Annotated in this window: 201 protein-coding genes, 6 pseudogenes and 1 riboswitch (2 of these 208 cut by a window edge); of the genes and pseudogenes, 95 read left to right on the forward strand and 112 right to left on the reverse strand. The window is 57.4% G+C overall.

Annotation, left to right across the window (positions count from 1 at the left end; genetic code table 11):
* From ACIQYF_RS04745 to ACIQYF_RS04760, 4 genes and pseudogenes are all read left to right on the forward strand, one after another.
* Positions 1 to 1220 (forward strand): annotated as a pseudogene (locus tag ACIQYF_RS04745) (ATP-binding protein); its annotated part reaches 88 nt to the left of the window's first position; the annotation flags it as partial.
* Positions 1221 to 1292: 72 nt separating this feature from the next.
* The gene (locus ACIQYF_RS04750) at positions 1293 to 1568 is read left to right on the forward strand and encodes a peptidylprolyl isomerase (RefSeq protein ID WP_019409622.1); all 276 of its coding nucleotides are present in this window, start codon (positions 1293 to 1295) and stop codon (positions 1566 to 1568) included.
* Between the two features lie 290 nt (positions 1569 to 1858).
* Complete coding sequence (gene pnuC, locus ACIQYF_RS04755) at positions 1859 to 2422, forward strand: nicotinamide riboside transporter PnuC (RefSeq protein WP_402857378.1); 564 nt, start codon at positions 1859 to 1861, stop codon at positions 2420 to 2422.
* A complete protein-coding gene (locus ACIQYF_RS04760) occupies positions 2419 to 2940 on the forward strand; it encodes an AAA family ATPase (protein WP_402857380.1) in 522 nt (173 codons plus the stop codon). Before pnuC ends, ACIQYF_RS04760 begins: the two co-directional genes overlap by 4 nt.
* A 411-nt stretch (positions 2941 to 3351) precedes the next feature.
* On the opposite strand, the gene ACIQYF_RS04765 is transcribed toward ACIQYF_RS04760, so the two are convergent.
* Positions 3352 to 4677, reverse strand: a complete 1326-nt coding sequence (locus ACIQYF_RS04765; RefSeq protein WP_402857382.1) for a sigma 54-interacting transcriptional regulator — start codon at positions 4675 to 4677, stop codon at positions 3352 to 3354.
* Between the two features lie 352 nt (positions 4678 to 5029).
* On the opposite strand from ACIQYF_RS04765, the gene ACIQYF_RS04770 reads away from it, so the two are divergent.
* Entirely contained in the window at positions 5030 to 5296 is a 267-nt protein-coding gene (locus ACIQYF_RS04770) for a hypothetical protein (protein ID WP_402857384.1), read from the forward strand.
* 92 nt (positions 5297 to 5388) lie between these two features.
* On the opposite strand, the gene ACIQYF_RS04775 is transcribed toward ACIQYF_RS04770, so the two are convergent.
* The 4 genes from ACIQYF_RS04775 to cobW form a co-directional block, all read right to left on the reverse strand.
* Positions 5389 to 6117 (reverse strand): VWA domain-containing protein, encoded by a 729-nt coding sequence (locus ACIQYF_RS04775; RefSeq protein WP_402857386.1) that lies wholly within the window; start codon positions 6115 to 6117, stop codon positions 5389 to 5391.
* Positions 6042 to 7046, reverse strand: coding sequence for an ATP-binding protein (locus ACIQYF_RS04780; RefSeq protein WP_402857388.1), 1005 nt, complete (start codon positions 7044 to 7046; stop codon positions 6042 to 6044). The genes ACIQYF_RS04775 and ACIQYF_RS04780 overlap by 76 nt, the downstream gene beginning before the upstream one ends.
* A gap of 137 nt (positions 7047 to 7183) precedes the next feature.
* Positions 7184 to 10954, reverse strand: a complete 3771-nt coding sequence (cobN, locus tag ACIQYF_RS04785; protein WP_402857390.1) for a cobaltochelatase subunit CobN — start codon at positions 10952 to 10954, stop codon at positions 7184 to 7186.
* A gap of 3 nt (positions 10955 to 10957) precedes the next feature.
* A complete protein-coding gene (gene cobW / locus ACIQYF_RS04790) occupies positions 10958 to 12028 on the reverse strand; it encodes a cobalamin biosynthesis protein CobW (RefSeq protein WP_402857392.1) in 1071 nt (356 codons plus the stop codon).
* Positions 12029 to 12121: 93 nt separating this feature from the next.
* A riboswitch (cobalamin riboswitch) is annotated at positions 12122 to 12321 on the reverse strand.
* 174 nt (positions 12322 to 12495) lie between these two features.
* Here cobW and efeU point away from each other — a divergent pair.
* From efeU to ACIQYF_RS04850, 12 genes are all read left to right on the forward strand, one after another.
* Entirely contained in the window at positions 12496 to 13338 is an 843-nt protein-coding gene (efeU, locus tag ACIQYF_RS04795; RefSeq protein WP_402857394.1) for an iron uptake transporter permease EfeU, read from the forward strand.
* 8 nt (positions 13339 to 13346) lie between these two features.
* Entirely contained in the window at positions 13347 to 14561 is a 1215-nt protein-coding gene (efeO, locus tag ACIQYF_RS04800) for an iron uptake system protein EfeO (protein ID WP_402857395.1), read from the forward strand.
* Positions 14558 to 15871: an iron uptake transporter deferrochelatase/peroxidase subunit gene (gene efeB / locus ACIQYF_RS04805; RefSeq protein WP_402857397.1), complete on the forward strand. Its 1314-nt coding sequence runs from the start codon at positions 14558 to 14560 to the stop codon at positions 15869 to 15871. The genes efeO (ACIQYF_RS04800) and efeB overlap by 4 nt, the downstream gene beginning before the upstream one ends.
* Before the next feature lie 43 nt (positions 15872 to 15914).
* Positions 15915 to 16739 (forward strand): iron uptake system protein EfeO, encoded by an 825-nt coding sequence (efeO, locus tag ACIQYF_RS04810; RefSeq protein WP_402857399.1) that lies wholly within the window; start codon positions 15915 to 15917, stop codon positions 16737 to 16739.
* Between the two features lie 560 nt (positions 16740 to 17299).
* Positions 17300 to 18313: an undecaprenyl-phosphate 4-deoxy-4-formamido-L-arabinose transferase gene (arnC, locus tag ACIQYF_RS04815; RefSeq protein ID WP_402857401.1), complete on the forward strand. Its 1014-nt coding sequence runs from the start codon at positions 17300 to 17302 to the stop codon at positions 18311 to 18313.
* A complete protein-coding gene (gene arnA, locus ACIQYF_RS04820) occupies positions 18310 to 20301 on the forward strand; it encodes a bifunctional UDP-4-amino-4-deoxy-L-arabinose formyltransferase/UDP-glucuronic acid oxidase ArnA (RefSeq protein ID WP_402857403.1) in 1992 nt (663 codons plus the stop codon). The genes arnC and arnA overlap by 4 nt, the downstream gene beginning before the upstream one ends.
* The gene (arnD, locus tag ACIQYF_RS04825; RefSeq protein WP_402857405.1) at positions 20301 to 21185 is read left to right on the forward strand and encodes a 4-deoxy-4-formamido-L-arabinose-phosphoundecaprenol deformylase; all 885 of its coding nucleotides are present in this window, start codon (positions 20301 to 20303) and stop codon (positions 21183 to 21185) included. The genes arnA and arnD overlap by 1 nt, the downstream gene beginning before the upstream one ends.
* The gene (gene arnT / locus ACIQYF_RS04830) at positions 21182 to 22831 is read left to right on the forward strand and encodes a lipid IV(A) 4-amino-4-deoxy-L-arabinosyltransferase (RefSeq protein WP_402857407.1); all 1650 of its coding nucleotides are present in this window, start codon (positions 21182 to 21184) and stop codon (positions 22829 to 22831) included. The genes arnD and arnT overlap by 4 nt, the downstream gene beginning before the upstream one ends.
* Positions 22828 to 23172: a 4-amino-4-deoxy-L-arabinose-phosphoundecaprenol flippase subunit ArnE gene (gene arnE / locus ACIQYF_RS04835; RefSeq protein WP_402857409.1), complete on the forward strand. Its 345-nt coding sequence runs from the start codon at positions 22828 to 22830 to the stop codon at positions 23170 to 23172. The genes arnT and arnE overlap by 4 nt, the downstream gene beginning before the upstream one ends.
* Positions 23169 to 23576 carry a 4-amino-4-deoxy-L-arabinose-phosphoundecaprenol flippase subunit ArnF gene (gene arnF, locus ACIQYF_RS04840; RefSeq protein ID WP_402857411.1) on the forward strand — a complete coding sequence of 136 codons (408 nt, stop codon included), beginning with the start codon at positions 23169 to 23171 and terminating at the stop codon, positions 23574 to 23576. Before arnE ends, arnF begins: the two co-directional genes overlap by 4 nt.
* Positions 23573 to 24937, forward strand: a complete 1365-nt coding sequence (locus ACIQYF_RS04845; protein WP_402857413.1) for a UDP-glucose dehydrogenase family protein — start codon at positions 23573 to 23575, stop codon at positions 24935 to 24937. The genes arnF and ACIQYF_RS04845 overlap by 4 nt, the downstream gene beginning before the upstream one ends.
* A 147-nt stretch (positions 24938 to 25084) precedes the next feature.
* On the forward strand, positions 25085 to 26692 hold the full coding sequence (locus ACIQYF_RS04850) for a phospholipid carrier-dependent glycosyltransferase (RefSeq protein ID WP_402857415.1): 1608 nt from the start codon (positions 25085 to 25087) through the stop codon (positions 26690 to 26692).
* Positions 26693 to 26814: 122 nt separating this feature from the next.
* Here the strand turns inward: ACIQYF_RS04850 and ACIQYF_RS04855 are convergent, their stop codons facing one another.
* From ACIQYF_RS04855 to ACIQYF_RS04900, 10 genes are all read right to left on the reverse strand, one after another.
* Positions 26815 to 28197 carry a DUF1329 domain-containing protein gene (locus tag ACIQYF_RS04855; protein WP_402857417.1) on the reverse strand — a complete coding sequence of 461 codons (1383 nt, stop codon included), beginning with the start codon at positions 28195 to 28197 and terminating at the stop codon, positions 26815 to 26817.
* A gap of 87 nt (positions 28198 to 28284) precedes the next feature.
* Entirely contained in the window at positions 28285 to 29973 is a 1689-nt protein-coding gene (locus ACIQYF_RS04860; RefSeq protein WP_402857419.1) for a class I adenylate-forming enzyme family protein, read from the reverse strand.
* A 37-nt stretch (positions 29974 to 30010) separates the two neighbouring features.
* Positions 30011 to 31147 carry an acyl-CoA dehydrogenase family protein gene (locus tag ACIQYF_RS04865; protein WP_402857421.1) on the reverse strand — a complete coding sequence of 379 codons (1137 nt, stop codon included), beginning with the start codon at positions 31145 to 31147 and terminating at the stop codon, positions 30011 to 30013.
* 11 nt (positions 31148 to 31158) lie between these two features.
* Entirely contained in the window at positions 31159 to 32349 is a 1191-nt protein-coding gene (locus ACIQYF_RS04870; RefSeq protein WP_402857423.1) for an acyl-CoA dehydrogenase family protein, read from the reverse strand.
* A 152-nt stretch (positions 32350 to 32501) separates the two neighbouring features.
* A complete protein-coding gene (locus ACIQYF_RS04875) occupies positions 32502 to 33671 on the reverse strand; it encodes an acyl-CoA dehydrogenase family protein (protein WP_402857425.1) in 1170 nt (389 codons plus the stop codon).
* Positions 33672 to 33680: 9 nt separating this feature from the next.
* Positions 33681 to 34859, reverse strand: coding sequence for a lipid-transfer protein (locus tag ACIQYF_RS04880; RefSeq protein WP_402857427.1), 1179 nt, complete (start codon positions 34857 to 34859; stop codon positions 33681 to 33683).
* A gap of 18 nt (positions 34860 to 34877) precedes the next feature.
* Positions 34878 to 35297: a MaoC family dehydratase gene (locus tag ACIQYF_RS04885; protein WP_402857429.1), complete on the reverse strand. Its 420-nt coding sequence runs from the start codon at positions 35295 to 35297 to the stop codon at positions 34878 to 34880.
* Positions 35269 to 36402: an acyl-CoA dehydrogenase family protein gene (locus ACIQYF_RS04890; RefSeq protein WP_402857431.1), complete on the reverse strand. Its 1134-nt coding sequence runs from the start codon at positions 36400 to 36402 to the stop codon at positions 35269 to 35271. The genes ACIQYF_RS04885 and ACIQYF_RS04890 overlap by 29 nt, the downstream gene beginning before the upstream one ends.
* Before the next feature lie 9 nt (positions 36403 to 36411).
* The gene (locus tag ACIQYF_RS04895; protein WP_402857433.1) at positions 36412 to 37389 is read right to left on the reverse strand and encodes a bifunctional MaoC family dehydratase N-terminal/OB-fold nucleic acid binding domain-containing protein; all 978 of its coding nucleotides are present in this window, start codon (positions 37387 to 37389) and stop codon (positions 36412 to 36414) included.
* Positions 37390 to 37442: 53 nt separating this feature from the next.
* Positions 37443 to 38216, reverse strand: coding sequence for an SDR family oxidoreductase (locus ACIQYF_RS04900; protein WP_402857435.1), 774 nt, complete (start codon positions 38214 to 38216; stop codon positions 37443 to 37445).
* Positions 38217 to 38359: 143 nt separating this feature from the next.
* Here ACIQYF_RS04900 and ACIQYF_RS04905 point away from each other — a divergent pair, with 143 nt between their 5' ends.
* Positions 38360 to 39145: an enoyl-CoA hydratase gene (locus ACIQYF_RS04905; RefSeq protein WP_402857437.1), complete on the forward strand. Its 786-nt coding sequence runs from the start codon at positions 38360 to 38362 to the stop codon at positions 39143 to 39145.
* A 102-nt stretch (positions 39146 to 39247) separates the two neighbouring features.
* On the opposite strand, the gene ACIQYF_RS04910 is transcribed toward ACIQYF_RS04905, so the two are convergent.
* The 8 genes from ACIQYF_RS04910 to ACIQYF_RS04945 all read right to left on the reverse strand — a co-directional run bounded on the left by ACIQYF_RS04910 (position 39248) and on the right by ACIQYF_RS04945 (position 50914).
* Entirely contained in the window at positions 39248 to 40792 is a 1545-nt protein-coding gene (locus ACIQYF_RS04910; protein ID WP_402857439.1) for a FadD3 family acyl-CoA ligase, read from the reverse strand.
* Positions 40793 to 40811: 19 nt separating this feature from the next.
* Positions 40812 to 41843, reverse strand: a complete 1032-nt coding sequence (locus ACIQYF_RS04915) for a 2Fe-2S iron-sulfur cluster-binding protein (protein ID WP_402857441.1) — start codon at positions 41841 to 41843, stop codon at positions 40812 to 40814.
* 1 nt (position 41844) lies between these two features.
* Positions 41845 to 42606 (reverse strand): SDR family oxidoreductase, encoded by a 762-nt coding sequence (locus ACIQYF_RS04920; RefSeq protein ID WP_402857443.1) that lies wholly within the window; start codon positions 42604 to 42606, stop codon positions 41845 to 41847.
* Between the two features lie 12 nt (positions 42607 to 42618).
* Positions 42619 to 44310 (reverse strand): FAD-binding protein, encoded by a 1692-nt coding sequence (locus tag ACIQYF_RS04925; protein WP_402857445.1) that lies wholly within the window; start codon positions 44308 to 44310, stop codon positions 42619 to 42621.
* Positions 44307 to 46052: an FAD-binding protein gene (locus tag ACIQYF_RS04930; protein WP_402857447.1), complete on the reverse strand. Its 1746-nt coding sequence runs from the start codon at positions 46050 to 46052 to the stop codon at positions 44307 to 44309. Before ACIQYF_RS04930 ends, ACIQYF_RS04925 begins: the two co-directional genes overlap by 4 nt.
* Positions 46053 to 46169: 117 nt before the next feature.
* Positions 46170 to 47357: an acyl-CoA dehydrogenase family protein gene (locus tag ACIQYF_RS04935; protein WP_402857449.1), complete on the reverse strand. Its 1188-nt coding sequence runs from the start codon at positions 47355 to 47357 to the stop codon at positions 46170 to 46172.
* Positions 47358 to 47714: 357 nt separating this feature from the next.
* A complete protein-coding gene (locus tag ACIQYF_RS04940; RefSeq protein WP_402857451.1) occupies positions 47715 to 49280 on the reverse strand; it encodes an amidase in 1566 nt (521 codons plus the stop codon).
* A 173-nt stretch (positions 49281 to 49453) separates the two neighbouring features.
* Entirely contained in the window at positions 49454 to 50914 is a 1461-nt protein-coding gene (locus tag ACIQYF_RS04945) for a coniferyl aldehyde dehydrogenase (protein ID WP_402857453.1), read from the reverse strand.
* A gap of 180 nt (positions 50915 to 51094) precedes the next feature.
* On the opposite strand from ACIQYF_RS04945, the gene ACIQYF_RS04950 reads away from it, so the two are divergent.
* From ACIQYF_RS04950 to ACIQYF_RS04975, 6 genes are all read left to right on the forward strand, one after another.
* Positions 51095 to 52075 (forward strand): flavin reductase, encoded by a 981-nt coding sequence (locus tag ACIQYF_RS04950; protein ID WP_402857455.1) that lies wholly within the window; start codon positions 51095 to 51097, stop codon positions 52073 to 52075.
* An 18-nt stretch (positions 52076 to 52093) separates the two neighbouring features.
* Positions 52094 to 52867: a glucose 1-dehydrogenase gene (locus ACIQYF_RS04955; RefSeq protein WP_402857457.1), complete on the forward strand. Its 774-nt coding sequence runs from the start codon at positions 52094 to 52096 to the stop codon at positions 52865 to 52867.
* 117 nt (positions 52868 to 52984) lie between these two features.
* Positions 52985 to 53776, forward strand: coding sequence for a fumarylacetoacetate hydrolase family protein (locus tag ACIQYF_RS04960; protein ID WP_402857459.1), 792 nt, complete (start codon positions 52985 to 52987; stop codon positions 53774 to 53776).
* A 21-nt stretch (positions 53777 to 53797) separates the two neighbouring features.
* A complete protein-coding gene (locus ACIQYF_RS04965) occupies positions 53798 to 54727 on the forward strand; it encodes an acetaldehyde dehydrogenase (acetylating) (RefSeq protein WP_402857463.1) in 930 nt (309 codons plus the stop codon).
* Between the two features lie 10 nt (positions 54728 to 54737).
* Positions 54738 to 55760, forward strand: a complete 1023-nt coding sequence (dmpG, locus tag ACIQYF_RS04970; protein WP_402857465.1) for a 4-hydroxy-2-oxovalerate aldolase — start codon at positions 54738 to 54740, stop codon at positions 55758 to 55760.
* A 68-nt stretch (positions 55761 to 55828) separates the two neighbouring features.
* Entirely contained in the window at positions 55829 to 57142 is a 1314-nt protein-coding gene (locus tag ACIQYF_RS04975; protein WP_402857467.1) for a spinster family MFS transporter, read from the forward strand.
* Here the strand turns inward: ACIQYF_RS04975 and ACIQYF_RS04980 are convergent.
* Both ACIQYF_RS04980 and ACIQYF_RS04985 read right to left on the reverse strand, forming a co-directional pair.
* Positions 57115 to 58200 carry an NAD(P)H-dependent flavin oxidoreductase gene (locus ACIQYF_RS04980; protein ID WP_402857469.1) on the reverse strand — a complete coding sequence of 362 codons (1086 nt, stop codon included), beginning with the start codon at positions 58198 to 58200 and terminating at the stop codon, positions 57115 to 57117. The genes ACIQYF_RS04975 and ACIQYF_RS04980 overlap by 28 nt on opposite strands.
* Before the next feature lie 213 nt (positions 58201 to 58413).
* Positions 58414 to 59970, reverse strand: coding sequence for a murein L,D-transpeptidase (locus ACIQYF_RS04985; protein ID WP_402857471.1), 1557 nt, complete (start codon positions 59968 to 59970; stop codon positions 58414 to 58416).
* Positions 59971 to 60114: 144 nt separating this feature from the next.
* On the opposite strand from ACIQYF_RS04985, the gene ACIQYF_RS04990 reads away from it, so the two are divergent.
* Positions 60115 to 60834 (forward strand): murein L,D-transpeptidase catalytic domain family protein, encoded by a 720-nt coding sequence (locus ACIQYF_RS04990; protein WP_402857473.1) that lies wholly within the window; start codon positions 60115 to 60117, stop codon positions 60832 to 60834.
* 73 nt (positions 60835 to 60907) lie between these two features.
* Here ACIQYF_RS04990 and mtlD read toward each other — a convergent pair whose 3' ends face one another.
* Together mtlD and ACIQYF_RS05000 are read right to left on the reverse strand one after the other, a co-directional pair.
* Positions 60908 to 63049, reverse strand: coding sequence for a bifunctional mannitol-1-phosphate dehydrogenase/phosphatase (mtlD, locus tag ACIQYF_RS04995; RefSeq protein WP_402857475.1), 2142 nt, complete (start codon positions 63047 to 63049; stop codon positions 60908 to 60910).
* Positions 63050 to 63480: 431 nt separating this feature from the next.
* The gene (locus ACIQYF_RS05000) at positions 63481 to 64503 is read right to left on the reverse strand and encodes an alpha/beta fold hydrolase (protein ID WP_402857477.1); all 1023 of its coding nucleotides are present in this window, start codon (positions 64501 to 64503) and stop codon (positions 63481 to 63483) included.
* Positions 64504 to 64640: 137 nt separating this feature from the next.
* Here ACIQYF_RS05000 and ACIQYF_RS05005 point away from each other — a divergent pair, with 137 nt between their 5' ends.
* The 5 genes from ACIQYF_RS05005 to ACIQYF_RS05025 all read left to right on the forward strand — a co-directional run bounded on the left by ACIQYF_RS05005 (position 64641) and on the right by ACIQYF_RS05025 (position 74247).
* Entirely contained in the window at positions 64641 to 66830 is a 2190-nt protein-coding gene (locus tag ACIQYF_RS05005) for a TonB-dependent siderophore receptor (RefSeq protein WP_402857479.1), read from the forward strand.
* Between the two features lie 248 nt (positions 66831 to 67078).
* Positions 67079 to 68323, forward strand: coding sequence for a multidrug efflux RND transporter periplasmic adaptor subunit MexE (gene mexE / locus ACIQYF_RS05010; protein WP_402857481.1), 1245 nt, complete (start codon positions 67079 to 67081; stop codon positions 68321 to 68323).
* A 15-nt stretch (positions 68324 to 68338) separates the two neighbouring features.
* Entirely contained in the window at positions 68339 to 71518 is a 3180-nt protein-coding gene (locus ACIQYF_RS05015) for an efflux RND transporter permease subunit (RefSeq protein ID WP_402857483.1), read from the forward strand.
* Complete coding sequence (locus ACIQYF_RS05020) at positions 71515 to 72924, forward strand: efflux transporter outer membrane subunit (RefSeq protein WP_402857485.1); 1410 nt, start codon at positions 71515 to 71517, stop codon at positions 72922 to 72924. Before ACIQYF_RS05015 ends, ACIQYF_RS05020 begins: the two co-directional genes overlap by 4 nt.
* A gap of 267 nt (positions 72925 to 73191) precedes the next feature.
* Positions 73192 to 74247, forward strand: a complete 1056-nt coding sequence (locus ACIQYF_RS05025) for a tetratricopeptide repeat protein (RefSeq protein WP_402857487.1) — start codon at positions 73192 to 73194, stop codon at positions 74245 to 74247.
* Between the two features lie 115 nt (positions 74248 to 74362).
* On the opposite strand, the gene ACIQYF_RS05030 is transcribed toward ACIQYF_RS05025, so the two are convergent.
* The 5 genes from ACIQYF_RS05030 to ACIQYF_RS05050 form a co-directional block, all read right to left on the reverse strand.
* Positions 74363 to 74740 carry a response regulator gene (locus tag ACIQYF_RS05030; RefSeq protein ID WP_402857489.1) on the reverse strand — a complete coding sequence of 126 codons (378 nt, stop codon included), beginning with the start codon at positions 74738 to 74740 and terminating at the stop codon, positions 74363 to 74365.
* Positions 74741 to 74806: 66 nt separating this feature from the next.
* Positions 74807 to 76003: an ATP-binding protein gene (locus ACIQYF_RS05035; protein WP_402857491.1), complete on the reverse strand. Its 1197-nt coding sequence runs from the start codon at positions 76001 to 76003 to the stop codon at positions 74807 to 74809.
* Entirely contained in the window at positions 75994 to 76602 is a 609-nt protein-coding gene (locus tag ACIQYF_RS05040; RefSeq protein WP_402857493.1) for a chemotaxis protein CheB, read from the reverse strand. Before ACIQYF_RS05040 ends, ACIQYF_RS05035 begins: the two co-directional genes overlap by 10 nt.
* Positions 76599 to 77414: a CheR family methyltransferase gene (locus ACIQYF_RS05045; RefSeq protein WP_402857496.1), complete on the reverse strand. Its 816-nt coding sequence runs from the start codon at positions 77412 to 77414 to the stop codon at positions 76599 to 76601. Before ACIQYF_RS05045 ends, ACIQYF_RS05040 begins: the two co-directional genes overlap by 4 nt.
* Positions 77415 to 80885: a response regulator gene (locus ACIQYF_RS05050; RefSeq protein ID WP_402857498.1), complete on the reverse strand. Its 3471-nt coding sequence runs from the start codon at positions 80883 to 80885 to the stop codon at positions 77415 to 77417.
* Positions 80886 to 81072: 187 nt separating this feature from the next.
* Here ACIQYF_RS05050 and ACIQYF_RS05055 point away from each other — a divergent pair, with 187 nt between their 5' ends.
* From ACIQYF_RS05055 to cobM, 3 genes are all read left to right on the forward strand, one after another.
* The gene (locus tag ACIQYF_RS05055; protein WP_402857501.1) at positions 81073 to 81459 is read left to right on the forward strand and encodes a response regulator; all 387 of its coding nucleotides are present in this window, start codon (positions 81073 to 81075) and stop codon (positions 81457 to 81459) included.
* 110 nt (positions 81460 to 81569) lie between these two features.
* Complete coding sequence (locus ACIQYF_RS05060; protein WP_402857504.1) at positions 81570 to 81995, forward strand: cobalamin biosynthesis protein; 426 nt, start codon at positions 81570 to 81572, stop codon at positions 81993 to 81995.
* Positions 81996 to 82059: 64 nt separating this feature from the next.
* Positions 82060 to 82806, forward strand: a complete 747-nt coding sequence (gene cobM / locus ACIQYF_RS05065) for a precorrin-4 C(11)-methyltransferase (protein ID WP_402857507.1) — start codon at positions 82060 to 82062, stop codon at positions 82804 to 82806.
* Positions 82807 to 82963: 157 nt separating this feature from the next.
* On the opposite strand, the gene nfuA is transcribed toward cobM, so the two are convergent.
* Together nfuA and ACIQYF_RS05075 are read right to left on the reverse strand one after the other, a co-directional pair.
* Positions 82964 to 83548, reverse strand: a complete 585-nt coding sequence (gene nfuA, locus ACIQYF_RS05070) for a Fe-S biogenesis protein NfuA (RefSeq protein ID WP_019409695.1) — start codon at positions 83546 to 83548, stop codon at positions 82964 to 82966.
* A gap of 112 nt (positions 83549 to 83660) precedes the next feature.
* Positions 83661 to 85970, reverse strand: a complete 2310-nt coding sequence (locus tag ACIQYF_RS05075; protein ID WP_402857511.1) for a fatty acid cis/trans isomerase — start codon at positions 85968 to 85970, stop codon at positions 83661 to 83663.
* A gap of 141 nt (positions 85971 to 86111) precedes the next feature.
* On the opposite strand from ACIQYF_RS05075, the gene metH reads away from it, so the two are divergent.
* Positions 86112 to 89834, forward strand: a complete 3723-nt coding sequence (metH, locus tag ACIQYF_RS05080; RefSeq protein WP_402858034.1) for a methionine synthase — start codon at positions 86112 to 86114, stop codon at positions 89832 to 89834.
* A gap of 128 nt (positions 89835 to 89962) precedes the next feature.
* Here the strand turns inward: metH and gorA are convergent, their stop codons facing one another.
* Positions 89963 to 91321, reverse strand: coding sequence for a glutathione-disulfide reductase (gene gorA / locus ACIQYF_RS05085; protein ID WP_402857514.1), 1359 nt, complete (start codon positions 91319 to 91321; stop codon positions 89963 to 89965).
* A 135-nt stretch (positions 91322 to 91456) separates the two neighbouring features.
* The gene (gene galU / locus ACIQYF_RS05090) at positions 91457 to 92296 is read right to left on the reverse strand and encodes a UTP--glucose-1-phosphate uridylyltransferase GalU (protein ID WP_402857517.1); all 840 of its coding nucleotides are present in this window, start codon (positions 92294 to 92296) and stop codon (positions 91457 to 91459) included.
* A gap of 286 nt (positions 92297 to 92582) precedes the next feature.
* On the opposite strand from galU, the gene ACIQYF_RS05095 reads away from it, so the two are divergent.
* Both ACIQYF_RS05095 and ACIQYF_RS05100 read left to right on the forward strand, forming a co-directional pair.
* On the forward strand, positions 92583 to 92771 hold the full coding sequence (locus ACIQYF_RS05095; protein WP_402858037.1) for a hypothetical protein: 189 nt from the start codon (positions 92583 to 92585) through the stop codon (positions 92769 to 92771).
* A gap of 26 nt (positions 92772 to 92797) precedes the next feature.
* A complete protein-coding gene (locus ACIQYF_RS05100) occupies positions 92798 to 93079 on the forward strand; it encodes a hypothetical protein (protein WP_402857520.1) in 282 nt (93 codons plus the stop codon).
* Between the two features lie 282 nt (positions 93080 to 93361).
* Here ACIQYF_RS05100 and ACIQYF_RS05105 read toward each other — a convergent pair whose 3' ends face one another.
* Complete coding sequence (locus ACIQYF_RS05105) at positions 93362 to 93715, reverse strand: hypothetical protein (protein WP_402857523.1); 354 nt, start codon at positions 93713 to 93715, stop codon at positions 93362 to 93364.
* Between the two features lie 189 nt (positions 93716 to 93904).
* Here ACIQYF_RS05105 and ACIQYF_RS05110 point away from each other — a divergent pair, with 189 nt between their 5' ends.
* The 6 genes from ACIQYF_RS05110 to modC all read left to right on the forward strand — a co-directional run bounded on the left by ACIQYF_RS05110 (position 93905) and on the right by modC (position 97714).
* On the forward strand, positions 93905 to 94207 hold the full coding sequence (locus tag ACIQYF_RS05110; RefSeq protein ID WP_016780934.1) for a DUF1883 domain-containing protein: 303 nt from the start codon (positions 93905 to 93907) through the stop codon (positions 94205 to 94207).
* Positions 94208 to 94244: 37 nt separating this feature from the next.
* Entirely contained in the window at positions 94245 to 94421 is a 177-nt protein-coding gene (locus ACIQYF_RS05115; protein ID WP_402857526.1) for a hypothetical protein, read from the forward strand.
* A gap of 6 nt (positions 94422 to 94427) precedes the next feature.
* Positions 94428 to 95084 (forward strand): DNA oxidative demethylase AlkB, encoded by a 657-nt coding sequence (alkB, locus tag ACIQYF_RS05120; protein WP_402857529.1) that lies wholly within the window; start codon positions 94428 to 94430, stop codon positions 95082 to 95084.
* Positions 95085 to 95174: 90 nt separating this feature from the next.
* Positions 95175 to 95942, forward strand: a complete 768-nt coding sequence (gene modA / locus ACIQYF_RS05125) for a molybdate ABC transporter substrate-binding protein (protein ID WP_402857532.1) — start codon at positions 95175 to 95177, stop codon at positions 95940 to 95942.
* Positions 95943 to 96623 carry a molybdate ABC transporter permease subunit gene (modB, locus tag ACIQYF_RS05130; RefSeq protein ID WP_402857535.1) on the forward strand — a complete coding sequence of 227 codons (681 nt, stop codon included), beginning with the start codon at positions 95943 to 95945 and terminating at the stop codon, positions 96621 to 96623. It abuts the gene before it with no gap.
* Between the two features lie 2 nt (positions 96624 to 96625).
* A complete protein-coding gene (gene modC, locus ACIQYF_RS05135) occupies positions 96626 to 97714 on the forward strand; it encodes a molybdenum ABC transporter ATP-binding protein (RefSeq protein WP_402857538.1) in 1089 nt (362 codons plus the stop codon).
* Here the strand turns inward: modC and ACIQYF_RS05140 are convergent.
* A complete protein-coding gene (locus tag ACIQYF_RS05140) occupies positions 97706 to 98998 on the reverse strand; it encodes a Wzz/FepE/Etk N-terminal domain-containing protein (RefSeq protein ID WP_402857541.1) in 1293 nt (430 codons plus the stop codon). The genes modC and ACIQYF_RS05140 overlap by 9 nt on opposite strands.
* A gap of 321 nt (positions 98999 to 99319) precedes the next feature.
* Between ACIQYF_RS05140 and ACIQYF_RS05145 the strand changes: the two genes are divergently transcribed.
* Positions 99320 to 100255, forward strand: coding sequence for a LysR family transcriptional regulator (locus ACIQYF_RS05145; RefSeq protein ID WP_402857544.1), 936 nt, complete (start codon positions 99320 to 99322; stop codon positions 100253 to 100255).
* On the opposite strand, the gene surE is transcribed toward ACIQYF_RS05145, so the two are convergent.
* Positions 100252 to 101028: a 5'/3'-nucleotidase SurE gene (gene surE, locus ACIQYF_RS05150; RefSeq protein ID WP_402857547.1), complete on the reverse strand. Its 777-nt coding sequence runs from the start codon at positions 101026 to 101028 to the stop codon at positions 100252 to 100254. The two genes, ACIQYF_RS05145 and surE, sit on opposite strands and share 4 nt — an antisense overlap.
* Before the next feature lie 87 nt (positions 101029 to 101115).
* Entirely contained in the window at positions 101116 to 102090 is a 975-nt protein-coding gene (gene hemB, locus ACIQYF_RS05155; protein WP_402857550.1) for a porphobilinogen synthase, read from the reverse strand.
* Positions 102091 to 102368: 278 nt separating this feature from the next.
* Between hemB and ACIQYF_RS05160 the strand changes: the two genes are divergently transcribed.
* The 3 genes from ACIQYF_RS05160 (at position 102369) to ACIQYF_RS05170 (ending at position 104294) form a co-directional block, all read left to right on the forward strand.
* On the forward strand, positions 102369 to 102665 hold the full coding sequence (locus tag ACIQYF_RS05160) for an ArsR/SmtB family transcription factor (RefSeq protein ID WP_402857553.1): 297 nt from the start codon (positions 102369 to 102371) through the stop codon (positions 102663 to 102665).
* 54 nt (positions 102666 to 102719) lie between these two features.
* Positions 102720 to 103730, forward strand: coding sequence for an NAD(P)-dependent alcohol dehydrogenase (locus tag ACIQYF_RS05165; protein ID WP_402857556.1), 1011 nt, complete (start codon positions 102720 to 102722; stop codon positions 103728 to 103730).
* An 81-nt stretch (positions 103731 to 103811) separates the two neighbouring features.
* Positions 103812 to 104294 (forward strand): YbaK/EbsC family protein, encoded by a 483-nt coding sequence (locus tag ACIQYF_RS05170; protein ID WP_402857559.1) that lies wholly within the window; start codon positions 103812 to 103814, stop codon positions 104292 to 104294.
* Between the two features lie 64 nt (positions 104295 to 104358).
* Here ACIQYF_RS05170 and pgm read toward each other — a convergent pair whose 3' ends face one another.
* Entirely contained in the window at positions 104359 to 105999 is a 1641-nt protein-coding gene (gene pgm, locus ACIQYF_RS05175; RefSeq protein WP_402857562.1) for a phosphoglucomutase (alpha-D-glucose-1,6-bisphosphate-dependent), read from the reverse strand.
* A gap of 236 nt (positions 106000 to 106235) precedes the next feature.
* On the opposite strand from pgm, the gene eco reads away from it, so the two are divergent.
* Complete coding sequence (gene eco, locus ACIQYF_RS05180) at positions 106236 to 106718, forward strand: serine protease inhibitor ecotin (protein ID WP_402857565.1); 483 nt, start codon at positions 106236 to 106238, stop codon at positions 106716 to 106718.
* Positions 106719 to 106770: 52 nt separating this feature from the next.
* Here eco and ACIQYF_RS05185 read toward each other — a convergent pair whose 3' ends face one another.
* The 7 genes from ACIQYF_RS05185 to ACIQYF_RS05215 form a co-directional block, all read right to left on the reverse strand.
* Complete coding sequence (locus ACIQYF_RS05185; protein ID WP_402857568.1) at positions 106771 to 107919, reverse strand: PQQ-dependent sugar dehydrogenase; 1149 nt, start codon at positions 107917 to 107919, stop codon at positions 106771 to 106773.
* 475 nt (positions 107920 to 108394) lie between these two features.
* The gene (locus ACIQYF_RS05190; RefSeq protein WP_402857571.1) at positions 108395 to 108853 is read right to left on the reverse strand and encodes a hypothetical protein; all 459 of its coding nucleotides are present in this window, start codon (positions 108851 to 108853) and stop codon (positions 108395 to 108397) included.
* Between the two features lie 250 nt (positions 108854 to 109103).
* On the reverse strand, positions 109104 to 109418 hold the full coding sequence (hdeA, locus tag ACIQYF_RS05195; RefSeq protein ID WP_402857574.1) for an acid-activated periplasmic chaperone HdeA: 315 nt from the start codon (positions 109416 to 109418) through the stop codon (positions 109104 to 109106).
* 288 nt (positions 109419 to 109706) lie between these two features.
* Positions 109707 to 110744 (reverse strand): zinc-dependent alcohol dehydrogenase family protein, encoded by a 1038-nt coding sequence (locus ACIQYF_RS05200; RefSeq protein ID WP_402857577.1) that lies wholly within the window; start codon positions 110742 to 110744, stop codon positions 109707 to 109709.
* 185 nt (positions 110745 to 110929) lie between these two features.
* Positions 110930 to 111283, reverse strand: a complete 354-nt coding sequence (locus ACIQYF_RS05205; protein WP_402857580.1) for a hypothetical protein — start codon at positions 111281 to 111283, stop codon at positions 110930 to 110932.
* A 59-nt stretch (positions 111284 to 111342) separates the two neighbouring features.
* Positions 111343 to 111741, reverse strand: coding sequence for a hypothetical protein (locus ACIQYF_RS05210; protein WP_402857583.1), 399 nt, complete (start codon positions 111739 to 111741; stop codon positions 111343 to 111345).
* 70 nt (positions 111742 to 111811) lie between these two features.
* A complete protein-coding gene (locus tag ACIQYF_RS05215; RefSeq protein WP_402857586.1) occupies positions 111812 to 112087 on the reverse strand; it encodes a DUF2798 domain-containing protein in 276 nt (91 codons plus the stop codon).
* Between the two features lie 132 nt (positions 112088 to 112219).
* On the opposite strand from ACIQYF_RS05215, the gene ACIQYF_RS05220 reads away from it, so the two are divergent.
* A complete protein-coding gene (locus ACIQYF_RS05220; RefSeq protein ID WP_402857589.1) occupies positions 112220 to 113137 on the forward strand; it encodes a LysR family transcriptional regulator in 918 nt (305 codons plus the stop codon).
* Between the two features lie 103 nt (positions 113138 to 113240).
* On the opposite strand, the gene ACIQYF_RS05225 is transcribed toward ACIQYF_RS05220, so the two are convergent.
* Positions 113241 to 114230 carry a GGDEF domain-containing protein gene (locus ACIQYF_RS05225; protein WP_402857592.1) on the reverse strand — a complete coding sequence of 330 codons (990 nt, stop codon included), beginning with the start codon at positions 114228 to 114230 and terminating at the stop codon, positions 113241 to 113243.
* A gap of 310 nt (positions 114231 to 114540) precedes the next feature.
* Between ACIQYF_RS05225 and ACIQYF_RS05230 the strand changes: the two are divergent.
* Together ACIQYF_RS05230 and ACIQYF_RS05235 are read left to right on the forward strand one after the other, a co-directional pair.
* Positions 114541 to 114765, forward strand: a pseudogene (locus ACIQYF_RS05230) (site-specific integrase); the annotation flags it as partial.
* 20 nt (positions 114766 to 114785) lie between these two features.
* Positions 114786 to 116372: an ABC-F family ATPase gene (locus tag ACIQYF_RS05235; RefSeq protein ID WP_402857595.1), complete on the forward strand. Its 1587-nt coding sequence runs from the start codon at positions 114786 to 114788 to the stop codon at positions 116370 to 116372.
* Between the two features lie 2 nt (positions 116373 to 116374).
* Here the strand turns inward: ACIQYF_RS05235 and ACIQYF_RS05240 are convergent, their stop codons facing one another.
* Complete coding sequence (locus ACIQYF_RS05240) at positions 116375 to 116551, reverse strand: hypothetical protein (RefSeq protein ID WP_402857598.1); 177 nt, start codon at positions 116549 to 116551, stop codon at positions 116375 to 116377.
* Here ACIQYF_RS05240 and ACIQYF_RS05245 point away from each other — a divergent pair.
* On the forward strand, positions 116550 to 117737 hold the full coding sequence (locus tag ACIQYF_RS05245) for an MFS transporter (RefSeq protein WP_402857601.1): 1188 nt from the start codon (positions 116550 to 116552) through the stop codon (positions 117735 to 117737). The two genes, ACIQYF_RS05240 and ACIQYF_RS05245, sit on opposite strands and share 2 nt — an antisense overlap.
* 1 nt (position 117738) lies before the next feature.
* Here ACIQYF_RS05245 and ACIQYF_RS05250 read toward each other — a convergent pair whose 3' ends face one another.
* Both ACIQYF_RS05250 and ACIQYF_RS05255 read right to left on the reverse strand, forming a co-directional pair.
* Complete coding sequence (locus tag ACIQYF_RS05250) at positions 117739 to 118770, reverse strand: alpha/beta hydrolase family protein (protein WP_402857604.1); 1032 nt, start codon at positions 118768 to 118770, stop codon at positions 117739 to 117741.
* Positions 118771 to 118946: 176 nt separating this feature from the next.
* Entirely contained in the window at positions 118947 to 119558 is a 612-nt protein-coding gene (locus ACIQYF_RS05255) for an FMN-dependent NADH-azoreductase (RefSeq protein WP_402857607.1), read from the reverse strand.
* A 126-nt stretch (positions 119559 to 119684) separates the two neighbouring features.
* Between ACIQYF_RS05255 and ACIQYF_RS05260 the strand changes: the two genes are divergently transcribed.
* Together ACIQYF_RS05260 and ACIQYF_RS05265 are read left to right on the forward strand one after the other, a co-directional pair.
* Entirely contained in the window at positions 119685 to 120593 is a 909-nt protein-coding gene (locus ACIQYF_RS05260; protein ID WP_402857610.1) for a LysR substrate-binding domain-containing protein, read from the forward strand.
* A 26-nt stretch (positions 120594 to 120619) separates the two neighbouring features.
* On the forward strand, positions 120620 to 120964 hold the full coding sequence (locus ACIQYF_RS05265) for an MmcQ/YjbR family DNA-binding protein (RefSeq protein WP_402858040.1): 345 nt from the start codon (positions 120620 to 120622) through the stop codon (positions 120962 to 120964).
* Between the two features lie 17 nt (positions 120965 to 120981).
* On the opposite strand, the gene ACIQYF_RS05270 is transcribed toward ACIQYF_RS05265, so the two are convergent.
* On the reverse strand, positions 120982 to 121416 hold the full coding sequence (locus ACIQYF_RS05270) for a DUF1294 domain-containing protein (RefSeq protein WP_402857613.1): 435 nt from the start codon (positions 121414 to 121416) through the stop codon (positions 120982 to 120984).
* Entirely contained in the window at positions 121413 to 122240 is an 828-nt protein-coding gene (locus ACIQYF_RS05275) for an undecaprenyl-diphosphate phosphatase (RefSeq protein WP_402857616.1), read from the reverse strand. The genes ACIQYF_RS05270 and ACIQYF_RS05275 overlap by 4 nt, the downstream gene beginning before the upstream one ends.
* A 257-nt stretch (positions 122241 to 122497) precedes the next feature.
* Between ACIQYF_RS05275 and ACIQYF_RS05280 the strand changes: the two genes are divergently transcribed.
* From ACIQYF_RS05280 to ACIQYF_RS05305, 6 genes are all read left to right on the forward strand, one after another.
* On the forward strand, positions 122498 to 124132 hold the full coding sequence (locus ACIQYF_RS05280) for a methyl-accepting chemotaxis protein (RefSeq protein ID WP_402857619.1): 1635 nt from the start codon (positions 122498 to 122500) through the stop codon (positions 124130 to 124132).
* A 399-nt stretch (positions 124133 to 124531) separates the two neighbouring features.
* Positions 124532 to 125557, forward strand: a complete 1026-nt coding sequence (locus tag ACIQYF_RS05285) for a LacI family DNA-binding transcriptional regulator (protein WP_402857622.1) — start codon at positions 124532 to 124534, stop codon at positions 125555 to 125557.
* Positions 125558 to 125641: 84 nt separating this feature from the next.
* Positions 125642 to 126424 (forward strand): sugar phosphate isomerase/epimerase family protein, encoded by a 783-nt coding sequence (locus ACIQYF_RS05290; RefSeq protein ID WP_402857625.1) that lies wholly within the window; start codon positions 125642 to 125644, stop codon positions 126422 to 126424.
* Complete coding sequence (locus tag ACIQYF_RS05295; RefSeq protein ID WP_402857628.1) at positions 126417 to 127361, forward strand: sugar kinase; 945 nt, start codon at positions 126417 to 126419, stop codon at positions 127359 to 127361. The genes ACIQYF_RS05290 and ACIQYF_RS05295 overlap by 8 nt, the downstream gene beginning before the upstream one ends.
* Positions 127362 to 127418: 57 nt before the next feature.
* Positions 127419 to 128714 (forward strand): MFS transporter, encoded by a 1296-nt coding sequence (locus ACIQYF_RS05300; protein ID WP_402857631.1) that lies wholly within the window; start codon positions 127419 to 127421, stop codon positions 128712 to 128714.
* Between the two features lie 20 nt (positions 128715 to 128734).
* Positions 128735 to 129694 carry a 2-hydroxyacid dehydrogenase gene (locus ACIQYF_RS05305; protein ID WP_402857634.1) on the forward strand — a complete coding sequence of 320 codons (960 nt, stop codon included), beginning with the start codon at positions 128735 to 128737 and terminating at the stop codon, positions 129692 to 129694.
* A 64-nt stretch (positions 129695 to 129758) separates the two neighbouring features.
* Here the strand turns inward: ACIQYF_RS05305 and ACIQYF_RS05310 are convergent, their stop codons facing one another.
* The 4 genes from ACIQYF_RS05310 to ACIQYF_RS05325 form a co-directional block, all read right to left on the reverse strand.
* On the reverse strand, positions 129759 to 130838 hold the full coding sequence (locus ACIQYF_RS05310; RefSeq protein ID WP_402857637.1) for a polyamine ABC transporter substrate-binding protein: 1080 nt from the start codon (positions 130836 to 130838) through the stop codon (positions 129759 to 129761).
* 63 nt (positions 130839 to 130901) lie between these two features.
* Entirely contained in the window at positions 130902 to 131243 is a 342-nt protein-coding gene (locus ACIQYF_RS05315; protein WP_402857640.1) for a cupin domain-containing protein, read from the reverse strand.
* A 30-nt stretch (positions 131244 to 131273) separates the two neighbouring features.
* Positions 131274 to 132680 carry an NAD(P)/FAD-dependent oxidoreductase gene (locus ACIQYF_RS05320; RefSeq protein ID WP_402857643.1) on the reverse strand — a complete coding sequence of 469 codons (1407 nt, stop codon included), beginning with the start codon at positions 132678 to 132680 and terminating at the stop codon, positions 131274 to 131276.
* Between the two features lie 49 nt (positions 132681 to 132729).
* The gene (locus tag ACIQYF_RS05325) at positions 132730 to 133548 is read right to left on the reverse strand and encodes a helix-turn-helix domain-containing protein (RefSeq protein ID WP_402857646.1); all 819 of its coding nucleotides are present in this window, start codon (positions 133546 to 133548) and stop codon (positions 132730 to 132732) included.
* A gap of 255 nt (positions 133549 to 133803) precedes the next feature.
* On the opposite strand from ACIQYF_RS05325, the gene ACIQYF_RS05330 reads away from it, so the two are divergent.
* Positions 133804 to 134076 carry a DUF1652 domain-containing protein gene (locus tag ACIQYF_RS05330; protein WP_402857649.1) on the forward strand — a complete coding sequence of 91 codons (273 nt, stop codon included), beginning with the start codon at positions 133804 to 133806 and terminating at the stop codon, positions 134074 to 134076.
* Between the two features lie 87 nt (positions 134077 to 134163).
* On the opposite strand, the gene ACIQYF_RS05335 is transcribed toward ACIQYF_RS05330, so the two are convergent.
* Positions 134164 to 136641: a UvrD-helicase domain-containing protein gene (locus tag ACIQYF_RS05335; protein WP_402857652.1), complete on the reverse strand. Its 2478-nt coding sequence runs from the start codon at positions 136639 to 136641 to the stop codon at positions 134164 to 134166.
* A 267-nt stretch (positions 136642 to 136908) separates the two neighbouring features.
* Between ACIQYF_RS05335 and ACIQYF_RS05340 the strand changes: the two genes are divergently transcribed.
* Positions 136909 to 137604, forward strand: coding sequence for a pirin family protein (locus tag ACIQYF_RS05340; protein WP_402857655.1), 696 nt, complete (start codon positions 136909 to 136911; stop codon positions 137602 to 137604).
* A gap of 77 nt (positions 137605 to 137681) precedes the next feature.
* Here the strand turns inward: ACIQYF_RS05340 and punC are convergent, their stop codons facing one another.
* The gene (gene punC, locus ACIQYF_RS05345) at positions 137682 to 138869 is read right to left on the reverse strand and encodes a purine nucleoside transporter PunC (RefSeq protein WP_402857658.1); all 1188 of its coding nucleotides are present in this window, start codon (positions 138867 to 138869) and stop codon (positions 137682 to 137684) included.
* A gap of 117 nt (positions 138870 to 138986) precedes the next feature.
* On the opposite strand from punC, the gene punR reads away from it, so the two are divergent.
* Positions 138987 to 139907 carry a DNA-binding transcriptional activator PunR gene (gene punR / locus ACIQYF_RS05350; RefSeq protein WP_402857661.1) on the forward strand — a complete coding sequence of 307 codons (921 nt, stop codon included), beginning with the start codon at positions 138987 to 138989 and terminating at the stop codon, positions 139905 to 139907.
* Here punR and ACIQYF_RS05355 read toward each other — a convergent pair.
* From ACIQYF_RS05355 to ACIQYF_RS05400, 10 genes and pseudogenes are all read right to left on the reverse strand, one after another.
* A complete protein-coding gene (locus ACIQYF_RS05355; protein WP_402857664.1) occupies positions 139904 to 140512 on the reverse strand; it encodes a LysE family translocator in 609 nt (202 codons plus the stop codon). The genes punR and ACIQYF_RS05355 overlap by 4 nt on opposite strands.
* Before the next feature lie 244 nt (positions 140513 to 140756).
* The gene (locus ACIQYF_RS05360) at positions 140757 to 141293 is read right to left on the reverse strand and encodes a DUF4174 domain-containing protein (RefSeq protein ID WP_402857667.1); all 537 of its coding nucleotides are present in this window, start codon (positions 141291 to 141293) and stop codon (positions 140757 to 140759) included.
* A gap of 625 nt (positions 141294 to 141918) precedes the next feature.
* The gene (locus ACIQYF_RS05365) at positions 141919 to 142506 is read right to left on the reverse strand and encodes a DedA family protein (protein ID WP_402857670.1); all 588 of its coding nucleotides are present in this window, start codon (positions 142504 to 142506) and stop codon (positions 141919 to 141921) included.
* A gap of 94 nt (positions 142507 to 142600) precedes the next feature.
* Entirely contained in the window at positions 142601 to 143647 is a 1047-nt protein-coding gene (locus ACIQYF_RS05370; protein WP_402857673.1) for an EamA family transporter, read from the reverse strand.
* 287 nt (positions 143648 to 143934) lie between these two features.
* Positions 143935 to 144117, reverse strand: a complete 183-nt coding sequence (locus ACIQYF_RS05375) for a hypothetical protein (RefSeq protein WP_402857676.1) — start codon at positions 144115 to 144117, stop codon at positions 143935 to 143937.
* Positions 144117 to 144533 (reverse strand): Ivy family c-type lysozyme inhibitor, encoded by a 417-nt coding sequence (locus tag ACIQYF_RS05380; protein ID WP_402857679.1) that lies wholly within the window; start codon positions 144531 to 144533, stop codon positions 144117 to 144119. Before ACIQYF_RS05380 ends, ACIQYF_RS05375 begins: the two co-directional genes overlap by 1 nt.
* Positions 144534 to 144818: 285 nt before the next feature.
* On the reverse strand, positions 144819 to 145418 hold the full coding sequence (locus ACIQYF_RS05385) for a disulfide bond formation protein B (RefSeq protein ID WP_402857682.1): 600 nt from the start codon (positions 145416 to 145418) through the stop codon (positions 144819 to 144821).
* 39 nt (positions 145419 to 145457) lie between these two features.
* Positions 145458 to 145670: a hypothetical protein gene (locus tag ACIQYF_RS05390; RefSeq protein WP_402857685.1), complete on the reverse strand. Its 213-nt coding sequence runs from the start codon at positions 145668 to 145670 to the stop codon at positions 145458 to 145460.
* A 462-nt stretch (positions 145671 to 146132) separates the two neighbouring features.
* Complete coding sequence (locus tag ACIQYF_RS05395) at positions 146133 to 146441, reverse strand: BrnA antitoxin family protein (RefSeq protein ID WP_402857688.1); 309 nt, start codon at positions 146439 to 146441, stop codon at positions 146133 to 146135.
* Positions 146419 to 146693, reverse strand: a pseudogene (locus tag ACIQYF_RS05400) (BrnT family toxin). The gene ACIQYF_RS05395 and the pseudogene ACIQYF_RS05400 overlap by 23 nt, the downstream one beginning before the upstream one ends.
* A gap of 144 nt (positions 146694 to 146837) precedes the next feature.
* Between ACIQYF_RS05400 and ACIQYF_RS05405 the strand changes: the two are divergent.
* Positions 146838 to 147041, forward strand: a pseudogene (locus ACIQYF_RS05405) (hypothetical protein); the annotation flags it as partial.
* Between the two features lie 29 nt (positions 147042 to 147070).
* On the opposite strand, the pseudogene ACIQYF_RS05410 reads toward ACIQYF_RS05405, so the two are convergent.
* Positions 147071 to 147404, reverse strand: a pseudogene (locus ACIQYF_RS05410) (site-specific integrase); the annotation flags it as partial.
* Positions 147405 to 147518: 114 nt separating this feature from the next.
* Here ACIQYF_RS05410 and dusA point away from each other — a divergent pair.
* Positions 147519 to 148517 carry a tRNA dihydrouridine(20/20a) synthase DusA gene (gene dusA / locus ACIQYF_RS05415; protein ID WP_402857691.1) on the forward strand — a complete coding sequence of 333 codons (999 nt, stop codon included), beginning with the start codon at positions 147519 to 147521 and terminating at the stop codon, positions 148515 to 148517.
* A gap of 63 nt (positions 148518 to 148580) precedes the next feature.
* Here dusA and rssC read toward each other — a convergent pair whose 3' ends face one another.
* From rssC to ACIQYF_RS05430, 3 genes are all read right to left on the reverse strand, one after another.
* A complete protein-coding gene (gene rssC / locus ACIQYF_RS05420; protein WP_322241332.1) occupies positions 148581 to 149063 on the reverse strand; it encodes an anti-sigma factor antagonist RssC in 483 nt (160 codons plus the stop codon).
* Positions 149060 to 150244 carry a two-component system response regulator RssB gene (rssB, locus tag ACIQYF_RS05425; RefSeq protein ID WP_402857696.1) on the reverse strand — a complete coding sequence of 395 codons (1185 nt, stop codon included), beginning with the start codon at positions 150242 to 150244 and terminating at the stop codon, positions 149060 to 149062. The genes rssC and rssB overlap by 4 nt, the downstream gene beginning before the upstream one ends.
* A gap of 345 nt (positions 150245 to 150589) precedes the next feature.
* Positions 150590 to 151279, reverse strand: coding sequence for a VacJ family lipoprotein (locus ACIQYF_RS05430; protein WP_402857699.1), 690 nt, complete (start codon positions 151277 to 151279; stop codon positions 150590 to 150592).
* A gap of 306 nt (positions 151280 to 151585) precedes the next feature.
* Here ACIQYF_RS05430 and ACIQYF_RS05435 point away from each other — a divergent pair, with 306 nt between their 5' ends.
* Positions 151586 to 151849 (forward strand): DUF4404 family protein, encoded by a 264-nt coding sequence (locus ACIQYF_RS05435; protein WP_402857701.1) that lies wholly within the window; start codon positions 151586 to 151588, stop codon positions 151847 to 151849.
* Between the two features lie 78 nt (positions 151850 to 151927).
* Here the strand turns inward: ACIQYF_RS05435 and ACIQYF_RS05440 are convergent, their stop codons facing one another.
* Positions 151928 to 156784 (reverse strand): NAD-glutamate dehydrogenase, encoded by a 4857-nt coding sequence (locus tag ACIQYF_RS05440; RefSeq protein WP_402857704.1) that lies wholly within the window; start codon positions 156782 to 156784, stop codon positions 151928 to 151930.
* Positions 156785 to 157271: 487 nt separating this feature from the next.
* Between ACIQYF_RS05440 and ACIQYF_RS05445 the strand changes: the two genes are divergently transcribed.
* The 11 genes from ACIQYF_RS05445 to ACIQYF_RS05495 all read left to right on the forward strand — a co-directional run bounded on the left by ACIQYF_RS05445 (position 157272) and on the right by ACIQYF_RS05495 (position 171159).
* Positions 157272 to 157631 (forward strand): hypothetical protein, encoded by a 360-nt coding sequence (locus tag ACIQYF_RS05445; RefSeq protein ID WP_402857707.1) that lies wholly within the window; start codon positions 157272 to 157274, stop codon positions 157629 to 157631.
* 69 nt (positions 157632 to 157700) lie between these two features.
* Positions 157701 to 158450, forward strand: a complete 750-nt coding sequence (locus ACIQYF_RS05450; protein ID WP_402857710.1) for an amidohydrolase family protein — start codon at positions 157701 to 157703, stop codon at positions 158448 to 158450.
* Positions 158451 to 158724: 274 nt separating this feature from the next.
* The gene (locus ACIQYF_RS05455) at positions 158725 to 159684 is read left to right on the forward strand and encodes a MoxR family ATPase (RefSeq protein ID WP_240878637.1); all 960 of its coding nucleotides are present in this window, start codon (positions 158725 to 158727) and stop codon (positions 159682 to 159684) included.
* Between the two features lie 2 nt (positions 159685 to 159686).
* A complete protein-coding gene (locus ACIQYF_RS05460) occupies positions 159687 to 160631 on the forward strand; it encodes a DUF58 domain-containing protein (RefSeq protein WP_019409454.1) in 945 nt (314 codons plus the stop codon).
* Positions 160628 to 161122: a DUF4381 domain-containing protein gene (locus ACIQYF_RS05465; protein ID WP_402857717.1), complete on the forward strand. Its 495-nt coding sequence runs from the start codon at positions 160628 to 160630 to the stop codon at positions 161120 to 161122. Before ACIQYF_RS05460 ends, ACIQYF_RS05465 begins: the two co-directional genes overlap by 4 nt.
* Entirely contained in the window at positions 161115 to 162191 is a 1077-nt protein-coding gene (locus ACIQYF_RS05470) for a vWA domain-containing protein (RefSeq protein ID WP_402857720.1), read from the forward strand. The genes ACIQYF_RS05465 and ACIQYF_RS05470 overlap by 8 nt, the downstream gene beginning before the upstream one ends.
* Positions 162188 to 163930 carry a VWA domain-containing protein gene (locus ACIQYF_RS05475; protein WP_402857723.1) on the forward strand — a complete coding sequence of 581 codons (1743 nt, stop codon included), beginning with the start codon at positions 162188 to 162190 and terminating at the stop codon, positions 163928 to 163930. The genes ACIQYF_RS05470 and ACIQYF_RS05475 overlap by 4 nt, the downstream gene beginning before the upstream one ends.
* The gene (locus ACIQYF_RS05480; protein WP_402857726.1) at positions 163927 to 165561 is read left to right on the forward strand and encodes a BatD family protein; all 1635 of its coding nucleotides are present in this window, start codon (positions 163927 to 163929) and stop codon (positions 165559 to 165561) included. The genes ACIQYF_RS05475 and ACIQYF_RS05480 overlap by 4 nt, the downstream gene beginning before the upstream one ends.
* Positions 165562 to 165689: 128 nt before the next feature.
* On the forward strand, positions 165690 to 166934 hold the full coding sequence (locus ACIQYF_RS05485) for an exonuclease SbcCD subunit D C-terminal domain-containing protein (protein WP_402857729.1): 1245 nt from the start codon (positions 165690 to 165692) through the stop codon (positions 166932 to 166934).
* A complete protein-coding gene (locus ACIQYF_RS05490; RefSeq protein ID WP_402857732.1) occupies positions 166931 to 170572 on the forward strand; it encodes an AAA family ATPase in 3642 nt (1213 codons plus the stop codon). Before ACIQYF_RS05485 ends, ACIQYF_RS05490 begins: the two co-directional genes overlap by 4 nt.
* Positions 170569 to 171159 carry a glutathione S-transferase gene (locus ACIQYF_RS05495; protein ID WP_402857735.1) on the forward strand — a complete coding sequence of 197 codons (591 nt, stop codon included), beginning with the start codon at positions 170569 to 170571 and terminating at the stop codon, positions 171157 to 171159. Before ACIQYF_RS05490 ends, ACIQYF_RS05495 begins: the two co-directional genes overlap by 4 nt.
* A 65-nt stretch (positions 171160 to 171224) precedes the next feature.
* Here the strand turns inward: ACIQYF_RS05495 and ACIQYF_RS05500 are convergent, their stop codons facing one another.
* Both ACIQYF_RS05500 and ACIQYF_RS05505 read right to left on the reverse strand, forming a co-directional pair.
* Positions 171225 to 171767 (reverse strand): cytochrome b, encoded by a 543-nt coding sequence (locus ACIQYF_RS05500; protein WP_402857738.1) that lies wholly within the window; start codon positions 171765 to 171767, stop codon positions 171225 to 171227.
* Positions 171764 to 172846 (reverse strand): catalase family peroxidase, encoded by a 1083-nt coding sequence (locus tag ACIQYF_RS05505; protein WP_402857741.1) that lies wholly within the window; start codon positions 172844 to 172846, stop codon positions 171764 to 171766. The genes ACIQYF_RS05500 and ACIQYF_RS05505 overlap by 4 nt, the downstream gene beginning before the upstream one ends.
* 185 nt (positions 172847 to 173031) lie before the next feature.
* On the opposite strand from ACIQYF_RS05505, the gene ACIQYF_RS05510 reads away from it, so the two are divergent.
* The 4 genes from ACIQYF_RS05510 (at position 173032) to ACIQYF_RS05525 (ending at position 176180) form a co-directional block, all read left to right on the forward strand.
* Positions 173032 to 173538, forward strand: a complete 507-nt coding sequence (locus ACIQYF_RS05510) for a sigma-70 family RNA polymerase sigma factor (RefSeq protein WP_402857744.1) — start codon at positions 173032 to 173034, stop codon at positions 173536 to 173538.
* Positions 173535 to 174284 carry an anti-sigma factor family protein gene (locus ACIQYF_RS05515; RefSeq protein ID WP_402857747.1) on the forward strand — a complete coding sequence of 250 codons (750 nt, stop codon included), beginning with the start codon at positions 173535 to 173537 and terminating at the stop codon, positions 174282 to 174284. Before ACIQYF_RS05510 ends, ACIQYF_RS05515 begins: the two co-directional genes overlap by 4 nt.
* 315 nt (positions 174285 to 174599) lie before the next feature.
* On the forward strand, positions 174600 to 175754 hold the full coding sequence (locus tag ACIQYF_RS05520) for an amidase family protein (protein ID WP_402857750.1): 1155 nt from the start codon (positions 174600 to 174602) through the stop codon (positions 175752 to 175754).
* 18 nt (positions 175755 to 175772) lie between these two features.
* Positions 175773 to 176180 carry a hypothetical protein gene (locus tag ACIQYF_RS05525; protein WP_402857753.1) on the forward strand — a complete coding sequence of 136 codons (408 nt, stop codon included), beginning with the start codon at positions 175773 to 175775 and terminating at the stop codon, positions 176178 to 176180.
* A gap of 199 nt (positions 176181 to 176379) precedes the next feature.
* Here the strand turns inward: ACIQYF_RS05525 and ACIQYF_RS05530 are convergent, their stop codons facing one another.
* The 9 genes from ACIQYF_RS05530 to ACIQYF_RS05570 form a co-directional block, all read right to left on the reverse strand.
* On the reverse strand, positions 176380 to 181071 hold the full coding sequence (locus tag ACIQYF_RS05530) for a dermonecrotic toxin domain-containing protein (RefSeq protein WP_402857756.1): 4692 nt from the start codon (positions 181069 to 181071) through the stop codon (positions 176380 to 176382).
* A 288-nt stretch (positions 181072 to 181359) separates the two neighbouring features.
* Positions 181360 to 181533, reverse strand: a complete 174-nt coding sequence (locus ACIQYF_RS05535) for a hypothetical protein (RefSeq protein ID WP_402857759.1) — start codon at positions 181531 to 181533, stop codon at positions 181360 to 181362.
* 87 nt (positions 181534 to 181620) lie between these two features.
* A complete protein-coding gene (locus tag ACIQYF_RS05540) occupies positions 181621 to 182793 on the reverse strand; it encodes a lactonase family protein (protein WP_402857762.1) in 1173 nt (390 codons plus the stop codon).
* Positions 182783 to 183082, reverse strand: a complete 300-nt coding sequence (locus tag ACIQYF_RS05545) for a DUF5629 family protein (RefSeq protein ID WP_402857765.1) — start codon at positions 183080 to 183082, stop codon at positions 182783 to 182785. The genes ACIQYF_RS05540 and ACIQYF_RS05545 overlap by 11 nt, the downstream gene beginning before the upstream one ends.
* Before the next feature lie 100 nt (positions 183083 to 183182).
* Complete coding sequence (locus ACIQYF_RS05550; RefSeq protein WP_402857767.1) at positions 183183 to 184148, reverse strand: 2-hydroxyacid dehydrogenase; 966 nt, start codon at positions 184146 to 184148, stop codon at positions 183183 to 183185.
* Positions 184149 to 184168: 20 nt separating this feature from the next.
* Positions 184169 to 185473, reverse strand: a complete 1305-nt coding sequence (locus ACIQYF_RS05555) for an MFS transporter (RefSeq protein ID WP_402857770.1) — start codon at positions 185471 to 185473, stop codon at positions 184169 to 184171.
* Positions 185474 to 185569: 96 nt separating this feature from the next.
* Positions 185570 to 187096 carry an aldehyde dehydrogenase (NADP(+)) gene (locus ACIQYF_RS05560; RefSeq protein ID WP_402858043.1) on the reverse strand — a complete coding sequence of 509 codons (1527 nt, stop codon included), beginning with the start codon at positions 187094 to 187096 and terminating at the stop codon, positions 185570 to 185572.
* A 69-nt stretch (positions 187097 to 187165) separates the two neighbouring features.
* Entirely contained in the window at positions 187166 to 188158 is a 993-nt protein-coding gene (gene araD1, locus ACIQYF_RS05565) for an AraD1 family protein (RefSeq protein WP_402858046.1), read from the reverse strand.
* A 26-nt stretch (positions 188159 to 188184) separates the two neighbouring features.
* Positions 188185 to 189507: an MFS transporter gene (locus tag ACIQYF_RS05570; protein ID WP_402857773.1), complete on the reverse strand. Its 1323-nt coding sequence runs from the start codon at positions 189505 to 189507 to the stop codon at positions 188185 to 188187.
* A 190-nt stretch (positions 189508 to 189697) separates the two neighbouring features.
* Here ACIQYF_RS05570 and ACIQYF_RS05575 point away from each other — a divergent pair, with 190 nt between their 5' ends.
* A complete protein-coding gene (locus tag ACIQYF_RS05575; RefSeq protein WP_402857776.1) occupies positions 189698 to 191434 on the forward strand; it encodes an IlvD/Edd family dehydratase in 1737 nt (578 codons plus the stop codon).
* 52 nt (positions 191435 to 191486) lie between these two features.
* Here ACIQYF_RS05575 and ACIQYF_RS05580 read toward each other — a convergent pair whose 3' ends face one another.
* From ACIQYF_RS05580 to ACIQYF_RS05625, 10 genes are all read right to left on the reverse strand, one after another.
* Positions 191487 to 191960 (reverse strand): hypothetical protein, encoded by a 474-nt coding sequence (locus ACIQYF_RS05580; RefSeq protein ID WP_402857779.1) that lies wholly within the window; start codon positions 191958 to 191960, stop codon positions 191487 to 191489.
* Complete coding sequence (locus tag ACIQYF_RS05585) at positions 191957 to 192463, reverse strand: Hcp family type VI secretion system effector (protein WP_402857782.1); 507 nt, start codon at positions 192461 to 192463, stop codon at positions 191957 to 191959. Before ACIQYF_RS05585 ends, ACIQYF_RS05580 begins: the two co-directional genes overlap by 4 nt.
* A 51-nt stretch (positions 192464 to 192514) precedes the next feature.
* Positions 192515 to 193150, reverse strand: a complete 636-nt coding sequence (locus tag ACIQYF_RS05590; protein ID WP_402857785.1) for a hypothetical protein — start codon at positions 193148 to 193150, stop codon at positions 192515 to 192517.
* Between the two features lie 106 nt (positions 193151 to 193256).
* Positions 193257 to 193448 carry a type VI secretion system tube protein TssD gene (gene tssD, locus ACIQYF_RS05595; RefSeq protein ID WP_402857788.1) on the reverse strand — a complete coding sequence of 64 codons (192 nt, stop codon included), beginning with the start codon at positions 193446 to 193448 and terminating at the stop codon, positions 193257 to 193259.
* Positions 193449 to 193499: 51 nt separating this feature from the next.
* Positions 193500 to 194144 (reverse strand): hypothetical protein, encoded by a 645-nt coding sequence (locus ACIQYF_RS05600; protein WP_402857791.1) that lies wholly within the window; start codon positions 194142 to 194144, stop codon positions 193500 to 193502.
* Entirely contained in the window at positions 194137 to 194763 is a 627-nt protein-coding gene (locus tag ACIQYF_RS05605; protein ID WP_402857794.1) for a hypothetical protein, read from the reverse strand. Before ACIQYF_RS05605 ends, ACIQYF_RS05600 begins: the two co-directional genes overlap by 8 nt.
* A gap of 7 nt (positions 194764 to 194770) precedes the next feature.
* Positions 194771 to 195397: a hypothetical protein gene (locus ACIQYF_RS05610; protein ID WP_402857797.1), complete on the reverse strand. Its 627-nt coding sequence runs from the start codon at positions 195395 to 195397 to the stop codon at positions 194771 to 194773.
* 7 nt (positions 195398 to 195404) lie between these two features.
* Positions 195405 to 196031 carry a hypothetical protein gene (locus tag ACIQYF_RS05615; RefSeq protein ID WP_402857800.1) on the reverse strand — a complete coding sequence of 209 codons (627 nt, stop codon included), beginning with the start codon at positions 196029 to 196031 and terminating at the stop codon, positions 195405 to 195407.
* A 7-nt stretch (positions 196032 to 196038) separates the two neighbouring features.
* A complete protein-coding gene (locus ACIQYF_RS05620) occupies positions 196039 to 196671 on the reverse strand; it encodes a hypothetical protein (RefSeq protein ID WP_402857803.1) in 633 nt (210 codons plus the stop codon).
* Positions 196668 to 197810 (reverse strand): DUF2515 family protein, encoded by a 1143-nt coding sequence (locus ACIQYF_RS05625; protein WP_402857806.1) that lies wholly within the window; start codon positions 197808 to 197810, stop codon positions 196668 to 196670. Before ACIQYF_RS05625 ends, ACIQYF_RS05620 begins: the two co-directional genes overlap by 4 nt.
* Before the next feature lie 224 nt (positions 197811 to 198034).
* Here ACIQYF_RS05625 and ACIQYF_RS05630 point away from each other — a divergent pair, with 224 nt between their 5' ends.
* On the forward strand, positions 198035 to 198760 hold the full coding sequence (locus ACIQYF_RS05630) for a FadR/GntR family transcriptional regulator (protein WP_402857809.1): 726 nt from the start codon (positions 198035 to 198037) through the stop codon (positions 198758 to 198760).
* A gap of 98 nt (positions 198761 to 198858) precedes the next feature.
* On the opposite strand, the gene pepN is transcribed toward ACIQYF_RS05630, so the two are convergent.
* From pepN to ACIQYF_RS05660, 6 genes are all read right to left on the reverse strand, one after another.
* Positions 198859 to 201516: an aminopeptidase N gene (pepN, locus tag ACIQYF_RS05635; protein ID WP_402857812.1), complete on the reverse strand. Its 2658-nt coding sequence runs from the start codon at positions 201514 to 201516 to the stop codon at positions 198859 to 198861.
* Positions 201517 to 201529: 13 nt separating this feature from the next.
* A complete protein-coding gene (locus tag ACIQYF_RS05640) occupies positions 201530 to 202360 on the reverse strand; it encodes a DUF2797 domain-containing protein (protein WP_402857815.1) in 831 nt (276 codons plus the stop codon).
* Complete coding sequence (locus ACIQYF_RS05645; RefSeq protein WP_402857818.1) at positions 202357 to 202617, reverse strand: YeaC family protein; 261 nt, start codon at positions 202615 to 202617, stop codon at positions 202357 to 202359. Before ACIQYF_RS05645 ends, ACIQYF_RS05640 begins: the two co-directional genes overlap by 4 nt.
* An 80-nt stretch (positions 202618 to 202697) precedes the next feature.
* Complete coding sequence (locus tag ACIQYF_RS05650; RefSeq protein WP_402857821.1) at positions 202698 to 203567, reverse strand: rhomboid family intramembrane serine protease; 870 nt, start codon at positions 203565 to 203567, stop codon at positions 202698 to 202700.
* Positions 203564 to 204535, reverse strand: a complete 972-nt coding sequence (locus tag ACIQYF_RS05655; RefSeq protein ID WP_402857824.1) for a metallophosphoesterase — start codon at positions 204533 to 204535, stop codon at positions 203564 to 203566. The genes ACIQYF_RS05650 and ACIQYF_RS05655 overlap by 4 nt, the downstream gene beginning before the upstream one ends.
* A complete protein-coding gene (locus ACIQYF_RS05660) occupies positions 204535 to 205425 on the reverse strand; it encodes an NAD(+) kinase (protein ID WP_322241288.1) in 891 nt (296 codons plus the stop codon). The genes ACIQYF_RS05655 and ACIQYF_RS05660 overlap by 1 nt, the downstream gene beginning before the upstream one ends.
* Before the next feature lie 99 nt (positions 205426 to 205524).
* On the opposite strand from ACIQYF_RS05660, the gene ACIQYF_RS05665 reads away from it, so the two are divergent.
* Positions 205525 to 206481 (forward strand): DUF1853 family protein, encoded by a 957-nt coding sequence (locus tag ACIQYF_RS05665; protein WP_402857829.1) that lies wholly within the window; start codon positions 205525 to 205527, stop codon positions 206479 to 206481.
* A gap of 93 nt (positions 206482 to 206574) precedes the next feature.
* Complete coding sequence (locus ACIQYF_RS05670) at positions 206575 to 207120, forward strand: cytochrome b (protein WP_402857832.1); 546 nt, start codon at positions 206575 to 206577, stop codon at positions 207118 to 207120.
* 18 nt (positions 207121 to 207138) lie between these two features.
* Here the strand turns inward: ACIQYF_RS05670 and ACIQYF_RS05675 are convergent, their stop codons facing one another.
* Positions 207139 to 208059: a 1-aminocyclopropane-1-carboxylate deaminase/D-cysteine desulfhydrase gene (locus ACIQYF_RS05675; protein ID WP_402857835.1), complete on the reverse strand. Its 921-nt coding sequence runs from the start codon at positions 208057 to 208059 to the stop codon at positions 207139 to 207141.
* Positions 208060 to 208255: 196 nt separating this feature from the next.
* Between ACIQYF_RS05675 and mrdA the strand changes: the two genes are divergently transcribed.
* Entirely contained in the window at positions 208256 to 210151 is a 1896-nt protein-coding gene (gene mrdA / locus ACIQYF_RS05680) for a penicillin-binding protein 2 (RefSeq protein WP_402857838.1), read from the forward strand.
* 65 nt (positions 210152 to 210216) lie between these two features.
* Here the strand turns inward: mrdA and ACIQYF_RS05685 are convergent.
* Positions 210217 to 210312 (reverse strand): annotated as a pseudogene (locus ACIQYF_RS05685) (hypothetical protein); the annotation flags it as partial.
* A gap of 217 nt (positions 210313 to 210529) precedes the next feature.
* On the opposite strand from ACIQYF_RS05685, the gene ACIQYF_RS05690 reads away from it, so the two are divergent.
* Positions 210530 to 211525, forward strand: a complete 996-nt coding sequence (locus ACIQYF_RS05690; RefSeq protein WP_402857841.1) for a GlxA family transcriptional regulator — start codon at positions 210530 to 210532, stop codon at positions 211523 to 211525.
* A gap of 106 nt (positions 211526 to 211631) precedes the next feature.
* On the opposite strand, the gene ACIQYF_RS05695 is transcribed toward ACIQYF_RS05690, so the two are convergent.
* Positions 211632 to 212972 (reverse strand): MFS transporter, encoded by a 1341-nt coding sequence (locus tag ACIQYF_RS05695; protein ID WP_402857844.1) that lies wholly within the window; start codon positions 212970 to 212972, stop codon positions 211632 to 211634.
* A gap of 187 nt (positions 212973 to 213159) precedes the next feature.
* Complete coding sequence (locus ACIQYF_RS05700; protein ID WP_402857847.1) at positions 213160 to 214371, reverse strand: M24 family metallopeptidase; 1212 nt, start codon at positions 214369 to 214371, stop codon at positions 213160 to 213162.
* Between the two features lie 246 nt (positions 214372 to 214617).
* On the opposite strand from ACIQYF_RS05700, the gene ACIQYF_RS05705 reads away from it, so the two are divergent.
* From ACIQYF_RS05705 to tssI, 6 genes are all read left to right on the forward strand, one after another.
* Positions 214618 to 215310, forward strand: a complete 693-nt coding sequence (locus ACIQYF_RS05705; RefSeq protein ID WP_402858049.1) for a response regulator transcription factor — start codon at positions 214618 to 214620, stop codon at positions 215308 to 215310.
* Positions 215310 to 216659 carry a histidine kinase sensor domain-containing protein gene (locus ACIQYF_RS05710; RefSeq protein ID WP_402857850.1) on the forward strand — a complete coding sequence of 450 codons (1350 nt, stop codon included), beginning with the start codon at positions 215310 to 215312 and terminating at the stop codon, positions 216657 to 216659. The genes ACIQYF_RS05705 and ACIQYF_RS05710 overlap by 1 nt, the downstream gene beginning before the upstream one ends.
* 73 nt (positions 216660 to 216732) lie before the next feature.
* Entirely contained in the window at positions 216733 to 218973 is a 2241-nt protein-coding gene (locus ACIQYF_RS05715; RefSeq protein ID WP_402857853.1) for a TonB-dependent siderophore receptor, read from the forward strand.
* Between the two features lie 19 nt (positions 218974 to 218992).
* Positions 218993 to 219880 (forward strand): alpha/beta hydrolase, encoded by an 888-nt coding sequence (locus tag ACIQYF_RS05720; RefSeq protein ID WP_402857856.1) that lies wholly within the window; start codon positions 218993 to 218995, stop codon positions 219878 to 219880.
* Positions 219881 to 219960: 80 nt separating this feature from the next.
* Positions 219961 to 220398 (forward strand): YqaA family protein, encoded by a 438-nt coding sequence (locus tag ACIQYF_RS05725; protein ID WP_402857859.1) that lies wholly within the window; start codon positions 219961 to 219963, stop codon positions 220396 to 220398.
* Positions 220399 to 220560: 162 nt separating this feature from the next.
* Positions 220561 to 221742: a type VI secretion system tip protein TssI/VgrG gene (gene tssI, locus ACIQYF_RS05730; RefSeq protein ID WP_402857862.1), complete on the forward strand. Its 1182-nt coding sequence runs from the start codon at positions 220561 to 220563 to the stop codon at positions 221740 to 221742.
* On the opposite strand, the gene ACIQYF_RS05735 is transcribed toward tssI, so the two are convergent.
* Genes ACIQYF_RS05735 through ACIQYF_RS05755 form a run of 5 tightly spaced genes read right to left on the reverse strand, consistent with a single transcriptional unit; the run spans position 221730 to position 227126 of the window.
* Entirely contained in the window at positions 221730 to 222641 is a 912-nt protein-coding gene (locus ACIQYF_RS05735; protein WP_402857865.1) for an SMP-30/gluconolactonase/LRE family protein, read from the reverse strand. The two genes, tssI and ACIQYF_RS05735, sit on opposite strands and share 13 nt — an antisense overlap.
* 14 nt (positions 222642 to 222655) lie before the next feature.
* The gene (locus ACIQYF_RS05740; RefSeq protein WP_402857868.1) at positions 222656 to 223618 is read right to left on the reverse strand and encodes an ABC transporter permease; all 963 of its coding nucleotides are present in this window, start codon (positions 223616 to 223618) and stop codon (positions 222656 to 222658) included.
* Positions 223615 to 224625: an ABC transporter permease gene (locus ACIQYF_RS05745; protein ID WP_402857871.1), complete on the reverse strand. Its 1011-nt coding sequence runs from the start codon at positions 224623 to 224625 to the stop codon at positions 223615 to 223617. The genes ACIQYF_RS05740 and ACIQYF_RS05745 overlap by 4 nt, the downstream gene beginning before the upstream one ends.
* Entirely contained in the window at positions 224622 to 226079 is a 1458-nt protein-coding gene (locus ACIQYF_RS05750; protein WP_402857874.1) for a sugar ABC transporter ATP-binding protein, read from the reverse strand. Before ACIQYF_RS05750 ends, ACIQYF_RS05745 begins: the two co-directional genes overlap by 4 nt.
* 24 nt (positions 226080 to 226103) lie before the next feature.
* Positions 226104 to 227126 (reverse strand): ABC transporter substrate-binding protein, encoded by a 1023-nt coding sequence (locus tag ACIQYF_RS05755; RefSeq protein ID WP_402857877.1) that lies wholly within the window; start codon positions 227124 to 227126, stop codon positions 226104 to 226106.
* A 262-nt stretch (positions 227127 to 227388) separates the two neighbouring features.
* On the opposite strand from ACIQYF_RS05755, the gene ACIQYF_RS05760 reads away from it, so the two are divergent.
* From ACIQYF_RS05760 to mntP, 3 genes are all read left to right on the forward strand, one after another.
* Entirely contained in the window at positions 227389 to 228624 is a 1236-nt protein-coding gene (locus ACIQYF_RS05760; RefSeq protein WP_402857880.1) for a GAF domain-containing sensor histidine kinase, read from the forward strand.
* Between the two features lie 9 nt (positions 228625 to 228633).
* Complete coding sequence (locus ACIQYF_RS05765) at positions 228634 to 229377, forward strand: response regulator (RefSeq protein WP_402857883.1); 744 nt, start codon at positions 228634 to 228636, stop codon at positions 229375 to 229377.
* Between the two features lie 250 nt (positions 229378 to 229627).
* The gene (gene mntP, locus ACIQYF_RS05770; protein ID WP_402857886.1) at positions 229628 to 230197 is read left to right on the forward strand and encodes a manganese efflux pump MntP; all 570 of its coding nucleotides are present in this window, start codon (positions 229628 to 229630) and stop codon (positions 230195 to 230197) included.
* A gap of 48 nt (positions 230198 to 230245) precedes the next feature.
* On the opposite strand, the gene ACIQYF_RS05775 is transcribed toward mntP, so the two are convergent.
* Positions 230246 to 230686, reverse strand: the 3' end of a protein-coding gene (locus ACIQYF_RS05775) for a sugar transporter (protein WP_402857889.1). It continues 744 nt past the right edge of the window; 441 of the gene's 1185 nt are visible here — the last part of the coding sequence; its start codon lies off the right edge, out of view; its stop codon occupies positions 230246 to 230248.

Consider the following 230686-nt stretch of genomic DNA (forward strand, 5'->3'; position numbering starts at 1 on the left):
CCTGCGCGCAGGTCGTCATGAACTCGCCCATGCCAATGTTGCTGTTGTGGGGCGAGCAACTGACGCAAATCTACAACGACAGTTTCGCCACCCTGGCGGGCGACAAGCACCCGTCCGCCTTTGGCCAGCCGCTGCACCTGAGCTGGCCGCAATACACTGATTTCAGTCAGCCAATCATCCAAGCCGTACGGGCCGGTCAACACCGTTCGTTTACCGATCAATACTTTTTACTCCCGGCCCCTCATCAGGCGACTGAAATATGGTTGGACCTGACATTCAGCCCGGTGCTCGATGAGCAAGGCCAGGCATCCGGCGTGTTGATGACTGCAGTCAAAACCTTGCGTCGCCGACGTGCAGCCCTCAAACAGACCGAACAAGCCTTGCGCGAGCTCAACAACACCCTTGAAGAGCGAGTTGCGCAGCGCACTCAAGCGCTGGCCGAGGCCAATGAACAGTTGCAACGCGAGATGCAAGAGCGTGAACGGGCCGAAGAAGCCTTGCGTCATTCGCAAAAAATGGAAGCGGTTGGCCAGTTGACCGGCGGCATCGCCCACGACTTCAACAACATGCTGACCGGGATCATCGGCAGCCTGGACCTGATGAAACGTTACATTGCCGCTGGGCGCAGTGCTGAAGTCGGCCGTTTTACCGAGGCCGCCGTCTCTTCAGCCCGCCGTGCTGCGGCGCTGACCCATCGCTTGTTAACGTTCTCCCGTCGCCAATCCTTGGACCGCAAGCCGCTGGACCCGAACCGGCTGGTGAGCTCGCTGCAGGAACTGTTCAACAGCACCAAGGGGTCGCATATTGAGCTGGTGGTTGAACTGGGCCAAGACGTCTGGCCCGTCAGCACCGACACCGGGCAACTGGAAAGCGCCCTGCTCAACCTGATCATCAACGCCCGAGACGCCATGCCTAAAGGCGGTACGCTGGTGGTCAGAACCGCCAACATCCACCTTGATGACAGCCGGACCAGCACCCTGGAGCCGATCAAAGCAGGGGACTATGTGATGTTTGAAGTCAGCGACAATGGCTCTGGCATGACCCCGCAAATCCTTGCCAAAGCCTTTGACCCCTTCTTCACCACCAAACCCGTAGGCCAAGGCACCGGTTTGGGGTTGTCGATGATCTACGGGTTTGCCCAGCAGTCTGGCGGGCACGTGAGCATCATCAGTGAAAGTGGCCAAGGCACGCGGGTACGCCTGCACTTACCCCGTCATCACGACGAAGACGAGAAAACTCAGGCATAATCCGCGCCCTCGTAAAGAGCCCCACAGTTGCAAGGTAAACGTCCCATGAAAGCTCAAGCCCGCCATATCCTGGTGAAAACCGCCGAAGAAGCCGAATCGCTCAAACAGCGCATCGCCAAGGGCGAAGCCTTTGATGTACTGGCGAAGAAATTCTCCACCTGCCCGTCAGGCAAACGCGGCGGTGATCTGGGTGAAGTGCGGCCAGGACAGATGGTCGGGGTGATTGACCAGATCATCTTCAAAAAACCGTTGCGCGTGGTACATGGGCCGGTGAAGAGCAAGTTTGGCTATCACCTGGTGCAGGTGTTCTATCGCGATTGATCGAGGGTTCTGTAGCGATACATGAGCACCGAGTACCTATCCGTTTCGGGCGTTTAGCGGCAGGCATGTTTTTAAGATCAAAAACAAAGCCGGATTAGCGGCTACAGGTGGCGTTCCACAGCAGTGCGCTTGGCGATTTTTTATGTGAGAGCTGCACACGGTGTAACCAATTTTTACGTTAACTTCAGTTAAAAGGCAGGATTTGAAATCCAGTTTCAGGGGGTCACGGCACACAAATGCCAACGCTGCGGGTACAATCGCCGACCTTCCCTCACCACCAAGGATTAACCATGTCAGGGCTTGAACTGTTTGCCGCCGTGCTAGGTGTCATTGCCGTTTGGTTAACAGTTAAACAAAACCCTTGGTGCTGGCCTATCGGGCTGGTCATGGTGTTGCTCTATAGCTGGATTTTTTTCGATGTGAAGCTGTATTCCGACATGTTGCTGCAAGTGGTGTATGCGGTGTTGCAGTTGTATGGCTGGTGGCAGTGGACCCGCTCCGGCGCTCAGCATCAAGGCCGTCAGGTCACGTCGCTGAACGCTCGGCAAATTTCGACCGGCCTGGCTATCGGTGCCGCAGGTAGCTTGGCACTGGGCGCCGCTATGGCCCACTGGACCGACGCCGCCCAACCGTGGCTGGACGCAGCGCTAACCGCATTCAGTCTGGTGGCCCAGTTGTGGATGGCCCAAAAACGCCTGCAATGCTGGGCGCTATGGTTTGTCGTGGATGTGATATTCGTTGCACTGTTTGTTTACAAAGGCCTGTATCTGACCGCCGGGCTGTATGCCCTGTTCACCGTCATCGCTATTCAGGGCTGGCGTGACTGGCGCCTCGATCCGGCGTTGCGTACATGAAGGTCGTGGTTCTGGCTGGCCCGGAATCCAGCGGTAAAAGCTGGCTCGCGGAACAATTGCAGGCACACTTCGGTGGCATTTTGGTGGGTGAATACGTGCGTTATTTCATCGAGCAAAACCCACGCGATACCTGTCTTGCAGATATTTCGCAAATCGCTCGTGGCCAACTCGACTGGGAAGACCAGGCCCGCGCCCTGCAACCCCACTTACTGATTCTGGACACTCATTTGCTGAGCAATATGCTCTGGAGCCAGACGTTGTTTGGCGACTGCCCGGCCTGGCTTGAACCGCAGTTGCTTAACCGTCATTACGACCTGCATTTGTTGCTGTCGCCCGATGATGTGGAGTGGACGCAAGACGGCCAGCGCTGCCAACCCTCTCTGGCCGAACGCCAGGCGTTTTTTAACGCCAGCCGGCAATGGCTGGAGCAGCATCAACAACCTTTGCAAGTGATTACCGGTGACTGGCACGCTCGCCAACAGCAGGCCTTTGACGCTGTCGAGCAGTTACTGGCTTAAACCGTAACAGTGTCCACTGCTGTAACACTCAATGCCCACCTGAGCCTTGTAAAGACAGGACTTCGGTATTTCATCGGTAATCTGTAACAGTGATGAAACACCACATTAAACCGCTGTGATTGCCCCGTGGCATAAGCCTTTAGTGCATTAATGGCTTTAAGCCATATCAGGATTGAAACACTGACCGAATACGCAGACTGATCAGGGTCGACGCGCATTTGTTTTTAAACACAAAATCAAAGTCGGCACATCTTTTGCTCTGCTCTTTTCAGGGCTTTATTCGAACTGGAACGTTCCAGACCTTAACGTGCAGTTGAAAAGCGGAGTCTGACATGCACCCCACCGACGCTTTAAAACCTCTGGCTTTTGCACTGGCAGCATTGATCGCTGTCGCGACACAAACGCCACGCTCTAACGGATGTGATGCTTGTGCAACAACCGATAAAAGGTAGGCCGCGAAACACCCAACACTTTGGCAGCGACACTCAAGTTGTTCGAGTGCCGATGCAGGACATCGCACAAGGCCTGTCGCTCAGCACGAACTTTGTAGTCTTCGAGCGTGCCCATGGCAGACAGGGCATCAGGGTGCACTTGCAGGTCCAGATCGGCGGCTTCGATTTGCCGCCCTTGCGCCAGCACCAGTCCACGTCGAACACGGTTGGCCAGTTCGCGGACGTTGCCAGGCCAAGAGTGATTGCCCAGCGCGATCAATGCGCCATCACTGAATGAGCGCGGACGGCGGCCCGTCTCCTGGCTAAAGAGACGTGAAAAGTGGGTGGCCAGCAGACTTATGTCACCGTGGCGCTCACGCAAAGGTGACATTTGCACCTGCAATACGTTGAGCCGATAGTACAGGTCTTCACGAAAGCGTCCCTGAGTGATGGCCGTTTCGAGATCGACATGGGTGGCCGCAAGAACGCGCACATCGACAGCAATCGGCTCGCCGCCGCCTACGCGCTCTATGTGTTTTTCTTGCAGAAAACGCAGCAGGCTGGCTTGCAACTCGAGGGGCAGGTCACCGATTTCGTCCAGAAACAGCGTGCCACCGCTGGCAGTTTCGATACGCCCGATCTTGCGCTGATGGGCCCCGGTAAAAGCGCCTTTTTCATGGCCGAACAGCTCTGACTGAATCAGATGCTCAGGGATGGAACCGCAATTGATCGCGACAAAAGGTTGACCATGACGTTTGGATTGACGATGCAGGCTACGCGCGACCAGTTCTTTGCCAGTACCGCTTTCACCGCGGATCAAGATCGGCGACTCAGTGGGAGCGAACTTGCTCAACAGTTTTCGCAAGTCACGAATGCTTCGGCTTTCACCCAGTAGTTCATGGGCATGGGTATCGACATGACTTGAGGCCTGATCGCGTAAACGGGACATGCCAAACGCTCGACCCAGCGTGACCTGAAACCGAGACACATCAAACGGCAAGGTATGGAAATCAAAAAACCATTCGTAAACAAAGTCACCCACATTTTTAAGCTTTAAAACATCAGCACTCAGCACTGCGATCCATTCAGTGCCGCTGCGGTTGATCATTTCTTTAACGGCTTCAGGGCGTTCCAGGTGCGTAGGCAGCAACCTGAATAAGCCCACATCACAAGAATGATTAATGACCGAATCCAGGCTGCAACTGTCCACCGACCAGCCAATACTTTGGAGCTCTGGTAATAACGGATGACACTCTTCACACGGATCGACCACCAACAAGCGGCGAGGTGAGGATAGGGCGAACATGACTGATCCTTGCCATCTAAAATGGAATGAGTTTCAGAAACATAGTGGTGGGGAGGCTAACCGTAACGTTAGCAACCCGTAGGGCGGGAACGTGTACCGTTTATTTATAAGCGTAATAGCAATATGCTATTAACCCACGCAAAAAGAGGACGACCCGATTTACCTGCCACTTAAATGGCGACGTTCAGGTATTACAGAATTGATTTAAATCAATCCGATAAAAAAAAATTAAAAAAAATGACTTATTGGTGTGACCTGATCCGGCTCTGGAGGCATCAGTACAAGTAACCAACCGAACGGTACGCCCAGCCGACGGTTAATCATTTGATGGGCACCCATGAGAGATGACCCTATGAACGCCCCGCTCCGTTTCAACGAAGCACTTCTGATTGCAGGCCACGCCTTTGAACCTTTTCAATGTGTTGCCTGGGCAGCCCAAGACGGTCACGGCGAATTGAGCCTGACAGTCATTGACCGCACCAGCACCCGCATCGGCCGCAAGCATATTCCACGCAGCGCCTGCTCGGACGCCGCCCAGCTCGAACATCTGCTGGCACAAGCTCGCACAGAGCTGAGCAACGAAGGCTACACCCTGAAACCATGGGCTATGCCCGCTTAAGATCTGCTGCAAGAGCCTGCTTGCCTCGCGATCTTTTGATCGTTCAAAAGATCGCGAGCAATCGAGCGTCGACCGACTCTCGCTACAGTTGCTTAGCCATCTATGTGTTGATAGTCGAGTTCCAGATCTACCGCCATTTGCTGGGCACGCCCCAGCCGAATCGGGCCCCTTTCTATATCAATCAGCAACCCCGGGCAGTTCAGTCTGGGCAGCGATGACAGCTCTTTCAATCGTCCATCGGTGACCAGCAAAAAGCGCTGTTGCTCCTGCGCAAACTGCTTGCGACGTACCTCAAGCCAACCCCCGACTTCCTGCAGCGCATCCAACAACGGCGTACCACCGCCAGCCCCCAACCCCTCCAGCCATTGATCCAGCGCTTTTGAAGCCTTGGCGCCGCTGACATGCCACTGCGGCGTACTGCCGCTCGCAGTCATGACTGCCACCCTGGCACGTTGGCGATAGGCATCGTCGAACAGTTGCGCCAGCAAACCCTTGGCATCGCTCAATGCCTGATGCCGACGGGTTGACGCAGACGCATCAATCAGCACCAGCCACAGTTCCTGAGCTGCACTTTTACGGGCTTTATGGGCCAGGTCTTCGCGCGTTTTCGGACGGCCACGCAACAGGGTTTGCACCCAATCAATCGCGCCGCTGTCGGCACCGCGACTGGCTCCCTGGCTACCTTGTTCAAGTATCCCCGGTCGGGGTTTGGCATCCGCCCCCGCAATTGATCGAGGGCGAATGCCTAGGGCTTTTTTGGCCAGCTCGGCACTTCTCGACGCGCACCCATGGCTTGCGGTTGCGCCGGTAACTCGCCCCATTGCCCCTGCCCTGAACTGGCAGAACTGCCTGCCGATTGCACGGGTGATGGCGGCTCGGGGGTGGGCGCTTGCGGGGTTTGCTGACGACGGCGATGACGCAAGGCAAACTCGGCGACCGCGTCAATGTCATCCAGGCTGATGGCCCCTGCCCCCCGCCAGGCCGCATGCGCCCGCGCTGCCCGCAGCCAGACCAGATCGGCACGCAAGCCATCGACGCCAGCGGCGTAACAGCGCTCGCTAATCACGGCCAGCGATTGCTCATCCAGTGCAATCAGCGCCAACCTGTCCCGCGCCTGCTGGCAACGTTGACGCAACGCGTCTTGCGCCTGCGCCCACTGCGCACAAAAGCCCTGCGGATCGGCATCAAAGGTCAGCCGGCGACGGATGATTTCTGCGCGTTCCATCGGCTGCGGCTGGCTGTTCATGGCTACGTTCAAGCCAAAACGGTCGAGCAGTTGCGGGCGCAGTTCTCCTTCTTCGGGGTTCATGGTGCCGATCAGGACAAACCGCGCCGGGTGGCGATGGGAAATACCATCACGCTCCACGACGTTGATGCCGCTGGCGGCGACGTCCAGCAATACGTCCACCAAATGATCGGCCAGCAGGTTGACTTCGTCGACATACAACACCCCGCCATCAGCCTTGGCCAATACACCGGGGGAAAATTGCGCCTTGCCCTGGCCCAGCGCCGCGTCCAGATCAAGGGTGCCGACCAGGCGCTCTTCCGTTGCGCCCAACGGCAACGTCACGAACTGGCCGCTGGCGAGCACATCGGCCAGGCCACGGGCCAGGGTCGACTTGGCCATTCCACGCGGGCCTTCGATCAACACACCGCCAATTTTCGGGTCAATCGCCGTCAGGCACAGCGCCAGTTTCAATGAGTCCGCGCCAACCACCGCCGACAGCGGGAAATGGGGGGTGTCAGTCATGTGTTGGGTTCCAACTGCTCTATGGCTTGTCATTACCCTTGTGGGAGCGGGCTTGCTCGCGATGCAGACAACTCGGTCCACCTGATCACCGAGGTGATGCTATCGCGAGCAAGTCCTTCCCACAGGGGGGATGGGGTTCAGTCTTCTTCGATGTCCAGCAATAAGTCTTCCAGCGCCTGGCGGTATTGGCCAGGCTCGCTCCACAGACCTCGCTGCTGCGCTTCAAGCAAACGTTCGGTCATGTCGCGCAGGGCATGCGGGTTGTGTTGCTGCACAAATTCACGGGTGTCCGGGTCCAGCAGATAAGCGTCGGCCAGCAACGCGTATTGGTGGTCGTCGATCAACTGGGTGGTGGCGTCAAAGGCAAACAGATTATCAAGGGTTGCCGCCATCTCGAACGCCCCTTTGTAGCCATGACGTTTAACCCCCTCGATCCACTTCGGATTGGCCGCCCGCGAGCGCACCACCCGGTTCAACTCTTCTTTGAGGGTGCGGATCTTCGGCAAGTCGGGCTGGCTGTGATCGCCATGGTAGCTGGCGGCCGTGGTGCCACTCAGGCTTTCGACTGCCGCCAGCATGCCGCCCTGAAACTGGTAGTAATCATTGGAATCAAGCAAGTCATGCTCGCGGTTGTCCTGGTTCTGAACCACAGCCTGCACTTGACTCAGACGTTGGGCAAACTGGTCACGGGCAAGCGTGCCCTCATCGGCGCCACCATAGGCGTAGCCGCCCCAGTTCAGGTACACCTCGGCCAGGTCTTCGCGGCTTTGCCACAAGCGGCCATCAATTGCGTTTTGTACGCCGGCGCCATAGGCACCCGGTTTTGCGCCGAAAATACGCCAGCCAGCCTGACGCGCCGCCAGCTCCGGGGCCATGCCATCGCGCGCAAGCTGCTCGCGTTCCAGGCGCACTTTGGCCGCCAGCGGGTTCAGGTCATCGGGTTCGTCCAGCGCAGCCACCGCTTGCACAGCGGCATCGAACAGGCGGATCAAGTTGGCAAAGGCATCGCGAAAGAACCCCGAAACGCGCAAGGTCACATCGACCCGTGGCCGGTCAAGCAGGCTGACCGGCAAGATTTCAAAGTCATCCACACGCTGGCTGCCAGTGGCCCATACCGGGCGCACGCCCATGAGTGCCATGGCCTGGGCAATGTCGTCGCCCCCGGTGCGCATGGTCGCAGTGCCCCACACCGAGAGCCCGAGCTGACGCAGGTGATCACCGTGATCTTGCAGATGACGTTCAAGAATCAGATTGGCTGACTGAAAGCCTATACGCCATGCGGTGGTCGTGGGCAGGTTGCGCACGTCGACCGAGAAGAAATTACGCCCGGTGGGCAGCACGTCCAGCCGTCCGCGACTCGGCGCACCGCTTGGCCCGGCAGGCACAAAACGCCCGCTCAGCGCATCGAGCAAACCCTGCATCTCGGCCGGACCGCAGGCATCCAGACGCGGCGCCACAACCTCCAGCAATGCGTCGAAAATCGAGCGCACTTCAGCCCAGGGCTCGCCATCAGGCAATTGCAAGCGGCCATCCAGCGCCTGTTCTATTAACTGTGCTGCATAGAGTTCCAGACGTTCTCGGGTATCTCCCGCCGTGCGCCATAGCGCCGCGCTAATGGCTTGCAATTCGGGGGGCTGACGTCTGACCCATGGCTCGGCCAGCGCGCAATCCAGCGGATCAAAGCCCAATTCAAAGGCTTTGGCCAGCGCCCGCAACAGACTCGACTGAGCGCCACGGCCATCGCCACGGGGAATACGCAGCAGGGCCAGCAAAGTGTCGATGCGCAGGCGCCCTGCCGGTGACTCACCAAAAATATGCAGCCCATCGCGGATTTGCGACTCCTTCAAATCGCACAAGTAGGTGTCCAGACGCGGCAACCAGATCGCCGCATCGGCGTCGCTGTCGAGGTTTTCATCCAGTTGCAGCTCGCGATCGATGTGGGTGTCACGCACCAGCTTGAGAATGTCGCGCTGCAACTCTCGGGCGCGGCGCGGGTCCAGCAATTGCGCTTCGTAATACTCGTCGGCCAGCAGTTCAAGATCGCGTAGCGGGCCGTAGGTTTCGGCCCGCGTCAGCGGCGGCATTAAATGGTCGATGATCACGGCCTGGGTGCGGCGCTTGGCCTGCGCGCCCTCGCCCGGGTCATTGACGATGAACGGGTACACATTGGGCATGGGGCCAAGAATCGCGTCTGGCCAGCAATGTTCTGACAACCCAACGCCTTTACCCGGCAGCCATTCCAGGTTGCCATGTTTGCCAACGTGCACCACGGCGTGGGCACCGTAGGTGTGGCGCAGCCAGAAGTAAAACGCCAGGTACGCATGGGGCGGCACCAGGTCAGGGTCGTGGTAGACCGCGCTGGCATCAACCTGATAGCCACGCGCTGGCTGAATGCCAACAAAGGTCAAACCAAAACGCAGGCCGGCGATCATCAGGCGGCCGCTGCGAAACATTGGGTCATCCTGCGGCGCGCCCCAGCGCTCATTGACCGCTTGTTGATTAGCCTCGGGCAACTGGCTGAACATCGCCCAGTACTCATCCAGCCCCATGCTTTGATGGCATGGGCGCAGGTCAAGGCTGTCGAGGTCGTTACTGACCCCGCCCAGCAACGCCTGAATTAATGCCGTGCCAGACTCGGGCAACTCGGCGTCCAGCGGATACCCCTGCACCTGCAAGGCCCGCAGAATATTCAACGCAGCGGCCGGCGTATCGAGCCCCACACCATTACCGATGCGACCATCGCGGGTTGGGTAGTTAGCCAAAATCAGGGCGATGCGCTTTTGCGGGTTAGGCACGCGGGCCAATTCAACCCAGCGCCGCGCCAGCTCGGCGACAAAGTCCATGCGTTCCGGCTGGGCGCGATAGCACACCACATCCGACTGGCTGCGCTCACTGCGCCAGGCCAAGTCTTTAAAGCTGATCGGACGGCTGATGATTCGCCCGTCCAGTTCCGGCAAGGCAATGTGCATCGCCAGATCACGCGGGCCGAGGCCTTGTTCGCTGTCGCGCCAGCCGGGTTCGTTGTCCTGGGCACAAATCGCCTGAATCACCGGGATATTGCGGCGGAACGGACGCAAGTGAGGCGCTTCCGGGCTCGACTGGGCAAAACCGGTGGTATTGAGAATGACCCCGGCCTCGACCTCGTCGAGCAACGCCTGAACCACTGTCAGGCAGCCCGGCTCTTTAAGGCTGGCCACTGCAATGGGCAAAGGATTAAGCCCTGCCGCTTGCAATCGCTGGCAAAACACATCGACAAACGCGGTATTGGCCGCTTGCAGGTGCGAGCGATAGAACAGCAGCGCCGCCACCGGTTGCCCGGCGCGCCAGTCAGCTTGCCAGTGCTTGAGTTCGGGGCTTGCGTGCTGCGGGTGATAAATCGCGGTGCGTGGCAAAGCCTGCGGCTCATCCCACGCGTAATCGCGGTCCAGGCTTTGGCTGGCCAGGCAGCGGTAAAGTTGCACGGCATTATGCCGCCCGCCCTGACGCAGAAAGTGCCACAGCCGTTCAGCCTGTTCGGCGGGCACGGTGCTCAACGCACTCAGCTCCGGGTCGGGACGGTCATCGCCCGGCACCAGAATCAGCGTCACGCCGCGCTCGGCCAGTTGCATCAGGCGCTCAATGCCGTAGCGCCAATACCCAATCCCGCCGTGCAAGGACAGCAGAATCACTTTGGCGTGTTGCAGCACCTGGTCGACATACAGATCGACCGAGCCATGGTTTTGCACCTGCATAGGGTTCGCCAGACGCAGGCTTGGATAATCTTCAGGCAACTGCTGGGCGGCGTCCGCGAGCAGTGCCAGGCTTGAATCACCGCTGCACAGGATCACCAGCTCGGCGGGGGTTTGGCCCAAGTCGGCAATGTTGTCGTCCGATACAAAGCCACCGGGTTGGGTCCTGAGCAGATGCATGGGTTAAACGCTCAACGCTGTACGCAGGGAGGACTCAAGCAGTGCGGCGTCCAGGTCCTGGCCGATCAGTACCAGTTTGGTGGTGCGCGCTTCATCACCGCCCCAGGCGCGGTCGAAGTGCTTGTCAAAACGCGTGCCCACACCCTGAATCAGCAAGCGCATCGGCTTGCCAGGAATCGCCGCAAAGCCTTTAACCCGCAGGATGTCGTGCTTGACCACCAATTGCGTCAGGGCGTCCAGCAGCACGCGCTCTTCTGCTTGTGGCAGTTCAATGGAGATGGAATCGAAGGCATCGTGGTCGTGATCGTCGTGGTCATCATCGCCATCGTGGTGATGGTCGTGGTGGCTGTGACGGCTGTCGATGTGATCTTCGGACCCGGCGCCCAGACCCAGCAATACCTCCAGTGGCAGACGACCGCTGCTGGCTTCGATGATTTTCACCGCCGGTGGCAGTTCTTCAGCCACTTCGGCGCGGACTTTGGCCAAGTCTTCAGGGGTGATCAGGTCAGCTTTGTTGAGGATCACCAAGTCAGCGCTGGCCAGTTGGTCGGCAAACAGTTCGTGCAGCGGGGACTCGTGGTCAAGGTTCGGATCGAGTTTGCGCTGGGCATCGACCTGCTCCGGGAAGGCGGCAAAAGTGCCACGTGCAACGGCCGGGCTGTCGACCACGGTGATCACCGCGTCAACGGTGCAGGCGCTGCGAATTTCTGGCCACTGGAACGCTTGAACCAGCGGCTTTGGCAGGGCCAGGCCCGAGGTTTCAATCAGGATATGGTCGATGTCACCGCGACGGGCCACCAGTTCGCGCATCACGGGGAAGAACTCTTCCTGCACGGTGCAGCACAGGCAGCCGTTGGCCAGTTCATAGACGCGGCCGTTGGCTTCTTCTTCAGTGCACCCGATGGTGCATTGCTTGAGGATTTCACCGTCGATACCCAACTCGCCGAATTCGTTGACGATCACTGCAATACGCCGACCCTGGGCGTTGTCCAGCATGTGGCGAAGCAAGGTGGTTTTGCCCGAACCGAGAAAGCCGGTAACGATAGTGACGGGGGTTTTGGCCAGTGTTTTCATCGGATGCCCTTTGGCAAAGCGGCGGGCATACGGGACGACGACCGGCTCATAGGAGCGGCAAACATTCGCCACCGGATCACCCCGCCCGGTTGAAGTAAGAATCTGACACGAGGCAGGTCTCCTGGCTTACGGCTGGGGGTCTGCCCTAGGCAGCCCCATTCCCTGCGCCTTCCCGCGTATCAAGCAGTGGCGTGGCAGGGTAATTGACCGTTTACAGTTGCGGGGGCAGCCGCGGCATACCGCGTTCCCATCTTAGCTTCGCGCTGCGAAGAACCTCGAGCGCACAAGGCTACGCAGTGCTTTGTAACAGGTCAATGTTGGCGCTGTGTACAGGCGTCAGAACCGGGGGCTCCGGCGTCACTTTTTCGTTCAGCCACTGTTCAGCAAATGAAATCGATTCTTGTTTGGCAATACGTATCAATATGTTACAAATTGGCACTACCCATTCGCAACGCGGTGTTCTGCCCATGCTGGTTCCCTTTCTGATCATGCTGCGCGAAGGTATTGAGGCCGCGCTTATCGTCGGCATCATTGCCAGTTACCTCAAGCAAACCGGGCGTGGCCAGTGGATGCCTGCGGTGTGGATTGGGGTTTTCCTCGCGGCCGCCCTGTCGCTGCTGGTCGGCGGCGGCCTGGAACTGATGAGCGCCGAATTCCCGCAAAAGCAGCAGGAACTGTTCGAAGGCATCGTCGGCCTGATCGCCGTTGGCATTCTCAGCTCCATGGTGTTCTGGATGCGCAAGGTCGCCCGCTCGATCAAGCAGGCTCTGCACACCTCACTGGATCACGCCCTTGCCGGTTCCAAACATCAGGTCACAGCCCTGATTGCCATGGTGTTTTTCGCCGTGGCGCGTGAAGGGCTGGAAACTGTGTTTTTCCTGCTCGCGGTGTTTCAACAAAGTGAAGGCCCGGCCGCACCTCTGGGCGCCCTGCTCGGGTTGATTCTGGCGATCTTGGTGGGCTTTGCTATTTACAGCGGCAGCATGCGTCTGAACCTGGGGCTGTTTTTCCGCTGGACCGGCCTGTTCATTCTGGTGGTTGCCGCTGGCATTTTGGCCAACTCGGTGCAAGCCCTGCACGAAGCCGGGCTGTGGAATCACCTGCAAGACGTGGTCTTCGACATCAGCGCCACGCTGCCGATGGACGGCCCGCTGGGTTCGATTCTGGCCGGGATGTTCGGCTATCAGGACGCCCCCACTGTGAGTGTGATCGGCGCCTACGTGATTTATCTGGTGGTGACACTGGCCCTGTTCTTCCGCGCCCCAACACCGCCCAACGCCATCCAACCCACTTCAGTGACGAACTCATAAGGTCCTGCATGTCTACCCCTGCAAGCGGTAATCCCCCACGCGCGCTGCGCTGGGCTGTGGCCGGTTCGGTGATCGTAATGATCGCGGCCGGCGGGTTGTTCTATTACGCCTCGCAACTGGCTACGGCCAAACGCAAGGTGCACAGCAATGAAATCACGGTGACGATTCACCCCCACAGTTGCGAACCGAATGCGCTGACCGTGCCTGCCGGCTTTAACAGTTTCCGTATCGTCAACGTCTCGGAGCGCGCCGTCGAATGGGAAATCCTCGACGGCGTGCTGGTGATCGAAGAGCGCGAGAACATTGCTCCCGGCCTCAGCCAGGTGATCAACGCCAACCTCGCGCCCGGTGATTACGCCATTACCTGCGGCCTGCTGAGCAATCCGCGCGGCACCCTGCACGTCACACCGACAGCCCAATCGCAAGCCAGCGCCAAGGCGCATCCATCGATGGTGGCGTTCATCGGCCCCTTGTCAGAGTTTCGGGTGTACTTGAGCAGCCAGGGCAACGCCCTGATCAAAGCGGTTGACGCATTGTCGCAAGCGATCGCCAGCGGCGACTTGCAGCAGGCACAGGCTCTTTATGTCCCGGCACGCGAGGCCTATCAGCGCCTGGCCCCCGCCGCACAGCGCCTGGCTGAACTGGACAACGCCATCAACGCCCGCGCCGACTACTTCGAAAAACGCGAACAGGACCCGGGGTTCCGCGGTTTCCATCGCCTCGAATACGGCCTGTTTGAGCAACGCAGCACCCAAGGCCTGGCGCCCTTTGCCGAGCAATTGCAAGCCAATGCGGTCCTGCTCAGGCAACAACTGCTGGCGCAATCCCTTGCGCCCGAGCAGTTGGTCAATATTGTTTCGCGCACATTGCACAACCTGGCGGACACCCGTGCCGCCAGCGGTGAAGAAGAACGTTACAGCCATATCGACCTGTCCGGCTTCGCCGCCAACCTTGAGACCACGCGCAAGGTGGTCGATCTGCTGCGTCCGTTACTGGCCAAAAACAATGCCGACATCCTGCTCAACATTGATACCGCCAGCTCCGCTCTCGAAGCCGAACTCAGCCGGCTGAAAAACGATAAAGGCTACCTCACGTACGACACAGTGAGCGCCGCTCAGCGTCAAGAAATCAGTCACAAGGCCAAGGCTCTGGCCGATGCACTCGATGGAATCGATCCCGCCCTCGGCCTTTTCGGCCTGTCATTGCAGACGAGACATACATGAGCGATTCAGACAACAGCCCTAGCGAATTCAATCTGCAACGCCGCCGCGTGCTCCTCGGTATGGGGGTGGCAGGTGCTGCACTGGCTGGCAGCGCCCTGAGTTGCCCGGCCATGGCTGCCAGCGCCAACGCGCAAGTCACCCAAGCGCCCAGCAGCGACAAGACCCAGGACCATCACGAGTTCCACGGCCAACACCAAAACGGCATCGTCACGCCGCGCCCTGCTGCAGGCATGCTTGTGTCCTTTGATGTGCTGGCCAGTGATCGCAAAGACTTGGAGCGCCTGTTTCGCACCCTGAATGAGCGCATCGCGTTCCTGACCAAAGGCGGCAAAGTGCCCCAGGTCGACCCCAAGCTACCGCCAGCCGACTCCGGCATTCTCGGCCCGGTAGTCACCCCGGACAACCTGACAGTGACGGTCTCGGTCGGCGAGTCACTGTTCGATGAGCGTTTCGGCCTGAGCAGCGTCAAACCCAAGCGCCTGAGCCGCATGCAGGGTTTTCCCAATGATGCGCTGGAGCCCGCGTTTTGCCATGGCGATCTGAGCCTGCAGTTTTGCGCCAACACCGCCGACACCAACATTCACGCCCTGCGCGACATCGTAAAAAACCTGCCGGACTTGCTGCTGGTGCGCTGGAAGCAAGAAGGCACCGTACCGCCGCAAGCGCCCACCAAACCGGGCGTTGCGCCACAAAGCGCACGTAACTTTTTGGGCTTTCGTGATGGCTCGGCCAACCCGGACTCTACTGACAACACCCTGATGAACACTCTTGTCTGGGTACAGCCGGGCAGCGACGAGCCGCATTGGGCGGTGGATGGCAGCTATCAAGCGGTACGCATCATTCGCAACTTTGTTGAGCGCTGGGACCGCACCCCATTGCAAGAGCAACAAAGCATCTTCGGGCGCAACAAAGCCAGTGGCGCGCCGATGGATGGCCAGCACGAGACCGACGTTCCGGATTACAGCAAAGACCCCGAAGGCAAAATCACCAAGCTCGATGCCCACATCCGCCTGGCCAACCCGCGCACCGCCCAAACCAGTAACAGCCTGATCCTGCGTCGCCCGTTCAACTACTCCAACGGGGTCAACAAAAACGGCCAACTGGACATGGGCTTGCTGTTCATTTGCTACCAGAGCGATCTGGACAAAGGTTTTATCGCGGTACAGACCCGACTGAACGGCGAGCCTCTGGAGGAATACCTCAAGCCGATTGGCGGCGGTTACTTCTTCACCTTGCCGGGCGTGCGCAACGATCAGGATTTCATTGGGCGCGCTTTGCTCAACGCCGCTTCACCGCTTACCCGCACGTGATCCAAACCCCAACCCAAGTCTAAAACACACCGGATACAGTCCCATGAAGAAGACGCCGCTCGCACTGCTCATCGCTCTAGGTTTGTTGCACACCCCGCTCTCGGTATTCGCGGCGACTGCCCCGCTGGATCTGGTGCAACCTGTTTCCGACTACAAGATTTACGTCACCGAAGAAATCGATACCCTGGCGCAAGAAACACAGAAATTCACCGACGCCATCAAAAAAGGCGACCTGGCCACTGCCAAGAAGCTCTACGCACCAACCCGTGTGCACTATGAGTCGATTGAGCCGATTGCTGAACTGTTCAGCGACCTCGATGCCTCCATCGACTCCCGAGTGGATGACCACGAAAAAGGTGTGACCGCTGAAGACTTCACCGGCTTTCACCGCATTGAATACACCCTGTTCTCCGAGAACAGCACCCAAGGCCTGGACGCACTGGCTGACAAGCTCAATACCGACGTCAAAGACTTGCAAACCCGCGTTGCCGGTCTGACCTTCCCGCCTGAGAAAGTGGTAGGCGGTGCTGCCGCACTGATGGAAGAAGTTGCCGCGACCAAGGTTTCCGGCGAAGAAGACCGCTACAGCCATACCGACCTGTATGACTTCCAGGGCAACGTAGATGGCGCGAAGAAGATTTTTGACCTGTTCCGTCCGCACATCGCGACCAACGACCAGGCCTTTGTAGCCAAGGTCGACAAAAACTTCGCCACCGTGGACAAGATTCTGGCCAAGTACAAAACCAAAGAAGGGGGGTTTGAGACCTACGACAAAGTCAAAGATAACGATCGCAAGGCGCTGATCGGCCCGGTAAATACCTTGGCCGAAGACTTGTCAACTTTGCGTGGCAAGCTGGGTCTGAACTAAAAATCCTGTCTAGCGGCAATGCGCTTCTGCCAAGCGTGATGTTCGTTTCTACAAGGTCGGTGTTCGCTCAAGAGCACCGAATGGTTGTATATCGGCGCCAATCGATGTGACCCACGTCTCATATCTGCAGGTTGGTGCTGATGTTTTTTTAACGTTAAAAAATCTGTTTTTAGTTTAAGTATTGACATACGTCACTGTTTAAATTGGTTAAATCCCTGTCAGTATGTGCACCCGCGCCCCTCCCCGTTTTTCATCACCAAAGCCGCTGTTTATGCCCTATTCATTGCTTCCTGAATAGCACCTGTCTAGCTATTAGAAAAAACACACGCTTGATCCAACTTTCATAGGTTTTTCACAATAGTGCGTTTAACGTATGCGTCAGCAAGTGGGGGAACCCCAATAGTTTGCAAGAAAATCATGTAGATAACGCAGTTCGAAGACTTTACCTTTGTCAGTTTTAAGCTTTACTGCCTGCAGGCGTAGTCTCTCCACGGCGCCTGAGCGGGCTGACTTCTGAGACAAGTTATCTTGTGCCATTGAAACTGACTGGAACGAAAATTTTGAAACCCTACCCTATCCAGTGCGTGTCGATCGTCATTCCGGTCTACAACGAAGAACAGAGCTTGCCCGAGTTGTTGCGGCGCACCGAGGCGGCCTGTGCCCAGTTAACTCAACCTTACGAAATCGTACTGGTTGATGACGGCAGCCGAGATCAATCGGCCCAAATCCTCCAGGAAGCCGCTGAACGTGAAGGCAGTTCTGTTGTCGCGGTGATCCTTAACCGCAACTACGGGCAACATGCCGCGATCATGGCCGGCTTCGAAAACTCCAAGGGTGATGTCGTCATTACCCTCGATGCCGACCTGCAGAACCCGCCCGAAGAAATCCCGCGCTTGGTCGCTCAAGCCGCCCTGGGCTATGACGTGGTCGGCACCGTGCGCAACAACCGTCAAGACTCCGCCTGGCGTCGCTGGCCGTCACGCCTGATCAACCTTGCGGTGCAACGCTCCACCGGCGTTGCCATGAGCGACTACGGCTGCATGTTGCGCGCTTATCGCCGTTCGATTGTCGACGCGATGCTGGCCTGCCGTGAACGCAGCACTTTTATCCCGATTCTCGCCAACAGCTTTGCCCGTCACACCACCGAGGTGTTGGTGCAGCATGCTGAGCGCGAACACGGCGATTCGAAATACAGCCCTATGCGCCTGATCAACCTGATGTTTGACTTGATCACCTGCATGACCACCACACCCTTGCGCCTGCTGAGCATCATCGGTTTCAGCATGGCGTTGCTGGGGGGTGTGTTCGCCATTCTGTTGATCGTCCTGCGCCTGATCTTTGGTGCCACCTGGGCTGGCGACGGTACGTTTGTACTGTTTGCGGTGCTATTCGTATTCACCGGTGGCCAATTTATCGGCATGGGCCTGCTGGGTGAATACCTGGGACGCATGTACAGCGATGTGCGTGCCCGGCCACGCTTCTTTATCGAAAAGATCGTGCGCGCCGAACCTGCTGCTGTTTCCGTTACAACTAGCAACTCGTCTTCTTCTACTTCGACACAGGTCCAATCATGAGTTTGAAAGCCGTTGTTTTCGCCTATCACGATATTGGCTGCACAGGCATCGAAGCCCTGCTCAATGCAGGCTATGAAATCGCTGCTGTGTTCACCCATGCGGACGATCCCAAGGAAAATAACTTTTACGGCTCTGTGGCCCAACTCTGCGCCCGTAAAGGCATTCCGGTGCACGCACCGGAAGACGCTAACCACCCACTGTGGATCGAGCGCATTCGCAAGCTGAATGCCGATTACATCTTCTCGTTCTACTACCGCAACCTGCTGGGCGAAGAACTGTTGAACAGCGTCAGCAAAGGTGCGTTCAACCTGCACGGCTCCCTGCTGCCTCGCTACCGTGGTCGCGCGCCCGCCAACTGGGTGCTGGTCAACGGCGAAACCGAAACCGGCGTCACCTTGCACCGCATGGTCAAGCGTGCCGATGCCGGTGACATTGTTGCCCAACAGCGCATCAGCATCGATCGCAGCGACACCGCACTGAGCCTGCACGCCAAGCTGCGCGAGACCGCTGCCAGCCTGCTGGCCGAAATCTTGCCGGTGCTGGGGCAAGGCAAGTTCAAAGAAACACCGCAAGACGAATCCAAGGCCACTTACTTTGGTCGTCGCACCCCGGCTGATGGCTTGCTGCAATGGGCCCGTCCGGCTGAAGAACTGTTCAACCTGGTTCGCGCTGTCACCCAACCGTACCCGGGCGCTTTCTGCTCCGTGGGCGAACACAAACTGATTGTCTGGGGCGCCGAAGTTGTCGCTGGCAACCAGGGCCATGCACCGGGCCAAGTCATCAGCTGCGACCCGCTGCGCATCGCGTGCGGCCAGGACTCTCTGGTCATTACCGCCGGTCAGCGTAACGAAAACGGTCTGTACCTGAGCGGCCCGCAACTGGCTCGCGAACTGGGCCTGGTTGAAGGCTCGCGCCTGCGCGGCAGCGAATCCGGCCGTCCGGCCCGTCGCACCCGCGTACTGATCCTGGGCGTGAACGGCTTTATCGGTAACCACCTGTCCGAGCGCCTGCTGCAAGACGACCGTTTTGAAGTGTATGGCCTGGACATTGGCTCCGACGCCATCGATCGCCTGCGCAGCCACCCCAACTTCCACTTCGTGGAAGGCGACATCAGCATCCACACCGAGTGGATCGAATACCACATCAAAAAGTGCGACGTGGTTCTGCCGCTGGTAGCCATCGCGACCCCAATCGAATACACCCGCAACCCGTTGCGCGTATTCGAACTGGACTTTGAAGAAAACCTCAAGCTGGTGCGCTACTGCGTCAAGTACAACAAGCGCGTGATCTTCCCGTCCACGTCCGAAGTGTATGGCATGTGCCAGGACAAGAACTTCGACGAAGACACCTCCAACCTGATTGTGGGTCCGATCAACAAGCAGCGCTGGATCTACTCCGTGTCCAAGCAACTGCTGGACCGCGTGATCTGGGCTTACGGCCAGAAAGGCTTGAAGTTCACCCTGTTCCGTCCGTTCAACTGGATGGGCCCGCGTCTTGACCGTCTGGACTCCGCTCGTGTCGGCAGCTCGCGCGCCATCACCCAGTTGATCCTGCACCTCGTGGAAGGCACGCCGATCCGTCTGGTAGACGGTGGCGAGCAGAAACGTTGCTTCACTGATGTGGCCGACGGCATCGAAGCCCTGGCACGCATCATTGAAAACAAAGGCGGCAAGTGTGACGGCCAGATCATCAACATCGGCAACCCGGAAAACGAAGCCAGTATTCGTGAGCTGGGTGAAGAGTTGCTGCGTCAGTTCGAAGCGCACCCGCTGCGTGACAACTTCCCGCCGTTTGCCGGTTTCCGCGATGTTGAAAGCCAGTCGTTCTACGGCACCGGCTATCAAGACGTCAGCCACCGCAAGCCAAGTGTGGAAAATGCCCGTCGCCTGATCGACTGGACACCGACCACCGAGCTGAGCGAAACCATCGGCAAGACTCTGGATTTCTTCCTGCGTGAAGCCATGGTTGAAATCGCGGAAAAACGCTGATGCAGGCTGGACTACGTATTGATGTCGATACCTATCGTGGAACCCGCGAGGGGGTTCCGCGGTTGCTCGAACTGCTCGACGAAGCAGGCGTTAAAGCCACGTTCTTTTTCAGCGTGGGGCCGGACAACATGGGCCGCCATTTATGGCGGCTGATCAAGCCCCGTTTTTTCTGGAAAATGATGCGCTCCAAAGCTGCCAGCCTGTACGGCTGGGACATTTTGCTGGCCGGCACTGCCTGGCCAGGCAAACCTATCGGCCAGGATCTGGGGCACTTGATGCGCCAGACCCTGGCCGCGGGCCATGAGGTCGGCCTGCACGCCTGGGATCACCATGGCTGGCAGGCCAACACCGGACGTTGGAGCGAGGCACAACTGATCGAGCAGATTCGTCGGGGTGTCGACACCCTGAGCGACATTACCGGGCAAGCGGTCGAATGTTCGGCCGCTGCCGGTTGGCGCGCAGATGAACGCGTAGTCCAGGCCAAAGAAGCCTTTGGCTTTCGTTACAACAGTGATTGCCGCGGGCACAGTCTGTTTCGGCCAAGGTTGGCCGACGGCAGACTGGGCGCGCCGCAAATCCCTGTGGACTTACCCACTTTCGATGAAGTAGTTGGACCTGAGCTGAGCGCTGCCGACTTCAATTCATACATTCTTGATCGCTTCAGCCCACAAAAGCTGAACGCGTACACCATTCATGCAGAAGTAGAAGGGATTCTAATGGCTAATGACTTCCGTCAATTGCTGGCGCAGGCCCGTGCCCGTGACATCCAATTTCAGCCCCTGCGGGACTTGCTTCCCGACGATCTCAACAGCCTGCCTGCCGGGCAATTGAGCCGTGGCGTACTGGACGGCCGTGAAGGCTGGCTGGGAGTGCAGAAGCCATGACTCAACGCTGGATGATACCGCTGCTGATTCTGGCCTTCATTGCGTTTTACCTGTTACCCCTGGGCACCCACGGTCTGTGGATCCCGGACGAAGCGCGTTATGCGCAAATTGGCCAGCAGATTCTGGTCGACGGTAACTGGGTCACCCCGCACTTCATGGATTTGCGTTACTTCGAGAAGCCGATTGCCGGCTACTGGATGATTGCCATCGGGCAAGCCATTTTTGGCGAAAACCTATTTGGCGTAAGGATTGCCTCGGCTATTGCCACGGGGCTTAGCGTACTGCTGGCCTACCTCGTGGCCCGGCGCTTATGGAATGATCCGCGCAAGAGCTTTGCCTGCGCACTGGTGTACATGACTTTCGGCCTCATTGCAGGCCAGGCCGGTTACTCCAACCTCGATCCGCAGTTCACCCTGTGGGTCAACCTGAGCCTGGTTGCACTGTGGTTTGCAGTCGACACCCAACACACTGGCCAGCGTCTTTTTAGCTGGGCACTGCTGGGTTTTGCCTGCGGCATGGGCTTTATGACCAAGGGCTTTTTGGCCCTGCTGCTGCCGGTGCTGATCGCCCTGCCCTACATGGTCTGGCAAAAGCGCTTTCTGGAACTGGTCAAATACGGCCTGCTTGCAATGCTGGTTGCGGCCATCGTCTCGTTGCCTTGGGTACTTGCCGTACACGCGCAGGAACCGGACTACTGGCGCTTCTTTTTCTGGCACGAACACATTCGTCGCTTTGCCGGTGAAGATGCCCAGCACGGACGCCCCTGGTGGTTCTACCTGCCGCTGATGGTGGTTTCCAGCCTGCCATGGGCTGCGTTGCTGCCGGCCACTCTCAAGGATGCCTGGACGCAAAAGCGCCATGCCCGTGTGATATTCGTACTGATGTGGCTGTTTTTTCCGCTGGCCTTGTTCAGCTTGAGCAAGGGCAAGCTACCGACTTACATCATGCCCTGCATGTTGCCGCTGGCCCTGCTGCTGGGCAATACGCTGATAAATCGGGTTGAGCAAGTCAAAACCCTTTCCCTGCGTATGAACGGCCTGGTCAATCTGCTGCTGGGCAGCGTTGCATTGCTGGCCCTGATCTTCTTCCAGATCAAAAAACCGTTTTACGACAACGAACCCCTGCACATGACGTTGTTGATCGTGGTGCTGCTGACCTGGATTGTCACTGGCCTGCTGGTGATGTCTCGCCCGGTAAAAATGTGGGCCGCACCTGCCGTTGCCATGGGCGTGCTGGTACTGGTACTGCCAGCCAGCATGCCGAGCAGCGTGGTGCACAACAAAATGCCAGACCAGTTTGTGCTCCATCATCTGGATGCGTTAGCCCCAGCCAAATCCCTGCTCAGTAACGACCTGGGGGCGGCATCGGCGCTGTCCTGGCGCCTGCGCCGTCCTGACGTCACGCTGTACAACACTCAGGGTGAGGTCAAATACGGCCTGACCTATGACGATGCCAAAGGCAAAAGCATTGGCCTTGAGGAGATTCAGGCCTGGTTGGCAGACGCGCGCCTCAAAGGCCCGGTCGGGGTGGTCATGCGGGTCAAGGACAGCGATGAATCCCATGAAATGGATAGGCTGCCCAAAGATGCCCAGCGTTTTGACGAAGGCAATATGGTGATTTTGATTTACCCGCAGACCGCTCCATGACCCTGACCCTGTTACTGATGGCGTGCCTGCTGACGTGCGCGGGCCAGGTGGCTCAGAAGTACGCGGTCGAAAGCTGGCGCGGGCCGCAATCGGGGATCGCCCACAAGCTGCGATCCCCCTGGCTGTGGTTGGCCTTGCTGTGTCTGGGCCTGGGTTTGCTGGTGTGGTTGCTGGTGTTGCAACGCCTTGAAGTGGGCATCGCTTACCCGATGCTCAGCCTTAACTTTGTTCTGATCACCTTGGTAGCGCGCTACGTGTTTAAAGAAACCATCGACCTGCGCCACTGGATAGGTGTCGGTCTGGTGATTGCCGGTGTGGTTCTGCTGGGGCAACACGCATGAACCTGCGCCGTGGATTTTGCTTTGCTTGTGGCAGCGTATTACTGGTCAGTGGTGCCCAATTGGGCATGCGCTGGAGCATGACCCGCCTGCCGGAGCCGGCCCAATGGCTGCAAGCAATCAGCCAGGGCGACGTATCACTGTCAGCGCTGGGCGTGGTATTGGCCGCGGTACTGGCTTACGCGCTGTCGATGCTGTGCTGGTTACTGGCCTTGCGTGACCTGCCATTGGGGCGGGCTTACTCGCTGCTTAGCATCAGCTACGCTCTGGTCTACCTGCTGGCCGCCAGCCTGCCGGTATTCCATGAGCACTTTACTCTTTCAAAAACCCTTGGCGTGACGTTGGTCATTCTAGGGGTGCTGACGATCAACTCTCGACGTACCCCAGGTTCCAGGAACAGCGCATGAAAATCAGTGTATTTGGTAGTGGTTATGTAGGCCTGGTGCAGGCAACGGTATTGGCGGAAGTCGGCCACGACGTGATTTGCATGGACATTGACCAGAAAAAGGTCGAGCTGTTACAGCAAGGTCACGTCAGTATTTTTGAACCGGGCCTTTCAAGCCTTGTTCGTGAAAATCTCGACAGCAAACGCCTGCGTTTCACCAGCGATGAAAAGCTCGCCGTTGAGCATGGCCAAGTACTGTTTATCGCTGTCGGCACCCCGCCCAGCGAAGACGGCTCGGCAGACCTCAAGGCGGTGTTCTCGGTAGGTGATGCCGTCGCTCGCCACCGTGAAGAGCCCGTGATTCTGGTCGAGAAGTCCACTGTGCCGGTGGGCACCGGTGACGCACTGACCGCACATATCAACAACGCCTTGAGCAAGACCGGCCGCTCGTTGCAGTTCGACGTGGTGTCTAACCCCGAATTCCTCAAGGAAGGCTCAGCGGTGAGCGATTGCCGCCGTCCTGACCGCATCATCATTGGCTGCGAACGTGATGAAGTGCGCGACGTGATGCGCGACCTGTATGCCCCGTTCAACCGCAACCATGACCGCATCATCAACATGGACCTGCGCAGCGCGGAACTGACCAAGTACGCGGCTAACTGCATGCTGGCGACCAAAATCAGCTTCATCAACCAGATCGCCGAACTGGCCGAACACTTGGGCGCCGATATTGAGTCCGTGCGCCTGGGCATCGGTGCCGACACGCGCATTGGTTACCACTTCATCTACCCTGGCTGCGGCTATGGCGGTTCGTGCTTCCCTAAAGACATGCGCGCACTGATCCACAGCGCCCAGCAAGTCAATTGCTCCAGCGATTTGCTGCAAGCCGTTGAAGCGATCAACGAGCGTCAGAAACATAAACTGTTCGAGCGTATTAAGGCCTTCTTCAAGGGCGACCTCAAAGGCAAAACCTTTGCCCTGTGGGGCTTGGCCTTCAAGCCCAATACTGACGACATGCGCGACGCCCCAAGCCGCATATTGATGCAGGCGTTGTGGGATGCGGGCGCAGACGTGCGGGCCTTTGACCCTGAAGCCATGCAAGAAACCCAGCGCCTGTACGGTGACGAGCCGCGCCTGAGCCTGATGGGCACCCCGGAGTCGACGCTCAACGGCGCAGATGCCTTGATCGTCTGCACCGAATGGCAACAGTTCAAGGCGCCAGACTTTGACCTGATCAAGCAGCGCCTCAAAACCCCTGTGATTTTCGATGGCCGCAACCTGTACGACACCGAGCGCCTGACCCGTGCAGGCTTGCAGTACTTCCCGATGGGGCGTGGTGAGTCTTGCAACTTGCCGGTATCGCAAGGCGCTACAGCCGTTTAACGGTTTACCAACGCCGCCATTGATTCCCTCCCGTGGGAGCTGCTGCAGGCTGTGATCTTTTGACGGTGCTCTCGCATCAAAAGATCGCCGCCTGGGGCAGCTCCCACGTTTGGTATTTGTCTGTCTATTGAGTCAAGGAAACTCGACATGCCGGCCTACCCTTCGCCAAGCGTTTTACGTGCATTGCACCGCCAGTCCCTGCTGCTCGGTGCACTGGCCTTACTGCTGTTCATTCTGGGCGATATGCACCAGGCCGCGATCGGTTTTGACTCGCGCTTTGTGATGTTTGCCAAGGAAATGCTGCGCCACGGGCCAAGCTTCTTCCCGACCACCTATGGCCAGCCTTACGCCGACTACAACGCCACCACGACCCTGTTCACCTGGCTGTTGTCCTTGCCGTTTGGCGAGGTCAACAGCCTGACCGCGTGGCTGCCTACGGCATTTTCCAGCGCCGTGATCGTGACCCTGATCTATCGACTGGTTGCCCCGCAGTCCACCACCTGGGCCTTGCTCAGCGTGGCCCTGCTGCTGTTGAGCATGACCTTCATCACTGAAACCCGAGCCGTGTCACTGGACCAGATGCTCGCGGCGGTCAGCCTCGGCGCGTTTTACCTGGCCTATGCTCACGATCACTTTGGTGCGCCACGCCGTCATCTCTGGCTACTGGCGTTGCTGGTACTGGGCTTTGCCATTCGCGGTCCTATCGGGCTGGTGATACCGACCGGCATGTTGTGCAGCTACTACCTGCTCAGCGGTCAATGGCGCCGCATGTTCAGTGTTGGCGTGCAAGCTCTGGTACTGCTGGTGCTGTGCATTGGCCTGTTGCTGCTGCTGGCCTGGCTCAGCGGCGGCCAGGCTTTTGTCCAAGATGTAATCCGCATGCAGGTCACTGGCCGCATCGACGGCAGCGAAGGCGCCAGTGGCACCTTTTATTACTTCACAAGTTCCATGGGCAACTACGCGCTGGCCTACCCGCTGGCCGTGCTGGTATTAGCGGCCGTGCTGATCGTCGGGCGCAAACCGTCGAATACAGCCTTGCACTTGGTTAAATACTGTGCCGCAGCGGGCTTGATCGTGATGATCGGCCTGTCGATTCCGCAGGCGAAAAAAGCCCGCTACCTGCTGCCCATGCTACCCATGGCAGCCATTATTGCTGCCTACCCGTTCATGGGTATGCAAGGTCGAGTGTTCGTGGCACTGCGCGGCATTATTCAAGCCATTTTGCTGGCCCTGCCCGTGCTGCTGATCGCAGGTCTGATCGTCGCCAGCAAGCGTTTGAGTGACGACCTGCCGCCGCTGACCTCAATCTATGTTGTGCTCGGCGTGCTGCAAGTCGTCGCGCTGGGGTTGCTGTTCAAGGCCCAATGGCGTGCATCCGGTCTGGCCGCCTGTGCCGTGCTGGCGATGTGGGGCAGCTACATTCTGGTGATCGAACCGGCAGAGCGCAGCGCCTACGACACGCGTGACTTCACCCTCAACACCCTGCACCTGATCGATCAGGCACCCGCGCCGCTGGTATTGCATGGGATGGGCAAAGACGCCAAGGCGATCAAGTTCATGGTCAACCTGAACGATGACCTGCTGCCCGTGTTCACTCAGTCAGCCGCAGAACTGAGCGCGTTGCAGGCACCCGCCTGGATCGTGATGGACCGCAAGGACTACCAGGCACTTCAAGGCACTCCGCTGGGCGACATTGTTCCGGCTTTGAGTGGGCGCTTCGACAAGAACGACTACGTGCTGCTGCATATGCCTTGAGGCCTACTGATCTTTAAACGCTCGCAGCCTGCGCCAGCTCCCACAGGACTGTGGTGTGCTCCTAAAACAAAAAGCCCTGTCGTTGACCGACAGGGCTTTTTGTATAACAGCAGGTTTAAGGCTTACCGCCCCATCGCCCGTGCGGCATCAGAGGTGTACTGATCAGCAGTGAATTTGCCTTCGTTGAGGATCGGACCTTTTTTCGATTCGTTGGTCATGCCGTAGCCGGTGTACTGGCCCGAGTTCAAGTCCATGAAGAACTGTGAACCTGCCTGCCAGCCGCTCATGTCCGGGTGGTAGTAGTAATTGACCATGGCGTGCTTCCACAACTGCCCACGGGCATCGTAGTTGTCTGCCAACACGGAGTTCCAGGTGTCTTCGTCGAGGAACAACACACGTTTGCCGTAGACATGGCGATAGCCTTCTTTCAAATCACCTTCCAGCACCCAGACTCGACGCAATTCATAGCGCATCAGGTCAGGATTGGGGTGGTTGGTGGTCAACATGTCGGCATATTTCACAGTGCCGGCATTCGGTTTGTAGGCGTTGGCCGGAATATAGATTTCTCGCTTGCCGATCAACTTCCAGTCAAAGCGCTCCGGCGAGCCGTTGAACAAACGGTCTTCGTCCACCGTCATCGTCCCGTTGGTCCCGATCATCGGCTGGTCATAGCCGTAACCCGGCAACTGGCGCACACGACGGGTCGATGGGCTGTAACTCCAAGCCTGGCGCGGGTTGGTGGCAAAGTTGTAGGGTTCGTGGGAAATGCTGATAGTACCGTTGTCGCGGGCCGGCTTGAGCGTCATGTTGTTGCTCATGGCCTGGATCTTTTCTTCGGTCTTGGGTTCAACGGTCGGCGAGTTGGCCTGCGACAGGTTGCGGGCATACGCACGCCCCCAACCAATGCTGCCGTTGGGCAATACCGAGGCCAGGTCACTGGTTTTTTCCTCGGTGTAGGCGCGGGCTGGCAACTGGTGGTTCCAGAGCAATTCCATGCCGGTTTTCGGGATCGGGAACGGCACTTGGCCCAAGCCTTCAAAGCCCATGCCGTCGTTCACCAACTTGGCATTCAAGGCGTTGCTCATCACACGCTTGCACACATAGTCCGGGTAACGGTAATCACGGTGCCCAGGGTAGATGTTCATCTTGTAGGTGGTCGGATAACGCTTGAACAACGCCTTCTGACCTTCGGTGAGCTTGTCAGCGTACTGATCCATGTTTTGCGCAGTGATCACCAGAATCGGTTTCTCGGCGGCATACGGGTCAACTGGCTGATCGCCCGAGTATTTAACGTGGTTCCAACCGGGTACTTCGCCTAAATACTTGCCGGTGTACGGCGGAATGGTTCCCGCCGCATTACCCGCCTGTTCGGCACCTACACAGGTCAGCTCCTTGCCCAGTTTGGCGGCTTCTGCGGGAGACACTTGTGCAGAAACCGGAGCCATGGCCCCCAGATTGATGGCCATGGTGGCTGCGAGCATTACGCCTGTTCTTGTTATTTTCATGTATTGCCTCCTACGCGGATAAAACGGGCTGAGGTATGCATCCATTCTTCGCCATCTGACAGCGAGTACATCGTCCACAAAGACTAATCAGGCAATAACCAACAGGTCTTTAATTAGGTTTTTAAGCATCTTCCCGGAGGCATTGCGAGCGAACGGGGTGTGCTGCACATGGATCTGCGCCGGGACTTTGAAGCTCGCCAGGCGCTGGGCAATAAAGCGGCGCACGGTCTCGCTGTCCGGGGCATCAACGGGGTCACCGCGCACCACCAGAAACACCACTTCACCCAATACATCGTCCGGTACGGCAAAGGCTGCGGCTTCCACCACGCCCGGTATTTCACACGCACACGACTCCACTTCGGCCGCCGAAATCTTCTCGCCGCCACGGTTGATCAAGTCCTTGGCGCGGTCGGTGATGTACAGGAAACCTTCGGCGTCCAGATGACCGATATCGCCCGTGTCCAGCCAGCCATCACGCAAGGTTTGGGCACTTGCTTCAGGCAGGTTCCAGTACGCGCGCATCAAGGTTGGCGAGCGCACCCAGATCAGGCCGCTGACACCGTTGGGCAGCGGTCGGTCCGGGCTGTCACCAATGCATACATCGACGATGGGCAAAGGCCAACCCGCGGAGGCAGGCTTGTAAACGAACTGATCCCCGCCAATCGCTGCGCAAATGCCGTTGCTTTCGGTCAGACCGTAACCACTGCCACCGATGGCTTCGGGCTTGCGCCGGGTCAGATTGGCCAACAGACTGCTGGACGGAGCAGCACCGCCCAACCCCAGGCCGAGCAGGCTTTTGGTGTCGGCGGTGCCAAAGCGTGGCGACGCCAGTAATTGCTGCATCATCACCGGCGCACCATTGAACTGCGTGCATTGCTCATCGCGGATCAGATCGAAGGCTTTATCCACGTCCCACTTGTACATCAGCAGCAAACGCCGGCCGCTGCGCAAGGCCAACAAGAACTGGGCATGCAAGCCGCTGACATGAAACAGCGGCACCGCCATCAAGGTGGTGGGCGCGTACCCGCTGTTGATCACCACGCTGATGCGCTCAGGAGAGCTCACAGCACAAAAAGCCCCCTGAAACTCCAGGGCCGCCAGTGCCTGGCACACCGCGTCATGGGTCGATAACACGCCCTTGGCCAAACTGGTGGTGCCCGAGGTGTAGAGAATCATCGCGGGGTCATCGCCGGTGACTTTCAAGGCGGGTGCAGTCAATGCGGGTTCGGCCAGCAGGTCTTCAAGACGCTGGCAATGCTCGTCCAGCGCGGTACCGGCAGCCAGGCCCACCACGATGGTTGCCAGCCCCTGCTCACGCAGGTCGGCCTCCAGCAGTTGCAAGCGCGGCTCGTCGCACAGCAACAACCGCGCGCCGCTGTCCTGCAAGCCATGGAATAGCTCATCACGCAGGCCCCAGCTGTTGAGCGGCACACAAACGGCGCCACAGCGCTGTACGGCGGAAAACGCGACCAGCCAAGCCGGTTGATTGCGCATGGCAATCGCCACTCGATCTCCCTGACGCACACCAAAACGTTGCACCAGTTGCCCGGCCAGTCGATCGACCTGGTCGAAAAATTCACTGAACGTCAGGCGTTGCTGTTCCCACACCAAAAACTCGCGGTCGCCGTGGATGCGGCCACTGTTAATGACCTCCCACACGTTAGCGGCCGTGTGACGAAAACGCTTGGCACCGCCATTCGATGGCGTCACCACTTCATAAGGCGAGCCGGCACCAATCAACTGCTGCCAGGCGCTCTGCCATTGTTCAAGTTTCATCTTGTTATTCTCCTCACCCGAACAGGTTGCAACAGACTCAGGCGTGCGCAGACGCAAGGCTTGCGTAACGCTCGCAGTGATAATCGGCATCGCCCAGGCTGGCCTGTGCCACCCGGATACGCTTGAGGTACAAGCCCACATCCAACTCATCGGTCACGCCAATCCCACCGTGCATCTGCACCGCTTCATTGGCGACATTGAGGGCCATCAGGCCTGCCTTCCATTTCGCCAGGCTGGCCAGCCGCTGACGCTCAACTTCGCTCAGGCTCGTATCGTCCAGTGCTGCCAAGCCGGCCATCACCGCGCTGCGCGCCAGTGCCAGCTCTACAAACAACTGGGCCGCCCGGTGTTGCAGTGACTGAAACGAACCAATCGCCACCTCGAACTGAACACGGGTTTTGAGGTAGTCGAGGGTCATGTTGAATAGTTTTTCGGCCATCCCCAGCATCTCGGCCGCTACACACACCCGACCACGATCCAGCGCAGTCATTAACGCAGGCCCCGCCGCACCGATTTCACCGAGCAAAGCATCAGGCCCGACCTGCACCTGGTCCAGGCGTAACTGCGCGTGGTTGCGAGAATCGATCAAGGGCAAGGCGCTCACCACCAGACCCGGCGCATCGGCAGGCACCAGAAACAGGCTGATGCCTTGCGCGGCCTGCGCCGCCACCAGATAGCCGTCTGCCCCAACGCCATCAATGACGAAATACTTGTGCCCGCTCAGGCTGTAGCCATTGGCATTGGGCACGGCCTGCAAGGCAACTTGCGCCGGGCTGTGACGCGAACGCTCGTCCAGCGCAAGCGCCAGGCGGCGCTCACCGCTGATGGCCGCCGACAACCACTGATCCTGCTGCTGGGCATTGCCCTGCACATGCAGCAATGAGCCGCAGAGCACGACACTCGACAACAGCGGCGAAGCGCTGAGATTGCTGCCGATGGACTCAAAAATCGGACCCAGGCCCATGCAGCCAAAATCCAGGCCACCGAGGTTTTCAGGGAACGGGATCGCACTCCAGCCCAGCGCCACGGCGTCCTGCCACAAGGTGGCGTCAAAGCCTAATTCGCTGTGTTCATCACGCAAGGCACGTTGACGGGTCACAGGGCTGCGCGCCGCCAGAAACTCACGGGCACTGTCGGCCAACAGCCGTTGTTCTTCGCTATAAAGCAGGTTCATGGTGTGTTTCCTTACTTCACGTCAGGCAGGCCAAGAACGCGCTTGGCGATGACATTGAGCTGGATTTCCGAGGAACCACCAGAAATCGTCAGGGCAAAACTGTTAAGCCAGCCACGGGTAATGGCTTGTTCCTGGGCACTGAAAGCGCTCTTGTCCCAACCCAGCGCGTTGTAGCCCATCAGGTCCAGCAGCACCTCGAATTTGTCGCGTTCCTGCTCGGTGTGCACCAGCTTCATGATCGACATCAGCCCGCTCACGTCCTGCCCGGCACGGGCTTCTTCGCCCATGCGTTGCACGGTGAGGTTGTAGCTGTGCTCGTTCATGGCGCAGGCCACCGCACGCGCGGCCAGGGCCGACTCGCTCAGGCCGGTCGGCTCAGGCAGATACTCGTTGAGCAGTGGCAACAAATGGAAATGCGTCGGCAGGCTGAATTCACCGAACTTGGACATGGCCTTGCGTTCGTGCTGCAACAGCCGTTTGGCCAGGTTCCAGCCGCCGTGAAGCGGGCCAATCAGTTGCGATTTAGGCACCTTCACACTGTCGAAGAACACTTGGCAGAACGCCGATTTGCCGCTGATCAAATCAATCGGGGCGACGCTCACGCCGGGGCTCTTCATGTCCAGCACGATCAGGCTGATACCCGCATGCTTGCTGGCCTTGGCGTCAGTGCGCACCAGGGCGTACATCCAATCAGACTTGTCGCCGTAGGAGGTCCAGATCTTGCTGCCGTCGACCACAAAGTGATCACCCTCATCGCGCGCCGACGTTTTCAGGCTCGCCAGATCGGAACCGGCATTGGGCTCGGAAAAACCCTGACACCAGCGCACCTGACCACGGGTCATTGGGGTCAGCAGGTTTTTTTTCTGCTCTTCGGTCCCGAACTCAAGCAACACCGGGCCGAGCATCCAGATGCCCAGATTGATTTGCGGCGGGCGGCACTTGAGGCGTCGCAACTCGCTTTCCAGCACGGCGTTGTATTCCGGGCTCAGGCCGCCACCGCCGTACTCAAGCGGCCAATCCGGACAGAACCAGCCCTTGTCGCGCATCCGCTCAAACCACAGTTGCGCGTCTGCATCGGGAAATTCCACGTGGCTTGCGCCCCACACCAACTCGCCCTCAGGGATGGGCTTGCGCTGCGACGGCGGGCAATTGGCCTCAAGCCAACTGCGGGTTTGCTCTCTGAACTGGTCAATCGCGCTCATGTATTTTTACCTGTAAATGCCTAATGCCAATCCATCAGGAGGTGGCGCAGAACTAATGTGGCAGCGGGCTTGCTCGCGATGGCATCAGTGCGTTGAATCGAACAAACCGAGTTGCCTGAATCGCGGGCAAGCCCGCTCCCACAGGAGGCGCGTCAACGCGCGTTACGTGGCATGCCCAGGCCGAACTGAGCAATCAGCTCGCGCTGGATTTCGTTGGTGCCGCCGCCAAACGTCAGCGTCACCGAAGCCCGGACTTCATACTCCAACTCGCCTTGCAGCAAGGAAGCCTGCGAACCGCCACGCACCAGGCCATTGGCCCCGACGATATTGCTCAATATGCGCAGAATCTCGACCCCCGACTCAGAGCCATACACCTTGGTGGTCGAGGCCAGTGCCACGTCCATATGGTCACGCTCAAGCCCGGCCGCAATGCGCAGGTTGATCAGGCGCATGGCTTCCAGGCGGGCGTAGCACTGCGCCAAACCGGCGCGCACCCAAGCCTTGTCAATCGCGCGAGCGCCGTGTTCATCCGCTTCGCGGGCCCACATGTAAACCTTGCGAAACAAGCCAACCACTTTGTCCGACCAAGCGCCCAGCCCCAGCCGCTCATGGTTGAGCTGCGCGGTAATCAACTTCCAGCCCCCGTTCAATTCGCCCACCAGCATGGATTTGGGCACCCGCACGCTGTCGTAATAGGTGGCCGATGTCGGGTTGCTGGTGGTCGGGATGACCGTGGTCGAAAAGCCTTCGGACTGTGTGTCGAGAATCAGGATCGACACCCCTTTGTGGCGCGGCAGATCAGGGTCGGTGCGGGCCGCCAGCCAGATGTAATCGGCTGACTCGGCGCCCGAGGTCCAGAGCTTGTTGCCGTTGACCACGAAGTGATCGCCTTCAAGCCGGGCACTGGTTTTCAGGGCGGCCAGGTCGCTGCCTGCCCCCGGCTCGGAATAACCGATGGCGAAAATGATTTCGCCCGCGGCGATACCGGGTAAAAACTTGGCCTTTTGTTCTTCCGTGCCGGAGGCCATCAGCGCCGGGCCCACAGTACTGATGGTCACAAAGGGCAGCGGCGCACCTGCAATATTGGCTTCTTCAAAGAAGATAAATTGCTCGGTAGGGCCGTAACCCTGCCCGCCGTGCTCCACGGGCCAGCCGACGGCCAGCCAGCCATCGCGGCCCATCTTGCGGATGGTGTCGCGGTACAGGTCGCCACCCTCTTTGCCGCGCAATTGCTCACGCAGTTGTGGGGTCATCAGGTTCTGGAAGTAATCCCGCACCTTGAGGCGCAGGGCATTTTGTTCAGGAGTGAGGTCAACGAACATGGAAGCTCCTTAGGCTGTGCCAAGAATCAGGCCGCTGGTAGGTACACCCGTACCGGCGGTGACCAACACGTTTTCGACGTTGTCGACCTGGTTGACCGAGCTGCCTCGTACCTGGCGTACTGCTTCCGCCACGCCGTTCATACCGTGGATATAAGCCTCGCCCAACTGGCCGCCATGGGTATTGATCGGGAACTTGCCGCCACGCGCATGATGCCCGGCACGGATGAATTCCTTGGCTTCGCCTCGCTCACACAGGCCGAACTCTTCCAGTTGCGGCAGCACAAATGGGGTGAAGTGGTCATAAATGACCGCGGTTTGCAGCGCGTCAGGCCCAAGTCCGGCCTGGCGATAGAGCTCTTTGGCAACCACGCCCATTTCCGGCAGCCCGGTAATGTCGTCGCGGTAGAACGAAGTCATGATTTGCTGGCCCGAGGTAATGCCCTGCGAACCGGCTTTGATGATCACTGGCTTTTGGCGCAAGTCCTTGGCCCGCTCAGCCGAGGTGATGACCATGGCCACCGCGCCATCAGACTCCTGGCAGCAGTCGAGCAAATGCAGCGGTTCGCAGATCCAGCGCGAAGCCTGGTGCTCTTCCAGTGTGATCGGCTTGCCGTAGAAGAAGGCGTTCGGGTTGGTCGCGGCAAAATCTCGGACCGCCACCGCCACCCGACCGAAGTCTTCGGAGGTCGCGCCGTAGGTGTGCATGTAGCGCTGGGCAAACATGCCCACCCACGAAGCCGGGGTGTGCAGGCCGTGAGGCATGTACCAGCCGTAGTTGACATTCTCGAAAATCGGCGTCGAGGCAAAGCCATAACTGCCGCTGCCGAAGCGATACCACGAACGTTCGTTCATGGCGCGGTACACCACCACGACTTTTGCCACACCAGTGGCCACAGCCATGGCAGCGTGCATGATCGGCCCGCAGGCCGCACCCCCACCGTGAGGCACCTGGGAGAAGAACTTCACGTCCTTGCAGCCCAGCAGGCGGGCGATTTCATACTCGGGCACTTTGTCGACCGAATACGAGCTAAAACCTTCGACTTCAGAGGGGTCGATGCCCGCGTCTTTGAGTGCGGCCAGCGTGGCTTCCATCGCCAGGCGCAGTTCGGTACGCCCGGAGTTCTTGGAAAACTCGGTCGCGCCCAGCCCAACAATGGCGGCGCTGCCGGAAAGTGACGATTGCGTCATGTGTCTTGTCTCCCGCTGTCAGGGCAGAACCAGCGCGACCGTACCGGTCACGTGGTTGCCCATCGAATTTTTACCACTGAGGGTTATTTCCACCGTGCGGGTGGCAGCGTCCTGGCCCGTGACAGCGCCGTTGAAGGTCATGCAGTCGCCGGGATAGTTCGGCGCGCCGAGCTTGATTTTCAGCGACGCAAAACGCGCTTCGGGGCCGGCCCAGTCTTCGATGTAACGCTGCACCAGCCCGTTGGTGGTGAGGATGTTCATGAAGATGTGCGGCGAACCCAGGGTCTGCGCAGCATGCAGGTCGTGGTGGCCCGGGAAGTAATCGCGGGTCGCAATGGCGCCGCCTGCGACCAGGCCCACGGTGATCGGGATCGCCAGTTCCGGCAGGGTTTCGCCGGGGCGCACGTCGTCAAAGCGCTTGGTGTTCTTCGAGGTCATATTTCCATCCCAGCTTGTCGTTATGGCTCAACCAGTCGCCAAGGCGTTCCAGGCTTGCCGCCGAACCGCCCAGGGCACTGCCCAAAGCGCGGCTCCAGTAGAGAAAGCGATGCATCGGGTACGTCAGGTCGACGCCAATGCCGCCGTGTACGTGTTGAGCGGTGTGCCCGATCAGATGCCCCGCTTCACAAGCCTGCCAGGCGGTGGCCAGCGCTTCGCAAGGCGCAGGCAGCCCGGCGTCGAGGCGGTAGCACAATTGCCACAGGCAGCTGCGCAACGCTTCAAGGGCGATGTGGGTATTGGCCATGCTCATTTGCACGGCCTGAAAACTGCCGATGGTGCGATCGAACTGGCGACGCTCGCTGACGTACACCACGGTGCGGCGAATCTGCTCATCACTCACGCCCAGTTGCAAGGCAGCCAACGCCGCGATGCTGCGCGGCTCCAGCCAGCTCAAGGCACTGGCCGGGAGCAACTGCTCAACGTCAATCAGCAGTTCGTCGATGTGCAAGTCGGCAATAGCTTCGCCGTGGGTCATGCGGCCAGGCACCTGCCTGATCGCCGGGGCCGACAGCTCGACCAGTGCCAAACGTGGCTGACCTTCGGCCTCAACCAGTAACAGCGCCGCGTGTGACTGCTCGGCAAGCGCCAAAGCCGCTACACGGCCATTGAGCAGCCAGCCGCCTGCGGCCGGTGTGGCATGCAAGGCAATGCCGTGGGCGCTGGTCAAGCCGTTCAGTTCCAGGGTCAGTAAGGCCCGGCCAGCAGCGGCCTCAACGGCCCATGCCTGCAATGACGGCTCAGCACACTGTGCCAAGGCCGCAGCGGCCAGTTGATGACGCCACAACGGCACCTGCCCCAGCGCCCGGCCTTGGGCCTCAAGCACCAACAGCAACTCGGTCATGCCCAGGCCGCTGCCACCTTGAGCCTGCGGAATGGCCAAGGACTGCAAGCCGGTTTCCACGCACAACTGCCACAGCGGTTCCATAAAGGCGTGGTCGCTGGTATCAAACTGGCGCAAGCGGTCATCGGTGCAATAGTCGGCAAACACATTGCCCGCCATTTCGGCGATTGCTTTTTGATCTTCGGTAAATTCGAAATCCATGCAGCCCCCTTATTGCGCAGCTGGCCTGAACAACGGCAGCGTCAGTTCGCCGTCGAAGGTCTGGAATTCAAGTTGCAAGGCCTGGCCGATGCGCAGTTCGTCACGCTGGGCGCCGACCAGTCCGGCCACCAGACGCACCCCCTCCTCCAGTTCGATCAGGCCAATCGGGTTGGGATGATCAAAGGGGGCGACTTCTGGGTAATGCATGATCACGAACGAGTACAGGCTGGCGCGGCCACTGGCCTCAACGCTGTCCCAGTCGAACGAGTGGCACTCGATGCACACCGGCGCCGGTGGATGACGCAAGGTTTGGCACTGGGTGCAGCGCTGGATCAGTAATTTGCCAGCATCGCAGCCTTCCCAGAAAAACCGTGTGTCGTCGCTCATGCCCGGTTTGGGGCGCTTGATCGCAGGTTTGTCCTCGACCTTGGCCGGTGCGGCTTCGGCGCTGTGGTTGTGCGCGGGGCGGAACTTGAACACGCGGAACAACAGTTCTCCAACCGCCTCGTCGCCACTTTTGTGTTCCACGAAGTAGCTCATCACCAGGGTGACAAAGAAACCGGTCCCCAGGCCTGTGGTTTTCTCGTCACCAACCGAGTCAAGACGGGTGGTGTAGTACAGCTTTTCCCCCGGACGCACATTGCGATTAAAGGTCAGCTCGGAGTTGACAGCGACCACTGAAGGGTAACCATACGACTCAATGAGCTTGAGTACCTCGTAAGGGTTTTCGGCGGTCGAGCCCGGCGGATAGTTATTGGTATGGAAGCCTTCCATGCACCACACCTGCAGCATCGCAGCCGGTGCTACCAACCCGTCCTGCGAACTGTTCGCGGCAAAGGCAGCGTCGGTGTAGAGCGGATTGTCCACGCCCATGATCTCGCACCATTGGCGGATCATCGGGGCGTTGACTTCGTCCCAGGCGTAGACGCGACCATATTCACGCCCCACCAGGGCGCGCACGTCGGTTAGCAATTGAGAATCAGCCAAGTTCGTCTCCTGCGTGTTGAGAGCGGCAACCCAGTGGTGGCCGCTGAAGGTCGTCAGTTCGCTGCGCTTAAAAAGGCCGGACGTTCGCCGCCGCCGTGCAGCAACAAGTTGCAGCCGCTGGCATAGCCGGCCATGGGTGATGCGATAAACAGACACGCGTTACCGATGTCTTCGGGCACTGCCATGCGCCCGGCCGGGATCCCGGCACTGACTGCCGCGATGCCCTGCTCGTCGCCGTAATGCAGATGAGCTTGCTCGGTGCGCACCAGCCCTGGGCTGACGGTGACCACCCGCACTTTGGGTGCCCACTCCACCGCTAACGATTGCACCAGCGCCAACACGCCGGCCTTGGCCGCGCCATAAGCCGCCGTGCCAGGTGAGGCGCGCAGCGCACTGATGCTGCCGATAAACACAATGCAGCCGCCCTCGGCCTGTTGCTGCATCAGCGCGTTGGCCTGTTGCGCGACATTCAAGGGCGCGATGAGGTTGAGCCGGATAATGCCTTCGTGAAAACGTGGCGATGCGCTGGCCGCCTCGGCGGCCGGGCTGCCCCCGGCGTTATTGATGACCACATCGAGACGGCCGAAATCGGCGCGAATCCCGTCAAACAGGGCCTTGAGTGAATCCATGTCACGCACGTCGCACGCCATGAACACCGCCTGCGCCCCATCGACCTTGGGCAAGGTCTCTGGCAGCGTTCTACCGCACACAATCACCTGCGCCCCGGCTTGCAGAAAACTGCACGCAATGCCTGCGCCAATGCCTTTGGTTCCGCCGGTGACCAGTACCACCTTGCCGCTGTAGTCCAGCCCTGAAAGTTGGCCCATGACGCGCTCCTTTTCTTCTGATGGAGCCACTCTAGGGGCAATGCGGGGGGCATTCGTCGTCTGAACGGACGATGAAGCCTCACCGACCGAAAGCAACAATCCAGCGCACGCTGTGGTCACAGCCCCCGTTAATGAGGAACCCCATGTCAGACCCATCTGTCGCGCCGGTATTGCTTGAATTCCCAGCCGTAGGCGTGGCCCTGCTGCGCCTGAATCGGCCCCTGGCGACCAATGCCTTGAGCCTGGAACTGCAAGCGTTGCTGTCGCGCTACTTCACTGAACTGGCTGAAAACCCCGAGGTGCGCTGCATCCTGCTGACCGGCGGCGAAAAAGTGTTCGCGGCCGGCGGAGACATCAACAGCATGGCCGGGGTCGGCCCGATTGATATTTATCAACGCCATACCGAACGGGTCTGGGCGCCAATCCAGCATTGCCCCAAGCCGGTCATTGCTGCCGTGTGCGGCTATGCCTATGGCGGCGGTTGCGAACTGGCGATGCTGGCCGACATTATTGTGGCCGGGCGCAGCGCCAGATTTTGCCAGCCTGAAATTCGCATCGGGATCATGCCCGGCATCGGCGGCACCCAGCGTCTGGTGCGTGCTGTGGGCAAAGCCAAAGCCATGCGCATGGCCCTGACCGGGCAACCGATCAGCGCTGAAGAAGCCTGGATTTCGGGGCTGGTCAGTGACGTGGTAGACGACGGACTGGTACAGGAACATGCCCTGCAAATGGCCAAATTAATTGCGGCCATGCCGCCGCTGGCCGCCGAACAGATCAAGGAAGTGATATTGGCCGGGGTCGATGCACCGCTGGAAACCGGCCTGGCGCTGGAACGCAAAGCCAATGCCTTGCTGTTTGCTTCTCGTGACCAGAAAGAAGGCATGCAGGCATTTATTGAAAAACGCCCGGCGAAGTTTGAAGGCTACTGAAGTCAAAAGCCGTGGGCGCTGGCGAAGGCTGCGATCCTTTGATTGTTAAGGTCAAAAGATGCAACCTTCGCCAGTTCCCCTGACGCTATTTCTGACCTGCAATCATACAAATCCCGCTCGCAGTTCATTCTTCGCCACTTTGTTGGACGCATTCACTGGCAGCGCATCATAAAACCGCACCATACGCGGCACTTTGTAGTTAGCCATGTGCTCACGTGCCCACCGAATCAGCCCGGCTTCATCCAGACTCTGCTCGTGGCGCAACACCACGCACGCACAGCCTACCTCGCCCATGCGCTCATCCGGCACACCAATGACTGCCACTTGCGCGATGGCCGGATGTTCGATCAGGCCGGCCTCGATCTCTGCGGGGTAGCAGTTAAAACCACCGACGATAAACATGTCTTTGAGCCGATCGGTGATGCGCAAGTTGCCGTCTGTATCCAGTACACCAATGTCGCCGGTGTGCAGCCATCCCTCACTGTCGATGGTTTCGGCTGTGGCTTTCGGGTCTTCAAAATAGCCCTGCATGACGTGAAAACCACGCAGGCATATCTCACCTGCAATGCCTGGCGCTAACTCAAGATTCTGCGGGTCGCGGATACTGACTTCGGTACCCGGAATCGCTCGACCGCTGGTGCCCGCGATGGTGTGCGCAGCATCCTGCGGATCACAGATGGTGGCCAGGCCACCACATTCGGTCAGGCCATAAGCGGTGGTGACCACTGAAAAGCCCAGTTCGCGGCGCATACGTTCGATAAGTATCGGCGGAATGGTTGCCGCTCCCGTCACGGCAATGCGCAAGCTCGACAGGTCAGTTTCAGCCAATTTGGGGTGCGCCAGCATCGACAAGTACAAGGTCGGAGGCCCCGGCAACACGTTGATCCGCTCTGCGGCGATGCGCTGAAACACGGCTTCGGCGTCGAATACCGGATGCGGCAAGATCGTCGCCCCGGCCAACAAGCATGTCAGCCAGCCTGCCTTGTAACCGAATGCATGGAAAAACGGGTTGATCACCAAATACCGGTCACCCGCCTGCAAGCCGATCACCTTGACGTATTCGCTAAACGCGCGGATGTTTTGCCCGTGGGCGCTCATCACGCCTTTGGGCTTGCCGGTGGTGCCAGAGGTAAACAGCAAGTCGCTGAGGTCGTTGGCTTGAAGGTCTGCCGACCGCTCTTGGGCGCTGGCTTCGCTGACGGCTGCACCCAAGGCCAGAAAGGTCTCCCAGTTTTGCCCCAGCAACACTTGATGCTCAAGACTGGCCGGGCGGTGTGGCGCCAGTAAGGCCGGGTAATCCACCCCCAAAAACGAAGGCTGTACAAACAATACACGCGCGCCGCTGCGTTGCAGGATGTCCGCCGCTTCGCCGCCTTTCATGCGGGTGTTGATCGGCACCATTACTGCGCCCGCGCAATGGATGCCCAGCGCGGCAATGATCCAGTCCCGGCCATTGGGTGCCCAGATCGCCACCCGATCACCTTTGTTGATGCCCAGTGCCATCAGGCTGCGGGTCACAGCCAACGCCAGGTGTGGCAGGTCACGGTAGTCGGTGCACACGCCGTTTTCTTCGATGGCGGTGCGCCCGGCATGGTGCTTCGCGGCATGGCGCAGCACCTGTGGAATGGTGTTCAGGCTAGAAGTCATTGCTCACTCGTCTGGCTGGTTATTCAGGAAAGCACACGCGCAACTGTTCACTGCTGGGCACTGATTGGCAGGCCAGCACCCATCCGTCATTCAGTTCTTGCTGGTCCAGCGCATCGTTGCGCAACATCTCGACACTACCGCGCTCTACGGTGCACATGCAGGTGGCGCAAGAGCCCACCAGGCACGAACTGGGTGGTTTCAACCCGGCCCGTTGCATAGCGTTAAGCAACGTTTCGCCTTCGGCACACGGTACTTCGAACTCTTCGCCGTCAAGGCGCACCGAGAGCTGGCTGCCGACCACGTCGGTGTTAACCGCAGCCGGGGCGGCCACACTGCCCTCCTCGGGCAACGAGACAAAGCGCTCAACGTGTATGCGTGCGTGCTCCATGCCCAGCGAGTGTAAGGCGCTGACGGCCGCGTCCATAAAGGGGCCGGGGCCGCAGATAAAGGCTTGGCCATGGGTAAACGGCTTGGCCAGTTGCGCCAGTTGCTCGACAGCCGGAATCCCTTGCACCGAGTCCAGCCAGTGAATCACTTGCAGGCGTTGCGGGTGTGCGCTGGCCAAGGCTTTTAGCTCATTGGCAAAGATCACCGAAGCTTCGTCGCGGTTGGCATAAATCAGCAAAATCCGCCCGCTGCCAGCGATCAGCGCCGAACGCAGGATCGACAACACAGGGGTCACGCCACTGCCGCCACCCAACAACACCAGGTCATCGTCGAAATGCCGGGGCACGAACACCCCGGCCGGGGGCAGCACTTGCAGCTCGTCGCCTTCACGCAGGTGCTGGCACAACCAGTTAGAGGCTCGGCCATCACGCACCTGCTTGATCGTGACCCGTAAGGGCTCATCGACCAGCGGCGTGCTCGATAGCGAATAGCAACGCGGCAGCCAGCCGCCTTCAAAGGGGATGCGCAGGGTCAGAAACTGCCCCGGCTTGTAGGCAAACTGCTCGCGCAGTGCGGCAGGTATGTCAAACACCAGCGATTTGGCATCCGCCGTTTCGCTGACAACGCGAGTCACACGCAGGGAGATATAGGCCGGTAGGTTCATATCAAATACTCATCACAAACTGACCACTGTCGATCCGCAACTCGATGCCACTGATGGCCCGCGACTCGTCACTGGCCAAAAACAGCACGCTGGCGGCGACATCTTCGGGCTGGCACATGCGCCCCATGGGGTCGGCGTCGATGGTCAGGCTCCACGGGTCGAGGCCGGGCGGCAGGCTCTTGGTGGTCATGGGGGTAAGAATGCCGTCCGGGTGCAACGAGTTGCAGCGGATTCGGTACTTGCGGCGGCGGCACAACACCGCCACGGTGCGGGTCAGAGCCGCCACGGCGCCTTTGGAGGCGCTATAGGCGGCGTAGTCATCGCGCCCGGCGATGCCGGCAATTGAGGACATATTGATGATCGAACCGCCCGCGCCCTCTTTCATCAGGCTGATCGCTGCGCGACAGCCCAGAAACACGCTGTCGGCGTTGATGTGCTGCACACGCTGCCAGTCGGCAAAAGCGGTGTTTTCAATGTCGCCCTTGAGCAGGATGCCGGCATTATTGAACGCGATGTCCAGCCGCCCGTGGTGCTTGCGCAGGGTCTGGATTACCCGCTCCCAATCCGCCTCGCTGCTGGCATCGTGTTCAACAAACAGCGCCTTGGGGCCGATCTCTTCAGCCAGGGCCAGTCCACCCGCAACATCAATATCGCTGATCACCACGTGGGCTCCTTCACGGGCCAACAACAGCGCCGTGGCCCTGCCGACACCACTGGCGCCGCCGGTGATCAATGCAACCTTCCCTTCGACTCGAGCACTCATGGTGTTGTCCTTTTAAAGCGGCTCAAGGGCCAGGTACTGAGAGGACGATTGAACCTCTGTGCTCACCGCTTTCCCGGCACGCCGCCCGGAAAATACGCAATCGGCCAATGACAAACCGCTGATGTACAAGTGCGATGCCACACCTATAGCCGTGCGCCCGGCACTGAACAGCCCGGCAATCGGCTGACCGTCTTGATCCAGCACCGCGCCATTGCTTTCATCCACCTTGAGGCCGCCCAGGGTCAGCGCCCCCAGCGGGAAGATCGGATTAGTGACACTGATGTCACAGGCATAAAAGGGCCCTTGATCGAGTACCTGCCGGCTGCCTTCAGACTTGCCAAACGCATCCTGGGCTGTGCCTCGGGCCCCCGCGTTGTAAGCCCGCAACGCTGAATTCAGCGCTGCGGCCTGCATGCCGCAGACTTTAGCCAGTTGATCGGGGTTTTGCCCCTTGCGCACTCGCAACAGCATCAGTGCCAGTGCCGGCAAGCTCTGGAACCACCAATAACCGCCAAACAACGCCTGACGAATCGCCTGTTTGCGCAGCCGCGCATCCAGTACCAGCCAGGCTTTGCCGTCCTGCTCCTCACACAACGGCTGGCCAAGGGTGGCGCCGTAGACTTCTTCGTTACAAAAGCGCTGGCCCTCGGTGTTGACCACAATGCCTTTGGGCCAGCAAAACGGCGGGTTGATAAAGCGCCAGGCGGAAACCCGGCTCAAGCGTTCGGCCTGTGCTCCAACCGATTGCCCCAACAGCAATCCACTGCCATCGCAGCCGGTGGCGCCGACTTTGAAATTACGTCGAAACTTTGGCGCGTGGTCGCGGATCAAGGTGCGATTGAAGATAAAGCCCCCCGTGCTAAGAATCACACCACGCCGCGCCCGTACCAGAATCAGTTGGCCGTGAGCCTGCTCCAGGTCACTGACCTTCTGGCGCAGACGGTCGCAATAACCAGGAGCAAAATTTTGCAGGCGCTCGGCCCGCGCCGCGAGGCGTGCGTGCAGCTTGGCTTCACGCGAGCCCTCTGGCAGGTGGCAGAACTCGGCGCCAATCACTCGCCCGTGGTCATCTACCACCAGACGCTGGGCGGCCGATTGCAGCAAAGGCCTGACGCCAGCCCGCAGGCAAGCCTCTTTCAAATGTCCGTATAGCACCGCCCCGCACTGCCCCTTGCCCACGGTGCGATGACCGCGGGGAGCCGGGGGTTGGGTGCCTGCGTGTGACGGCACCAGTTCGTTGCCCGAGTAATACAAAAAGTAGCCATCGGACGGGTACGAGGTTTTACCGCCCGGTGGCACGCTGTGGCTGTACTGTGCGCCATGCCCTTCGAGCCAGCTCAGATTGCTGATGCTCTCGTCGCAGAACTTGCGCAGGGTTGCGTCGCTGATCACGCCCTGAGTTTCGTGTTTGAGGTAATCAAACATGGCTTGCGGACTGTCGTTAAATCCGGCGGCCTGCTGCTGGCGGGTGCCGCCACCGGCGTAGACCACGCCGCCGCTTTTGGCACTGGCACCGCCGCCGGTAAAACGATCGGCGACTATCACATCGACGTCCTGAGTGCGCGCCTCCAGGGCGGCACAGGCACCCGCCGCTCCCCAACCGATCACCAGCACGTCGCAACTTGAATGCCATGTGCGGTTGCCCAGCTCACTCTGCTGCAAAGGCCGCAGGATCCGGGTGTTGCTGCCGGTGCCGCGGCTCATGACAGTGCCTCAGCCTTGGCTTTGCTCACGGCCGTGACAGAGCGGGCGATATGGTTGGCTGCGATATAACCGAAGGTCATGGCCGGCCCCAGGGTGCCCCCCGCGCCAGGGTAACTGGTGCCCATCACCGAAGCCGAGCAGTTACCAATTGCATACAGCCCGGCAATCGGCTGACCGTCTTCACGCACCACTTGCGCATGCTGGTTGGTCAGCAGGCCGCCTTTGGTGCCAATGTCGCCCGCATCCAGACGCATGGCGTAGTACGGGCCTTTGCGCAGCGGTGCCAGGCAAGGGTTGGGCTTGATGTTGCTGTCGCCGTAGTAACGGTCGAACACGTTGCCACCCCGAGCAAAGTCCAGGTCGATACCGGTCTGCGCGTAGCCGTTGATCTTCTGTACGGTGCTGTTCAACCCGGCGGCATCCACCCCGATTTGCAGGGCCAACGCGTCCAGGCTATCGGCCTTCCAGTACACGCTGTTAAGCCACTCTTTGCGCAGCCGGCTGTCGGGCACCACTTGGGCGGGCATTAAGGGCCCCATGGCGTAATGGAAACGGAAATGGCCGTCGAAGATCACCCATGACGGCACCGAACGGCCACCGGTTTTGAGGTTGTCCTGGTACATGGCATCGACAAACTCCAGGTACGGCGCTGCTTCGTTGACAAACCGGTGGCCCAGGCTGTTGACCACGATGGCGCCCGGAAACGCTCGCTCGGCAAACACGCCACGCGGTTTTTCTTCGTTCGGCACGGCGATGGTCGGTGCCCACCATGCCCAATCCATGAGCGCGGTAGCCGCGCCGATGTTCATCCCTGCTTCCAGCGCAGCCCCGGTGTTGTTGCCCGGCGGCGTGGCGCTCCAGCTTGCGCGGGTGGGTTGCGGGAGGAACTTCTCGCGCAGCGTCTGATTCTGCTCAAAGCCGCCAGAGCCAAAAATCACCCCGCGCCGAGCCTTCAGCTCCAGCACTTTGCCGCCCGTGACGACCTTGATCCCGCAGACCCGATCACCGTCGAGTATCACGTCCTGAAAATTGGTGTTGAGCCACAGCGGGACGTTGCGATCCATCAACGAGCGGCGCAAAGACGCCACCAGCGAACTGCCCAACGCTGCGCGGCGGTCGTATTTGCTTTTGCGGCGCCACTTGAAGTCCAGCTTGTAGCGCGCCATCAATTTGAATATCAGCCATTGCCAACCGAAACTGCGGGCCATGGCTTTGTGCGCGTCACGCGCGGTCCAGGCGATGCGCCCCATGAGCAGGGTCGAGGGCGAAGGCTTACGCAGGTTGGGGAGTTCTTCGGCCAGCAGGCTGGTGTCAAACAGTTCCGGATCCAGGGTGCGGCCACCCGCCAGCGCGCCTGGCAGATGCGGATAATAATCCGGGTATTTGGCTGCCACTGCATAACGCACACGGCTGGTGGCGGTGAGTTTTTTGATCATCGGCGCGGCGTTGTCCAGATACGCCTGCAAGCGCAGCGGATCGCCCTGTTCGCCGGTCGCGGCCTTGAGGTATTGCATCGACAACTCAGGGCTGTCCTGCCCGCCCATGGCCGCAAAGTAATGGTTGTTCGGGATCCAGATACCGCCGCCGGAAATGGCCGAGGTCCCGCCGTACTTGTCGCTTTTTTCGACGATCAGCACTGAAAGACCCTGATCGGCAGCAAACAGCGCCGAGGTCATGGCCCCGGCACCGGAACCGACCACGATTACGTCATAGGTGGACTGAGACTGAACTTGAGCCGTCATTATTGTTATGTCATCCGCTGAGGTCAGAAATTCATGCTGACGGAACGGCCCTCGGTGCTCGCACACTGTCATGCGCGAGCACCGAGGGCTCATTCGATCAACGCCGTGGCTGCTCGATCAAACAAATGGGTCTGCGTTCGGCAGGCCCAACTGCACCAGGCCATAACTGCGTCGGTAGGCGGCCTCGTTGTTGGCGATATGCCCGCGAGCCTGGTGCAGGTCGCGGAAGAAACGCGCCACCGGGTTGGTGTTGTAAGCCCCCGAAGCCGCCATGCAGCGCAACAGATCACTGACCCGGTCGGCACACACATTGGTCACGTGGGACGACTGGTAGCGATACAGCAAGCGGGTTTCCACATCCGGATATTCGCCTGCAGCTGCCAAGGCCATCAGGTGACCGTAGTTGCGCATCAGCACCAGCTTGAGCGCATCGACGGTGATGGTAGCTTCGGCCACAGCGGCTTGTGCAGCCGGGTCTTCGGCGGTTTTGGCGCCGTGCTTGCCGATGTGTTTGGCCGCGTTGTCGCGGAACTCGTTGATTGCGCCTTGCAGCCCGCCAATGGCAGAGGTGGAGACCGCACGGGCAAACACCTGGGCAAACGGGATGGCATACATGGGGTTGGTGTTGGTCAGCCGCCCTGGAGTGGCTTCGACGCTGTAGTTATTGGTGCGTTGAACCCGGTGCGCCGGAACAAAGGCGTCCTCGACCACGATGTCATGGCTGCCACTGCCGCGCAGGCCCAGCACGTCCCAATTCTGTTCAATGCGATAATCGCTGGCCGGGATCAGGAACGTGCCGTGTTCGGTCGGACCGGTTTCGTCTTGCGGCACGATGCCGCCGAGCAGGCACCATTTCGAATGCTGGCTGCCGCTGGAGAAGCTCCAGCGTCCGCTGATCTGATAACCGCCCTTGACCGGCGTGACTTTGGCCACCGGCATATAGGTCGACGCTACCAGCACCGAGCTGTCCTCGCCCCACACATCGCGCTGGGCTTCGACCGGATAGCGCGCCAATTGCCATGGGTGAACGCCCACTACCCCATACACCCAGGCGGTCGACATGCACCCCTCGGCCAGGGTCATCTGGATTTCAAAAAAGGTGCGCAGATCGACTTCGTGACCGCCCCAGATTTTAGGCTGCAACGCGCGAAAAAGCCCGGCTTCTTGCATATCGCGAACTGTTTCGTCAGGTAGCTTGCAGTCTTTGTCCGCTTGGGCCGAACGGCTTTTAAGCGCAGGTATCAGGTTGCGCGCGCGTTCGAGCAGCTCAAGCTCTATCGGACTTTTCTCTCGTATCTGATCCATCCGTCTGTTCTCCGTCAGTCTCTCGCTGCGCGAATGCGCGGGCGGTGTGAGAACAATATTCGGACTTGGCGCGAAGGCGATCATCGTCAAAGCGGACTAGGGGGTGAATATCCATGGCTGACGTAAGGGCGAAAGGGATAGTTCAATTAAACGCCTGTGTCGGGATTGAGCCGATACCCGTTCAATGCGTACGGCGGCTCACGTTTGTCAACCCGCCACCAAAGCACGCCGTGACGGGCCATCCATGGCCCAGCGATCACAGATCACACACCCGTCAGCATGGCGTGGGAGCTGCCGCAGGCTGCGCTCTGTTGATTTTCAAGGCCAACAGTGCGCAGCCTGCGTAAACATAAAGCGCTACAGAGTCGGCAATTTCGCCCACGGCCGGTCTTGCTCGATTTGCGCACTCAAGCGCAGCAATACGTCTTCACCGCCCATGGGCGCGGTGAACATCATGCCGATCGGCAAGCCGTTGTCACTCATGCCCACCGGCAGTGAGATCGCCGGTTGGCCGCTGACGTTGGCCAGCACGGTAAACGCCGCGCTGCCCATGGCGTTGTGGGCGTAGGTGTCCCAGGACTGGTCGAGGCTGAGCAACCCCAGCTCCGGGGTGACGTTGGCCGTGACCGGCGACAGGATCACGTCATAGGTGTCGAATTGTTGCTCCATGTAGCCACCGATGCTTTCAAACGATTGTCGCGCCCGGTACAGCCCTTCGCCGGTGACTTTTTGCGCATTGTTCAGCACCACCTCGGTAATGCGCTCAAAATCCTGTGGGGTCGCCGCCCGTCCCAGCACTTGCTCACGGTCGTGAATCATGGTCAGCAAGGCGTCGCCGACGACTGAGCCATGGGCCCCGAATAACTGCCGGGGGTCGACGTTGAGGCGCAGCTCTTCAACGTTGTGGCCCATGCCCGCCAAGCGCTTGGCGGTGTCGTCCAACACCTTGGCCACTGCCGGGTCCAGTGGCGAGCCGGTCAATGAGGTCCGTACCAGACCAATGCGCAGGCGACCCGGGGCGGTGCGTATTTCTTCAATGTACGGACGCACCAGTGGTTTTGCCCAGTACGGGCTGCCCTTTTCATGGCCTTGGCCCACATCCAGGAACAATGCCATGTCGCGCACATTGCGTGAGACCACGTTGCCTACGCTGGCACCAAACCAGCCTTCGTATTTACCTGGCCCGCTTGGGGTGCGGTAACGGCCGGGCTTGAGCCCGACAACGCCGCAATAAGACGCAGGAATGCGAATCGAGCCGCCGCCATCGGTGGCATGCGCCACTGGCACAATGCCTGCGGCCACCGCTGATGCCGCACCTCCCGATGAACCGCCAGCGCTTCGGGCGAGGTTCCACGGATTACGGGTTTGCCCCCACAACAGGGATTCAGTGGTGGTGGTCAGGCCAAATTCCGGGCAGGCGGTTTTCCCGAAAGGCACCGCACCGGCCGCCTGGTAACGGGCGATCAGGGTGCTGGTCTGCTCGGCAGCCGGCGCGTCCTTGTACAGGCGGCTACCATTGGTGGTGCGTGTGCCTTCAAGGTAGGTATTAAGGTCTTTGAGCAGGATTGGCACCCCGGCCAATGCGCCGCTGGTGGCTTCGCCGCCCGCTCGGCGGGCCTTGAGCAACGCGTGGGCGTACTCGTCATGGCGCATGTTGACGGCGTTGACTTTAGGGTTGACGGCATCACAGCGGGCGATGGCGGCAGCCAGCAGGTTTTCCGGACTGATTTCGCCTTTTTTCACGGCGTCAGCCATGTCCCAGGCATCCATGGACTGGTACTCGGCTGGCGATACGCCGCTGCCAGTGGCGGCGGTGGCATAACGTCCAAGCAAACCGGCGCCCACGGCCAAGGCACCGGCCTTGAGCACATGGCGACGCTGCCAGCCGTCTTGGGTTTCAGGAGTCGCGACAGTCTTTTGCAAAATAATTCTCCGGGCAAGATCTTGTTTTTATGAGCTAGCACACCCTGTAGAACGCAATGGTGTTCACTTAAGCGATTTCTGCCCGCCCCCACACTTGAGTTGCGTTGCTCTTAAGTGGAGCGCAGCGCAGTACGAACTGCATTGCTCGCTCCTACAGGGTTTTGGATCAGGGGTTAATCAGGGGTAACCATCGATTGCATGGTCGGCAGGAAGTGCTCGCCGTACGGCGGCAGCAAGCCCCATTCGCGGCGCGGGTCATGGGCCGGGGCCTTGAACACGGTGCGCATATGGCTGAACTCCAGGAAGCCTTCTCGGCCGTGATAGTGGCCCATGCCTGAAGCACCGATCCCGCCGAACGGCGCATCGTGCAAGGCGGCATGCATCAATACGTCATTGATCGTCACCCCGCCCGAGAGCGTATGCCCCAAAACGTGCCGCTGCTCTTCTTCACTTTGGCCAAAGTAGTACAGCGCCAAGGGTCGTTCGCGGGAGTGAATGTCGGCCAGGACTTGATTGAGTTTCTGATAGGGCAACACCACCAGCGCCGGACCAAAGATCTCTTCGCGCAGGATCTGGCTATCACGCGGCGGGTCAATCACCACCTGCAAGGGGCGACGGCGTGACTGTGGATCCGCCTCAAGTGCATGGGGGAAGCTGACAATCCGCGCGCCCCGCTCACGGGCGTCCTGCACGTAACCTTCGACACGCTGCAAATGCCGAGCATTGACCACGGCGATCACATCCGGGTTGCCCTCAACACGGGGGATCAGGTCGCTGTAGGCGATGTCCAGCGCGCCAATAAAGTCTTCCAATTGTTCACTGGGTACATACACCACGTCCGGGGTGATGCAAATCTGCCCGCCGTTATTGGCCTTGGCCACGGCAATGCTGAATGCGGCCTTGGCCAGATCCGCCGTGCGGGAAATGATGACCGGCGACTTGCCGCCCAGTTCCAGGGTCAGCGGTACCAGGTTTTCGGCTGCATTACGCATCACCGAGCGCGCCACTGCGGTGCTGCCGGTGAACACCAGGTGGTCGAACGGTTGCGAGGTAAAAACCTGTGCCAACTGCGCATCGCCGGTGACCACGGCGACTTCCAACGGGTCAAACAGCTCGGCAAAGGCTTGTGCCAGCACGCTGGCAGTCAGCGGGACCACTTCTGACGGTTTGAGGATGGCCCGGTTACCCGCCGCCAGCGCGCAGGCCAGGGGGCTGAGCACCGTAAACAGCGGCGCGTTCCACGTGCCGATGATGCCGATCGTGCCTTTGGGTTGATGCATGACCCAGGCTTTGGCGCCCAGTTGGTCATAGGGTGCAAACACCTCGCGGGGCTCGTCCGCCATCCAGTGCTCAAGGTGGTCGCGGGCATATTTAAGCGAGGCCAGCGAACCCAGCACGTCATTCATCAACGAAAAGCCCTGCGGCCTGCCGCCGAAGTCCAGGTCGATGGCTTCAATCAAGGGTTGCTGATAACGCACCAACAGATCGATCACCCGCTGTAAACGCTCGCGGCGCTGATCGGCACTGACCGGGCCTGCGTCAATAAAAGCTTTCTTTTGGGCTGCCAGCAGGTTCGTTAGCTGCTCAGGCTCAGTTTGGGCGGATAGGTGGGGGGCTGTGCTGGGGGTGATCATGGCGCGTCCTCTCTAAGGCAAAAGGGGCTGAAGGATGCGCCGAAGCTAGCCAATCCCGGGGGCTGGCGCCTCGTCCAATCGGACCATGATCCCCTGAATTCGTTAGTCCGTTAAGACGATGCAGCACGTGGCCTGGCGCAGAATACTGCAAGCACGAAAATTCAATCCATGGGGTTCGTCATGGCAGTGCAAAGCAGTTTTGATCCGCAGGCGTTCCGCACTGCGCTGGGCACCTTCACCACCGGGGTGACGATCATCACCACCCAGGCGGAAGACGGCTCGCCCATCGGGATCACCGCCAACAGCTTCAACTCGGTCTCGCTCAACCCGCCACTGGTGTTGTGGAGCCTGGCCAAATCCGCCCGCAGCCTGCCGGTGTTCAGCTCCGGCAAGCACTGGAATGTGCACGTGCTGTCGACCGAACAGGAACCGCTGTCCGGACGCTTTGCCATGCAGGGCGAAGACAAGTTTGCCGAAATCAAACTCGACAACGGCATCAGCGAAGCACCGCTGCTACAGGATTGCACCGCACGCTTTCAGTGCCGCACGGCCTTTCAATATGAAGGCGGCGACCACGTGATTTTTGTCGGTGAAGTCCTCGCCTTTGACCACAGTGATCGTGCACCGCTGGCGTTCCAGAGCGGCCAGTACGCCCTGGCAACGCGCAAGCCGCGCAGTGAGTTACGCCTGGCCACCACCCCGCCGCCACCGGAATGCAGTTATACCGAAGACTTGCTCGGTTATCTGCTGGGCCGTGGGCACTACCAACTGCTAGACGCCCTGCACCGCCTGCTGAGCAATCAGCAACTGGATGAACATGCTTTTTTTATCCTCTCGGTGCTGTGTATCCGCGACAACCTGTCTTTGGACGAGATCAACACATTCACCAGTTACACCGGGCACGTGGTGACAGTCGCCAGCATGCGCTTTCTGGAAAAACAAAACCTGGTCGCTCTAGAAGGCACCGTGCAGGAACCACGCTATGTGCTGACGGCCACCGGCCGCGAAGCCTCATTGCAGCAATTGGCACTGGCCAAGGCCGTTGAAGAGAACGTATCGGCCAAGCTTGGCCCCGGTGATGCGCAAGCGCTCAAGGTGCTGCTCAAACGCCTGATCGCCGCCAGCGACCCAGGCCTGCCCGACCTGTGGGCACCCCGCTAATCAGTAAAAGGACGATGTATGACTATTCTCCAGCGCTTCAACCTGACCGGCAGCGTGGCGGTGATTTCCGGGGGCGGCCGCGGTATTGGCCGCAGCATCGCCCTGGCCTACGCCGAAGCCGGGGCCGATGTGGTCCTGGCAGCCCGCACCTTGAGTGATGTGGAATCGGTGGCCGAAGAAGTCCGCAGCCTGGGCCGTCGGGCGCTGGCATTGAGTTGTGACGTGAATGAGGCCGAGCAGCGCAGCGCTGTAGTGGCGCAGGCCCGCGAACAGATGGGGCGCATTACCCACTTGGTCAATAACGCAGGCGGCGCAGGCCCCAACGACCCGCTGACCTTGAGCGTCGAGCGTTTTGAAGAGATCCTGCGCTTCAACGTGTCGTCGGCCTATCACCTGTGCCAGCTCTGCGTGCCGCACATGCGCAAGGCCGGTGCGGGCAACATCATCAACATCACATCGGGTGCAGCGCGCTATGCGCAAACCCAGTTCAGCGCCTATGGCACCGCCAAGGCGGCGTTGAGCCACATGACCCGATTGCTGGCCCAGGATTTTGCGCCACTGGTACGGGTGAACGCCATTGCCCCCGGCCCGATCCTTACCGACGCCTTGAACCGCGTGCTGCCGGTGGCCATGCGCGACGGCATGATCAAGGCCACGCCAATGCAAAGCCTGGGCGAGGTAGAAGACATTGCCGCTGCCGCGCTGTACCTCGCCACCCCTGCTTCACGCTGGGTCACAGGCAAGATTATTGAAGTGGATGGCGGCGCCGAGTCGAGCGTCTGGCCGGGTTAAACGCAGCGTTTACCTACCTCTGCAGGGGCAAGCTTGCTTACCCGCTTTTTAACGATCAAAAGATCGCGAGCAAGCTCGCTCCGGCAGGGTCATGTGCAACTTTGAGAGTGAGTGGTTATGGACATACAGTTGATTCAAGCCCTGGGTGATGAGCTGTTTCATGCCTTGCGCGAGCGCCGCAGCCTGCAACCGCTGACCCAGCGTTACCCGGACTTGACCCTTGAGACGGCGTATCAGATTTCCCTGCGTTTTTTGCAGCGCCGCGAAGCCTTGGGCGAACAGGTGATCGGCAAAAAGATCGGCGTCACCAGCCGTGCCGTGCAGGAAATGCTCGATGTGCATCAACCCGACTTTGGCTTTTTGACCAATCGCATGCAAGTTGCCGATGACAGCGATGTGAGCTTTGACGCCCACAAGCTGGTGCAGCCACGGGCTGAAGGCGAGATTGCTTTTATCCTCGGTGAGGACTTGCACGGCCCCGGGATCACAGCCGAAGACGTGATGGCCGCCAGCCAGTGGGTGGTGCCGTGCTTCGAAATAGTCGACTCGCGTATCGCCGACTGGAAAATCCGTATTCAAGACACCGTGGCCGATAACGCCTCTTGCGGGGTGTTTGCCCTGGGTGAACAACGAATCAACCCGCGTGACCTGGACCTGGCCAAGGTCGAGTTGCACCTGCTGAAAAACGGCCAGCCCGCCGGACACGGCTTCGGTTCTGCGGTGCAAGGCCATCCGTGTGCAGCGGTGGCCTGGCTGGCCAACACGCTGGGCCAGTTCGACATTCCGTTTCGCAAGGGCGAAATCATTCTTTCCGGGGCCCTGGCGCCGCTGGTGCCGGTACAACCCGGTGATGAGGTCAGCCTGACCCTCAGCGGCCTGGGCTCTGCCCGCCTGCGCTTTGTGCCCTAAACCCTGTTCGAGAGCCTTCCCATGAACAAAAAGATTAAATGTGCCCTGATCGGGCCGGGCAATATCGGCACCGACCTGCTGTACAAGCTGCTGCGCAGTGACGTGCTGGAGCCGGTGTGGATGGTCGGTATCGATGCCACCTCCGAAGGCCTGAGCCGCGCCCGCGACATGGGCCTGAAAACCACCAGCGACGGGGTCGACGGCCTGCTGCCACACGTGCTGGAAGACAACATTCAAATCGCTTTTGATGCAACGTCGGCCTACGTGCACGCCGAAAACAGCCGCAAGCTCAATGCGCTGGGCGTGCTGATGATCGACCTGACCCCGGCAGCCATCGGCCCGTACTGCGTACCGCCGGTGAACCTCAAGGCCAACCTCAAGCGCGGTGCCATGAACGTCAACATGGTGACCTGCGGCGGCCAGGCGACGATTCCTCTGGTGGCCGCTGTGTCCAGCGTGCAACCTGTGGCCTATGCCGAAATCGTCGCCACGGCAGCGTCCAAATCCGTGGGCCCGGGCACTCGCAAGAACATCGACGAATTCACCCGCACCACGGCCAGCGCGATTGAACAGGTCGGCGGCGCCAAGAAAGGCAAGGCGATCATTATCGTCAACCCGGCGGAGCCGCCGCTGATCATGCGCGACACCGTGCACTGCCTGACTGAAACCGAGCCAGATCAGGCTGCCATCAGCGTGGCCATTGCCAACATGATCGAGCAAGTCCAGCAATACGTGCCGGGCTACAAGCTGGTCAATGGCCCAGTGTTTGACGGCAATCGGGTGTCGATTTTCATGGAGGTTGAAGGGCTGGGCGATTACCTGCCCAAGTACGCCGGCAACCTCGACATCATGACCGCCGCTGCCGCTCGCACCGCCGAAATGTTCGCTGAGGAAATCCTCAAGGGCGAACTGCAACTCAAGGCCTCGGCCCCTCAGCCTGCCCTCGTTTAAGGAGCTACCCATGGACCTTCGCGGCAAAAAAATTACCGTGCATGACATGTGCCTGCGCGACGGCATGCACCCCAAGCGTCACCAGATCAGCCTGCAACAGATGAAAGACATCGCCTGCGGCCTGGATGCAGCGGGTGTACCGCTAATTGAAGTCACCCACGGCGATGGCCTGGGCGGCAGTTCGGTGAACTACGGCTTTCCGGCGCACACCGACGAGGAGTACCTCTCGGCGGTGATTCCCATGATGAAAAAGGCCAAGGTTTCAGCTTTGCTGCTGCCGGGGATTGGCACCGTCGACCATCTGCAAATGGCCTATGAGCTGGGGGTCAACACCATTCGCGTGGCCACCCACTGCACTGAAGCCGATGTGTCGGAACAGCACATCTCGTATGCCCGCAAACTGGGCATGGACACTGTGGGCTTTCTGATGATGGCGCACATGAACAGCCCCCAAGGGCTGGTCAAGCAAGGCAAGCTGATGGAGAGCTTTGGCGCCAACTGCATCTACCTCACCGACTCGGCGGGCTACATGCTGCCCCACGACATCAAGGCGCGAGTCGCGGCCTTGCGTGAAGTGCTGCACCCGGACACGGAGATCGGCTTTCACGGCCACCATAACCTGTCGATGGGCGTGTCCAACTCCATCGCCGCCATAGAAGCCGGAGCCACCCGCATTGATGCGGCAGCCGCAGGTTTGGGCGCGGGTGCAGGGAATACGCCGATGGAAATCCTGGTTGCCGTGTGCGACCGCATGGGGATCGAAACCGGGGTCAGCGTGTTCGGTATTCAAGACGTGGCCGAAGACCTGGTGGTGCCGATCATGGACTTCCCGATCCGCAGCGACCGCGATGCCCTGACCATGGGTTACGCCGGGGTTTATGGCTCGTTCTTGCTGTTCGCCAAGCGCGCCGAGAAAAAGTACGGCGTTCCGGCACGGGAAATTCTCGTGGAAATGGGCCGTCGCGGCATGGTCGGCGGTCAGGAAGACATGATCGAAGACACCGCCATGACCCTGGCTCGCCAACGCGCTTAACGGCGGCAAAGGCGCTGGCGCTCTGTGCGTCAGCGCCTTTGGCATTTTTCGCGGATAGGGAATCGAATATGTCCAACCCACACGTCGGCTGGCGCAGCCACGGATTGCTGTTGTTGCTGGCCGCAGTGTTTGCCGACAACTTTGTCGGGCGCCAGATTCTGGCGGTGATGATCGAGCCGATCAAACACGAATTCGGGGTCAGTGACACGGCCATGGGCCTGGTTTCGGGCTTGGCGTTTTCCGGGGTCTATGCCCTGCTCGCCTTGCCTGCCGGGCGACTGGCCGATGGTATGTCGCGTACTCGGCTGCTGGCCATGGCCTGCCTGCTCTGGGCGTTGGCGACCATGCTTTGCGGGCTGGCAGTGAGCTTCTGGATGCTGGCGCTGGCGCGCATGGCGGTCGCGGTGAGCGAGTCACCCACCACATCGGCATCCATGTCGGTGATTGCCGATTTGTACCCGCCGCATCGACGCTCTTTTGCCATCAGTTGCTTTACCGCCGCGCCGACTTTTTCGGCCATCATCGGCTTGAGCCTCGGCGCCTGGGTGGTCGAGCACTATGGCTGGCGGATGGCGTTTATGCTGATTGGCATTCCGGCACTGGGGTTTTCAGCACTGCTGGGGTTTGTGGTGAAAGACCCGGCACGCGGGCGCTGGGATCTGAGCAGCGCTCATGCGGCACATCCACTGCAAAGTTTGGGCATCGAAGCGCGTAAACTCCTGGCCCTGCCCGCTTATCGCTGTCTGATCCTGGCCGGCGGGCTGACCACACTGAGCGCGTATGCCATCGGCATGTGGAACACCAGTTTTCTGGTGCGCTCACACGGTTTGTCGCTGCAACACGCAGGCTTGCTGGCGGGGTTTATTTGCGGGGGCGTCGCAGGCGTCGGCGCGCTGTTCAGTGGCTGGTTAAGCGATCACCTGACGCCGCGTAATGCGCATTGGCAAATTGGCATTCCGGTCATCGGCCATGTCCTGGCGCTCAGCGCGCTGGTGACTTATCTGCTGTGGCCGAATACGGTGTGGCGGCAACTGGGTGGGTTGCCAATTCCCAGTGCGATGCTTTGGTGTGCGCTTTACAGCTTTTTTTGTACGTGGTGGGTGGCGCCCTCTTTCAACCTGGTCACGCAACTGGTGCCTGCCAATCGCCGGGGGACCGCCATGGCCTTGCAGACGATCATCTCGACCCTGCTGGGGGTTGGGATCGGGCCGTTGCTGGCAGGGTTGTTCAGTGACGCGTTGCAACCGGTGTTCGGGATTGAATCGCTGCGTTATGCCTTGCTACTGGTAAACATACCGGTGCTGGCGGCGATCGGGCTGCTGGTTCGCACCAGCAGCCACGTCACTCAAAGCCGTTATTTAACGGTTGAACGTGCAGCGTAATCGTCCAGCAGTTGGCGGGTCAGTTCATAGGACGACAGCTCGGCGGTTCGTCCAGGGCTGAGGGGAAACGCCTGCCCCGCCCACAGATTGATGAAGTCGCCGGAACCCGCAGGCTCGGACTTGGCTTTCAGTGGGAGCAACACCCCGCCTGCCAACGGAAATGCCGGGGCATGGGGATTGATTGGGCCGAGCTCGCGCATTACCCGGTTCAGAATCCCGCGTGCTGGACGCCCGGTGAACAGGTTGGTCAGCGCCGTTTCACTGGCGCTGGCTTCGCGCAATGCGCGGTAATGTGGCTTGGATATTTTTGCCTGCGGGCAAAACAGGTACGCGGTGCCGATTTGCACAGCACTGGCGCCCAAGGCAAACGCGGCGACAATCCCCCGCCCATCGGCAATGCCGCCTGCGGCAATCACGGGCACCGAGACCGCATCAACGATTTGTGGCACCAGGGCAAAGGTACCGATCTGCGAGGTCAAGTCGTTGCTCAGAAACATCGCCCGATGACCACCGGCTTCGTAGCCCATCGCAATGATCGCGTCGCAGCCGCGTTGTTCGAGCCACTGCGCTTCTTCAACAGTGGTTGCGGAGCTGATAATGATCGCCCCGCTGGCTTTGACCCGCGCCACCAGCTCAGGAGCCGGTAGAGAAAAGTGAAAACTGACCACGGGCGGGCGCAGTTCTTCGACCAATGCACAGGTGGCCTCATCAAAAGGTGCCCGGCTCGAAACCGGGGTCGGTGCGTCATAGTCGGCGCCCAACTCCTGGTAATAAGGTTTGAACAGCAACTTCCACTGCTGCACGTGAGCTTCGTCGTATTCAGGGGGTGAGTGACAGAAGAAGTTCACATTAAACGGCTGATCGCTCTCGGCGCGAAAGGCCGCGATCTCTGCACGAATTGCGTCCAGACTCAACGTGGCGCACGCCAAAGAACCCAGGCCACCCGCTTTGGCAACACCGATCATTACATCAGCTGCGGCACCGAGCATGGGCGCCTGAATGATGGGGTGGGTAATGCCGACCAAGTCGATAAAGCGCGCGTCAGGCCATTGGGACATGGGGTTGCTCTCTACGATCAATAATCGGGACATGGATAGTAACGGAGGGTGGATCGCTGTGGGAGTCTGACTTGCCAGCGATGCAGGGCTGCGGTTCTTATATCAGACCGCGTCGTTGGTAGAGCGGGCAAGCCCGCTCCCACCAAGGATGACTGCGCCGCTTCTGAGTGGTCGACACCGATGCCCACAGGCCTATGCGTCAGCTGACGGGTGTCAGCGTTTATTGGCCAAGGCGGCGATCAATGCCGGGTCGCGGTTGTAGATGTCCGGGGCGTAGACCACTTTGCCATTTTTGTCGGCTTGTGCCGTCCAGTAGCTCATCAGGATAGGCATCGGGTTGGACAAGCGGAATTCATGGGTCAGGCCAGTGGCCAGCAAATCTTCGGTCCGGATTTTTTCTGCCGGTGTGACCAGTAAATCCCGCAACTGGAACACCGATTCAACCCGTACACACCCCGAACTGAATGCCCGCGGGCCTTTGCTGAACAGCGCCTGGCTCGGCGTATCGTGCAGGTACACCGCGAATGGGTTGGGGAAACGCAGCACAATTCTGCCCAAGGGGTTTCGAGGCCCGGCGCCCTGGCGCAGCAGGATGTTACCGGGGCGATCCCAATCAATACTCTGCGGCGATAGCGGCTGGCCATTGCTGTCGACTACTTGCAAGTCATGGCGACTCAAGAAGGACGCGTCACGGCGAATCTGCGGCAATTTGTCTTCTTTGAAAATAGTCGGCGGAATGGTCCAGGTCGGGTTCAGGGTCAGGCGTGTCACCCGCGATTTAAGCAACGGCGTCTGACGATCCGCACGCCCCACCTGAGTTCGGGTTTGCCATACCGGCAAGCCATTCTGGTAGACCGTCAACTGCGCCGCCGGCAGGTTGATCAGCAAGATCGAAGGCTCGAAATCCTGAGCCATCCAGCGAAAACGTTCCAGGTTGATGCGCAGTTGTTCAAGCCGGGTCGCTGGGCTGACGTTCAACTCTTTCACGGTGCTCGCGCCGATCACCCCATCGGCCTGCAAGGAATGGTTGAGCTGAAAGCTTTTAACCGCAGACACCAACTCATTGCTGTACACGTTATTGGGCGTAGCCGGTATGTGATCGAGATAGCCCTCATTGAACAGACGCTGGGCTAACGCTGGGATTCGCGGGTCTTGCATGCCGGGACGCACCAAAGCGCCATCCGCTATTGACTGCCATTTAGGCAACGGTAGCTGACGCTGACGGGCATAGACGTTACGCAGATTCTGGTAAAGCTCAAACCCCGGACGGGCCTGGGCAAACGCCTGGGCCACATCGTGCAGGCCCGGCACAGCAATCGCCAGAATCTGGCTCCGATCGGGCACGACTTCATTGGAATGCCAGACAGGCTCGAAACGGGCTTGTGGCAAACGGCCGTAGTGCAGGTCTTGCAAGGCTTGCAGGTACTGGTGGCTGGTGTCGATGTCGGCACACACGTCCTGTGTGTTGGGCAAAGGGTAGTTTTGCGGGTCAAGCCCATCGTCAGCCAAGGTTGGCAATACACCTTGCAAGGCAGCCAAGCGCCCCTTGTCGGCCCAGATTGGCTGGTTATTCTGAGTCTGGTAGAAAGCCTGCAGCAGGGCCTGTGAATGCTCGTTGATACGGGCGGCCAATGTCGGGCATGCCTGTGGCAATTGTGCCAATGCCACTTGCACCGGGCTCAGGGGCTCGACTGGCAGCTCATCAGCCAGTGCGACCAGCGGCGCAGCGAGTAAGACAAGGGTCAAGTAACATGCGTGTTTTTTGATCAACTGCTTAACTCCAGTCCGTGGCCTTTATGTTGAGGGTCACCGTATTACGTGTCGCGGCATGCCTTAGGCTAGCACCTAAAACAGGGTCGCCCTTAAGAACGACTGAATGTCAGGAGCCAATTCACCCGTGGAAACTTTTAACTTATGCTGATTTTATTGCGACGGCTTTGCTTGGCCGCCGCGGCACTGGGCGCATTTTCAAGCCCGGTGTTCGCCGCCACCGCCAGCCCTTTTCAACCGGTATTGTTCACCAGCCTTGCCCAAGCGGCCCCCGAACTCAACCCCCAAGCCCTCAAAAGCGCCCTCAGCGCCATGCAATGCGCAGTCAACAGTGGCGCCAGCCAGGCCCGGAACCTGGCGGTGATTGATTACTCGCAACCTTCCACAGCGCGACGCCTGTGGATTTTTGACTTGCGCAAAAAGACCCTGGTGCTGCGTGACTTGGTGGCCCATGGACAAAATTCCGGTGAAAACTTCGCCACTCAATTCTCCAATAGCGAAGGCAGTTATCAGTCTAGCCTGGGCTTGTTTCGCACCCAGGAAAGCTATCAAGGTGCCAACGGTTATTCCTTGCGCATGGACGGGCTGGAACCGGGCATCAATGACCGCGCGCGTGATCGCGACATCGTCATCCATGCCGCCAGCTATGTGAACCCGTTGTGGAGCCAGCGCCAGGGCCGTATCGGTCGCAGTCAGGGCTGCCCTGCCGTACGCCCGCAAGTGGCACGCAAAGTGGTAGACACGCTCAAGGACGGACAGTTCATGTTTGCCTGGTATCCGGATCAGCGCTGGTTGAAATCCTCGGCGTACCTGAACTGCAAGCCGCATTTGGTGGCGAGTATTGTGTCCGCTAAAGGGCGCTGAGCACACGTGGATCTGGGTGCGAGCTTGCCGCTGTTATCACGCCCGCGATGATCGCGGGCGTGATCCTCAAAGCTCAGGCTGCAGGCAACACAAGTTCGGCCTCCTTCGGCCCCAACTCAAGCAACCGCTGAAACTGCTCGCTGATCGCTGCAACCAGCGCCGCATCCTTGACCGGGTCCAGCCCCGGATACGGCCGCCCGTTATAGTTTCCGGTGTAGGTCAGAACCGCTTCAATGTTGCCCGCCTTCTCATACACCGTGCGGATCAATTGGCTTTCCTGGTCTTTTTTGTCTGTGCACTTGAGTGCGTAATGCAGGGCCAGAGCACTGCCAAATTCCAGGGCGCTGCTGTCTATTGCATGTTTTTTGGCCAAATCGATGCTGCGCAATATCCGCTCATTGCGTTGCAGTTTGCGCAGCGGGTCACGCCCCACGCGCGCGCACGGGTCCTTGAATGACGTATTGCAACGTTCCAGAAAGGTTTTCGAGAAATCAGCCACAGCGTCGGCCATTTGCGGGTTCTCGGCCACCAGTGCCGGGCCGACTTCCTGGTGAATCAGTCGTTCAGCCAAGGCGCTGACCCGCGAATCACCCATGCCTTGCCCCAACCATGAATAACCCAACAGACTGGCGTACCAGGCAATGATCGCGTGCGGGCCGTTCCACAGCAGGTTCTTGATAACCTGCGTCTGTGTGATGTCGTCTACCGTTTTCACTTGGCGCAGGCGCTCCAGCAGGTTGCTGCAACGCTCTGCATACAAGGGCATGTCCGATTCGCTGTTGAACAAGATCAGGTGCAATTGGCTAAGCGCGTTGCTCGACTGGGCAAAGGGCCGAAAACGGGCGATCAGACGCTCGTACTCCGGCACAGGCAGCTTGGGCGAGGTTTTGCGGGCGGCGGGTTGCTCGCTCAGGCTCTTCTGGAAAATATTTGACTTAATCCGCAACTGCCGCACCAGCGCTTCGTTGGAGATTTTGGAGACGATGCGACTCACCACTGTTTCGGCAAAATGGGTGTTATCGAGAATTTTCTGAGCAATCTGCGGCGACGCCAGCTGTTCCAGCTGCGCTTGCACCTGACGTCGGACGAAATCCGCGCCGCCAACTTTATTCAGCACAATCAGGATCGTCAGTTCGCGCCCACGACGCTCGAAGCGGCGAATCAGTCCTTGGGCAATCACCTGGGCCTGATTGCGTATGGCAGGCTCCGGAAGGCTCAGGCCGACGATTTCAGCCGTGTCGTACATGCGAATCACCGCTTCGGCGTCGTCCATGTCGATCATTCTGAGGTTTTCGATGGTCTGGTCGAATGATGTGGCGCCATAGCGCACGCTGAATCGGCCGAACGCCTGAATGGTTTCACGCAACATCCGCGAGCGGGTCGCCGCAATGATTTCACAGGGCCGGGTGTAGCCATCCCAGTGAGAAAAAATCTGCGTCAGGTAACCGCCGCCCATGGCACCAAAACCATGAATACCGACACTGAACTGGTTCAGGGCCTGAGGAAAACTCTCGGTCAGATCAGGCGTGCCAAGGTCAGGCATGCAGTCGTTCAAGTCGCCCAGAAACCCGTGCATGCTTTGGTAAGCCTTCAAGGCGCCCGCCTTGACCTCAGGCGCCGGGGATTTGATGTCTTCGATCAGGATCGGTTGGCCATCGGCACGAATGGCCGAGAGCAAACCGTTTTCAGAGTCTTCAAGCATCAGGCACTGCTGCGCCGGGCAATTAAGGGCGCTGGCCGCTGCCAGGAAAATTTCTGGATGCGGTTTGCCCTGAGTCACTTCATCACCGCACACGGTGACATCGAAATACTTCAAGACATTGGCGTTGATCAGGTATTCCTCGGCAATCGCACGCCGACTGGACGTGGCAACGGCGATGGTCAGGCCGTACTTGCGCAAGCGCTCCAGCACTTCGAGCAAGCCATCCTTGATCGGCACGCCATGGTCGCGCACGTAGGCCAACTCCAGTTCGTCAGCACGCTTTCGGACTTCGGCGTAAGGGAAGCCTTCACCATGATTGGCCTTGGCCAATGCCTCGGCCTTCTTGGCACTCAAACCCAAGGAGCCGATCAGGGTTTCTTCGCTCAGGGGGGTACCAAAAATTTCGAGGGCTGCTTGTTTCAGGGTTTTAAAGCGCAGGCGTTCGGTGTCAAACATGGTGCCATCCATATCGAAGATGGCGCTAAAGATTCTCTTGCCCTGGAAATAGATCATTGGGTGTTACTCCTTGTGCCGCGAGGTTCAGATAAAAAGCCGGGCAGCCAAACACACTGTTGAAAACGCACAGTGGACGCGCCGGTGGGGCGAGTTATCAGAATCAATCAGGCGGAGGGATGTAACAGTGGCGCCAGTTGGCGCAGTTGCCCGAGAAGCACGGGATCAACTGGGGTAAAGCAACGTGGGCAAAGAGACGAGAAATAAACCCTGTGGATGCGCTGATGCGGCGTTTGACGTGAGGCCCACAGTTCGCAATCAGGGGTGCGGGCTGTGAGCCAAACTGGCGATTGATACGTGTGATTCCATCCATATGGGCTTGTCATTTCCTGTAATACGATTGAATGCCTTTTTAGCTATAACGCACATGGAGGTTCCAGATCAAGGCCGATAGATCGCAGCTTTCGATAGCGCCCACAGGTTTTGATTCGTTAGCGCTGATCCAATTGCTCGATCAACACTCGGTTAAACGCTGCCGGGTCTTCCATTTGCGGCGCATGGCCCATGCCCGCGAACTCAACCAGTTTGGCGCCTGGTATGCGTGCGGCGGCCTGTTTGCCCAGCACCTTGTAATGACCGATTTGGGCTTTGATGTGCGGCGGCGCGATGTCGCTGCCGATGGCTGTGGTGTCCGCGTCGCCTATCAGTAACAGCGTTGGCACCCTCAGATTGGGCAGCTCGTAGAATACCGGCTGGGTGAAGATCATGTCGTAGATCAACGCCGAGTTCCACGCCACGCGCTTGTGTCCCGGCCCTTTATTGAGCCCCGCGAGCATATCGACCCAGCGGTCGTACTCAGGTTTCCAGTGCCCGGCGTAATAGGTGCTCTGTTCATAGTTGCGCACGCCGGCTGCGTCCAGTTTCAACTCACGCTCGTACCATTGGTCGACGCTGCGCCATGGCACGCCCAGGGCTTTCCAGTCTTCCAGACCGATTGGATTGACCAGCACCAACTGTTCGGTCTGCGGCGCGTACATCAGTGCATAGCGGGCGGCCAGCATCCCGCCGGTGGAGTGGCCGATGACGCTAGCTTTCTCAACGCCAAGGCTGGCCAGTAAGGCGTGAGTGTTGGCTGACAACTGCTGGAAACTGTACTGGTAACTCGCCGGTTTGCTTGAGGTACAAAAGCCGATCTGGTCCGGTGCCACGACTCGGTAACCCGCTGCGCTCAGGGCTTTGATGCTGTCGCCCCAAGTCGCTGCGCAAAAGTTTTTACCGTGCAGCAACACTGCCGTATGGCCATTGGCGGCTCCGGTGGGCGCTACGTCCATGTACCCCATCTGTAACGACTGGCCTTGGGACTGGAAGCTGTAATGATGCAATGGATAGGGATATTCAAAGCCTTGCAGCTCTTCACCATAACTGGGCGTGGCCCGCTCGGGCGCAGCAACGGCCAGTAACGGCAACGCGCATGCAACCAGCAGGCCTGCACACGATCGCTGAATAAATGACATAGGCAGTTCCTCAAAAACTCTGGAGCGTCACATTGCACGATTAACCCAAGGTTAATACCCACCTGTATGATGGCGCGCATAAAAAAGCCCCGGGGATTTACGTCTATCACGGGTCCGCCATTGTTTAGGAGCTTTGCATGAACATGCTTTACCGGACTTTCAACGAGGGAGAGTCCGCCCCCCGGTTCGCGCTCAATGCATTGACCCTCGGCTTGTTGCTCGCCAGCACTATGACGGTAGCCGATGCGGCTGAAACCGAACTGCCCGCGATTTCCGTCACCGGCAGCAACAACGCTGACTATCAGGCTGACACCGCTTGGGTGGGCGGCTTCGAGCCCGCGCCCTTGCTCGATACGCCCGCAGCGATTGCGGTGTTCAACGAAACCCTGCTCAAGGACCAGCAGGCCCGCTTGCTCAGCGACGTGTTGAAAAATGACGCCTCGGTGGGTGAAAGCTACGCCCCCATCGGCTACTACGAAAACTTTGTGGTGCGCGGGTTTTCGCTGAATTCGGCCAGCAGCTACAAGATCAATGGCCGGACCATCACCGGCGAACAGAACGTAGGACTGGAAAACAAACAACAGGTTGAGCTGCTCAAGGGCCTGTCCGGTCTGCAAAGTGGTGTGTCCGAGCCGGGCGGCCTGGTCAATTACGTCACCAAACGGGCCGCCGATGTCCGCACGGTGACGATCTCGACCGATGATCGCGGCAGTGGCTACATGGCCGCCGATGTCGGTGGCTGGTTTGGCAGCGAGCAGCAGTTCGGGCTGCGGGCCAACGTCGCCCATGAAGACATTCATTCCTACGTCGAACATGCCAATGGCCAGCGCGACTTCATGTCGCTGGCGTTCGACTGGAACATCAGCCCCAATGCGCTGTTACAACTGGATGTCGAATACCAGAACAAAGAACAGCGCTCCGTGCCGGGCTATCAACTGCTCGGTGGCACTGAACTGCCGCACCATGCCTCACCGAAAAAGTTGCTGGCCCACCAGAGTGGCTCCAAGCCAGTGACCCTGGATTCGCTCAACCTCAACGGAAATTTTGAATACCGCTTCAGCGAAACCTGGACAGGCAGCCTCAGCGCCTCGCGCAGCAAGGTGGTGATCGACGATTACAGCTCGTTTGCCTGGGGCTGTTATGGCTCGGACAGTTGCGCCAACGCGGCCGTGCCCAACTACTTCAGCCCGCAAGGCGATTACGACATCTATGACTTCCGCAGTCCGGATGACACCCGGCGTAATGATGAAATTCAGGCCGCGCTGAGTGGGCGATTCGACACCGGCGGCATTAGCCATGAATTAACCGTTGGCACCAGCGCATTCCGGCGGGTGGTAGACCAGAGCGAACTGATCAACGAGATGATCGGCAGCGGCAATATCAACCGTGAGCCCGAAGACTTTGCGCGTTACGACGGCCCGGTCAATGACAGCTATCGGCGCCTCGACAGCCGTCAATACGGGCTGTTTTTCAATGACCGGATCAGCTTTGACGAGCAGTGGCAGACCGTTCTGGGCGGGCGTGAAGTGCGCCTGGATGAACGCACGTTTGATGACCTGGGCGACACCACCCGCCATACCCAGCGTTATGAGTTTGTGCCCCAAGCTGCGCTCATCTATAAACCGGTGCAGAACGTTACGCTGTACACCCGTTACAGCAAGGGCTTGTCGCTGGGAGGCGAAGCGCCATGGTTCGCCAGCAATGCCTTTGAAATCCTCGCACCCACGGTGTCGCGCCAAATCGAGGCCGGTATCAAGTATGACTGGCGCCGCATGAGCCTCAGCGCCACCCTGTTCCAGATTCGTCAGGGGTATCAGTACGCGCGCCCGCAAGCCGATGGTTCATTTATCTATGAGCAGCAGGGTGAGCAGAAAAATACGGGCCTGGAACTGGCCGCCAATGGCTGGGCCAGCGAGCGTTTGCAGATCTCGGCCAGTGTGGCGGCAATTCGTGCCCGGGTCACTGGCAGCGGCACTGCGGACTACGAAGGCCACCAGACCCTCAATGTCCCAACCCTGCGCGCAAGTCTCTACGGTGACTATGCCCTGCCCTGGATCGACGGCCTGTCGCTGCTGGGTGGCGTGCAATACAGTGGCAAAAAATACGCGAGCCAAGCAGGCGACGCTCAAGCAGACGCCTATGCAATCTTCAATATCGGCAGTCGCTACAGCACCCGTATCGAGGGCTACGACACGGTGTTCCGGCTGACCGTAGACAACCTGTTTGATAAACGCTACTGGCGTGATGTAGGCGAATACATGGGGGACAACTATCTGTTCCAGGGCGCACCACTGACAGCCCGTCTAAGCGCGTCGATCAACTTTTGATCACGCCCCCTCCCGGCAACGCCCTGAGCCCCTGGATAGGCCGACAACAATTACCTTTGAGGCAACAGACTTGGCCTGTTGTAAATGCACATTTAATTGATAGTCACCTAACAAAAAGCGCAGGCTAGAGGGCTCGCTCGGGCTTTGTATCATTCTGAATGATATTAACCTTCGTCAGGTTCGATTCGTGCCCCGACACGCGCGCCAGCATTATCCGCCCCATCTCAACAGATTGGCGGACTCCCCCCATGGAACAGTCACTTAAACATTTGCGTTTTCCACTCGCGGCCCTGGCCATCGTAGTGATGAGCGCATGCGGCAAAACTCCACAAGCGACTGCTCCAGCGCCTGCTGCAAAGGTCAGTGTGGCCAAAGTCATTGAGCAGCCCGTCAACGAGTGGGACGAATTTACCGGCCGCCTTGAAGCGCCACAAACCGTTGAAATTCGTCCACGTGTGTCAGGCCAGATTGACCAAGTCGCCTTTACTGACGGCGCATTGGTGAAGAAAGGCGATCTGCTGTTCCAGATCGACCCGCGTCCGTTCCAGGCTGCAGTCCGTCAACTTGAAGCCGAACTTCAACAAGCACGCGCCAACGCCACCCGCAGCGAAAACGAAGCCCAGCGCGGCGAGCGTCTGCGTCAAAGCAACGCGATCTCCGCCGAACTGGCTGACTCGCGCTCCACTGCGTCCCAAGCTGCCCGCGCCGCAGTTGCTGCAGTTCAGGCCCAACTTGATCTGGCCAGGCTGAACCTGAGCTTTACCCGCGTCACGTCACCGATCACTGGCCGCGTCAGCCGCGCTGAAATCACCGCAGGCAACATCGTTACGGCCGACGTGACACCGCTGACTAGCGTGGTGTCAACGGACAAGGTGTACGCCTACTTCGATGCTGACGAGCGCGTGTTCCTCAAGTACAGCCAGCTCGCCCGCGATGGCAAACGGGGCCAAACCACTCCGGTTTACCTCGGTTTGACCAACGAAGATGGCAACCCGCATTTGGGCCAGATGGACTTCGTTGACAACCAGGTCAACCCTAAAACCGGCACCATTCGTGGTCGCGCGGTGTTCGATAACACCGACGCCAGCTTCACGCCAGGTCTGTATGCACGTCTCAAGCTGGTCGGCAGCGGCACCTACGCAGCGGTCTTGATCAATGACGAAGCAGTCGGCACCGACCTGGGCAAGAAATTCGTGCTGGTGATGGATGGCAATAACAACACCGCCTATCGCAGCGTGGACCTGGGTCCGAAAATAGAAGGCCTGCGCATTGTGCGCAGCGGCCTGAACAAAGACGACACAATCATCGTCAAGGGTCTGCAACGGGTGCGTCCCGGCTCACCGGTGAGCCCTGAAGTGATCCCGATGGCCACTGAAAAAACCCTCGCCGCACTGGCACAACAACGTCAAGCGCTGGAAGCCAGCAACCTGCCCCCTGCAACGCCCGCACACTCTGCGGCGAAGTTGGCCAGCGTTGCGACTCCTCGCGGTTAAGGGACGAAAACTCCGATGAATTTTTCCCAGTTTTTCATCCAGCGGCCGATTTTCGCCGCTGTGCTTTCACTGTTGATTTTGATTGCGGGCAGCATTTCGCTGTTCCAATTACCCATCAGTGAATACCCGGAAGTAGTGCCACCGACAGTGGTCGTGCGCGCCAACTTCCCGGGTGCCAACCCCAAGGTCATCGGTGAAACTGTAGCCGCGCCACTGGAGCAAGCCATCACCGGTGTTGAAAACATGTTGTACATGTCTTCGCAGTCCACCGCTGACGGCAAAATCACCCTGACCATTACTTTTGCCCTGGGCACCGACCTGGATAACGCGCAAGTGCAGGTGCAAAACCGCGTTACCCGTACCGAGCCCAAGCTTCCAGAGGAAGTGACGCGCATTGGTATCACGGTAGACAAGGCGTCGCCCGACCTGACCATGGTTGTGCACTTGACGTCGCCGGACCAGCGCTACGACATGTTGTACCTGTCTAACTACGCGATCCTAAACATCAAGGATGAGCTGGCACGCCTGAGCGGCGTGGGCGACGTGCAGTTGTTCGGCATGGGCGACTACTCGCTGCGCGTATGGCTGGACCCGAACAAAACCGCTTCGCGAAATCTGACTGCCACTGATGTGGTCACGGCCATTCGCGAGCAGAACCGTCAGGTCGCGGCCGGCGCCTTGGGTGCGCCCCCTGCCCCGAATGCCACCAGCTTCCAGTTGTCGGTCAACACTCAAGGACGTCTGGTTTCAGAAGAAGAGTTTGAAAACATCATCATTCGCGCAGGCGATGACGGTGAGATCACGCGCTTGAAAGACATCGCTCGCGTTGAGTTGGGCTCCAGCCAGTACGCCTTGCGCTCCTTGTTGAACAACCAGCCGGCAGTGGCGATCCCGATCTTCCAGCGTCCAGGCTCCAATGCCATTCAAATCTCGAACGAAGTTCGGGCCACGATGGACGAGTTGAAGAAGAACTTTCCGCAGGGCATGGACTACAGCATCGTGTATGACCCGACGATCTTCGTGCGAGGTTCTATCGAAGCGGTGGTTCACACCCTGTTCGAAGCACTGATTCTCGTGGTGCTGGTGGTGATTCTGTTCCTGCAAACCTGGCGTGCATCGATCATTCCGCTGGTCGCGGTACCCGTTTCGCTGATCGGTACGTTTGCCGTGATGCACATGTTTGGCTTCTCGCTCAACGCCCTGTCGCTGTTCGGGCTGGTACTGGCCATCGGGATCGTGGTCGACGATGCGATCGTGGTGGTCGAGAACGTTGAGCGAAATATCGAACTCGGACTCAACCCGGTGGACGCGACCAAGCGCGCCATGCGTGAAGTGACCGGCCCGATCATTGCCACGGCGCTGGTGCTGTGTGCGGTGTTTATCCCGGCAGCGTTCATTTCCGGACTGACCGGGCAGTTCTATAAACAGTTCGCCTTGACCATTGCAATTTCGACGGTGATCTCGGCTTTCAACTCGCTGACCCTGTCGCCAGCGCTAGCGGCGGTGTTGCTCAAGAGCCACGACGCACCGAAAGACCGCTTCTCCAGAGGGCTTGACAAAATATTTGGCGGCTGGTTGTTCCGTCCGTTCAACCGTTTCTTTGAACGCGCCAGCCATGGGTATGTGGCGACTGTTGGCCGAGTGATCCGCAGCAGTGGTATCGCCTTGCTGCTGTACGCAGGCTTGATGGTGCTCACCTTCTTCGGTTTCTCCAACACGCCGACCGGTTTTGTGCCTGGGCAAGACAAGCAATACCTGGTGGCCTTCGCTCAACTGCCTGACGCCGCGAGCCTGGACCGTACCGAAGACGTGATCAAGCGCATGTCTGACCTGGCCCTTAAACAGCCGGGTGTGGAAAGTGCGGTGGCGTTCCCTGGTCTGTCGATCAACGGTTTCACCAACAGCCCGAACTCCGGCATCGTGTTTGTCACGCTCAAGCCTTTTGATCAGCGCAAAGACCCAAGCATGTCGGCGGGCGCAATTGCCGGCGCATTGAACGGCAAGTTCGGCGGGATTGAAGAAGCCTACATGGCGATCTTCCCACCGCCGCCGGTTCAAGGCCTGGGCACCATCGGTGGTTTCCGCCTGCAAATCGAAGACCGGGGCAACCTGGGCTACGACGAGCTGTATAAAGAAACCATGAACATCATTGCCAAGAGCCACAACGTGCCTGAACTGGCAGGGTTGTTCACCAGCTACACCGTGAACGTGCCACAAGTCGATGCGGCGATCGACCGCGAAAAAGCCAAGACCCACGGCGTGGCGGTCAGTGACATCTTCGATACCCTGCAGATTTATCTGGGTTCGCTGTATGCCAACGACTTCAACCGTTTCGGCCGCACTTATCAAGTCAACGTTCAGGCCGAACAACAATTCCGTCTTGAGCCCGATCAGATCGGTCAGTTGAAAGTGCGTAACAACAAGGGCGAGATGATCCCGCTGGCGACCTTCATCAAGGTCAGCGATACCTCGGGCCCGGATCGCGTGATGCACTATAACGGCTTCATCACGGCTGAAATCAACGGTGCCGCAGCGCCCGGCTACAGCTCTGGCCAGGCCGAAAAAGCCATCGAGAAACTGCTCAAGGAAGAACTTCCAAACGGCATGACCTACGAATGGACCGACCTGACCTACCAGCAGATCCTGTCGGGTAACACTGCCCTGTTCGTCTTCCCGCTCTGCGTATTGCTGGCCTTCCTGGTACTGGCAGCTCAATACGAAAGCTGGAGCCTGCCATTGGCGGTGATCCTGATCGTTCCGATGACCTTGCTCTCGGCTATCACCGGGGTGATTGTTTCAGGGGGTGACAACAACATCTTCACCCAGATTGGCTTGATCGTGCTGGTGGGACTGGCTTGTAAGAACGCGATTCTGATCGTCGAGTTTGCCAAGGATAAGCAGGAAGAAGGCATGAGTCCGCTGGCTGCTGTCCTTGAAGCCTGCCGCCTGCGTCTGCGGCCGATCCTGATGACGTCTTTCGCCTTCATCATGGGCGTGGTGCCTTTGGTACTGTCCAGCGGTGCCGGTGCCGAAATGCGCCACGCGATGGGTGTTGCGGTGTTCTCCGGGATGCTTGGGGTGACCTTCTTCGGCCTGCTGTTGACGCCCGTGTTCTATGTGTTGATTCGTCGTTACGTGGCGCGCAGTGAAGCACGCAAAGCGGCCAAGCACCTCAAGTTGGAGTCGCAACAATGAGCCTGAAAGTGTTCCTCCCGAGCCTGCTGGTGCTGGCCTTGAGTGCCTGCGCCGTTGGCCCGGACTACAAAACCCCGGCCACCGAACCGGCAAACATCAGCGCTGATAATCTCAAGGGCTTTGACCGGGCTCATTTCGAAGGGATCTGGTGGCAGCAGTTTGACGACCCGACCCTAAACCAGTTGGTGACTCAGTCACTGGCTGGCAACCGTGAACTGCGCGTGGCCTTTGCCCGCCTGCGCGCAGCCCGGGCAATTCGTGATGACGTCAGCACGCAGACCATGCCTACCATCACCAGCCGTGCCAGCAGCGATGTTGGCAAAGGCCAGGTGCCGGGCACCACTGAAAAGCGCGTCAACAGCGAACGCTACGATCTGGGCCTGGACATGGCATGGGAAGTCGACCTGTTTGGTCGCATCCAGCGCGAACTGGAGGCCAGCGACGCTGACGAACAAGTCGCTGCTGCTGACCTGTACCAGTTGCAAGTCACGATGATTGCCGAATTGGTCGACGCCTACGGACAACTGCGCGGTGCACAACTTCGCGAACACATCGCGCTCGACAACCTGAAAAACCAGCAGGACTCCAAAGCCATCACTGAAAGCCTGCGTGATGCCGGCGTCGGTGACGAACTTGACGTGATGCGCGCTGACGCCCGCTTGGCGGCCGTTGAGGCCAGCGTGCCGCAACTGCAAGCGGAACAAGTGCGCGAGCGCAATCGTATCGCCACCTTGCTGGGCGAGCGCCCTGACACACTCAGCGTTGACCTGAGCCCGGCCAAATTGCCGGCTATCGCCAAAGCGCTGAACATCGGCAACCCTGGCGACTTGCTGCAACGCCGTCCGGACATCATGAGTGCCGAACGCAAACTGGCAGCGGCGACAGCCCGTATTGGTGTGGCCAAGGCTGGCTTGTTCCCTCGGGTCAGCCTCAGCGGTTTCCTCGGCTTTACGGCCGGGCGTGGCTCGCAAATCGGTTCGGCGGCCGCCAATGCCTGGGCTCTGGGCCCCAGCATTACTTGGCCGGCCTTTAACCTGGGCAGCGTGCGGGCACGTTTGCGCGGTGCAGACGCTGAAGCCGATGGCGCACTGGCCAGTTACGAGCAACAAGTGCTGTTGGCCCTTGAAGAATCAGAAAACGCTTTTAGCGACTACGGCAAGCGTCAGCAACGTTTGGTCTCGCTGATTCGCCAAAGCGAGTCCAGCCGTGCCGCAGCGGACCTGGCAGCGATTCGCTACCGCGAAGGCAGCGTTGACTTTCTGGTCTTGCTTGACGCCCAGCGTGAGCGTCTGGCCGCCGAAGACAGCCAGGCTCAGGCCGAGGTTGAGATGTATCAAGGCGTAGTGGCTATTTACAAAGCATTGGGTGGTGGCTGGCAAGCCGAGACAGTCGCTAGCGCACACTGATCCAGCGGCACGATTAAACGAGCTCCTTTGGTTGGTCGCATCCAGCCAATTTTTAGCCCCGCGTTCATTCGGTCGCGGGGCTTTTTTTTGCCTTCACACCCGCCCCCCTGTAACCGCTGCCGTACCCTGCGATGGGTTGCGCAGCGGCCCTTATTGCAGCCTGCGGCAGCGGCGACAGGTTTTGGGGCATTTCCTCATTCGGTTTGACTCAAGACGCCTACTGTCCCAATCTTGCACCTCATCCGTACGCCTGTTTCTGGATATTGCATGTCACAGCCTCGCCGTTACCTCGCTGTCAGCCTTTTGTCTGCACTCATCGCAGTCAGCCTTTGGTATTGGATGCGCCCTGCCCCGACCGTGACACCTCCCGCCGTCAATCACAGCTATACAAAAGCCCTTGAGCAAGCTCACAACGGCATGCCCGGTGCGGCGCGTGTGCTGTACCAACAGCTGGCGCGTACTGATCTGTCCGATATTCGGCGCGCCAGCCTGCATGCCGAGTTGCCCAACTACCCCAGCCCGCAAGCGCTGAAGCTGGCAGATGCCGATTTGCAAAATGCTTCGCCTCTGGTGCGCAAGGCGGCGATTCAAAGCATTGTAGGCTTGGTGCCCAACGCTCAACGCACGCTGTTGCTCGGCCCACTGCTGGAAGACCCCGAACAAAGCGTGCGTTTCGCCGCCGCCAGCGCGCTGCTCGGTTTATCACCCGATGAACAAGGCCTGTACTTCGTTCCATTGCAGCAAGTCGTCGATGAATACGAGCGCAACCTCAAGACCCAGCCCGACGATCCCCAAGCCCAAGGCCAGCTTGCACGTTTGTATCTGCATGAAGGGCAACTGGACGAAGCGCAGGCCGCACTGGAAAAAGTCACGACACTGGATCCGGAAAACCTCAAAGCCGTCGTCGCCAAAATTGACCTGCTGGATAAGCGAGGCAAAACTGACCAGGCACGTGAACTCTTGGCCAGGCAGCTGCAAGCACATCCCGACTCTGCTTACTTGCAACATGCCCTGGGGATTTGGTTGCTCAACCACGGGCAGACGGAATATGCCTTGCTGGGCCTGGCCAAGGCGGTTGAGCTGGAGCCGGACAACAGCGAATACCGCTACAAACTGGCAATAGCCTTGCATGACCTTGAGCAATTGGAACCGGCGCAGCGTCAACTTGAAGAGCTGCTGCAACGCCAGCCGGCCAATCGCAAAGCGCGTCTGTTACTGATTCGCTACTGGAAAGAAGCCGGCCAACTACAAAATGTGCAAGTCTTGCTGGCTCAACTGGAGCAACAAAACCCGGATGATCCGGCCTTGCAGCAAGGCTTATGACAAAGCCTGCCCCTGCAGGAGCGGCGCGAGTGTCACGAATCTCGTCCTGAATTGAAGGCGACGCTGTGCCAACACTCGGCGTTGCTGCACGCTCGCGCCTGCCCAGTCATTGCGCTCACTCAAGCAACTTGCGGATCTGCTCTTGCAACGTGTCGAGGTCGAACGGTTTGGCCAGAATGGGGGCGGTGCGGGTAATCGGGCTACCGGTATCACGAATCTCGGCCGGATAACCACTGATAAAGATGACTTTAAGATCGGGCCGCAGTTTCAGCGCGGGTTCGGCAATTTGAACCCCCGAAACGCCACCCGGCAAACGGAAGTCGGTGACCATAAGATCCAGGTGCGGCTTGCTCGCCAGAATTTCGAACGCCTGCTCACCATTTTCGGCCTGCAACACTCTGTAGCCTTCACCTGAGAGGTAGGCACTCAGGACCATCAGGATCGAGGGATCGTCTTCGACAATCAAAACAACATCTTGCGCATCTTCACTCATGGGAAACCTTATTCCGAACAATTGCTGCCAATACGACCGCGGCCTGGGTCATAGGTTGCGACCATTTTATGCCTTTTGTACCAGCGGCAGGTGAATGGTGAACAAAGCCCCCTCGCCCAGTTCACTCTGCACGGTAATTTTGCCACTATGGGCAGCGACAATCTGCTCCGAAATAAACAGCCCCAACCCAAGCCCCGCCACCACATGGCTAGCGCAAACCCGCTCAAACTGCTGAAAAATCCGTTGCTGGTTGTCTTTACTGATACCAATGCCATGGTCGCGCACCGCCACCACGGCAAAATCACCTTCGGTATACACCGCTACATCAATCGGCTTTTTAGCACCATAACGCAAGGCATTGGTGAGTAAGTTAGAAATGACCTGTTCAATCCTGAACTCATCCCAATGCCCGACCACTGGCCGATCGGCGCTGAAGTTGACGCTCGATTGCGCAGCACTGATTTGCGGAGAAAAAACCTCCAGCAGATTGGCCACAGCCCGTGACAGATCAAACTCGCTTGGCCGGATCGACAGTTTGCCAGTGCGTATGCGTGACACGTCTAGCATGTCTTCAATCAGACGAATCAGGCTTTGGATCTGACGCTCATCACGCTCAACCATGGCGTGCATCTTGTCCAAGGTGAACGCCGCGGCGTTATTGCGCGCCAGATGCATCTTGCGCAACTGGGTTTCCAGAATCAGGCCGTTGAGCGGCGTTCGCACCTCATGCGAGACAATCGACATAAAGTCGTCACGCATGCGCACGGCATGTTCAAGTTCAACCTGAGTCTGTTGTAGCTGGGCGAGCAAGGCTTCCTGCTCACGGCGGCTGTGCTCCAGCGCTTCGACCTGCTGTTGCATGGCCTTGCTTTGCCGATACAGATCAACGAACACACTGACCTTGCTTTTGACCGCGTGAATGTCGAGCGGCTTGTGCAAAAAGTCGACGGCGCCGCTCTCATAGCCCTTGAAGGCGTAATTCATCTCGCGGCCTGCCGCGCTGACGAAGACGATCGGAATATTCTTGGTGCGATCTGTGCCACGCATCAGCTCGGCCAACTCAAAGCCGTTCATGCCCGGCATTTGCACGTCCAGAATGGCCATTGCGAACTCATGCTGAAGCAACAACGAAAGCGCCTCGTCTGCAGACAAGGCCTTGTACACCGCGCGATCTTCGCGTTTTATCAGCGCTTCGAGGGCCAATAAATTTTCTGGCAGATCATCAACGATCAGCAGCTTGGCTTGAATATCACTTAGTTGCATTCGATTCTTTCCAGCTCAAGGAGCAAACAGGCTATACCGCGCAAAGGAAGGATGAAGTCCGGCTGGAAGCGATCCAGCGCCGCTTGCGGCATGGTCGATACCAACGCTTGCTTGGGGTCTTGGATGATGGTCAAACCACCTTGCTGCCTGACCGTGTCCAGCCCCTGCGCACCATCCTGATTGGCTCCCGTGAGTAAGATCGCAGCCAGTGCGTGTTGATACACGTCGGCTGCGGATTCAAAAAGGTAATCAATCGAGGGACGCGAGTAATGCACCCTTTCCTCCCGACTCAACGAAAGACTGCGATCGTGCTCCACCGAAACATGGTAGCCGGGAGGCGCAAAATACAAGGTGCCCGGCACAATCGGCTCTTTGTCGTCCACTTCCTTGACCGGTATCGACAGACGCCTGGCAAACACGGCGGCCAACTGGCTGCGACGCTCGTCCGGCAAGTGCAAAACCACAATAATCGGCAGTCGAAAACCTGATTTCAGATCAGCGAAAATCGCCAGCAATGCCTCAACGCCTCCGGCCGAAGCGCCTACGACAATAGCGTTAACGGGCCGTAAACCGGCGATTTCAAAGTCTTTGACTGTCATAGTTTTCGATAGATCCGTTCTTGCTGGAGCAAAGGCGAAAACTGTTTGCTGTAATCCGAGAAATCCAGGGTTTCCTTACTGCCCAGCATCAGGAAACCGCGATGGCACAACGAATCACGGAACAGCCCAAACGCTCTGTTTTGCAGGGTTTTATTGAAATAAATCAAAACGTTGCGACACGAGATCAAATGAGTTTCTGAAAACACGCTGTCGGTTGCCAGACTGTGATCGGCAAAGGTGACGTTTTCGCTCAGGCTCTTGTCAAAAATCGCGTAGTCATAAGCTGCCGTGTAGTAATCGGCAAACGAGCGCTGGCCACCTGACTTTTGGTAGTTGTGGGTGTAGGCGCGAATATTTTCCAGCGAGAAAATCCCTTGCTTGGCCTTTTCCAGCGAGCGCGGGTTGATGTCGGTGGCATAGATGATGCTGCGATCCAGCAATCCTTCTTCGCGCAGCAAAATGGCCATCGAGTACACCTCTTCGCCGGTGCTGCACCCCGCGATCCATATTTTCAACGACGGATAGGTCTTGAGAATCGGCACCACTTCCTGGCGAATGGCCAAAAAGTGCTCCGGGTCGCGAAACATCTCGCTCACTGGAATCGTCAGTAATTGCAGCAGTTGCATAAAGGCCTGCGGGTCATGCAGCACCCGCTCTTGCAGAGCCGAAATGGTCTTGCAGTCGAATTGGCGCAAGGCATGCTGCACCCGGCGCTTGATCGAGGCGCCAGAGTAATCACGAAAGTCATAGCTGTACTTGAGGTAGATCGCTTCGATCAGTAGCCGTAACTCAATGTCGGTGTCTCGTTGCACTTAAAGTCGTTCCATTTTCGGTAGCCAAACCCGTATCAGTGAGAACAGTCGATCCAGATCAATCGGTTTCGCCAGGTAATCATTCGAGCCCGCTTGCAGGCAGCGTTCCTGATCGTCCTTCATCGCCTTGGCCGTGACGGCAATAATCGGCAGCTTGCGCCAGCGCGGATTCTTGCGAATTTCGACGGTGGCTTCGTAGCCATCCATCTCGGGCATCATCACGTCCATTAACACCAGATCGATGTCTGGCACTTCGTTCAAGCGCTCTATCGCTTCGCGCCCGTTGCGCCCGATTACCACAATCGCGCCTTTGTGCTCCAGCGCGCTGGTAAGCGCGAAGATGTTGCGTACATCGTCATCCACCAGCAGGATCTTGCGGCCCTCAAAGACTTTGTCGCGGCTGCGGGCGGTCTTGAGCATCGTTTGGCGTTCATGGGACAACTGAGATTCAACTTTGTGCAGAAATAATGTCACTTCGTCCAGCAAACGCTCCGGCGAGCGCGCGCCCTTGATGATGATCGAGCGCGAATACTTGCGCAGTTCATTTTCTTCATCGCGGGTCAGGTTACGCCCGGTGTAGACGATGACCGGCGGGAACGAGCAAATGTCTTCGGTAGACATGTGCTTGAGCAATTCGTTGCCCAACATGTCTGGCAGTTTGAGGTCAATGATCATGCAGTCGTAAATATTGCTGCGCAGCAGGTCCAGCGCTTCCTGGGCATAGCCAACTGCAGTGATTTCGATGTCATCGTCGCCGATCAGGCGGGCGATGCTGTCGCGCTGCAAGTCATCGTCCTCAACCAGCAGAACGCGTTTGACCTTCTGTGTGAGCTTGGCTTCCAGACGCGCAAAGACCTCCTTGAGTTGTTCACGGCTGGTCGGCTTGACCGCATACCCGATCGCGCCCATGTGCATCGCGGCTTCAACACGGTCTTCCACGGAAATCACATGCACCGGGATATGCCGGGTTGGCGCCAGCGCCTTCAAGCGCTGCAGCACCGTGAGCCCGGAATGATCGGGCAGGCGCATGTCGAGCAAAATTGCATCGGGAATAAACTGCGAAGCCAGGCTGAAACCTTCGTCCGCTCCATGGGCGACCAAGCAGTGATAGCCTAGTTCATGCGCCAGATCGAAGAGGATGTGCGCAAAATTGGGCTCGTCCTCAATCACCAAAATGCAACGCTTGGTGAACGGGGCTTTTTCCCGATCATCTGCGAAGCGCGGAATATCCAGCGCTGCATCAGAGGGCAGCATTACCAGGGGCTTGGCCGGTACAGGGTGTGGGGCAACACTGGCCGGCAGCGGTGCGTGCGGTTCGCCGTCTTCAACAAATTGCTCCGGCATGATCAGGGTAAAGATGCTGCCCTTCCCCGGTTCGCTGCTGACGCTAATGGATCCCCCAAGCAAGGTCGCCAGATCCCGCGAGATCGACAAGCCAAGCCCGGTGCCGCCATAACGGCGATTGGTGGTGCCATCTGCCTGGCGGAACGCTTCGAAAATACTCTCCTGTTGTTCCGGGGCAATGCCGATACCGGAATCGACCACCGTGAACGCAATTGCATTCCCCGGATGAGGTGAAACCGTGAGGCTTACCTGGCCTTTTTCGGTGAACTTGATCGCGTTGGACAGCAGATTTTTAAGCACCTGCTCCAAACGCTGGCTGTCGGTATAAATCAACGGCGGCAAGCCCGGCTGCAACTCGACCAGCAAATCCAGCGATTTTTCGGTCGCCAGTGGCTGGAACAGACCGCGCAACCCATCGATCATGCGCGCCACGCTGGTGTTCTCGGGGCGAACCTCAAGCTTGCCGGCTTCAACCTTGGAAATGTCCAGAATGTCGTTGATCAGGTTGAGCAAGTCGTTGCCCGCCGAGTAAATCGACTCGGCAAACTTGACCTGCTCGCCGGTCAGATTTTGTAGCGGATTTTCTGACAGCAGTTTGGCCAGAATCAATGAACTGTTCAGCGGCGTGCGCAGCTCATGAGACATGTTGGCCAGGAATTCAGACTTGTACTTGCTGGAGCGCTGCAACTCTTCAGCCCGCTCTTCAAGCTGCACCTGAACCTGATTGAGCTCACTGTTCTTGCGGTTCATGGCATCACGCTGATCTTCCAGCGCTTCATTGGTCTGCTCAAGCTCCGCCTGCTGCGCCTCAAGGATAGTCTGCGACTCTCTAAGAACCCGCGATTGCTCTTCAAGCTCTTCGTTAGCCGTTTTGAGCTCTTCTTGCTGAACTTGAAGCTCTTCATTGAGCTGCTGCGTTTCAGCCAGCACCTCTTGCAAACGCTGACGATAACGCGCGGCCTCGATGGCGGTGCCGATGCTGTCGGCAATCAGCTCGAACAACTCGATGTCACGGGCTTCAAGCGGCCTGAGAAAGCCCAGTTCAATCACCCCGTTAACCCGATCATCGTCGCTGGTCGGTATCACCAGCACGCTGTTGGGGGTGCCTTCGCCCAGCCCGGAGCTGACTTTGAAGAAGTAGTCCGAAGGCACATTGTCCAGACGAATCAGCTGATCTTGCTGGGCGGCCTGCCCGACAATGCCTTCGTTATCGTGAATCACCTCATTACGGGCTTCTTGTTCACGCGAAGCCCCATAACTGGCAATTCGTCTTAGCCCTCCGTGGTCTTCACGGACATACACCGCAGCCACAACCGAGCCCAGGTATTGGGCACAAAATTGCAGGATATTGCGGCCCAGCATGTTGAGGGTCAGACGGCCGAGCACCTGCTCTGCCAGCTCTGTCTGCCCGTTACGCAGCCATGCCTGGCGCTCCAGACGTTGCGCCGCTTGCGCCTGCAACTCGAAATTATGCTGATAACTCTTTGAAAGGGTTATTAAATCCCGGCGCCCCACAAACGCCAAGAAGGCGCTCAAACCCAAGACAAAAAACAGATAAAGACCGACACAGACAAACGTCGTGGTGCTGGCTTCTTTGTTGCGGGCAACCCGTAGTTGCTGCTCCATCTGAATGAAGTTGTCATATTCATGGCGAATCTGGTCAGTCAGGCTCTTGCCACGCCCGGACTGTACCGCCGCTCGGTAATCACCAGCCTGACGGCGCATATCGACCATCGCCTGGGCATAAGTCGCCCACTCGTTTTGCAAGGCTTCAATGCGCTTGAGGCGATCAACCTGTTGCGGGTTATCGCTGACCAGCGCTTGCAACCCCTGAAGCTGAGCTAGGATTTGCGGCTTGGCCACTGCATACGGGTCCAGAAAATGTTCGTCACCGGTAATCAGAAAACCGCGCATGCCGGTTTCCAGATCGACCGTCAGCCTGACCGCTTCGTTGGTGTTGCTGATCACCCGATCACTGTGCTCGACCCATTTAAGGACCGATAGCAAATAGCTGATCATGACTACAAACAAGACGGCACTTAGCACACCGACAGCCAAGGGCAAGCCAACGTTGCGAGTCAGTAACTTGCGAAAACTTCGCTCATCAATGGATGCAGGTGAATTCATATTTCGGGCCTGTGAACGTCATAAATGGGTGGAGTTTGAAGGAATCCGGCGTAATAGTTGTACTTTCTTGCATAAATTGAAGATTTTTCTTACAAAAATGCGTACACGAAAGTAGCGCAACGCTATCCTTAGCGGCTGGCGCAGGTGTTATTGGGCGCAGTTTTAAATTTTTAGCGAGAGCCTGATTATGTCCGCAACACCCTCCACCATCCTTGTGGTCGAAGACGATGCCATTGTTCGTATGCTTATCGTTGACGTTCTGGAAGAGCTGGAGTTCAACGTACTTGAAGCTGAGGACAGTCAGCGCGCACTGGAACTGCTTGAAGACAAGAGCCTGCGCATTGACCTGCTAATGACCGATGTCGGATTACCGGACATGGACGGCCGGGCATTAGCGCATAAAGCCCGCGAGCTGCATCAACATCTGCCGATCCTGTTTGCCAGCGGCTACGCCGAAACCCTCGAGGTTGCCGACGGCATGCAAGTCATTGGCAAGCCCTTCTCTATTGATCAATTGCGCGACAAGGTGACCAGCCTGCTTCGCGCTCTTCCATCCACCGTAGCCGTAAATTGACCTTGGGTTTAAACTGCCCGCCGTCAATTCAGAGGCAAGGCTATGTCCACTTGCACCAAGCACGGCGAAATTGTGCCTATCTGCCATAGACCTGCCAATCAGTCTTCAGCATGACGGTGGCCCGAACAGCGCCAATCCTGGTCATTGGCTTGGGCTGTCGCCAAGGTGTTAGCTGCAGCGACTTATTGGCACTGATGACCCCTTCACTGGCGAGTGCCGGGCTGGCATTAAGCGATGTTCGAGCCCTGGCCTGCCTGAATATCAAGCAAAACGAGCCGGGATTGATTCAGTTGGCGACGTATTTAGGCTTACCGTTAGCGGTATTTCGCGCCGATCAGCTGGTGACCTATGAGCCCCGCCTCAGTCATCGTTCGACCCTTGCATTCGAACACTCGGGTTGCTGGGGTGTCGCTGAAAGTGTGGCACTGGCCCAGGCCGAACAACTGAGTGATGGGCCAGCACGATTGCTGATAACACGACGAAAGTCGGCAGTGGCGACCTTTGCATTGGCTTGCGGCGGGCAAATAACGCGATAATCCCTCGCTTCACTATGAGCATTTTTCAAGAGTCGCTCTATTTCGACCTTTTCCAGAGACTGCCATGACTGTTTACTTCATCGGCGCCGGGCCCGGCGATCCAGAACTGATTACCGTCAAAGGCCAGCGCTTGATTCGCAGTTGCCCAGTCATTATCTATGCCGGCTCGCTGGTTCCCGCTGCCGTTCTGCAAGGCCATCAAGCAGAACTGTTGGTTAACAGCGCCCAATTGCACCTTGAACAAATCATCGAACTGATCAAAACCGCTGACGCAAAAGGCCAGGACGTGGCCCGCGTGCACTCCGGAGATCCGAGCCTCTACGGCGCGATTGGCGAACAGATCCGCTGCTTGCGCGAGTTGGGCATCGGGTTTGAAATCATCCCCGGTGTGACCGCCACCGCCGCCTGCGCGGCCATTCTGGGCACAGAACTGACCCTGCCGGACATCTCGCAAACAGTGATTCTGACCCGTTACGCGGAAAAAACTGTGATGCCTGTGGGTGAAGAGCTCGCCAGTCTGGCGCAGCACAAAGCCACCATGGCGATTCACCTGGGGGTTAAAAACCTTGAAAACATCATTCGCGAACTGACCCCGCATTACGGCAGCGATTGCCCGATTGCGGTGATCCATCGTGCCAGTTGGCCGGATCAGGATTGGGTGCAAGGCACGCTGGAGGATATTCTGGAAAAGGTCCAGACCAAGGGCTTCAAGCGCACGGCGCTGATTCTGGTGGGCCGAGTGCTGGCCAGTGACACGTTTGCGGATTCGTCGTTGTATCGCGCCGGGCATGCGCATTTGTATCGGCCTTGAGGCCGTCTTCTGTAGGCACGAGCCTGGCTCGGAATCTGGAAGACCGTGAGCAAGCTCGCTCCCACAGGCGTTGACCCGCGCGGCGGGCATAAAAAAACGGTGCTCATGGGCACCGTTTTTTCATTCACCGAGCAGTGAACACCCTGTTACTGATGACTCAGTAGTAGGCGTTTTCTTTCTGCGAGTGGTCGGTCACGTCACGCACACCCTTGAGCTCCGGAACGCGCTCTAGCAGGGTGCGTTCGATACCCTCGCGCAGTGTCACGTCGGCCTGGCCGCAGCCCTGGCAACCACCACCGAACTTGAGCACGGCGATGCCGTCCTCAACCACTTCGATCAGGCTGACCTGACCGCCATGGCTGGCCAAACCGGGGTTGATCTCGGTTTGCAGGTAGTAGTTGATACGCTCGTTGATAGGGCTATCAGCATTGACCATCGGCACTTTGGCATTGGGCGCCTTGATGGTCAGTTGACCACCCATGCGATCAGTGGCGTAGTCCACCACCGCATCTTCCAGAAACGCTTCGCTGAACGAGTCGATCCAGGCCGTAAAGCTTTTAAGGCCTATGGCAGTATCTTCAGGTTTCACTTCATTCGGCTTGCAGTAGGCTATGCAGGTTTCAGCGTACTGGGTGCCGGGCTGGGTGATAAAGACGCGGATGCCGATGCCCGGGGTGTTCTGCTTGGATAGCAGATCAGCCAGGTAATCGTGGGCGGCGTCGGTAATGGTTATGGCGCTCATGGAATCTCCTCGCAGACATGTGGGGCAGTTTACGCCAATCGGCGCGCCTGACAAAGTCCTAGTATTTTTGTCAGGAAACCTGCCCTTTCTTATTCAAAATTACCGGGGACTACTACAGGTTCTCGTAGCGGTTCATGTCAAGAACGCCCGCTTCAACCGGATCGGTTTCGTTAATGTACTGGCCGATGTCATGAAAGTACTGCCAAAACTGTGGGTTGCTGCGCCGAATACCCCAGCGCTCAACAATGGCGTCGAAGGCTTGCTGATCCTTGGTTTGCTCCATGGCCTGGACAAACGCCTCCACCTGATCAGTCGGGATGTTGAACATAAAGTTCGGATAACTGCTGAGCACTCCCGGATAAATCGTCAACGTATCCAGACCCGGCTGCAAACGGTATTCCTCGCCGAGCATGAACGCTACGTTGGTGTGCGCGCGGTTATGCAGCATGCTGTACATCTCGCGCTTGCCATCATCGCCCTCAATGCGCAGCATCGTGGCTTCAGGCAGCTGACTGATGACCGCCAGGCCTGCCGCAGGACGCGAGGTCAAACGGCTCAGTGATTGCTCGGCGTACTGAAACTCCCGGGCGATGTTGGGCCGCGAGCAATAGGCGCCCTTGCAGCGATTGATCGGATCGGGCCGCGCATTCAAGGTGCCGGTGCGTTCGATCAGCTTGAGGCCAAAGTCACGTTTGGGATCCTGCGGGTTGAGCACCATGGCTGTCGGGATGCTGGCATCGATTTTCTGATAGTCCATCCACATTTTCAGCCTGCCGCTGTTCTGGTACCAATCGTCGAGAATGCTCGATCGCTGGTCCGCGGGCATCAGCCGCAAAAAATTGACCTCGGCGCCATTGCGGATCAAGTCAAAGTACAAGCGCGTCTGAGCCTGGTGCGAAACGTTACCGAATACATCAAAATTGACGGCCAATTGATAGTACGTGCGTTCCAGTAGCGGGTAGTCGAACAACCACATTGTTTGCGGTATGTCGCCGACTAAGCCTTTGCTTACGCTGGCACTGTCAAAGTGTCGGAAGATGGTCAGCAACGCGTTGTCATTGCCTGCCCACAAGGTCGACCAGCTGGGAGGTGTCATGTCTGCGTAGGCTTTCTGACGCAATTTTTCATAGTCATTGCGCTTGTCACGGTAGTTGTGCCACAGCGAAATAATGCTGCCCACATCGTCAATCTGACCCGGCATCGCCAGTAACGGCGTAGCTTTGCCTCGATAGGCGGCGTCAGTGACATAACGATCATGCGCAGGCTCCTGGAACAAAGCCCAGAAGTTGTCGCGAATCACATCAGTGGCAATTTGACCTCGACAAACCGGACCCCGAATAAAGGTACGCACAAAGTATTCGGCGTTATCCAGCATGAATTGGTAACGCGCCACGGCCGGAATCGCTTCGAACGTTTCAAATGGATTGGCCCGGCCACGTGGCCCATACCCTGGCAGTTGAGTCGCATGCCAATCACCGCTGTAAAAAAGCTGCTTGACCCGCGCTAGCTTGCGCTGGCCCATCGGGTAGGTGATGTGGGTTTTATGCACGATCACACCCTGCACCGGCATCAACCGGTAATAGAACGTGGTGCCTGGATCATCGTTCGGTCGACGTGTCGCGATCAGGTCAACCGGCTGCCCACTTGGCGTACGCGAGCGCACCCACTGAAAGAAATGCCCTGGCACGCCATTGTCAAAATAAGCGTGAGCCAAGAATAAGTGCTCGTACAGCCAGCGCCCCACCAGCGCTTCGGTCGAACCCGCACGGTTAAGCAACTCTTCCCATTGCGCTATCTGCGCCGCTTCTGCGGCAGTGGGTTTGATGGCGTTCTGATCAACCGGTGCGCCTTGGGCGAGCCAGGTTTGTACCGTGTGGTATTGCTGATCAGTCAGCCCGGTAACGGCGAGCGGCATGCCCTCTTTAGGGTGGTTTTGCGCATAGGCATCGAACTCACCCGGCGCCGGGCAGGCATTTTCCCTGTTCAGACCCAGCACGATGTCTTCCGGCAACTTGGCATTGGGCGTGAGCGGCGTGCGATGGCCCAACTCAAGCATCCGCGCCATCAATCCAGCTTGCGCCGCTTGTGCGTCCAGCACCGAGTAAAAGCCTTTATTGCGCCACTCTTGCGGGCCGCTGGCGTCATAGAAAATCCGTGTCGGCTGCACGGCAGTGGTTCTATCCCCCTTGTAAACCGGCACTTTGCTGGCGCCGCGGGTCGCACCTTCCGCGCTCCCCAGGTTGAGCTGGCAAGCAGCGTCGTTGCATGCATGGCAGGCAACGCATTTTTCGGTGAGGATCGGCTGTATGTCTCGCACATAAGAAACAGTGGGAGCAATAGCCGGACTGGCGAGCGGGGCTTGTCCCAGCGCTGTACTGCACATCACCAGCGTCACGGCGCCGGTGAGTAGGCGAAAAAACATGTGCCATTATCCTGATATTAAACAATGTCGAGATTCTACCTGCGCTACACGCCTTCAAACATGAGCGAAATTCATGCAAATCTTCCGGCGCTCAAATCCGGCGCAGGTTTGTTATGATCTGACATCTTTTGCATGGCTTTAATAGGTAGTCCTATGTCTGACCGCAGCGCTCGTATCCAAGCACTTCAGCAAGCCCTCAAAGAGCGCATTCTGATTCTCGATGGCGGCATGGGTACTATGATCCAAAGCTACCGTCTGGAGGAACACGACTATCGTGGCACACGCTTTGCTGACTGGCCGAGCGACGTCAAAGGCAACAACGACCTTCTGATCCTCACCCGTCCGGACGTGATTGGCGCTATTGAAAAAGCCTACCTGGATGCTGGCGCCGATATTCTTGAAACCAACACCTTCAACGCCACCCAAGTGTCACAGGCCGACTACGGGATGCAGGCCCTGGCCTACGAACTAAACGTAGAAGGCGCTCGCCTGGCCCGCAAGGTGGCCGACGCCAAGACCCTCGAAACGCCTGAAAAACCTCGTTTTGTCGCGGGCGTGCTTGGCCCTACCAGTCGCACCTGCTCGCTGTCGCCGGATGTGAACAATCCCGGCTACCGTAACGTCACTTTCGATGAGCTGGTTGAGAACTACACCGAGGCCACCAAAGGCCTGATCGAAGGCGGTGCTGACCTGATCCTGATCGAGACCATTTTCGACACCTTGAATGCCAAGGCCGCTATTTTCGCCGTGCAAGGCGTTTTTGAAGAGCTGGGCGTTGAGTTACCGATCATGATTTCCGGCACTATCACCGACGCCTCCGGCCGTACCCTGTCGGGCCAGACCACCGAAGCATTCTGGAACTCCGTCAGCCACGCCAAACCGATTTCGGTCGGCCTCAACTGCGCACTCGGTGCCAGTGAGTTGCGCCCGTACCTCGAAGAACTGTCGAACAAGGCCGACACATTTGTTTCTGCTCACCCTAACGCCGGTTTACCCAACGAATTCGGTGAGTACGACGAACTGCCTGGCGAAACCGCCAAGGTGATTGAAGAGTTCGCTCAAAGCGGCTTCCTCAACATTGTCGGCGGCTGCTGCGGTACCACCCCGGATCACATCTACGCGATTGCCCAGGCCGTTGCGCCGTATGCGCCGCGTCAGATCCCGGACATTCCAAAGGCTTGCCGTTTGTCGGGCCTTGAGCCGTTTACCATCGACCGCAGCTCGTTGTTTGTGAACGTCGGCGAACGAACCAACATCACAGGTTCCGCCCGCTTCGCCCGCCTGATCCGCGAAGACAACTACACCGAAGCCCTTGAAGTGGCCTTGCAACAAGTTGAAGCCGGTGCGCAAATCATCGACATCAACATGGACGAAGGCATGCTGGACTCGAAGAAGGCGATGGTCACCTTCCTCAACCTGATTGCCGGGGAACCCGATATCTCGCGCGTGCCGATCATGATCGACTCCTCAAAGTGGGACGTCATCGAAGCCGGCCTCAAGTGCATCCAGGGCAAGGGCATCGTTAACTCGATCAGCATGAAAGAAGGCGTCGAGCAGTTCATTCATCACGCCAAGCTGTGCAAGCGTTATGGCGCGGCTGTTGTGGTGATGGCCTTCGACGAAGCCGGCCAGGCCGACACCGAAGCGCGTAAAAAAGAAATCTGCAAACGCTCCTACGACATTTTGGTCAATGAAGTCGGCTTCCCGCCGCAAGACATCATCTTCGACCCAAACATCTTCGCCGTGGCCACCGGTATTGAAGAACACAACAACTACGCTGTGGACTTCATCAACGCCTGCGCCTACATCCGCGATGAGCTGCCGTATGCCCTGACCTCTGGCGGCGTGTCCAACGTGTCGTTCTCGTTCCGTGGCAACAACCCGGTGCGTGAAGCCATTCACTCCGTGTTCCTGCTGCATGCCATCCGGAACGGCCTGACCATGGGTATCGTTAACGCCGGACAGTTGGAGATCTACGACCAGATCCCGACCGAACTGCGTGATGCCGTGGAAGATGTGGTGCTCAACCGTACCCCTGACGCCACCGACAACCTGCTGGCGATTGCCGACAAGTACAAGGGTGATGGCAGCGTCAAGGAAGCCGAGACCGAAGAATGGCGTGGCTGGGAAGTGAACAAACGCCTCGAACACGCCCTGGTCAAAGGCATCACGACTCACATCGTCGAGGACACCGAAGAGTCTCGTCTCTCGTTTAGCCGCCCGATCGAAGTGATCGAAGGCCCGCTGATGTCGGGCATGAACATCGTTGGCGACTTGTTTGGCGCGGGCAAAATGTTCTTGCCACAAGTGGTGAAGTCCGCCCGCGTGATGAAACAGGCCGTGGCGCATCTGATTCCGTTTATCGAGCTGGAAAAAGGCGACAAACCAGAGGCCAAGGGCAAGATCCTGATGGCCACCGTCAAAGGCGACGTGCACGACATCGGCAAGAACATTGTGGGCGTAGTACTGGGCTGTAACGGTTATGACATCGTCGACCTGGGCGTGATGGTGCCTGCAGAGAAGATTCTGCAAGTGGCCAAAGAGCAGAAGTGCGACATTATCGGCCTCTCCGGCCTGATCACCCCCTCGCTGGATGAAATGGTCCACGTGGCTCGTGAAATGCAGCGTCAGGACTTCCACCTGCCACTGATGATCGGCGGCGCCACAACGTCCAAGGCGCACACGGCGGTCAAGATCGAGCCCAAGTATCAGAATGATGCCGTGATCTACGTCACCGATGCTTCTCGCGCTGTGGGTGTGGCTACGCAATTGCTGTCCAAGGAACTGAAAGCCGGGTTTGTCGAGAAAACACGCCTGGAATACATCGAGGTTCGCGACCGTACCGCGAACCGCAGTGCTCGTACCGAGCGCTTGAGCTACGCAGCCGCGATTGCCAAAAAACCGCAGTTCGACTGGGCCAGCTACCAGCCGGTCAAACCGACGTTTACCGGGACCAAGGTGCTGGACAACATCGACCTCAACGTTCTGGCCGAGTACATCGACTGGACACCGTTCTTTATCTCGTGGGATTTGGCCGGCAAGTTTCCGCGTATTTTGACCGACGAAGTGGTCGGCGAAGCAGCAACCGCGCTGTATGCCGACGCACAGGAAATGCTCAAAAAGCTGATCGACGAAAAACTGATCAGTGCGCGGGCCGTCTTCGGCTTCTGGCCCACCAACCAAGTGAACGATGACGACCTGGAACTGTACGGTGACGACGGCCAACCGTTGACCAGACTGCATCACTTGCGCCAGCAAATCATCAAGACCGACGGCAAGCCCAACTTCTCACTGGCCGACTTTGTCGCGCCAAAAGACAGCGGCGTAACCGACTACGTGGGGGGATTTATCACCACCGCAGGGATCGGCGCTGAAGAAGTGGCCAAGGCTTATCAGGATGCCGGCGACGACTATAACTCGATCATGGTCAAGGCCCTGGCTGACCGCCTGGCAGAGGCCTGTGCCGAGTGGCTGCACCAACAAGTGCGAACGAACTACTGGGGGTATGCCAAGGACGAACACCTGAGCAACGATGACCTCATCAAAGAGCAGTACAGCGGTATCCGCCCTGCTCCAGGCTACCCGGCCTGCCCGGACCATACCGAGAAGGCAACCCTGTTCAAGTTGCTCGACCCTGAAGCCGAAGAAATGCGGGCAGGCAAAAGCGGTGTGTTCCTGACCGAGAGCTATGCCATGTTCCCGGCAGCCGCTGTGAGTGGCTGGTATTTCGCACATCCCCAAGCGCAGTACTTTGCCGTCGGCAAGGTCGACAAGGACCAGATCGACAGTTATACCGCGCGCAAAGGCCAGGCGCTGAGCGTGACAGAGCGCTGGCTGGCGCCCAACCTGGGTTACGACAACTGAGTGACGCACCCATAGCCTGTAGCTGCTGCTACAGGCTGCGATAAAGGGCGCAGCACCTTCGCTTTTTATTCAAAAGCAGGGCCGCTGCGCCGCCTATCGTAGCCTGCGGCAGCGGCGACAAGGATTACTTAGCGTTTTACCGGGGTGCGCATGGTGACGAATTCCTCTGCAGCCGTTGGGTGAACGCCAATGGTTTCGTCAAAATGCTGTTTGGTTGCGCCTGCTTTCAAGGCAATTGCCAGCCCCTGCACGATTTCTCCCGCCTCCGGACCGACCATGTGGCAACCCAGCACTTTGTCAGTATCGGCATCGACCACCAACTTCATCAGCGTGCGCTCCTGACACTCCGTGAGGGTGAGCTTCATCGCACGGAAGCTGCTTTCAAAAATCTGCACCGTGTGGCCTTCTTCAATCGCCTGCTCTTCGCTTAATCCGACCGTACCAATGTTCGGCAAGCTGAATACGGCCGTCGGGATCATGCGATAGTCGACCGGACGATATTGCTCGGGCTTGAACAGGCGACGCGCAACCGCCATGCCTTCAGCCAGGGCGACCGGAGTCAATTGCACACGACCTATCACATCGCCAATCGCCAGAATCGAGGGCTCGGCACTCTGGTACAAATCATCTACTTCAACAAAACCACGCTTGTCGAGTTTGACCTCGGTGTTTTCCAGCCCAAGGTTGTCGAGCATCGGTCGACGACCTGTGGCGTAGAACACGCAGTCGGCAATCAGTTCGCGACCGTCCTTGAGGGTGGCCTTCAAGCTGCCATCTGCCTGTTTGTCGATGCGCGCAATGTCGGCATTGAACTGCACATCCATACCGCGCTTGATCAGCTCCTCATGCAGATGCTTGCGCACCGCACCATCGAAGCCACGCAAGAACATATCACCGCGATACAGCAGGCAGGTTTCGGCGCCCAGGCCGTGGAAAATCCCGGCAAATTCAACTGCGATATAGCCACCACCGACAACCAGTACGCGTTTTGGCAGTTCCTTGAGGAAGAACGCTTCGTTGGAACTGATCGCGTGCTCATGGCCCGGGATCTCAGGAATCTGCGGCCAGCCGCCCGTGGCGATCAAGATGTGTTTGGCCGTGTGGCGCTGGCCATTGATTTCAACTTCGTTGGGACCGGTCAGCCTGGCGTGACCTTCGATCAGCGTCACGCCGCTATTGACCAGAAGGTTGCGGTAGATGCCGTTGAGCCGATGAATCTCGCGGTCCTTGTTGGCGATCAGGGTCGCCCAGTCAAAGCTTGCTTCACCCAGGCTCCAGCCAAAACCAGACGCTTGTTCAAAGTCTTCGGCGAAGTGCGCGCCATACACCAACAGCTTTTTTGGCACACAGCCCACGTTGACACAGGTACCGCCCAAGTAACGGCTTTCAGCCACTGCGACTTTGGCACCAAAGCCCGCCGCAAAGCGTGCAGCGCGCACGCCACCCGAACCCGCACCAATCACAAACAAATCAAATTCGTAGGCCATTTCTCTCTCCTAGGCAGGCCAACAGCATAATCGCTCCAGCGCGATTGACCAGCGCTGAGCGTTTGCTGAAGGCAAAAAAACGAAAAAGCCACCCGAAGGTGGCTTTCTCTTAAAACGTTCTACAGGCCGGCTCTATTAGTAAGCCTTGCCAGTTTTGTAGAAGTTTTCGAAGCAGAAGTTGGTGGCTTCGATATAGCCTTCAGCGCCGCCGCAGTCAAAGCGCTGGCCTTTGAATTTGTAGGCAATCACGCAGCCATTCTGAGCTTGCTTCATCAGCGCATCAGTGATCTGGATTTCGCCACCTTTGCCCGGCTCGGTCTGTTTGATCAGGTCGAAAATGTCCGGGGTCAGAATGTAGCGACCAATGATGGCCAGGTTCGAAGGCGCGTCTTCCGGTGCTGGCTTCTCAACCATGTTGCGCACGCGGTACAGGTCGTCACCAATCAGGTCGCCAGCGATGACGCCGTACTTGTTGGTTTCTTGTGGGTCTACTTCCTGGATCGCGATGATGGTGCAACGGTACTGGTTGTACAGTTTGACCATCTGCGTCAGCACGCCGTCGCCTTCCAGGTTGACGCACAGGTCGTCAGCCAGGACCACAGCAAACGGCTCGTCGCCGATCAGTGGGCGGCCAGTCAGGATGGCGTGGCCCAGGCCTTTCATTTCGGTTTGACGGGTGTACGAGAACGAGCACTCGCTCAGCAGGCGACGAATACCGACCAGGTATTTTTCCTTGTCAGTGCCCTTGATCTGGTTTTCCAGCTCATAGCTGATGTCGAAGTGATCTTCCAGAGCGCGCTTGCCGCGGCCGGTAACGATGGAGATTTCGGTCAAGCCAGCATCCAGTGCTTCTTCAACGCCGTACTGGATCAGTGGCTTGTTCACCACCGGCAGCATTTCTTTTGGCATGGCCTTGGTCGCTGGCAAAAAGCGAGTGCCGTAACCGGCTGCTGGGAACAAGCATTTCTTGATCATATGAGTCCTTAAAAGGGCTGTACGTTCGAATTTTGGCGCAGTCTAATCAGGCGGCATCGAGCTTACAATGCCCCCGGATAGCAAACTGATGCCAACCTAGATAAATTTTTAGCCAACAAGTTCATTAATTACGTATTTTTCAAATATCTGACGACTGAAATGAACCTATCAGTGCGCCTGCCGGTCTTCTGCACGGATTAAGGCAATCTGCCATATCTCGAACCTTAAGACCTTGATTGGCGTTATTATCGCTGCCGTTTTTTCAATTATTAAGGTTTCACTTTCGATGTCAGCCACAAACAGTATCAACGGTTACCTGATAAAAAATGTCAGCCCAAACGAATGGTGGATTGTCGCCCCTTCAGAAGAAAAGGTGGCAGGCCCATTCACCTCAGAACAAGCTGCAATTGAGGTCGCTTCTGTTTTCCAGGACCAGCCTGAACCAGCCGCACGCCGCCGTAACCGTAAATCCTGATTTTCAACCTCGCGAAGAATGACCACATGAACAAATACCTGGCTTTGCTTGCACTTCTGGCACTTGGTGGCTGCGCCACAGCGTCCAATACCTATTTGGCCGATGGCCAGCAGGGACTGAGCATAGACTGTTCTGGCGAGGCCATGTCATGGGGTAAATGCTACGAGAAGGCCGAGGCCTCTTGTGCCGGCACGGGGTACTCCATCGTAGGATCCGATGGCTCACCTGCGGTGATGGAGCGAGACAAAACACTGGGCGTGGATGTTGGCAATTTCAACAGCAGAACCATAATCGTGGTCTGCAAGTAATTCTGTGCCCTGACAATTGCAGGAGCGGGCTTGGATCCAGGTGGCAATAGCGCGCAGGCCGGCCGCAGGTTTTTCGTTGCGCGACCAGGTACATCGCGGGTTGACCCGCCAGCGGTGCAAGCGCGCTTCCCACACCGCCCCCACTCGGCCCATGTAGAAGAACCTCCTGGAGGTAACAACCGAGTGTTGAGTGATGCACAACATTCAAGGCACAAAAAAACCTGACGCTGCATCGAGCAGCTGTCAGGTTCCAAGGTGGCGCGGGACGATCAGGTCGTCGCGCTATTCACCCGAAATACAGTGGGTTGCGGCCTTGCGAATGTCTCCCGGACGAACAGGCACATTGGACATGCTTTCATAAACCTTGATGCTGCTACCACCGGAGCGCTCTTCAATATCAATGACCGCCGTTGGATTGGAGGTCAATTTTTGCGGGACGATAATCCTCAAGCCCTCTTTATGCGGCTCGATCTGTGGCGCCTTCCGCGTCTTGGACAACTGTTCCACCAGGCATTGCGCGTAGGCATCCGGCTTCTTGCCCGAGATGACACTCAAGGTGGGCAAGGTCTTTTCAATATCTGTCACGGAAGCACAACCGCCCAAAACCAGCATTGCCGCCAAAACGCCCCACTTCATACAATTCCTCCGTCAAAGATCCTACGACAGTAGATCTCCAAGATTTCTCCCCGGTCAGAGGGAATAAATATTCAATGGTGGCCAATTATCTGCCTTATACGTCAGACTCACCTGCATGACGGCATAATAACCGGCCAAGCACATGCTATCTTGCTGTTTTTTTAGCAAAAGCCCCCTTTTGGAGCACCCATGAAGTTTATCCACCAGCGCGAGCACCTTAACGAAGACGACATCGTCGTTATCGAATGCTCCCAGCCCTGCAACATCCGCCTGATGAGCGATGCACACTTTCGCAGCTTCAAAAATGGCGGCCGTCACTCCTACCACGGTGGCGCATTCAAAGATTTCCCGGCGCGCATCACTGCGCCAAGCACCGGCTTCTGGAATATAACCATCGATACCGTGACCACGCGCGCCATCAGCGTGACCCGCAAGCCATCGTTCAAGCCGACCATCAAGATCGTGCGTCGTTCAAGCTCAAAACTACGCTAAACCTGACGCCTGCGACCTCTCACAGACAGGAATTATTGTGGACACTACACGCAATACCACTAAATACGTCATCAATTACAAGCTCGACGGCGAGCGGCGTTTTGAGTTTGCCCACCTGCAGACCAACTCCGTAGAAGAAGCTCGCGCGGCGCTGGAAAAGCTTCATGATAAAAATGACGTCATCACCGACATCAAGGTCAGCAAAGCGCTCTAAGCCTCCATGACGCTCGATCTGTTTGGCGAAGAAGACCTGCAACAACCCGCTCGGGCCGAACGCATCTGCCCCCAGACGTTTGTACTTCGCGGGTTTGCCCTGCCGTGGGCCGGGGAGCTGTTAAACGCCCTGGACGCCATTTTGATCCAGTCACCCTTTCGGCAGATGCAGACGCCCGGCGGCTTCACCATGTCGGCGCGCTTAAGCAGTTGCGGTGATTTGGGTTGGACCTCTGACAGCAACGGCTACCGTTACAGCCCCCTTGACCCATTGAACGCTGCGCCTTGGCCACGCATGCCGGCCGCTTTTCTGGCATTAGCCGAAGCGGCCGCCAGCGCTGCCGGCTTCAGGGGCTTCGTACCGGATGCAGGATTGATTAATACCTATGCTCCCGGCGCAAAAATGTCGTTGCACCAGGATAAAAACGAACGCGATTACGATGCCCCTATCGTCTCGATTTCGCTGGGGCTACCCGCCACTTTCCAATTTGGCGGCTTTGAGCGCAGTGACCCGACACAGCGTATCTCTCTGTTTCATGGCGATGTCGTGGTCTGGGGCGGCGTTGATCGCTTGCGCTTCCATGGCGTGCTCCCGATAAAACCCGGGCAACATCCCGTGCTGGGTGAGCAACGCATTAATATCACCTTGCGCAAAGCCGGCTGAGGCAAGGGCTATATATTTTTATATATACCGACTATCTTCCCAGCAATAAAGACGGGGAGCCCTCGCTTCCAATGGAAATGGAGTTACGCCATGAATCTTCGCGCTCGACACGTTGCCCCTACCGCGCTCGCAGCGCTGATCGGATGCTTTGCTTTTGCTGCCGCTCAGGCTGCTGACGTGCAGGTGGCCGTCGCCGCCAACTTCACTGCGCCGATTCAGGCGATCGCCAGCGGCTTTGAAAAAGACACTGGGCACACGTTGATCGCCGCCTATGGCGCCACTGGCCAGTTTTATACCCAGATTAAAAACGGCGCCCCGTTTGAAGTGTTGTTGGCTGCCGATGACACCACCCCCGAAAAGCTCGAAAAAGAAGGCGACAGTGTCCCTGGTACTCGCTTCACCTACGCTATCGGCACACTGGCGTTGTGGTCGGCTAAAGACGGCTACATCAATGACACTGACAAGGTTCTGAAGGATAACCAGTTCAAGCACCTGTCCATCGCCAACCCCAAAGCTGCACCGTATGGCCTGGCTGCCACCCAAGTGCTGGAAAAACTGGGATTGAGCGAAAAGGTCAAAGACAAGATCGTTGAAGGCCAGAACATCACTCAGGCCTATCAATTTGTCTCTACAGGTAACGCCGAACTGGGCTTTGTTGCCCTGTCGCAAATTTACAAAGACGGCACGCTCACCAGTGGTTCCGCCTGGATCATCCCGGATTCACTGCACGATCCTATCAAGCAAGATGCGTTGATTCTCAAGAAAGGCGAGAACAACCCTGCCGCCAAGGCTCTGGTTGAATACCTCAAAGGCCCAAAGGCGGCTGCCATCATCAAATCCTACGGTTATCAGCTGTAAATGCCGCTCTCGAGTGCTGACTTTGCCGCCATCTGGCTGACCTTCAAGTTAGCCTCCTTGACCACGGCCATTTTGCTTGTGATCGGCACTCCGATAGCCCTGTGGCTCGCGCATACACGGTCTCGGTTGCGCGGCCCCATCGGGGCCATTGTGGCGCTACCGCTGGTGCTGCCCCCGACGGTGATTGGTTTTTATCTGCTACTGGCCATGGGCCCGCATGGTTATGTCGGCCAACTGACTCAAGCCATGGGCTTGGGTACGCTGACTTTCAGTTTTGCCGGGCTGGTGATCGGTTCGGTGATTTATTCCATGCCCTTTGTCGTACAGCCTTTGCAAAACGCATTCACCGCCATAGGCCCCAGGCCGCTTGAAGTCGCGGCGACTTTGCGGGCGAACCCTTGGGACTGTTTTTTTAGCGTGGTTCTGCCACTGGCGCGCCCAGGCTTCATCACTGCAGCGATTCTGGGCTTTGCCCACACCGTCGGTGAGTTTGGTGTCGTGCTGATGATAGGCGGCAATATCCCGGAAAAAACACGCGTGGTATCGGTGCAAATCTACGACCACGTAGAAGCACTGGAATACGCACAGGCACACTGGCTGGCAGGCGCAATGGTGGTGTTCTCATTTCTGGTGCTGTTGGCCCTGTACTCAAGCCGTCAATCACACAGCACATGGCGTTGAAGATGAGTGGGCAGATCAATGTTCGGCTGCAACTCAGTTACTCCGGATTTTCCCTGGACCTGGACGTGCAGTTGCCGGGCAAAGGCGTGACCGCGCTGTTTGGCCATTCAGGCTCGGGCAAAACCACCTGTTTGCGTTGCATTGCCGGTCTGGAGCGCGCCAGTCAGGCATTCGTGCAGATCAATGACGACGTCTGGCAAGACAGTCAAAGCAATCTGTTTGTCCCGGTTCACAAGCGTTCATTGGGCTACATCTTTCAAGAGGCGAGCCTGTTCCCTCATCTCTCGGTGCACGCCAATCTTGAGTTCGGGCTACGGCGTATCCCGCGTCAACAACGACGTGTTGAGCTCGCGCACGCCGCTGACTTGCTGGGCATTACTCATCTGCTGGAGCGCGCGCCTAATCATTTGTCAGGCGGTGAGCGCCAGCGGGTCGGCATCGCCCGCGCCTTGCTGACCAGCCCGAAGTTATTGCTGATGGATGAACCATTGGCCGCGCTGGACAGCCAGCGCAAGGCTGAAATCTTGCCGTATCTGGAGCGTCTGCACGCTGAGCTGGATATTCCAGTGCTGTATGTCAGCCATTCACACGATGAAGTGGCGCGCCTGGCAGACCATATTGTGCTGCTCCGCGAGGGGAAGGTGCTGGCAAGCGGCCCCATCGGCGAGACCCTGGCCAGGCTGGATTTGCCGCTGTCGCAAGGTGACGACGCGGGTGTCGTGATAGAGGGTGAAGTCTGTGATTACAATGCGCATTACCAGTTGCTGACCCTGCAACTGCCGCGCAGCGCTCAACGCATAAGGGTTGCCCATGCTCCGTTAGCCATCGGCAAAACCTTGCGTGTGAAAGTACAAGCCCGCGACATTAGCCTGAGTCTTGACCCCAGCGGACACAGCAGCATTCTCAACAGCCTGCAGGCCACTGTGACGGGTGAGACAGCGGCAGATAATCAAGCCCACGTCCTAGTTCGCCTGGACGTCGCCGGTACCGCCTTATTGGCCCGAATCACCCGTTTTTCACGTGACCAACTAGACCTGCGACCCGGACAAACCATTTGGTTGCAGATCAAATCAGTCGCTGTTTTAGCTTGAGCGCCGGGCCTGAACGACTTCACGGCGTCGACTGTTAAAGTAACGCACGGTGGCAATGCCCAGCCCCAGCAACCCACCCAGGAATAAGCCCAACACAACCGTCAGGGTCTTTTTGGGCTTGATTGGACTGATTGGGGTCTGAGCCTTGCGATCGATGCTGACCAGCCCCAACTGGCTCATGTCGGTGTTCAGATTGTCCAGGCGTACTATTTCTGCACGCAAAGGCTCGATGTTCTTGAGATAAACGTCTTCGTTAGAGCGCTTGCCAAGCATTTCGACCTGCCGATTGACCTCAAGCAGTTTGAGCTGCTTGTTGATCTGCGCAATGCTCTTATCGGTAAAGTCGTCAGAAGTCCGCGCGAGCAGCACCGCACGTTCGGCTTGCAGAGCCTGAGTACCCAAAAAGTACAATGGCGCATCTTGCGAGGTTATTTCAGTGCGAATGACACGATTAGGCCCGGTTCGATCATCCCCCATTGCAGAGGGTGTTGTCGGGCGGGTGATGCCCAATGCACTGGCAATGGTGATGGCTTCATTAAGCTCATCAATACGCGCTTGTCGAGTGGCTTTGAGCTGCAGGCGCAGCGCCTGTAACTCATCCGTCAAATTGACGCGCTGCAAAGCGTCGGCCTCCACCAACGTTGCAATCTTGGCCTCTTTGTCTGACTGATAACCCAACCGCGCAGCATTGATTTTTTCTTTGAGCTCTTTCTGACGATTATTAATGATGATCTTGAGGTCAGAGCTGATCTGTTCGCGCTGGTTATTGATCACATAATCAACAAAACCGTTGATAATTTCGACACCGTTGACTGAGCTAGGATAGGTCAGTTCCAACTTTAGAGAAGGGCTTAAAGCATCCGGTTTTTTGAGATCGACTTGAGTCAAGTTGATCGCATCGCGGTTAAATATCTCAAAAGTTTGCTCAGGTGACATGCCACTTTTTACCAGCGGCTTAAACAACTCCTGATGGCTACGAAAAAAATCGAGTCGAAGGCCATAGGAGTCGAGCGCAGCGCCCACTTTGAGCAAAGCTTCTGCCGGTGGCAGCTTGTAAACCTCAGAGCGGTTCAGTGCATCCAGCTCGTTAATTTCCGCTGGACGCAGTACCGTGCTGGCTTGGTAGATCGGTTGCGTAATCAGTACGTAACCCAAGGCAACGGCGCCTGCAACCGCCGATGTTCCTGCAATTAGCTTTTTTTGCTGCCACAGTGAGTGGAACAGATCTAACAGATCAATTTCAGAGCTGGAGGTACCGTACTGCGGATGTTCACTGTTTTTCAAAAAATAGACACCTTATGAGTTGAACATCTGGCCAGTAGCCTCTGACAGTATACGAGGTTAAACACTGACCATCTTAGGGTAAATTTCTGACACAACCATGTAGGAAAAGATCCCGATACCTAAGAATCAAGCACATACGATGCCAAAATCAAGAGTTTCTAAAAAAGCGTGCCAATCTTCCGCCCCTCAAAAACTCACCTAATCTATTGTTTTCCATGAAAATAAACAAAAAAAGCAAAGCAATATTCTTAGGGTTTGTAGGGGGCTATGTAATGATCGCCAGCACAAAACAATACGATTACGTGTGGAGTAAGAATAAGCATGGACATTTTCCAGGCAATGCGGGTTTTCGTGCGCGTGGTCGAAACGGGCAGTTTTACCGCAGCAGCCCAGGCGCTGGGCTATTCCACCGCACAAACCTCGCGCTTACTGTCTGAACTGGAATCTTCACTGCAAGCGCGGCTCTTGCAACGCAGCACACGTCGTTTGGCTCTGACCGAAGTGGGCATGCGTTATCTGGAGCGTTGCCGCCTGATCCTGGGAGAAGTCGATGACGCGAATGCCGAAGCCGGTGGCGCACATCTGATTCCACGCGGTCATTTACGCGTGCAGTCCACCACCGGTATCGGTATCCAGTTGTTGGCTCCCCTGATAGCCAAGTACACGGACCTGTACCCTCAGGTCAACGTCGACTTGACCCTGTCTCAGCGCCAGCCCGACTTACTGGAAGAAGGTCATGATGTGGTGATTACCCTCTCAGCCCAACTCCCCGACTCTGATTTGGTCGGCCAGCAACTGGGCAGTATTTACAGTGTGATCAGTGCAGCCCCTTCGTACCTGCAAAAGCACGGCATACCGCAGACACCAGAAGAGCTAAGCGAGCACCGCTGCCTGCATCTGATTGATCCGTTATTCACGGACAGCTGGACATTTCGCAATGAACACAGCGAGCAATCGATTCGGCCGGGCGAGGTGTTTCGCGTCAATGTTGCCGAGGCCATGGCCAAAGCAGCAGAGTCCGGGCTTGGCGTGTGCCTGATGCCCGATTATGTGGCCATGGGGTCTTATCTGAGCGGCGCGCTTGTCCGTCTGTTGCCGCATCACCGCCTGCATGAGAAAAGTATCTATGCGCTCTACCCTTCGCGCCGCTTTCTGGATGCCAAGGTCAAAACCTGGGTCGAATTTTTAAAAATCGAAATCCCGCGAATGCTGGAAGAGCACCAGGCCATCGCAGATGACCCGGCGCATTGGGCTTAGTCAGGTTGAATGGCCAGCTGCAACTGCTCGCGCACGCTCAAGGCGGTGCGGTCGAACTCCAGGGGGGTCACTGAAATACCGCCTTGGGTGACCACTTGGGTTTCAGTGTCCAGGGCTTCAGGGTGGCCATGGCGAGTGATGCTGAGCCAATAGTAGTAGGCTTCGCGATAGTCCTCGCGCTCATGCACATTCACTCCATCCATGCGGCCAATACCCTGGCGGGTAATCTGCAACGGCCCGGCTTGGGCAGCCGGCACGTCTGGAAAATTGATGTTCAGGCATGCCGATTGCTCCCAGCCCTTGCCTAGCAACTGACGAATAACGCGCGGTGCCAGCGTACTCGCCGTGTCCCAGCGTACGGAGTCGCGGCGGGTAAAAAACTGGCTCAAGGCTATTGAAGGAACCCCCATTAACAAGCCGGTCATCGCGGCGCCCACAGTCCCGGAGAACAGTGTCTCAACCCCCAGATTGGCGCCTTTGTTGATGCCCGACAGCAATAACTGGGGTGGTGTATCCATCAGTTGGCGCAAGGCGACTGCGACACAGTCGGCAGGTGTCCCTGAGACTGAAAAGCGCCGCTCGCCGCGCGCCGTCACCCGCAGCGGGTGATGAATGCTGATGGCCGTGGAAATCCCGCTCTGGTCGTGATCGGGCGCAACCACCCAGACTTCGTCTGCCAGTTCGCGAGCCACTGCCTCAAGCGCTTCAAGGCCTGGCGCATCAATGCCATCATCATTGGTGATCAAAATACGTTCGAGTCGAGCGCCCTGCATACCTAATCTCCTTGTTTAGGGATGGCGCAGCGACTCACACCGCAGCGCCGTGGGTACTGCTAAACGGTTAGACGCGTGTTGCAGATGTCAAATCCCTTGCAGGGCAAGGTCCATCGCAAAGTACGTGAGAATCATGTCAGCGCCAGCGCGCTTGATCGATCCCAGGCTTTCACGCACAACACGGCCCTCGTCGATGGCACCGGCCAATGCGCCGAACTTGATCATCGCGTACTCACCGCTCACCTGATACGCCGCCAATGGCAAACGCGAGGCTTCGCGCACATCACGAATGATGTCCAGATACGCGCCAGCAGGCTTGACCATCAGCACGTCAGCGCCTTCCTGCTCGTCGAGCAACGATTCGCGGATGGCTTCGCGGCGATTCATCGGGTTCATCTGGTATGACTTGCGATCACCTTTGAGTGCACTGCCGCCCGCTTCGCGGAATGGGCCATAGAGCGCCGAAGCAAACTTGGTGGAGTACGCCATGATCGAGGTGTCAATAAACCCGGCTGCGTCCAGGGCGCTGCGGATCGCTTGCACCTGACCGTCCATGGCCGCCGATGGCGAAATAAAATCCGCGCCGGCTGCTGCTGCCGCCACTGCTTGCTTGCCCAGATTGATCAAAGTCGCGTCGTTGTCCACGCCGTGGTCGTGCAACACGCCGCAATGACCGTGAGAGGTGTACTCACAGAAACAGGTGTCGCTCATCACGATCATTTCCGGGGCGGTATCTTTGCAAATGCGCGCCATGCGCGACACCAGGCCGTCTTCACGCCATGAGTCGCTACCGGTCGCGTCCAAATGATGCGACACACCGAACGCCATGACCGACTTGATACCCGCGCGGGCATAACGCTCAATCTCGCCAGCCAGCTTGGACTCAGGAATACGCATCACGCCCGGCATGCTGGTAATCGGCACGAAGTCGTCGATTTCTTCTTCAACAAAAATCGGCAACACCAGGTCGTTCAGGCTGAATTCGGTTTCCTGGAACATGTCGCGCAAGGTTTGCGTACGGCGCAGACGGCGAGGACGAACGGAGGGGAACTGGTTAGGCATCATGGTTCCTGATGGGCAGGTTCATAAAACGAACGGCATAAGCAGACGAGCCTTGACCCAGGCTCAATGGCGCCACAAATACAGGATTGATCCTACAATTGCAAAACTTGCGGCCCACATGCGGCGGGTTGTCGCGGGCAAGAGTAGCCGCGACCGAAGGCTGTGCTGGGGTGCGCAAAGAAGATCCTTCGGCACGTCTCTCGGCGTGCGGGCGCGGCGCCAAAGAGCCTGGCAACATCGTCGGTTGATCATTTCGTAAAAAAGCGTAATATCCCACGATGATTCTCGAACAGCTCAAAGCACTGGGTAATGACACTCGCATGCAAATGATGGAGTGGCTCAAAGACCCCCTCAGTCATTTCCCCCCTCAGGATCACGGTGATCCGACCATTGGCGTGTGCGTGACCCATTTGCAGCACAAAGCCGGGCTATCCCCTTCTACCGCGTCGACACACCTGGCCATTTTGCAGCGCGCCGGCTTCGTGCTGACGACACGCATCGGCAAGTGGACTTACTACCGACGTAATGAACAGGCGATAGCTGATTTTGCCGCTAGGCTGAAAATCGAGTTGTAATTTTTAATCAATCATTTCGTTATTTCGCGCAATGTAAAAACATGAGGAAACCCCATGAACACTAAAACCATCTTCGTCCAACCTGGCGGCGGCTATGACAATGTCGTCATCGGCAACAGCGAAGTACGGACCCCGGCAGGTGACGAAATCACTGTGCGCCTGCACGCCAACTCGCTGAACTACCATGACTACGCGGTCGTAAGCGGCATGTGGGGCCCCACTGAGCAGCGCATTCCCATGGCTGACGGCGCCGGCGAAGTGATTGCGGTGGGCGCAGAAGTCAGCGAATTCAAGGTCGGTGATTCGGTGGTCAGCACCTTCTTCCCAGAGTGGATTGATGGCACACCGCTGGTGGAAGGTTTTGGCACCGTGCCGGGTGACGGCATTGACGGCTACGCCCGCGAACAAGTGACTGCCAAGGCCACGTCTTTCACCTTGTCGCCAACCGGTTACAGCCACGCCGAAGCCGCCACACTGACCACGGCCGGCCTGACCGCCTGGCGCGCACTGATGTCCGATGATTCGCTCAAGCCGGGAGACACCGTTCTGGTGCAGGGTACTGGCGGCGTTTCGATTTTCGCGTTGCAGTTCGCCAAAATGGCAGGCGCAACGGTAATCGCTACCTCCTCCAGCGACGAAAAACTCGAGCGTCTTAAAGCACTGGGGGCTGATCACGTCATCAACTACCGCAAAGACACGAACTGGGGTGAGACTGCCCGCGCATTGACGGGCGGCCGCGGCGTGGATCACGTGATTGAAGTCGGCGGCCCTTCAACGCTTGAGCAGTCGATGATTGCCGTGCGCGTAGCCGGGCATATCTCGATCATTGGCATTTTGAGCGGTGTGGCGGGCCAGATGAACTTTGTCCCCGCATTGATCAAGCAAGTACGTCTACAAGGTGTATTGGTCGGCAGCCGACGCCAGCAACAAGACATGGTGCGTGCTATCAATGCCACTGGCATGCGCCCGGTCATTGATCGTCACTTCCCGCTGAGCGACATTGTTGCGGCTTTCCAATACCAGGAAACCAACCAGCATTTCGGCAAGATTGTACTGGATATCTAAACCTGTCCCCACGCGATGGCGCATTGACAGTGCGCCATCCGCTTGACTAGATTCAAGCTTTTGCCAAGCGAGCGGAGCTTCATGAGCCTTGAATCGGTACGCGCGTTCTTCAGCGCCAACGCCCCTGATTTGCACATCATCGAATTGACTACCAGCACGGCGACTGTTGCCTTGGCGGCTGAAGCGCATGGGGTTGAGCCCGGCCAGATTGCCAAGACCCTGGCTTTTCGTGTCGGTGAACGCAATGTGCTGCTGGTGGCACGCGGAGATGCGCGCATTGATAACAAGAAGATCAAACACGCGCTAGGCAGCAAAGCCAAGATGCTCGATGCCGACACCGTCGTCGCACTGACCAGCCACCCAGTGGGGGGTGTCTGCCCATTTGGTTTGGCCACCGACCTGCCGGTGTATTGCGATATCTCTCTGCAAGCCTTTACACAAGTGATGCCTGCAGCCGGCGACACTCACACGGCTGTGCGGATTAGTCCGACGCGCATGGCGGAGTTGGTTAATGCACAGTGGGTGGATGTCTGTCAGGAAATCGAAGCGCCGTGCGCGGTATAGCGCGAGCCTGAACGGGATAAAGCAGGACTGACCCGATCGCGGGCCAGTCCTTTAAGGGGCTGCCTTAGCTGATGGCTTTATCGACCAACACTTGGGCTTCTTCAACCAGGCGGCCGAGGTGCTCGTCGCCAATAAAGCTCTCGGCGTAGATTTTGTAAATGTCTTCGGTGCCCGAAGGACGAGCAGCAAACCAACCGTTTTCAGTCATGACCTTAAGCCCGCCAATCGGCTGATTATTGCCCGGCGCATGGCTGAGGATCTGAGTAATCGCTTCCCCCGCCAGCGTCGTCGACTTGACTTGCTCTGGCGACAACTTGCCGAGCAAGGCTTTCTGCTGCGCTGTGGCCTTGGCATCAACGCGGGTCGAGAACGGCAAGCCCAGCTCTTCGGTCATTTTTTGATACAGCTGCGAAGGATCGCGGCCGGTGCGTGCAGTCATTTCTGCGGCCAACAGCGACGGGATCAAACCATCTTTATCGGTCGACCAGACACTGCCGTCCAGGCGCAGGAACGAGGCCCCGGCGCTTTCTTCGCCACCAAAACCCAGCGAACCGTCGAACAGGCCATCGGCAAACCATTTGAAACCCACCGGCACTTCATACAAGCGGCGCCCCAAACGCGCAGCGACGCGGTCAATCAACCCACTGCTGACCACGGTTTTGCCCACGGCCGCATCAGCGCGCCAATGTGCTCGGTTTTGGAACAGGTAGTCAATCGACACAGCCAGGTAGTTGTTGGGCGCCAACAGGCCACCCGACGGGGTCACGATGCCATGGCGATCGTGATCGGGGTCGCAGGCAAAAGCCACGTCGAAACGATCCTTGAGACCAATAAGGCCTTGCATCGCATAGCTGGAGGACGGGTCCATGCGGATGCGTCCATCCCAATCCATGCACATGAACCGGAACGTCGGATCAACCGAGGTGTTCACCACTTCCAGGTTCAGGCCGTATTGCTCGCCAATGGCAGACCAGTAACGCACACCGGCACCGCCCAGCGGGTCAACACCCAGGCGCAAGTTGGCACCGCGCAGGGTGTCCATGTCGATCACGTTCTTCAGGTCCGCGACATAGGTGTTCAGGTAGTCGTGGCGATGGGTGGTGCTGGCTTTCAAAGCCTGCTCATAGCTGATGCGTTTAACCCCGGCGAGTTTGGCCGCCAGCAGTTCGTTGGCCTTGGCTTCGATCCATTTGGTGACATCGGTATCCGCCGGGCCACCATTGGGCGGGTTGTATTTGAAGCCACCGCTTTCCGGCGGGTTGTGCGACGGGGTAATGACCACGCCATCGGCCAGCCCTGACGTGCGGCCACGGTTGTAGCAGATGATCGCGTGAGAAACAGCAGGAGTCGGGGTGTATTCGTCGTTTGCGGCAATCATGGTTTCGACGCCATTACCGGCAAACACTTCCAGCGCGCTCGCGGCTGCCGGTGTCGACAATGCATGGGTGTCGATGCCGACAAACAGCGGTCCATTGATCCCCTTGGACTGACGGTACAGGCAAATGGCCTGACTAATGGCCAGCACATGCCACTCATTGAAACTCAGCTCAAACGAAGTGCCACGATGACCGGAGGTACCAAAGGCAACACGTTGAGTGGTGATCGCTGCATCGGGTTGACCGGTGTAATAAGCGGTCACCAGTCGCGGAATGTCTACCAGCAGTTGGGCTGGAGCCGGTTTGCCCGCAAGAGGACTGAGTGTCATGCAAAACCTCGGGAAAAAAATGATTCGGAGGAAAAACGCAGTTTACTGGCACTTCGAGATTGGCGCGAAGCAATTGTCCTGACACTGCGTATTAATTGATTCTTGTCAGACTCTTCTAATGGTTCTGACGGCGGAATTTGCATCCTGTTCCCGCTCATGGCAAAAATGCGTCAATTTAGTGCGTCTGCAATGATTCACAGGATGCGTATTTTTAAGCTCTGGAAAAAGGAAGCAGCATGAAACCACTCGTTATCAGCGCGGCCCTGACACTCTCGTTGAGTACGCTTTGCAGCGTGGCCAACGCCGCCAAACTGGAAGATGTGGCGCCCTACCCTAAAGCCGAGGCGGGCTTCAGCCGCCAGGTGATTCACCTGCCTTCACAAAAGAATGAAGACGACTACAAGGTTCAGATCATCGCAGGCAAAACACTCCAGGTGGACTGCAATCAGCAGCGCCTAAGCGGCAAGCTGGAAGAAAAAACCCTCAAAGGCTGGGGCTACCCGATGTACCGCCTGAATAAGGTTAGCGGGCCTTTGAGCACCCTGATGGCGTGCCCGGATGGCAAGCCACACCCGGATTTTGTACCGGTGGTCGGTGATGGATTTATGCTGCGTTACAACAGCAAGTTACCGATTGTGCTCTATGTTCCCAAGGACATTGAAGTGCGCTACAGGATCTGGTCGGCTTCCAAGCAGGTCAAACAGGCTGCACGCGAGTAACCGGTGTAAATCCACGGCGGCCAGACAGCAGTCTGGCCGCTTCAAGCACCGGCTATTGCAAGCCAATACGATACAGCGCGCCATTGTCCTCGTCGGTCAACACATACAAATATCCGTCCGGACCTTGGCGAACATCGCGAATACGCGCGTTCAAGCCGCCCAGCAAGCGCTCTTCATGCACCACCTTGTCAGCGTCCAGTTGAAGCCGAATAAGATCCTTGTCAGCCAAGGCCCCGATAAACAGGTTGTGCTGCCAGGGTTTGAAACGCTCTGCATCGTAGAAAGTCATCCCGCTGATGCCGGGCGATTTCTCCCAGACATGATGGGGGCCGAGGGTGCCTTCAACCACTTTGCCTTTGACTTCCGGGATAGGCGCAGAGGAATAATCAATGCCATGGGTAGCAAGCGGCCAGCCGTAGTTTTTGCCGCGCTCGATCAGGTTGATTTCATCGCCGCCCTTGGGGCCATGCTCATGCGTCCAGAGCGTGCCGGTCCAGGGATTCAGGGCCGCCCCTTGCTGATTGCGATGACCATACGACCAAATCTCAGGCCTCACATTCGCCTGACCGACGAAAGGGTTGTCATCCGGAATACGCCCGTCCGGGTAAATCCGCACCACTTTGCCTTGCAGCTTGTCGAGATCTTGGGCTGTCGGTCGCTGGTTATTTTCCCCCAGAACGATAAACAGGTAACCCTGGCGATCAAATACCAAACGGGAACCGAAATGGTTGCCGGTCGAGAGTTTGGGTTCCTGACGGAAGATCACTTCAAAGTCGCTCAGTTTGCTCAAGTCAGCAGACAAACGCCCTCGGCCAACGGCCGTGGCGGCCTTACCCTCTTTATCGCCTTCGGCGTACGACAAATACACCATCCGGTCTTGAGCAAAGTCCGGGGACAAGACCACATCCAGCAAACCGCCCTGACCTTTTGCCCAGACCTGAGGAACCCCGGACAAGGGCGCCGACACTTTGCCTTGCGGGCTTACCCAACGCAGGTTACCAGGGCGTTCAGTGACCAATATGCCCTGGCTGCCGGGCAAAAAAGCCAACGACCAAGGATGATCAAGCCCTTGAGCCACCGTGGTGGCGGTAACGGTTCCGAGGTCCGATTCGAATGACTGCTCAGCCCCTGTTTGGGCGTGAGCCGTGAGCGTCAAGAATGAACAAGCCAATAACGTAGCCAGAACGGTCTTTTTCAACATTCGATTGTCCTTTTTCGATTAACGCTGATCTCTGGGCTGGAGCGAGGGCGCAGTAGGCTGAAGAGTTTTGGGTACAGGAGGATTTCGCGGATAACCATTGCCGATTTGCCCATTTTCGATAGAAGGCCTGGCCGCACGTGGCACGGTAGGCAGCCCCGGCACAGTGGCTGGATCGGGGCCCGTACCCTGACGACTGTTGGGATTTATGCGCCGAACTGCAGTGTCGTTTGGGATCACACTGGGCGTTAGCGAGTTCTGCGCGAGCAATACTGTGGCTGGCAAACGGTCATGCGCACCTGCTAAAGCATCGGATTGCGCTTGAGCCGCGGCGTGAACGGCCAAGCCTGACAGCATTAATAGCCCTAAAACACTGAATCGCGAGCGGGTCATAACGTGCTCCATTTCCGGAAAACCTGTAAGGCTCGGCATCTACTGGGCAATCATTAGCCCACAATTGGCATACGTTCAACGACCATCAAGCGTCGGTTTCAGGCCCGATGACGATCACGGTGGACTGCCTGGCCTCTTCCAGCAAGGCCTGGCGGCATACCTGATAACAGTCCTCGATATGCCCGTTGCCGACCATTCTCATCACCCCAAAGCTGATGGTCGCGGCCACGGCCTGCCCCACAAACGGGACGAATCGGACCACCGATTTGGTCGCCACCCTGGTGCCCATTTTTTTCACCAAGGACATGACGAGGGTACGGCTGATGAACTTGCCGATCACTTCACTGCCAATGCTGCTGACCGCCACCACAATCAAGCGCTTTGAACGCGAGTCCATCTGCTCGATTTGGTGCGGGGTCAGACCGAACTTGCTGTTAATCGCAGGCAGCATCTCCACCAACAGCGCCACGTCGGTGCCCAGGTCAAGGCCCGGCAACGGGATCGCCGCAGCCCCAGCCGAGACGGCTGAACGTTTGGTAACCATGGACTTACATTCGTCACGAATGCGATCAAGCTCGGCTAATGACCTGATTAACATAAGATTCCCCGAAAAAAGAGAGATAAAACGAAGGCAGTCTACTACGCCATCCAGCCGCACAATGCGGACAGGTTTTTATGTAGAGGGCGAGCAGCGCAGGAAATTCAAGAAAGGTGCCGATGTTTTTGTTCGCACCAGCGCTCGGGCCAGCGGAGGGAGGAGCCTGTACTCGGGGAAAGTACAGGCTGAGAGGGTGTCAGACGTCTTTTTTGACCTTGCTCCACTCTTCTTTAAGCTTTTGTACGAAGCCAGTGCTCTTATCTTTTTCGCAAGCAGTGACCACTATAGGGGTGATTTTTGCAACGCCATCAACGTCCAGCACGGCATCTTCTACCTTGCCGCTTTTGTTGACAGCTTCACCCAGACCGACAGCGGTAGGTCGAAAGCTTTCATCGACAGCAAGGAAATCTGCGCAAGTCCATTGCGAAACGGGTTGCTTGGTGTCGGCCTGAGCCAGCGTCGACATGGCCACCAAACCTACTGCGCCAATCATCAGAATGTGCTTTTTCATATGAACATTTCCCTATTTTCAAAGATCAAACTTACGTGTGTTCTGCTGCCGAAAACCATAGATTCCGATACGGGTTCTGTCAAACCGAAGGTCATCAACACCACTTGAAACTCAACTAAAAATAAACACTGGAATGTCGATACTCCAATCCACTTAATAGTTGCCATGCACCGTTAAACCGGCAACTGATTCATTACCCGCTTAAATAAGTAAACGGCCTATCAATCCAGGCCAAATCACACCTTCAATATAAAAACCAAACACTATTGAAGGTGTGAACCTGAAGGCTTATTGAGTCAGAATCACCTTCATCGCTTTTTCCTTGGCCGCATTACCAAACACGTCGTATGCCTTAAGAATGTCGTTCAGCTTAAAGCGATGCGTGATGAGCTGCGCCGCATCAATCTTGCCCGACTGCAATGTTTTCAACAGCATGGGCGTGGTGTTGGTATTGACCAGGCCAGTCGAGATATTGACGTTCTGGATCCACAGCTTTTCCAGGTGCAGTTCAACGCTTTTGCCATGCACGCCGACGTTGGCAATATTGCCACCCGGAGCAATCACCGACTGGCACGTGTCAAAGGAAGCGGGAATGCCTACCGCCTCAATAGCCACATCGACACCCACCCCGTCAGTCAACTCGAAAATCCGCTCAACGGCATTCTCTGTATTGATGTCGATGACATGCGTGGCCCCAAACCGCTTGGCAACTTCAAGCCGGTTGGCGTCTGCGTCCACCACGATCAAGATCGCAGGCGAGTAAAACTGTGCCGTCAGCAAAGCCGCCATGCCGACCGGCCCAGCCCCCACAATCACCACACTGTCGCCCGGCTTGACCTTGCCAGCGAGAACGCCAATTTCAAACCCGGTTGGCAAAATATCGCTCAACATGACTAGCGCTTCTTCATCGGCCCCCGCAGGCACCGGATACAGGCTGTTATCCGCGTGGGGAATACGCACGTATTGGGCTTGGGTGCCGTCGATCAAATGCCCCAAGATCCAGCCACCGTCGGCGCAGTGCGAGTACATTTGGCGACGACAATTGGCACAACTGCCGCACGAGGTGATGCAAGAAATCAGCACATGGTCGCCCGGTTTAAAGTTGCGAACCGCAGAGCCCACTTCCTCTATGACCCCTACCCCTTCATGCCCTAAAACCCTGCCCGCCGTGACCTCAGGCACATCGCCCTTGAGAATATGCAAATCAGTGCCGCAGATCGTGGTGTGCAGAATGCGGATAATGGCGTCAGTGGGTTTATCGATGACAGGTTGAGGGATCTCGGCCCAGTCTTTTTTGCCGGGGCCCTGATAGGTGAGCGCTTTCATGACAGCCTTCCTTTAGCAGTTCAAGAATCAGCAGCGGCTGCCAATCAGTACTCCGTGACCAGCAGCCCATAAATTACTTGAAGCAGTTAAGCAGCCTTTTACTGAAGCGTGCTTGTTACAGATCAAAAAACACCCTGTAACCGACAGGCAACAGGGTGTTGTTGAGCCAAGGAAGGCTGAGGCATTTAGCTTTGTGGCGAAACAGAGAAATCGGTCTCTCCCTGGGCATCGGCCTTCATCACCACCTTGTAAGCCTGGGTGGTCCCGCAACCGGAGACCTGCCACATCTCAACGGCTTGCTGTACCGCGCTGGCGGGTGATTGATCAATGTTTGCAATACTGGCGTTTACCTTACTGATTGAATGGCATTGAGTCATGGTCGAAAACAGCTGCTCTACCGTGGCGTAAACATCCTTGCGCAGCAAGGGATCCGTCACTGACTGGCCACTGAATTGCGGATTGTGCGCGCAGCCTGCTAAAACAGCAGCGGCTATAACCAGACTAAACAGCCCAACGTGTTGCGTTGCCTTGAACAGCATATTCACTCCTTGAAACGGCGGTAAGCCGGGGTGTTACCGATAAATGCCTATGCTTCGAATCAGAACGATGACTGAGCCGATGCCCTGCTGCACAGCAACGCTGCCATTTCTCTCGCGCCCGACAGCGATTCTGGCGAGATACCACTCACTTGGGTCGCAACAATCAGACCCTCGCCAATGATAAAGAGTTGCAAGGCAACCTGAGACAAGTGATTTAAACCCGCTTGCGAACACATACCCTGCAAATAAGCCTGCACGTCTTTTTTGTACTCACTGGCCAACCGGTGAGGGGCTGCGGCATGCGCACTGGCCGTAGGTATGGCTTTGGTTGCCATGCAGCAAACATGCACGGTGCATGCACCGGCTGGCGCCAACCCATGAATCGTTATCACTGCCGGTGCGCCGTGGAGCTTTTTGATCACACCGGTATTGGCAGGGTCAATCGTGATAGTTGCCATCGAGCTGTGCCTGAACAACGCACGCAGCAAAGGCAGCTATCCCAACTATTGGCTTTAAGAGCAACACCGTTTAACGATGGGGATGAACCGTCAGGGCGACGAGCCTGACGACAATCGGGCGCACCACCAGGATGCACAGGAAGGCGACCGGCATGCCCAGTCGATAGGCATGCAACGTATTACTTAGGTAATCGGCATCAATCCCGGTGTTTGCGGCAGTAATGACCAGCGACATCAAAAAGGCCATGATGGCGGACATGTAAAACGCAAAGACATACGCAGATGTGCGAGCCGAAAGCCGTGGTCGCCCAGATAACAGGGTGTTTGAAGTATTTTTAGAGTCCATTTGAAGCCCTTCCAGGTCTTTGTTTTTCGTAGATGGCTCACGATAACAAGTTCAAAAACACTGAACTAGACGGCCGTTTCTAGTTTGTTTATAAAGCAGATCTTACGAATACATACCTTTCGGGATCAACCTATGGATCTGTTCGCGGCAATAACCAGCTTTATCAAAGTGGTTGAAGCGGGTTCTATCGCAGGCGCAGCGAAAAACCTGGGCATCAGTCCCGCCGCCGTCAGCCAGACCCTCAATCGCCTGGAAGCGCACTTGGGAACGCGTTTGCTCCAACGTACCACCCGTAGCATGGCGCTCACCGAAAACGGTGCGGTGTATTACGCAAAAGTGCTGCACATCACGTCGGACCTGGAGTCTGCACACAGGGCCATCAGCCCCACTGATGCCGAGTTTCAAGGGCGACTTTGCATCGCATCGACCTGCGCGTTTGGGCGGCACGTACTGGCGCCTCTGATTGCAGGCTTCGCGACACGCTACCCGCGCCTGACACTCGAACTCAGCACTACCGACAATAAGATCAACCACATCCAGGACGGCATAGACCTGAGCCTGCGCATCAAGCCACAACTGGAAGACGGAATCATTGCGCGCAAAATCGCATCAGTCCCGTTCATTGTCTGCGCCTCTCCCGCCTACCTCGAACGCGCCGGCTGGCCCAACGCCCCCGAAGACCTGCAACAACATGCCTGCCTTGGGTTCCGCTATCCGCTGGACGGGCGATTTCTGCGCTGGGGGTTTATCAACAATGGGCAACACTATTATGCGGCAGTCAACATAACGGCTATCAGCGACGATATTGATGCCCTCGCGCAGATGGCCGTACACGGGGCGGGCATTGCGCGGGTGGCTGAATACATTGCAGCGCCCTACATTGAGTCGGGCCAGCTGATTCCTCTGCTGCACAGCCATGCGCCCACAGAATCCGGGGTTGAGCCGCTCGACATCTATCTCTGCGTGCAAGACCGCGCCGCCATGACCCCAAAAGTGAACGCTTTCATCAACTATCTGACCGAACACCTGAAAATGCGCTGGCCTGGTTAAACGATTTTGACGGCATCTACACACTCAGGTGACTCACGCCTAACCCGCTGAGATCTCATCTATTGGCTGCCACTCATGGCATTCAAGACGACAGCAACATATTTCAGGTCGAAACAATCCTGTTTTTGCCCAAATTTTTAGCCTTGTAGAGAGCAAGATCGGCCCGCTTGAGTGCGTCCTTATATGATCGGTCTTGCGCCATCATCGTTGTAACACCCATGCTCGCGGTGACGACTGTCGTGTCCAGTGAAAACCGGCATAGCTCTTGATTGAAGCGATCATGCATGCGCCTGGCGAACTGCAGAGCCTGATCTTGCCCTGTGTTGGGCAGCGCAACCACAAATTCATCCCCCCCAAAGCGGCATGCCGTATCACTTTTGCGCAGCGTCGAACGACAAATATTGGCGACCGCCTGAATCATCTCATCCCCGACGTGATGCCCCTTTGTGTCGTTGATGAGCTTGAGGTTATCCAGATCAAACATGCAGATAGAAGTCGGTATGCTAAACCGCGCAAACGATTCGTAGTGAAGCGCCAGGTCATGCTCGAGTTTTCTTCGGTTATAAAGGCCGGTTAGCTGATCGGTATCACTTAGCTCCCTCAGCCTGACTTCCAGGTTGTGTCGGGCTGAAATATTACTCGCAACCCAGAGCACCACCTCTTCTTCGTTCACCCGAAAACTCAAGGCCTGAATGCGCCCTTCAAACCAGATCGGCTCCTTGGGACCTTCATCTGGCAGGCCTTTTACGTCCAGATTACTCAGCTCGTACTCCTCCACCAGTAACTCTTTCGAACCCAGCGCCTTAGCGATCTGTTCAAGAAACCAGTTAGCCTTCTCAGGCTTGATCAGGTCTGAAATATATAAGCCGACCAGGCCGGTACCCTCGTGGTAATAGCGCGCATCACGCCCCCCCAGCACCGCAACGTATCTTCCGCTGCGGGACAGAATAAATGCTGGATCAGGCAAAGCCTCAAGGATTAAAGCCATTTGCTCAAAGCTGATCATTAAGCTCATCGTCTGAACCGTTGAATGAGGGGGGGAGAAACGCCGACGATACCATTTAGCCATCACCCATAAAATAAATACCTTCATTGCAATGATTGCCGATCCCCCCCTTAATCGCGGCCTGTAATCAAGCAGTGTCAAGACGGGGACATAGAACTTGCCACATCTATCGTGGGCCAGTCGTCGAAGACTCATGCCAGGGTCAGAGCCGCTGGCTATTTGTTCGATAGGTGAGCATCGCAGACGCTTGAATGTGCATAAATGCATGCAGAGCGTCGGAAAAATGGCACAGGAAAGAAACCGCACAGTCTCCCCGTTTTCCACCCGGCAAAGAGCGCAGAGTCCTTAAGCTAGATGCCCGACCTTGCCAAACAGGGGGTGAGCGATCCTTTAGCGGCTGAATATCCAGCATCGACCGCCATACAACTGTCGTCACACCTATGCGACAATGCGCACCATGTCTGGCATGAACCCCGCATTTATTTCTCAGCAGCTTGGCCACAGCGTCCAAATGTTGCTGTCGACGTATGCGCGATGGATCAACTCAAGCTCAGATTGGAGCGAGCTTGAAAAGCTCCAAATGGGTATCAAAATGGTCCCAGCCCAAATACGCGCTTTCTAAGCTATTGATAGGTAAAGTAATTGATCTCTACAGCTAACATCACGATGCAGTTCGGCGCAAAGCCGCTATTCGAGAACGTTTCAGTAAAATTTGGCGCAGGTAACCGTTATGGTTTGATCGGTGCCAACGGCTGCGGCAAGTCTACTTTCATGAAAATCCTCGGCAGCGACCTTGAACCGTCCGGCGGTCAGGTCATGCTGGAGCCGAACGTGCGTCTGGGTAAGTTGCGCCAGGATCAGTTCGCTTACGAAGAATTCACCGTGATCGATACCGTGATCATGGGCCACGAAGAGTTGTGGAAGGTCAAAGCTGAGCGCGATCGCATCTATTCGCTGCCAGAAATGACCGAAGAAGACGGCATGGCCGTTGCCGAACTCGAAACCGAGTTCGCTGAAATGGACGGTTACACCGCTGAATCCCGTGCAGGCGAGCTGCTTCTGGGGCTGGGTATCGGCATTGAACAACACAACGGCCCGATGAGCGAAGTATCGCCCGGCTGGAAATTGCGTGTTCTGCTGGCTCAAGCTTTGTTTTCCGATCCTGAAGTGCTGTTGCTCGACGAACCGACCAACCACTTGGATATCAACACTATCCGCTGGCTGGAAAACGTTCTGACTCAGCGCAACAGCCTGATGATCATCATCTCTCACGATAGACACTTCCTGAACAGCGTCTGCACACACATGGCCGACCTTGACTACGGCGAACTGCGCCTGTTCCCGGGTAACTATGACGAGTACATGACCGTCGCGACCCAATCACGCGAACAACTGCTGTCAGAAAACGCCAAGAAGAAAGCCCAGATCAACGAACTGCAAGCGTTCGTCAGCCGCTTCTCGGCCAACGCCTCGAAATCCAAGCAGGCCAGTTCCCGCGCCAAGGCGATCGACAAGATCACGCTGGCCGAGGTCAAACCTTCGAGCCGTGTCAGCCCGTTCATCCGTTTCGAACAAACGAAAAAGCTGCACCGCCAGGCCGTCATTGTTGAACACATGGCTAAAGGCTTTGATGGCAAGACGCTGTTTAAAGACTTCAGCTTTACCATCGAAGCCGGTGAGCGCGTTGCGATCATTGGTCCGAACGGTATCGGCAAAACCACCCTGCTGCGCACCATGGTCAATGAACTGACACCGGATGCCGGCACCATCAAGTGGACCGAGTCTGCTGAGCTGGGTTATTACGCTCAGGATCACGCCCATGACTTTGAAGATGACATGACCCTGTTTGACTGGATGGGGCAATGGACTCAAGGCGAGCAAATGATTCGCGGCACCTTGGGCCGCATGCTGTTCTCGAACGACGAGATCCTCAAGTCGGTCAAAGTGATTTCCGGTGGTGAGCAAGGCCGCATGCTGTTCGGCAAGCTGATCCTGCAAAAGCCAAACGTGCTGATCATGGACGAACCGACCAACCACTTGGACATGGAGTCCATCGAAGCGCTGAACCTGGCGCTCGAGAACTACCCCGGTACCCTGGTCTTCGTCAGCCATGACCGCGAGTTCGTATCGTCGCTGGCCACTCGTATTATCGAGTTGAGCCCAAGCGGTGTAATCGACTTTAGCGGCACTTACGACGACTACCTGCGCAGCCAAGGCGTGGTGTTCTGATTTCAGACCCTGCGCATCGCTAAGTAAGTCGTCTTAACCACAAACCCCGTCCAGCTCGCAAAGCTGTTGACGGGGTTTGTTGTTTTTGCCGTGCCAAGAATACCGTTAGCCTGCTTTCTTTTATCCTTGACCCGCGCCATCATGCAGGGCATCGACCTCCAGCCGGAACCGCTGCTCATGCCTGCGCAACACCCTCCTGACGAGCGCTCTGTCTCGGTCACCCTGCAAATTCTGTCGATCGTGTTTTATACCTTTATTGCGTTTATCTGCATTGGTTTGCCTATCGCGGTTTTGCCCGGCTATGTCCATGACCAACTGGGCTTCAGCGCTGTCGTTGCGGGGCTGACGATCGCTTCGCAATACCTCGCCACCCTGCTCAGCCGCCCTTCTGCCGGACGCATCGTCGATAAGCACGGCACCAAGCCTGCCGTGGTGTATGGCTTGATCGGGATAGCCATCAGCGGCGCGCTCACGTCACTGGCCGTCATGCTGCAAAGCGCGCCGTTATTGAGCCTGGGGATTTTGATCATCGGGCGCATTTTTCTGGGGATTGCCCAAGGGCTGATCGGGGTCGGTACGATCAGTTGGGGGATCGCGCAAGTCGGCTCACATCATACGGCCCGCGCCATTGGTTGGAACGGTATCGCCTCTTATGGCGCCATCGCCATTGGCGCTCCCCTGGGTGTTCTGATGATCAACACACTGGGGTTTATCAGCCTGGGTTATGCGCTATTGGTGCTGGCAGGGCTTGCGCTGCTAATCATCCGCAAAAAAGCATCTATTGCGGTTATCACTGGCGTTCGCCTGTCTTTTTGGTCAGTGTTCGGTCTTATCGCGCCCTACGGCATCAGCCTGACGCTAGCCTCCATTGGCTATGGCACCCTGACCACCTTTATCACGTTGTTCTACATTGACCGCGGATGGACGGGCGCTGCCTATTGCCTGTCCGTGTTTGGCGTCTGCTTTATTCTTGCCCGCCTGGTATTCACCAACAGCATTAACCGTTTGGGCGGCTACAGCGTGGCCATGATGTGCATGGCCATGGAAACCGTTGGCCTGACACTGCTGTGGCTTGCGCCCTCAACAGCCTATGCCTTGATAGGCGCAGGGCTGACCGGATTTGGCCTGTCGCTGGTGTATCCGGCACTGGGCGTGGAAGCAGTCAAGCAGGTGCCAACATCCAGCCGGGGCGCCGGATTGAGTGCTTATGCGGTGTTTTTCGATCTGGCGCTGGCCATCGCGGGCCCCATCATGGGCGCCATCGCCTTGAACCTGGGTTACCCCTGGATATTTTTCAGCGCCGCACTGCTCTGCGTAGTGGGCTTGCTGCTGACGCTCGGGTTGTCGCGGCGACACTGCGAATAGATTACTGATTGACCGTGCGCAGCCCTGTGTGCGGATTGCCTTCCAGTGCCTTGCTGAAAAAACGCCCCGCTTCGTAAATCAGATCACGGTGAATATCTTCACGATCAACCCCTTGCGCATCGGTGCACAGTCCGGGCATGGCTGCCAACTGTGAATCAGTGCAGGGCGCCATAAATACAAAATGCCCGGCGCCGGGAATCATAGTGAACTCAGGGGCGACGGGTAATTTGCGCGCCAGGGCTTCGGCATTTTTATCCGGGAACACGGTTTTATCCCCGTCACCGCTATACAGCAGCACCGGCACCTGCACGTCCGTCAAGGTCTGGCGCCCAAACATCAGGCTCAGCGGCGCCATAAGCAGCAACGCCCGTACGCGCGGATCAGCAGCCGGCAGCAAGTCATCACGGTCTGCGATCAGCTCCCCTTGAGTCGTACACGCATCGCGGTCATCCGGGCGCTCCTGGCAGTAACGCCGCAGACGGTCCAGATCGGGCTCTGCCCCCGCCAAAATCAGCGCAGTTTCGCCCCCTGCCGAATAGCCGATCACACCGACCTGCTCGGCATTCACGTAAGGTGACAAGGTGTTTTCGCCAAGGACTGCACTAATGGCCGCCGAAATTTGCATAGGTCGGCCATACAGGTTACTCAACGTCCCGGAACGACTGTGATCTTTGAAGTTATCGCCGGGGTGCAGTACCGCCACCACGACAAATCCTTTGCGAGCCAGCTCAATAATCAGATCGTGCAACGCCAGTGGCGTGCCGACGTTGCCATGGGACAGCACCAACATCGGGTAATGACCTATGGCGATTTTTGCGTCTTCAGTCGCATCAATGTCATAAATGCCAATCTTGCTGCTCGCGTCATCATCCGTCGAAGGATAGAAGGCAATGGCGTGCATTGGCTGCCCATCCACCGGGTCGAGAAAACTCAGGCGATGAAAGCCCACACTCCACTGATTGAGAGGTTCGGCCTGCACCAATACAGGGCAACTGGCCATTAGTAGAAACACAACAGCGCACAAACGCATCATGGCGGCTTACCTTTAATAGCGCGCAGCTTGCAGCAGGCAATGACAGAAGGTCGGTCCGCAACCTCCCCTGCATAACCCAAGCCAGCGCCTTTAAGGCCAGATGCAAAAAACTCCGTACTCTGGCCAATTTCGCTGTCCAGAATACAGAGTTTAGAGGGTGTAGCGTGCGTGAAGGCTTACGCGGCGCTGAACAGATCCTGTTTAATCTGTTGATGCGCATCGCTCAGGGCTTTGCTGCGAACTTCTTCGCCATAGCCCAGACCTTCAGCACGAACGAACTCGATGTCCGTGATACCCAAGAAACCCAGCAGCAGTTTCAAGTAATCTTCGTGTGCTACGCCGCTCGCTTGGCCAGCATGCATCCCACCCGAAGTCGATACCACTACGACTTTCTTATTACCGCACAGCCCGACAGGGCCGGTTTCGGTGTAGCGAAAGGTCTGACCGGCGACTGCAATACGGTCGATCCAGGCTTTCAACTGTGTAGGAATAGTGAAGTTGTACATCGGCGCTGCGATCACGACTGCATCCGCAGCCAAGAACTGCGCCAAGGTGTCAGCACTCAACTGCGCTTCCAGTTCTTGCGCCGCATCACGCAGTTCAGCCGGTGTACCAGCGGCTACCAGGGTGGCCGCCGAGAAGTGCGCAATGCCTTCGCTGGCCAGGTCTCGATAGCTCACTTCAACATTCGGCTCAGCCGCTTGCCAGGCCTTAACCACTTCACGGCTCAACTGACGCGAAGCCGAGTTGTCGCCCAAGATGCTCGAATCGATATGCAAGAGTTTCATGCTGATCTCCAAGTGAAGACCGCCACTGGGCGATCAAGTGAAGGTGATGCTACCTATCAAAGCAATCGACGATAAGTTAGTCAGCATGCGATAGTTCGTCCCACCAGTAGGACAGTGAGAACACCCATGCAGGACCTAAACGATCTCTACTACTTCGCCAAGGTGGTCGAAGCCGGTGGTTTTGCCGCTGCCGGGCGTGCTCTGGGCATCCCCAAGTCACGCTTGTCACGCCGCGTGGCTGAGCTCGAAGAGCGTCTGGGTGCCCGCCTGTTACAGCGCACAACACGCCAACTGAAACTCACCGCCGTAGGCGAGCGCTATCTGAGCCATTGCCAGGCCATGTTGCTGCAGGCCGAAATGGCTGATGAGGCCGTAGCCAGCATGTCCAGCGAGCCGCGAGGCCGCCTGCGGGTGTCCTGCCCTGTGGGCTTGGCCCATGAGTTTATGCCCGAGGTCATCAGTTCTTTTCTGCGCGCCTACCCGCATGTTCAGCTGGAAGTCAGCCTGCTTAACCGACGCGTCGACCTGATCACCGAGGGCATTGATGTGGCCATGCGCGTGCGCGAACTGGGAGATGAAGACCCGCTACTGGTTACCCGGCGCTTGCGCCAAGCCGTCACCGTGATGGTGGCCAGCCCCGAGTTTGCTCGACAATGGACGATCAATACCCCCGACGACCTTAAAAAGGTTCCGGTACTGGGGGCCGTTGAGGCGGATCGCATGGTGCACCTGCGGATGCTCGACCAGCAGGGTAAAGCCTGCGATATGGTGCTCGAAGCTCGACTGGGCATTGATGATTTCGTGGTGCGCAAAGCCTGCACCCTGTCCGGCCTTGGCTTTACCGTTCTGCCCATGCTGTATTGCGAACAAGAACTGCAAAGTGGTCAGTTGGTGCAATTACTGCCCCACTGGTCACTGCCCGGAGGCTGGTTGCACGCTGTGTACCCGCACCGTCGCGGTGTCATGCCAGCCGTGCGAGCCTGGATCGATCACTTGGCAGAAGCTTTCGAGCGCTGTGGAGACAAAACCCTATGACCCGCACTTCGCCCCCCCGAAAAACCATGACCAAAGCCGATGTCGCCGAATTCTGTCGCCGCCTGCCTGGCGTGAAAGAGGATGTGAAATGGGGCGGGGTCGAGGTGTTTTTTGTCGATCAGAGCAAAATGTTTGCCCTGTTCAACCTCAACAGCAACGGGCTTTCGTTCAAGGTCGAGAAAGAACTTTTTTTGGGTTACATCGATCGTCCCGGCATACGCCCATCGCCTTATCTGGCACGTGCCTACTGGATCAATATGCAGGCGCCCTACCCGATGGGCGCTGAGGAACTGCAAGACTTGTTGCGCCGCTCCCACCAACTGGTGGTCGGCAAACTGCCGAAAAAACGTCAGATCGGTTTGTTGATCTGACGTAATCGGCAGCCCGCTTACAGGTTCAGAACCGTCAGTTTCAAGAACAGCACGTCAGCCCAGACCGCTTGATGCACGGCAACGATCAACCAGAACCACACTTGATAGGACACCTTGCGCGTTTTGTGGCGAAACACTTGTTGTGCCACCAGCGCACCCGGCCAGCCGCCCAGCAACTCCACCCCGTGCAAAACCTTCTCCGGGGTGCGCCACTGGCCGTTTTGGGCCTGCTGCTTGTCGTACCAGTACAGGCCGAACGCAACGACGCTGGCCAGCCCATAAAGCAGCAAGGGCACCCGCGTAATGCCGGTAAACAACACACTCAGTGAGCCGCCCAGCGGCATTGCACACAGCAGCGCCAACACGAGCAATTTGAATTTCAAGCCACGGATCGGCGCACCGTGACCTGGCAGCCCGACAGACTCGCGCCGATCTTTTGCCGTGTTCTTCACGCCGCAGCCGACCAGTCAATCCAGCCAAACTTCCAGGTCGCCAGAATCAACAGACCGAACGCAATGCGATACCACGCAAACGCCGCATAGCTATGGTTGGAGATGAACTTCAGCAATGCGCGCACAGCAATCATGGCGAAGATGAACGCCGTCACGAAACCAATCGCGAACACCGGCAGATCGTCAGGCTGGAACAGGTGACGGTATTTGTAACCTGAGTACACCGCTGCGCCCACCATGGTTGGCATCGCCAGGAAGAATGAAAATTCGGTAGCCGCCTTGCGCGACAAGCCAAACAACAGACCACCAATAATGGTCGAACCCGAACGCGAAGTGCCCGGGATCATTGCCAGGCACTGAGCAAAACCGATTTTAACGGCATCTTTCCAAGTCATGTCATCCACGGTTTCAGCACGAATCACATGCTGACGACGCTCAGCCCACAACATGATCACACCGCCGACGACCAGCGCGGAGGCCACGGTAATCGGGTTGAACAGGTATTCGTGGATCATGTCGGCAAAAATCACCCCCAATACCACGGCGGGCATCACCGCGATGATCAGGTTGACCGTAAAGCGTCGAGCGCTGGGTTGCGTAGGCAAGCCGACAACAACGTCGATGATCTTGCGGCGAAATTCCCAGACAACAGCCAAAATGGCACCCAACTGGATAATGATGTTGAACGCCATGGCGCGCTCGCCGCCAAAATTCAGCAAGTCCGCCACAATGATCTGATGGCCAGTGCTTGAAACCGGCAAGAATTCCGTAAGGCCCTCAACTACGCCGAGTATCAACGCCTGTGCGGCAGTCCAAAGATCCATCATTCCCCCATAAAAGCGCCGCATCTTACAGCACTGATTTGTCAATTTTGAGTGTGTGCAACCGCTGCCGCGCAATAGATCGCAGCGGCGTCATGCTCACTCATGTGATGTGAAATAACTGTCGGAAATCAATAAAGATTCAGCTTTCTGAATTCCGGCCGAGATCCTATCAGACACGTTCCACTTTCGCTGCTATGACTATGTCCTGTAGCCGTACTCAGCGATGACAACAAGAAAAATAAAGGAGTGACCGTTGTATGAATACCTTACGCAGGTTGTCCATCAGCCAACGCCTATGGCTGATCCTGATTGTGGCCATAGCCATGCTGCTGGCGTTGGGTTTGTTGATGCTAAAACAGATACATGACGATTTGTATGATGCAAAGGCACAGAAAACCCAGCACGTGGTGCAAACTGCGAGCGGCATACTCGGTTATTACCACCGCCTGGAAACAGCCGGGGCGTTAAGCCGAGAAGCCGCGCAGGAGCAAGCGCTGAAGGTGATCAGCAACTTGCGTTATAACCAGGGCGATTACTTTTGGATCAATGACCTGCGCCCCTACATGGTTATGCACCCGACCAATCCCGCCCTCGACGGCAAAGACCTTTCTGCAATCAAAGACCCCGACGGTTTTGCGATTTTTAACGAAATGGCCGCACTGGCGAAAAGCAAAGGCGCGGGCATGATGAATTACCGCTGGCCAAAACCGGGCGCCGACGCCCCGGTGCAAAAAACCTCCTACGTCCAGTTGTTCGAACCGTGGGGCTGGGTCATCGGTTCCGGGGTTTACATCGATGACATGCAAGCCGAGTTCCTGTCACAAGTCTGGCAAGCCAGTTGGGCCGGCCTGGCGATTGCCCTCATCATGGCCGCCCTGGTCATACTGATTGCCCGCAGCATCGCCCGTCCGTTACAAGAGGCCGTGCACGCCATGGCCAATATCGCCAGCGGCGAGAGCGACCTGACGCGCAGCCTCGACACCCACGGTCGGGATGAAGTCACGGAACTTGCGCTGCACTTCAACACCTTTACCACCAAGCTGCGTACGGTGGTCAGTCACCTGCAGTCCACCGCGACCGCACTGGAACAGTCATCGACACAGTTAGGGAATAACGCCACCGAAGCTCAGCAACGCAGCCAACAGCAAGCCTCGCAAATGGATCAGGTGGCGACGGCGATCAACGAAGTTACCTACGCGGTGCATGAGGTGGCCAAAAACGCTGAACACGCAGCCGGCGAGATGCGTGGCGCCCAGACGCAAGCCGAACGTGGCCAGCAAAACATCGACAACAGCCTGCAGCAGATCGGCCAGCTGTCAGGCACCATCGACCAAGCGGTCGAGGTCATTCGTACTCTGGCGACCCAAAGCAGCGGCATCAGCAGCGTACTTGAAGTCATCCGTTCAATTGCCGAACAGACCAACCTGCTGGCCCTCAACGCCGCGATAGAGGCCGCACGCGCAGGTGAGCAAGGCCGTGGCTTTGCCGTGGTCGCCGATGAAGTCCGACTGCTGGCACAGCGCACGCAACGATCTACGGCAGAGATCCAGACCATGATCGAGAGCCTGCAAAAGCATTCCGAAGCCGCCGTCACCGTGATCGCCAGCAGCAGCCGCGCCTCGCAACTGACGGTCGAGCAAGCCACCCAGGCCGGACAGAGCCTGACCACCATTGGCCAGGCCCTGAACAATCTGAATGACCTCAATGCCTCTATCGCCAGTGCAACCTTGCAGCAGGCCCATGTCGTGGAAGACATCAACCAAAACGTGACCCAGGCCGCCGGGCTTTCACAAAGCACCGCCGTGGCCGCCGAACAGTCAAGCGCTGCCAGCGTTCATCTCAAGGATCTGAGCGTTCAACTCAATGGCTTGCTGCGTCAATTCAAGGTCTAGACCTGCGGGAATCGGGCTGGCGCGATGCAGACGATGCGTTTTTTTGTTGAAGCGCGTCGCTACCATCGCGGCCAGGCACGCTGCCACACGTTGTGTGTCGTGCACATACCTTCCAGGCATAACCTGACGTGAGCATGCTAAAACTCGTCTTGCATGGGTACGAGTACCACCACGCTGTCTGACAACTGGATCAATCAGGCTCAGGACGATGAAACAGGCATCGAAACCTTCGGTGCATGGCCCTGTTGCTCTTGATTTCGGCATGGCTGAGCCTGTTTTTTTAAACGCCCAAACTCACATGGCACTTGACGAGAACCGGTGATTTGGGTTTTCCTGAAACCGGTTTCAGTGTGCCCCAATGAAACCGCCTGCGATAACTCCAATAAAAGGTTTCAGGCCGTGAACAGTTTTTCTGCTGCCCAACGCACCCGCGTCACCATGCTGGATGTCGCCCAACGTGCCGGCGTCTCCAAGGCCAGCGTCTCGCGCTTTATTGGCGAAGACCGCGCCTTGCTCTCAGAGGCCATTGCCGAGCGCATCGAGCGGGCTATCAACGAGCTGGGTTATCGCCCCAATCAAATGGCCCGTGGCCTGAAACGTGGACGCACACGGCTGATCGGCATGCTGGTGGCCGACATTCGCAACCCCTATTCGATTGCAGTGATGCATGGCGTCGAAACCGCCTGCCGCGCGCACGGCTACAACTTGGTGGTGTGCAACACCGACCGCAATGATGAACAAGAGCGCCAACACCTCGCTGCGTTGCGCTCTTACAACATCGAAGGCTTGATTCTTAACACCCTTGGCCATCATCCCGACGCGTTGCAAGAACTGCATCAGGAAATGCCCATCGTCCTCATCGACCGCAAAGTCGAGCAACTGCACAGTGATCTGGTCGGCCTCGACAATGCCGGGGCGGTACGCATGGCACTGGAACATCTGCAACAACAAGGTTATGGCGACCTGCTGATGGTTAGCGAGCCCATTGATGGCACCCACTCGCGCAGCGAACGCATGCACAGTTTCAATCAGCTCGTGACGCAACAGCCCACACTCAAAGGGGCTGTTGTGTTCACCGGCCAGCAACTGCGCGCCGACATTCAGGCCTTTATGCGCGCAGCCGGCCCCGGCCCCAAAGCTATTTTTTGCTCAAACGGTGTGTCCGCCCTGGCCTGTGCCCACGTGTTGCGCGAGTTGAAGTGCCGCCTGTTTGAAGACCTCGGCCTGATTGCCCTCGATGATCTGGACTGGTTTCCCTTGGTGGGCAGCGGCATCACCGCCCTCGCCCAGCCAACGCAACAAATAGGCGCCAGCGCATTTGACTGCCTGCTCAAACGCCTGAAGGGCGATAACGGCCCGGTCCGGGCCCTGGATTTTAGCGCCCGATTAATTATTCGCGGCTCAACGCAGCGCCTTCCCACCTGACGTTTTAAGGGCAGGCTACCTGCTCTGCGGTTACTAGCCATTTATTTCACAACAAAATGAAACCGGTTTCAGAGATTGATAACAATGAGCACATTTCCCGTTTCCATCAGCCTGTCGAGCTACGGCGCCGACCTCGTTCGCCAGCGCGGACAAGGCAGTTTCATTGAGTTACTGGCCAAGGCCGGGGCGACGCGTATCGAATTGCGCGAAGAACTGCTAAGCCTCGAAGATCCGGTCAGTATCAGTCAGGCGGTGCAGCAACACAGCCTGGAATGCGTGTTCTCCTCACCCCTGGAGCTATGGGAAGCCGGTCAGTCGCGGCCTAATCCACAACTGATTGCTACCTTGCAGCGCGCTCAGGCTTTTGGCGCCAAATGGTTAAAGGTTTCGCTTGGCTATTTCACCGAACACTGTGACCTGCCACACCTTAGCGCCTGCCTTAACCAGCAGCCGGTTCGCCTGCTGGTGGAGAACGATCAGACCTCACAGGGCGGGCGCATAGAACCCATGCTGCGTTTCTTCGACGCGGTCGAGCAGCAGCAAGCCCCCATCAGCATGACGTTCGACATCGGGAACTGGCAGTGGCAAGACCAGTCCGCCAGCACCGCTGCCCGCTTGCTGGGCCGCCATGTGAGCTATCTGCACTGCAAAGGCGTCGCCCGGCGCCCCGATGGCAAGTTGATTGCCACCCCGCCAACGGCCACTGACTTGCACGCGTGGGCAGACCTCATGACCCACATGCCACATGGCTTGACCCGCGCCGTTGAATACCCGCTGCAAGGCAGCGATCTGACCTGGCTGACCCGGCAACACGTGCAGGTGTTGGCCAGACTCAATCACGCACAACAGGAGCTGAGCCATGTCTAATGTGGATGTATTGTCGTTTGGCGAAACCATGGCCATGTGGGTTGCCGAGCAGAGTGGCGATCTGGCGCAGGTCGACCGGTTTCATAAACGCATTGCCGGTGCCGACAGCAACGTGGCCATTGGTCTGGCACGCCTGGGCTTTAATGTGAAGTGGTTAAGCCGCGTGGGCGCTGACTCTCTCGGGCGTTTTATCCTCAACGCGTTGCAAGCCGAAGGGCTGGACTGTCGGCACGTCGACATCGACCCGCTGCATCCGACCGGGTTTCAGCTCAAATCACGCGTCGATGACGGCAGCGACCCACAAGTCGAGTATTTCCGCCGTGGCTCGGCTGCCAGCCACCTGAATTGCTCTGTCATCACCGAGCAGTTGCTCAGTGCCCGCCATTTGCACGCCACGGGCATCCCGGCTGCGCTGTCGGCCAGTTGCAACGAGCTGTCGTTCGAGCTGATGAAGGCCATGCGCGCAGCGGGCAGCAGCGTGTCGTTCGACCCCAATCTGCGGCCTTCACTGTGGGCCAGCGAACAGCAGATGATCCGCGACATCAACGCCCTCGCCGCTCACGCTCACTGGGTATTGCCGGGGTTGGGCGAAGGCCAGTTGCTGACCGGCTACGAGGCCCCGGCCGACATCGCTGCGTTCTATCTCGACCAAGGCGCCGAGGCGGTGGTTATCAAGCTGGGGGCCAAAGGCGCCTACTTCCGTACAGCAAAAACAGAACAGTTCGTACCCGCCGTTCCCGTCGCCAACGTCGTCGATACCGTCGGCGCGGGCGATGGCTTTGCTGTCGGCGTGATCAGCGCCCTGCTGGAAAAGCTCGACCTTACCCACGCCGTTCAACGCGGCAACTGGATTGGCAGCCGCGCCGTGCAAAGCCGGGGCGATATGGAGGGCCTGCCCACCCGCGCCGAACTGAACCAACACATCGCTGCCGCCTGATTTTTTGCTTCACCTGTTACCTGCTGCGACAAAAACAACAAGCTCAGGAGCCACACCATGAACACGCTAAAACTCGCCACCCGCCGGTGGTGGTACATCATGCCGATCGTTTTTATCACCTACAGCCTGGCCTACCTGGACCGCGCCAACTACGGTTTTGCGGCGGCCTCAGGCATGGCCAAAGACCTCAACATCACCCCAGGTTTGTCGTCATTGCTGGGCGCGTTGTTCTTTCTCGGGTATTTCTTCTTCCAGGTCCCCGGTGCGGTCTACGCGCAACGCAATAGCGTTAAAAAGCTGATTTTTGTCAGCCTGATTCTTTGGGGCAGCCTGGCCACGCTCACAGGCGTGGTGTCCAACGCCTACAGCCTGATCGTGATTCGCTTCATGCTCGGGGTGGTTGAAGCCGCCGTGATGCCCGCCATGCTGGTGTACCTGTGTCACTGGTTCACGCGTGCCGAACGTTCTCGCGCCAACACTTTCCTGATTCTCGGCAACCCGGTGACCATGCTGTGGATGTCGGTGGTCTCGGGCTATCTGGTTCAACATTACAGCTGGCGCTGGATGTTTATTGTCGAAGGCTTGCCTGCCGTGTTGTGGGCGTTTATCTGGTGGCGTCTGGCCGATGACCGTCCAAGCGACGCCAAATGGCTCAGCCAGCAAGAGAAACAAGATCTGCAAAGCGCGCTGGATGCTGAGCAGGTCGGCATGAAGCCGGTGAAAAACTACGCGGCAGCCTTCCGCTCGCCCAAAGTCATCCTGCTGGCCATGCAGTTTTTCTGCTGGAGCATTGGGGTGTATGGCTTTGTCCTGTGGCTTCCGTCGATCCTCAAGCAGGGTGCGCAAATGGACATGGTCGAGGCCGGCTGGCTGTCGGCCCTGCCCTATCTGGCGGCGGTCATTGCGATGCTCGCGGTGTCGTGGGGCTCGGATAAATTGCAAAAGCGTAAACGTTTCGTCTGGCCCCCCCTGTTGATCGCCTCCATCGCGTTCTATGGGTCCTACGCGCTGGGCGCTGAACACTTCTGGTGGTCCTACGCACTATTGGTCATAGCCGGTGCCTGCATGTACGCCCCTTACGGCCCTTTTTTCGCGATCATTCCAGAGATTCTCCCCGCCAACGTGGCGGGTGGTGCCATGGCGCTGATTAACAGCATGGGCGCGCTGGGCTCATTTGGCGGTTCTTACCTGGTGGGTTACCTGAACAGCGAAACCGGCTCGCCTGGTGCTTCCTACCTGTTGATGAGCGGGGCTCTGCTGATCTCGGTACTGCTGACCCTGATGCTCACCCCCACCGCCAAAGACCCTGTCACCCCTAAAGCCAACGCCCCGCAGCGCCTGGCTCATTCTTGATTTCAACGTCGGTGATTACCTTGAAAAAACATGTCGTACTGTACAAAGAATTGTCTGCCCCACTGATGCAGCGCCTTGAAGAACAGGCGCAAGTCACGCTGATCAAGCGTCTGGACGCACCAGGGCTTGAGCAGTTGCGTGCCGCCCTGCCCCAGGCTCACGGCTTATTGGGTGCGAGCCTGAAACTGGATGCTCAGCTACTGGACCTGGCACCCAAGCTGGAAGCAGTGGCCAGCGTATCGGTGGGCGTTGATAACTACGACATCGACTATCTGAGCAAACGCAAAATCATGCTCACCAATACCCCTGACGTACTTACTGAAACTACCGCAGATACCGGGTTCGCGCTGATTCTGGCCAGCGCTCGACGCGTGGTGGAATTAGCCAATCGGGTCCGTAATGGCCAATGGCAAAAAAACATCGGCCCCGAGCATTTCGGCACCGACGTGCATGGCAAAACCCTGGGTATTATCGGCATGGGCCGTATTGGTGAAGCCTTGGCCCAGCGTGGGCATTTTGGCTTCGGGATGCCGGTGATCTACCACAGCAACTCGCCAAAGCCTGCGGTCGAGGCACGCTTCAACGCGCAGTACCGCAGCTTGAACGACTTGCTCAAAGAGGCTGACTTTATTTGCCTGACCCTGCCCTTGACTGCCCAAACAGAGGGTTTGATCGGTGCAGAGCAATTTGCCCTGATGCGCCCCGAGAGCATTTTTATCAATATTTCACGGGGCAAGGTGGTGGACGAAGCAGCGCTGATCCAGGCCTTGCAGCAAGGACACATCCGCGGCGCCGGGCTCGATGTGTTCGAGCGCGAGCCGCTGGATGTGAACTCGCCGCTCACGCAGCTGGATAACGTAGTGGCCACACCGCATATCGGTTCGGCCACCTTCGAAACCCGTGAAGCCATGGCCCGCTGTGCCGTGGACAACCTTTTGGCTGCGCTGGCGGGCGAACGCCCGGCCAACCTGGTCAATTAACCCTTTGTAGGAGCATGCTTTAAAAAGGTCAAAAGATCGCGAGCTCGCGCCTGCAAAACATTCTTCACTCGCCCGCCTTGATTTTGGTCCACAGGCGGGTGCGCACCCTGTCGATGTTCAGCGGCATGGCCTGAAGTGCAAACAGTTTGCCCATCATTTCGGGTGTTGGATAAACCTTGGTGTCAGCCTTGATTTCAGGGCTGACCAAGGCATCCGCTTGCAGGTTGCCATTGGCGTAATGCACGTAGTTGGAGATGCCAGCCATCACCTCTGGACGCAGCAAGTAGTTCATGAAGCTATAAGCGGCTTTTTCGTCAGGCGCATCGGCGGGCATGGCAACCATGTCAAACCAGATTGCTGCGCCTTCTTTGGGGATCGAATAACCGATCTCAATGCCGTTGTTGGCTTCCTTGGCCCGAGTCGCGGCTTGCAGGATGTCACCCGAAAAGCCTACCGCGACGCAAATATTGCCGTTGGCCAAGTCACTGGTGTATTTCGATGAGTGAAAGTAGCTGATGTAAGGTCGGACTTTAAGCAGCAACGCTTCCGCTTTTTTGTAGTCTTCCGGATTTTTGCTGTGATGCGGCAGGCCAAGATAATTCAGCGCTGCGGGTAAGACTTCCGGGCCATTGTCGAGAATGGCGACGCCGCACTGGCTGAGCTTTTCCATATTCTGCGGCTTGAAGATCAGGTCCCAAGAGTCGACCGGCGCATTATCCCCCAGGACCGCCTTGACCTTGGCTACGTTGTAGCCAATCCCGGTGCTGCCCCATAAATACGGGAAACCGTGCGCGTTGCCAGGGTCGTTGACTTCCAGTGCCTTGAGCAGCACAGGGTTGAGGTTTTTCCAGTTAGGCAACTGGCTCTTATCGAGCTTCTTCAACGCCCCGCCTTGAATCTGGCGCGCCATGAAGTGGTTGGACGGAAACACCACGTCATAGCCGGAGTTGCCGGTCATCAATTTGCCGTCCAGCGTCTCGTTGCTGTCAAACAGGTCGTAGGTAAATCCGATGCCGGTGGCGTGCTGAAAATTTTTCATTGTGTCGGGCGCAATGTAGTCCGACCAGTTATAGACCTTCACCGTCTCGGCGGCCTGACACAACGTACCGACAAGCATTAGGGGCAACAGCGTCATACGCATCATGATTCGATTCCTTGCATGTTTTGGGCAGCTTTTTTATAGGCAGGTATCGGCAGGCTTAAGCGATCAAAGGATCAATACATACGTCTTGCGCACGGTTTCCTGGATGTCCCAGATACCGGTGCTGTTGGCAGGCAACATCAGTGCATCGCCTACTTCTATGATCAGGGCTTCACCGCCATCAGGGGTGAAGGTGCAGCGCCCCTTGATAAAGTGGCAAAACTCTTGTTGCACAATTTGCCGCCGCCAACGACCCGGCGTGCATTCCCAGATGCCGGTTTCAACACCGTCGGTGCGTTCAACGCACGTCACCGACGTAACCGCTACCGGTGTACCGAGCGGCACGGCGACTGGAAACGACCCTTGCAAAGTCACCTGGGGGGTGTTTTTAAAGTGCGTAATGCTCATGGAAAACGTCCTGATAGAGACAACATTGAGTTACTGCATAAAACCTTCCATAAAACCGGCCAGCCGACTGGCAAACTGCCGACGCCATGGCGGACTATTGGGATTGGCCAGGGTTTTATCTTCGTACACAAAGCTGCGAATAATCGCGTTGTAACCCAACCAGCGGCAGGGCTCTGGTTCCCAGGCCTTAAGCGCGTCAAGCCCGCCCTGGGTCAGCACCCACGGCTGTTTTATCTCCAGCGTGTCGCGCTGCAAAATCAGATCGGCCAAGGTGCGCCCGCCCAAATGACTGGCGCCAACGCCCTCGCCACCGTAGCCCCCGGCCAGCGCAATACCGTGCTGGCGGTCACAGAGCATGTGCGGCTGGAAACGCCGTGACATCCCCAGATTGCCCCCCCAGGCATGACTGATCTGGACGTTTTTCAATTGCGGGAACAGTTCGCCAAACAGATAGCGACGCAACTCGACTTCACCCGCAGTAAGGTCGAAGTTCTCGCGCAGGCGCCCACCAAACTGGTAACCACCGCGTGCGCCGAAGACCAGACGGTTATCGGCCGTTCGCTGGCCATAAGTGACCTGGCGACTGCTTTCGCCAAAGGCCTGGCCCTGCGAAAGGCCAATCGTCTCCCAGACCGTCTCAGACAGCGGTTCTGTCGCCACAATCAAGCTTTGTACCGGCAACTGATAACGTCCCAGCCGAGCCAGGGTGTTGGCATACCCCTCTACCGCCGGGACCACCCAACGGCTGCGCACCTGTGCCTTGGCGGTACGCGCCCCCCCGGACTGCCACTGAATGACCGGGCTTTGTTCAAAGATTTGCACGCCCATACGCTCAACCGCGCGGGCCAGCCCACGCACCAGCCTGGCAGGGTGAATGGTCGCGACATGCGGCGTAAAAATGCCGCCATAAGGTTTGTCCACCCGGATTTGTTGCGCCAACTCGCTCTGGCCCAGCCAGCGATAATCGGCGTCACTCAAGCCTTGGGCATGCAGCTTGGCCAGATAGCGGCGCATCGTGGCCTCTTGCTCGGGGTAACGCGCGGCACAGTACAAGGCGCCACCTTTGCGGTAGTCGCAGTCGATGCCTTCGCGGTCGATGACGCGTTTCACTTCATCGGGAATGCCGTGCAACAGATCGAACGACTCACGACGCTGCTCGACACAGAGACCGGCGAGCAAGCGGTCTTCGCCTAACAGGTTGCCCATCAGCCAGCCGCCGTTGCGGCCCGATGCGCCGAAACCTGCAGTCTGCGCCTCGACAATGGCGACACTCAGCTCAGGCGCATGGCGTTTGAGATAGTACGCGGTCCATAGCCCGGTGTAGCCCGCCCCTATGATCAGTACATCGACATCCAGGTCGTGCTCAAGCGAGGGCCGAGGCGTCAGAGTCTCCTCAAGCTGGTCCATCCATAAACTGATCGCGCGCCATGCTGGCATTACCGACTCCACCTTGCGTTCAAGAATGGGTCGATCCTAGCGTCAGGTCTCAGCAAACGTCTTGCGTGCGTACCCGCAAAGAAATTTGTTTGGCGTAAGCCTTGGGTGACTGGCCGGTGTGCTGGCGAAAACAGCTGTAAAACGCAGAAATTGAATTGAACCCCGCCGAGAAAGCCACATCATCGACTTTGATGGGTGCCCCCGCCGCATCCATCGCCGCCAGTACATGCCGCAACCGGGCCTGATTCACGTAGCGATAAAAGCTTTGTCCCAATACCTGATTGAGCAAGTACGACATCTGATTGCGCGTGTAACCACATGCTTTAGCGACCTGTTGCAGGTCCAGAGTGGGGTCAAGGTAGGGTTGCTGGCGTTCAAAGTAGCTTTGCAGGTCTTGCGCCATAAAACTCAATTGCCGCGCCGAGAGCCCGAGGCGGCTGACCGCAGGCCGCAGCGAAGGTGGCTGATCGCGGTTTGAAGCAGCCTCATGCACCAGCGAGGCGTATTCGTTCACCCGCCATATCAAGCCGTCGCGCACGGTGATGGCCTCACTGGCGCGGAACGACACCAGCCCTTGGCTACCACGTAAGGTCATGCGGTATTGAATAAACGCCGTGTTGCCGTCCAGACGAATCCGGTCGCTGTGCTCCAGCGCTTCATCCGGGGCTCTGGGCATCGACAGTTGCACGTACTCGCGCAGCTCATCAAGGGCCATGACCCGGTTTTGAAAGAAGTCGTGGTAGCGTACCTCGGGATGATAAAGCGCCATGACCCCATCCAGATCCCGATGCTTCCAGCACAAGTGATAACGCATGACAGTTTCGCCAGTCACTTGGGTTTGTTCAGGGCTGTCGTCGAGAAGTGACATAGAACGCTCACCTGGCAAAAACACAGAGTGTCGAGTTTTGAAGAAGGGTTCAAGCAGGGAGCTGACGTGCTCATACCTGCAGTGAAGCGATTCATTACATGATTCGCATCAAAACCTCTGCAATCAAACGGGCAAAGTGCAAAAAAAGGCTTATCGCTATCACTCATGGGTGCTAGCTTAAACACGAAAAGCTCGCAAACACACGGGACAAGGTTGATGCCTTGTCGTTCCCCCGGAGCAAAAGGAATCGCTCTCATGAAACCCATAGGCACCGTCGATAAATTCAGCTTCCCCAACGCCTGCCAACTGATGCGCTGGCACTTTCACCCCATCGGCTTCGAGGCGACCATGGATGCGCCAAAAAGTATGGTTGCCCGGTTGTTTGACCGCGCCACGGGCGAAACCATGATTGCCATTGCTGGCATCCCTTGCGCAACCAGCATGAGTACCCGCGAAGTGGCGCGAATCATCCAGGCCGTTGAAGACGAGCTGGAAAGCTTCGTGCCGCCGATGGCGTGGCAGGCTTAAGGCAGCTTCAAATCGTAAAGGCGCGGGCTTGTCTTGCAATTTTTTGATCGTTTAAAAGATCGCAAGGCAAGCGCCCTCCTGCATGAGCTAGCCGGCATCAGCTTTCGCACTGCGCAGGTCCTCAAAAAATGCCTTGCCCTTGGGAATCCGGTCAGAAGCTTTGGGTATGTTCGGCCCTTGGGCTTCCTGGCTTTCCAGATACCAATAGCAATGCTTCACCGCTCGGGTGATACCGACATACGCCAGGCGCAGGACTTCGTCTTTCTGCGCGTTGTCGTACGGATCCGGATCACCGTCCTTGCCCAGACCTGCCATGCGGTAGACCTGATTCTTGTACGGTGACGACGTCAAATGCTGACAGTCGCCCAGCAGGAATACGGCATCGGCCTGCAAGCCTTTGGAGCTGTGATAGGTCAATTGTTTGAGTCTTCGGTCCTCTGGAGCCAACCTAGAATCCACATTAACTATTGACTGTATCTCCTTTTCAATCAAAAGCTTATCGCTGCTTTTTCGATACAACATCAAGATCCGATCACCGGCGTGGTAGTGCTCAGTCAAGCGTGCCGCCAAGTCTTGATCATCCCGATTCAAGACATTCACTGGCACTGGCACCTTAGGCTCGCCACTGGCCTTGGCCCGTTTACCGGCAATAGAGGGCGCCGCGCGCACAATGTGTTCAGCAGCGTCGATGATGTGCTGATGGCTGCGGAAGTTGTCACTGAGCATCACCCGCGTGGTGGCAGGCGACGGAAATTCTTTGTTGAACTCCATAAAGAATTTCGGCGAACTGCCCCGCCAGCCATAGATGGATTGCCAGTCATCACCGACGCACAGCAACGAGGAGCGCTGAGCCCCCCGCCCGACGTGCATCGCCGGACCACGGCTGCGGATCTCACGTAAGCTGGCCCGCAACCACGAGACGATCTGCGGTGACACGTCCTGAAACTCATCAATCATCAAGTGCGACAACGGCCGCAGTTGCTCGTGACTCAGCAGTTTGAAGTTTTGCGGGGTGTTTTCACCGAACAGCGAGAACATCCGGTTGTAGGTCATCACCGGTGGCGTTTGCGCCAACAGGTGGTCTTCGAGCGCTCGCCAGAACAGGCTTAAAGCCTCGAAAAAGAACCGGTCCGGATCATCCTTGGCAAACCGCATCTCACCCACAGCAGCGGCCACGTCCAGGCCCAGGTTTTCGATAAAGCTTGCCGCCGCGACGAAACAGTCCAGTAATGGCGCTGAACTCAGTTCGCCCTTGAGCTTGTAGTCAAAGCCGGGACCGGCGCTGGCATCCCCGGCCAGCGAGGCGATAACACGCTTTGCATCGGCATACGTTTCAAGCCAAATCAATGGCTTATCACAAAAAGCTCGAAACAGTGTTCGCTTAACAGCCCATTCAGCGCGCACGCTTAACTTGGCGCCCGGGCGGCAAATTTGCGGGTTCTCACGCGGGTCGAACCCCAACACTACCCAGGCATCCAGTTGTGGGATATAGCCATGGCAATGGAACGTCGAGCCATTGATCTGCAGGGTTTCTCGGTTGGGCTCAATCCCTTTGATAGGCCAGGCGCCTGCAGCAAACCAGAGGTCTTCAAGGGTGTCGCACAGCTCTTCGTCACGCTTGGCAGCTAACTCAGTCACCGCCATTCGTTTCTGCACATCCGGGTGATCGCGCTCCAACTCCTTGAGCTGCAAGGCATGGCGACACAGCGGTGCCAACGTCTGGCGAAAGCGCTCATCGCGGGTATAGAGGGCGTGATAGCAGGCATTGAGCTGTTGGCGCTGGGCATCGTTGATGCGCAGGTCAAACGGGTTGCTGTCGCCGTCATCGTCGCTCAGCAGGCTGCGCGAGTTGAGGGTTTCAAACGCTTGCAGTTGGCTATAGCCCGGCAAGCTGCGCACCATCGGCAAAATACGCGAGTGAAAAGTACGTACCACCTCACGGGCTTCTTTAAGGCTTAAGGAGCGGCCCCACAGGGCGAAAATCTCTTGCAGCTTGCTGATGAAATCCTTGCGCGACTCACGGGTAAAGGTCACTACCGTCATCGAGCTGAGCTCGAACCCCAGATAGTGGGTCAGCAACAGGATTCGCAGCACCAGCGAAGTGGATTTACCCGCCCCTGCGCCTGCAACCACCGACGTCGACGGGGTATCACTGAAAATCATCTTCCACTGCGCCGCACTCGGCTGCGCGTACTCGGGTAACAGGCTGGCCACATCGGCCTTAATCTGTTTTTTCAGCTCGGGGCCCAACGGCAGGCGCCAGTCGTCGAACAGGTTGTCATCAATGCCGGGCGCACGAAGCACCTGCGGGCGGGTGTCGCTGATGAACAGCACTTGGCGTCCTTCTTCCAACCCTTCAGCGTGGCCTTCCTTAAAGCCGTAATCGACCCCGGCGCTGTGCCCGCTACGAAACCCGTCGGCCTGCCCTTGCAACCAGGAGGCGGCGTGCTGGGCGCGCAAACGGCTTAAACCGCTGCCAAACATTCGCGCTGCCAGGCGCTTAAGCCATGGCAGTTGGCTATCAGGGACAAGTGGTTCAGGCTGTTCGGGAATGTGTTGCGGCACGCTGACTCCAGGGTGTGAGACTGTTCGGGCGGAAGGCTATGGTCGCTGCATTACGCGCAGAGAGCTAGCTAATTGCTTGAGCATCAGTTGTTTAGGCAGCTTTTTGAAGGTAGAGAGCGATTGGCTCACCGTTAGAAACATCAATTTAGTTGATTGTTTTTAAGCATTTTTTGCGCTTTTTATCGATATGTTCTTGAGGGAGAATCCTCCCATCATCAACCAGGTAACCGTTCACAGCGCACGGGCGACCTGAACAGGAGAAGAATCATGCTTGAACTCAGACCCTTCAACACCCTGGGCGGCGCAAACCACGGCTGGTTGGATGCCCATCATCACTTTTCGTTCGCTGAGTACTACGACCCAAAACGCATGAACTGGGGCAACTTGCGCGTATGGAATGACGACGTGATCGCTCCGGGCACGGGTTTTGCGAAACACCCGCATCGCGACATGGAGATCATCACCTATGTCCGTGAAGGTGCGATCAGCCATGAAGATAACCTGGGCAACAAAGGCCGTACCGAGGCTGGCGACGTGCAGGTCATGAGCGCAGGCACCGGGATTGCCCACAGCGAATACAACATGGAGTCTACGCCGACCAAAATCTTTCAAATCTGGATCATTCCCAATCAGGAAGGCGATGCACCGTCGTGGGGCGCCAAGCCGTTCCCTAAAGGTCAGCGCGAAGGATTTGTCACCCTGGCCAGCGGCAAGCAAGGCGACCACGAAACCCTCACCATTCGTGCTGATGCACGTTTAGTCGCGGCTAATCTCAAGGCTGGAGAAAGCGCAGAGTACCGCCTTGATAGCGGCCGCAGGGCCTATCTGGTTCCGGCGACCGGCGTGATTGAGGTCAATGGCCTGCGTGCACAAGCCCGCGATGGCGTGGCGGTCGTCGATGAAACCGTGCTGCGGGTAACGGCGATTGAAGACAGCGAAATTGTGCTGGTGGATGTCGCTTGATGTTGAACACTCCCGTGTAGGAGCGAGCTTTTGCTTTTAAAGATCAAAAACTCGCGACTACAGTGGATGGTGAGGTTTCAGGGCGCTGCGAGCGCCTTGGCATTTGCCTTGCGCCGCTGAATCACATACCCCAACACGGCCAACGGTGCAGTGGCCAGCATCACTTCGACAGTGATTTGCAGCGGTTGGCTGATGTAGGTCGACACCAGCAAACTGCTTAGAAAACACAGTCCAAGCTGCAAGGTGTTCTGCAATCCAGCTGCCTTGCCTGAATTTTCCGAAAACGGCTTCAGCGCGCTGGCCACCACAATCGGGTAGCTCGCCCCATTAACCAGCGCCATCAGGCAAAACGGAATCAGCAAGGTCGCCAGTGTCGGCTCGGTTTGCGTGGCCACCCAATACAACCCGCCCATGCTTGCGCAGTACACCAACAGCAGCCATGGCAACAGCGTGCGGCCCTTGATGTGTTGCAAGGCGCTGCGGCAACCATACCCACCCACCATAAAGGCCAGGGTCGGCAGTGCGTAGCTCAAACCAATGTCATTCGGGCTGTAGCCCATATCGCCTAAAATGAACGGCGAAGCGGTCAGCCAAGCGAAGAAACTCGCCGAACACGCCGCGAAAATCATCACATTACCGCTAAAAGTCGCGCTGCCCAGCAACTTCCAGTAACTCACCTGCGCCGTCACACGCTTGGGAACGTTGAGGCTACGGGCTTTTTCTTCAAGCAACAGTGTGGGCACGATCAGCAGCAGCGACAACCCCAGCAGTACGCCGAAAATGGCCTGCCACCCCAAGTGATTCAGCACCACAGCCCCCAACAGCGGGGCCAACGCTGGTGACAAACCCATCAGGGGCATAATGCCAGCAAATACCCGATTAGCCTGATCGGCCGGGTAACGGTCGATTACCAGCGCTTGCCAGGTGACCGCGGCCGCACAAATACCGATGGCCTGGATAAACCGCAAACCCAGCAACAGCGCAGTATTGTCGACCCACAGCATGCCCACGCAGCCCAGCGAGAACATCGACAAGCCCATCAAAAGCACAGGTTTGCGGCCCAAGCGGTCCGATAGCGGCCCCCACAACAACTGACCGAACGCAAAACCAGCCAAAAAGATGCTCAGGCTAGCTCCCACCGCGCCAGCTGACAGGCCCAACTCACTTCGCAGTGTGCCGAAAGCCGGCAGGTACATGTCCATCGCCAAGTAGCCCAACATGCTGAGCCCTGCGAGGTAACAGGTAAAACCAAAAGAATTCTTCATGCGCATCCAAAATCTGCCATCAAACAATTTGTTGACTGAAGCTCATTATCCAGCTGAGCATTAGCTTGTGAAGCGATAATAATTGCCTGATGGCATCAAATATTTTGAAGGTAACGTATGTGGTCCGAATACTCTCTGGATGTGATTGATGCAGTGGCTCGCCACGGCAGTTTTAGTGGCGCTGCGCAGGAGCTCCATCGTGTGCCATCCGCCGTCAGTTACACCGTGCGTCAACTCGAAGAGTGGCTCGCCGTGCCCTTGTTTGTTCGCCGTCACCGGGATGTCGAGCTGACACCTGCCGGGCAGGTTTTTGTCAAAGAAGCTCGCGACGTGATGAAAAAAATGCTTGGCACCCGCCGCTTGTGCCAGCAGGTGGCCAATGGCTGGAGCGGTCAGTTGCGGGTGGGCGTGGACTCGATCGTTAAACATCCACGTTGCCGGCAAATGGTGCTCGATTTCTATCGACACTTTCCCGACGTTGAGCTGATCGTGCAGTACGAAGTGTACAACGGCGTGTGGGATGCGCTGGTCGACGGCCGTACCGACATCGTGATTGGCGCCACGCGCGCAGTCCCGGTCGCCGGCAGTTTTGCGTTCCGCGACATGGGTTCTCTGCACTGGCTGTGCGTAGCAAGCCCCTCACATCCATTGACCGCAATCGAAGGCACACTCAACGACGAACAACTGCGCCCCTATCCTTCACTGTGCATGGACGACACGTCACGCAACCTGCCAAAGCGCGATACCTGGACCCTCGACAACCAGCGACGCATGATGGTGCCCGACTGGTCTGCGGGGCTGGCCTGCCTGAGTGACGGCCTGTGCGTAGGCATGGTCCCTGCGCATTTGGCGCAACCGTTGATTGAACACGGCCATCTGGTTGCATTGCAGTTGCAGCGCCCCTTCCCGGCCAGCCCTTCGTGCATTGCCTGGGCTCAAAACAATCACTCCCCAGCCATGAGCTGGCTGCTGGAATATCTGGGCGATACACCTACGTTGAACCAAGAGTGGCTCAACGAAAGCGGTGCTCAGCCTTAGTGGTCAAAAAGGATTGGATACAACGACACCACCAGCAATAGCGCCATCGCCACGTTAAACACCAGTAACCACTTGGGCTTGCTCAACACGCTGCGCAAGGCGCTGCCGCAGCCTGCCCAGACACAGACGCTGGGCAAATTGATGATGGCAAAAACCAGGGAGATGATGAACACATTGGCGATATACCCTTGGGACGGGGTATAGGTGGTGATCGCTCCAACGGCCATGACCCAAGCCTTGGGGTTGACCCATTGAAAAGCCGCAGCACCCCAAAAACCCAAAGGCTTGGCGTGTAATGAATCGGACGCAGACATCGGCCCCGACGTGGCTACTTTCCAGGCCAGATACAGTAAGTACGCAGCACCGACGTAGCGTAAAACCGTGTAGGCCATGGGCACAGCCTTGAACAGCCCACCCAGCCCCAAGCCGACGGCCAACACCAAAAACATAAAGCCAAAACTGATGCCCAACGCATGAGGAATGGTTCGACGAAATCCGAAGTTGACCCCTGAGGCCAGCAGCATGGTGTTGTTAGGGCCCGGGGTGATGGATGACACAAACGCGAAGAGCGCAAAGGCTGACAGAAGTTCGAAGGAAAACGGCATGGTGGCATCCGGCAATCTTGGAGAGTTCATTTACCCTATCGGATTACTTGGCTCGGATTGCGCTACAGCTGGACGTTATTTCGCCTACACACATTAAAGATAACGTTGAGATTGGTTTGCGTTTTGACTACATGGTTTTCACGCGACGTTCACATCGACAAGCCTAGATTGGATCCACTCCTTTAGTGAATCCCATTTGGCCTGCTCCCCCTAGCAGGCCTTTTTTTGTCTGCGATTCAAGGTTTCAATCATCCAGCTCTTTGGCGGCCTTGGCAGGTTTTGCAGGCTTGGCCGCCTTGTTAGAGGCACCCGTTTTGTCTGGGGCGTTCACCTCAGCCTTCGCCTGGGTTTCGTTTTCACTGGCAGGCAAGGCATCAATGGTGGTGAACAGTTTTTTGAGGTCGGCATCGCCCACGTCCTCAAGCTTTTTCTCGCCATCCTTGCCGATCAAAATCACCTTGGCCTTATCAATGATCATCCCCGGCTTTAACCCGCGAATCAGAGACATCGTAGACTGCGGTTCGAGGTCTTTGCCATCACGTTTGCCCGTAATACCCACAATGGTGTAGAGCACCATGTTGCGCTCGTTAAATCCCTGTCGATTGGCCGGATCTTCCAGCGCCTTCTTGAGGGTAACCAGTGTCGGGTCAATATCGGTACGGGCAACGATGATCAATGGGCGAAACTTCCCGCGATCCTGTTCAAGCGGGCTTGGAACTTCAACAGCCTGCACCATACTCGTCACCAGTACACTGGCGAGGATCAATAAACGGATAAACATCCAGATCTCCTTTTATTATCGGACCAGGTCCGCGAACATACCGCCAAGCGCTTGAAACACTCGGCGCTGAGCCTGTTGGACAAAGAGTAGGCCAAGGGTTCCATCCCGCCACCGGGTCATCGGACTTTGCCCGCCATGTTTATTTTTTGCAACTGCATCCATATCGCTCGCCCAAGGGTCGTACCTGTCACCGCTCCCTTGCTGTTAAGCGTGTGACTACCCTTTGGAGAAAATGGCATGAACGCAAAACGCTTGCTCAGCCAAACCTTACTGCCCCTGGCCGTCGGACTGGGTGTGGCAGCTCCGAGCATTTGTGTGCAGCCCCACTGCCAGAAAACATCTGCGTCCACGAGGGCCACAAGGTGACGATGAAGACGGGAGTGGGTTAGGCGAAATCACTTGCGAATATAAAGAAAAAGCTAACCAGTCCAGCCAAATCAAGTGACACAAATGGTAAAGAATTGGATGGATCTAAACTCCCAGGCACCCAGCTCGCGGCTGCCCCGCCAGACGCGGAACACCTAGCCTATCAACAGGTCAAGGCCAATCGGGACAAAGGCAAAGGCGCCATGAGCGACGAGACTTAAACAGGCAAACCTGCTGATCCAATTGATCGGCCGCACCGTCAAAGTGATTTGCCCCCTACCCGTTTTTTGGCCCGGTAATGACGTACCACCGCCAGGGACACCATCAGCACAATCACACCCAACACAATCGACAGGCGGTACGGTTTGAGGTCACCCAATACGCCTTCCAGAAACTCGCCGGCCCAGTACCCTGCGCAAGCAAACAAGGTTGCCCACGTTACAGCCCCCAACAGATTGATAAAGGTGAATTTCAAAGGTGAAACCTTGCACGCGCCAATCACCATCGGCCCGAGCAGACGCATCCCATACAAGAAACGTACGGAAAAAACCGATACCGTCGGGTGTTGATTAACCAACTGCGTCACCCGGTCAATAGTGGCTTGATGCTTGTGCAGCCGCGGCATCAGGCGCGCGCCAAAGTAGCGCCCTCCCCAGAAGAGCAACTGATCTCCCAGCATCCCGGCCAGGCTAGCGTAACCAATCACAGGCAACAGTTTGAGGACATGCTGGTGAGCCGCCATGCCGCCCAGAATCAGGATGGTTTCACCCTCTAACAGGCAGCCAATGAAAATGGCCAGGTAGCCATAGGTGGCCAGCAAGTAGTTGAAGTCGATGTGTTCAAACATGTGCGCTCTGTCGCTCCCTGCTGTCGAAAAGTCTTACGGTATCCTGCGAGTGCATACTGCCTCGCACTAGAGCGCGCACTGGCATCTGCCCCGCTCAATGCGTGTGACGATGATGAATATCCGGAAAATGCGGGTGGTTATGCCGAATCGGCACATGCTGATGCGTATGACTGTGCGCAACGCCAGCCGGTTCATCGCCGACATGCTCATGCTGATGATGCTCGTCATGCATATGACGATGGGTGTGCTCCAGCGGCTGATGTTGATGGGTATGGTCATGCGACTCGGTCAAGTGCAGCCACACGCCAGTTATCATGCACGCCGCGGCCAGCCAGAACAGCCACGAAACCGACTCGCCCAGCACCAGAATAGAGATGGCTGCGCCCAGGAAAGGCGCCGTTGAAAAGTAGGCACCGGTACGAGCAGCCCCCAAGCCTCGTAATGCGAGTACGAAAAGCACTAGGCTTACGCCATACCCTAAAAAGCCAATCAACAACGTAGGGGTCAAGACCTGAACAGGCACCCACTGCGCGCCCAGCATCAACGCGAGCGTGCAATTCACCAGCCCGGCAAACAAGCCTTTGGCCCCGGCGATGTACAACGCATCAGAAGCCGACACCTTGCGCGTCAGGTTGTTGTCTACCGCCCAACAGAAGCAGGCAAATGCCACCGCAAGCGGCCCAAACAGGGATTGCGAAACACCTGACGCCTGGCCTGACGGCCACGACAGTACAATCCCGCCCGCAATGATCGCCAACATGCCTAACACAATCCTGCGGTCTGCGTTTTCCTTGAACACCACCCAGGCCAGGAGCGCCGTCAGCACAGGTTCAAGGTTCAACATCAACGACGCCGTGGCGCCGCTAGTCCGGGTCAAGCCAAACATCAGCGCAACCGGTCCAAAAATCCCGCCAAACACAATCGCCCCGACCAGCCACGGCCATTCACCGACAGTCAGCCCCGAGCGCTTCCAGCCACGGTCACGAATACAGCGCGCCAGTAACAGACCCACGCCACTGCCCAGGTACAGGAGCCCGGCCAGCAACACAGGCGGGATCTCTGTGCCCAGCACTTTGGCCAGCGGAGTACTGGCGCCAAACAGCGCCGCCGCTGCCAATGCATAAATCACATTTGTATTCATCTAACCCACTTCTGCTTCAGCCGTGCCAACAGCCTAGCTTACTCACGCGGATCTGAACCGTGGGTGACATCGAGCACTGTTTACTGGCGCACTTGGCAAGCCGGCGGTAGAGCACAGTAACGCCATGAAATAAATCAGCGAAAAAACGTGCAAATCGACTCAGCCGAGCTTCACTTATCAGTAACAAGATGAACAACCAGCGCCAACGACAGCCTGTCGCTAACTGCCCGATCCCTCACGAGAGGACGCATCGGAGTGTGATCCAAGGGTTAGAAACCGCCGACAGATTACACCCCTATGCGTACCCCCCACTCGTAGGCACGCACGCCAGAAAGCTCGATCCAAGTGAATTCCCAGACGTGAGGCGATGAACTGGAGATCAGATCCAGCAACGACATCCAAACTTCATTTTTTAAAACAGAATCGACCGTATTCACTGTTAAGTAAGCAGCCGTTTCAATGCCTGCCATCAATCCTCGGGATTATTATCAGCCAGGGTTTTATTGAGTAAATCCCGAACAGCATTATCAGGCTCGCCCAACATTTGCGTGTTGAAAACGCGATCATCTGAAGAGCGCGTCGCCAAAAGCCCCCACGCCTTTGTTTTGTCCGGGCTGAAAACAACGATAAATTGATTATCGGCACAATCATGCGGCTTACACATTTGCCCTAAAGTATAGGTCTGCCCCCCCAGGACCACATTCTGCACAGGACTTGAAGTGCCTTGTCCGCTGCGAACCCATTCAGGAAAGGTAAACATCGCCTCGTAGGCTTTTTTATAGGGTTCTTTACTCGCAATATCGAACAGATATTGATCCGCCAAAGCGTCAGAAAAGATAAATGTCGTTGAGGCACCGATCAACGTTAAAGCCATGAAAGTCTTCATCCACCCACTCCTCAAACACCCACCAAGATGAAGCATCGTGCTTCAACCTTTAGCGATCTGCGACCATCCAATAATCATGAAAACGCATCCAGGGATCCAAAATGCAGGATTTTCTGTGCTAAGGCCCACAGTAAGAAAAATCGTCCCCACCACAAAGAATGGCTGTTTAAACGCGTTTTCCACCGTGCAGCCTCTTCAAGAATCAATCCCATCAAGCTACAAGGGCAGCCATGGCAGCGTCAAGAACGAACTGAGCGCTGTGCCTGAGCCCACTCGCGGCGTCACTCAGTCCAGCAACTGATAGCTGAAGGTATGGCATTGATTAAATTTGCACTGGACCCCAACGGAAACGAAATTGATAACCCCTACCGCGATGACATAAAGACTCAGCACCAGAGCAATCATGCTTAGCACCCGGTACTGCGTAAGAGGCTTCAACCTGGACGGTGTATTCGCGCCCCAAACGATCAGTTGCAGCGCTAAAGCGGTGATCAGGCAAACCGCAATAATCACCGACCATACAGGCATATGCAGCCCCAGCACTGCACTCCCGATATATTCGTGGCCTGGGCGAGGATAGATATCCAGCAAGGTTTGTCGAACTGAAACGACCAGTAAAAAAACCGAAAAAACCAGACTGATTCCTGTATTGGCGCAAGAGAACCCATGCCTGAACTGCTGGATTATTCCAAAACAGACAGCGAGCATTGCAGCCCGTTGAATCAAGCAAAGCGGGCAAGGCAACTCACCGCCTACATACTGCAAGATCATGGCCGTGGTTAATATCCCGGCAATAACCGCCAGCATGCCGAGCAGGTAGAGATAGAGTAACGGCGACGCAGCTTCATCCCATAAAACTGCTGCCTTACTGAAGTGATTTTTCATTTTAATCTGCGCTCCATCGCACACTTTCTACACCGTTGTTCAGGCGCATGAGCGAGCCGGGTAATCATCCACGGTATGCTGAACCTGGATCCAGGGCATTTGATACCCATAGTCCGGACTGTGGATTTCCCAAAGAAACTCTTTCACCGCCAATACAAAAAATAAAAACACCAATAACAAGGCGAATTTTCTATTGCCATACCAGCCCACAACCAGTGCCAGCGCAAGCACAGCAAAAACGATAAACATCATAAATAAGCCAACTCCCTTTGACCGCCCGTTCAAGCCAATGGGCATAAATCCTGATACAGGCTCGTCTGATATATCAACATCTCAAACTCAATAAATGTGCATCCAGGCGCTTCTGAAAATCAGGTTAGCCCAGCACTCTTCAAAATCAAGGTATCGCGGCCCTGTACGTAGGCACTATCACCGGCCAATGACGCTTATTTCGCCAACGCTTCTGGCTGAACTCACTTTAGGTAGTGAAGACACCCGCGCGGCATGTCTTGGGAAAACTTATCGACAACCACCATTTTTTCTCTTTCGTGCTTTCTATCGGGTAGGTTTCGGCGTAACTGACAAGCCAGCCCCACGGAAAAGAGGTTAGGTTCTGTACGAAAAGTAATGTCGTAAACACCGCATAGCACAGGCCAACGAAACCATCGCCGCATAACTTTTCGCGAGCCGCGCTGGCACGACCTTTTCCTGTGCTTACGCCTTCAACTCATCGGGTGTATGTGTTTTAAGCCAGTCGGCCAAGGCGGCGTTCATCAGGGTTTGCCAACCAGGACCAGATGCCTTGAATTGAGCCAGCACGTCCGAATCAAGGCGAACATTGACGTGCTCTTTGGTGGTAGCCGACTTTGGCCGTCCGCGCTTCGGTTTGAGCATTTCCTTTGCCTGGGCGTTGCCGAACAACCCCGCCAACACATCGCTGGCTGGCTTGGCCTTGGCGAAATCTTCGTCCGACCATTCCGGGTTTGCCGTATCGCCCCTCTCAGGATTCAGTTTCTTGGTCATAACTTTTGACCTCCCGTTTGTTGGCTTTACGAAAACTGATGACATGGACCGAATTACCACGAGAGGTAAACACCACGACATGCAGTCGATCACCTATGAACCCATAGCCCGATACCGGCACTCGCCGTAGTCGAATCGATCATCTTCTACGATCAAAGCGGTAGACCACTCAAAGTCCCAAACCTGGGCAAATGAGAGCCCACGCTCTTCAACGTTTCGTGCATCTTTAGCTGGATCATAAGTAATCTGCATGGATTTAATGTATCCACATCAAGACATCCACTGAATGTCCCGACCAGAGGTTTACAGCCCGATCAGAAAAGCCTGCCCAGCGCTTGAGGCACCCAATTCATAATCACCAGTTGCCCACTGTCCTCCCCTGCCGCTGATTGGTAGAGCTACTTTGACGGCAGGCTCAATATTGGGTCAGCCACCGTGCGGTTTCCTCTTGAACGCGGCGGTTACTGGTAACTCCTGATCGACCAGCCATCGCGCTTCGACAAGATGAAAGCGCAGTTTGAAAAAGGTAATAACTATAGGGGCTACTGGTGGTGCCCACCTTGTCTTGAACTGCTGCAAGTCGATGAATTATGGAGCGTCTAGGGCATTGCTGGCGGTTTGGGGCTTATCATACGCCCAAGGGCAAAGTTGACCAGGCATCGGGTAGTCATGTCCGTATCAGTCAACTGGCCCACTTGGTTTTGCCAAGCGGTCGGGCTTTTTCGACTTCGACCAGGTACCGAGCATTCATCTCTTTAAGCGTGGCGCCTTGGCGGCTCGCCCGTTCGATTGCACCGGGCTCATCCAACTGCGACTCGCGTTTCGCGCCCACACTTGGGCGGCCTGTTTACGGGCGAAAGTCTGGCTCTCTTGGTAGACTTGCACTCCGTCGCGCTTGATGCGGATCTGAACTCTATAGCTCACCGCCCCATCTGCCAGTTTTCTAGGCCTGATAGTCGCCATTTCGAAAGTGGTACGCGTCGGTTTAAAGGTGGTACATCGTACCGCCGAGACCTAAAAATCGCCTGAAAACGCCCCAAAACCGCCGAAAACACGTTGAGTAAAATGATTCAAAAAATGAGCTTTAGCCCAGCAGAATCACGCCCTGCGCTGTCCCGCCGCTTTAGTGTGGCACCCATGATGGATTGGACTGACCGCCATTGCCGCTTCTTTCTGCGCCTGCTGTCCAAGCAGGCGCTGCTGTACACCGAGATGGTCACCACTGGCGCGTTGCTGCACGGTGATGCCGAGCGCTTTTTGCGTCACGACGAGGCGGAGCACCCTCTGGCGCTGCAATTGGGTGGCAGTACGCCGGCTGATTTGGCTGCCTGTGCGCGCATGGCACAAGCCGCCGGCTATGACGAGGTGAATCTGAATGTCGGCTGCCCGAGTGATCGGGTACAGAACAATATGATTGGTGCTTGTTTGATGGCGCACCCGGCACTGGTTGCTGAATGTGTGAAGGCGATGCGCGATGCGGTATCGATTCCAGTGACGGTCAAGCACCGGATCGGAATCAACGGGCGCGACAGTTACGCTGAGCTATGTGATTTTGTGGGTACAGTGCGCGACGCAGGCTGCGAAAGTTTTACCGTGCATGCGCGAATTGCGATTCTGGAAGGGCTGTCGCCCAAGGAAAATCGGGATATTCCGCCGCTTCGCTATGAGGTTGCCGCTCAGTTGAAGGCTGATTTCCCTGAACTGGAGATTATTCTGAACGGCGGCATCAAGACACTGGAGCAATGCCATACGCATTTGCAGGTGTTTGATGGCGTGATGCTGGGCCGAGAGGCGTATCACAACCCTTATATTCTGGCCGAGGTCGATCAGCAGTTGTTTGGCAGTACCGATCCGGTTATTTCACGGGCGCAAGCGCTGGCACTATTGCGACCTTATATTGCCGCGCATATTGCCTGCGGCGGTGCGATGCATCACATAACGCGGCATATTCTAGGCTTGGGTCAGGGGTTTCCTGGCGCGAGGCGTTTCCGCCAGTTACTGTCGGTTGATATCCATAAGGCCAAGGATCCGCTGGCACTGCTGGATCAAGCCGGGGAGCTGCTGGAAGGCCGCTGAATCGCAGGCAAGCAAAAGGGGCCGCTCCTGCACAGACGGCCCCTTCTTCTCGCCACGCCAGACTCAATGGCGCTCGAGGGCATTCACCAGGTCATGAAAGGCTTCACGATTGGAATCGTTGAGCCCCATCAAGATTTTGTGCGCTTCGAGCACTTTGACCCGCACCACTTCTTCGGACTGGTCTTGCGACGGCAAGTCTGTCAGGCACTCAGGGCAAGGTATGGGTCTGTTGATGATGTTAAAGACCTGATCAAAGCCCATCGACTGCAAGAGCCGAGTGATGTCTTCATGGGTGGTCACGACAGTCGGCAACAGGCCTATTTTTTGACGCGACAAGATCGACAGCTTCGCCAGCAAGCCCAGTGTGGTGCTGTCGATGCTGCGGGTTTCGGTCAGGTCTATCACGATGGCCGTAAAGTTGCGCGCCGTGAAGATCCTTTCGATTGTCGCATCCAGTGCCGAACACAGTGTCAGGCGCACTTCACCCACAAACTTCAGGACGAAGGTGCCATCCTGTTCGGCGAACTGAATTCTACCGGTACTCATGTAAGATTCCTGCTTAACACCAACAGGGCGATATCATCCGGCATCTCCCCTAGCGTAGCTAATCCAAAAACCTGGCGCAGACCATCCAGGCTGCCACCTGCCGCTTTCACCAGTTGTGGCAAAGCGGCCTCTTTCTCTTTGAGCGTCTGCTCGGTCAAAAGATCCAAGATTCCGTCAGACATTAGCGTGAGGCTGAATGCGTCAGGCAATTGCAGGATGTGATCTTCATAAGTTGCTTCGTTAAACAAGCCAACCGGCAACCCTCGCCCTTCCAGATAGGACACGCTGTCTGGCGTGTAGAGCACTGGGAGTGGCAAGTGCCCGCCGATGCTGTAAGTCAGGCGCCCGGTCTCTTCGTCAATCACACCGCCAACCATGGTCACATGCTTGCCCAGCTTGCAGTTGATCAAACCCCGATTGATATGCCCAAGCACCTCTGAAGGCTTGAACTCGGGCAAGGTGCCGTTGCGCTTGGACTCAAACAGCAGGCGCGTGGTCATGAACTTGAGCAGCACCGTGACAAACGCTGAAGAGGCGCCGTGCCCGGACACATCGGCCAGGTAGAACGCAACCCGGCGCTCGTCAACCCTGAAGTAGTCGACAAAATCACCGGACAGGTACAGGGATGGAATGATCTGGTGCGCAAAGTCAAACTCGGCAATCGACCAAGGGCTTATCGGCAGCATGTTCATCTGAACCTGCCTGCCCGCGTTCTGGTCTTCCTGCAACAAATGCAGGCTGGCTTCGAGTTCACGATTGGCCGCCTCCAGCTTGTCACGGTAGCGCTGGTTCTCGAGCAGCAGCCGAGCACGGTCCAGCGCCCGATGAACGGAGTGCTCCAGAACAGCCAGGTCTTCGAGCGGCTTGATCAGATAGTCCGCGGCGCCCAAACGCAACGCTTCGACCACATCACTCATCACCCCAGCACCCGAGATCACGATCACTGGGGTTTGCGAGGCGCGCTGTGCGACCTGACGAATCAGCTCAAGGCCACTCATTTGCGGCATGCGCAGATCGCAGATCACTAAGTCTGGTTGCTCTTGGTCGAACACCTTAAGACCCTGCATGCCATTACTGGCCTGGAGGACGCTGAAGCCGCTGTCTTCCAAATAGGCTGCCAAGCTGGCACGCACTACTTCGTCGTCATCAATGATCAGCAGCGTGGCACTGGTTTTTTGCATGTGGGCAAATGGCGCCAGAATTAGGTTGGCGTAAGAACTCGAACACGTCGGGCTCTACGACTGAATTGGCTTGTGAACATCCTCGCTCAAATCGATTGTCGCGCTCGATCCTACAAAGGTTGCCCATGTAAGGCGCAGACGGTACTCCCATCCGCCAGGGGTTTCAAGCTCAGCCAGAGAGTGGCCTGTAGTGTGAGTTACGTTAAATTACCCCGAGTTATAAGAACCTCGCGCGCTGCAACTAAAACCTAGGTTACAACCCACCTCAACTGATAATTTTTCTCATTTGCAGAGATGCAAAAAACGGCCACAGGGGCCGTTTTTTTACACGCAGGGGTAAACGACTTAAAAGTCGTCTTCAACTTGCCCGTCTTTAACTCTGAACTCGCGGTTTTGCAGGTAGGCGTTACGAATAAAGATGTATTTGTCGCCCGTGATCAGCTTTTCAGCCGACAACAAGCTGGCGCGCGCATCAATAACGTCCATACCGATCGCCATGTTACGTGCCGGAATATCGTTCATGTAGCGGTAAGGCTCGGTGAAGGTGTCCGGGTAAATGCCCACTGCGTCCCGCACGGTGCTCGGGCCCAGCAGTGGCAGCACGACATAAGGACCGCTCGACACGCCCCAACGACCCAGAGTCTGGCCAAAGTCTTCATCGTTGCGGTGCAGGCCCATTTTGGTGCCCACATCAAAGAAGCCGCCGATACCGAAAATGGTGTTCATCAGCACACGAGAGGTGTCTACACCCGCTGCGTGAGGCTTGGCTTGCAGGATGTCGTTGGCCAGGTTACGCACGTCACCGATGTTTCGGTACATGTTATGGATGCCATCTTGCAGGAATTGCGGCGTGATGAACTGGTAGCCCTGCGCAATTGGCTTCAAAGCATAGGTATCAAGTGTATCGTTGAACTTGAACGTGATGCGGTTGATGCCTTCCCACGGGTCATCCTCAGTGGCTGCATTGGCTGCAAAGGGAACCATGACCACACTGGCACAGACGCATAGTTGAGCAAGACGATTAGTCCAGCGCATAGCAAAACTCCTTGAGAATACTTAACACTCGGGCGCTACGCCCTGGGTCAGGCGGTGAGTATAACGGCAATTGCATTTTTGGCAGCCCCCAACAGGCACCCTGAGCAGACTGGGGGAGCCGCCAGACGTTGCGCCATCGGCAAGTTTCTTTTTACAAGTTCCTCGGCGCGTCAAAAAGTGCCGGCCGGCGATTTTGATAGAGATCATGCACTCTGAGCGTGAGTGGATTAATCTAGACGCCCGCTTGCAGACCTTTTGCTTACCTCGAAGGTCTACACCAGAGCCTATCAATAAAGGATGAATGCTATGCCTGCCCGCGAACTGCAAGAAAAACTCGACTCCTTGCGCGAGCAACTGGATAAAAATGCGCCATTGTCTGACACCGAACGTCATGACCTGAACGAACTGACACAAAAGGTCGAAGCACAAATCAAATTAGACAATGCCACTCAAAACACCAGCCTTTCTGACGAGGTCAATCTGGCCGTGGAGCGTTTTGAAGTTGAGCATCCAGCCTTAGCCGGTGCCCTGCGCAATATCGTTCAAACGCTGGGCAATATCGGGATCTGACTTCCCGCCAAACGCCAGTCACAACAAAGCCCCGACTCAGTTCAACTGAGCCGGGGCTTTGTTTTAGTGCTCAGGCTGTCAGAGCCCTGTTTGACCGCTCAACGCCAGATCCAGCAGCTCACGGTTAGCCACTGCATACATCGCGTAGTCGTTACCGGTCGCTGCACGCAGGTCGACCAGCATCGAGCGCCAGCGCTCAACCATCGACTGGTTTTGCTCAAGCCACAACGCCAGACGCGCTTCGATCTCGACCGGGGCATCGACCATCTGCAATACCGAGACGGTTATTGCTCGCTGTTGCCAATCGATGTCGTCACGGAACGCTTCACGGGCCAGCGCCTGCCAATTGTTTTCTACCGGCAAGTTGCTGATCTGCTGCAGGTACCAGGTCAGGTCCAAGGCGCTGCCCACCGCGAAGTACGCTTTGGCCACATCGGCTGCATTCTGACCAGTGACGTCCGAGGCTTCGATAATCGGCAGCAAGGTGTACAGATGTGTCGTACCAGCAACCATGCGAGCCAGCAACTCGGGAACGCCTGCTTGCACGTACGCCTGATAGCGGTTCTGCCAGCCCTCGCGGGTTGGGCCTTCCAGCAGTTCGTCGAGCTTGAGCCCCAGCGCTGCCAGATGCGGACCGAAGTGCGCGACATCGCGTGCTGCGTCCAGTTCGTTGCGACGGCTGCGCAGGAACCAGCGTGTGGCGCGACGCCCCAGACGCATCAATTCATCCATCAGCGCCAGCTGGATTTCAGCCGGGACTTGATAGTCCAGTGCTTCGATCTGACGGAACCAGTGCGGGAGGTGGAAAATGTCACGCACGATCACATAAGCACCGGCCACGTTGGCTGCGCTCATGCCGGTCGATTCTTTGAGGCGCTCCACAAAGGTGATGCCCATGTGGTTGACCACGTCGTTGGCAATCTGCGTGCTGACGATCTCGCGCTTCAGGCGGTGACGACGCATGGCCGCCGCAAACTTGCTGACCAGCATCGGCGGGAACGCTGTTTCCATGTCGCGGGTCAGGTAGTCGTCATCCGGCACCTGAGAGTTGAGCAGCGCTTCTTTGAGGTCGATCTTGCTGTACGAGATCAATACCGACAGTTCAGGGCGGGTCAGGCCATGGCCAGCGGCCACACGCTCGTTCAGTTGCTCCTCGGACGGCAGGAACTCAATGGCACGGTCAAGCTTGCCACGGGCTTCCAGATCACTCATCAGGCGCTTGTATTCAGCAATCCGCTCATAGGCACGACGCGCCGCCAGAGAAATGGCCTGCGTCTGCTTATAGTTATTGCCCAGTACCAGCGCGCCGACTTCATCCGTCATGCTGCCGAGCAATTGATTACGCTGTTTCTCGGTCATATCGCCAGCCTGCACCACTTCATTGAGCAGGATTTTGATATTCACTTCGTGGTCGGAGCAGTCCACACCGCCGGCGTTGTCGATAAAGTCGGTGTTGGAGCCGCCGCCATTGAGACCGAATTCAACGCGTCCCAATTGGGTCATGCCCAGGTTACCGCCCTCGCCCACGACCTTGCAGCGCAGTTCGTTACCATTCACGCGCAACGCATCGTTAGCCTTGTCGCCCACATCGGCGTGGCTTTCGGTGCTGGCTTTGACGTAAGTACCGATACCGCCGTTCCACAACAGATCCACCGGCGCCTTGAGCAAGGCGTTCAGCAGTTCAGTCGGGGTCAGCTTGTCAGCACTGATCGCAAACCGCGCTTGCATCTCAGGTGAGATGGCGATGCTTTTAGCGCTACGGGAGAAGATTCCGCCGCCTGCCGACATGATGCTGGTGTCGTAATCCGACCAGGCCGACCGCGGCAGATCGAACAGACGCTGACGTTCAGCGAAGCTGCTGGCCGGTTCAGGATTGGGGTCAATGAAGATGTGCAGGTGGTTAAAGGCAGCCACCAGTTGCAGCTTGTCGGACATCAACAAGCCGTTACCGAACACGTCGCCGGCCATATCGCCCACGCCGACCACGCTGATGCTGTCTTTCTGAACGTTGACTCCGCGCTCTCTGAAGTGGCGCTGTACGCCGACCCAGGCGCCTTTAGCGGTAATGCCCATTTTTTTATGGTCATAACCGGCCGAGCCACCGGAAGCAAAGGCGTCACCCAGCCAGAAGCCATAGTCAATCGCAATGCCGTTGGCAATGTCAGAGAAGGTCGCAGTGCCTTTGTCGGCAGCCACCACCAGGTAAGGGTCATCCTCATCGTGACGCACTACGTTCAGTGGCGGTACCAGCGCGCCATCCTTGAGGTTGTCGGTGATGTCCAGCAGGCCGGAAATAAAGATCCGGTAGCAGGCAATCGCTTCGGCCTGAATCTCGTCGCGCCCGCCGCCCAATGGCAGGCGCCGCGGCACGAAACCACCTTTCGCTCCCACTGGCACGATGACCGAGTTCTTCACCTGTTGCGCCTTCACCAGGCCCAACACTTCGGTTCGGAAGTCTTCTTCGCGGTCCGACCAGCGCAAACCGCCGCGAGCAACGTTACCGAAACGTAGGTGAACGCCTTCAACTCGCGGCGAATACACGAAGATTTCAAACTTCGGCACCGGCTTGGGCAGATCAGGAATCAGATGCGGGTTGAATTTAAAGCTGAAGTACGAACGGTTCTGGCCATGGGCATCCGGCTGGTAGAAGTTTGTCCGCAGCGTGGCTTTGATCAAGTCCAGATAACGACGCAGGATACGGTCTTCGTTAAGCACCTGGACATCGTCCAATGCCGTCAGAATCGCCTGCTCCAGACGTTGCTGCTTGTCTTCCAGGTCATCGGCGGTCAGCTTGCGCGCCAAGTAGAAACGCGTTTTGAACAACCGGGTCAATTCGCGAGCGATGTCGGTGTGGTTGTTCAGCGTGCTGGCTATATAGCCCAGGTCGAAGCCCAGCCGGATTTGCTTCAAATAACGCGCATAAGCACGCAGCAACGCTACATCGCGCCATGGCAAGCCCGCGGTGAGCACCAAGCGGTTAAACGCATCGTTCTCAGCGTCACCCTTAACAATGTGCACAAACGCATCTTGTAGCGTGTCATTGAGTTGCTGAATGTCCAGGTTCAAGCCTTCGCCAGCCGTAAAGGCGAAGTCATGAATCCAGAACTCACGGCCATTAACATGGCGCAAGCGGTATGGAAACTCGCCCAGTACGCGCAACCCCAGGTTTTCCAGAATCGGCAGCACATCAGACAGCGCTAATGGCGTGTCCGCGTGGTAAAGCTTGCAATGCAGCTCTTGACCGGCGCTCTGCCCCAGAGGTTGGTAGAAGCTCATCACCAGCGGATTTTTTTCGCTGAGGCTCATCACGTGCTGCATGTCGACCACGGCCGAATGCGCGGCAAAGCGCTCGCGATAACCTGCCGGGAAGCCTTTCGGGAAATCGGCCAGCACTTTGGTGCCATTGGCTTCGCCGAAGCTTTCAACCACTAAGCTGGCATAGTCGTCCTGCCAGCTGCGGCAAGCTTGAACCACTTCTTTTTCCAGCAGCAACGGATCAATATCTATCCGCTTTTTTGGATCAACCCGCAGAATCAGTTGCACCCGGGCCAGAACCGACTCAGAGAAGAACGTCCAGAACTCGCAGTCAGAAGCTTGCAGGCGATCCATCAGGACCTGCTGAATTTTCTGCCGGACTTCAGTGGAGTACACATCGCGCGGCACATAGGCCAGGCAGTAGCAGAAACGTCCGTACGGGTCTTTGCGCAGGAACACGCGGATCTTGTTGCGCTCCTGGATCTGCACAATCGACATCACGGTACTGAACAGCTCATCCACCGGGGTCTGGAACAAGTCATCACGCGGCAGCACTTCAACCACCTGCGCCAACTCTTTGCCCAGGTGAGCCTTAGCCTGGAAGCCCGAGCGACGCTCGATTTCAGCCACTTTGCGACGGATATAAGGAATAACCCGCACGCTCTCGCCGTACACCGAAGAGGTGTACAAGCCCATAAAGCGGCATTCCTTGACCACCTTGCCGTCGGCATCAATTTGACGAATCGACACGTAGTCCGGATACGCCGGGCGGTGCACACGGCTTGGGTGGGCGGCTTTGGCGAACGACAGCAGGGTCGGTTCACGCAGGTAGCTCACGGCATAATCTTCGATGCGCAGGTCTTCGGCAGTCAGCCCGGCGCGCAGCAATTTGGTCAGGCCAAGGAACGACTGCGGGTCATATTCGATATGGCCGCCATCCGCCTCGTCACGCACCACAAACTCTTCATAGCCCAGGAACGTGAAGTGGTTGCCCACCAGCCACTCCAGAAAACTCTTGATCTCGGCCTTCTCATCGGCGTCGACGGCATACGGGCAACTGTCGACACTTTCCAGCAATTGCTGAACCTTGGCCTTCATCGGTTCAAAGTCAGCGACCGCGATACGCACTTCGCCCAGAACCTGTTCCAGTTCCTTGCTCAGTACATTCAATTCAGCGGCATTCGAGCAACGGTCAATCTCCAGGTACATCAGCGATTCTTGCGAAATGCCTTCGCCGGTCGTGCCCTTGGGCAAAATTTCCAGCAACTCGCCCTTGCTGCCGCGACGAACGCTCAACACCGTGGTTTGCAGGGTATGGATGCTGTAACCGCGGCGGTTCAGCTCGGTGCGTACCGAGTCCACCAAAAATGGCAAATCGTGATGCAGCACTTCAACCGCAGTGTGGGTTGACTGCCACCCGTGACGCTCATAATCCGGGTTATAGACCCGTACTTGAGGGTGCGCCGGATCAAAACGCTCAAGCAGGCGCCAGGCCGACAGCGTACAGCCGGCGAGGTCGGACATGCGACGTTGAGTCAGTTCGTCCAGAGAAATGATGCCGAAGAACTGCTCGGCAAACAGGGTTACTTGTGGCAATGCCTGTTCACTGATGTGCTGGGCCAGTGCTGCTTGCAGTTGATGCTGGAAGTCGGCTTTGCTGGCTGCGGTGAAGAACGCCATCTGTGGTACTCCGCTTGGGCTTGTTATTGAGAGACGCGTCGCGTGCTGTTCCCGCGTGGGGAGCTGCCAATACTGTGCTCAACCTTCAGGAACACAGCGTGACAGGGAGGTGAAGCTGATTGCGGCCTAAGGGTCACATTCATGTTCCGGGATGGGTATCTGCAAAAACGACTGCCGGATAAACAGGCTGTGCCTTTAGAGATAGCTATCTGCAACGCAGCTTAACGACTGTGTCGCCCGGCCTGCTTGCGGTGCAGCGACATATTCGGTCATGGGGCGGCAATCTTATGACCCGCTCAAGAACAACCCTAGCACTCGAAAGTTATAAAACCTCATAAAAACGCCTTAATTTCCGTCAGCGTTATCAGAAATGACTTACACGCCATGGTTGGGTATTACTCAGAAACCAAGATTCACCCTGCATAAATCTGCGCAGGCTGGCAAAATCGGCTTTTTAGATGCGCAGCAAGCGCCAGGAATGACCTTCATGCAAATGACCACCGCCCTTCTGATGGCCAACCCGTGCGATGACGAAGAAGACAACATGGCCATGCTGTGCTGCCACAGCGACCAGGGCGAGATGTTTCTGATGAGCCGTTACCCGGACGAAGACGTACTGGAGATCACCCTTGGCGATGCTGATCCCTCGACCCTGGATGGGGTCAAGGTCACGCTCAGCGCCACTCGGGTGCTGATTGAAGTGGCGGCCGATGATACCGACGCGCTGAATGGCGCTGACCACCTTGAAATCTTGCATACCCTCGACAGCAGCGACTTGGCCGAGGTTGAAGAAACCCTGAAAAACATACTAAAGGGCACGGGCACGTACGTCAGCGAACTGAGCTAAAACCCCCGCTAGCCCCTGTAGGCGCCAGCGAGCCCTCAGGGGATATGCAAACCGACAGGTAGGCCCACCATGCGCCAACGCTTCGATGCCCACTGCCACATCATCGACCCGGCTTATCCGCTGATTCCCAATAATGGCTATGTGCCCGAGTTTTTCAGTGTCGATGACTATCTGGCACGCTCCCAACCCTTGGGCATCGTCGGTGGCGCCGTAGTATCGGGCTCCTTTCAAGGCTTTGACCAAACCTACCTGATTGCCGCGCTAAAGCGACTTGGCCCAGGCTTTGTCGGGGTGACTCAATTGCCCTGCAGCGTCACCGACACCGAGCTTGAAACTCTGAATCAGCAAGGTGTACGCGCCCTGCGCTTCAACCTCAAGCGCGGCGGCTCTGAACAGCTTGACCAACTCGAATCACTGGCCAGGCGCGTCTTTGAATGCGTGGGCTGGCATTCCGAGTTGTACATTGACTCGCGCGAACTGGCGCCATTACATGACCGTTTACTGCGATTGCCAGCACTGAGCATTGATCATCTGGGGTTGAGCCACGAAGGCCTGCCGAGCGTGTTGCGCCTTGCCGAACACGGCGTACGCATCAAAGCCTGTGGCTTTGGCCGGGTTGACTTTGCCGTGCCACAAGCCCTGAAAGCCATCCACAGCGCCAACCCGCAGGCACTGATGTTCGGGACCGACCTGCCTTCAACCCGCGCGCCTCGTCCCTTTGAAAACAACTATATAGCGCTACTTATTAATGCGATAGGCGAAGATGGCGCAGACAAGGCCCTGTGGCAAAATGCTCAGGATTTTTATCGCTTGGCCTAACGGCTGATCACCCGATCCCGACTCATCGCGATCACGCTGCCGTGTAAGGTCAGACACACGTTTTGCGGGCGATTGAAGACTTGCAAGCGTCTGGCGTGCCCCCTGTAAAACACGCCACAGATGAGCACAATTCTCAACAAGCTGCGGGTTTTAGGGTTTTTCCATAAAAAGCCTGACGGCGATTAGTCCGATCCACCTCCAATGGATTAAAGTATCGCCCCCAGCCCCGGCGTAACATTTACGCCGCCGGTGTCCTTTTCAGGAACAGTCATCGATGGAACATCGTGAAGCGCTATTGGCGCTGCGAACCTTTCTTTCAACGCAGATTCTTGGTCAAGAAAAGCTCATTGACCGCTTGCTGATCGCGTTGCTGGCTGACGGCCATATGTTGGTCGAAGGCGCTCCCGGCCTGGCGAAGACCAAAGCCATCAAAGAGTTGGCCGAAGGCATCGAGGCACAGTTCCATCGCATTCAGTTCACCCCCGACCTGCTGCCTGCCGACATCACCGGCACTGAAATCTATCGCCCCGAAACCGGGAGCTTTGTCTTCCAGCAAGGGCCGATTTTTCACAATCTGGTGCTGGCCGATGAAATCAACCGCGCGCCGGCCAAAGTGCAATCAGCCCTGCTTGAAGCCATGGCCGAGCGCCAGGTCAGCGTCGGGCGCAGCACCTACGAGCTGTCGCCGCTGTTTTTGGTGATGGCCACCCAGAACCCGATTGAGCAGGAAGGCACCTACCCGCTGCCCGAAGCCCAGCTCGATCGCTTTTTGATGCACGTCAAAATCGGTTTCCCGGACGCAGCCGTCGAGCGGCGCATTCTGCAACAAGCCCGTGGCGAAGCCCTCAACGGTGAAACAAAACCCGAGCGCCGGGTCAGCCAACAGGCCATTTTTGCCGCACGCAAGGAAATCCTCGGGCTGTACATGGCCGATGCTGTAGAGGAATACCTGGTGCAACTGGTGATGGCGACCCGCACCCCTGGCAAATTCGACACAGAAATGGCCGACTGGATTGCCTACGGTGCCAGCCCGCGTGGCTCGATTGCGCTGGACCGCTGCGCCCGAGCCCACGCCTGGCTGGCCGGGCGCGACTTCGTCAGCCCCGAAGACATTCAAGCCGTGCTGTTTGACGTGCTGCGCCATCGCATCATACTGTCATTTGAGGCCGAAGCCGCAGGTATTGACCAGGACCGCGTGGTGCAACGCATCCTTGATGTCGTAGCCGTTGCCTGACGATGAACAACCCCCTGCCCGCCGAACCCGGCATTCGCGTGACCCTTGCCGAACTGATCGAGATGCGGCATCGGGTGCGCGAAGTGCAACTCTTTTCCTCCCCCGGCCAACGCAGCCCTCTGGTGGGCTTGCACCACTCAAAGCTGCGCGGACGTGGGGTCGACTTCGATCAAGTAAGGGTTTATCAGGCCGGCGACGATGTACGCACCATCGATTGGCGCGTGACCGCGCGGACCCAGGAGCCGCACACCAAAATGTTCCATGAGGAGCGTGAGCGGCCGATCTTCATCCTGGCCGAGCAAAGCCGGCGCTTGTTCTTTGGCTCGGGGCTGATGTTCAAGTCCGTGCTCGCGGCCCAAGCGGCGAGCCTGATCGGCTGGGCCGCGCTGGGCCACAACGACCGGGTCGGTGGCCTGGTGTTCGGCGACCACGAACATTACGAAATCAAGCCCCGGCGCAATAAACAAAGCCTGTTGCAACTGCTTAACCGTCTGGTGCGGGTTAACCAGTCATTGCACACCGAAGTGCAGTCCGACCGCGATGCTTTGGGCATGGCGCTAATCCGCGCCCGCGAAGTACTGCGCCCCGGCAGCCTGGTGATTGTGATCTGCGATGAGCGCGCCCTCACCGATGCCGCCGAACAGCAATTAAGCCTGCTGTCGCGCCATTGCGACTTGATCATGTTGCCGCTGTCTGACCCGTTGGACCATGCCCTGCCCGCCGCAGGGCTGTTGCGTTTTGCCGAGCGCGGCGCGCAGCTCGAACTCGACACCCTCAACTATGATTTGCGCCAGGCCTACCGCGCACAGGCCGAGGCCCGCATCGCGCGCTGGGAGCTGCTCGCGCAAAAACTGCGGGTGCTTTTGATGCCACTGAGCACGCAGAGCGAAATGATCGAGCAACTGCGTGAATACCTGAACGCCAAACGCCCCGGCAAGCCGCTATGAAAGACCTTGAAAACCTGCAACCGCTGATCACCCCGCCCGATATTGGCCTGTGGCCACCGGCGCCAGGCTGGTGGTTGCTGCTGATCCTGATTCCGGCGCTGGCCTGGGGCTTGTGGTGGTTACGCCGCTACCTGCCCGCCAAGCGCCAGCCCCAACGTGTCGAGCAACCGCTAGACCCGGTGCGGCTGGCCGCGCTAGAAGAACTGGCACAGTTCACCAAGCCTTACGATGGCGCGCCTGCCGGTGCCTGGCTGCAACAACTCAACGGTTTGCTCAAGCGCCTGTGCCGCAGTCATTACCCCTACAGCCAGAGCCATACGCTCAATGGACGAAAATGGCTGGCATTTCTCGACAATCGCTGCCCCGCAGCAGGCTTGACTCGCTGGATGGTGTTGGTGGAAGGCGCCTATAAACCCGAATGCAAGCTCGATGACAAGGCCATTGCCGGGCTCAATCAAGCGGTTGAAACCTGGATTCGCAAACATGTTTGAATTTGCCTGGCCATGGCTTTTCGCCTTATTGCCATTACCCTGGTTGATGCGCCTTGTGCTGCCAGCCGCCGACAGCGGCGAGGCCGCGCTCAAAGTCAGCTTCCTGACCGATCTGGAAGAACTGACAAGACGCAAGGCACGCACGACCATGCCCTCTGTGCGTCAGCAAACACCCTATCTGTTGCTGTGGCTGTTGCTCTTAACGGCGGCAGCCCGGCCACAATGGCTCGGCGAGCCGTTACCCATCGCCGCCAGCGGCCGTGATCTATTGGTGGCCGTGGATGTGTCGGGCTCGATGGATTACCCCGACATGCGCTGGAAAAACGAAGACATCACCCGCCTTGATTCGGTTAAAAACCTGCTGGGCGACTTTCTCGAACACCGCGAAGGCGACCGTGTCGGACTTATCCTGTTCGGCAGTCAGGCTTATTTGCAAGCGCCTCTGACCTTCGACCGCCACACTGTGCGTACCTGGCTCGACGAAGCGCGTATCGGCATCGCGGGTAAAAACACCGCCATCGGCGATGCGATTGGTTTGGCCCTCAAGCGCCTGCGCCAACGCCCGGCAGAAAGCCGGGTGCTGATTCTGGTCACTGACGGCGCCAACAATGGCGGGCAAATTGATCCGCTGACTGCGGCGCGCCTGGCGGCTGAGGAAGGGGTCAAGATCTACCCGATCGGGGTGGGCGCCGACCCGGAAGAAAGCAGCGCCAAAGGCATGTTCGGCATTAATCCCGGCGTGGACCTGGACGAACCGGCCATGGAAGAAATTGCCAAAATCACCGGCGGCCGGTATTTCCGTGCTCGCGACGGACAGGAACTGTCAGCCATCAAAGACACCCTCGATCAGCTCGAACCAGTCGCCCAGCAGCCCACCCAGGCACGCCCGGCGCAAGCGCTTTATAGCTGGCCATTGGCAGGCGCCCTACTGTTGAGCGTGCTGCTGGTGATCCGCGAACTGTGGCCCAACAACCCACTGCAGCGCTTGCTCAGCAAGCGGCATTTTCTGCAACAACATCCGGACTGGCGCTCGCGGCTCAAACGCCTGCGCCTGCGCAGACGCCGATGAGCGCGCTCTGGCCTCACTGGTTTCGCCCTGAATGGCTGCTGGCATTGCCCCTGCTGGGCTGGCTGCTGTGGAAACTCTGGCATCGGCAAAAACGCGCCGGACGCTGGCAGATGATCCTGCCCGAAGCCTTTCATCGTGTGTTGCTCAGTGGCGGCAAGGGCCGCGACAGCAAACTGCCGTGGATTGCACTGGGGCTGGCCTGGCTGCTGGCGCTGTTCGCCTTGCTCGGCCCAAGCTGGGAGCGCGTGGAACAATCGGCGCAAAAACCGGCCGACCCGTTGGTGGTAATGCTCGAGTTGACCCCTGAAATGCTCGCCACTGACAGCTCGCCCAATCGCCTGGAACAAGCGCGACGCAAACTCTACGACCTGCTGCAAAGCCGCAGTGATGCGCAAACCGCCGTGATTGTGTACGCCGGCAGCGCCCACACGCTGGTGCCGTTGTCCGACGATCTGGCGACTAGCCGCAACCTGCTTGAAGCCGTCAAGCCTTCGATCATGCCGCAACCGGGCAATCGCGCTGACCTGGCCGTAGACAAGGCCCTGAAACTGCTGGACCAAGGTGCGCTGGGCCAGGGCCGCCTGCTTCTGGTCACCTCCTCGCTCAGCGAGCAAGAACGTGCAGGCATTCGTCAGGTACTCAATGGTCACACCCCGCCCCTGTTGATACTCGGCATCGGGACGCGCGAAGGGTCGCCGGTGGTCGAAGAAAACGGCGAGTTCCTCAAGGATGCCCAGGGCGCAATCCTTTTGCCGCGCCTCGACAGCCCGAGCCTTAAAGCCTTTGCACTGGACGTGGGCGGCCGCTATCGACAGGCACGGCTGGATGACGTCGACCTTCGCGGCCTGGGCTTGCTCGACGGCCCACAAAACTTGCGCGATGACGGTCAGACCTTGCGCCTCGACACCTGGGCCGACCAAGGTTACTGGTTACTGCTGCCCCTATTGTTGTTAGCGGCCTGCGCTGGCCGACGTGGCTGGCTGTTTTGTCTGCCCTTGCTGTTTATGCTGCCACAACCCAGCTATGCCTATAGCTTCACCGACCTGTGGCTGCGCCCCGACCAACAAGGGCTACGCCTGCTGGAACAGAAAAAGCCACTGCAAGCCGTTGAGCATTTCGAAGACCCGCTATGGCAAGGGCTGGCGCTGTACCAGGCCGGTGATTACACCGGCGCAGCGCAGCGCTTTGCCGAGGTCAACAGCGCCAGCGCCCATTACAATCGCGGCAATGCGCTGGCCATGAGTGGCGAACTCGAAGCCGCCATCGACGCCTACGAACAAGCCCTCGAATTGCAGCCGGACATGCAGGTCGCGACGCAAAACAAAGCCTTGATCGAGCAAATACTGGAGCAAAAGCGCGAAGAAAACCTCGCACCTGCGAACAAGGCCCCAGATACCGCGACCGAGCCCGAAGACACTCAACCCTCGATCAGCAGCAGTAGTTCCACCGCCACAGGCGAAACCGACCCGCATCAGCAAAGCAGCTCGGCAACCGACCCTGCCGCACATGCCAACACTGACGACTCGCTTGAGCCACCGCCGATACCCAATGCCGAGCCCGGCAGCGAACCCGATGACGAATCGACCACGCATCCGCCGGCGGCTTCAACCACACCGATGGATGACGAACGCCATCAGGCACTGGAACAATGGCTCAGACACATCCCCGACAACCCCAGTGAGTTGTTGCGACGAAAATTTTGGTATGAACAGCAGCAACATCAGGACACGCCTCAATGAATCGCCTCTGCGTTTTGCTACTTTTGCTCTGTTGCTGGACCTTGCCCGCCCATGCGCTCGGTCTGGTCGCCAGCGTTGACCGCGACCAGCTCAGTTCCGGCGAAACCGTCGAACTGACACTGGAGAGCAACGACGCGACCTTGTTCGGCAAGCCCGACCTGACGCCACTGGACAACCTGTTTGAGGTGCGCGGTACGCGACAGGTCAATCAACTGACCACGCTCAGCGATGACAACAAGGCCACCACCCGCTGGATTATCACGTTGCAACCCAAGCAAACCGGGACGGTGATCATCCCGTCGCTGCAAGTGGGTGATTACCACAGTTTGCCGATCAACCTGACCGTGACCCAAAGCAGTGCCAATGAAGCCGAACTGGCTCCGGTATTTATCGAGGCCAACCTCGAACAATCCAGCGTTTACGTACAAGCCCAGGCGATATTGACCCTGCGCGTTTACCATTCCGTTGCCCTGTACGACGACAGCAACCTGACCCCGCTGCACCTGACCGATGCCATCGTTGAGCAACTGGGCGAGTCGCGCACCTACGAAAAGATGATCAATGGTGTGCGCCATGGCGTGATCGAAGTCCGTTACGGGGTTTACCCCCAGCACAGCGGCGAATTGCTCATACCGGCGCTCACCTTCAGTGCCACTCAAGTCGACAGCCAGCAAGCCAATGCCCCCGCTCCGCTGGGACCAAAACCCGGAAAAATGATCCATGTGACCTCGTCTGACATCCCGTTGACCGTCAAGCCCAAGCCCGAGGACTACCCGGCCAATGCCGCTTGGCTTCCGGCCCGCAGCCTGAGCATGAGTGAGACCTGGAACCCCGAGCCGGATCACTGCAAGGTCGGCGACTCGTTGACCCGCACCCTCACACTCAAAGCCGAAGGCCTGTCCAGTGCTCAGCTCCCAGCGCTACCCGCGACCGAAGTCAACGGCTTGCGGCGCTACCCGGATTTGCCGCAACTGAGCAATCAAATTACCGAAAGCGGCCTGATCGGCAGTCGGGAGGAACGCGAAGCGCTGGTGCCGACCCGCGTCGGCCAGGTGGAACTGCCTGCCGTCGAAGTGGTGTGGTGGAACACCCACGAAGACCGACTGGAGCGCAGCTACCTGCCGGCGCGCACGTTACAGGTCGCGGTCAACCCCAATCTGGCCGCAGACAGCCCTGACAATACTGTCGCCATTGCCTTGAGTCATGACTCAAGCCTGTGGTGGTGGCAACTGAGCACCTTGCTGCTGGCCTGCACGACCCTGATTGGCTTCGGCCTGTGGTGGCGCGCTCGCTGGCAACCGGCAATTTTACGCGCCGCACAAACGGGTCCGAGCCCTCGTACGCTGCTCGACGACATCAAGCGCGCCTGCCTGGCCAACGACCCGCAAGCCACGCGTCAGGCACTGGATGCCTGGGCCCGGCAACAACCGGAAACCCTGGCCGAAATGGCCGCGCGCTTTGTGCTGCTGTCCGATGCACTGGACGGCCTCAACGGCGCCCTCTACAGCGAAACCGGCCAATACTGGCAAGGTGAAGAGCTATGGAAAGCCATTCGCAGCATCCCGGCCGCCGAGCGCGAACACGACGTAGCTGGCGAACCGAGCAGCTTACCGCCGCTCTACCCCAAATAATTTCAAGGTTGACCCTTAACCCTGCAGGAGCCAGCCCGCCTCGCGATCTTTTAAAAGATTGCAGCCCGCGGCAGCTCCCGCAGTGAATCCAACCGACATTGAAGTCTCTCTTTTAAACGGATTCTGTTATGCGCCTTTTTCACACCTCCGACTGGCACCTGGGGCAAAACCTCCATGGCCAGGAACGTGATTTCGAACATGCTTGCTTCCTGAGCTGGCTGCTCACCCAACTGGCCACCGAACAACCCGACGTACTGCTGATTGCCGGCGACATCTTCGATACGGTCAACCCTACGGTCAAAGCCCAGGAGCGGCTCTACGACTTCATCGTCAGCGCGCACGAGCAGCAACCCACGTTGACCATCGTGATGATCGCCGGCAACCACGACTCCGGTTCACGCATCGAATTGCCCACACCGCTGATGCGCCGTTTGCGTACGCACGCGTTGGGCCGGGTCATGTGGCTCGATGACGGCCAATTGGATGCCGAACGCCTGCTGATCCCACTGCCCGATGCGTCCGGCGAGATCGCTGCATGGTGCCTGGCGCTGCCCTTCCTGCGACCTGCCGAAGTGACCGGCGCGCACCTGGGGGATGATTACCTGCGCGGCATTGGCCGGGTTCACGAATGGCTGATCGAAGCCGCCAACGCCAAGCGCAAGCCAGGGCAGGCACTGATTGCCATCAGCCATGCGCACATGGCGGGCGGCTCGGTGTCGCAAGACTCAGAACGCAGCCTGATTATCGGCAACGCTGAAGCCCTGCCCGCCAGCCTGTTTGGCCCCAGCATCAGCTATGTCGCGCTAGGCCATCTGCACAAGCCGCAACGAGTGAACAGTGAAGACCGAATCCGCTATTGCGGCTCGCCTATCCCCTTGTCGTTTTCAGAAATCGGCTATCAGCATCAGATCCTCGACGTTACCCTGAGCGGCGAAACCCTGGTCAAGGTCGAGACGCGCCTGATCCCAAGGGCCGTCAACTTGCAACGTATTGGCCCGGCGCCACTGGCCGAAATTCTCAGCCAACTGGTCGAATTGCCCGACATTGACTTGCTGGCCGATACCCTGCGCCATCCTTGGCTCGAAGTACGGGTCAAGCTCGACGAGCCGCAGCCCGACCTGCGCCAGCAAATCGAAACAACCCTGCAAGGCAAGGCCGTGCGGTTAGTGCGCATTGCCGCCGAATACGCGGGTAGCGGCAGTCGCCCGGGGGATGACGACACTCAGCAGTTGATCGAGCTCGACCAACTGACCCCGCAAGAGCTGTTCAGCCGCGCGTGGCAAGACAGCTATGGCAGCGAAGCAGACGAGCAAACGCTCAAGGACTTTGCCGTGTTGCTGCAAGAAGTCCAGCTGGAAGGTGAACAGCCATGAAAATTCTCGCCATCCGCCTGAAAAACCTGGCCTCTTTGGCGGGTCCGTTTGAGTTGGACTTCACTGCCGAACCCTTGGCCAGTGCCGGGCTGTTTGCGATCACCGGCCCCACAGGTGCCGGCAAAAGCACCTTGCTCGACGCCCTGTGCCTGGCCCTGTTTGGTGCCGTGCCGCGCCTGAACAACACGGGCCGTGACGCCAAAGTCCCGGATGCCGACGGCGAGATTGCCACCGGCGACCCGCGGACCCTGCTGCGCCGCGGCACCGGCGAAGGTTATGCCGAAGTCGATTTTATGGGCATCGATGGCCGTCGCTATCGAGCGCGCTGGGAAGCCAACCGAGCCCGCGAAAAGGCCAATGGCAAGCTGCAAGCCAGCCGCCAAAGCCTGCGCGACCTGGACAGCGACCAACTGCTGGCCAGCCAGAAGAGCGATTACAAAGTGCAGCTGGAGTCACGTCTGGGGCTGAACTTCGAACAGTTCACCCGCGCCGTGATGCTAGCCCAGAGTGAGTTCAGCGCCTTCCTCAAGGCCGACGACAACGAGCGCAGCGAGCTGCTTGAAAAACTCACTGACACTGCGCTGTATACCCGTCTGGGCAAGCGTGCATTCGACAAGGCCAAAGAGGCCCGTGACGTGCACAAGCAATTGCAGGATCAGGCGGTCGGCGTGACCCCGATGGAGCCACAAGCCCGCGCCGAACTGGATCAACGCTTCAGCGACGCCCAACAGCAACTTAAAACCCGGCAAAGCCAGCTCAAGCAGCTCGAACGGCAACACACATGGCTCAAAACCCTGGGTGAACTGCAAGAACAGCAAAACAGCGCTGCCGAGCAATTTCAGCAGGCGCAAACCCTGTGGGACGGTCAAGCCGAGCAACGCCAGACCTTGGAGTTGCTGGAGCAACTCGCCCCCCAACGTCATCAATTCGCCCGTTTGGTCGAACTGGACGCGCAACTGAGCCCGCTGGCCGAACACATCGCTGTACACCTGCAACAGCAAACCGAACGTGCCCAAGATCAGACCCGGCTTGAACAAACACTCCAGGACGCGCAACAGGCTGCCAGCCGCGCAGAGGCCGAACAGCGTGATGCTGCACCGCACTTGCAAAAGGCGCATTTAGAACAGGCCACCCTCAGTCGGGTGACGCAAACACTCAACGCGCAACAGACGCTCAAGCAGCAGACTGAAGTGGCCTGCGCCGCAGGGCAAAAAGCCCTGGACGCGTTGCTTGAACGCCAGCAGCACAGCACTGAACGCCTGGCGCTGATTGCCACGCAACTTGAGCAAAGCACTGCGCTGGCGCCGCTGGCCAGCGCATGGGACGGCCATCGTCGCGGGCTGCAACAGTTGGTGCGCTTAAGCAACACCCTCAGCAAAGGCCGCGAAGAACTGCCCGCGCTTGAGCAACGCGCCAGCGAAGCGGTCCAACAACTCAACACGCTCAACAGCACCCTGGAGATACTGTTCCAGGAAGCCAAAGCCGAACCGCATGCCGTCAACGAGCAAATCCAGACCCTAGGCAGCCTGTTGGCCGAGAATCGCCAGCAGCAACGTGCCTTCGAAGAGTTACAACGCCTGTGCAGCGGCCAGTTAGCCCTTGAAGCACGCTTGCAGGCGGTGCAGCTCAAGTTGCAAACCCTGCAATCCGAGCGCGAACACCTGATCGAGCAAGGCACCCAGACCAAAAAAGCGTTTGAGGCCGCTGAACAGGCACTTAAGGTTACCCAGCAACTGCTTGAGCGCCAGCGTCTGGCGCGCAGCGCCAGTGTCGACGAGTTACGCGCGCAACTGCAAGACGACCAGCCCTGCCCGGTTTGCGGCAGCCATGAGCACCCGTATCACCAGCCAGAAGCGCTGTTGCAGAGCCTGACGCGCTTTGATGAGCAAGAAGAAGCCACTGCGCGCAAGGCGGTGGATGCACTCAAGGAAACACTGATTCAGTTGCGTGAGAAAGTCGGTGGCGTGAACGCTCAGCATCGCGAGTTTTTGCAACAGCACCAGCAGATCATCGACGAACAGCAGGCCTTGGCCCCAAGCCTGGAAGCGCACCCGCTGTACACGCAATGGCAGGCACAGGACCCCGCCAAGCGGCAAGCCTGGCTGACGCTGCGCCTGAGCCAGTTGCAACACAGCATCTCCCAGGACGAGCAGCGTCAAAACACCCTGCTCACCCTGCAAAAAGAAGCCGCGAAGTTGCAGCAGCAACTTCAGCGCTGTAACGAAGCCAGCCAACTCGCAAAACAGCAGTTGAGCGACCAGCAACAGCACCTCAAAGCCGACAGCGCGCGTTTTGAGGAAGAGCTGGCCGGGTTTGCCAACATCCTGCCCGAGGCCACCGTCGCAGCACTGCGTGAGAACGCTGCTGGCGCTTTCATTGCCCTTGATCAGCAGGTGACGCAGCGCCTGGAACAGCTCGACCAGCAACGTGACGAACTGTCCGAACAGGCTGAGCGGACCCGTCGGATCGAGCGCGAACAGTACCAATACGCCAGCCACACCAAAGAGCTGGAGACTCTGCAACGCAGCGTGGCCGAGTTGCTCGAACAGCAACAGGCCAGCCAGCAGAACCTCAAGCATTGGCTGGGCGAACACAGCCGTGTCGAGCACTGGCAGCAACACCTCGAACAGGCCGTTGAGCAGGCCCGCAGCACTCAGGCTCACGCCAGCGAAGCCTTGCAAGCCGCCGCCAAACAGTGGGTCCAACTGGCGGCCGAACTCAAGGCTCAACGAGAGCGCCTGGACGCGCTGCAACAGGAACACGACAGCTTGAGCGCTCAGGTTGCGCAATGGCGTGCGCAGCACACGGCACTCGACAATGCCCGCCTGCAACAGTTGCTGGCCTTGGACGACACGCACGTGCGTGACTTGCGCCAGCAACTGCAAGCCAGCGAAAAGGCCGTGGAGCAAGCGCGCGTCCTGCTGCAAGAGCGCGAACAACGTTTAAGCCAGCATCAGGCCCAGGCCAATGGCAACCTCGATGCGCAAGCGCTGGACAATGCACTCAATGAACTCAATGCATTGCTTGGCGCCAGCGATCAACAGCTGGCTGAACTGCGCGCCCAGCAGGCTGAAGACCAGCGGCGCCAAGAGGCCAATCAGGCCTTGGCACAACTCATCGCCCAGGCCTATGAAGAATGGCAGCGCTGGGCACGCCTCAACGCCCTGATCGGCTCGGCAACGGGTGACACCTTCCGCAAAATCGCTCAGGCCTACAACCTGGATTTGCTGGTGCACCACGCCAACGCTCAGTTACGCCAACTGGTGAAGCGCTACCGCCTCAAGCGCGGCGGCAGCATGCTCGGGTTGTTGGTGATGGACACCGAAATGGGCGACGAACTGCGCTCGGTGCATTCACTGTCCGGCGGCGAAACCTTTCTGGTGTCGCTGGCACTGGCGCTGGGTCTGGCCTCAATGGCGTCCAGTACGCTGAAAATCGAGTCGCTGTTTATCGACGAAGGCTTTGGCAGCCTCGACCCCGAGTCGTTGCAATTGGCGATGGACGCACTTGACGGTTTGCAAGCCCAGGGCCGCAAGGTCGGGGTGATTTCCCACGTACAGGAAATGCACGAGCGCATACCGGTGCAAATCCAGGTGCGCCGTCAGGGCAATGGCTTGAGCACCGTGGAGGTCAAATGAGTGAACACGTGCTGTATTCCTTCCGCCGCTGCCCGTATGCCATGCGCGCGCGTATGGCTTTACGTTACAGCGGCGTGCCGTTGTCGATTGTAGAAGTCAGCCTCAAGGCCAAGCCCGCCGAGATGCTGGCCCTGTCGCCCAAAGGCACGGTACCGGTGCTTGCCTGTGCTGATGGGCAGGTGATCGAACAGAGCCTGGAAATCATGCACTGGGCCTTGGCCCAGCATGACCCGGACAACTGGCTTGGCGCGAACAGTGCATCGCTGATAGAAGAAAACGACCAGCTATTCAAGGTCAATCTGGATCGCTACAAATATGCAATTCGCTACCCGGAGCAGCCAATGGAGCATTACCGGGTGCAAGCAGAGCAATTTTTGCAGCGCTTGGAAGAGTTGCTCGAACGCACGCCGTACCTGGCAGGCGACACCTTAAGCTTGGCGGACGTGGCACTGGCGCCATTTGTACGCCAGTTCGCCCACGTTGACCGTGAGTGGTTCGAACACGCGCCCTACCCGCTCCTGCGGGTTTGGCTGGAGCGGTTTTTAGCGTCTACGTTGTTTACATCGGTGATGGCTAAATCGCAATAAATCCATAGTCGCTGACGAGGAACGAAGGCTGTGATCGACGGCGCAGCCTCGTTCCTTGGCAGCGACTAAACGTCTGTGCCACGCAGCATGCTTTGCAATACTCCGTCACGGCGGATCCAACCGTGGAACAACGCCGCCGCCAGATGCAGCAGCACGGTAAAAAACAGCAAATACGCCAAGTACGTATGGGCCTTGCGCAAAAAGGCAAAGGTTGTGGGGTTAGCCGGCAAAATCGATGGCAGTTGCAAGGCGTTGCTCAGCATTACCGGATCCCCAGCAGCCGAGATCATGGCCCAGCCCACAATCGGCAAGGTAAACATCAGCGCGTAGAGCAACACATGGGACAGCTTGGCGGCCAGCACTTGCACGGCAGGCAAGTCGGCAGGCAACGGCGGTTGCCGAGTCGAGAAGCGCACAAACAGGCGCACAACCACCAACAGCAAAATGGCGATGCCCAAGGGTTTATGAAGGTTGAGCAGCCATTCATGGCGCTCGGAGACCGATGCCGCCATACCCGCGCCGATAAACAGCATGGCAATGATCATCAACGCCATCAGCCAGTGCAGCAGGCGTGCCAGGGGCGCGAAATGCGAGGTGGGTGTGCTCATGGACGTTTCTCCTGGGAGAGCTGGTCAACTTCACTGGTTCGGCGCAGATAGGAACTGGCATAGGCGGCTGATCGGGCGGCCAGCAAGGGGTCTGCCGAGCCTTCGATGCCACTGGGCAAAATCAGCGGGTCATAGTTAATGTCGCGGCACTCGCCAGTGTTTTGCGGCTCTGCTCGTTGCAGAACCAATGTTCCCGCATTCAGCACCTTGCGCTCGACAGGCCAGGGTTTGCTCGCATCATTAATGGGGTCGCCCGCCTCGGCCAATGTCAAGTTGAACTGCCATTTCAAGGGGCTGACCGACAAGCGTTGCGCCAGATCTTTTTCCAGATAATCCGCTTCGTTGGGCGCACTCGCGCCTGCAGCGTCCTGACCTTCAGGCACCACGCCCCAGCGCACAGCCTGACGCTGCCCTCGCGCATTCACCAGATAGAAGGCATTGATCCCGTTGTAAGTTTCGGTGGCGAAACTGGCAGAGGGCCTGGCTGTTTTAACCCACTGCAAAAAGGGCCCGGTTTCCGGGTGGGCAGCAAAGAATGCGGGCATGGCATCGGGCTTGGGCTTGCCGGTAGCCGCGTCCGGGGCACCGGCTTGCAACATGGCATAGAACGCCTCGGGCGTGCCCACCGGGAAGACCGGCATGCTGTTCATACCGGTTCGCCATTGCTGGCCATTGGCTTGGGTGAAACGCAACGCCAGACTGCGAATCGGCACGCTGCTGTCAGGCGCGTAAGGGTTGCCGCTGGGCAAGGCAAAACGCCCGACTACCGGCGTGCGACCTGTTTGAAACACTTGGGCAGTGGAAAGCGACTGCACAGTGCCATTGCTTTCGAAATAACCGATCACGCACATGCCCTTGGCATGATTGCGTCGATACCCCGGGTGCACACCGTTGTTGTGCTCCAAGGCATTTACCAGGGTTTTGGGGCGCAGTCGCTGAGAGTCCAGGGTGCCGTTGACGTAAAAAAACGTGCCGGCAATGGCCGCCACCACTGCCCCTATACCCGCCAGACGCAGCAACACGCTCGCTGGGCCCAACGCAGGTTTGACGGGCCGCCCAGGCGGCAATTGATCTACCATGTAAGAACTCCGAGGCCACGGGGCCATCAGGTGGATGACCTATGAGACGCAGGCCGATCAGGCTTATTCCCGCAGAGCCACGCATATTTTTAAGCGCTTTATTTTCACGCGCCGGGAATAACCCTTAATCCTAGTCGTCTTCAGGGTTCCACCCCCACTAACAGACCAATGCCGTGCAGGTCCCCATGCCCCCATTTGACGAGCAACTGCGCGAACTCATCCCGCGCCTAAGGCGCTTTGCGCTGTCGTTGACGCGTCACTCCAGCAATGCCGATGATCTGGTACAAGCCTGCCTGGAGCGAGCACTTGGCAGTGTGGCCAGCAAACGCCCCGAAGGGGATTTGCGGGCATGGCTGTTTACCATCCTTTATCGCCAATTTATCGACAACCATCGGCGCTCTCGACGCTACGCCCGCATGCTGGAGTTCTTTACCGGTCGCGACGATACCCAACCCTCTACCGAGCGCACGGTTATCGCACAATCGGCGCTGCAAGCGTTCGATCAACTGAGCACCGAACAGCGCGCCCTGTTGCTTTGGGTATCGGTGGAGGGCTTGAGCTACCAGCAAGTCGCGGACATTCTTGAGGTGCCTATTGGCACCGTGATGTCACGTCTTTCACGCGCGCGTCAGGCGTTGCGCCTACTCAGCGAAGGCGAAATCACCCGCCCTGTTTTGCGGAGACTGAAATGATCACCACCCCACCCAGTGAGCGTGATTTGCATGCTTACGTTGATCATGCGCTCAGCGAGCCAGAGCGTCAGCAGGTTGAGCTGTATCTAGAGGCACACCCCGAAGTCGCAACCAAAGTCCATGCCTGGCTGCACGACGCTCAAAACCTGCGGACGGCGTTACAGCAGACCTTGCTGCAACCGGCCAATCAGGCGCTTGATCCTGCGGCCATTCGCCAGCGTCAGCGTCGGCAATCAGCGCGCCACTGGGCAACGGCTGCGGTGCTGTTGATTGCTGTGAGCGTGGGAGGCGTGGGCGGCTGGCAGGCCAGACAGATGACATTGAGCCCCCACCTATTACCCATGTCCGATGCGCTGGCGGCACACCGCATGTTTGCTGAGCAAGGTTTTCTGCCCGCCGACTATAAAGTTGAGCAAAGCAGTGACATGCAGGCCTGGATGGATCGTTATTTCAGCCACGCGCAGCCTTTGCCAGACTTGAGTCGTGCGGGATTTAAACCGGTCAGTTGCCGTTTGCTCACCACCGATCAGGGCGGCGCAGCCATGGTGCTGTACGAAAATACCCAAGGGCAACAAATCAGCTTTTACATTCGTCCGCCTGGACCGCAGAACACCTTGCTGCCTCGGGGAAGTCGACGCGATGGCGATTTGCAGGCCGAATACTGGTCAGGCACCGGTTACAACTACGCCATGGTCGGACCGGCAGAAGGCCCGACTGCGCAACTGTTGAATACCGTGGGATTTTAAACGGGTAAAGAGAACTTACTGTAGGAGCGAGCTTGCTCTTACAGAGATTCGGGGTGTACTGACGTGCGCAATGTAACAGCAGCAAAGTAGACACGCCATAGTCAGGCCCGGCGAATAACCAGCCAACCCAACTATTGCTGGCCTTCAATCGGACTTCATAGTCCAACGCTTACAGGCCGAACTGAACCCCTCTAATACTGCCTCCTTCACCGCATTACCTACTTACAAACTGAGGAGGACATTAAACTTCTCAGGCATTTAATCGAACTACCCTTTAAGTGACCACTCACAACACAAACTGTGCAAGGACTTGCCATGAATACAAAAAAAGGACAGGGACTGTCCAAATTTGGAATGTCGTTAACATTAAGCGCGGCACTACTGTGCAGCCAGGGAGTCTGGGCTAACACTGGCGAAACGCTCTTACATAGTATCGAACCGGAACAGTTAGCACTCATGGTGGGCGCAGAGTACGCGAGCGTCGCAGAACTGACAGAAAAAATGGATCGAGGGAGTTTTAGCTCCGTATTACTGGTCAAGTACCTGCTCAATCGTATTCATTCGCTGGATAAAAACGGCCCCTCTATTAACGCAATAATTGAACTAAACCCAGAAGCATTGGCCATTGCTGCTCTGCGAGATCAAGAACGCCGCTCCGGGAAACTCCGGGGACCTTTGCATGGAGTTCCCGTGCTCATCAAGGACAATATTCAGACCTCGGATAGCATGCAAACCAGCGCAGGGTCTCTGGCACTGGTAGGTCAGCCCGCCACTCAGGATGCATTTATCATCCAGCAATTACGTAAGGCGGGGGCAATCATTCTTGGTAAAACCAACCTCACCGAGTTGGCAGGCTTTCGTGACCCCGCTATTCCGAGCGGCTGGAGCGCACGGGGTGGGCAAACTAAAAATCCTCATAAACTATCAGCGGACCCTTGTGGCTCCAGCACGGGTGCAGCGGCCGCTGCTGCAGCTGGCTTTGCTCCATTGAGCGTAGGTACGGAAACCAATGGCTCCATTCATTGCCCTTCGTTCATGAATGGTGTTGTGGGCTTAAAGCCTAGCCTGGGTCTTTTAAGTAGATCCGGCATCATCGTTACGTCGCGAAATCAGGACACTCCCGGGCCGATTACACGCACGGTACGTGACGCGGCCCTTCTCCTTAACGCCATGATGGGAAATGATTCGGCTGATCACGTACAGCGCCCTAACACCGGGGTGCCAACTGACTACACCTCCCGGCTGAATACGACAGAACTGAGTGGTAAACGAATCGGCTATCCCAGCCGCTATGCACCTGGAAACTCGGAACTCGATCTTGATCTCAATTTTTCACAGGCATTAGAAATAATGACCCATGCTGGCGCAACGCTTATCCCCGTCGAAGAACCCAGCTATGAGAACTCGAACTACATGGAGCGCTACCAGGAGTTTTTGTTCATGGACTTAAATCGTGAAGCTCCGGGCTAGTTCAGTTCCCGACAGGGGATGCCTGTCAATACTATTGAAGCACTCATTGCCTTCAATCAACACACGCCTGGCGTGCCTGTGTATGGGCAAAGCTCTGTCTTGTCTTTCATTAATACACCTTACAACGAAACTCAATACAACGAACTTTGGACAACACTTAACACGCGCAGTCGTCAGGCAATTGATAACGTGTTAGCCGAACACTCCCTGGATGCACTGGTTGATAGTTCTGAAGGTTTTACCCCAACGATTGTTCCGGTCGCTGGCTATCCGGGCATAACAGTACCTTCAGGCATTGATGAGCAAGGCACATTGAAAGGTCTGTATTTCTATGGAGCGCGCTGGAGCGAAGCAAACTTACTGGGGCTGGCCTACAGTTACGAGCAGGCCGCCCAAGCACGGTTAAACCCGACATTTGCCCCTTGAAACTTCTCCAGCGTGCCCAACAGCAAACCAAAAGCTATCTTATTCAAGCGTATGTTTGAGAGTCCAGTGCAGCAAAGAAGTCGATACTTTGCTGCACTTATTTATTGGGCATCGCCATCGATTTCTGTCTCTTATCACGTGATGGGTGCTGACTGGCAAGGTTACGGGGCCAGAGATGACAGAAAATACGATGTCAGGCTCACGGCTCCAAAGGTAAAAAACGCTGAGTGAGCATTGTTTTGCTAATGTTTGCGTAGTGGATTTCCGGTACTCGTTCACCCGGCCTGGCCTTGGCTTCCAGGCTTTGCTTGCTAGCCTTGCGCTGATGCCTAAGTTTGAAATGGGCAGAACTCGGTGCGCTCGCGGCGGTGTCTAACTGCACGTAATGCAAGTGCGCGTACCACAGCACCTGATTATTGGTGTTGAGTACCTGATACTCCTGAACGTAATCGTTGCGAGGTCCAAACATTTTGATTCGCACGCCCTCCTTGACCAGCCGGACCTCATTTTTTTTCAAAAGGAACTCAACGACAGGCTCGGTAGGCGGCAAAGACTTCAAGACCCAAATGGCCTGTTCACGCAGTTTTTTCGCCCCCTCGCGCAGACGATTACGCAGAGACTGTGGCGTACCGGGTTTAGGTTTCTCTGCGTGAAGCTCTGTTGCGAAGTCACGCTCTATTTCATTCGCCAAGCCATCTAGTTTTTTGGCGTCACCTTCGAGAATTTCTTCAAGCTCCAAGGGATATTTCGAGTTTTTGGCATACACCTTGATCCGATTGATTTGGGGATCTACGCGCCCCAACTGCTCATTACACTCACTGCGGATCACCCCGATGGTACGCTTTGCAGGCAACACAGCCACAGGTTCTACCACATCCCATTGGTCGGGTGATGACTCGCGAAATGTCAGCTTTGGTCTAGCTGAGACAGGACTGAGCGACCTGTCCAAAGGGCCACCCGACATAAATTCGCCCACTTCAACCACTTGCGTTCCGGGGCCGGCCGAACGGGGAACACCAATCAAGATCCCATGTTTTCGAGTTCTGATTATTTTCGAGGCCTGCTGAGTAGAACGCGAAGGGCCAGGTTGCTCGGGCAACCATTCGTTCTCCTGGCGGAGTTCTTCGGTCAGTTGTTTTTCGCACTTGAGGCTTAATTCCTGGACCATTTCAGCCAGACGGTTGAAATCACCCAGATTGAATTGTTCACCCACCTCCAAGTGCAAAATGGCCAATGCGTCGTGCGCTCGCGCGTAACGTTGCTGAATATCCAGCAGCACTTCGACTCGTTCCGCATGACTGAACAACTCGGGCTCTATCAACTGCGCATGTGACTGCACGGTGAACGTCAGCGGCCAGACAATTTCGACCAGTGCATGCCACTGCGCACTGAAGGGTGCCTTGGGTACAAGATCCGCCAACGTCAACATGTGGGTTGTCAAAAAATCCAGCTCTGTGGCCAATCGAGACTTACCCTCTGCCAGTGTCACCGTAGGCATCACTGTACGGGCACTCTCTTTGGCCATGCTAAAACCAACCCTGGGCGACTCACGAAGTACCTGCAAGCAGATGACTTGGGTCCGGAAGTCCTCCAAGTGCTTTTTTTGAGCGTTGTATAAATCGCGCCGCATATTAATAAAGCGTTCCACATCGTTGATGGCCAGCGTTTGATAATTGGCCTCCATAAACTGTGGATGGAGGTCGATAAGTAACGTGATTAAGATATGTTGGGCATACGCGATATCAGAGGCAATATTGAATAGGGTCCGGTTGAAGTTAGCCTCCTTTAAATGGTCCTGGGGGTGTTTGAGCAAAGCGTGTCGTTCGTGAAAGTTCTCTTTCTCCAGGGTGTATTCAATTTTTGTTTTTTCCAAAAAGGTTCTGAAATGTTTGATCCGCACCGTTTTTTCAAGATAGGTGAGGGTCTGGGCAGTCGCGCCACTGTGGGTTTCCTTGACCCTGGCGCGTGCTGCATTAAGTTCGGTGTTGACCTGCGACTCCCTGCGTCCCATCGCCTCGTATTTCTCGTTTAACTCTTTGATTCGCTGATCACGGGCCAGGAGCTGAGCGGTTGCCTGTTGACGTCTTTTCGGTCCGCCACCGCGCAGATACATGCCCGTATCAAACTGCCAAACCCCTTCACCGTTGGATTTAAGCCAAGGGCCTGTATCCAGAGGGTCTTTAGGACTCACGACCACCACGCCCTCATCTTCCGGCGACACTTCATAGCAAAAACTATTGATCAAGGCATGCCACTTACCGTTTACCACGTAGAGGCCTTTATTCGGGCCGTAAGCAACGGGAGTTTTACCTTCAGGAAACGGGGCGCGGTTTTTATCCAGCCAGGCTAATTGAGCAAAATTGAAGTGAATCGCCGGATTCTTGAACCAAGAAAAATCCAGAGTACTCAGCTGATTGCCAACCGGTACATCCGAAAAATAAACCTGACCTTGTTGGACGTTAACCTCAACAGGGACCGTGTTCTCATTATTATCAGTCTCCAACAACCCACCCTCGGCAGAAAGTAGTTGAGCGTCATCGGAGGGCGAGGAAGTCAGAGCAGGCGTGTGCGCCACATGCAGCAATACCAAAGCGATATTAAAGAACAAATCAATGATGGCGGGTGCCTTGGTTCTTTCGTCATCACTCTCAAGCGCCTTGAAATCCTGTTTCACTGCCGACACGGTGAGCAATAACCAGCCGGCAACGGCAATTGGCCCCCGCAGCACAGGTAAAAACGTGTTTAACAGTAGCCATCCGCCTTCTTTAAGGCTGGCCCAACGACTTTCACTATTGGAAACAGATTGCCGATCAGCCATAAGCGCCAGTGCCAAGGCACTTTCGCGGAACACATCATGTTCAAAATGGGTACTCAGCGGTCGATGGTAAAAAATACCGTCCGCATTCGATGGATGAGCGCCGGGACTCAAATGACCAGAGGTATAAGCAGCACGGACTGCATCGGGTAGCCAGTGGAGCACACTCTCACGCAGCGTACCGGGCGTGGAAATTGCCTGATGCATTGCCTGCGCCGAAGGGTACTCAATCAGGACTTCTTTAAACAATGGCCGATAAAGCACACAACGGCCCATAGGCTCAGCACCAAGGCCAATAACAAACATGGCGCGGACAAAATCCGGGGCTGTGCGGGGTGTTTTGAGCAACGCCAAGGGGTAAATAACAACCGACTTCCCATCCAGCACTCTGACATTCGGATCACGTTGCATAAGCGCGGCAATACAGCGGTAACCCCACGACGTCATTGCGCCCTGCTTGTTCAACACCCTTTCAAGGGCCTGCAGGGGTAACGCTGCCCGTAGTTGATCGGTAAACAGCATTTCACGTCGCTGAGCTTCGGGCAGGTCGTCTATCAATAACTGTTTTATGAGCGCCGGATACTGGCCCCCCACATCGACCCGCTGAATCAGTGACTTGATATAAGCAGGCGTCATCCACCAATCCTGGATCAATTGATTGTGCTTATGGGTGATCGTCATATGCCCGCTCGGTATTGCTATCAGGTTTTGCAAGGCCAACTCGGTAAGCGTGTATTTGACATGTGCAACGACTCCAGCGGTATTTAACGGGCCTGAAACCACTGCGATATCGATTTCGATGTCATCCGAGTAGTAGCCGGGCGCCAAGGGTTGATCCTTGAGCATTTGTTCGCGCAGCACCTTTGACGCATAGCTGTGCAAGTCAGGGATACCTTCATCAAATACCCGACCTTTGGCTTTACGCATGACATTAGCCAAATCGATCATGTGCGAACGATAGGCAAATCGGTCACTGACGCTGGCATTTTTCAGCCAGTCGGGCAGCGCTTGCAGTACACGGCCCAAGGGCTGCGACCATGCCTCATTTTCATCATCAAATACGCAGGCTGGATCACTCATTAGCCATAACTGGCGTTCGAGACTGTCAAGGCCAGGCCTGTCTTCTGCCAACGCTTCTTGCAGGGCTTTTATACGATCCAGTTGAAGATCGAGCACAATCATGGCTTGAGTCTGCAGCAGATCGTCATCCGCTTCGTAACGCTTCCAGACCAGGGATTGAACCGGGTTCAAAGGACTAATAGTTCTGCCTAAGTACCGGCCATATGCGCTCAATGATGCAAAGGACTCTATATGACCTGATGGCTTGCACGCCAAGACGTGTTCACGTTCCTCTATGGGGTACACGACCACTAGGTCGGGTACCAGATACTCCACACGCTTGAGACCGACATTGGCCTGCAACTGCGCGAAGTAAACCCGTGGCCGTGTGCGCCCCAGCAAGCGCATGCGATCGGTATACAACGGGTACTTGAACACTTGACGCAGCACATCGACCTGTTCGTCACTCAACCCTTCGGCGGTATTGGCATAAGAGATCATCAACTCGCCGAAGAAAGTTCCCAGCCAATGTTGCCGACTGCGATAGCCGTCGACAGGCTGGTTCCAATAATCAACCAATGCTTGTTGGTAGCCCCACCCCCAATCGCGCACCACCTCACGTATCGACTGTTCGACTCGCGTCATTGCTAAAAAAGGGGGTGTTTGGCGTGTGGGGTCATTGCCATCAACCCGCTCTGCCAAATAGCACTGCTGCTCTTCATAGAAGGTGTAATTAATGGGCGTCCCGAGCGCGATATGCTCAAGCACAGCCTCAACTATCGGCTGCTGACGAGCCACGTCCAGCGTTGCTTCAGCTTCATCGACCGTCCAGATGATTTTTAATTGATCGAGGTGAATCGGCGTTATTGGAGGATTGAATTTTTTTTTCAGCGATTTCTCGAGCAAAGCCCTTACCACGCGGCGCAATGTGGGGCGATCCGAGAAATGCCGGGCGACCGCTTGTGTCAGTAAGGAGAGTCGGCTTAATGGTTCTTGAGTGCCTGAGGGATTTGTCATGGGGCAAGTTCATTCCAAATGAAGTGTTGCGAGCTGCTAGCCCGCAATCGAACTTCATTTAAAAGCACGCAAAGCCCAAACCTGCGGTATCCCTTTATACCTCTGGTTTTGCCCATTCATGTTTATCCAGCGCAAGGGGCAGACCGAGAACACGAGTCATCACGCGTCGAACGAAAAAGTGGGCTGAAGTGCAAGTGATGCAGGCACCCCCTCAAAAGTACGCGGGCCTCATCCTGCCCATCCCCCAGCCCCGGTATAAACGGGCTCACTCACGCCAAACGGTGATGTTCACAACTGGGTTTCAGGGCCTGACGCGGCATAGAAGTTGACGCTTTGCTGCCAATACTTTTGGGTATAGGCCATGGACTTTTTGTCGCTAGCCACCGGACAGGCGCTGGCTGACAGGGCCACAGTGGCGGAGATGGCAGAAGCAGAGATGACGGAAAAAAGATTGAGGTTCATGGCGATGCCCCTCGACGATTCAGTTTGCTTGCCTGTTCAGGCCGTGGAACAAACTGACCGCCAAGGGTCATCACGCAGAAATTCACTCTAGGGTCTGTTGATGAATTTCACGTCTGAAGGTGCGTCCATTACCAGCTTTTGCAGGGTTTTGCCCAGCTTGCCGGTGCTCGGATCACGCTCTATCACTACGATGTCATTGCTCATCTGGTTGGCGATCAAGAGGAATTTACCATTGGGGCTCAAGGTAAATTCACGCGGGTGATCACCGTCGACCGAACGACGCTGGATTTCGCTCAACTCGCCATTGGCCGGGTTGATGGCGAAGACCAGAATCTCATTCGCCTTGCCGCGATTGGTCACGTACAGGAACTTGCCGTCGGCTGACGCGTGCAAAGCGCCCGCGGCACGATTCTGCGCGGGCATACCGGGGGCCAGTTCCAGGGCCTGACGTTGCTTGAGTTGGCCGTTGTCATAATCAAAGACAAAGACCTGAGCGCTCATTTCGGTGGTCAGGTAAGCATGCTTGCCGTCCTTTGAGAACAACAAGTGGCGCGGCCCGCTGCCCGCTGGCAGCTCAATGGCCGCCGGTGTTGCGGCTACCAGTGGGTGTTCCGGATTGGCCACCGGGTCGTATCGGTATACAAACACTTTGTCTGCGCCCAGATCACTGGCGTACACAAACTTGCCATCCGGCGAAGACACCACTGAGTGCACGTGAGCCGACATCTGGCGCTCGGGATTGACCCGACTCGCTTGATGGCTGCTCATTTGGGTGACGGGTTGCAACTGGCCATCTGCGTTGACCGGCACCACTGCCAGGCTGCCACCCGGATCGGCATGCACGCCATAGTTGGCCACGAACAGGTATTTTCCATCGCCACTCAGGCTGGAATGCGTCGGCTCTTCACCCAAGGTCTTGACCTGATTGATCAGGCGCAATTCGTTGGTTTTAGGATCAATGGATAGGCTGCTCACGCGCCCCACTACATCGGCCTGGCCTTGCCCATTTTCGTTAACAGCAAACAACTGGTTTTGGTCTTTGGACAAGGTCAACCACGACGGGTTGGCGGACTTGAACACTTGCAGCGGCTGCGGGGTGATGTGGCCACTTTCGCTGTCGAACTGCAACCGGTAAATACCTTGGCTTTTACCTTGGGTATAGGAACCCACCAGCAGTTCAACGTCACCACCCGGCGCGGCGTAGGCCGACATTGCGCCTACACTTGAGGCCATCAACAAGGGCAACCATTTAAGCTTCATCAGGCACCTCAGAGTCATCGTCATCATTGCTCGCGCGCAATGCGCTGAGGCAAATCAGGCGGTGTTCACCCGAGTCGCCGGTCAAGGTCCAGCTTTCTAGCGCCTGGTCATAAACCGCGGCGTCAATCTGTTGCGGGGTAAAGCGCCAGCGTTTATTTGCCCGACCATCCATGGCCTCAATGTGCAGTCCATTGTCATCCAGGGCAAACTCAAATGCATACAGTGCGTCAATTTCCAGCATGTCGCTGGTTTCCAGGGCTGCACGCAAGGTCTGGTTTGGATCACTCATTCATCAATCACCTGTAGGAAAGGCGTAATGATAGGTCAAAGACGAACACTTACCCACGGCTGTTTGTTCAACGAAGCGCTGCGCCCCGGCAAGAACGTGTTTACACCACACTGTCAGGGGGCGTTTGTCCCTTGAGTGCGCAGTGCAAATTGTGTGCTGCGGTGCGCGCCATCAATGCCCGGGCTTCGACTGTTGCCGAGCCGATATGAGGCAATGCCGATAACCGGTTCAAGCGCAACAAAGGCGAATCCGCTGGCAGGGGTTCCTGAGCAAACACGTCAAGCCCGGCCGCGCGAATGCCACCGCGTTGCAACACGTCGATCAACGCCGCCTCGTCCACTACCGGCCCGCGAGACACATTAAGAAAGATGCTGTGCGGCCCCATCTTCGCAAACTCGGGGGCACCGATCAGGTGACGGGTTTTCTCTGAGAGCGGCACACACACGCAAATAAAGTCAGCTTGCGCCAGCAATTGATCCATCTCGAGCCGTTGCGCGCCCAACTCCTGCTCCAGCGCCGGCTTGTTCGATTGCCCGCTGTAGATGATCGACATACCAAAGCCAAAGTGACCACGCCGGGCGATGGCCGCGCCAATGCGGCCAAAGCCAATGATGCCCAGGCGTTTGCCGTGGACATCGGTGCCAAACATTGACTCGGGAATGTTTTTTTCCAACCACAGACCCTGACGAACAAGATCGGCCATTTCCAGCGCTCGGCGAGCCGTCATCATCAGCAACAAAAACGCCGTGTCTGCGGTCGTTTCAGTGACGGCGTCCGGGGTGTTGGTCAGGCGAATGCCATGCTCACGCAGGTAGTCCAGGTCGTAGTTGTCAAAACCGGCCGAGACGCTGGCAATCACTTTAAGGCGTGGAGCCTGCTCCAGCAGTGTGCGATCGAGCTTGAGGCTCGCGCCCAGCATGGCGTCGGCCTGGCCCAGCGCGGCCATAAAGCGCTGCTCATCTGCACCCAGCGGGTCCGGGCAATAGGTCACGTTGTAGAGGTTATCGAGTTCAGCCAGCACATCTTGCGAAGACACTCGGCTGAAAATAAGCACATTAGGCTTCATGTTTACGCTCATTGAACCGTTCATTGATTAACCCGGTAGTAGCGGGCAGGAATCGCCCAAATCACCAGCACCGTGGCCAGTACACAGACGCCACTCAACACAAACAAAGCCGGTGTGGCGCTGCCGCTCAGGTCCTTGATACGGCCCACCATAAAGGGCGCTATGACACCGCCCAACTGGCCCAGCGAGTTGATCAGCGCAATCCCGGCAGCGGCTGCCAACCCGGTCAGAAAGCGCGGAGGGATGGTCCAGAAAATCGGCATCCAGGCGATGATGCCGGTCATGATCATGCTCATGCCCACCATCAATGGCAGCAACTGGCCTGGGAAGCACGCGCACAGGAGGTAACCTGCGGACGTCAGCAAGGCACAACCGGCCATGTGCCAGCGCCGCTCGGCGCGTTTGTCAGAACTGTTGCCGATCAACAGATTACCCGCCGCGGCTATCAGATAAGGAATCATCGTCAGCAAGCCGATATCGAACGTATCCGCCACGCCAGCGCTTTTGATCAGTTGGGGCATCCAGAACAACAACCCCGTCAGGGCCATGACCAGGCACAGATAAATCGCTGACATGACGTAAGTGGTTGGTTGTTTCCAGACATCGGCAAAGGTGCTCGATGACTCGGTTTTCGGCTCACTGGCCATGCGGGCCAGCATCACCTGTTTCTCGTCGGCCGATAACCATGGCGCGTCTTCGATCTTGTCACTGAGCAGCCACAGCACCACAAGACCCAGCACCACCGAAGGCAAACCTTCCAGCAGGAACAGCCACTGCCACCCTGCCAGCCCGTAAAATCCATCAAAGTGACCCAGGATAAAACCGGCCAACGGTCCTCCGACAATGCCGCACAAACAGATGGAGCTTTTGAAATAGGCATTGACCCGCGCCCGGCGATTGCCTGGGTACCACTGGGTGAAGTAATAGAGCACCCCCGGAACAAACCCGGCTTCCATCACACCGATCAGAAACCGCAAGGTGTAGAACCAGAATTCGTTGTGCACAAACATCATGCACGCCGAGGTAATGCCCCAAGTCACCATGATGCGGGCGATCCATACGCGGGCGCCTATCTTGTGCAACAGAACATTGCTCGGCACCTCGAACAGAAAGTAACCGACAAAGAACAGGCTGGCGCCGAGCCCATATACGGTCTCGCTGAAACCCAGATCACTTTGCATCTGCAATTTGGCGAAACTGATGTTAACCCGGTCCAGGTAGGCAAATAGAAAGCAAACAATGAACAGCGGGATAATCCGCCAGTTCACTTTGCGGTACAGCGCATCGTCCAGTGATTGCGTGGTAGAAAGCGTTTCAGCAGTCATGGCGCACCTGTTGATTATTATTTTAGGGCGGTTCAAAGAGGGTGTTCGAAGCGCTGCCGCGCCCCTCACAGGGCAGCGGCAGGCTGAAGGAGCAGATCAGCCAATCGGGCTGACAGTAAACTGGCCATCAACCAGGCGTTGAATACCCAGTGGGTTGGCGTTTTTAAGCGCCTGTGGCAACAGGCTATCTGGGTAGTTCTGGAAGCACACGGGACGCAGAAAGCGGTCAATGGCCAACGTACCCACTGAGGTGCCGCGAGCATCGGACGTGGCGGGATACGGGCCGCCATGTACCATTGAGTCGCACACTTCGACCCCCGTCGGGTAACCATTGAGCAGGATACGACCCACTTTTTGCTCAAGCAGCGGAGTCAACTCACTGAACTGCTGAAAATCGTTCGCCTCACCGATCAGGGTCGCAGTCAGTTGGCCGTGCAGGCCATTTATCGCGGCACGCAGTTGCGCCTGATCAGCGACCTCGACCACCACCGTCGTGGGGCCAAACACTTCCTCTTGCAACACTTCATCGCCTTGCAGCAGCAGGCTGACATCGGCCTTGAACAGCTGCGGACAAGCCTGACTGCCCTGCTGCGCCAAACCCGCCAGATGCTCAATACCCTGATGGGCCAACAGCGCGTCCAGCCCCTTTGCGTAGCTGCGCAGCGTGCCGGCATTGAGCATGGTTTGCGCAGGTTGTTCGCTGAGGTGGCCCGCCAACTGCTCGATAAAGGTGCTAAACGCATCGGAGCGGATTCCGATCACCAACCCTGGATTGGTACAGAACTGACCGCAGCCTTGCACCACAGAGGCTGCCAATTCACGGGCAATCGTCTCGCTGCGTGCCGCCAATGCCTGGGGCAGAACGATGACCGGGTTGATGCTCGACATCTCGGCAAACACCGGGATGGGCTGCGGCCTGGCGGCGGCCATGTCACACAACGCACGCCCGCCTTTGAGCGAGCCGGTAAACCCCACAGCCGAAATAGCCGGGTGTTTGACCAGCGCCTCGCCAACGCCTGATCCGTAGATCATGTTGAACACGCCGTCCGGCATCCCAGTGCGTTGCGCCGCACGAATCAGCGCATTCGCGACCCATTCAGCGGTCCCCATGTGCCCACTGTGCGCCTTGAACACCACCGGGCATCCGGCAGCCAATGCCGACGCCGTATCGCCGCCCGCGGTAGAAAATGCCAACGGGAAATTACTGGCGCCGAACACAGCGACGGGGCCCAGACCAATTCGGTACTGACGCAAGTCCGGGCGCGGCATCGGCGTGCGATCCGGCAGTGCCTGATCAATCCGCGCGCCATAGAAATCCCCCCGACGAAGGACGTTGGCAAACAAGCGCATCTGGCCACTGGTACGACCACGCTCTCCCTGAATCCGGCCCGCAGGCAGTGCTGTTTCACGGCACACCAGGGCAATAAACTCATCGCCCAGCGCATCCAGCTCGTCTGCAATGGCCTCTAGAAATTCGGCACGGCGTTCAGCGCTCAAAGCCCTGTAGGCCGGATAGGCACTGGCCGCTGCGGCAGCGGCACGATCGACTTCTTGCAGGGTGGCTTGGTGAAATTCATACGCCAGGGTTTCGCCGCTGACGGCATCCACACTCTTGACGATGATGTTGCCTTCGGCACTGCGTTGGCCGCCGATGTAATTGTGTCCGAGAATCTGAGTCATAACGTTATCCCTTTAAAGTGTGCCAATCGCGCCGGGCTTGAACACGGCGTCTACAGGTTCAACGCCATTGATCAGAGGAGCACCGAATTCAGCCTGGCTGATTTCAAAACGATCCCCGGGCTGCGTGCGGATACCCGCAGCAAACGACAGGGTGGCGGTGCCGAAGAAGTGAATATGCACATCGCCGGGGCGCAAGAATTGACTGTATTTAAAGTGGTGGTATTCAAGGTTTTCCAGGCTATGACACATGTTTGCTTCGCCACTGAGGAATTCGTTTTCCCACAGTACATGGCCGTCACGGATGATCCGGCTGCTGCCCGCCAAGTGTTGTGGCAACTCACCTACCCGCAGTTCTGGACCAAATGAGCAACTGCGCAGTTTGGAATGAGCCAGGTACAGGTAGTTCTTGCGCTCCATGACATGGTCAGAGAACTCGTTACCTACCGCAAAACCCAATCGATAAGGCTTGCCGTCGTGGCCAATGACATACAGGCCGCCAATCTCCGGCTCTTCACCGGCATCTTCGGCAAATGGCGGCAGCGGGAACGCCGCACCGGGGCGCACCACCGTGCTGCCATCGCCTTTGTAGAACCATTCCGGTTGTACGCCCGCCTGTCCCGCAGCCGGTTTGCCGCCCTCGATACCCCATTTGAAGATACGCATGGTGTCGGTCAATGTGGCTTCGTCACCCGCCTGCTGATGCATTTTGTCGCGCGCCGAAGCGCTGCCCAGGTGGGTCAGGCCGGTGCCGCTGATCAGCATGTGAGCCGGGTCTGGATGATCCAGTGGCGGCAAAATTCGCAACTCGCTCAGCAATGTCTGGTAATCATGAGTCTCACCCAGCCCCTGCGCTTGCACCTGCTGCGCCAAGTCGGTAGCCGCCTCAATCGCCGCCAGTGCGAGGTCACGCACGCTGGTTGCGCCCTGCACTTCGCGCACTTGGCCCGCCTGCACTAAACCGACGCGTCGCTCACCGTTGTTCAATTCAAACTGCACTAAACGCATAGTCATTCTCTCTCTTGAAATTCAATTCAGCGCTGGCCGACCGGACGGGCACTGGCTGCAAATTCGCTGGATTTGAGTGCGTGTTTACGCTCAAGCAGGCGGTACACCACTGCGGTCAGGAGCAACCCGAACACCATGACGCCCGACAGAAAATACAGGCCCGAGGCCAGGTTGCCGGTGTATTCCTTGAGCGCCCCGATCACGAACGGGCCGATATAGCCACCCAGGTTGCCGACCGAGTTGATCAAGGCAATCCCGGCCGCAGCACTGGCCCCGGCGAAGAAGCGCCCCGGCAACGTCCAGAAGATCGCCGTGCAGGAGAACAGCGAGAATGCCACCAGGCACAACGCCGCCAATTGCAGCACGGGAACCGTCGACCACGCACTGGCGAACAAGCCGAAGGCACCCAACATATAAAGCACCGCCAAGTGACCGTAGCGGTCATTCAAGCGGTCGGAACTGCGCGGGATAATCAGCAGGCCGATGATGCCGAAGATGTACGGTACCGAAGACACGAACCCGGTGGTCAGGTCGCTGCCGCCAAACTGTTTGATCAGCGTCGGCAGCCACAGGCCCAGGCCATAAATACTCAGGGTCACAGGTAGATAGAACAGCGCGAGCAGCAAGACACGCTTGTCTTTAAGGGCATGCAGCGGATTGCCATGACGGGTCTGACCATATTCCTGCAAGTCTTTTTCAAGCTCACCGACCAGCCAGTCCTTCTCGCTCTGGTCCATCCATTTGACCTGTTGCGGGCCATCCGGCAAATAACGCAGCACTGGCCAGGTCAACAGAATGGCGGGCATCCCGATCATGATAAACAGCCATTGCCAGCCGTGCAGACCGAGCACACCGTCCATGCCAAGCAGCCCGCCAGAGACTGGCCCGGTAATCATCATGGCGATGGGTTGCGAGAGGATAAACAACCCCAGAATCTTGCCGCGATGGCGCACCGGAAACCATTGGGTGATGTAGTACAGAACCCCTGGGAAGAAGCCCGCTTCAGCCACACCCAACAAAAAGCGCATCACATAGAAACTGTGCGCACCTTGTACAAAGGCCATGCCAATGGTGATAGCCCCCCAGGTCAGCATGATCCTGGCGAACCAGCGCCGGGCGCCGAAACGCTCAAGCATCAGGTTGCTGGGGATCTCCATCAGAAAGTAACCGATAAAAAACAGCCCTGCGCCCAGACCGTAAGCCGCATCACCAATGCCGATGTCGGCGCCCATGTGCAGCTTGGCAAAGCCCACCGCAGAGCGGTCTACGTAAGCAATCAGGTACAACAGGATCAGAAACGGAATGAGTTTGAGCGTAATACGACGAATAAGCCGGAGTTCCTGGCTCATGAGATGGTTCTCCCATTGTTTTTGTTATGGCACCTCTGGAGTGGCCTCAGGCACATAGACACCCGGATCAGCTCTCAGCTGGGCGGACTATATAGTATTACTATTTAACCAACAACTCTTCCAATCAGGCTTTATTAAGGCTAATTTAGGCTTATCAAAACGTATTAGTCATACAATAAGAGAGCCTGCCATGTCTGATAAAACCCCTCCCCTGCGTTCCGCCCAATGGTTTGGCAGCGCGGATAAAAACGGCTTCATGTACCGCAGCTGGATGAAGAACCAAGGCATTGCCGACCATCAGTTCCAAGGCAAACCGATCATTGGTATCTGCAACACCTGGTCTGAGCTGACCCCGTGCAACGCCCATTTCCGGACCATTGCCGAACATGTCAAACGCGGTGTGATTGAGGCTGGCGGGTTCCCCGTGGAGTTTCCGGTGTTCTCCAATGGCGAATCCAACTTGCGCCCGACCGCCATGCTCACGCGTAATCTGGCGAGCATGGACGTGGAAGAAGCGATTCGCGGTAACCCGATTGACGGCGTGGTGCTGTTGACCGGCTGCGATAAAACGACCCCGGCCCTGTTGATGGGGGCTGCCAGTTGCGACGTGCCGGCCATCGTGGTCACGGGCGGGCCAATGCTCAACGGCAAGCACAAAGGCAAAGACATCGGCGCCGGTACTATCGTTTGGCAAATGCACGAGTCGTACAAGGCAGGCAATATCAGCCTCGACGAATTCTTGTCTGCCGAAGCCGGCATGTCCCGCTCGGCGGGCACCTGTAACACCATGGGCACCGCCTCGACCATGGCCTGCATGGCCGAAGCACTGGGCACTTCACTGCCACACAACGCTGCCATTCCGGCGGTCGATTCGCGCCGCTATGTACTGGCCCACATGTCAGGCATGCGCGCCGTGCAGATGGTTCGAGAAGATTTGCGACTGTCCAAAGTGCTGACCAAAGAAGCCTTTGAAAACGCGATCCGGGTCAATGCGGCCATCGGCGGCTCGACCAACGCTGTGATCCACCTCAAAGCCATTGCCGGGCGCATCGGTGTCGATCTGGAGCTGGACGACTGGACCCGCATCGGCCGTGGCACACCAACCCTCGTTGACTTGCAGCCTTCGGGGCGCTTCTTGATGGAAGAGTTCTATTACGCAGGCGGCCTGCCTGCGGTGCTGCGTCGTTTGGGCGAAAACAACCTGATCCCGCACCCGAACGCCCTCACAGTCAATGGCAACAGCCTGTGGGAAAACGTTAAGAACTCACCCATCTATGGCGACGACGAAGTGATCCGGGCAATCGACAACCCGCTGGTTGCCGACGGTGGCATCTGCGTATTGCGCGGTAACCTGGCACCACTGGGCGCGGTGCTCAAACCCTCAGCTGCCACCCCAGCCCTGATGAAGCATCGTGGGCAAGCGGTCGTGTTTGAAAACTTCGACATGTACAAGGCTCGCATCAACGACCCGGCGCTTGAAGTCACGGCCGATTCGATTCTGGTGATGAAAAACTGCGGACCCAAGGGTTATCCGGGCATGGCCGAGGTCGGCAACATGGGCTTGCCAGCCAAACTGCTGGCCCAAGGCGTAACCGACATGGTGCGCATCTCGGATGCGCGCATGAGTGGCACCGCCTACGGCACCGTGGTCTTGCACGTTGCCCCGGAGGCCGCCGCTGGTGGGCCGTTGGCTGCGGTACAAGAAGGCGACTGGATTGAACTCGACTGCGCGAGCGGGCGTTTACATCTGGATATTTCAGACGCCGAACTGGTCGCGCGCCTGGCCGATATTGAGCCCCCGCAAAAACTGCTGCTTGGCGGCTATCGCCAGCTGTACATCGACCATGTGATGCAGGCTGACCAAGGCTGCGACTTCGATTTCCTGGTCGGTTGCCGGGGTTCAGAAGTACCGCGCCACTCGCACTGACGGCTGTGCTTGAGGCCACGTCCATAGACGCGGCCTCGTTGCATGAGCAGCGTTATGTCAGCTTGATCACAACCTTTGCGCCCTTCGCCGACTCAGGCAAATGGGTGATCCCTAACGCATCAATGGTGCGCGTCTGGCTGACACCATCAATAATCGCGGTATAAAGCCGGCTCACCAGCGGTTCAAGTATTTCGCTGTCCAACATCTGCACCACCAGAACCACGGGTTTGGGCTGGACAATCGGATGCTGCATTACCTCCATGACACGCTGATCGCGTACCGCCTTATCGAACTGCCCCCAGTTAAAACAATTTGCCTCGGGCTTGATCAACACCCACTCCCCACTCTCGACTTGCTGCACCACCTGCGAGTCAAAATTGAGCATCATAGCGCTGCGTAATGACTGCAACCCCTCGATTTTTTGCCCTGCGCTCAAATGCTGCTGCACCACATCACGGGCTTCTTTGGCGCTAAAAGCGTGCTCCATATCCCATAGAGATGCTTGCCGGGCACTGATCAATTTCATCCCTGACGATCACCTTCCCAAGTGTCCCAGCCCGATGTTCCGGCCACTTCATGGCGCCAAACAATGTCCTGATACGCAAACTTCACGGTTTCCAATTGAGTAAAGTGCGCGGTCTCCAGCGTCTGGCAGTGCGGCATGATCAGATCGACAGCCGTAATCACCGCGTTGCGCAACTCCATGGTGTAAAAATGCTCAAGCCCGGCGCTGCCGGACGGGCGATACCACTTCACTTCGCAGACACTCAGTTCCTCCCCATTACACAGCGCGGTATTAATCAAGGGCGACGATTTATCGATGACCTTGGTAATGATCAACGGCTTGTGCATGCGCTGCCCCGCTTTTGCACCATTGGGCACGAAGATACCGTGACTGAGCGCCTGAACCAGAATCTGATCTTCGCGCCCCTGTTGCCAGGCATTGCCAAGCGATTCTTTGCCCAGTGCGCCTGCGCTGATAAGGCCTTGGGCGTTTCCTTTGATAGTCAGGTAAGCAGGTGTTGGCATTAGCAAGGTTCCGTTGTTTTAGATGGGGTTAGAGAAGTGGGCGTTTCGGGATTAATCTTCATGGCTGGGCACCCAAGGACGGGATAGAGCCAGAGTTATCAGGTAGCGCTCTTCATTAGGGCGCTTATTATCCTTAAAGCGATGCAAAAGTAGCATTACTTGATATTTATCCTCCGCTTGCCAAAATGCTGTTCCACCCTTGTTGATGTCCCTGAATTGGGTGCGCCATTCGGGGGTATCTTCAAAAGCATAATTATTTCTTCGCGAGGTTAAATGCCACCCCTGTTGTCGCCATTGATCCTGTAAGTCCAACACCACTTTCAATGCATCATCAAGCAACAGCGGTTCTATTTGTGGAGACATGCGGATGTCACGCACTCGCTCATCCACAAAATTGATAGTAAAAAAGCGGGCCAAGGGCGTGGTAAATCCATACTTCGGATCTATAAAACGCAAACGCGCATCGGAATCGGGAATGTGGAACCAGATTTGGCCAGGGATGGCTGGGTCTATAACTGCACTTGATCGCTGTCGCATATCCTCCCAAGGCTCGTCATAGATCAAGGCAATTTCGGGCTCGTCAGATAGCACTTGCATAACCCAACGCAAGGATAAAAATGCTAAGCATGCGAAGACAGTAATACAGAACACTCGACGCCAGCCGCTGAAACACCATTGAAAACTCACAGAGAAGGCTCGATAACGACTATTTCTCTAATTGATTGCTCCAGCGCACCTCGGTTTGTATTATTCAACATCTGGTCAAAGCGCTCAGCGGCATCCAGAACAAAGATCAATGGCTTATGCATACGCGGCCCCGTTTTGAACCATTGGGCACGAAGATACCGTGACTGAGCGCCTGAACCAGAATCTGATCTTCGCGCCCCTGTTGCCAGGCATTGCCAAGCGATTCTTTGCCCAGTGCGCCTGCGCTGATAAGGCCTTGGGAGTTTCCTTTGATAGTCAGGTAAGCAGGTGTTGGCATTAGCAAGGTTCCGTTGTTTTAGGTGGGGTTAGAGAAGTGGGCGTTTCGGGATTAATCTTCATGGCTGGGCACCCAAGGACGGGATAGAGCCAGAGTTATCATGTAGCGCTCTTCATTAGGGCGCTTATTATCCTTAAAGCGATGCAAAAGTAGCATTACTTGATATTTATCCTCCGCTTGCCAAAATGCTGTTCCACCCTTGTTGATGTCCCTGAATTGGGTGCGCCATTCGGGGGTATCTTCAAAAGCATAATTATTTCTTCGCGAGGTTAAATGCCACCCCTGTTGTCGCCATTGATCCTGTAAGTCCAACACCACTTTCAATGCATCATCAAGCAACAGCGGTTCTGTTTGTGGAGACATGCGAATGTCACGCACTCGCTCATCCCCAAAACTGATAGTAAAAAAGCGGGCCAAGGGCGTGGTAAATCCATACTTCGGATCTATAAAACGCAAACGCGCATCGGAATCGGGAATGTGGAACCAGAAATGGCCAGGGATGGCTGGGTCTATAACTGCACTTGATCGCTGTCGCATATCCTCCCAAGGCTCGTCATAGATCAAGGCAATTTCGGGCTCGTCAGATAGCACTTGCATAATCCAACTCAGGGAAAACATTGCAGCGAGTACCAACAGGATAAAACACAAACTTCGACGCCAACCCTTGCAGTAAAAATTTATAAAGTTATTACTCATCGCGGATTACCCAAGGTCTGGCTACCTCAAGAGTAATGAGATATCGCTCTTCATCAGGGTGTCTAGAGTCTTTAAATCGGCCTATATCCAACATGATGTAATACTTATCACCGGCTTGCCAAAAGGTTCTCCCTCCCTTGTTGATGTCGCGCAATTGGGCGCGCCATTGCGGTGTATCAGCCAAAGGGGGATCACTCTCTGGGTTGATAACAAACCAGCCCTGCTCACGCCATTGATTTTGTAAGTCCAACACGACCTTCAGGGCGTCATCCAGCAACAGAGGCTCGATTTGCGGTGACATATGGATACTGGCCACTCGCTCATTATCAAAACTGATGGTAAAGAAGCGGGCTAACGGAGTAACAAATCCATACTCCGGATCAATGAAACGCAATCGGGCGTCCGACTTGGGTATGTGAAACGCATAGCGGCCAGGTATAGCAGGAGGGATTAAAGCACTCGAGCGCTGCCGCATGTCTTCCCAAGGCTCGCCATAGATCAGAGCAATTTCTGGTTCGTCCAATAGCGCTTGCATAACCCAACTCAGGGTAAAAAGTGCAGCGAGTACCAGCAGGATAAAACATAACCTTCGACGCCAACCCTTGCAGTAAAAGCTCATACAGTTATTACTCATCACGAGTGACCCAAGGTCTGGCTAACTCAAGAGTAATGAGATATCGCTCTTCATCAGGGTGTCTAGAGTCTTTAAATCGGCCCATACCCAGCATGACGTAATACTTATCGCTGGCTTGCCAAAAGGTTCTCCCTCCCTTGTTGATGTCGCGCAATTGGGCGCGCCATTGCGGCGTATCAGCCAAAGGGGGATCACTCTCTGGGTTACTGACAAACCAGCCCTGCCCACGCCATTGATTTTGTAAGTCCAACACGACCCTCAGGGCGTCATCCAGCAACAGAGGCTCGATTTGCGGTGACATGCGGATATTGGTCGCGCGCTCATTTTTGAATCCTATGGTGAAGAAGCGAGCCAAGGGCGTGACAAATCCGAATTGCGGATCTATAAAACGTAAGCGAGCGTCTGACTTCGGCATACCGAACCAAAGTTCATTCGGGATAGCCGGGCTAATCTCTGCACTCGAGCGCTGCCGCATGTCTTCCCAAGGCTCGCCATAGATCAGAGCAATTTCTGGTTCGTCTGATAGCGCTTTTATAACCCAACTCAGGGTAAAAAGTGCAGCGAGTACCAGCAGAAGAAAACATAACCTTCGACGCCAACCCTTGCAGTAAAAGCTCATACAATTATTACTCATCGCGAGTTACCCAAGGTCTGGCTACCTCAAGAGTAATGAGATATCGCTCTTCATCAGGGTGTCTAGAGTCTTTAAATCGGCCTATATCCAACATGATGTAATACTTATCGCTGGCTTGCCAAAAAGTTCTCCCTCCCTTGTTGATGTCGCGCAATTGGGCGCGCCATTGCGGGGTATCCGCCAAAGGGGGATCACTCTCTGGGTTGATAACAAACCAGCCCTGCTCACGCCATTGATTTTGTAAGTCCAACACGACCTTCAGGGCGTCATCCAGCAACAGAGGCTCGATTTGCGGTGACATGCGGATATTGGTCGCGCGCTCATTTTTGAATCCTATGGTGAAGAAGCGAGCCAAGGGCGTGACAAATTCGAATTGTGGATCTATAAAACGTAAACGAGCGTCTGACTTCGGCATACCGAACCAAAGTTCATTCGGGATAGCCGGGCTAATCTCTGCACTCGAGCGCTGCCGCATATCTTCCCAAGGCTCGCCATAGATCAGAGCAATTTCTGGTTCGTCCGATAGCGCTTGCATAACCCAACTAAGGGTAAAAAGTGCAGCGAGTACCAGCAGAAGAAAACACAAACTTCGACGCCAACCCTTGCAGTAAAAGCTCATACAGTTATTACTCATCGCGAATTACCCAAGGTCTGGCTACCTCAAGAGTAATGAGATATCGCTCTTCATCAGGGTGTCTAGAGTCTTTAAATCGGCCTATATCCAACATGATGTAATACTTATCGCCGGCCTGCCAAAAGGTTCTTCCTCCCTTGTTGATGTCGCGCAATTGGGCGCGCCATTGCGGTGTATCAGCCAAAGGGGGATCACTCTCTGGGTTGATAACAAACCAGCCCTGCTCACGCCATTGATTTTGTAAGTCCAACACGACCTTCAGGGCGTCATCCAGCAACAGAGGCTCGATTTGCGGTGATATATGGATACTGGCCACTCGCTCATTATCAAAACTGATGGTAAAGAAGCGGGCTTGCGGAGTAACAAATCCATACTTCGGATCAATGAAACGCAATCGGGCGTCCGACTTGGGTATGTGAAACGCATAGCGGCCAGGTATAGCAGGAGGGATTAAAGCACTCGAGCGCTGCCGCATGTCTTCCCATGGTTCGCCATAGATCAGAGCAATTTCTGGTTCACTTACAAACCTTTGCGTAATCCATTGCAGAATTACGGCAAGCAAAATAGCAAGAAGCGTGATGCTCACTCCACGACGCCATGAACCGAGATTCAGTCGCAATGTCATGGCGCGACCACAACCGCAGCAATCTCGTTGATTGATTGAACCAGAGCCTTACGATTGGAATCATGCAGCATCTCGTCGAACCGCTTTGCCGCCTCGAGTACAAACGTCATTCGTTGCTGAACATCAGCCAGGTTTGCAAAGGGGCTGTCATCAAAACTGATTGTGCGATCATCATCGACACGCTGGCACTGGCTGGAAAGAGTCAACTCGATGGCTTGAGCTACGCCCGAAGGAAAACCTGTTACATACGAAGCATGATTACCACGCAACAGTCTGACTAACTGTGTGTCTCCGTAAATACTCGGCTGAAGAATGTTTCTCTGTTCGTGAAATGCAAAAAACTCCACGCTTTTGGAAATATCGCCCGTTTCAATCGCAGTAAAAGCCTGAAGTATTTCGTTGTATTTCCGACCAAACCGCAACTTGTCCTGACCAACAGGCCAAAGCACCGGAAACTTAAGGTGGCCAAAAATATTCGCTCGCTTACTCAAACACGTCTTCAACTCCTCAAGCCCACGTTTTTTATAAAACGCATGCAGCGGAAAAATATCTAAAAACAACGTGGTATTACCCAATGCCATCATGTCGTACACATACTGGAACTGTTTCTGGGCAATGGTTTGCGGCTCACCCAAACGAAGGTCCACAGGCATCAAGTTTTTGTCTGAAGCCTCATCATATGCATCGCGTAGTTGGTTTTCTTCATCACCAGGAAGCTCGAAGTGCGACCCTTTACTCCTCACCGCCAACCATTTTTTTCTTGCAGTGAACTCATCCTCGATTTTGCCAATCGACTCAGAGGCATGCAGCAATCCACACCCCACCTGCTTGGACGCAAACGCCGCCAAACCGGCCCATTGAAAGCGCTCATCATGCAGCCACAGGCGTGCATACGCGGCATTGATGGCGCGGTTACGGGCGATGGGGTCTGCAATGAGGGTGCCGCCGGGGGCGACTATTTCTTCGGCTTCGCGCTGGAAGATCCGCCAGATGCCTTCACAGGTCAGAATCGGCACGTCGGTGACTTCAGTCATGCAGCCGTAGACTTCAACGAAACGGGTCTTGCACTCAGAAAGCGGAATCGTGTTCTGGTTCAAGAGTTGGGTGTCGCACGTTTGGTCTTTGAAACACTGGGTCATAGGCCGCCTCCTCCAAGGAAGCCGCGACCCTATCAGCCCACGTGCCCTGCGGGTCATGGCCGGAAAAATAGAGACATGTCCTACGGGCTTGACACCACTGTCCATCTGCGGGGATTACTTATTCCGCTATGACGCAAGGCATTTTCAACCTATGTCGCTAGGCGCGGGTTTAATCGGCGCCTGTTATGATCGTCGCTTTTCATCATAGGATCGGCCCGCGCCCAATGGATTATCGTCAGCCTTCTGAGCGCAAAAGCATGCATGCGCGCATCGTTCAGGAACTCGGCATGCAGATTGTTTCCGGACGTTTTAAACCCGATGACAAATTGCCCGCCGAAGCCTTGCTCTGCGAAGAATATGCGGTCAGTCGCCCGGTGCTGCGTGAAGCCACGCGCGTGTTAGTGGCCAAGGGCCTGGTGTATTCCAAACCCCGCGTTGGCACGGTGGTCAAGGCTCGACGCGAATGGCACATGCTCGACCCCGATGTGCTGCACTGGCTGATGCAAAGCTCACCGCAAAATGAGTTTTTTGCCTTGCTGACCAGTGTGCGCAGCATTATCGAGCCGGCAGTTGCCGCCCTCGCCGCCCAACATGCGAGCGATGAGGACGTGGCCTCGATCCGCGAAGCCTATGAGCGCATGGAAAAGGCAAAGAGCCCCGAGGCGCTGTTGCAGCCCGATCTGGATTTTCATAGCCGCATTGCAGATGCGACCCACAATGATTTGCTGGCCAATCTGTGCAACATGCTGTCGTTGGCGTTGCGTGAAGCGCTGAAGCACTCCAATCAACGGCCTAACTTGCATGAGTTGGCGCTGCCTCGGCACAAAGCGATTTTGACGGCTATTGAGAACCACGACGCACTAGGCGCACGGCATGCCACGCTGGTGCAACTGGATGATGCGCGCACGGCGCTGGATGTGGTGTTGGGGCGGGATTTGGTTGGCAACTGAACCGGCAAACCTGTGGGAGCTGCCGCAGGCTGCGATCTTTTGATTGTAAAGATCAACAGATCGCAGTCTGGCTCAGCTCCCTCATGGCCTACCGGGCTTTACGCCAGGCTTTTGCTCACGACTTCAAACACGTCACTCGACAGTTCGCCCGAGTTGCGGATGCGTTCAAGTTCGGCTTTCATCAGCGCCTGACGGGCGCTGTCGTATTTGCGCCAGCGAGTCAACGGTGCCAACTGACGCGAGGCTATCTGCGGGTTGAAGCCGTTGAGCTGGATCACCAGGTCCGCCAGAAAGCGGTAGCCCGAACCATCAGCGGCATGGAAGTTGATCAGGCTCTGCCCGGCAAACGCCCCCACCAATGCCCGGACTTTGTTCGGGTTTTTGAGGTTGAACGCGGGGTGTTCCATCAGTTGCTGAACGCGCTGCAAACCACCTGGCAACGGGCTTGCTGCCTGCACGCTGAACCATTGATCCATGACCAGCGGGTTGTCTTTGAAGTGCTCGGCAAAACTGGCCAGCGCGGCGGTTTTTTCAGTCTCAAACGGCGAGTTGACCAATACCGCCAGCGCGGTCAGGCGCTCGGTCATGTTGTCGCTGTGTTCGAACTGTTCCAGGGTCGCAGCCAATATTTCTGGCTTGCCGCTGAGGCTCAGATACGACAGGGCAATGTTTTGCAGGCTGCGACGGGCGAAATGCTCTGCCTCGGCCACATACGGGGTGGCCTTGGACACTTCGCGGTTAGCCTGGTAGCGCGCCCACAAATCGTCAAACAGGCTGTCTGCCAGTTGCTTGCGGGCAAATTCACGGGCCACGTGAATAGCTTCCACGTCAGCCACTTCGCTGATTTCGGTGAGGTAGGCTTCACCCGGCAGCGACAGCATTTCGGCAACCATCGCCTGATCCAGTTGCTGATTGTTCAACACGCTACGCAGCGCTTGAACCAGACGCGTGTCCATGACCAGTGCTTCGCCACGCTGGTGCTGGGCAATCAGCGCTTGCAGCACTTGCACAGACAGTTGCTGGCCCGCATCCCAGCGATTGAAACCATCGCTGTCGTGTTGCATCAGGAACACCAGTTGGTCACTGCTGTACGCAAACTGCAATTTGACCGGCGCCGAGAAGCCACGCAGCAAGGAAGGCACGGGCTGCTCATTGATGCCCACAAAAGTGAAGGTCTGCTGCGCTTGCGTTACAGACAGCACGCGGCTGGTGCCGACCGCAGATGACTCACCCGCCAGTTGCAGCGCCAGTTCTGCGCCCTGAGCGTTCAACAGGCCCAATTCAACCGGAATCACAAACGGCAGTTTTTCGACTTTATCCGGCGTCTGTGGGCAGCTTTGGGCGAAGGTCAGGCTGTAGGTTTTCTGCTCGGCGTCGTAATGCTCGCTGACGGCCAGACGCGGGGTACCCGCCTGGCTGTACCAGCGTTTGAACTGGGTCAGGTCGGCGCCATTGGCGTCTTCCATGGCCTTGATGAAGTCATCGCAGGTCACCGCCTGGCCATCGTGGCGCTCAAAGTACAGGTCGCTGCCTTGGCGAAAGCCTTGTGCGCCGAGCAAGGTGTGGAGCATACGCACCACTTCTGAACCTTTCTCATACACGGTCAGGGTGTAGAAATTGGAAATCTCGATAAAACTCTCAGGGCGCACCGCGTGGGCCATGGGGCCTGCGTCTTCAGCGAACTGGTGAGTACGCAGGAAGGCCACGTCTTGAATGCGCTTGACCACGCGCGAGTTCATATCGGCCGAAAATTCGGAGTCGCGAAATACCGTGAAGCCTTCCTTGAGCGACAACTGGAACCAGTCGCGGCAGGTCACGCGGTTGCCCGACCAGTTGTGAAAGTATTCGTGGGCGACAATCGCTTCGACCCGCTGGTGGGCGGCGTCGGTCGCAGTTTCGGCGCGGGCCAGCACGGCGCTGGAGTTGAAGATGTTGAGGCCCTTGTTCTCCATCGCGCCCATGTTGAAGTCGTTCACGGCCACAATCATGAAGATGTCCAGGTCGTATTCACGACCGTAGGTTTCTTCGTCCCAGCGCATCGACTTTTTGAGGCTGTTCATCGCGTGCTGGCACTTGTCGATGTTTTCCGGCTCGACGTAAATGCGCAGCGCCACGGTGCGGTCAGTCAGGGTGGTGAAGGTGTCTTCAACGCACCACAGATCGCCGGCGACCAAGGCAAACAGATACGCCGGTTTCATGAACGGGTCTTCCCACGTGGCCCAGTGTCGGCCGTCTTCGTCGGGACCACTGGCAATGGGGTTGCCGTTGGACAACAGGATCGGGTAACGATGCTGTTCAGCCACCACGGTGGTGGTGAAGGTGCTCATCACGTCCGGGCGGTCGAGGTAATAGGTGATCTTGCGAAAACCTTCGGCTTCGCACTGGGTGCAGAACATCGAGCCGGATTTGTACAAACCTTCCAGCGCGGTATTGGATTCGGGGTGGATCTTGACGCTGGTGTCGACCACAAAGTGGCCGGTAGTCGGGTGCAGGGTCAGGTGGCTGTCGGTCAGCTCATAGTCAGCAGGGGTCAGGTCAGCGTCGTCGAGCTTGACCGACAGCAGCTCCAGCTGTTGTCCGTCCAGCGCCAATGCCGGGAATCCCTCGCCACGTGCCGGATTGCGGCGCATCACCAGTTGCGCATGGACCAGCGTATGGTCCTCGAACAACTCGAAGGTCAGGTGCGTCTCGTCGATCAGGTACTCGGGCGCCTGGTAGTCCTTCAGGTAGATCATTTGCGGTTGTTCGGTGCGCATGCTGGAGTCCTTCTTACTGATGCACGGCCAACTGGTAGGCCGTGTATTTGCGAATATTGATAACGCCGGTGTCGAAGATAAGGTATTGACCCTTGATCCCCATCAACGTGCCTTCAACGATAGGGTCTTTGTCAAGATTGAAACTGACGATCTTGCTCGGGTACTGCTCGACCGGGTAGCTAATCTCGATGGGCTCGACGCTATGCAAAGGTTGTACCGCTTGCAAACCAAAGCGTTCCTGCAAGATATGCAGGCCTTCGGCGCAACTGCCAAATAACTGATCACGCACCGCTGCCAGATCCACCGGCTCTGCATCGCCCTTTAGCAGTGCGCGCCAGTTGGTACGATCAGCCACTTGCGAGCGAAACAAGTCTTCGACAAAACCCGACTGCTGACGCGTCGCCACGCGCACGATCGGCAAGGCCTGGCTCGCGCCCTGATCCAGCCAGCGGGTGGGCAGTTGCGTTGCCCGGGTAATGCCGACTTTAACCCCGGACGAGTTGGCCAGGTACACCACATGGTCAGTCATGCAAAATTGCTCGCCCCACGATGGCTCACGGCACGTGCCTGCGTCGTAATGGCAGCGCTCCGGACTCATGATGCAGACATCGCATTGCGCCAGTTTAGTCATGCACGGGTAGCAATACCCTTGGCTGAAACTCTTTTTGGTGTTGCGTCCGCAGTGGGTGCAGTTGATCTGCCCTAGAAATTCCAGACGCAGTTTAGTGCCGATCAAAGGATTGACCGGGACCTCGGTATCGCCCAAACGAAACGCATATTGAACCGTCGGCGCTTGAAGGCTTGCCGACATTTTACTGATTGCACCGCGACCAATCTCAATCAATGGATGGCATCCGACTTGAACAGGATGTTGGCCACAGGCGCCGATTTGGAGCTGCACTCTTGCGGCCCCATGTAACCGGTGCGCTCTTCTTCAGGCAGGTTTTGCATTTCCCAGGCAATCATCGCTTGCAATGACAGCTCGCGCTGCTCGGCCGTCAGTTTGTTGCCATCGGCCCACTTGCCGATTTCAACTGCCAGTTTCAGGCTCTGATAAATATCAGGGGTGATGTTTTTAATCATTTCATTGAAAGAGGACATGGTTCTTTCCTGCTCGATAACATTCGTACGAAATTTATAGATTCCCTTTAGGCGCGAGCTTGCTCGCGCCTAAAGATTTTCTAAACGTATTGGCGACGGGCCCAAAGCCCGCCCAGCAAGCCGGTCAGGCAACCGATCAACAGGCCGCCGACGTGGGCCGCGTTGGCAATCTGGCCAAAGCCGATCAGCGACACCAGCCCGGACATGCACAACGCCAGCCACACCAACATCATCACCAGTACGCCGCGGGGCAAGTGATACATCGGGTTGGGCGCCATCAACTGGTAAATCCAGACATGCCCCAACAGGCCATACAACACACCGGACAGCCCACCAAACAGGCTCGGACCACTCACCAGGTATTGGGCGTAGTTGGACACCAGGCTGAACAGCACGCTCAAACCGATCAGATTAATACTGCCCTGACGCATTTCAATCCGGCGCCCCAGCTCCCAGTACCACATGCCGTTCATGGCGATGTGCAGGAAACCAAAGTGGATCAACATCGGAGTGACTAATCGCCACCACTGCCCTGCCGCGAGGCTATCCGACAACGGGGTGAATTCGATGTACTGCCCATGAATGCTGAAATCCAAAAAGGTCAGCGCACTCAGGGTAGACAGGTTGTCACCCAGTTGCGTGACGGCCGCCACGATGATGCACAGCAGCAGGATCACCGCCGTGGCTGGGCTGTCGCGCAATTGCTGGGCAAAACCGGGCCGGGTCATCGCTGCCGGGCGCTCGACCATCGGCAATGCGTGATTCGGGTCGCCCGCCGGGAAACGCTGATACAAGCTGCGCACATCTTCAGCAATGCTTTCGGGGGCCCACAGCACTTGCTCGCCCGCCTCTTCACTCACCCGATGTGGCACTTGCATGCGCTTGAGCAAGGCCACAAACCCGCCAAGATCAACCGACAGCGGTAAACGTAAAACAGCCACCACACTCATTGCACAGCCTCCGGGCGCTCTACATTCACCCATACGAACTTGTTGGGGTCGAGCCGGGTTTCTTGATCAAGACGATAAGCCACTAATTTGCCGTAAAGCACGGCGCTGTAATCCAGGCAGGCCAGGTTCGGACGAATGGGCGCGGGCTTGCCACTGCGCCAGTAGTGCCCGACAAACAACAGGGGTTCGTCGCTGCCATAGCGCAGCAAGGCGCCTTTTTCAGTCGAGGACAACGGCTGTTGCGCCACGCGCTCAGGCAATGCATCAGGTTGAAACACAATATCTCCGTAGGTCTTGGGGTCGTCTTCCCAGAACTTGGTGCGGAAGAACGCCCGCGTCAGACCGTCGCCCCCGGTCAGGGTCATGCCATCCGGCAGGCGCATGTCAGTGCCACGCAACAGACGATTGAAGGTCAAATGGGCAAAACTTTCGGTCTGCGCGGCCGCCTGCAGAAAGTGCTTATCAATACAGCCATCCGGGTATTGCGCACGCAGCGAGGTAATCACATCGGCGTCCCAGCAGGCGTGAACCACCCGGAAACGGCCGGCGTCAACAAACAGCGGCATGTCATAAAACCACTGCACGAAGTCATGCCATTCGCCGGGGTATTGAGCAAATTGCTCAAGGGTTTCGTGAATCAAACGGGCATGGCGCGGGTTGTGCTCACGAACAAATTGCTTGCCGCTGCCCGCAGGTGCGGGTGTGCACCAGCCCAAAGCGTTGAATTCATGGTTCCCCATGAGGCACAGGGCCTGACCGACTTGAACCATGTCGTAAACGATATGCAGCGACTCGCGAATACGCGGGCCGCGATCAATGATGTCACCCAGAAACACCGCTATCCGTCGCGGGTGTCGCCAGGTACCGGCGAGTTTTCGATAGCCCAGACGCTCCAGCAGGTGCTCAAGGGTATGAGCACAGCCATGCACGTCACCGATCAAATCGTAACTGCGCGCAGGATCGAGCATCAGTCGCTCCTACCGCCCAGTCGGCTACCCCAGCCAAGCTTGGTCCGACACACTTCATAGTAGTTGTGGTCCAACGGGTGAATCAGGCGCAGTTTCTGCGCTTTTTTGCTGACGGTAATGGTGTCACCCGGAGCGCAGGTGAAATGATTCTGACCATCGCACGAGACTTGCGGATAGATCTGCATGTCTTTTGCCACGACGATTTTCAGTTCGCTGTTGCCATCGACCACAATCGGTCGGCTGCTGAGGGTGTGCGGATACATCGGCACGATAACGATGGCATCCAGTTTGGGGTGCATGATTGGGCCGCCTGCCGACATCGCATAAGCCGTGGAGCCGGTGGGGGTGGCAACGATCAGGCCATCGGCCTTTTGGCTGCACACGAACTGACCGTCGATATGCAGCTCGAACTCGATCATCCGGGTCGATTTGCCGGGGTGCAGCACCACGTCATTCAAGGCGTCGCCCTGGCCGATGGCTTCACCGTGACGGCGAACTTCGGCTTGCAACAGAAAGCGATTTTCAACCAGATAGTGACCATCGAGTACATCAGCGACTTTGACTTCGAGTTCATCCGGGCGGATATCCGTCAAAAAGCCCAGGCTGCCCCGGTTAATACCCAGCACCGGAACATTGTGCCGGGCCAGCGCACGGGCGGCTCCCAGCAAACTGCCATCACCGCCGACCACAATCACCATGTCACACACTTCACCGAGCATCTTGCGTGAAGACGTCTGCAGGCCATGACCGGGCAACACCTCGGCGATGGTGTCTTCGAGGATCACGTGCATGTGCCGCTCAAGCAGGAATTTTTTCAGTCGGCGAACCGTGTCGAGCACCTGTGAACTGCCCAAACGACCAATGATGCCGATATTACGAAATTGCTCCATGAGGCTCCTGCAAGGTTTTAGGCATGCGAAAACTGCGATTATGGTCGAAACAGGTGAATAGACAAAACCCTTTCAGCCCACGGGAGCTATGCTCGCACAATGATCCTCTTTCCCGACTTGCTCAACTTGCCTCGCCAATTACGTCACCCAGAGGTGCGTGATTTGGCGTGGGTGATACTCGCCCCCCCCATGCTAAGCCAAACCCCGTGGCCGCAACGTCATCCACTGGCAGGCAGCGACTGGGTGCAAACCCCCGATCAACTTGAACGCTGGCTGCGTGAGCTTGATCAGCACAGCGAACCGCTCCAGCATTGGCTGGCGCAGGCCGCGACTCGCCGCCTGGGCCGCTATTACGAGCGCCTGTGGCAATTTGCTATCGACCACGCGCCTGGGGTTGAGCTGATCGCCGCTAACCTGCCCATCCGTTTGGGTGGCCACACGTTGGGCGAGCTGGACCTGCTGCTGCGCGACCGTGACGGCGTGCATCACCTGGAATTGGCGATAAAACTCTATCTGGGCCCGCAAGAGGGCGACGGTAGCGCCCCTGCCAACTGGCTCGGCCCCGGCAGCAATGACAGGCTGGACCGAAAGCTCAAGCATTTCACTCAACATCAACTGCCGATGTCCAGCCGCCCAGAAAGCCGCGAAGTCCTTGGCGCGCTGGACATCCAGAGCTTTAAAGCCAGTATGTGGCTGGGCGGCTACCTGTTGTACCCATGGCCCGGCCTCTCATTGCCACCCACTGGCGCTCACCCGCAACATTTGCGCGGGCGCTGGCTGCATCAGAGTGACTGGCCGGCGTTTATCCGCCAAAGCGCCGCAGGTTGCTGGCAACCCTTGCCACGGCATGCCTGGCTCGCACCGGCGCACTATGGCCTACAAGGTTTATGGAGCGAACAACAGCTCAGCGTGTGGCTGGCCGAGCTGCACCCGCAGGCACCGGCGCAATTAATGGTCCGGCTGGCCGAAAACGACACCGGTGACTGGGAAGAAGCCGAGCGCCTGTTTTTAGTGTCTGACCTGTGGCCAAAGGTGCCGGGCAATCCTGACAACTGATCTGCCTCAGCGCGATCCTTGTCAGACGTATTACAGTTAAGGCACTCCGTCAAAAAAGAACGGAGGCTGACATACAACCCGTGAGGAAACCCCATGTCCTGGAAAAGCACCGCCGATCACTACAGTCGAATGTCCATCGCCCTGCACTGGCTAACGGTGCTGCTGTTTATTCTGATCTATGCCTCGATTGAACTTCGCGGGATCTTCCCCAAAGACAGCGACGGCCGTAACCTGATGAAAGACGCCCACTTCATGTTTGGCCTCACCGTCTTCGTGCTGGTCTGGCTGCGCTTGTTGGCTCGAACCTTGGGCGCAGCGCCGAAGATCACACCTACCCCACCTGCTTGGCAGACCGCCCTGGCGACCTTGATGCACTGTGCCTTGTACGTGTTCATGATTGGCATGCCGGTGTTTGGCTACCTGATCCTCAGCCACCTCGACAAACCGGTGTTTTTCTATGGCTTGGAGATACCGCCCCTGACGGCCAAAGACCCTGACCTCGCCAAACAAATCAAGAGCTGGCACGAACTGGGTGGCACGATCGGTTACTGGCTGATTGGCTTGCACGCACTGGCCGGGCTCGGGCATCACTACTTGATCAAGGACAACACCTTGCTGCGCATGCTGCCAAGACGCTGAAGCTCCCACGAATAAACCTCAAGCCTGTGCAAAACCACGGCGGCCTTGCAAGCCGCCCGTGTGTACAAAGACCACGCGCTGGCCCCTCGTTATATGCCCCCGCCCAACCGCGTGCTTGAGCGCCATTAAGGCCTTGCCGGTGTAGAGCGGCTCCAGCGGCACAGCACTTTGCACTTCGCTGTCCTGAATAAACCCCAGCAGCGCGTCGTCCACCTTGGCAAAACCGCCGCGGCTGGCATCAATCAATTCAAAATTGCGCCCGATACACCCCGCAGCCTGCAATATCGCTTCAACTTGTGGCGCAACCCCATGATCATCGGGCACCGCCAGCGCGCCATACACCCTGCGTTCTGCGGCTTCGCCCAGCACCAACCCGGCCAGGGTAGTCCCCGTGCCGGCAGCCAGCCACCAGGCGTCGTAGTCCTCCCAGCCCAACGCACTTAGCTGTTCACGGACTTGGGCAACCAGCGGCACGCAGCCCAAGGCCCCCGCGAGCCCGCCACCACCCTCCGGAACGTTATGCAGCGCGGGGTACTGCGCCTGCCAGGGCGTCCAAAACCCTGGGGCATGCCGTGCCCGATAGCCAGCAAAGCCCAGCCAGTGCAATTGCATGCCATAACGCTCAAGGTCCAGCGTGGTGGGCGTTTGCTGAGGATGCCCGCGCAGCAGCCCGACCGTCGTAAAACCGAAACGCTTGCCCGCGCCAGCCAGCGCATGCAAATGGTTGGAGTGCGCCCCGCCAAGGCTGATCAAACCTTCTGCACCCGCGGCATGCGCAGCCAACACATGTTCGGTGAGCTTGAACCATTTGTTGCCGCTGATCAGCGGGTCAATCTGGTCCAGGCGCAGCACGGCCACTTCCACCCCGGCCTGTTGCAGCCAATCAAGGTGTAAGCTCTGCAACAGCGCGCGCGGCCGCCAGTCAATCAAAGGCAACATCGACACCGATTCCCTATAAAAAGAAGCGAGTTTACAGCAGCCCGCAGCCACAACAGCCTGTCGGCTTTCACTTGCCAGCCGACCAATAAACCGACTCGATTGCCTGCTTCTTGGTAAGGTGTGCGCCGACTTTCGTAGCCCGCTAACGATCTGCGCGCTGCTGCACTTCTGTTTACTGACGTGAGACACCCGGAACATGCCCGAGCCGATCCCTCTTAAAGATCATGAAACCGAGAAGCGGCTGGTCAATAAAAGACTGATTGCATGCGCCCTGCTGGTCATGGCGATCAGTTGTACGCTCATCGGCCGGTTGTATTTTTTGCAGGTCACCGAGTTTGACTACAACTCGACCGTGTCCGAGAACAACCGGGTTCACGTGCTGCCCATCCCGCCGGAACGCGGCTTTATCTATGACCGCAATGGCGTGCTGCTGGCGGATAACCAACCCAGTTTCAACATGACCCTCACCCGCGAACGGGCCGGTGACACCGCCAAGGTGCTGGACACGGTGATGAGCGTCCTGCACTTGCCCGAAGAAGACCGCGCGGTGTTCGCCAAGGCCATGAAACAGGCCCGTCACCCTTTCGACCCCTCGACCCTGTTGTATGAGCTGACGGAAGATCAAATCGCGTTGCTGGCGGTCAATCAGTTCCGCCTGCCGGGCATTGATGTCGAAGCCCAGTTTGTCCGCCATTACCCTCAGGGCGATCACTTTGCGCATTCGGTCGGCTATGTCGGCCGCATCAACGAAAAAGAAGCCAAACAGCTGGACCCCACCGAGTATCGGGGCACCCAGTCAATTGGCAAAACCGGTATCGAGCGTTTTTACGAGAACGAGTTGCACGGTAAAGTCGGGTTTGAAGAAGTCGAGACCAATGCCCAGGGCCGCGTCATGCGCGTGTTGCGCCACCACGATGCCGTGGCAGGTAAAAATATTGTCCTGAGCCTGGACATCAAGCTGCAAGAAGCCGCCGAAGAAGCCTTGGGCGACCGTCGCGGATCAATCATTGCCATCGACCCGAAAACCGGCGAAGTACTGGCAATGGTCAGCAAACCCAGCTTCGACCCCAACCTGTTTGTGACCGGCATCAGCTCCAAGGACTACTCGGCGTTGCGTGACTCACAGGACAAACCCTTGTTTAACCGAGCCTTGCGCGGCCTATATGCCCCGGGTTCAACCATCAAGCCGGAGGTGGCAATTGCGGGACTCGACAGCGGCGTGATTTCAGCTTCGACCCGCGTGTTCGACCCTGGCTATTTCCAACTGCCCAATGTTGACCACAAATATCGCAACTGGAACCACAGTGGCGACGGCTGGGTGGACTTGAACGCAGCCATCATGCGCTCCAACGACACTTACTTTTATGACCTGGCGTCCAAACTGGGCATTGATCGCATGCACGATTACATGTCGATGTTTGGCCTTGGGCAGAAAGTCTCGCTGGACATGTTTGAAGAGTCGCCCGGCCTGATGCCATCGCGCGAATGGAAGCGCACGACCCGCCGCCAGGCGTGGTTCCCCGGTGAGACCGTCATTTTGGGAATCGGCCAAGGCTACATGCAGGTCACACCCTTGCAACTGGCACAAGCCACGGCGCTGATCGCCAACAAAGGCGTCTGGAACCGTCCGCACCTGGCCAAGACCATCGACGGCGCCCCTGCTACAGATGAAAAACCGATGCCTAATATCGTGCTGCACGACCCCAAGGAGTGGGAACAGGTTAACCACGCGATGCAGCTGGTGATGCACGACCCGCGTGGTATCGCCCGGGCTGCTGCACAGGGTGCGCAGTATCGAATTGCCGGTAAAAGTGGAACTGCGCAAGTGGTGGCGATCAAGCAAGGCGAGCGCTACAACCGCCTGAAAACAGCCGAGCGCAACCGTGACAACGCCTTGTTCGTCGGCTTTGCTCCGGCCGAAGATCCCCAGATTGTCATCTCGGTCATGATTGAAAATGGCGAGGCCGGTGGCCGCGTGGCCGGGCCTGTGGTGCGCAAAGTGATGGACGCCTGGTTGCTGGACAACCAGGGCGTACTCAAACCGCAGTACGCGAGCCCACAGATCAAGCCGCATACCAACCCCCATGTTTGAGGGGCGTTGAACGCTTTATCCTGACCCTCCCCCTCCGGGAGCAGGTCAGGGCTTTTTTGATGTGAGTACCGTGCATCCGCCGGTTTACCCCCTTTCGGCCAATCCTTGGCCCTGTCGATAACCTCTGGCCGTGGCTGATGCGAAAAGTACTCGGCCACGTCCCGCCACTTTGTCGCCGGGCGCGGTGTTCATTTTCATCCAGCCGAAATGCGCCCCCCCTGCGTTTGACCGGGATCACCCCAGGCAGCACTGGCATAACAAATGCTTGCTCAGGTTTCAAAACACTGCAGGTTGCACCCGCTCGCGGTTCTGGTGATGCAACGCACTGCGCGAACCCCGACGCTAGACGCGTCCTGGAACGAGAAAAGGAGCCAGAGGATGTCAGCATCTGTTACAGCGGCAACGCCTAATCTGCCCACCGTCAAAACCGTGGGCTTTCTGGTGATACCGAACTTCACCACTATCGGCTTTGCCTCTGCAATTGAAACCCTGCGCATGGCCAATATGGCGGCACGCCGCGAGATGTTTCGCAGCGTCATCATCGCCCCCAACATGGACCCTGTGACTGCCAGCAATGGCATGCGTATCCTGCCGGACTACGCCGTGGGCGCCGCACCAAAACTGGACATTTTGTTAGTGGTCGGGTCAAACCCGATCGTTTCGCACCTCAGCAGCCGGCCGCTGCTCAACTGGCTGCGCAAGCTGGCGCATGAACGGGTGACACTGGGGGGCATTTGCACCGGCAGTTACTGGCTTGCGCGTGCAGGACTTCTTAAGGGCTATCGCTGCACCATCCATTGGGAAGACATCGAAACCCTCAAGGACCACTTTCCCGGCATCATTATTTCCAACCAGCTGTTCGAGATGGACCGCGACCGCTACACCTGCTCAGGTGGCGTAGCGTCCATGGACATGACCTTGCAAATAATTGCCCGAGAACCGGGTGGAAGGGAGGTCGCAGCGCATGCTGGCGAGTTGCTGCTGTGTGATCGCGCCCGCAGTGCGCAAGAGCAGCAACGCGTGCCGTTGCGGCAAAAGCTGGGGACTTCGCAGCCCAAGCTCAGCCAGGTGGTGGCGATTATGGAAGCTAACCTTGAAGAGCCCGTCAGCCTTGAAGACTTGGCGCGTTTGAATGAAGTGTCGGTGCGCCAGCTTGAACGGCTGTTTCACAAGCACCTGCAACGCACGCCGAGCCAGTATTACCTGGAGTTGCGATTGGCGCGCGCCCGCACCTTGTTGCTGCGCAGCGAGTCGCAAGTGCGGGATATTGCCCTCGCCTGCGGCTTTGTTTCGGCGGCGCATTTCTCCAAGTGCTACAGCCGGTTGTTCGGTGTCTCGCCGATCGGCGAACGCAAGCAAGTGGCTTTGCACTGAATTGGGGACTTGACTGCAGGAGCGAGCTTGCCTCGCGATCTTTTAAAAGATCAAAAGATCAAAAGATCGCGAGGCAGCTCGCTCCTACGGGGGGTGGGGTTGTTGCTTAGTCTTGCAGTGCCTTGTGCGCTGTTTCGCGACTGGCCAGCATCGCTATCAACGCCACCGCTGCCGCAGCCAGCAAATACCAGGCCGGGGCCATTTTGTTGCCGGTGAGTTGAATCAGCCACGTGGCGATAAACGGTGCCGTCCCGCCAAACAAGGCATTGGCGATATTGAAGCTGAAGGCAAAGCCGCTGAAACGCACTCGGGTGGGGAAGATTTCGGCCAGAAAGCACGGCAAGGTGCCATCGTTCATCGCCAGAATCGCGCCAAAGGCAATCTGGATCATCAGAATCACCACCAGCGACGGATTACCCAGCATCCCGAACAGCGGGAATGTCAGTCCCAGAAACAACACTGACGCCGCCACCAGCATGGTTTTTCGGCCGAAACGGTCAGACAGCTTGCCCATCAAGAAGATCAAGCCAATGTAAGTGGCCAGTGACACGGTGGACGCAATAAATGAATCGCTTTCACTCATGCCCATTTCCGTCGACAGGTAGGTCGGCATGTAACTGAGCAGCAGGTAAAACGCCACCGCGTTCAGGCAGGTCACGCCAATCCCGATCATCACGGCACGGCGATGCACTGTGAGCAACTCACGAATCGGCGCATGGGTCGCGCACTCCTTGGCTTCCAGGCGCTTTTCCATCTCCAGAAACTTGGGTGAGTCCTGCAAGCTCATGCGGATATAGCGGCCCACCAGACCAAACGGCGCGGCCAGCAGAAAGGGCAAGCGCCAGCCCCAGTCATGGAGGTTTTCAACGGTCATCAGCGCGTGCAACCCAGCCACAAAAACCGCGCCGAACAACAGACCGGCCGCCGTACTCGCCGGAACAATGCTGGTGTAAAAACCGCGTTTGCCTTCTGGCGCATATTCGGCCAGAAACGCCGATGCGCCCGCATATTCGCCTGACGCCGAAAACCCCTGCACCAATCGGATCAGCAGCAGCAATGCAGGAGCCCACAGACCGATATGGTTGTAGCCCGGCAGCAAGCCAATGCAAAAAGTCGAGATGGTCATAATCAGAATCGACCAGGCCAGGGCACTGCGGCGTCCGTATTTGTCTCCGAAGTGGCCCCAGACAAGCCCTCCGATCGGACGCACGATAAACGACAGGGCAAACACTGCGAAGGTTGCCAGCAGCCCGGTGGAGGCATTGGTCTGCGGGAAAAACGTCAAGGCGATGACCGTCGCCAGATAGCCATAAGCAGCGTAGTCAAACCACTCGACAAAGTTACCCAGAAAACTCGCCGTGGCCGCGCGGCGCAATGCCTTGCGTTCACTGCTCAGTTCCAGTTGTTGTTCGACGGTCAGGGACAGCGTGGACGAAACTGTGGACATGACAAATACCCTCATTGTGCTTTTGTTGGCAGGGGTAATGGGTCAGAAAGCGCTGCGCGTCTAAGCGCGCATGCGCTGGGGGGTGTGTCGTTGCTGTTGAAGGCTGCGATAAAGACCCTGGGGGCCTTAAAAAAACGGGTTGCTTCACAACCCTTCGCAGCCTTCGGCAGCGACTACGGTGTTCAGGTTATTTCTTGATGATGTTGTGCTTCGGACCGTATGGGAAATGGGTGATATTTTCACCGCCTTGCTCATTGACGATCAAGATGTCGTGCTCGCGATAGCCACCTGCGCCCGGCCGACCTTCAGGGATCATGATCATCGGTTCAATCGACACCACCATCCCCGGTTCCAGTACGGTGTCGATGTCTTCGCGCAGTTCCAGTCCGGCTTCTCGGCCGTAGTAGTGGCTCAAGGTGCCGAATGAGTGGCCATAGCCGAAGGTGCGGTATTGCAACAGGTCGTGCTCAAGGAATATTTCGTTCAATTGCAGGGCGATGTCCGAGCAACGCATGCCTGGCTTGATCAGTTTTAACCCGGCCTCGTGCACTTTCACGTTGACTTCCCACAGCCGCAGGTGCTCATCAGAGCAGTGATCGAGGAACAGGGTACGTTCCAGCGCGGTGTAGTAACCGGCAATCATCGGGAAGCAGTTAAGGCTCAGAATGTCGCCCTTGTTGACCTTGCGGGTGGTCACCGGGTTGTGCGCACCATCGGTGTTGATACCCGACTGGAACCAGGTCCAGGTGTCCATCAGTTCAGAATCCGGGAAGGTGCGGGCAATTTCGCGCACCATGGCCTGGGTGGCGTGCAGCGCCACTTCGTATTCCGGCACCTGGTCACCCAGGGCTTCGAGAATGGCTGCGCCGCCAATGTCGGCAATGCGCGCGCCATGACGAATGACAGCGTGCTCTTCGCCAGACTTGATCATGCGCATGCGCATGCAGGGCGCAGCGATGTCGACGAACTCGGCCTGCGGGTAACGATCGGCTAACTTGCCGCGATTGAGCAGGTTCATGTGGTCGAATTCAATGCCGATACGCCCGGCCTTCGGCAGCGCTTGCTGGATAGCGACGAAGTAGTTGTCGCGCTGCCAGTCGGTGTACACGATGTTGTCGGTGCCCATGGTCCGGCGCCATGGCTGGCCACCATCGATGTTGGCGCTGATAGTCACCGCGCTGTCCTGCGTGATCACCAGCGCGTAGTTGCGACCGAACGAGCAGTACAGAAAATCGCTGTAATAGTTGAGATTGTGATAAGAGGTGAACACCGCCGCATCGATGTTGTTCTGCGCCATGTAGGCGCGCAGCTTGGCCTGGCGATTGGCATATTCCTGGGCCGAGAACGTCGGCGTGACTTTTTCGCCGTTCTTGATCTGGATGGTTTTAGGCATTTGCATGTCATTTACCCTTATCTGTGATCGCACTTCAGAAGCCGCCATCGGGGCGGGCCGTTGAGGATCATTCGAACAGATGCAAAGCCGCTTTTTTTGTGTGAATCCGACCTGTAGTTGATCAGATCCGCTGTGCAACCTGCGCGCCAGAAGGATGAAACCTGACACGTCGACCTTGATAGCATTTGCACAGCATTGGCATTAATGGGATATTCGCAAATGTGAAATATTCTCATTAGAACCCCTATGCCTATCTCCACTCACCTGCTTTTGGTAGAAGACGATTTCAGACTGCGTCACGACCTGGAGCGTCATCTGCTATTGCGCGGCTTTACCGTGACCAGTTGTCCTGACGGCATTCAAGGCCTGAAGGCCTTACAGGAGCGTCCGTTTGATCTGGTGCTGCTCGACATCATGTTGCCGGGCATGGATGGCCTGTCGCTGCTAGAAGCCCTGCGCCGCCAGCAAGATGTACCCGTGATGCTGATGTCGGCACTGGGTAACGAACAAGACCGCATCACCGGCTTTACCCGGGGCGCCGATGACTATCTGCCCAAACCTTTCAGCCTGGCGGAACTGGACGCCCGCACCGACGCCCTGCTACGGCGCATGGCCATGCTCAAGCCCACGCCTGCCGAGCAGCGCAAGGGGGCATTACGCTTTGATGAGGCCGCGCAAGACGTCGTGCATAACGGCCAGAGCGCCGGGCTGACGCTGTCGGAATATCGGGTATTAACGACCCTGCACGAGCACGGTGGCCAGGCCCTGAGCAAAGCGTTTCTGTACCAGCATGTGCTGCACCGCATCTATACCCGCCTGGATCGTGGCCTGGATGTGCATGTGTGCAATGTGCGGCGCAAGCTGGCAGCCATCGGCGCGCAACACATTCAGATTCAGGCCGTGCGCGGTCAGGGTTACATCCTGGTCGAGATGGAGCGCCCGTGATGCGCCGTCATCCCTTGTTGTGGAAGCTGGCACTGTTGCAAGTCAGCTTCTGTTTGCTGCTGACCTGGATTATCTGGATCTGGGGCCTCTCGGCCGAACGCCAGACCTATTTCCTGTCTGCGCAAGCGCGTGACCATCTGGGCCACTACGCCCACCAAGCCGAAAGTATCTGGCAGGCACAGGGCACGTCCGGGCTTGAACACTTCACCCAACAACTGGCCGCCAAAGAAGACACATGGGTCACCGTACTGGGCCCGCACCTCGAAAGCCTGAGCAACACACCGCTGACGCCCGAGCTTTATCGCCAACTGACCTTTATGCGCCAACTGCATTGGCCCATGAGCCGGCGTCTGCAGGACGAACTGCCCTACGTCAGTATTCCGTTCCCGAACCACCCTGATCAGGGCCAGTTGGTCATCCAGCTTCCCGAACACATGCTGCCCAGCGGCCTTACCCCCTGGACCCACGTGCTCAGCCATGGCCTGATGCCGACCTTGCTCGCTGCACTGCTCGGGCTGCTGCTGTACCGCCAATTGGTGCTGCCACTCAATCGCTTGCGCGACCGGGCCGACGCGCTGCGCGCCGATGACCTGGACAGTGAGGTCCCCCTGCCGTTGATCAAGCGTCGCGATGAACTGGGCGAACTGGCTCAAGCCTTTGAACACATGGCCAGCCGCCTGCGCAGCAGCCTGAACCAACAGCGTTTGTTGCTGCGCACCTTGTCTCACGAACTGCGCACCCCGCTGGCCCGATTGCGTATCGCCCATGACAGCCTCTTGCCGCCGAACCAATTGCGCCAACGGCTGGACCGTGAAATCGATGACATGCAGCGCCTGCTGGAAGACACCCTGAACCTGGCCTGGATGGACACTGAACGCCCCCAACTGCGCAGCGAGCCGGTACTGGTGTTGTCGGTATGGGAGGCGTTGTGTGTAGACGCCTGTTTCGAAAGTGGCTGGGCACCTGAGCGGCTGCCTTGCCTGCTGGGTACCGATTGTTATGTGCACGTACACCTCGACAGCCTGGCTCAGGCCCTGGAAAACCTGCTGCGCAATGCCATTCGGTATTCGCCCGCACATGGCACGGTGACGTTAAGCGGCTGGCGCGAAGGCGACGCCTGGCATTTATGCCTTAAAGACGAAGGCCCCGGCGTGGCCGCCGAAGATTTGCCTGACCTGTTTGTACCGTATCAGCGCCTCAAAGGCTCCATCGGTGAGGGTTTCGGCCTGGGGTTGGCCATTGCCCAGCGTGCGATTGAACTGCAACAAGGCCGATTGTGGGCCACTAATGGCGAGACCGGCCTATGCATGCATCTGTTGTTGCCTGCCGAGAAGTGTTTAGAAAGTTAATGCGCTTTACTCTCAATTAGCACTCATTATCATTCGTGATCTTCTTGTATCTGGTTGTCTCGGAGATCACCCGATGTCGTTACATGCGCTGCGCCCTCTCGCCCCTTTTGTCTTGTCCAGTTGCTGGCTGCTGGCCAGTTCCGTCCATGCGGCCACTCAGGACACCCTGCCAGCGGCACTGGAACTGCAAAACACCAACGTCGTTGCCACCGCGCTGGAAGAAACCAAGCAGGCGCCGGGCGTGTCGATCATCACCGCCGAAGACATCAAAAAGCGCCCGCCAGCCAATGACCTGTCGCAGATCATCCGGACCATGCCGGGGGTAAACCTGACGGGTAACTCCACCAGCGGTCAGCGCGGTAACAACCGCCAGATCGACATTCGCGGCATGGGCCCGGAAAACACCCTGATTCTGGTGGATGGCAAGCCGGTCAACAGCCGCAACTCCGTACGCTACGGCTGGCGGGGAGAACGTGACAGCCGAGGCGACACCAACTGGGTGCCCGCTGATCAGGTCGAACGTATCGAAGTACTGCGTGGCCCGGCGGCTGCGCTTTACGGCAACGGTGCTGCGGGCGGGGTGATCAATATCATCACCCAACAGGCCGGGGCTCAAACCCACGGCAACGCAACGGTGTACAGCAACTTCCCCAGCCACAAGGACGAAGGTGCCACCCAGCGGGTGAGCTTCGGCCTCAATGGCCCACTGACTGACACCTTGAGCTATCGGGTCTATGGCAATGTTGCGAAAACCGACTCGGATGACTGGGACATAAACGCGGGCCACGAATCGGCGCGTACTGGCAACCAGGCAGGCACCCTCCCCGCAGGCCGCGAAGGCGTGCGCAACAAAGACGTGAACGGCTTGCTGAGCTGGCGCATCACCCCCGACCAGACTCTGGATTTCGAAGCCGGGTATAGCCGCCAGGGCAATATCTATACCGGCGACACGCAAAACACCAACAGCAACGCCTACGTTAAAAACCTGTTGGGCCACGAAACTAACCGTACCTACCGCGAAACCTACGCGCTGACGCACCGTGGCGAATGGGATTTGGGCAGCAGCATGGCCTATCTGCAATACGAAAAGACTCGCAACACGCGGATCAACGAAGGCCTCGCGGGTGGCACGGAAGGCATCTTCAGCAGCAACGATTTCTACACCGCCGTACTGAAGGATCTCACCGCCCACGCTGAAGTCAACCTGCCACTATCGGCCGGTTTCGATCAAACGCTGACCCTCGGTACCGAGTGGACCCAGCAAAAACTCGACGACCCCAGCGCCACTACCCAGACCACCAGTGAAGGCGGCGCAGTCAGCGGCCTGACCAGCACCCACCGCAGCACCGCGTCGGCGGCGCAGATTTTCTCGCTGTTTGCGGCTGATAACATTGAGCTGGATCCCGGCACGATGCTCACCCCCGGCATGCGCCTGGATCATCACAGTGTTGTAGGCAACAACTGGAGCCCCTCGCTCAACCTGTCGCATGCCTTGACCGATACCCTGAGCCTCAAGGCAGGCATCGCCCGCGCCTACAAGGCGCCGAACCTGTATCAGCTCGATCCCGACTATCTGCTGTATAGCCGTGGCCAGGGCTGCTATGGCCAAAGCACCAGTTGCTACTTGCAAGGCAATGCAGACCTCAAGGCCGAAACCAGCGTCAACAAAGAACTGGGCATCGAGTACAAGAACGAGGGTCTGGTGGCGGGTCTGACTTACTTTCGCAACGACTACAAAAACAAGATCGAATCAGGCTTGACCCCCGTAGGTAACGCCGTGGGGGGCACCGGCACTTACGCCAATGCGGCGATCTATCAATGGGAGAACGTGCCCAAGGCACTGGTTGAAGGCCTGGAAGGTACGCTGACGCTGCCACTGACGCCGCACCTCACCTGGACCCACAACTTCACCTACATGCTGCAATCGAAGAACAAGGAAACCGGTGACTCCCTGTCTGTCACGCCGCGTTACACCCTGAACTCGATGCTGGACTGGCAAGCCCTTGAAGACCTATCGCTGCAGGCCAGCGTAGCCTGGTACGGCAAGCAAACACCCAAAAAATACGACTACCACGGCGACCGCGTGACCGGCACCTCCAACAACCAGGTAGCGCCTTACGCCATCGCCGGTATCAGCGCCACCTACGCCATCACCCGCCACTTGAGCGTGACGGCGGGCGTCGACAACCTGTTTGACAAACGCCTGTTTCGCGAAGGCAACGCTCAGGGCGTGGCCAACATCGCCGGAGCCGGCGCCGCCACTTACAACGAGCCGGGGCGCACGCTTTACACCAGCCTGACAGCATCGTTCTAAACAATAACGAGATCGCCCGATGAGAAACCTGCCCCTCCTTCTGGCGTTGCCGCTTGCCCTGGCCTTGCCAGCGCAAGCAGCGCAGGCAAGGCCAGCGCCTGACCAGCCAATGGATACCCGCCTGTTACAGCGCAACGACTTGAGCTACCGCTTTAGCAGCCTGCTGATTGATTCCGCTGACGGCCAGCGCCACTACCAACTGTGGATTGGCCGCCCCACAACACCGCCACCCGCAGGGGGATACCCGCTGGTATGGATGCTCGATGGCAATGCGGCCATCGGCGCACTGGACCCGCCGTTACTGAGAACGCTGGCAGACGGCAAAGCGCCGTTGCTGGTCGCCGTCGGCTACCAGACGCCACTGCGCATTGAACGCACTGCCCGCACCTACGACTACACCCCGAACAGGCCCGGGCTTGACCGACAAGCCGATCCGCTGACCCAACAACCGAGCGGCGGTGCCGACGAATTCCTCGACCTGTTGCGTGACAAAATGCGTCCGGCCGTTGCGGCCCATGCACCGATTAATCTGCAACAGCAAACCCTGTGGGGGCATTCCTATGGTGGCCTGCTGGTGCTGCATGCCCTGTTCACCCGGCCCACAGAATTTGCCCACTATGCAGCCGCCAGCCCCTCGCTGTGGTGGACCGAGGTCAAACCGCAGGCTGACTTTAAACAGCGTATCGACGGGCATCATGCGCACCTGCTATTGATGCGCGGCACCGCCGAGCCCGGCAACCCGCGCGGCCCCAGCGTCGGACAACCGGATCGACTGATGCAACAGTTGAAAAGCCAGTTGAGCGCCATTGCGGGGCTGACGGTTGACTACCACACCTTTGACGGCATGAGCCACGGCGAGACCCTGCCCGCTTCGGTGCGTTATGTGTTGCAAACGCAAGGCTTGTGAATGCAGGCCAAGCCTGCGATAAGGGCCGTCATATCCATCACGCACCTGCGCCAGCGGCTACAAAACTTCGGCAACTCATGATGTTTGAACTCACCAGCTATCTTGGCCTGTTCTTGGCGGCGTTCGGCGCCGCGTCGATACTGCCCATGCAATCTGAAGCCGTGCTGGTGACTATGTTGCTGTCCGGTAACTATATCGCCGTGACCCTGCTATGCGTGGCAACGCTGGGCAATGTGCTCGGTTCTGTCTTGAACTGGATACTGGGGCGCTCGATTGAACGCTTTCGCCATCACCGCTGGTTCCCGGTCAGCGCCCCCAAACTGGACAAGGCACAACGCTTCTACCTGCGTTACGGACGCGGGTCCTTGCTGTTGAGTTGGGTGCCTGTCATTGGCGATCCTTTGACAGTCATCGCCGGAGTCATGCGCGAACCATTGTGGCGTTTCGTACTGATCGTCACACTGGCCAAAGGTGCTCGTTATCTGGTGCTGACAGCCGTCACCGTGGGCTGGGCCTAGACAGCCTACAAGCACCTCCTACCCTATCTTCGCTTCCCACCTAGCCACTAAAAGGATTCGTACTACAGCCAGTCTCAATTACGACTTGCACACTTGCACGATCCAGCAGCTCTCCTGACGTTTTGTTACATCAGGACGCCTGCAACGCAAGGAGACGCGAACATGTCACGCCTATTCCCTCCTCCTCGTTTCAGCCTCACGGTTGAAAGCGTTACCCACGCCTTTCATGTGCTGTCCTTCTACGGCAACGAAGCCATCAATATGCCTTATACCTTCGATGTCGAGATTGTCAGCGAACAGGCCAACCTGGATTTCGTTGAACTGTTGCATCAGCCTGCCTTCCTGGCTTACGGCCCCCATGGACGAGGCGTTCATGGGCAAATCTATGCCATCGCCCAAGGCCGCCCCCACCCCAACTTCACGCTGTACACGCTGACTCTGGTACCGCAACTGACGTACCTTGAGCACCGCACCCATCAGCGCATCTTTGAGCAGCAAACTGCCCAGCAAATCATCGTGCAACTCCTCAAAGAGCACGGCATCTTGAGTGACGCGTATACATTCAAACTCAAATACACCCATCACGTCCGTGACTACTGCGTGCAATATCATGAAACCGACCTGCACTTTGTCCAGCGCCTGTGCGAAGAAGAAGGCATTCACTATCACTTCCAGCACAGCCACCAAGGTCATCTGCTGGTGTTTGGGGATAACCAGGATGCTTTCTCGGCACTCGAGCACCCGACGCCGTTTCTCTTCGATAAAAAACACCAGCCGGTGTTGAACAGCGGCCATTGCAACGCAATATGGCTGCTGACCGACATTCATCACCAAGGCAAGCAACCGCAAACACTGGAACAAAATCCCACAGATGGTTTTGTTCAGGGGTATCGCAATCACTTTGCGGTCACGTTGCTGGGCGAGACCTATCGCCCGGCGCGCACGCACACCAAGCCCTGCGTACTGGAGGCGCAAATCGCGCGCGTGATCAAACAAGACATGGCCCATCGGGTCGAGGTGCAGTTTTACTGGCACCGCGAAAAGCAAAAAGCCCGATACAGCCGCTGCTGGCTGCCTGTCCCCCCCCGTTGGTGGGGCGTGCCACACGTCGGCGCTGAGGTGCTGGTGGCATTCATTGAAGGTGACCCCGACCAGCCGACTATCACCCACTGTCTGCCAGACAATCGGGGGCCTGCAGGCCGCCAGCCGGTTAACGGCAGCGTGCTGCGCAGGCGCAGCACACCAAACGGCACCGGCTATAACGAGATGCCAATTGAAGCACCCAAGGACGTGAGCGTCTCATCCGCAAGACGCCCCGCAAAGAGTAAGCCTCACGGCAACTGAGCCCCCGCAACCGCAACATGGATCATGTACAGCGATGTATTGGCGGTGATGAACAAGCGATTACGCCGAGGCCCGCCAAACGTCAGGTTAGCCACTGTTTCAGGCAATAGAATCTTGCCCAGCAGCACGCCGTTGGCATCGAAACACTGGACCCCATCACCGGCGCTGGTCCAGATGTTGCCCTGGACGTCGACCCGCAAGCCGTCCGGAATACCCGGTTCGATTTGCGCCAGCACGCGGGACTGGCCCAACCGGCAGTTATCAATGACCTGCAGGGCGCGGATGTGGTGCGCGGCATCCGGGTCGTGAGAGCGGGCCGAGTCAGCGACGTACAGGGTTTTGCCGTCCGGTGAAAATGCCAGGCCGTTAGGCTGTTCGAAGTCATCGGCAACGCACGTGATTTCCAAGGTGTTCGGGTCCACACGAAACACATTGCGCCCGCTCTGTTCCGGCTCGGCCTGATAGCCTTCGTAGTCGCTGAGAATGCCGTAAGTCGGGTCGGTGAACCAAATACCGCCATCACTGTGTACCACCACGTCATTGGGCGAGTTGAGACGTTTGCCTTCGAACTGATCGGCCAGCACGGTGATGCGGCCATCCGGCTCGGTGCGTGTGACACTTCGGGTGCCATGCTGGCAGGTCACCAGCCGCCCTTGCAGATCACGGGTGTTACCGTTGGCAAAGTCGGATGCTGTGCGAAACACCGAGACGCCCTGCTCCGGGGTCCAGCGCAGGATGCGCTGATTAGGGATGTCGCTCCACAGCAAGTAGCCGCCATCGTTGAACCACACTGGGCCTTCTGCCCAGCGGCACCCATCATAGAGGCGCTCCAGTTGGGTGTTGGGCAGGGTCAGGCTGCGAAAACGCTTGTCGTTGTATTGGTAAATCTCGTCGTTCATTTTTCGGTCCTGACTCAAAGACTACGCAGGCTTTTACGCCCGCTAACGGCGGCGATCACCGCAATAATGATGACCCCGGTAAGGATCAGCCGCACACCCGCGCTGGCGCCAAAGGTGTTGAGCATGCTGACCAGCAAATACAGAAACAGCGCCGCACCCCACAACCCCGGTACGTTGGAAAAACCGCCCGCCACCGACGTGCCGCCAATGACCACCACAGCAATCGACGCCAGTAGGTATTCATCGCCCATGCTCAGCGACGCACCACCGGAAAACCCCGCCAGCAATACACCGCAGAGGCTGGCAAACACTGCGCTCAGCACATACGTCGCCCAGCGCACACGCTCGACCCGCACCCCGGCCAACTCGGCCGCCCGCATGTTCTGGCCCACGGCCAAGGCCCAGCGACCGTAGAGCGTGCGGCTCAGCAGGTAGCCTGCACAGACCGTCAGCAAGACCACCGCCACCGCAAGGTAAGGCACGCCCATCACCTTCCCGGTCGAGAACTGATAAAACAGTTCCGGCGGGGCAATCCGTACACTGCGCCCGTAAGCGATGGCCACGGACTGCAACAAAAAGCTGGCCGACAAGGTGGCAATGATCGGCGGGATGCGCAGCACGCGAATCAGTGCGTAGTTGGCGCACCCCACCAGCACCCCGACAGCCAGGACGCCGGTCACGCCCAGGATGATCAACTCATTCTGGCTGTCCATCAGCTTCATGCCAACCGCACCGCTCAGGGCGATATTGGCCGGGATCGACAGGTCGATATTGCCGGGGCCGGTGGTGATGACGAACATCTGCCCCACACCGACGATCACAAAAAAGGCTGAAAAAGACAGCGCGCTGGAGGTCAATGCTCCCGCGCCCTCGCCTTGGGTAAACACCAGGGTCGCGAGCGACACCAGCAAGGCCGCCAGAAACGACCACAACCAGGGTTTGCTGCGCACACGGTCGAAATGAAGGTTCAGGTTCATGCTGGACGAGCCTCTAGACGGTTGACGGCAGTGCGCAGGGCCAACACCAGAATCAAAATCGCGCCCTGGGCGCCGATCTGCCAATCTGGCGAAATGCGGATAAACGACAACAGCGATCCGGCCAGCACCAGGGTCAATGCCCCCAGCACCGCCCCCACGGGCGAGACTCGCCCGCCGGTGAATTCACCGCCGCCCAGAATCACCCCGGCAATCGACAGCAAGGTGTAGCGCAGAGCCATGTTGGCGTCAGCCGAGGTGGTCAAACCCACCAGAAACAAGCCTGATAGCACGCCGAAAGTGCCCGCCATTGCATACAACGTGACCTTGATCCGCAGCAATGACCACCCGGCCTTGGCAATCGCCAACGGGTTGCCACCGGCGCCGCGCAGTACCACGCCCCAGGTGGAGCGCATCAAAAACAGATGCACCGCCACGGCCAGCAACACGCACACCACCACCGCGAACGGTAATAACGGCGTCTTGATTTTGACCAGCGCCTGCAACCATTGCGGTGCACTGCCGCCGGGTGCGGGCAACAACAGCACCGCGCCGCCAACCCAGATGAATGACATGCCCAAGGTGACCACAATCGCCGGTAACTGGCGGATATGGATCAAGGCACCGAGCACGGCATACACCGCCACACACCCCACCAGCGCCAGACAGCCGAGCAACGGATGATCGTTGAGCAACGTGGCGGCCACACAGGCGACAAAGCTGATAAAACTGCCCAGCGACAGATCAAGGTCATTGACCGTGATAATCAGCATTTGCGCGATGGTGGCCAGGGCGATAGGCACCGCCAGGTTGAGCATCAGGTTCATGCCCATGTAGCTCATGGCCCGAGGCTGCATGATGAAAATCGTTGCCAGCAGCACGATCAACGAAACGGCGGGCAACGCGTTACGCAACAAACGCGCCCGATTGACTGCTCTCGCTGCAGATGTTGTCGCAGCGTCACAGGTTTGAGGTTGGGATTTTAACGTCATGGGTTGAGGCGCGTTCATGCCACCTCCTCCTGAAAGGAACTGCGCAGCACTTGCGCTTCACTCAATTGATCGCGCGCCATATCAGCGACTGTCTGGCCATCGCGAAACACATAGATGTGATCACAGTGGTCCAGCTCTTCCAGTTCAGTGGTGTACCAGATAAAGGTGCGCCCCCGGCTCGCTTCGTCCTTGATAATGGCGTAGACCTCGCGCTTGGTGCCGACATCGACCCCACGCATCGGGTCGTCCATCAAAATCAAGTCACTGTCGCTGGCCAGCGCCCTGGCAAACAGGGCTTTTTGCTGGTTGCCCCCCGACAACGACAAAATCGGACTGTTCATGTCCGGCGTGCGAATACCCATGCGTTGCTGCCACTGCGCCGCCATGGTCTGCTCGGCAGCCGGGTCGATCAGCGGCCCGTGCCTGAGCGCGGCCAGCGAGCTGATAGTGATGTTCTCGGCAATCGACCACAGGTTAAATATGCCGTCGGTTTGCCGATCACCTGCAACCAGCGCCACCGGCAGGCCTTTGGCCACCCGTTCGCGCAACAATTGCACCAGCCATTGGCTCTGTCCCTGGCCCGCGAGCCCGGCCAGACCGACAATTTCACCGGCCCAGGCCGCCACGGTGTGCTGGTTGCGCTGGCGCGCCGGGCGCTGGTTGACCACGGCGGGCTGGCTGTCGCGCTTGGACACAAACACTTGGCTGGCAGCGTGTGCCTTGCTGTCCATGGAGCCCATTGATTCGACCAGCGACGCATGCGTAAAGGCACTGGCCGCGCGAACGTCAACCACACAACCATCACTCATGACCGCGATGCGATCACAGGTCGCGAGCATTTCACCAAGGATGTGGCTGATCAGCACCACGCAGCCGCCGCCTTCAACGTAGCGCCGTACATGCCGCAGCAGTTGCTCAGCGACCCGCGCGTCAAGTGAGGAGGTCGGTTCGTCGAGAATCACTAAGGCCAGGTGTTCATCAACACAGGTAAAGGCCCGGGCGATCTCAACCATCTGCCGCTGCCCGATCGGCAAGTCCGCGATCACAGCGCCAGGGCTGATCCCGTGCCCCGGAAAAATGCTGTCCAGGCTGGCCACAATCAACGCCCCGGCCTTGCGCCGCCAACCCAAGCCACGCAGCGCCGGACACATCAGGCGAGTGTTTTCAGCCACCGTCAGGTTGGGGCACAGCGACAACTCCTGAAACACACAGCGAATCCCGTGTTGGCGGGCGACCTGCACCGAGTAGCCACTGCGCACATCCGCACCGGCCATTAACAGCGCGCCACTGTCGGCGCGCAGGGTGCCGGCCAAAATATGCATCAGTGTCGATTTGCCGGCGCCGTTGTGACCGATCAGGCCCAGGCACTCGCCAGCCTGAAACATCAGGTCAACGCTGTCTAAGGCGCGCACGGCACCAAAACGCTTGCCAACCCCCTTGAGGTCAACCAGCGGAGCTTGAGTCGTAGTCATCACACTCTCCTCGACTGCTCGCGCTTAGTGCGCAACAGGGCTTTTGAGCTGGGCCACGTCATCCACGCTGTACACGTGGCTAACAATCCCGCCTTTCTCCAGGCCTTTAAGCGAGCTTTCTAGGGTGTCCTGGCTCACGCTGATGGCAGGTGACAACAGGTCATGGGGCATTTGCTTGCCGTCCAGCAGTTGCTGGGCCACCCAAAACGACAGGCTGGCAATACTCGGGGCGCTGGAGATAGAGAACGACTCATACCCTGTGGCGTCTTTTTGCTTTTTCCACCACGCCAACTCTTCTTCACGGTTGCCAAAGATGATCACCGGCAGCGGGCGCCCGGCAGCGGTAAACGCCTGCGCCACGCCAAAGCCATCATCCCCCTGGGTCACCACCGCATCGACTTTGGGCAGGCTCGGCAAAATCCCGGACACGGCTTTCTGGGCCACAGTCTGTGACCAGTTGCCGTTGACCGCACCGACGATTTTCAACTGAGGGTGCTTTTGCGCGCCCGCGATGATCCCGGAGTGAATCGTGTCATCCACAGAAACCCCGGCCAGGCCGCGCACTTCCAGCACATTAGCGCCTTGTGGGAAGCGCTTGGCCAGATAGTCCATGGCATCAATGCCGCTTTGTTTGAAGTCCATGGAAACCCGGTAAGCGCAGGGCTCGGTGACGATCCCGTCAAACGACACCACGATGATGCCCGCATCACACGCTTGCTTGACCGCGCCATTGAGCGCTGTCGGCGAGGCCGCATTGATGACGATGGCGTTGTAGCCCTGCAAAATCAGGTTCTGGATTTGCGCCGCCTGTTCGGTGGCCTGGTTTTCGCCGGTGGTAAAGGAGTCGGCCCCGGAAATAATCCCGGCTTTAACGGCCTGATCGGTGGTCTGCTGCCAACTGGCGAGCATGCTTTGACGCCACGAGTTACCGGCGTAGTTGTTGGACAGCGCGATGGTTTTGTCGGCCGTATCAGCCTGAGCGGACATAAAAGGAGCAAGCAGCAATGCAGTGGACAATAAAGCACAACGCAGCGTGAAACGTTCCATGGCAAGACCCTTTTTATTATTGTGGGCTTCGGCCGCCGAATGACTCGGTCGTACCTGATAACGCCACCAGTCTGATACGGCCGCACGGCCTGTGTCTGGGGCGTTACTGCACACTTGATACCCTTTGCGCGCAAATAACCTGCGGGATCCCGCAAAATAAACGCGTATCCGTGCAGCATTTTTGCGCATGCCGCTGAGCGGCTTTAAGCCATAATCGTGGCTCGGTTCGCCAGCGGGCGAACCTCATGACAGGTCGTACGCCATGGCGCAAAGAACCCCCATCGCCGCTGAAAGTGTGTTGCACCATTTTCTCGGGATTTCCCGTGCGCTGGCCGGGCGTCTGGACTTTCAGTCAATGATCGAGGCGGTGTCCGAAGAGATCCGTTTTATCCTGCCCCACGACCATCTGGACGTCAGCCTGTTGCTTGATGACGACAATCACCTGTCGGCTTACGAAACAGGTCTGCATACCTCGTGGAGCGACTTTGCGATTAATCCGCTGGAAATAGCGCGCAGCCCGATTCGCTCGCTGCTGCTGGGTGAAACGCCGTACATTCTCAGCGATGACGCCATGATCGATGAGCGCTTCCAGTTCCCCGGCGCACTCAATCACCCGATCTTCGATGCAAACCTGCGCAGCCGCCTGCACGTCCCCCTGCGTGCTCGGGGCGAAGTCATCGGCGCGCTGAGTTGCTCGACCCACGTGGCCAACTTTTACACCCTCGATGACGTACACCACACCCAGCACGTGGCCGATTTGCTGGCCTCCTACCTCTACGCCCTGCACCAGACCGAACAGGCCAAACAACTGGCCATTGTCGAGGCGCAGATCCGCGCCCGTGAAGAAGGCCTGCGCCTGGGGGTATTGCGCCTCACCGAAGAGTTGGAAAACGAGCGCCAGCGTATCGGCATGGACCTGCACGATCAGACCCTGGCGGACATGACCCGCCTGCACCGACGCATCGCACGTCTGCAATTGCAAGACAACGTGACGTCGTCAGAACTCGCCCCCATCGGCCAGGCCCTGCACGAAAGCATGCAAGAGTTGCGGTTGATCATCGACGCGGTCAAACCGACCATCCTGCAACTGTTCGGCTTTGTCGAAGGCCTCGAAGACCTGCTGCTGCGCAGCGTGCGCAACAGCGGCCTGCCGATCGTCACGCAATTGCGCGACAACACAGACGGGCTGGCCAACGCCCTGGCCGAACCGCAAAAAATCGCCCTGTTCCGAATCGTTCAAGAAGCGGTGAATAATGCGATCAAACACGCAGCTCCGAGCGTGATCATCGTCGAAATCACCGCTTCCAATAGCCATCTGCAACTGACCATACTCGACGATGGGCGTGGGCTTGACCCTGTCAGCCGCCTGGAAACCGGGGGCATCAAAAACATGCAGGTCCGTGCGCAGTTGCTCAGTGCCCACGTACAGATCGACAAAGGCCCGAGCGGCAAAGGCACTTGTGTGCAAATCAACCTGCCGCTGCCGACGCACGCCTAAGGAACCCCCATGGACATCCTGTTAATCGAAGACGACCCGGTGCACCGGGCCTTCTTCAAAGAAGTCATCGAAAATGCGCTGCCCGAATGCGAGCGCTTGCTTGAAGCCGAGGACGGGCTGGTCGGCGAGCGCCTGGCCCATGAGTTTGCCGTGACGTCTGTGGTCATGGACTTGCAGATGCCCCGCCGCACTGGGGTTGAAGCGGCGCGGGCCATTTGGCGCGAGCGCCCGCAGACCTCAATCATGTTCTGGTCCAACTACGCCGATGAAGCCTACGTACGCGGCATATCGCGCATCGTCCCCGAGGGCGCGGCCTACGGCTACATCCTCAAGACCGCCTCCGAAGATCGCCTGCGCCTGGCGCTGCGCAGCCTGTTTATCGAACAGCAATGCGTCATTGACCGTGAAGTGCGCGGGGTCCAGCAAAAAAGCCAGAACCTGCTGCTGGGCTTGACCGACACCGAATACGAGGTGCTGCAAGACATCGCGCTGGGCCTGACCGACCGCATCATCGCCCAGCGTCGTAACCTGTCGCTGCGCAGCGTGCAAAACCGTCTGCAACAGCTCTACGAAAAACTCGGTGTGCGTCAGCCCACGGAAGACAGCGACAGCGGACCGGCCTTTAACCTGCGCGCCCGCGCGGTCAACGTGGCGCTGTTGCGCAAACTGCTGAACCGCACCGCGCTGGAACAGGCCGAAATCGAGTTGCAGGAATGGCTCAAAGACCCACGTTTCAAACATTTATGGCACTAAGCTCGCGCCTGCCATTGGCGCTACCGGCTACAGCGCGCTTTCACATTTTTTTCACTCGCAGCTGCTATTCTTCGCAACTTCTTTGGGGAGTAGCTGGCTGTCACTTGTGTGGCGGCGCTCTGGTCAACATTCTCGGCAACCTGCCGTGGCCATGGCATCCATCCGGATTTGCGAGACCAACGACATACCTGTGCTGAAGTCGGGCGCGCAGGGTCATGTCGTTGTTTTCAAGCCCGGCTGGACTGTAAACGTGAACGCCATTGCCCTGATTTTCCTTGCCTTTGCCATGTCAACGGATGCCTTTGCGGCGGCCATCGGTAAAGGTTCAAGCCTGCACAAACCGCGCTTCACCGAAGCCCTGCGTACCGGCCTTATATTTGGCGTGATTGAAGCCATCACACCGGTCATTGGCTGGGTAATCGGCCAGGCCGCCAGCAGTTATGTCACCCGCTGGGATCACTGGATCGCCTTCACCCTGCTGCTGGGGCTGGGGCTTTACATGATCTACAACGGGGTTAAGCCCGAGGAAGAAGAACCCGAGGACAAACCTGCGCAGCACTCCTTCTGGATTCTGGTGATCACGGCGATTGCTACCAGCATCGACGCACTGGCGGTCGGGGTTGGCCTGGCATTTGTCGACGTCAATATCTGGCTCGCGGCAGCAGCGATAGGCCTGGCAACCATGACCATGGTCATCATCGGCACCCTGCTGGGCCGCGCCTTGGGCAGTCTGGTGGGCAAGCGTGCGGAAATTGTCGGGGGGGTGGTGCTGATGCTCGTCGGGGCGACGATCTTGTATGAGCATTTAAGCGCGGCGTAAAAACAAAAGAGGAATCTGACAGCGTGTCCGATTCCTCTTTGGGTTAACTCAGCTCGCGGTGCCAGAGCGCGCCAGCCGGTACATCGTCCAACTGTAGAAAACCAGCGCCAGCGTGGCCAACGAGCCGCCTGCGAGCCCCACATAAGCAAAACCCAAATGGCCGCCGACCCAGCTACCCAGCAGCGCACCACCGCCGATGCCGATGTTGTAGATGCCTGAAAACATCGCCATGGCAACGTCGGTGGCGTCGGGCGCCAGGTTCAATACTTTCGACTGCAGGGCCAGGCCAAAGCCCATGATCGCCATGCCCCAGACAATACTCAGAACGCTCAGCGATTCGACCCAGCCACTGGCCGGCAACAGCAACAACAGGCACAGCGCCAGCAACCCCACGGCGATCAACAGAAAGCCCTGTGGGTTGTACTTGTGAAACCAGCTAAAGCACAGTGAACCGATGATCCCTGCCCCGCCGAACAACAGCAGAATCAA

The sequence above is a fragment of the Pseudomonas sp. NPDC096917 genome (assembly GCF_044762555.1).
GTDB lineage: Bacteria > Pseudomonadota > Gammaproteobacteria > Pseudomonadales > Pseudomonadaceae > Aquipseudomonas.

What these genes read in the sequence shown, in the direction of transcription:
- ACIQYF_RS05250 (WP_402857604.1), bottom strand. Translation starts at nt 118,770, where the DNA reads ATGATGCGTTTGTGCGCTGTTGTGTTTCTACTAATGGCCAGTTGCCCT.
- ACIQYF_RS04845 (WP_402857413.1), top strand. Translation starts at nt 23,573, where the DNA reads ATGAAAATCAGTGTATTTGGTAGTGGTTATGTAGGCCTGGTGCAGGCA.
- ACIQYF_RS04850 (WP_402857415.1), top strand. Translation starts at nt 25,085, where the DNA reads ATGCCGGCCTACCCTTCGCCAAGCGTTTTACGTGCATTGCACCGCCAG.
- mtlD (WP_402857475.1), bottom strand. Translation starts at nt 63,049, where the DNA reads ATGATCTATTTCCAGGGCAAGAGAATCTTTAGCGCCATCTTCGATATG.
- ACIQYF_RS05575 (WP_402857776.1), top strand. Translation starts at nt 189,698, where the DNA reads ATGTCTGATAAAACCCCTCCCCTGCGTTCCGCCCAATGGTTTGGCAGC.
- ACIQYF_RS05040 (WP_402857493.1), bottom strand. Translation starts at nt 76,602, where the DNA reads ATGACAGTCAAAGACTTTGAAATCGCCGGTTTACGGCCCGTTAACGCT.
- ACIQYF_RS05225 (WP_402857592.1), bottom strand. Translation starts at nt 114,230, where the DNA reads ATGAAGGTATTTATTTTATGGGTGATGGCTAAATGGTATCGTCGGCGT.
- ACIQYF_RS05310 (WP_402857637.1), bottom strand. Translation starts at nt 130,838, where the DNA reads ATGATGCGTATGACGCTGTTGCCCCTAATGCTTGTCGGTACGTTGTGT.
- cobW (WP_402857392.1), bottom strand. Translation starts at nt 12,028, where the DNA reads ATGAAAACACTGGCCAAAACCCCCGTCACTATCGTTACCGGCTTTCTC.
- ACIQYF_RS05490 (WP_402857732.1), top strand. Translation starts at nt 166,931, where the DNA reads ATGAAAATTCTCGCCATCCGCCTGAAAAACCTGGCCTCTTTGGCGGGT.
- nfuA (WP_019409695.1), bottom strand. Translation starts at nt 83,548, where the DNA reads ATGAGCGCCATAACCATTACCGACGCCGCCCACGATTACCTGGCTGAT.
- ACIQYF_RS05380 (WP_402857679.1), bottom strand. Translation starts at nt 144,533, where the DNA reads ATGAAGACTTTCATGGCTTTAACGTTGATCGGTGCCTCAACGACATTT.
- ACIQYF_RS05645 (WP_402857818.1), bottom strand. Translation starts at nt 202,617, where the DNA reads ATGTCCTCTTTCAATGAAATGATTAAAAACATCACCCCTGATATTTAT.
- ACIQYF_RS05170 (WP_402857559.1), top strand. Translation starts at nt 103,812, where the DNA reads ATGAGCCTTGAATCGGTACGCGCGTTCTTCAGCGCCAACGCCCCTGAT.
- pgm (WP_402857562.1), bottom strand. Translation starts at nt 105,999, where the DNA reads ATGACACTCAGTCCTCTTGCGGGCAAACCGGCTCCAGCCCAACTGCTG.
- ACIQYF_RS04980 (WP_402857469.1), bottom strand. Translation starts at nt 58,200, where the DNA reads ATGTCCCAATGGCCTGACGCGCGCTTTATCGACTTGGTCGGCATTACC.
- ACIQYF_RS05510 (WP_402857744.1), top strand. Translation starts at nt 173,032, where the DNA reads ATGCCCCCATTTGACGAGCAACTGCGCGAACTCATCCCGCGCCTAAGG.
- mrdA (WP_402857838.1), top strand. Translation starts at nt 208,256, where the DNA reads ATGCCCGAGCCGATCCCTCTTAAAGATCATGAAACCGAGAAGCGGCTG.
- ACIQYF_RS05020 (WP_402857485.1), top strand. Translation starts at nt 71,515, where the DNA reads ATGAGCCTGAAAGTGTTCCTCCCGAGCCTGCTGGTGCTGGCCTTGAGT.
- ACIQYF_RS05630 (WP_402857809.1), top strand. Translation starts at nt 198,035, where the DNA reads ATGGATTATCGTCAGCCTTCTGAGCGCAAAAGCATGCATGCGCGCATC.
- arnT (WP_402857407.1), top strand. Translation starts at nt 21,182, where the DNA reads ATGACTCAACGCTGGATGATACCGCTGCTGATTCTGGCCTTCATTGCG.
- ACIQYF_RS05050 (WP_402857498.1), bottom strand. Translation starts at nt 80,885, where the DNA reads ATGAATTCACCTGCATCCATTGATGAGCGAAGTTTTCGCAAGTTACTG.
- ACIQYF_RS05110 (WP_016780934.1), top strand. Translation starts at nt 93,905, where the DNA reads ATGAAGTTTATCCACCAGCGCGAGCACCTTAACGAAGACGACATCGTC.
- ACIQYF_RS05675 (WP_402857835.1), bottom strand. Translation starts at nt 208,059, where the DNA reads ATGTTGCCTTTGATTGACTGGCGGCCGCGCGCGCTGTTGCAGAGCTTA.
- ACIQYF_RS05240 (WP_402857598.1), bottom strand. Translation starts at nt 116,551, where the DNA reads ATGAGCAGCGGTTCCGGCTGGAGGTCGATGCCCTGCATGATGGCGCGG.
- ACIQYF_RS05145 (WP_402857544.1), top strand. Translation starts at nt 99,320, where the DNA reads ATGGACATTTTCCAGGCAATGCGGGTTTTCGTGCGCGTGGTCGAAACG.
- punC (WP_402857658.1), bottom strand. Translation starts at nt 138,869, where the DNA reads ATGAAGAATTCTTTTGGTTTTACCTGTTACCTCGCAGGGCTCAGCATG.
- ACIQYF_RS05725 (WP_402857859.1), top strand. Translation starts at nt 219,961, where the DNA reads ATGTTTGAACTCACCAGCTATCTTGGCCTGTTCTTGGCGGCGTTCGGC.
- cobM (WP_402857507.1), top strand. Translation starts at nt 82,060, where the DNA reads ATGACTGTTTACTTCATCGGCGCCGGGCCCGGCGATCCAGAACTGATT.
- ACIQYF_RS05735 (WP_402857865.1), bottom strand. Translation starts at nt 222,641, where the DNA reads ATGAACGACGAGATTTACCAATACAACGACAAGCGTTTTCGCAGCCTG.
- ACIQYF_RS05620 (WP_402857803.1), bottom strand. Translation starts at nt 196,671, where the DNA reads ATGACATTGCGACTGAATCTCGGTTCATGGCGTCGTGGAGTGAGCATC.
- ACIQYF_RS05700 (WP_402857847.1), bottom strand. Translation starts at nt 214,371, where the DNA reads ATGCAAATGCCTAAAACCATCCAGATCAAGAACGGCGAAAAAGTCACG.
- ACIQYF_RS05500 (WP_402857738.1), bottom strand. Translation starts at nt 171,767, where the DNA reads ATGAGCACACCCACCTCGCATTTCGCGCCCCTGGCACGCCTGCTGCAC.
- araD1 (WP_402858046.1), bottom strand. Translation starts at nt 188,158, where the DNA reads ATGCGTTTAGTGCAGTTTGAATTGAACAACGGTGAGCGACGCGTCGGT.
- ACIQYF_RS05540 (WP_402857762.1), bottom strand. Translation starts at nt 182,793, where the DNA reads ATGAAGCTTAAATGGTTGCCCTTGTTGATGGCCTCAAGTGTAGGCGCA.
- ACIQYF_RS05035 (WP_402857491.1), bottom strand. Translation starts at nt 76,003, where the DNA reads ATGCAACTAAGTGATATTCAAGCCAAGCTGCTGATCGTTGATGATCTG.
- ACIQYF_RS05455 (WP_240878637.1), top strand. Translation starts at nt 158,725, where the DNA reads ATGGAACATCGTGAAGCGCTATTGGCGCTGCGAACCTTTCTTTCAACG.
- rssC (WP_322241332.1), bottom strand. Translation starts at nt 149,063, where the DNA reads ATGAGTACCGGTAGAATTCAGTTCGCCGAACAGGATGGCACCTTCGTC.
- hemB (WP_402857550.1), bottom strand. Translation starts at nt 102,090, where the DNA reads ATGCCTAACCAGTTCCCCTCCGTTCGTCCTCGCCGTCTGCGCCGTACG.
- alkB (WP_402857529.1), top strand. Translation starts at nt 94,428, where the DNA reads ATGACGCTCGATCTGTTTGGCGAAGAAGACCTGCAACAACCCGCTCGG.
- ACIQYF_RS04930 (WP_402857447.1), bottom strand. Translation starts at nt 46,052, where the DNA reads ATGACGGCTCAAGTTCAGTCTCAGTCCACCTATGACGTAATCGTGGTC.
- gorA (WP_402857514.1), bottom strand. Translation starts at nt 91,321, where the DNA reads ATGGCCTACGAATTTGATTTGTTTGTGATTGGTGCGGGTTCGGGTGGC.
- ACIQYF_RS05430 (WP_402857699.1), bottom strand. Translation starts at nt 151,279, where the DNA reads ATGCGCTGGACTAATCGTCTTGCTCAACTATGCGTCTGTGCCAGTGTG.
- ACIQYF_RS05445 (WP_402857707.1), top strand. Translation starts at nt 157,272, where the DNA reads ATGCAAATGACCACCGCCCTTCTGATGGCCAACCCGTGCGATGACGAA.
- ACIQYF_RS05615 (WP_402857800.1), bottom strand. Translation starts at nt 196,031, where the DNA reads ATGAGCTTTTACTGCAAGGGTTGGCGTCGAAGTTTGTGTTTTCTTCTG.
- ACIQYF_RS05190 (WP_402857571.1), bottom strand. Translation starts at nt 108,853, where the DNA reads ATGGTTACCAAACGTTCAGCCGTCTCGGCTGGGGCTGCGGCGATCCCG.
- ACIQYF_RS05095 (WP_402858037.1), top strand. Translation starts at nt 92,583, where the DNA reads ATGTCAGCCACAAACAGTATCAACGGTTACCTGATAAAAAATGTCAGC.
- ACIQYF_RS05340 (WP_402857655.1), top strand. Translation starts at nt 136,909, where the DNA reads ATGCTTGAACTCAGACCCTTCAACACCCTGGGCGGCGCAAACCACGGC.
- ACIQYF_RS05025 (WP_402857487.1), top strand. Translation starts at nt 73,192, where the DNA reads ATGTCACAGCCTCGCCGTTACCTCGCTGTCAGCCTTTTGTCTGCACTC.
- ACIQYF_RS05100 (WP_402857520.1), top strand. Translation starts at nt 92,798, where the DNA reads ATGAACAAATACCTGGCTTTGCTTGCACTTCTGGCACTTGGTGGCTGC.
- tssI (WP_402857862.1), top strand. Translation starts at nt 220,561, where the DNA reads ATGTCACGCCTATTCCCTCCTCCTCGTTTCAGCCTCACGGTTGAAAGC.
- galU (WP_402857517.1), bottom strand. Translation starts at nt 92,296, where the DNA reads ATGATCAAGAAATGCTTGTTCCCAGCAGCCGGTTACGGCACTCGCTTT.
- ACIQYF_RS04925 (WP_402857445.1), bottom strand. Translation starts at nt 44,310, where the DNA reads ATGAGCCGCGGCACCGGCAGCAACACCCGGATCCTGCGGCCTTTGCAG.
- ACIQYF_RS05505 (WP_402857741.1), bottom strand. Translation starts at nt 172,846, where the DNA reads ATGGTAGATCAATTGCCGCCTGGGCGGCCCGTCAAACCTGCGTTGGGC.
- ACIQYF_RS05610 (WP_402857797.1), bottom strand. Translation starts at nt 195,397, where the DNA reads ATGAGCTTTTACTGCAAGGGTTGGCGTCGAAGGTTATGTTTTCTTCTG.
- eco (WP_402857565.1), top strand. Translation starts at nt 106,236, where the DNA reads ATGAAACCACTCGTTATCAGCGCGGCCCTGACACTCTCGTTGAGTACG.
- ACIQYF_RS04960 (WP_402857459.1), top strand. Translation starts at nt 52,985, where the DNA reads ATGGACATACAGTTGATTCAAGCCCTGGGTGATGAGCTGTTTCATGCC.
- ACIQYF_RS04915 (WP_402857441.1), bottom strand. Translation starts at nt 41,843, where the DNA reads ATGAACCTACCGGCCTATATCTCCCTGCGTGTGACTCGCGTTGTCAGC.
- ACIQYF_RS05360 (WP_402857667.1), bottom strand. Translation starts at nt 141,293, where the DNA reads ATGTTTATCCGTTTATTGATCCTCGCCAGTGTACTGGTGACGAGTATG.
- ACIQYF_RS05570 (WP_402857773.1), bottom strand. Translation starts at nt 189,507, where the DNA reads ATGAGCCAGGAACTCCGGCTTATTCGTCGTATTACGCTCAAACTCATT.
- ACIQYF_RS05435 (WP_402857701.1), top strand. Translation starts at nt 151,586, where the DNA reads ATGCCTGCCCGCGAACTGCAAGAAAAACTCGACTCCTTGCGCGAGCAA.
- hdeA (WP_402857574.1), bottom strand. Translation starts at nt 109,418, where the DNA reads ATGAAAAAGCACATTCTGATGATTGGCGCAGTAGGTTTGGTGGCCATG.
- ACIQYF_RS04975 (WP_402857467.1), top strand. Translation starts at nt 55,829, where the DNA reads ATGTCCAACCCACACGTCGGCTGGCGCAGCCACGGATTGCTGTTGTTG.
- arnF (WP_402857411.1), top strand. Translation starts at nt 23,169, where the DNA reads ATGAACCTGCGCCGTGGATTTTGCTTTGCTTGTGGCAGCGTATTACTG.
- ACIQYF_RS05215 (WP_402857586.1), bottom strand. Translation starts at nt 112,087, where the DNA reads ATGGACTCTAAAAATACTTCAAACACCCTGTTATCTGGGCGACCACGG.
- ACIQYF_RS05695 (WP_402857844.1), bottom strand. Translation starts at nt 212,972, where the DNA reads ATGTCCACAGTTTCGTCCACGCTGTCCCTGACCGTCGAACAACAACTG.
- ACIQYF_RS05015 (WP_402857483.1), top strand. Translation starts at nt 68,339, where the DNA reads ATGAATTTTTCCCAGTTTTTCATCCAGCGGCCGATTTTCGCCGCTGTG.
- ACIQYF_RS05260 (WP_402857610.1), top strand. Translation starts at nt 119,685, where the DNA reads ATGCAGGACCTAAACGATCTCTACTACTTCGCCAAGGTGGTCGAAGCC.
- ACIQYF_RS04770 (WP_402857384.1), top strand. Translation starts at nt 5,030, where the DNA reads ATGAACGCCCCGCTCCGTTTCAACGAAGCACTTCTGATTGCAGGCCAC.
- modA (WP_402857532.1), top strand. Translation starts at nt 95,175, where the DNA reads ATGAATCTTCGCGCTCGACACGTTGCCCCTACCGCGCTCGCAGCGCTG.
- ACIQYF_RS05495 (WP_402857735.1), top strand. Translation starts at nt 170,569, where the DNA reads ATGAGTGAACACGTGCTGTATTCCTTCCGCCGCTGCCCGTATGCCATG.
- ACIQYF_RS05205 (WP_402857580.1), bottom strand. Translation starts at nt 111,283, where the DNA reads ATGCTGTTCAAGGCAACGCAACACGTTGGGCTGTTTAGTCTGGTTATA.
- arnE (WP_402857409.1), top strand. Translation starts at nt 22,828, where the DNA reads ATGACCCTGACCCTGTTACTGATGGCGTGCCTGCTGACGTGCGCGGGC.
- ACIQYF_RS05185 (WP_402857568.1), bottom strand. Translation starts at nt 107,919, where the DNA reads ATGTTGAAAAAGACCGTTCTGGCTACGTTATTGGCTTGTTCATTCTTG.
- ACIQYF_RS05710 (WP_402857850.1), top strand. Translation starts at nt 215,310, where the DNA reads ATGCGCCGTCATCCCTTGTTGTGGAAGCTGGCACTGTTGCAAGTCAGC.
- arnA (WP_402857403.1), top strand. Translation starts at nt 18,310, where the DNA reads ATGAGTTTGAAAGCCGTTGTTTTCGCCTATCACGATATTGGCTGCACA.
- ACIQYF_RS05760 (WP_402857880.1), top strand. Translation starts at nt 227,389, where the DNA reads ATGGCGCAAAGAACCCCCATCGCCGCTGAAAGTGTGTTGCACCATTTT.
- ACIQYF_RS04865 (WP_402857421.1), bottom strand. Translation starts at nt 31,147, where the DNA reads ATGAACCTGCTTTATAGCGAAGAACAACGGCTGTTGGCCGACAGTGCC.
- efeU (WP_402857394.1), top strand. Translation starts at nt 12,496, where the DNA reads ATGCTGGTTCCCTTTCTGATCATGCTGCGCGAAGGTATTGAGGCCGCG.
- ACIQYF_RS04890 (WP_402857431.1), bottom strand. Translation starts at nt 36,402, where the DNA reads ATGGATTTCGAATTTACCGAAGATCAAAAAGCAATCGCCGAAATGGCG.
- ACIQYF_RS05670 (WP_402857832.1), top strand. Translation starts at nt 206,575, where the DNA reads ATGTCCTGGAAAAGCACCGCCGATCACTACAGTCGAATGTCCATCGCC.
- ACIQYF_RS05245 (WP_402857601.1), top strand. Translation starts at nt 116,550, where the DNA reads ATGCCTGCGCAACACCCTCCTGACGAGCGCTCTGTCTCGGTCACCCTG.
- ACIQYF_RS04950 (WP_402857455.1), top strand. Translation starts at nt 51,095, where the DNA reads ATGGCAGTGCAAAGCAGTTTTGATCCGCAGGCGTTCCGCACTGCGCTG.
- ACIQYF_RS05625 (WP_402857806.1), bottom strand. Translation starts at nt 197,810, where the DNA reads ATGACCCAGTGTTTCAAAGACCAAACGTGCGACACCCAACTCTTGAAC.
- modB (WP_402857535.1), top strand. Translation starts at nt 95,943, where the DNA reads ATGCCGCTCTCGAGTGCTGACTTTGCCGCCATCTGGCTGACCTTCAAG.
- ACIQYF_RS05520 (WP_402857750.1), top strand. Translation starts at nt 174,600, where the DNA reads ATGAATACAAAAAAAGGACAGGGACTGTCCAAATTTGGAATGTCGTTA.
- ACIQYF_RS05755 (WP_402857877.1), bottom strand. Translation starts at nt 227,126, where the DNA reads ATGGAACGTTTCACGCTGCGTTGTGCTTTATTGTCCACTGCATTGCTG.
- ACIQYF_RS04855 (WP_402857417.1), bottom strand. Translation starts at nt 28,197, where the DNA reads ATGAAAATAACAAGAACAGGCGTAATGCTCGCAGCCACCATGGCCATC.
- ACIQYF_RS05320 (WP_402857643.1), bottom strand. Translation starts at nt 132,680, where the DNA reads ATGCCAGCATGGCGCGCGATCAGTTTATGGATGGACCAGCTTGAGGAG.
- dmpG (WP_402857465.1), top strand. Translation starts at nt 54,738, where the DNA reads ATGGACCTTCGCGGCAAAAAAATTACCGTGCATGACATGTGCCTGCGC.
- ACIQYF_RS05055 (WP_402857501.1), top strand. Translation starts at nt 81,073, where the DNA reads ATGTCCGCAACACCCTCCACCATCCTTGTGGTCGAAGACGATGCCATT.
- ACIQYF_RS05295 (WP_402857628.1), top strand. Translation starts at nt 126,417, where the DNA reads ATGTCTAATGTGGATGTATTGTCGTTTGGCGAAACCATGGCCATGTGG.
- ACIQYF_RS05470 (WP_402857720.1), top strand. Translation starts at nt 161,115, where the DNA reads ATGTTTGAATTTGCCTGGCCATGGCTTTTCGCCTTATTGCCATTACCC.
- ACIQYF_RS04870 (WP_402857423.1), bottom strand. Translation starts at nt 32,349, where the DNA reads ATGAGCGCGATTGACCAGTTCAGAGAGCAAACCCGCAGTTGGCTTGAG.
- ACIQYF_RS05545 (WP_402857765.1), bottom strand. Translation starts at nt 183,082, where the DNA reads ATGAGTGATCCAAACCAGACCTTGCGTGCAGCCCTGGAAACCAGCGAC.
- ACIQYF_RS04955 (WP_402857457.1), top strand. Translation starts at nt 52,094, where the DNA reads ATGACTATTCTCCAGCGCTTCAACCTGACCGGCAGCGTGGCGGTGATT.
- efeO (WP_402857399.1), top strand. Translation starts at nt 15,915, where the DNA reads ATGAAGAAGACGCCGCTCGCACTGCTCATCGCTCTAGGTTTGTTGCAC.
- ACIQYF_RS05265 (WP_402858040.1), top strand. Translation starts at nt 120,620, where the DNA reads ATGACCAAAGCCGATGTCGCCGAATTCTGTCGCCGCCTGCCTGGCGTG.
- ACIQYF_RS04965 (WP_402857463.1), top strand. Translation starts at nt 53,798, where the DNA reads ATGAACAAAAAGATTAAATGTGCCCTGATCGGGCCGGGCAATATCGGC.
- ACIQYF_RS05290 (WP_402857625.1), top strand. Translation starts at nt 125,642, where the DNA reads ATGAGCACATTTCCCGTTTCCATCAGCCTGTCGAGCTACGGCGCCGAC.
- ACIQYF_RS05600 (WP_402857791.1), bottom strand. Translation starts at nt 194,144, where the DNA reads ATGAGTAATAACTTTATAAATTTTTACTGCAAGGGTTGGCGTCGAAGT.
- rssB (WP_402857696.1), bottom strand. Translation starts at nt 150,244, where the DNA reads ATGCAAAAAACCAGTGCCACGCTGCTGATCATTGATGACGACGAAGTA.
- ACIQYF_RS05075 (WP_402857511.1), bottom strand. Translation starts at nt 85,970, where the DNA reads ATGTTTTTTCGCCTACTCACCGGCGCCGTGACGCTGGTGATGTGCAGT.
- ACIQYF_RS05580 (WP_402857779.1), bottom strand. Translation starts at nt 191,960, where the DNA reads ATGAAATTGATCAGTGCCCGGCAAGCATCTCTATGGGATATGGAGCAC.
- ACIQYF_RS05210 (WP_402857583.1), bottom strand. Translation starts at nt 111,741, where the DNA reads ATGGCAACTATCACGATTGACCCTGCCAATACCGGTGTGATCAAAAAG.
- ACIQYF_RS05440 (WP_402857704.1), bottom strand. Translation starts at nt 156,784, where the DNA reads ATGGCGTTCTTCACCGCAGCCAGCAAAGCCGACTTCCAGCATCAACTG.
- ACIQYF_RS05030 (WP_402857489.1), bottom strand. Translation starts at nt 74,740, where the DNA reads ATGAGTGAAGATGCGCAAGATGTTGTTTTGATTGTCGAAGACGATCCC.
- ACIQYF_RS05000 (WP_402857477.1), bottom strand. Translation starts at nt 64,503, where the DNA reads ATGTCATTTATTCAGCGATCGTGTGCAGGCCTGCTGGTTGCATGCGCG.
- ACIQYF_RS05385 (WP_402857682.1), bottom strand. Translation starts at nt 145,418, where the DNA reads ATGAAAAATCACTTCAGTAAGGCAGCAGTTTTATGGGATGAAGCTGCG.
- ACIQYF_RS05480 (WP_402857726.1), top strand. Translation starts at nt 163,927, where the DNA reads ATGAATCGCCTCTGCGTTTTGCTACTTTTGCTCTGTTGCTGGACCTTG.
- modC (WP_402857538.1), top strand. Translation starts at nt 96,626, where the DNA reads ATGAGTGGGCAGATCAATGTTCGGCTGCAACTCAGTTACTCCGGATTT.
- ACIQYF_RS05255 (WP_402857607.1), bottom strand. Translation starts at nt 119,558, where the DNA reads ATGAAACTCTTGCATATCGATTCGAGCATCTTGGGCGACAACTCGGCT.
- ACIQYF_RS04760 (WP_402857380.1), top strand. Translation starts at nt 2,419, where the DNA reads ATGAAGGTCGTGGTTCTGGCTGGCCCGGAATCCAGCGGTAAAAGCTGG.
- ACIQYF_RS05665 (WP_402857829.1), top strand. Translation starts at nt 205,525, where the DNA reads ATGATCCTCTTTCCCGACTTGCTCAACTTGCCTCGCCAATTACGTCAC.
- ACIQYF_RS05060 (WP_402857504.1), top strand. Translation starts at nt 81,570, where the DNA reads ATGACGGTGGCCCGAACAGCGCCAATCCTGGTCATTGGCTTGGGCTGT.
- ACIQYF_RS05375 (WP_402857676.1), bottom strand. Translation starts at nt 144,117, where the DNA reads ATGGCAGGCATTGAAACGGCTGCTTACTTAACAGTGAATACGGTCGAT.
- ACIQYF_RS05390 (WP_402857685.1), bottom strand. Translation starts at nt 145,670, where the DNA reads ATGATGTTTATCGTTTTTGCTGTGCTTGCGCTGGCACTGGTTGTGGGC.
- ACIQYF_RS05660 (WP_322241288.1), bottom strand. Translation starts at nt 205,425, where the DNA reads ATGGAGCAATTTCGTAATATCGGCATCATTGGTCGTTTGGGCAGTTCA.
- ACIQYF_RS05530 (WP_402857756.1), bottom strand. Translation starts at nt 181,071, where the DNA reads ATGACAAATCCCTCAGGCACTCAAGAACCATTAAGCCGACTCTCCTTA.
- ACIQYF_RS05280 (WP_402857619.1), top strand. Translation starts at nt 122,498, where the DNA reads ATGAATACCTTACGCAGGTTGTCCATCAGCCAACGCCTATGGCTGATC.
- ACIQYF_RS05765 (WP_402857883.1), top strand. Translation starts at nt 228,634, where the DNA reads ATGGACATCCTGTTAATCGAAGACGACCCGGTGCACCGGGCCTTCTTC.
- ACIQYF_RS05325 (WP_402857646.1), bottom strand. Translation starts at nt 133,548, where the DNA reads ATGTCACTTCTCGACGACAGCCCTGAACAAACCCAAGTGACTGGCGAA.
- ACIQYF_RS05535 (WP_402857759.1), bottom strand. Translation starts at nt 181,533, where the DNA reads ATGAACCTCAATCTTTTTTCCGTCATCTCTGCTTCTGCCATCTCCGCC.
- ACIQYF_RS05550 (WP_402857767.1), bottom strand. Translation starts at nt 184,148, where the DNA reads ATGAAGCCTAATGTGCTTATTTTCAGCCGAGTGTCTTCGCAAGATGTG.
- ACIQYF_RS05655 (WP_402857824.1), bottom strand. Translation starts at nt 204,535, where the DNA reads ATGCTCGATCCTGCGCGCAGTTACGATTTGATCGGTGACGTGCATGGC.
- ACIQYF_RS05460 (WP_019409454.1), top strand. Translation starts at nt 159,687, where the DNA reads ATGAACAACCCCCTGCCCGCCGAACCCGGCATTCGCGTGACCCTTGCC.
- arnD (WP_402857405.1), top strand. Translation starts at nt 20,301, where the DNA reads ATGCAGGCTGGACTACGTATTGATGTCGATACCTATCGTGGAACCCGC.
- ACIQYF_RS05690 (WP_402857841.1), top strand. Translation starts at nt 210,530, where the DNA reads ATGTCAGCATCTGTTACAGCGGCAACGCCTAATCTGCCCACCGTCAAA.
- ACIQYF_RS05450 (WP_402857710.1), top strand. Translation starts at nt 157,701, where the DNA reads ATGCGCCAACGCTTCGATGCCCACTGCCACATCATCGACCCGGCTTAT.
- ACIQYF_RS04990 (WP_402857473.1), top strand. Translation starts at nt 60,115, where the DNA reads ATGCTGATTTTATTGCGACGGCTTTGCTTGGCCGCCGCGGCACTGGGC.
- pepN (WP_402857812.1), bottom strand. Translation starts at nt 201,516, where the DNA reads ATGCGCACCGAACAACCGCAAATGATCTACCTGAAGGACTACCAGGCG.
- ACIQYF_RS05720 (WP_402857856.1), top strand. Translation starts at nt 218,993, where the DNA reads ATGAGAAACCTGCCCCTCCTTCTGGCGTTGCCGCTTGCCCTGGCCTTG.
- ACIQYF_RS05160 (WP_402857553.1), top strand. Translation starts at nt 102,369, where the DNA reads ATGATTCTCGAACAGCTCAAAGCACTGGGTAATGACACTCGCATGCAA.
- punR (WP_402857661.1), top strand. Translation starts at nt 138,987, where the DNA reads ATGTGGTCCGAATACTCTCTGGATGTGATTGATGCAGTGGCTCGCCAC.
- mexE (WP_402857481.1), top strand. Translation starts at nt 67,079, where the DNA reads ATGGAACAGTCACTTAAACATTTGCGTTTTCCACTCGCGGCCCTGGCC.
- ACIQYF_RS05395 (WP_402857688.1), bottom strand. Translation starts at nt 146,441, where the DNA reads ATGACCAAGAAACTGAATCCTGAGAGGGGCGATACGGCAAACCCGGAA.
- ACIQYF_RS05370 (WP_402857673.1), bottom strand. Translation starts at nt 143,647, where the DNA reads ATGAATACAAATGTGATTTATGCATTGGCAGCGGCGGCGCTGTTTGGC.
- ACIQYF_RS04905 (WP_402857437.1), top strand. Translation starts at nt 38,360, where the DNA reads ATGTCAGACCCATCTGTCGCGCCGGTATTGCTTGAATTCCCAGCCGTA.
- dusA (WP_402857691.1), top strand. Translation starts at nt 147,519, where the DNA reads ATGAGCTTTAGCCCAGCAGAATCACGCCCTGCGCTGTCCCGCCGCTTT.
- surE (WP_402857547.1), bottom strand. Translation starts at nt 101,028, where the DNA reads ATGCAGGGCGCTCGACTCGAACGTATTTTGATCACCAATGATGATGGC.
- ACIQYF_RS04910 (WP_402857439.1), bottom strand. Translation starts at nt 40,792, where the DNA reads ATGACTTCTAGCCTGAACACCATTCCACAGGTGCTGCGCCATGCCGCG.
- ACIQYF_RS05365 (WP_402857670.1), bottom strand. Translation starts at nt 142,506, where the DNA reads ATGTTTGAACACATCGACTTCAACTACTTGCTGGCCACCTATGGCTAC.
- ACIQYF_RS04880 (WP_402857427.1), bottom strand. Translation starts at nt 34,859, where the DNA reads ATGACGCAATCGTCACTTTCCGGCAGCGCCGCCATTGTTGGGCTGGGC.
- ACIQYF_RS04860 (WP_402857419.1), bottom strand. Translation starts at nt 29,973, where the DNA reads ATGAAACTTGAACAATGGCAGAGCGCCTGGCAGCAGTTGATTGGTGCC.
- ACIQYF_RS04900 (WP_402857435.1), bottom strand. Translation starts at nt 38,216, where the DNA reads ATGGGCCAACTTTCAGGGCTGGACTACAGCGGCAAGGTGGTACTGGTC.
- pnuC (WP_402857378.1), top strand. Translation starts at nt 1,859, where the DNA reads ATGTCAGGGCTTGAACTGTTTGCCGCCGTGCTAGGTGTCATTGCCGTT.
- ACIQYF_RS05355 (WP_402857664.1), bottom strand. Translation starts at nt 140,512, where the DNA reads ATGCCGTTTTCCTTCGAACTTCTGTCAGCCTTTGCGCTCTTCGCGTTT.
- ACIQYF_RS04875 (WP_402857425.1), bottom strand. Translation starts at nt 33,671, where the DNA reads ATGTTCGTTGACCTCACTCCTGAACAAAATGCCCTGCGCCTCAAGGTG.
- cobN (WP_402857390.1), bottom strand. Translation starts at nt 10,954, where the DNA reads ATGCATCTGCTCAGGACCCAACCCGGTGGCTTTGTATCGGACGACAAC.
- ACIQYF_RS05745 (WP_402857871.1), bottom strand. Translation starts at nt 224,625, where the DNA reads ATGAACGCGCCTCAACCCATGACGTTAAAATCCCAACCTCAAACCTGT.
- ACIQYF_RS04775 (WP_402857386.1), bottom strand. Translation starts at nt 6,117, where the DNA reads ATGGGGCGAGTTACCGGCGCAACCGCAAGCCATGGGTGCGCGTCGAGA.
- ACIQYF_RS05605 (WP_402857794.1), bottom strand. Translation starts at nt 194,763, where the DNA reads ATGAGCTTTTACTGCAAGGGTTGGCGTCGAAGGTTATGTTTTATCCTG.
- ACIQYF_RS05300 (WP_402857631.1), top strand. Translation starts at nt 127,419, where the DNA reads ATGAACACGCTAAAACTCGCCACCCGCCGGTGGTGGTACATCATGCCG.
- ACIQYF_RS05105 (WP_402857523.1), bottom strand. Translation starts at nt 93,715, where the DNA reads ATGAAGTGGGGCGTTTTGGCGGCAATGCTGGTTTTGGGCGGTTGTGCT.
- ACIQYF_RS04945 (WP_402857453.1), bottom strand. Translation starts at nt 50,914, where the DNA reads ATGATCACCCCCAGCACAGCCCCCCACCTATCCGCCCAAACTGAGCCT.
- ACIQYF_RS05585 (WP_402857782.1), bottom strand. Translation starts at nt 192,463, where the DNA reads ATGCCAACACCTGCTTACCTGACTATCAAAGGAAACGCCCAAGGCCTT.
- ACIQYF_RS05200 (WP_402857577.1), bottom strand. Translation starts at nt 110,744, where the DNA reads ATGAAAGCGCTCACCTATCAGGGCCCCGGCAAAAAAGACTGGGCCGAG.
- ACIQYF_RS05220 (WP_402857589.1), top strand. Translation starts at nt 112,220, where the DNA reads ATGGATCTGTTCGCGGCAATAACCAGCTTTATCAAAGTGGTTGAAGCG.
- ACIQYF_RS05750 (WP_402857874.1), bottom strand. Translation starts at nt 226,079, where the DNA reads ATGACTACGACTCAAGCTCCGCTGGTTGACCTCAAGGGGGTTGGCAAG.
- ACIQYF_RS05005 (WP_402857479.1), top strand. Translation starts at nt 64,641, where the DNA reads ATGAACATGCTTTACCGGACTTTCAACGAGGGAGAGTCCGCCCCCCGG.
- ACIQYF_RS05555 (WP_402857770.1), bottom strand. Translation starts at nt 185,473, where the DNA reads ATGACTGCTGAAACGCTTTCTACCACGCAATCACTGGACGATGCGCTG.
- ACIQYF_RS05650 (WP_402857821.1), bottom strand. Translation starts at nt 203,567, where the DNA reads ATGAGTGTGGTGGCTGTTTTACGTTTACCGCTGTCGGTTGATCTTGGC.
- efeB (WP_402857397.1), top strand. Translation starts at nt 14,558, where the DNA reads ATGAGCGATTCAGACAACAGCCCTAGCGAATTCAATCTGCAACGCCGC.
- ACIQYF_RS05275 (WP_402857616.1), bottom strand. Translation starts at nt 122,240, where the DNA reads ATGGATCTTTGGACTGCCGCACAGGCGTTGATACTCGGCGTAGTTGAG.
- ACIQYF_RS05465 (WP_402857717.1), top strand. Translation starts at nt 160,628, where the DNA reads ATGAAAGACCTTGAAAACCTGCAACCGCTGATCACCCCGCCCGATATT.
- tssD (WP_402857788.1), bottom strand. Translation starts at nt 193,448, where the DNA reads ATGCCAACACCTGCTTACCTGACTATCAAAGGAAACTCCCAAGGCCTT.
- ACIQYF_RS05315 (WP_402857640.1), bottom strand. Translation starts at nt 131,243, where the DNA reads ATGAGCATTACGCACTTTAAAAACACCCCCCAGGTGACTTTGCAAGGG.
- ACIQYF_RS05485 (WP_402857729.1), top strand. Translation starts at nt 165,690, where the DNA reads ATGCGCCTTTTTCACACCTCCGACTGGCACCTGGGGCAAAACCTCCAT.
- ACIQYF_RS04765 (WP_402857382.1), bottom strand. Translation starts at nt 4,677, where the DNA reads ATGTTCGCCCTATCCTCACCTCGCCGCTTGTTGGTGGTCGATCCGTGT.
- ACIQYF_RS05715 (WP_402857853.1), top strand. Translation starts at nt 216,733, where the DNA reads ATGTCGTTACATGCGCTGCGCCCTCTCGCCCCTTTTGTCTTGTCCAGT.
- ACIQYF_RS05165 (WP_402857556.1), top strand. Translation starts at nt 102,720, where the DNA reads ATGAACACTAAAACCATCTTCGTCCAACCTGGCGGCGGCTATGACAAT.
- ACIQYF_RS05515 (WP_402857747.1), top strand. Translation starts at nt 173,535, where the DNA reads ATGATCACCACCCCACCCAGTGAGCGTGATTTGCATGCTTACGTTGAT.
- ACIQYF_RS05330 (WP_402857649.1), top strand. Translation starts at nt 133,804, where the DNA reads ATGAAACCCATAGGCACCGTCGATAAATTCAGCTTCCCCAACGCCTGC.
- ACIQYF_RS04920 (WP_402857443.1), bottom strand. Translation starts at nt 42,606, where the DNA reads ATGAGTGCTCGAGTCGAAGGGAAGGTTGCATTGATCACCGGCGGCGCC.
- ACIQYF_RS04780 (WP_402857388.1), bottom strand. Translation starts at nt 7,046, where the DNA reads ATGACTGACACCCCCCATTTCCCGCTGTCGGCGGTGGTTGGCGCGGAC.
- ACIQYF_RS04750 (WP_019409622.1), top strand. Translation starts at nt 1,293, where the DNA reads ATGAAAGCTCAAGCCCGCCATATCCTGGTGAAAACCGCCGAAGAAGCC.
- ACIQYF_RS04885 (WP_402857429.1), bottom strand. Translation starts at nt 35,297, where the DNA reads ATGACCTCGAAGAACACCAAGCGCTTTGACGACGTGCGCCCCGGCGAA.
- ACIQYF_RS05475 (WP_402857723.1), top strand. Translation starts at nt 162,188, where the DNA reads ATGAGCGCGCTCTGGCCTCACTGGTTTCGCCCTGAATGGCTGCTGGCA.
- efeO (WP_402857395.1), top strand. Translation starts at nt 13,347, where the DNA reads ATGTCTACCCCTGCAAGCGGTAATCCCCCACGCGCGCTGCGCTGGGCT.
- ACIQYF_RS04935 (WP_402857449.1), bottom strand. Translation starts at nt 47,357, where the DNA reads ATGGATCAGATACGAGAGAAAAGTCCGATAGAGCTTGAGCTGCTCGAA.
- ACIQYF_RS05740 (WP_402857868.1), bottom strand. Translation starts at nt 223,618, where the DNA reads ATGAACCTGAACCTTCATTTCGACCGTGTGCGCAGCAAACCCTGGTTG.
- ACIQYF_RS05525 (WP_402857753.1), top strand. Translation starts at nt 175,773, where the DNA reads ATGCCTGTCAATACTATTGAAGCACTCATTGCCTTCAATCAACACACG.